The following is a 224731-nucleotide window of genomic DNA, read 5'->3' on the forward strand; positions in this document are numbered from 1 at the left end:
ATCGTCGACTTGCCGGAGCCCGACGGCCCGATGATGCAGACGACGCCGCCATCGCGGACATCGAAAGAGACGCCGTTCAGCACGGGAAAGGCGCCGAAGGATTTGTGCACATCCTTGAGCGAGATCAGCGGCGTCGTGGATTTCTGTTGGCTCATGTCGGCACTCGCACGCGACGCTCCAGCCAGCGCGTGAAGATGGCGATGGGGAAGGCGAAGACGAAGAACAGGAACAGGACGTAGATGTAGACCGCCGTGGCGAGATGCGCGCCGTCGCTGCCGATGACCGTGCGTGCGACGGACAAGACGTCCTCCGCGCCGGTGACGACCACGAGGCTCGAGCCGATGAACAGCATCGCGTAGGTTGTCATCAGGTTCGGCGTCATTAGAGGCAGCGCCTGCGGCACGATGACGTGCCGCAGGATTTGCAGCCGGCGATAACCGAGCGAGCGTGCCGATTCCCACTGGCCGCTCGGGATCGCCTCGATGCCGCCGCGGAACACCTCTGCGATATTGGCCGTGACCGGAAAGGCCAGGCCAATGGTCGCCTTGACCGTCGGCGACAGGAACCAGGTCCTGCCGAAGGCATCGATCTAGAACGGCAGTAGATAGAGCATCGCGTAGAGCACGACGAGCCAGGGCGAGTTGCGCAGGACGTTCATCACCAGCACGGCCGGTGTCCGAACGAGCGCGCTCTGCGCGATCAGTGCGATGCCCAGCGCGATGCCGGCGATGCCGGCCAGGAGCATCGCCCACAGGCTGATCAGGATGTTGGCGGCGAATCCGCCGTCGAACCGGCTGAAGTCCGGACTGCCTGTCAAAAGCAGTGGGGAGCGCGAGGCAAGCGCCGCGACGATCGGCCCGGTCTCGCCGCGATAGACCAGCACGAGAAGCGCCGCGAGCACGGTACTGACGCCGATCATCCCGAAGATGAAGGCTTTGAGCTCGCTGTTCATGACAGGCTCGTGCCGTAGCCGGGCATTCGAAAGATCACCGCGACGCGGCGGATCACCACGACCGCGAAGCTCGCCAGGAGCACGTAGATTGCCCAGATCAGCAGCATGACCTCGAGATTGCGGAAGGTTTCGACCATGATCTGCGTGGCGCCGTACATGATGTCGGCCACCGCCACGAGCGCGGCCTGCGACGAGGTCTTGATCAGGCTGACGATGTTGTTGGTCATCGCCGGCACGCTGAGCCGCAGTCCGATCGGCAATTCGACATGGCGGAAGGTCTTCATCCGCGAATAGCCCAGGGAGCGGGCGCCCTCGACCGTCTGGCTCGGCACGGCGAGCAGGCCCGAGCGGATGATCTCGACAGCGATGGCGCCATTATACAGCCCCAACGACAGCACCACGCAGGTGAAGCCGGTGAAGAGTGGCACGGCACGGCCCGTGACGGCGTCGGTCAGGTTCAGGCCGATCTCGGACAGCATGAAATAGAGGAAGAAGAGCTGCACCAGCGGCGGCGTGTTGCGAAACAGCTCGACCAGGATGGTCGTCAGCGTCTCCAGCACCGGCAGCCGAAAATGCATGCAGATGGCGCCGGCGATGCCGACCGCGAACATCATGACGATGCCGAGCAGGCTCATCAGCACGGTGTTGCCGATGCCACGGACAAGCCATTGCTGATAGAGCGGGTCGCTCAGCCAGGCGAAGTCGAGGTTCATGCCGGACGCTCCTGGTCGCGCTCCAGCGAGATCTCCTTCAGTTCGGCCAGCGTGTTCACGCCGAGAAGGCCCATCGTCGTGCTGACTTCATGCGCAAGCAGCGTGAGCGCATGAGCGACGCCGTCTTCGCCGGCCACGGCCGCCGCCTGCAGCATGGGACGGCCGACGAAAACGAAATCGGCGCCGAGCCTGACCGCCTTCAGGACGTCGGAACCGCGGCGGATGCCACCATCATACATGAGCGCGAGGCTCAAGCCCTTCGCCGCGATCGCCTCCAGGGCATCAAGCCCACTGACGGCACAATCGATCTGGCGGCCGCCATGGCTGGAGACGATGATGCCGTCGGCGCCGCTGGCCTGGGCGATCGCGGCATCGGCAGGCGCCATGATGCCTTTGACGACCAGCTTGCCACTCCAGCGCCGCCTGACCTGTTCGAAATGGCGCCAGGAAAGCGCATCGCGGCGGCCGATGTCGCGCACCAGCGTCGAGGAGAACACCGGCGGGCCGGGCGTGGCGTCGGCATTCTCGAAGCGCAGCCGGGTACCGGCAAAGCCGTCGCGTCCCAAGACCTGCCAAAGCCAGCGCGGATGCGACAGCCCCTGCCAAGCCATGGCCGGACCGAAGGTCACCGGCGAGCGGAAGCCGTGTCGCGCCGCGACTTCATGCTGGCCGAAGACGGCGGTGTCGGCGGTGATCACCAGCGTGTCAAAACCCGCGGCCTCTACGCGATCGACAAGCGCGCCGATGCGATCGTCCTCGCCGGGAATATAGGCTTGGAACCAGCTTGTCGGTCCCGCGGTACGGACCGCTTCCATCGGGGTCAGGGAGGCGCCGCTGAGGATGCAGGGTAAACCTGCCTTGGCTGCGGCCCGCGCCAGCACGACGTCGCCATCGGCCGCGACGAGGCGGCAGAAGCCCATCGGGGCAATGCCGAAGGGATACGGATAATGTGCGCCCATCAGCGAGGTCGCGGCCGAGCGCTGCGACACGTCGACCATCACGCGCGGCACGAAGGCACGCATCCGAAAGCTCCGCAGATTGCGCCGGTGGCTCTCGCCGTCCTCCGAATAACTGGCCACATAGTGGTGCAGAGCGGGCGGCAGGACCTTGCCGGCGCGCCTTTCGAAGTCGAGCAGGTTTAGGGCCCGGCCGGCAAGGCTGGAGCCTGCCTGCCGGTCGACTGTCTTGGCATGCATGAGCGTTGCGTCCTCGCAGGAGCCGCAAGCGGGCACGAGGCCCGCAGGCGAAGCCTTCGCAGCCTTACTTGACCTTGGCCTTGGCGTCCTGCGCGCGCTTGGTGACATATTCGCTGGTGCCGAGGCTGTACTTGGCCTCGCCCGAAACCATTGTGCCCGCCGCTTCCGCCTTCAGGATGGCGCTGTTGACGGCGCCGAGGAAGGCAGGCTCGCCCTTGCGGACGCCGCCGGCGATCGGGATGAACTCGAAGGCGTCGAGCGCAATCTTGTACTTATCTTTCCAACCGTCTTCCGTGACCTTCGTGTTCAGGTTGGGCCCGTCATAGGCGATGGCGTCGCAGCGCCCGGTCTGGAAGGCGTTGTAGATCTCTGCCGTGCCGGCGAAAAGCACGAGTTCGGCGCCCCATTTCTCGCTTAGCGTGCGGTTGTAGAGATTGCCCTGGCTGCCGCAGATCTTCTTGCCGCGGATGTCTTCCCAAGCCTTGTAGGTCGCTTCCTTCGGCGCCAGCAGAACCATGCCGGCCATAGAGTAATATTCCTCGGTGAAATCGATCACCTTGCCGCGGTCGGCGGTCTTTCCGAGCGTCGCGAAGATCACGTCGATACGGCCGGCGTTGAGCAGTTCGATCCGGTTCGAGGCGACGACCGGGACCATTTCGATGGCGGCCTCGGATCCGAACAGTTCCTTCGCCACCGAGCGGGCGAGATCCACCTCGAAACCCGTGTTCTGGCCCTTGGCGTCGAGATAGCCGAAGGGGTTGTAGTCGTTGCGGATACCCACGACGAGCTTGCCACGCTGCTTGACGCGATCGAGCTGGTCGGCATGGGCCACGCCCGCCAGCAGGCCGGCGGCGACGAGGGAGAGGGCAGCGAGTGTCCTGGTGAAAACCGGCATGACGAGATCCCCTTTTTATCGGCGCTCCTGAACCCGGCAGATGTCGCACAGGTCGGCGCTTGTCTATCAGCTTCGCCTTGCCCCACATAATTTTCCAATAGATAATCACGCGATCAGAATAAGTATGGCTTATGAGGCGCAAGGCATGAACGTCCGCCAGATCGAAGCGTTCCAGGCCGTTATGGCGACCGGCAGCGTCACGCGCGCCGGCGAGCGCATGAGCATATCGCAACCGGCCGTCAGCCAGTTGATCGCGCAGTTCGAGCGCGGCTGCGGGTTTCGCCTGTTCGATCGACAAGGGAGCAAAATCGCGCCGACGCGCGAGGCCGAGGCGCTTTACAACGAGGTCCAGCGAATGTTCGTCGGCGTGGGACAGATCGCGCGCGTGGCGACAGCGCTGCGCGAGCAGAGCTGGGGCGCGCTCAGCCTCGCCGCCTTCCCGGCGATCGCGCGCAAGGTCGTGCCCGACATCGTCTGGAGGTTCTGCCAGGCGCATCCCGAGACCAGCTTCCGGCTGGAGAGCATGCGGTCGCGCAGCCTGATCGACGCGGTGGCGGCGCAACACGTGGATATCGGGCTGAGCTTCCTGCCAGGAGATCGCACCGAGGTCGAAAGCGAGCATCTGCAGCGCCTGCGCGGCCTTTGCATCCTGCCGTCCTCGCACCGGCTTGCCCACAAGTCGGTGATCCATGCAGCCGATCTCGCGGGTGAGGATTTCGTCTCGCTCGGCCCCCAGGATCACTCGCGGTTGATCATTGACCGCGTCTTCGACGAGGAAAAGGTAGCGCGCCGCTCGCGGATCGAGGCCGGCCAGTCGGAGACCGCCTTCTCCTTCGTGGCAGCCAATGCGGGCGTCGCGGTGGTCGATCCGATCAGCGCTCACAACAATGATGACGCCAGGGTCGCGATCCGATCGTTCGAGCCGCCGGTCTATTTCGACATCTGGCTGATCCGACCCAAAGCGTCGCGGCCATTCAACCTGGTCGATGGTTTCGTTGCCCATTTGCGCGAGCAGATTGAGGCCTTCGCCACGGAACTCGCGGCCGCCGCGAGACCACGCGCGGGCGGCAGGTCATGAACATCCGGCAGTTGGAGGCCTTCAGGGCTGTCGTGGAACTCGGCAGCTTCACCCGAGCCGGGCAGCAGCTTGGGCTGACGCAGCCGGCCGTTAGCAAGCTGATCTTCCTGCTGGAGCGAAGGTGCGGCTTTCCGCTGTTCATCCGGCAGCGCAACGGCGTCCTTCTAACCGCCGAAGGGAAGATGCTTCATGACGAAGTGCAGCGCGTCTTTCTGGGCGTCGCGTCGGTAGCTGCGCGCGCGGAGGCGATCGGGCGGCTGGACCACGGCGAGATCAAGCTAGTCACCTTTCCCTCGCTCGCCGTCCGCATCCTGCCGCCGATCCTGGCCCGCTTCATGTCGGATCGCCCGTCCTTGCGCATCGAGATGGCGAGCCGCAATTCATGGCTGCTTCTCGATGCGGTCGCGACGCAGGGCGTCGATCTCGGATTCGGCATGGTCGCTAGCGAGCGCCCGGGGCTACGCTACGAAAAGCTCTGCACGATGCAGGCGGTCTGCGTTCTGCCGCCCGGGCACCGGCTTGCCGGGCGAACGGCGATCGCAGCCGCCGATCTAGACGGCGAACGCTTTGTGGCGATGCTTGAAGAAGACCGGGCGCAGCTTCAAGTGGACCAGGCGTTCGCAGCGAGTGGGTCCGTTCGCAATGTCGTACTCAAGGCCCAACTCACCGATAGCTGCTGCTCCTTCGTCGCGGCCGGAGTCGGCGTTGCGGTGGTTGACCCGTTGAGCGCAGCCGGCTTTGGACCTGAGCAATTGACAGTGCGTCCCTTCCGCCCCGCCGTCGCATACGACATCTGGGTTATACTGCCGAGTTTCCGGGAGCCCTCGCTTGCGACCCAAGCGATGATTTCTCATGTCCGCGAGGCGCTCTCGCGCAGGCTTACGGAGCTCGCCGTGTCGATCGGGGACATCGCCTGACGCTCGGCCATTGCCTGTGGTTATGGCTGGGCCTTGGAAAGCGATTTGACCCAGTGTCCATGTCTCCGCTCCAATTCAGGCAGAGCGACGATAGTCGAAATCTCCTGCCCGAAGGTCGATCATGAACGCCATCACGGTCCTCACGCCCACCGGCACGCTCGGTTATGGCTTCGGCGAGGAGGCGCTTAAGCGAGGCATGTCTCTGGGACCCGCGGTCATCGCCGTTGATGCCGGCTCGACAGATCCCGGGCCGCATTATCTCGGCTCCGGCAAGCCGCTCGTCTCGGATGTCAGCATCAAGCGCGAACTGACGGCTTTGATCACGGCGGGCCGCGCGGCCGGGATACCGGTGATCGTCGGCAGTGCCGGCGGTGCGGGATCGGGCGTGCAGGTCGACCGGACGGCAACTCTGGTCCGCGAGATCGCGGACGAACTGCGCCTCACCTTCAGGCTTGCGACGATCCACTCGGACATTCCCGTCGCGCGCGCGAAGCGTGCCGTCGCGGCCGGCGAGATCATCGATTTCGAGGCCGGAACGCCGCTGACGGGGGCGTTGCTCGACCAGACGGTGACGCTCGTCGCGCAGATGGGCCATGAGCCGATCTGCGCTGCGCTGGACGGCGGGGCCGACGTCATCATCGCCGGCCGGGCCTGCGACGATTCCGTGATCGCTTCCTTTCCCATCTGGCGAGGCGCCGACCCGGCGCTGGCCATTCATATGGGCAAGATCCTCGAATGTGGCGCGTTTTCCGCCGAGCCCTTCGCCATGGATGTGATGCTCGGCACGCTGGATGGCGAAGGCTTCGTTCTGGAGCCGGGCAGCACCGGCCGTCGCGCCTCGGTGAAGTCCGTCGCGGCACATTCGCTGTACGAGCGAGAGAATCCTTTCAAGCAATCCGGCCCGGGCCACGAGATCGACCTGTCGGCCTGCTCCTTCGAACAACTCGGCGAACGGCAGGTCCGCGTCCGTGGAGCGACGCTGACCCAGACGGCCGAGTATTACGTCAAGCTCGAGGGCGCTAAGCTCGCTGGTTACCGCTCGATCGCGATCGCCGGCATCCGCTGCCCAACGACCGTGAAGGCGCTCGATTCCATCCTCGCTGACGTTAAGCAGAAGGCGATCGCCTATTTCGCGCCTTCGCCGATCACGGTCGTCTTCCATGTCTATGGCGCCAACGGCGTAATGAAGGAGTTGGAGCAGGAAACCGCACCGCAGCGCGAGGTCGGGCTGGTGATCGAGGTGACCGCCGCGGACCAGGAACTCGCTCACGCGGCCTGCCACCAGATCAGCGGCGCGATGCTGCACTATCATTACCCCGGGGTGATCAACACCTCCGGCAACCTGGCCTTCCCCTATTCGCCGTCGGACCTGGATCTCGGCCCGGTCTACGAATTCAGCGCCTATCACCTGATGAAGGTTGAGACGCCGACGGAACTGTTCCCCATCACCTATGAGGACCTTTGAGATGACAGTCCACAAGCTCAAGGACGTTGCCGACATCGTCCGCAGCAAGAATGCGGGTCCCTATCGCATCACCTTCGACATCCTGTTCAAGGACAAATCACGCTACGAGGCAGTCCGCGCCACGGGGGCGATCAATCCGGCCGCCGTTGCACGAGCGTATGGCATTGAAGTCTCGCAGATTTCATCATTCTTCGAGATCGATATGGCAAACGCCATCAAAATCACGATTAAGCGCCCGCGCGCCCAAGGCACGGCGGGCGACGGTGACATGTACGGCTGCCAGCACCACGTTCCCATGATGGAGATAGACGTGATGCTACATTGAGGGGCCATCAGAGGTCAGCTTTGGCACAGCGTCAACGTCCGGAAGTGGCGCGTCACGGCCGACAGATTGTGGGACTCCGCCGGGCCCTTAAGGCGAGTTTTAGAATGTCACGGTCGCCCAGCCAGCGGCGAAGGAGCCGGCGACGCCGCCCGCCTGCTTGATGCGCTCGCCCGGCTTATAACTGACGAAGGTTCCGCCCAACGTAACATGCTCGGTCGGGCTCCATTCCAACGTCGTCGAGATCTGCTGGCCGAGGTACAAGCCGGCTCCACCAGCGGTTCGGGCAACCGGCGTGACCGCCGGCCCGTAGAAGCCGTCGGCCTTGCTCTGCTTCCAGAGTGGGTTCCGGCCGACGGTCAACTTGACCTTCGGCAGCACGGTCAGCGCTATGTTGGGCTGGATGTCGACCAGGTTCGCTGGCCCGACGAGGTTCGCCTTGGAGAAATACGGCAACTTGGGGAAGAGCGGATTGAAGGTGCCGAGCCTGCCGTCGCGCAGATTACCGTCGCCGCTGATGGCATCGGCGTTGAGCCCTATGCGCGGCGCGAACGGCAGATTCGAAAAGCTATAGCCAAGCTCGGACGAGGCGGTCCAGGCGCGGATATCCGCCCGGCCGAAGCTGCCGAACTGGACCGCCCCTTCGACGTTCCAGTCGAAGCCAGACGCCTTGCCGAAGAGCCGGCTGCCGAGGGTATGGCGGCGTTCATCGGCCGTGCCTTGCGCGAAGCGGGCATTCTCGCGCGTGATCCCCAGATAGTAAATGTCGGCCTTCAACACAGGCGCACCGGGGACTGGCGAAGTCGCGTACAGGCCCCAGAAGGCCTGCGTCGGGTCGGACTGGTCTTCGAATAGGCCAGCCATCGGCACGACCGGCCGGACCAGAAAACATCGATGCGTCTATCGGGATCGGCGATCCAGGCGGCGCGGACGCCGTCGAAGGCGCGACGCACATTCGGGCTTTCGCGAACCGAGACGAGGCGAGGCGAGCCAAAGCTCATTTCCTGGCGGCCGCCGCGGACCATGACGTTGCTGCCCGCGGTGGGCAGACTCAGCCCGCCATAGCCTTGCAGGATATCCAGCCGGTCGAGTTGGGTGCCCGGGGGTGTCACCGTCCAGATCGGAGCTTGGCCGCTGACGAACTCGACGAAGCCGCGGATATGGGGGCCGAGCTTCAGATCGGTTGACAGGAATGACCGGATCAACAGCCCGTTGTTGTGGGCCGGCGCCGCAAGTCCGAAGACCGGCTGCCGGGAGAATTCGGGGCGGATCTGCAATTGCCCGCCCAGGCTCAAAGTGACCGATCCGGCACGCGACAGAGGAATGTCTTTCAGCGCCGCGAACCGGTCGGCGTTCGCCTCGTTGCAGACGACACCGTTCGTCTTGCTGTCCGGATTGCAGGGCGTGTTAGCCTGTGAGAGCGCCGCGCTGGAGCTGGCGAGCCAGCCTGCTGCAAAGGCAATGGCGACGCCGGGCCGCCTCACCTCACCTCACCTCACCTCGCCGAGCGTCGATGGCCTCAGATCGATCGTCAGGAAGTGCCGCACGACCGGCTTTTCTGGACCGATGTGGAACCGGATCGTCTCGTGCTGGAGATCGGCGTCGGCCTTCGAGACACGCTTGTGCTGGCGCAGATGCTCGGCCCAGGATTCGACCATGAACCACTCGACGATGGCATCGGGATCGGCTGCGTCCTCGGTGACGCCCCAGCCATATGCTCCGTCGCGGCGTCGTTCCGCGGAGAGGCGGTCGAGGGCTTGCAGAAATGCCGCCCGGTCAGCCTTGGCGACGCGGTATTCGATCAGGATCAGGACCGGGCCGCGATCATGTGCGACGGGCTCCGTCGTCAGCGGCTCGGGCCAATGGTTGGAGGCGACCAGGTCAGCTTCGTCCCTGGGCAGCTTGACCCGATGGAAGAGGACACCTGCGATGAGCAGACAGCCGGCCCCGACAATCAGAGTCGTCGGCACGCCGAGTTCCTGCGCGACGAGGCCCCAGCACAGGCTGCCGGCAGTCATCGCGCCGTTGAAGACGGTCAGATAAACGGCCAGAGCCCGCCCGCGCACCCAGTTCGGCAGGATCGCCTGGGCGGCGCCGTTCAGCGTCGTCAGCGCGACGATCCAGGCCGCGCCGAGCAGCAGCAGGACCGCCAGTGCAATAGGCTTCGGCGGAGCCAGCGCCAGCGCCGCCATCACCAGCGCCGTGACGATCGCGACGCCGAGCAGAAATTGGTCGGCATCCAGGCGCTTGCGCAGTGTTGGCAGAGTCAGCGCGCCGCCGATCGCGCCAGCCCCGACGCAGCCGAGCATGATGCCGTAGAAGCGCGCATCGCCGCCGAGAAGCCCGCGTGCGACCAGCGGAAGCAACGCCCAGACCGCGCTGGCGCAGGCGAAGAAGACCGCTGCGCGCAAGAGCACGACATGCAGATCATGGCTTGCCCGCGTGTAGCGTAACCCGGCGCGGAAAGCGCCGGCGAAGCGCTCCGACAGGGCATCGTCGGCTCCCTTGGCGCGGGGCCACCAAAGCAGCGCCGCGATGACGAAGACATAGCTCAGGACGTCCGCGCCATAGGTGACGGCGGCCCCGAACGCCGCCAGAAGCAGGCCGCCTGCGGCGGGGCCGATCGAGCGGGCGATGTTGATGCCGAGCGAGTTCAGCGCGACCGCGTTTTTGACGTCAGAACGCGGCACGAGTTCGGGCACGATCGCCTGCCAGGTCGGGCCCATCAGCGCGGCACCGATCCCGCCGACGAAGGTCAGGGCGACGATCGCGCTGACGGTCAGCAGGCCGAGATGCGACAGCGTCATCAGGCCGATGCTGACGGCCGCCAGCAGCAGCTGGATCGCGATCAGGAATTTGCGGCGGTCGAGAATGTCCGAAAGGACGCCGGCAGGAATCGCGAGCAGGAAGATCGGTAGCGTGCCCGCCGCCTGGACCATGGCGATGGCGGCCGGTGAAGCCGAGAGGTCCGTCACCAGCCAGGCGCTGGCGACGTCGCGCACGAAGCTGCCGGTGTTGCCGAGAACGGTCGCAGCCCAGAGGACGGCGAAGACGGGCTGCTTCAGCGGCGAGAAAGCGCCGGCTTCCGCGTCGGCGGGCTTGGGTGCGGACTCGCTCATGACGGCCGGCCGTTCGGCACGCGCTCACGCAGATCATGCCAGGCGACGAGCAGGAAGCCGCCGACAAGGCCGAGATGCTCGAAGAAGCTGTTGGCCGCCATCAAGCGCGCCGGCGGCTCCAGTTCCCAAAAGCGCAGTGCCACGAAAGTGGCCATGAGGGTGAAGCTGGCAAGCGCCAGCGCGCCGATCCAGCGTCCGAAACCGGTGAGGATCATGACCGAGGCGACGAGTTCGAGCGCGATCACAGCGATCGCGAAAGGCACCTCCGGCGAGAGGCCGAAGTGCCGCATTTCGGCGATGGCCGAAGCGAAGTCTGTCGTCTTGTTGACGCCGCCCTGCAGATAGGCGGCGCACAAGCCCAGGAGGGCGAGCCAGCGAAGTGATGGCGTCGCGAAGCGGGCGGCGAAACGCGTGACGGTGTGAGCGGAGTTCGTCATCGTCAGAACGCCCAGCAGGAGCAGCCGAGCGAGCCCCAGAAGGCGGCCTCGTCGCGGGCAGGCGCCTGTGTGCCGAGCGCCGCCGCATGGCCGTGGCCATGGACGCCGCAGGCGCTGTCGCAGCCGCAATTCGCCATCAGCGCGTATTTGCGGTCGTCCTTGACGGCGGCGCGCTGTTGATATCCGCCGAAGGTGCGCACCGGGGACCAGTCCGGCATGGCCGGCGGCAGCGGCGGGCTCAACGGCGCGAAATCTCCCGCGCTGAAGACGATCTTGCCGCCGAGCAGTGTCAACACGCTCTCGATGTCCTGGATCTCGTCGTCGGGGACGTTCATGTAGTCGCGGTCGAGCACGACGAGATCGGCGAGCTGGCCGGTCTTGAGCTGACCCTTCTTGCCTTCCTCGGTCGAGAACCAGGTGTTGGCTTCCGTCCAGAGGCGCAGCGCACTCTCGCGGTCGAGCAGGTTGCGCTGGGGATAGAGCTTCAGTCCGCCCAGCGTCCTGCCGGTGACGAGCCAGGCCAGCGAGACCCACGGGTTGTAGCTGGCGACGCGGGTGGCGTCGGTGCCGGCGCCGACCTTGACGCCGGCTTCCAGCATGCGGGCCACCGGCGGCGAGCGCTCGGCCGCCTTCGCGCCATAGCGCTCGACGAAATCCTCGCCCTGGAAGGCCATCCGGTGCTGCACTGCGATGCCGCCGCCCAGCGCCGCGATGCGGTCGATGTTGCGGTCGCTGATCGTTTCGCAATGGTCGAAGAACCAGTGCAGGCCTTCGAGCGGGATATCGCGGTTGACCTTTTCGAAGACATCGAGCGCACGGCTGATCGTCTCGTCATAGGTCGCATGCAGGCGCCAGGGCCAGCGTTGCTGCGCCAGCAGGCGCACCACGGGCTCGAGTTCGGCCTCCATCGAGGGCGGCATCTCGGGCCGTTCGACCTTGAAATCCTCGAAGTCCGCGGCGGAGTAGACCAGCATCTCGCCTGCGCCGTTGTGGCGGTAGAGATCGTCGCCCTGGCCCGGCTTGACCTGCTTGGCCCAGCCGCCGAAGTCCGACAGCTCTTCCTTCGGCTTCTGGGTGAACAGGTTGTAGGCCAGCCGCAGCGTCAGTTCGCCATCGGCATGCAGCTTCTCGATGATGGCGTAGTCGTCTGGATAGTTCTGGTAACCGCCGCCGGCGTCGATGATCGAGGTGACGCCGAGCCGGTTCATCTCGCGCATGAAATGGCGCGTCGAGTTGAGCTGGTACTCGGGCGGCAGCTTCGGCCCCTTGGCCAGAGTCGCATAGAGGATCGTGGCATTGGGCTTGGCCAGCAGCAGGCCGGTGGGATTGCCCGCCTTGTCCCTGATGATCTCGCCGCCGGGCGGGTTGGGTGTGTCCTTCGTATAGCCGGCGGCCCGCAGCGCCGCGCCGTTCAGCAAGGCGCGGTCGTAGAGATGCAGGATGAAGACCGGCGTCTCGGGCGCAATGGCGTTGATCTCGTCGAGCGTCGGCAGGCGCTTCTCTGCGAACTGGTGCTCGGTGAAGCCGCCGACGACGCGGACCCATTGCGGCGGCGGCGTCACGGCGACCTGCGCGCGCAGCATCTCCATCGCCCGGCCGAGCGAGCGAACACCGTCCCAGCGCAACTCCATGTTATAGTTCAGCCCGCCACGGATGATGTGCATGTGGCTGTCGATCAGGCCGGGCACGACGCGGCGGCCGCCGAGATCCATGACCTTGGTTTCGGGGCCGGCGAGCGCCTGCATCTCCGCCCGCGTGCCGACCCCCAGAAAGCGCCCGTCCGCGATCGCGATGGCGTCGGGGTTGGGATTGCCCCGGTCGAGCGTTGTGAAGCGGCCATTGACGAGGATGAGGTCTGCGATCATCGCGCGGGCTCCCGAGCCTGAATTCTGGGCGGATGAGGTGCCGCCGATCAGCGTTACGAGCGCTGCGACCGTGCCGCCTAGCGCGGTCTGCCTGCGCGTCGGGTTCGTCATGAGACCGTTCCGCCGGGCTCGCGGCCGGCGTCCTTGTTGGGCCGTACCGGCAGGGCGCCGAACACGTGTTCTCCGCACTCGCGTCTCAGCCAGCCGACGCTGAGCCTTTCGCCGCCGATCAGGCGCTTGGCGACCGGGACGATCTGCTCGCCCGCCAGAATGCCGAGCAGACCGATCAGCGCGATCACCGGCGGGGCTGGCGAGCGCACATTGAGCAGGCTGTAGACGACGCCGACGACGAGGCCGGCGCCCAGCGCGAGCAGATAGGGTTTCATCGCGGCATCCCGGTTGCGGGCAACGTGGGAGGCGGCCGCGGACGGCCGCCTCCCGATCGCTCAGCTCTTGATGAAGGCGAGCAGGTCGGGATTGATCGCGTCAGCATGGGTCGTCAGCATGCCGTGCGGATAGCCCTTGTAGACCTTGAGCGTGCCGTTCTTGAGCAGCTTGATCGACTTCAGCGCGGCGTTCGCAATCGGGACGACCTGATCATCGTCACCGTGCAGGACGAGCGTTGGCACCGTGATCGCCTTGAGGTCCTCGCTCTGATCGGTCTCGGAGAAGGCCTTGATGCCGTCGTAATGGGCCTTTGCGCTGCCCATCATGCCCTGACGCCACCAATTCTGGATCACGCCCTGAGAGATCGTCGCGCCGGCCCGGTTGAAGCCATAAAAGGGGCCTGCTGCGACATCGAGAAAGATCTGCGCGCGCTGTTCTGCCGTCCCCTTCCGGAAGCCGTCGAACACGTCCATCGGCACGCCGTCGGGATTGGCGGCGGTCTTGAGCATCAGAGGCGGCACGGCGCTGACCAGTACGGCCTTGGCGACCCGACCAGCGGGCTGCCCATGTTTGGCGACATAGCGGGCGACCTCGCCGCCACCTGTCGAGTGACCGATATGGACCGCGTTCCTGATGTCGAGATGCTCGACGACGGCGAAGGCATCGGCGGCGTAATGGTCCATGTCATGGCCGTCGCTGACCTGCGACGAGCGCCCGTGGCCGCGGCGATCATGCGCGATGACGCGAAAGCCCTGCTGCAGGAAGAACAGCATCTGGGCATCCCAGTCGTCGGAGGACAGCGGCCAGCCATGATGGAACATGATCGGCTGGGCGTCCTTCGGACCCCAGTCCTTGAAGAAGATCTGTGCGCCGTCCTTGGTATCGACGTACGGCATCTGAGACATCCCTTTCAATGTGACGGAGGTGGTGTTTTCGGCAGCGCGTGGCAGCCCCGAGCTAGAGAGCAGCATGGCGGCCGTGGCCGTGCCCACTACCGCCCTGCGCGTTGGGTGGCAAAGCCATTGAGCAGTGTGCCCGGGCCCAAGTCAGTGCCCTTCGGAGGCGCCGAACATCGTCTTCGCGTAGGTTATGCCGAGGCCATAGGCCCCCCCGACCTTCCTGGCGATGCCGGTCGTCATCTCGTAGGTCTCGGTGCGAGCCCAGTCGCGCTGCAGTTCGAGCAGATACTGAAGTGAGGTCATCGGCCGCGCGCCGGCCTGGATCATGCGCTGCATGGCCCGTTCATGCGCCTCGTCGGAGACGTCGCCACAGGCATCGGCGATGACATAGACCTCATAGCCCTGCTCGATCGCCGACAGCGCCGGCCCGACGATGCAGACGCCGGTCCACAGGCCTGCCAGCACGATGCGCGGCTTGCCGATCTCGTTGACGCGGGCGATGACCGCCGCATCCTCCCAGGTGTTCATCGAGGTCCGGTCGAGCAGCGCCTGGCTGGGAAAGGCCGAGGTGATCTCCTCGAACATCGGGCCCGAAAAGCTCTTCTCGGCGACAGTCGTCAGGATGGTCGAAACGCCGAATCCGGCGGCGGCCTGCGAGACCAGGGCCGCATTGTTGCGCAGGGTCACGGCATCGATCGATTTCGTCGCGAATGCCATCTGCGACTGAAAGTCGATCATAATCAGGGTATGATCGTGGGGAGCAAGTAGGCCCTTGCCGGGGGTTGCCGTCGCCTGAACCATCTGAGCTCTCCTGAGTGAGCCCAATCGGTAGGTGCCGGCGACAGGTCGGCGCAATTATTCAGTAGGTTCGGTCGAGCTGAGCTTTTGTATAGTCGTACCGGCTTGCACGGCTTGGCGAATGCACGCCAGCAGCGTCTCCGGATCGAACGGTTTGGCGAGATACCCGTGCACCCCGGTGGCCAAGGCGGCGGCGCGCGTCGTCTCGTCGGGATAGGCCGTCATCAGGATCGTCGGGACCATTCGGCCCGAGTCCGCCAGGGAGCGGTACAACTCGAGGCCGCCGATGCCGGGCATGCGAACGTCCGATATCAAGCACGCCGTCGTCGGTCGCAGCTCGGACGAGAGAAACGCCGCGGCACCCTCGCAGGCGATCGTTCGGTAACCCATGGCGGAAACGAGGCTGGCGACGGCGTCCCGTGCCGCCGCATCGTCATCGACGATGGCGATCAGCGCACTTTCTGGCTTCGTCATGGTGGCTGTCGTCGCGGTCTCATCGACCGGGATCATGTGTGCGAAGAAAGGTTGGGAGCAATTATACCAAAGCGTCGCCGGCCTAGCCGGCAGCGCCGGTGACGGTCTCGGCGATCCGATCTGATATCCTTACGAGGTCGGCCAAGGACGTCGCCTGCAGCTTCTGCATGACCTGGGCGCGGTGAACCTTGACCGTGATCTCGCTGAGCTGGAGCGACGCAGCGATCTGCTTGTTCATCAGCCCGCTCGCCACCAGCGGCAGTATCTCGCGTTCCCGCGGCGTCAGGGTCTCGAAACGCTTTCGAAGCGCGTCGATCTCTTTCAGGCGGCAGTGCCGTTCGAGATCCAGGGTGAGGCCTCTATGGACCGCATCGAGCAGGTCCTGGTCGCGAAACGGCTTGGTCAGGAACTCGATCGCGCCGGCCTTCATGGCCGCGACCGACATCTGGACGTCGCCATGGCCCGTGATGAAGATCACGGGGAGACCTCGGCCCAGCCGCGTCAGCTCGCGCTGAAACTCCAGCCCACTTGCGCCCGGCAGCCTGACGTCGAGGACGAGGCAGGCTGCTCCGTCATGAGGTTCATTCGCCAGAAAATCCTGCGACGAATGAAACGACTCGACGTCGTGGCCGACCGAGCGCAGCAGACTCTCGAGCGACGCGCGCATGGCGGGATTGTCGTCGATGACGAAGACGAGTGCTGCATCTGAACTCATTCGCGGGCCTCCGCCGTCGTGTCATGCTGCGGCGTCGTCGGTAGCGAGAAGCTGAACACCGCGCCCTGCGGTCGATTGGGCGACGTCCATAACCGTCCGCCATGCGCCTCAATGGTGGACCGGCAGAACATCAGTCCCATTCCCATGCCATCGGCCTTCGTCGTGAAGAAGGGCTCAAATATCCGGTCCAGGGTCGCGGGGTCCAGTCCTGGACCCGCATCCTCGACGCTGACGACGACCTCGCCATGGTCGCTTCCGCTCGTAGCGATGCGAAGGCGGCGTTGCCGAGCCGGGACCGGCCGCATGGCCTCGACGGCGTTGTCGATCAGGTTGGCAACCACCTGCTGCAACTGGATGGCGTTGCCGATCACGAAAGGCGCCTGACAATCCAGATCGAGCATGACGGCGCCATGTCCCAGCCGGGCCTCGACGCCGCTCTGCTTCACCACCTGTTCGATCAGGAGGTTCAGGTCGAGCTGCGTGCGCTCGCGCGTGCCTTTCATAAACATCGTACGGATGCTCGACACGACCTTGTTGGCCCGGTGGCCCTCCTCGACGATCCGGTGCATCGCCGCCCTCGCTTCATCGAGGGCAGGCTGCGACTTGTCGAGCCAGCGCAGGCCCGCATTGGCATTGGTGACCATGCTGCCCAACGGCTGGTTGACCTCGTGTGCGATCGTCGCCGACAGAGCTTCCATCGCGGTCAACCGGTTCTGGCGAGCGCGCCGCTCGGCGGCGGTGGCGCGCGAGAGGCGGGCATAAACCGCAATCGTTTCGGCCAGCATCACCACGAGAACGATGCTGGCCGAGACCAGCCCGTAGAGGCGTCCCGCCCACCAGCCGAGGCTCATACGCACACCCGCCCCCAAATAGGAAATCTGGATGATCTCGATCAGGAGCGTGCCCAGGACGACAATCAGCCAGAGATCGAGAATCGTGCGGCGCCTGACAACCAAAGCAACGATGCCGACGACGTATAGCGCTATCGCGACAGCAGGAATGAAGCGCCACAGCAGTCCTGGCGTGAGCGCATCCATCATGAACGCAGTGGACAGATGCAGCCCGCTCCCTTCGGCCAGGATCACCCAGGACGCCATGGCGACGAAAGAGAATACGGAGACCACCACCGCCACCACCCAGAAGGCGACCCGCCGGCGCGCAAGCTGGCGATCCGGCATGACCGCATAGGCCAGGATGAACAGAGGGAAGCCCAGGCGCTTCAACGCCGCGAAAGCCGCCGCGCTTTGGATGCTCTCATCGATACCGAGCGAGCCGAAGACGCCCGGAAAGGTAACGATCCATGGCGCGACCAGCGTACCCGAGAATAGGTACCCCGCCGCCAGGATGAGGATGGCGCGCGAACGCTGAACATAAAACAGCGCCAGGAGAAAGGTGGAGGTGAACAGCTCAATCACCAGCACGGCAGCCGCGTAGGCAGGCAATATCACGATGAGATTGGTCATCGGGCGCGCTGCGTGCGGCACCATCAATACCAATGCCAGAAGCGAAAAAGCCAGCATCAAGCCGGCCAGCCAAATCTGGTTGCGCCCATGTGAAAGGCTGGAGAGCAGGACAGGTTCGACTGCCGACTGATCACTCGACGGCGTCATAGCGTCTCCTACTGGGCCGCTTTCAGCGGGTGACCAGTTAGCCTTCGTTCTGTTGATGCCGCAATGGGATGGAAAGATAGCGCGATGACAGCAACGCTTGAATGTCCGCTTCAAGGCAGAGCGCTTACGTCAGCTCTTGGCGCTGGTTGCGCGCTCTGCCTGATAACGATCGGAGGCCCGTCATTTTGAGCGCAGCCTCCGGCAGTCGTTCACCCTGTAGGTCGATCTTGGATCCCGCGTCGTCGATGTCGACCAGGTCGGACTGGGAAAGTCGGAGACCGACCGCGCCAAGGTTCTCCTCGAGGCGCCGCAGCCTGGTGGTGCCGGGGATGGGCGCTATCCATGGCTTCTGCGCCAGCAGCCAAGCCAGCGCCACCTGGGCCGTCGTTGCGCCCTTGCGGTCGGCCACGGTCTTGATGACACCCACGAGCGCCATGTTCGCCTTGCCGGTCTCGACTGAGAAGCGCGGCACCGCATTCCGGAAAACCGAAGCTCTTGATTGACCCGCAGCCGCCCCGATTGGGCGGCGCGATCGCCCGATGGGGGAGCGCGCGGGACGAGACCGAACAGGTCGGATTCGAGAGCTTAGGGAGACCGCCAAAGTGCGGCCGGAACCCGTCGGGAGAACTCTCGGAAAGTACCGGGAACGCGCCAGCGGGCCCATGATTTTACTGCGGAGGAGGCTGTTAGCCGACTTGCAGTAAAATTGTATGTCGTGCCCTCAAACCCCAGCTCGATCCAAACTTGGCGGCCTGCCGCCAAGTTTGAGGTATCGTGCCCTTCACGACGGAAGAGACGGGTACCGTCACTTCTGTATGTCGTGCCCTTCCTTGATCCTCGCGCGAGGACGGAAATGGCGGAGAATGCGCCATTTTTGTATGTCGTGCCCTTGTTCGCGATAGCAAAGTCGACGCGGCCCGCAGGGCTTGCGTCAACTTTGCGGTATCGTGCCCTCTCTTTTGACGGGGTCTCTTGATTGGAATCAGGTCCGAAGGACTGATCCGCAGCCTCCATTGAGGACCGTTTTGATGGTTTTCCGACCGCCGCGAGTCCCCAAAGTGCGGGTTCGAGCCCTAGAACGGAACATGTTGCGATTGCACCCCTCAAAACGTGGGGGTGCAAGCCCAGAATCGGGGGTGCAATGCGGAGTAGGCTCCGGCATTCATTGGCGAAGACTCCGCCGCCCGCCCGTCGGTTTCAGCCCGAAAATGCGCGGTGGCGTCATGATAGGGGTGCAATCGAATCTTACGGGGAGCCGTCTACCGAAACCTCGGATGAGCTCGTTAAGGGCGCTTGTCCGGGCTTATCGTTCCGGCCTGACTGACGCATTGGACGCGACCTGACGCCGACCGCAGAAGCGGTAGTCGCGACGTCGGGCCTGCAGAGAGGGTTGTATTGGATATCGCCCTACACGGACCGGCCGGTGAGCACGGCCTGCCGACGCGTGGTCGCGATGCGACGCATCCGGCCTGGATTACACTTTGCGATGCGACGGGCGTGCGGTGCCGAAAGGGCTGATCGCCTCAAGACTGTGAGCTTAACGTACCGCATTTTCACTTTAAATCGCTCGAAATCGCTTGAAAATTCAACAAAACTGACGCAGCTGCGGCTGGTTTCGACCGATCTGATTCGAAAAAGTGAAAACTTGGAACAAACGAGAAACACTCGTTGACGTGCGGTCGAAGTAGGGCATCCTTCACGTAAGCGGCTGCAAGCGCCGCGCTTCCCACCACCCCGGTCAGCAAGACGGGGGCGGCGCCCTGCGCCGTCACCGAGCGGCTATCTACGTCTCAAGCAGGATGAAACAGGGTCGCAATGGTCCAACGCGCCGAAAATCTGGGAGATCGGAATCGAGCTTTCCATCAGCAGGCTTGCGACGTCATCACGTCCGCCGATGGTGCAGCCCTCGACACGTTGACGATCCTTCAGGACCTGGAGGGTCTTTATCGCGAATGCCTCAGCTCTAAGTATGACGCGCAGTACGACTGTCAACACAGGCCTCTCTTCACTGAAGATGCCGTTCGTGAGCTCATCGATGGGCTCATCTCGGCGCAGCTAGGGGTGCTGCGAGGCGATGTCGGCACGCGGACGGTGCACACGATCGTCGCCTCCGCTGAATCAGTCATGGGGAAGCATCCTAAAGCGCAGCGGGAGAGATCCCGGATTTCGGCCCGTCGCGACATAGCCCGCACGGCCCTGTGTCACGCGGTGATCACGGCGATGGACGCAACGCTGAATGCGGTGATCTCGACGCGATTGTCAAAAGCCCGGGTATCTCGTCTTAAAAGCAGCAATCGCCATGCCCGGGCGTAAGAGTTTTCTCGATCGGTTTCGAATTGGATCGGGCCGGGCGCTGATCGGCTTGCCCGACGGTCCGCTGGCGTTCGCCAAGCGGAAAACTGAGACTGCCGGCGTCAAGAAGACCCGACGCAGGTCAAAGCCGGACGACCTTGAGCGACGGCTGATCTTGGCCGATCAGATCGGCCAGTTGCCTGAGCTCCTGGTCGGATATCTGCCGCGATTGTCCACCCATCATAGCTTCACCCTCGCTGAAGCAAACGACCTGGCGATGGAGCAAGGCGTCACGGTTTTCCGCCTGCTCGCTGATGGTGCAAACATCATTGGCCTGTCGAAAGATGACCTCGACGAGTACGTCAGCGCCGAATTCTCCTCATTGAAAACTGAGGAAGTCGTCTCCGAACAAAACACCTTCCGCGCACCACCACGCCGCGCAGGTCCTCCCAAAAATTTCACCGCGATGTGCAGGGCGGTGACAAAACCATCCAATGAAGCGCCGTCGTTTGTGCTGGCGCGGGCGGCGTAAAAGCCATCCATTTGGATAGGCTGATCCCTTTTGGGGTTGGCGGGGATGTTCGCGGTGGAGGTCTACGCGGCGGTTCGGCAGTTCGTGTTCAATCAGGGGAAGAGCCGCCGGGAGGCGGCGCGTGTTTTTGGTCTGAGCCGCGAGACGATTGCGAAGATGTGCCGGTTCTCGCTGCCGCCGGGGTACACGCGAACGAAGCCTGCCGGGAAGCCGAAGTTGGGTCCGTTGCTGCCGGTGATCGACGCAATCCTGGAGGCTGACCGGAGCGCGCCGGTGAAGCAGCGCCATACGGCCAAGCGGATCTTCGAGCGCCTGCGCGACGAGCATGGTTTCGCTGGCGGCTACACGGTGGTGAAGGATTACGTGCGGATCGGCCGGGCGCGTGGGCGCGAGACCTTCGTGCCGCTGGCGCATCCGCCGGGACACGCCCAGGTGGATTTCGGCGAGGCGATCGCGGTGATTGGCGGGGTTCGGCAGAAGATCCATTTCTTCTGCATGGACCTGCCGCAGTCGGACGCCTGCTTCGTGAAGGCCTATCCCCGCGAGACGACGGAAGCGTTCCTGGACGGCCATGTCTCGGCCTTCGGCTTCTTCGAAGGGGTGCCGCTGTCGATCCTGTACGACAACACGCGCATCGCGGTGGCGAAGATCTGCGGCGACGGCAAGCGCGAGCGAACCCGCGCCTTCACCGAGCTGGTCAGCCATTATCTGTTCCGGGATCGCTTCGGCCGTCCAGGCAAGGGCAACGACAAGGGCAAGGTCGAGGGCCTGGTGAAGTACGCCCGCTCCAACTTCATGACGCCGATCCCGGTGGTGGCAAGCTTTGAGGCGCTGAACGCCAGGCTGGCTGAGCGTTGCCGTCTCCGGCAGGGGGAACGAGCCGGGCGGCATGCCGGGACGATCGGAGAACGGCTTGTCGCCGATCTGGCGGCGTTGCGCGACCTGCCGGCCGTGCCGCTGGAGCCGTGCGAGAAGCGCAGCGCGCGGGTCTCCTCGACCGCATTGGTGCGCTACCGCTCAAACGATTACTCCGTGCCCACAGCTTACGGCTTTCAGGATGTCGTGGTGAAGGGCTTCGTCGATGCGGTCGTGATCCTGTGCGGTGGCGCCGAGATTGCCCGTCACCCGCGCTGCTATGGCGAAGGCGTGTTCGTCTCCAACCCACTGCATTATCTCGCCCTGATCGAGACCAAGCCCAATGCGCTCGACCAGGCGGCGGCGCTCCAGGGCTGGGATCTGCCCGAGGCCTTCCAGCACCTGCGCCATCTGCTGGAGGCGCGCATGGGCAACCGTGGCAAGCGCGAGTTCATCCAGGTGCTGCGGCTGATGGAGGCGATGCCGCGAGATATGGTGACCTTCGCGGTGACCGAGGCGATCCGCCTCGGTGCCATCGGCTTCGACGCGGTCAAGCTGATCGCGCTGGCGCGGATCGAGCGCAGGCCCGCCCGTCTCGACCTGTCGGCCTATCCCCATCTGCCGAGGACGACGGTCAGGACAACCGCGGCCGCCGACTATGCCGTGCTCCTGCCGGAGGAAGCGGCATGACCAGTAACACCAGCGACGCGATGCCGGCGGGAACGACCAGCGGCACGCCGCAGGTCCTGCTGGCGCATCATCTCAAGCAGCTGAAGCTGCCGACGGTGCTGCGCGAGTACGACAAGGTCGCCCGCGAATGCGCGCGCGATGGCGTCGATCATCCGCGCTATCTGCTGCGCCTGATCGAGCTCGAACTGATCGACCGCGAGCGCCGCACGGTCGAGCGGCGCATCCGGGCGGCGCGCTTCCCGGCGGTGAAGAGCTTCGACACCTTCGACTTCGCCGCCATCCCCGACCTCAACAAGATGCTCGTCCTGGAGCTGGCACGCTGCGGTTATCTCCTGCGCCGGGAGAACATCATCGCGCTCGGCAATAGCGGCACCGGCAAGACCCATGTCGCGCTCGCACTTGGCCTGGCGGCTTGCCAGAAAGGCTTCTCCGTCACGTTCACGACGGCGGCTTCTCTGGTCAACCAGTTGCTGGAGGCCCGCGACGAGCGCCGCCTGCTCAAGCTTCAGCGCGATCTGCAGGCGGTCAAGCTGCTCATCGTCGACGAACTTGGCTACGTGCCGTTGTCGCCGACCGGAGCCGAGCTCTTGTTCGAGACCTTCTCGCAACGCTACGAGCGCGGCTCGACCATCGTCACCTCGAACCTGCCCTTCGAGGACTGGACCTCGGTCCTGGGATCGGAGCGTCTCACCGGCGCACTGCTCGACCGGCTCACCCACCACGTCAGCATCCTGGCCATGAACGGCGACAGCTACCGGCTCAAACAATCCGCCGGCCGACGCCGCGCTATCGCCGCGGCGGAGCAAAACCAGGCCACCGTCGAGCACATCGATCCAAACACCGGCGAGATCACCGAAAGCTGATCAGAAACGAACGCGACGATAAGCCAAGGGCCCCGATCGGGGCCCTTGGCTTATCGTCCTCCGGCGCCATCGCTGGCCTGGTTTTGCTCCGCCACGCTGGCCTGGAAACCGACCGCCGTTGACAAGGCGCGTCCTGAGATCCGCGCGGTGTTCTCGGATATCGAGATGCCCGAATCGATGGACGGCCTGAAGTTGATCCATGCCGTCCGCAAGCGTTGGCCACCGGCGGTCCTGATCTTGGCGTCGGGACGCGTTACGCCGTTGGTCACAGACATGCCGGAGATGACGGTCTTCCTCGGAAAGCCGTATGCTGAACGGGATCTGCTGAAGGTTCTTGAAGAAATCGACTAGACAGGGCCTTCGTCACGGCGGCAACAATCTTGACGCTAGTCGCCGGCTTGCCAAGCTAGGTGCCCTTTAGGAACACGGGGGTCGATCGCGCTCTCGGTCGGCTCGCTTCCGGAAAAACCACGAACGGGCTGCCCATGTCGTGGAGACGCTGCGCGACGAGTTCGCACGACCCGTCCTGGAGGTCGACGTCAAGAAGCGCTACGTCCCCCTGGTTTGCCTTCAGCCATTCCATGGCACTGGCGCAGGTTGCTAATGTGCCCGCCAACTCGAACCCAGCATCGGTCAGGATGCCTTCGACGTCCAATGCGATGATCGGCTCGTCTTCGACGATGAGCACCCTCGACCGGGGCTGCATCGATTGCATGTGCTGGGGTTCTAAAATCACTTGTCGCAGTTTGGACCGCCTAATGCCTGCACGGTAGCCCTGTTTCGTCAGCCGAGTCGATCCCCGTGACGTCCACGCCGATGTGGCGACATGCCTCTAACACCTTGGCCAGCACTTCAAATAGCTACCGCGACTTCACTAGCCCTCCGATTGGCTGCGGCAGTACATCCGTGGCGACGCGATCCAATGGAGAGCAGGCAGGCGCCCGGCCTTGGGAGGAATTTGGGCGCCGCCGTGAGAACGAGGTGTTGGCGTGTTTAGCTCGGTCGCTCAACGCGCAAACACGTCGATCTCTTCGTCGCGATGACGGCCGCCCAAGATGGCCGCGAGATAGGCCGCGGCAGCGCCGACGAGCAGTACGGCCGCCGTCATGAATGCAACGATGACGCCCGTCTTCCGTGCTTTCTCGGCCGCCTGCTTGGCTGTCTCCTTCGCCTGATTCAGCCGAGCATAGGCATCGTCGATCCGCTTCTCTGCTTCGGCCTGCGGGATGTTCATACGCACCGCCATGCGTGATGCGATGTATCCGCGATCCGCCCCATCGAGACTGCCACTCGCCAGGCTGCGGACAAGAATACGGGAAGCTTCATCACGCTCGCCCTGTGTCACAGGCTCAGTGCCATTCGCACGCATAATGCTATCGACGGCTGACGCGAGCGGATCAGCCTGCTGGCTGATAAGAGCGCCAGCTCCGCCAGCCGCTGCGGCAGCACCAGTCGCCGCTGTCTTTGCCGCGCCAACAAGCGACGATGAAGTCAGGAAAGCAACAAGCAGCGCACCGACCGCCCAGACCACCAGCCCGTGGGCGCCGTCCCGGACGCCGCGCTCATGTGAGCTGGAATCTGCCAGTGGCTTGCGCATCCTGCCGGCGAGATAGCCGCCCGCGCCGCAGGCTGAGACTGTTATCCAGAGCGCCCACAACGCACCCGCGATGGCGAGCGCTACGAAGCTCGTGGATCGCGCGGCGTCAGCGGAAACCAGCGACAGGCCAATGGCTGAACCGAAGGCCGCCATCAGGGTCGAGATAGCGGCGGAGAGAACCGCCCCCCCGAGGATAGGGCTCCACTCAAGATACGATCCAGAAGGTGCTTCGGAGCCGGGAGGGGTGACAACAACGACGTCGGTTGAACCGAGTGACATGGCGATACCCTTAGCGCAGACCGAGGAAAGACAGGATGGCCAGGACGACCACGACGAGACCGACGAGATAGATGATACTGTCCATGACAGCCCCCAATTGCAGGCGCGCCAATGCGCAGGTGCTGGCTTAACCACAGGGCTGGGTGAGATGTTCCGCGCATTCGTGCCACTGGACGAGCGGTAACGAGCCGGATCAATTGAAGGGTTCGGAACTGTTCGACCCGAACGATGGTGAGGCTCTGCCGAGGAGGTCACGTCATGCCGGAAACTGTCGCCAGCGATGAGGCGTTGGATCAGGAGAGTCTCGATACGAAAACGTCTCCCGGACGCTTTCGGCCTTTTGGCGGCTTTTTGAAGCTGATCGTGGCGGTGGACTCATCGCGCTCGCCTCTCAGCCGGTTTCGGGCAGGCGCGACCCTACTTGCCCTGCTGGCCGCATTTGCAGGCGCCGGATATTTCCTACCGGCCTACTTCTCGCAGTATTTCTGAAGCCTTCCTGCTAGACCGGCATATGCCTGATTTGATGGGCATGGCGACCGGCCATTATCGAACGATGGCTTGTTCAGGCAGCGGCTGACCATCCCGCCTGCTGATCGAGTTGAAGGAAGCTATATCGGTATGAAATCGCAAGCGAGTCATGCGCTGGTGGGGCTGTTCACGCTGGCGATTGTGGCTGGGTTGTTCGGGTTCGTTTACTGGTTCAACACCGGCAGCGCCGACAAAATGACGGACGTCCGCCTCATCTTTAACGATAAGGTCTCGGGCCTGGCGCGCGGTACGAGCGTGCTGTTCAACGGGCTGCGCGTTGGTGAGGTGACCCATATTGGCCTGCAGCCCGACGACCCGCGCCAGATCTATGCTGTCATCAGGGTTGATCGGTCGGCGCCCTTGCGTGTCGATACCCGTGCGCGAGTTGAGGCGCAGGGACTCGCGGGCGTCGCCGCCGTCCAGCTGCTCGGTGGCGATCCGAATTCTCCGGTCTTGACCAAGCTGGAGGGGCAACCCCTTCCGACCATTCTTGCCGAGCCGTCCGAAAGCATCTTTGAAACCGTGCGTAGCGTTGCCAAACGCGCCGACGAGGCACTCGACGGCATTGAAGCCGCGGTCAAGGCAAACGCGGGATCAATTGGCGATACGATCAGAAATACGGAAGAGTTTTCGGCTTGGCTCCGCGGCAATTCCGATTCTGTCGCGAGCTTCATGAAAAACATCGGTGCCGTAGCCGACTTCATCGCGCCGGCTTCGGAAAAGCTTGGCTCCTTCAGCCAGGAATTGACCGAAACTATCCGCGCGATCGATCAAAAAAACATCGCTTTGGTTATCGACGACGTCGAGAGGTTCACCGTGGCGCTTGGCAGTGGCGAAGCCGGAAAGGCGGTGAAGGATGTTGTCTCGACGGCCGAGAAGCTCAACAGGGCTGCCGATCAGGTGGAGGGAGTGCTCATCGGAGCACAGTCTTTCCTGAACAGCGCTTCTGGGCAGGATGGTCGAAGCGCGTTCGACGATGTTCGCGAGGTTGCCAAGTCCCTCCGCATGCTCGCCAACAATCTTGATAAACGTACGGCAGAGATAACCGCTGAAATCATACGCTTCACGAGCGCCGGTCTGCGCGGCGTCGAAACGTTCACAAGCGACGGGCGGCGATTGCTCACGGGCTTCGGTCGCACTGTGCGGGGTGTCGAACGAGACCCCCAAAGCTTGATTTTTGGCAGCAAGCCCCAGCTACCTCAATTCAATGGAACCCGGTAGCGATGATGATCTGCCGCAATTGAGATACGAGCCTTGCGATGACCGACCTTAAAGCATTCCAGTTGGAAGTGACGTACCGGACGGAGGGGGGCCATCAGATATTCTTTGTCGCTGCCGAAACGGGCGACGCGGCCATTGCGGCTTTGAGGGGTCATTTGAGCCTGTTACCGGAGTCAGTGTTCAAGCTCCAACGACGGCTTAGCGATACAGAGATCGACCTCCACCAGATCGGGCCTGGAACGATATTTCAGTACCTGTAGACAGGGCGCGTCGATCTGGTCGTCAGGACTTACGCCGGTTGCGGGATCTCGATGATCGGCTCGTCGGTGGCGCCGAAACCGACCCTGTCCCACGCATCCATAAGGTCTGGTACATCGTAGGCCTTGGGCGGCAGCCGATATCGGGCGCGAGCTGATCCGCCAGGGTCAGGCCATCCCTTACTGCTTGTATGACGGCGCCCGATACGCGAAGGCTTACAACGAAGCGCTTGCGGTGGATGCGGGTATGCACGCCGGCCCCCTTATCGACCCCTAACGCTGGCGCAGAGGCAAACGGTGGGGCGCAAACTGAGCCCCACCCCTTGGCCCTAGTACTTCTGGAAATGAAAGCCTTCGGCGAACGTCAACTGCACCATGTCGCCGCGCTTCATCCGCTTAAGAGCGGTCTGTATCGCAGGATCGACGACAGTGTGAGTGCGCGGGCCGAGCGGGCCTTCGTAGTTCACAATCCGGGTTGCCGGGTCGAAATTCTCGAGTTTGGCCGTCAGCGTGAGTGTGCGCACCACGAACTTTTCGGGCAGGTTCTGGAATGATGGGCCGGTCGTAGTCTCGGAATAGACGATGCCGGCCTGAGCACCCCTGCGCGCGGGCCTAACGCCGACTACCGCGCCTTCAACGCGCCGGATTTGGACCCGATCACCAGCGTTGATATTCATCAGGTCGCCAAAGACCTCCGGCACGTCGACGGGCCATGTGTTGCGGCCTTGACGCACGCGAACAATGCGAGCGTCCGGATCGACGTCCACAATCTCAACGTTCATTTGCTCGACCGTGACGGGACCGACACCCGCTACAATCACGGTTTCGCTGGTCACTGTCGGCCCGGTCGCGCAGCCGGCTAGAGCACCCGCAACTGAGATGGCTATGATCATGGTCATGTGCTTGAGCATTGGATGTCCTCCCACCCAGCCTTCCGCCTTTTGGCTGTTGAACGGAAAGCTACAACAAGTTTCAACGATGTCGCTACGGCATGGAGAAATTTGAGCTAAGGCCGTCGACGAAGCGGCAGGGCTAGCTGCCGGCGCAGCTTGCTCTCGGAAGACGCCGGCAGCCCGGCGCATCCCGCGCTAATAATGGATCTCTGGGAGGACAACATGGGCGGCCTCCCATTCAGCTTCCGTCAAAACGGGGGCGCGGTCCCGCTCGTTCAGTCACAGGCATGATATCGGTGCCGAGCCGCGCCTGACATTCCTCACAGGACACAGCGATCGAACCTGTGACCACTCCCGTGTGAAGGGAGTGCTCTAGATGAAGCTATGGGCACGCGTGGACTCTCCCTGAACGACCCGACGCTTCATAGCCGGATCGGTGAATTATGCACCGACAGCGATAGCTCCACGGCTAGACTTACCACTCGATCCGCCGAAAGGGTGCGTTGATGAATCTTCCCTCCGAGCCCATGACGCGCGAACACAGCCTCATGCGCGGGAGAGCGCAGATAGGCAGCCATTGACCAAGTGGGGAACAGCCGTGCGGAGGATGGCTTCGCCTCCAGCACACTCGCGTGCCGATGCCGCCTATCACTCTCGATTCTTGCAAAGGTGCCCGAGACCGTGGCTTCAGCTCCCTCCAAGATCTGAAGGAACGTCTCGCCGTCGAAGATTAGATAGCCCGTGACTCCATTTTTAGCATTGTTCCGCCGGGACGCTGAGAGGATGTTACGGAGGGCCGCTGGCGCGCTATCAACACGCCCCAAATTAAATTTCGACACATACACGAGACGGTGGATTTCAATTGTGTCCATGGGCCAATCTCTAAACGCTGGCCGTAAGAGGTCCAGCCGCGCCGAAGCGGGACCGGGCCAGTCAACGGAATCAGTGGTGCAAGACAGCTAACGCGTTGCGCGGCCAAAAATTCAAGTTGACCAGCGCAGAGCCAAATCGAGCAACGTTCGTCCGCTCATATTTAGGCGTGCCTCTTCAACAGATACGTCTGTGCTGAGAGCAGGCGCGTCAAACTGAAACAAGAAGAGCCATTCTGGAGCAAGATCATCATGCGGCATCAATCGCGGCTGACGGTTTCGGTTGGCCTAACGCTTCAGATTGGCTTGATCGCATTCATTGCGTTGATGATGTTGCGGCTAGTTGAAGGAATGAGCAGGTGAACCGCGCCAGGTTTCCCGGAGGCCGTTCCATTTGAGTCACGCCGCGATGGCTGGCTCATCCAGCATGGCGTAGTAGTGTTCCTCGGCCTCGCCCGGCGGGATGTTGCCGATAGACTCCAGCAGCCGGCGATTGTTGAACCAGTCGACCCAGGTCAGCGTCGCGAACTCGACGGCCTCGAAGCTCCGCCAGGGGCCGCGCCGGTGGATCAGCTCCGCCTTGTAGAGACCGTTGATCGTCTCGGCGAGAGCGTTGTCGTAAGAGTCGCCGACGCTGCCGGCGGAGGGCTCGATACCGACCTCGGCGAGGAACTCGGTATATCGAATGATGACATATTGAGACCCCCTGTCGGAATGATGCACGAGGCCGCCGCGACGGACGGGCCGTCGCTCATGCAGGGCCTGTTCCAGCGCGTCGAGCACGAAGCTGGCGTGCGGTCCGGGACACGCGCCAGCCAACAATACGGCGGGCGTCGGCGTCGATGACGAAGGCGACATAGACGAAGCCCGACGAAGTGCTGACATAGGTGCCGGAGTCGGCGCCCGCAATCACTAGCAGGGGAGAGGCGTGGTGGCTGCCGGCGCCACGACTCACGGCGCGGCGCTGCCCCGGGTTGAGCGTGTCGAGCTAGGGCGTGGCGAGCGGCGGTGAATCGATGGCGAGCATAATCGGAATCGACCACTTTTCGTGTTTTGTTCGCAATTACGTATCACGCCGCAGGGCGGCTGGTCCGATTGTGATCCGGCAAAGCGGAACCGACGCTGGCCGCCATGGTTTGGCTCCTCAACAGGGAGTTGATCATGTGTAACGATCCCAGAGACAGGCTCATCCGCGCGCTCGCGGCGCAACTCGGCGCCGAGCGAGAGACCAGGGCGGCCATCGCCGATGTCGTCGCGAACGGCGAGATCGACCGGGAGGTGCTGCTGGCGCTGCTGGAAGATCCTATCCCCGCCTGGTCGCAGGAGGACTTGAACCGCGCCGATCGGCTGGCGACATCCGCCAAGCAGCATCGCGCGCTCGCGGCCTGATCTGGCTGCTGCAACCTCGGCAGCGTGGGGGAGGCGTGTCTTGGAAAAGCTGAAGGTCTATCGCCAGAAGCGCAATTTCGAAAAGACCAAGGAGCCGGACGGCGATGCGTCAGTCGTCGCGTCCAATCGGCTGCGCTTCGTGATCCAGAAGCATGATGCCACGCGCCTGCATTACGATCTTCGTCTGGAAGTCGAGGGTGTCTTCCGCTCGTGGGCGGTGACCAGGGGCCCCTCTCTCGATCCATCCGACAAGCGCCTGGCCGTAGAGGTCGAGGACCATCCCCTGCCCTACGGCGATTTCGAGGGCACGATCCCCAAGGGCCAGTATGGCGGCGGCACGGTCCAGCTCTGGGACCGCGGCTTTTGGCAGCCGGAGGGCCGGACCAGCCCGGAAAAGCAGCTCGAGAAGGGCGAGCTGAAATTCGAACTCGACGGCGAGCGCCTGCGTGGCAGCTTCGTCCTCGTTCGGATGCGCCGTGACCGCGACGGCGGCAAACGCACCAACTGGCTCTTGATCAAGCACCGCGACAAGCATGCGGTTGAAAGCCATGGCGACGCGGTCCTCTCAGACGACAAGTCGGTGGCGTCAGGACGCAGCATGGCGGCGATCGCTGCGGGCAAGGGCCGATCGCCCAAGCCCTTCATGCTGAAGGATGACGTCCTCGCACCCGATGCGGAGTGGGACAGCCGCCAAGGGCTCGCCGCGAGCGAAAGGCGCCCACAGGCCAAGCATGCCTCCAAGCCTGCAACCGCATCGGCCACCGCGTCCAAGTCAAAAAATTCCGTCGCTGCTCCCGCTCTTCCGGCCTTCATCGAGCCCCAGCTTTGTCGAAGCGTAGAGCGGCCCGCCAGCGGAGGGGATTGGGTCCACGAGATCAAGTTCGATGGCTACCGGATCCAGATGAGGGTCGAGAACGGCGTCGTCACGCTCAAGACCCGGAAGGGTCTCGATTGGACCACCAGGTTCGACGCGATGGCGAAGGCCGCGGCGGGTCTGCCCGACACGATCATCGATGGCGAGATCGTCGCACTCGACGACCATGGCTCGCCGGATTTCGCGGCGCTCCAAGCTGCTCTGTCCGAGGACAAGACGGACGACCTGGTCTTCTTCGGCTTCGACATGCTCTTCGACGGGAGCGCCGACCTTCGAGAGGAGCCGCTCCTCGCCAGGAAGGAGCGGCTGAAGAGCTATCTGGAAGAACATGCCGATGGCGTGACGCTGCGCTATGTCGAGCACTTCGATTCCGGCGGCGACGCCATCCTGAAATCAGCCTGCCGGCTGTCGTTGGAAGGCATCGTCTCGAAGGCGACCGAAGCGCCCTATGTCTCCGGGCGCAGCGACAGCTGGACGAAGGCCAAGTGTCGCGCTGGGCATGAGGTCGTGATCGGGGGCTGGTCGACGACGGCAGGCAAGTTCAAATCGCTTCTGGTCGGTGTCAACCGGGGCTCGCATTTCGTCTATGTGGGTCGCGTTGGCACCGGCTACAGTGCGGCCAAGATCAAAGCTCTGATGCCAAAGCTCAAGGCCGTGGTAGCCGAGAATTCGCCTTTTACTGGCATAGGGGCGCCCAAGCGCGAGGCCGGCGTAAACTGGCTGAAGCCCGTGCTCGTCGCCGAGATCGCCTTTGCCGGGTGGACCGGCGACGGCATGGTCCGTCAGGCGGCTTTCAAGGGATTGCGGGAGGACAAGCCGGCCGAAGAGGTGGAAGCAGACCTACCAGCAGATCCCGCGAAGGTCGAGACGCCCGAGCCAACGCCGGCGCGATCGCGCGGACGCGGCGGCCGTGCACTCGTCATGGGCGTCGGCATCAGCCATCCCGACAAGGCACTTTGGCCACATGCGGAGGACGACCGGCCCGTCTCGAAGCAGGATCTTGCCGAGTATTTCGAAGCCATCGGCGAATGGATGCTTCCCCATATTAAGGGTCGACCCTGTTCCCTCGTCCGAACGCCAGACGGCATCGAGGGTGAGACGTTTTTCCAGCGCCATGCCGGGATGGGGACGTCGAATCTGTTCGAGCTCGTCCGCGTCTCGGGCGACAGGAGGCCATATCTGCAGATCGACCGGATCGAGGCGCTCGCTGCGGCAGCCCAGGTCGGGGGTATCGAGCTACACCCCTGGAACTGCGTGCCAGGCTCTCCCGAGATACCCGGGCGCCTCGTCTTCGATCTCGACCCCGGGCCAGGCGTGACCTTCGGCGATGTGATCGACGCGGCCAAGCAGATGCGAGAGCGGCTCGAGGCCCTCGGTCTGGTCAGCTTCTGCAAGACCACCGGCGGCAAGGGCCTCCATGTCGTCGTGCCGCTCACATCCGGCAAGCGGGATTCGTGCGACTGGCCGGCGGCCAAGGATTTCGCGCGGAGGGTCTGCGCGGAGCTCGCGAGTGACGAGCCGTCGCGCTACGTCATCAACATGGCCAAGCGTCTCCGCAACGGCCGCATCTTCCTCGATTATCTCCGCAACGACCGAATGGCGACCGCCGTTGCGCCGCTCTCACCCAGGGCCCGGCCTGGCGCCCATGCCTCGATGCCACTGACGTGGTCACAGGTGAAGGCGGATCTCGATCCCAGCCGATTCACGGTGAGGACGGTGCCTGGGCTCCTGAAGAAGACGACGGCCTGGGACGGCTACGACGACGCAGCGGGATCGATCACCGATGCGATCAAGAAGCTCGGGAAGCGCGCCGCTGCCGCCTGACAAGTGCCCGGGTTGACGACGCGGGAACGAAGAGACGAGGCCCCGCGTTCACCGGGACAATCGGAGATGGAACCATGGCGCAGCGGACGTTCTGGAAGGGCTATCTCAAGCTGTCGCTGGTGACGTGCCCGGTCGCGATGATGCCGGCCCGCTCCGAGAGCGAGAAGGTCCGGTTCCACACGCTCAATCGCAAGACCGGCAACCGCATCCAGAGCCGGTATGTCGACGCCGTCACGGGGAAGCCCGTCGCCGATGATGACGAGGTCAAGGGATATCCAAAGGGCGACGACGACTATGTCGTCCTGGAGGATGACGAGCTCGATGCCGTCGCCCTGGAAAGCACCCGGACGATCGACATCCAGACCTTCGCCCCGCGATCCTCAGTGGGCTGGATCTGGTATGACGCGCCCCATTACCTCGTGCCCGACTCCAAGGTCGGCGAGGAGGCGTTCTCCGTCATCCGGGAAGCGATGAAGCGGACGAAGACGGTGGGGATTTCCCGTGTCGTGCTGTATCGCCGCGAACGCGCCGTGCTGCTCGATGCGCGCGACAACGGCATCGTGCTGTGGACCCTGCGCTATGGCGACGAGGTCCGGCCAGAGAAGGACTATTTCGCCGGAATCAAGGATGCCGAGCCGGATGCCGATCTTCGGCCGTTGATGGATAAGCTGATCACGACCCGGACGAAGGACTGGTCGCCCGATTTGGCCAAAGACCCCGTCCAGGACGAACTGCTGGCGATCATCAAGGCGAAACAGAAGGGCCGCAAGCCGACGAAGGCGGCCAAGCCTCAGGCCAGCGAGGGCAATGTTGTGAGCATCATGGACGCGCTCAAGAGGAGCCTCGAGCCTCGCAAGCAGTGATCAGCTGGCCTTTTTCCGTGGCGCTTCCTTGGCGGCAGGCGCCTTTGCCGCTTTCTTGCCGGACCCGCTCTTGGCGCTTTCGCGCAGCGCATCCAGCAGGCTCACGACTTTCGTCGGCTCGGGCCGCTTCTGCGGCTTGATTTTGCGCCCTTCGATCTTCGCCTGAACCAGTTCGGCCAGAGCGCTCTCATAGCGGTCGTCGAACTCTTTCGGATCGAACTCGCCAGCCTTCGTCTTGATGATGTGCTCAGCGAGCTCCAGCATCTCCTCGTCGATCTTGATTTTGGGCACGTCGCTGAATGCGTCTGCTGCTGATCGCACCTCGTAGTCGAAGTTCAATGTGGTCGCGATCAATCCCTCGCCATGCGGCCGGATGAGGATCGAGCGCATGCGGCGGAAGATGACCGTCCGCGCCAAGGCTGCCGATTTCTGGCCCTTCATGCCCTCGCGGATCAGCGCGAAGGCCTCGGAGGCGACGGGAGAGCTGGGCGAAACATAGTAAGGCTTGTCGAAGAAGATGTCGTCGATCTCGTCGCAGGGCAGGAACGTCTCGACCGTCAGGGTCTTGTCGCTTTCGGGGATGGCGGCTGCGATCTCGTCGGGTTCGAGGATGACATAGTCGCCGTCTCCCTTGTCATAGCCCTTGACCTGATCCTCAGTCTCCACGGGCTTGCCCGAGACCTCGTCGATGAACTGGCGATGGACGCGGTTGCCGGTCTTTCGGTTCAGCGTGTGGAACGAGATGCGCTCGGAGGTCGAGGCCGCCGTGTAGAGCGATACCGGGCAGGTCACCTCGGCGATCTTGAGAACGCCTTTCCAGACAGCGCGCGGAGCCATTGGAATTCCCCAGCCGCGTCGGTGAGACGACGCAAGCGAGGAACTAGCCAGCGGCGATGATGGTTCCGTTGCCGGGTGCGATCACCAGAGGATCATTCGATGTCCTACGACGATCTGATTAGTGCCAAGGCGTTGAACGCCGGCATGCGCCGCCTGCTCGTCGCAGCGTTCGTTCACCAAAACGAAACGGCGCCTGCCTCGAAGCAGATGATCGGACTTCATGAGGCCTTCAAGCGTGAGATCGCCCGGCTCGTCATGCGCGGCAAGACAGTGGATGGCGACGACGTCGTTCTGACAACGGCAGTTAGAAAGAGCCTGCAGCTCTTCGTTGATGCCGCCTATGGCGAGGCTTCGCAGCGCCGCGCAGGACCAGGAAAGATGCAGTGAGGGCGATGCTCTGTGGGACGGCAGCCGCTCCCAGACCACAGATGGCTCCATTTCACCTTTCCAGGAAAAAACGGATCATCTCGCGCGATGCGTCGGGCCCGGTCGCGTCGGTATAGGTTCCCGAACGGTCACCGCCAGACCAGGCATGTCCGCCACCCATGATGACCCAATGCTCCGCAACGGTGCGTCCTTCAGCCGGGCCCAAGAGCGTCCGCACGGTTCTCTTCCCGCCGGCATCTGTTTCGACCGTCACTTCTTGCAGGTCGGGCGAACCGGACCGCGCCATTTCCAGTACCATCTGTCCGTTGGAGGGGGCGACCGTTGTGTCGATCGAGCCATGAAAGATGATCTTGCGGCTGCGGGACCGGTTCCGACGGGCAACGGGCTTTGCATTGCCCTTCATCGCGTCGAATGCCGACATGACGTCGGTCGCTGCGCCATGTGGCAGGCCCGAGTGGACGCCAACCGCGGCGAAGACATCCGGATGGGTGACGGAAAGAACATCCGCCATCGCTCCGCCAGCGGAAAGCCCGGCGACGAAAACCCGATCAGAGTCGATGTTGAATTCAGCCGCCAGTGCCTGCGCCAAGCCAGCAAGCAGTGCGGGTTCTCCTCGTCCGCGCTCTTGATGACGCGTATCGAACCAATTCCAGCAGCCTTGGGCGTTGGCGGTATGAGGCTGGTGCGGGTAGGCCACGATCAGCCCGAACTCCTCAGCCAACGCATTCATCCGGGTGCCTCGCGCAAAATCATCCGGATCCTGCGTGCAACCGTGCAGCATCACGACGAGAGCCAACTTCCGACCTGCATGATCCACAGGGACGTAGAGCTTGTAGTTCAAAGAGCCCGACGCATCGAGAAAGCGGCGGGAGCGAAAACGATCTTGGCAATGGGCGGGCGAGTTTTCGTCCGACCCTGTCGGGGCAGGATTGGCAAAACGCCCGCGATGGGCCTTGAGCGCCAGCAACACGTCACCCAGGCGCCGGGGAGCCGTTGCATCGATCCCGATCCATTTCCCCTCATGGCCGCTGGATCCGTCCAATGGAGTGAGGGCGTTGCCGACCAGCGCGCGCTGGATCGCGTCGGTGGCGCCGGCGACGTCGGCCGTCTTCAGGCGTGACATCGCCTCGCCGAGGGCAGATTGAAGGAAAGTGGCCATGAGAATCCTTGGGTCAGGCCAGACGGTCGGCCAACGCGGCCTTGACCTCGGGCGTTGCATGGAGAGCGCCGAGCACCGTCAACGACACAATCGCATCTCGTGCGAGCTCGGGTGATACGTCAGTGTCGATGATGGCCAGACCCAGCACCCGGATCTCCAGCCGCTCGCCAGCGGCCTTGATTCTTTCGAGATCAGCCCGCGTGAACCGACGAAGACCAAGCTCAAGTGATAGCCTTGTCGTTGCTTGGGCCGCGACGTCGGCATGGCCAGAAAGCTGGTTACGTATGGCAGTGCGAATGAAATCCGAACGGTTCGAGTAAAACCCGTCCCGGACGAGAAGGTCGATGCGGCCCAAATCGACGAAACCAAGGTTGATGGTCAGCTTTTCGCTCTCGGGCGTTTTCATATGAGACATCCACTGACCATCTAAACGGATGGTATATGGATGGTTATACGTTTGCTTTCAAGGGGCCTGTCGGACGGTCTGGTCACCAGTCAGCGGACTTGATTGGCGGCCGTCCAATGGAAACAATCCAACTCCCCCACTTCCGCGGGGAGAGCCTTGGAATACGGGCGGAGATGGGGGCGGTGCTAATTCACAGCAAAGGGAACACACAGCGCCACACCGCATTTCTCTGCCATGACGACATTTTTCTTCGACATCGATGGATCGGCTGAAATCGCCGACGAGGGGTTGGTTCTGCCCGACGTCGAAACTGCCTTGAGTGCCGCGCTGCGGGCGTTTCCGGACATGATTCGGGATCGCGAACCGATGTCAGACCAAACCCGGTTTCGAATGACCGTCAGGAGCGCGAGCGGCCCGCTGTTCCAGATCACCCTCGATTTGCTACCGGGCTCGTCATCCAATCCGCAGCGCGTAGGCGCTGACGAGTCACCGCAGCGCCCTGCTATCGGAACCACCCCCATGAACTCCGTCGACGATCTCATTGCCGCCGTGGCGAAGAGGCACGACGCCGCGCCTGAAGCCGTTTCCGCGGCGTGGGCCGCACTGAGAAGAGGGGGCGGGACGATGGCCCAATTTGCCCACACAGAATTCGGCGGCATGGCGCAATGGTCCAAGGGGAGCATGAGCATGGTCGGCGATATGTTCAACAACGCCGTCAAAACCAAATTCGACGGTGTCATGGCCGACTTGGCCGCTGCAATCCACCAAGACCCGTCCGAGGCTCCCGCTGAGACAGGATCTCTCGCGCCGGTGCCGCCCACGGCGATGTCTGCAAGTCGATGGCCCGACGCGTTCGGCGCGCCATCTTCTTCGGGAAGTCAGAATGACATGAGCTATGCGTTCTTCCCCAATGTCGGGCGCCTCATCGTCGAAGATGGGGCGAAACGCACGATCTACGACACGGGGAAACATCGTATCTCCGGCGTATCCCAGCAGCAGTCTGGGTCGCGCTCAGTTCGCTTCCACAGTCAGGTAGGTGACGTCGAACTGGATGATCTCGCCGTGGCTGCTGACGAACCGACCGGTTGATCTTGCCATCCGCCATCCACGTCTAGACGGCCAACTCGCTCGTGACATGCGTCAGGCGAGAACATTTCGAGGAATCTCATGCTGAAGCTGATAGCGGGACAGGCACTGGGTGCCTATTTGACGAAACTTTCGGCCAGCGGGCGCCACCCGAGGCTGATTTCGGTTTTGCTCGCCCTCGCAGCGACACGGATGGGCGGAGCCAGCAAATTCATGGGCATCTGGGGCTTGATTGCGGCCCTGACGAGCAGGCGAGCACGCTAGCTATTTTATCGAAAATTCTACCCATCGACCGCAGCGACAATCGGCTCATGCTGCCGGGATCTTATGTGGAACTAAAATCGGCAGAACGCCGTTTTCCTGAGCATCGCGGCAGAGCCGCTCATCCTCGGGAGACCATCATGAAGAAGCTGATCATTGCATCATTGATCGCCTCGGCGACCTCCTTCGGCGCCATGGCACAGACCTCGACAACTTCGCCCGCCCCGGCCCCGGCGCCGGCCGACGCGAACGCCCCGCTGCCGGGCGCCAACAGCTTCACCGAAGGCCAGGCCAAGAGCCGCCTTGAAGCCAACGGTTACACCAACGTGACGGGCCTGAAGAAGGACGAGAATGGGGTCTGGAAGGGCATGGCCACCAATGCTGGCGCCCAGGTCAATGTGTCGGTCGATTATCGCGGCAACATCACCCGCAACTGACCGGTGCCCTCGCCACACGAACTTTGGAGACACACATGACTCGCACTATCACACGGTCCTATGACACCTATGATCAAGCTGCCGTCGCGGTCGAGAACCTGGAGCAAGCCGGTGTCTCATCGTCAGACATCAGCGTCGTTGGTCGCGATGAGCGCGCCAGCGATACCAATGCCGCAGAAGGCGCCGGGATCGGCGCCGGCGTGGGCGGCGCGGCAGGACTGCTCGCTGGCCTTGGCTTACTGGCAATCCCCGGCATCGGTCCGGTCGTGGCCGCGGGCTGGCTCGCCTCGACGGCAGCCGGCGCGGTTGCGGGCGCAGCCGCAGGTGGGTTGGTCGGCTCGTTCACCAGCGCGGGCGTCGACGAGGAGGAGGCTCACTACTACGCCGAGACGGTCCGCCGCGGCGGCACCGTGGTATCGGTGAAGGCTGCCGACGAGCATGCGGCGACGGTCGAGGCGATCCTGGATGGGGCGACCCCCATCGATCGACACACGCGCGTCGCCCAGTATCGGCAGGAGGGATGGACCCGTTTCGACGAGAACGCGGATCCGTACCTGCAGGGCAAAGCCGGTATCTGACGAGCCAGTACGTTGAAGGCCTCCGGTTTATTCCGGAGGCCTTCAACGTTTCAAATCACGGCCAGACTGCGTGACGACTATCCGGTTCTCCGCCCGATCCATCGTGATCAAGGCTTGGGCGTATCCACGAACTGCCTTCGCCGCGTCGTCTGCGATCGCTCCAGAGATATCGCCTTGCGCGGCGCACCCCGCAAATCCTCGATCGTCTGCGGCGTTGCGGCTGGGCCAAGCCCTCACCAACTCGTCATGCGACGGGCGCCGCCACAGCGCCCATATCAGACCCCCAGCTGCTACTGAGCTCCAGGGGTAGTACTCTCGCGCAATCTCGGGGGCCACCTGTCAGCGCATCGATCTACACCACAAAAAGAAAATCCCGCGCCCTTCTGGCGCGGGATCAGCCGGTTTACGCCACTGAAGCAGCCCTACTGGATCACCTGAACGATCCGGCGGGTCTGCGGATCGACCAGGACGGTGCGGTTGTTGACGACGGTATAGCGATACTCCGTCTGGCCGTACTCCCGCGGCACATCATAGTACTGAATGCCCTCATTCGGCAGCAAGCCGCCCACGACTACCGGCTCGGCGTAGGTGTAGGACGGACGGCGCTGCTCGACGACATAGGCTTGGAAGCGGGGCGTGTTGTCACCGATGATGGCGCCGACCACTGCGCCGCCGACACCACCCACCACTGCACCGATTGGACCGCCGACGATAGCGCCGCCTACGGCTCCCGTCGCGGCTCCGCTCAGAGCGCCTCCCTGCGCGGCAGGTGCATTCTGCGCGAACGAAGCCGCGGGGGCAGCAATGAGCAGACCGGTGAGTGCGATCATCTTGAACATGTGAGAGACCTTTCGCCTGACCGGCCGGCGCAAATTTTTTGCGCAAGTGTCAAGTGAAACGACAACGTCACGATCGCGCGTTGGTTCATTTTTGCCTTGCCGTCTAACCAAAATCCGGCCGGCTCAAGCGCCTCCGGCAAAATTCGGACGCGAGCGTCGGCAAAGAGGATCGACCCGTCGCGGTCGAAACCCATTATCCAGACCGCAGGGCCTCCAGAAGCGCCGCGAACCGAATCTGGCTCACCTCGACCGCAACACCAGACGGGGCCCGTTGCCGCAGAACCGTCCTCACCGAATTGGCGACGCGCTTGGCTGCGGCAACCTGCGCCGTCGATGCCTGCGGGCTTTTCGTGATTTCGAGGGCGATCGCCAGGATCTGCGTGGAACTGCCATCACTTGCTGCTGCGCGTGTCAGCCAATCCTGTGTGTTCGACATGGCGGCGTGATCCGGAAGACCGAGGAGAGATAGTTTGATTAAGACGCTGGCGTGACAGGCGATGCCGCTCCGCCCCCGACCGTCAGTTCGGCAACGCCCGCAAGGCCGACCGTCACGTTCGCCTGACCGCTGCGGAGATCGCGTCTGCAAACCTGACCGCCTGTCCGGTCATCAGTCAACTGCAAGAGTTGCCAGTTCAATGCAGGCCTGACTGACGCCTCGCAACGTCGTCTCGGTTTGATCGGCAAGCGCAGTGTCAGCGGGGTTCGCAACGCTTTGCTCGGTGCTGAAGGAAGCCACGATGATGGCGGTGGATGGCAGCCGCCGCCGCAAGCGCTTCAGGGCGTAGCGCATATGAGCGCCGCTCTGCTTTCCCAGATAGCAAAGACAGATCAACGCAGGCTCGGATTGAGCGAGTGCAGCCAAAGGGGCACTCGATATCGCCTCTGGCGCCAGGACGCGGGTCGGCAGTCCATGCTTGCCAAGAATCTGCGACAGCATCAACGCTGCAGCCTCGTCGAGGCTGGACTGCGCCGCGATCAGGACGACGCGATCCTCCCCGCGAAAAACCTCCTTCATCTGTTCTGCCGACAGGATCGGAAGGTCCGCAGCGCCTTCCGCCTCCTCAGTCTGGTCCACCGCAGCACCGGCCTCGGCGTCCCGCGTGACTTCACCCGAGTTGGGCTTTCTGTCCTCATAATCGGAGAGTTCGTCTAACACCTCGCGGACCGTCTCGAGGATCTGCGTCTGCCGTTCGACATCAAGCACACCGCGCGCGACGTCGGCGGCTGCCAAGCGCAACCCCTCCAAAGCAACCTCATCGTAATATGCCGACAGGGAGCGTTCTTTGAGGACCTCTTCGGCCGTGTCGGTCGCTTCCGCTGGATCTCCGGCCAGGACGCGCTGGTAGAAGATCTGCGGCGCCGATAGCGGGGGGCGATCTCCCAACAGAACGTCCAGAAATTCCAGCCGATCGACGTGGCGGCCGAGCACCACGAGGCACACCGTCAGCGGCGTCGCCAACACCAATCCAATAGGACCCCATAGCCAGGTCCAGAACGTCGCCGCAACGACGATGGCAACGGGAGAGAGCCCCGTCGTACGGCCATAGACGAGCGGCTCGACGACATGTCCAGCGAGAGGCTCCGCCACCAGGAAAAGAGCGGCCGTCCAGGCGAGCATCGTCCAACCCGGATCGACCGCGGCGGCGATCACCATCGGAAAGATCGCCGAGAGCAGCGCGCCGACATAAGGCACGAACCTCAGGATCGCGGAGAGGATGCCCCATAGCAGGGCACTGGGGACGCCTATCACCCATAGCCCGATGCCGATGAGCAGCCCAAATCCGGAGTTCAGCAGCAACTGGGTCAGGAACAGCCGGCTGAGGCGCTTGGCGGCATCGTCAAATGCGGCGGTGGTCTTCTGCAGGTCGTACGTACCGGTCAGCCGGATAAAGCGGTTTCGAAGATCCTCGCGCTTCAGCAGGATGAATACGACGAAGATCAGCACGATGCCCGTCGTGGTCAGCGGCTGGATCAGCGGCGTCAAGAAAGCCCGTAGCGTCTCGAGAGCGCCAGGGCGCGGCGGGTGGACCTCGACAGGGATCGGCCTGCTCTCCGCAGTGGCTGAGGGCAATTGCGCGGAAGGCCTTGTCTCCGGTTTGTCGAGTTCCTTGCCAAGTTCCTGGAGGACATCGGCCGCGCGAGAGAGCACGCCCGATCCCGGACCCGCTCCCTTCAACGATGCGATCTTCTCCCGCATCGTGCTCTGATAGGTCGGCAAGTCCCCAGCCAGCTGCGTCGCTTGCCCAACCATGGCCATGGCGAGTCCGGCGATGATCGCGAACGCGCAAGCGACGACGGAGATCACGGCGATCGACCGCGGCAGTCGGATCTTCTGGAGCAGCTTGACCAACGGCGCCAGGACGAAGCTGAACAGGATCGCAAGGGCAACTGGGACGAACACTTCGCGGCCCAGATACAGCGCAGCTATGATCAAGGCGCCGGTTGCGATGTTCCCGAGGCTACCCGGCGCTTCGGTCACCGGTCGCTTGTTCAGCGACGCGAGCGCCATTTTCGAGCCGACCGATCGCGTGTCGTCTGCCACTGGATCTGAACTCCTCACCTCACTCTTGGAGGCAGATTCGGCGGAACTGTACGACGCGGATCGCTATGGCCTTGAGTGTCCTGGCAGGATCGCGCGCACCAACCTGGATCTCGCGACGATGACGGCGGCCGTCAGAGCGCCGGCTGCCGCAGCGCCGGCAGCCAACATCGAAGCGGGCGAGTATGACTTCGAGTAAGGCAGCCCGCGAGGGGCTGAGGTGGATTGGCTAGCCGAAGACGGTTGGCGCCTTTTGATCACCATCGCTACGCCGAAAAGGCATCCGGCGACGGCGATGAGGCCGCCGGCGACGATCAAGCTCGCCAGAACCGCGCCATATCGAAACATCAGCCACGTTCGAAAAGCGTCGAGTCCATAGCCCGCGGCGAACACGACGATAAGACAGCCGAAAGCCCATAAGCCATAGACGATGGCATATCGCTTTAAGGCGGTGGTCGCCTGAAGGGAGACATAGGCGAGGAGGCCGCCCATGGCTCAGCGGGACACATACTGTCCGAGGGCCAGACCGGCTGCCGCTGCCCATCCGATCGCTCGAAACGGCCGCGCGCGAATCTCATCGATAAGAACGCGCTGGAGTTCGGAAGATAGCTCATCGGCATCATCATCCTGCGCATCGAAATCGCGGCCGCCGGGCGTGTCCTCCAGCGAATCCGCGTAATGGGACATCTTGATGAAGCCGGTCTCAGAGACGTCAGGGGAGGCATCGACGTTTGTCATGACGCACCTTTGCGAGCCAAGGTCAGCGGATTGGTTCACGCTGAACTCTGAGCAGCCCAGGCTGTTCCGTCGGATATCAACCCTTTCGATCTGCCGCGTCGGCACCGCGGGAACCGATCGGCATGGGGGCGCCTTCGGTGGTGTCTCTGTTGGTCTGCCGCTCGGCCTCCGAGTTCAGCTCCGCCCCGATCAGGACGATGATCGCTGATAACCACATCCAGGTCAGGAGCCCGATGACGGCGCCGATGGCGCCGTAGGTCTTGTTGTAGTCCTCGAAATTGGCGACGTACCAGGAAAACAAAAGTGAAGCTCCAAGCCAGGTGATCGCCGCAAAAATCGCGCCCGGACTGACCCAACTCCATTGTGCGGTGTCACGGCTCGGGCCGAACCGGTAGAGCAGCGAGAGACCGAGGACCAAAACGAGGATCAACGCGGGCCACCGCGCAACCGAGATCACGACCTCGGTTGCTTCGCCCAGATAGACGTAGTCGAGCACGACCGGCAGGGCGGCGATCGCGCCGAGGGCTACAACGGCGAAGACAAGGATCGCGACCGTGAACGAAAGCGACATTGCGTTGAGCTTGAAAAAGCCCCTCTTCTCGTCTTCGCCATAGGCCACGTTCAAAGCATCGAATATCGCCTTCGCGCCCGCATTCGCACTCCAGATCGCCAAGACCAATCCCAGCGCGAAGGCGAAGCCCAAGGTCGTCTCGCCAGCACTCGTGATCCGCACGACCTGATCGCGCAAGAACTCCGTCGAGCCTGCCGGAAGAAGGCCCTCGGCCACAACGAGTTGCTCGCCGATCGTCCCCGGCTCCGCCACGAGGCCATAGATCGAGACCAGCGCGGTCAGAGCTGGAAACAGAGCCAAAAGTGCGTAAAATGTCACGCCGGCAGCGACGGCAAGCACGCGGTCGCGATCAACCTCATGGTATGTGCGGCGGAGAATGTCCGCCCATCCCCGCATTGGTATCTCGGTCGGAGTGTGGGATAGCGCCCCTTGTCCAGATCGATGGGTCGCCTTCCGCTCAAAGGCGCGCTCGCGGGCGCTCACATCCGCTTTCGAAAGCCACGCGAACAGCAAGGCAATGCTCACTCCCAGCGCGGTTGCCAACCCAATGTCTTTGATTACTTGTCGATTGCGCACGGGGCCCTCCGCGAGGAGACCAACGCCTTCGACACGTGAAGGTTCGCGAAGCGCCCTCGATGGCGCGAATCTTTGCGATCGGAGCCGCGGCCGAATTGCGAAGGCAGTCGGCACACGACCCATCTGGTGCGTAGGAGGAACCGATCACCTAACCAAACATCCCGAATGGTCGGGCTGGGGGGCGTCGTGGAGCCCCCATCGCTACGGTTGTCCTGTTCGGTGCCAGCGATAGAGCGGTTTCTTCTCGAACATCGAGAGGCCGTAGTCATTGCGCGCGCCGCGCTGGGGCCACTGTTCACGGATCAATCCCGCTCCGACGACGTTGGCGCCAGTGCAGGAGGTGACGCATGCAGATCGAGCGCAGGTAGCGAGCCGTGAGTGGATCACCCGTCAGTGCGCCGCCGGCAGCCGTTTCGATCGCCACATTCAACGTCAATAACGTGAACAGGCGATTGTCGAACCTCTTGGGCTGGCTCGCAGCGCGAAAGCCCGACGTCGTCTGCCTGCAGGAACTGAAATCATCAGACGACGCCTTCCCTGCAGACGCGCTGGAGAATGCCGGCTACGGCGCCGTATGGAGGGGGCAGAGAACCTGGAATGGTGTCGCGATCCTGGCGCGCGGGAGCACACCGATCGTAACTCGGACCAGCCTTCCGGGCGACGCCGATGACATGCAGGCGCGATATATCGAGGCCGCCGTCAACGGCATCCTGATTGCGTCGATTTACGTGCCCAATGGCAATCCCCAACCCGGCCCCAAATTCGCCTACAAACTCGCGTGGTTCGATCGGCTACGGGCCCATGCGGCCACGCTGCTGGCTGCAAAAGTGCCCGTGGTCATGGCGGGAGATTATAACGTCGTGCCGACCGACCTGGACATCTACCGCACGACCTCTTGGGTAGACGACGCTTTGCTTCACCCCAAAAGCCGGCATGCCTTTCACAGCCTCGTTTCGCAGGGCTGGACCGATGCCTTGCGCGAAATTCATCCGGGCGCGCAGGTCTTCACGTTTTGGCATTACATGCGCCAGAGATGGAAGAGAAATGCCGGCCTGCGGCTCGACCACCTGCTGCTCAGTCCCGAGGTCGCACGCAGGCTGCAGGACGCAAGCGTCGATCGTTCGATCCGTGGCCTCGACGGGGCCAGCGACCACGCGCCCGTGTGGATCACGCTCGGCAACGAGGTTCGGACAAAAGGGTCGACCCGTCGAAGCGCGCGAGAGGCTGGCCCGGCAGGACATCGCCTGCCGGGCCAGGTTCGTGGTTAGGCGGCCTTGGCAACGGCGGCCGAATTGGCGGGTCCGCCGAGCTGGGTCAGCGCCTTGTCGGTCTTGGTCTCCTCGGCCAGCGTCTCGTCGAGGAGCTTGACGGCATCCTTGTGGCCGAGTTGCGCGGCCCACGCCTTCAGGGTGCCGTAACGAGCGATCTCATAGTGTTCGACGGCTTGTGCCGAAGCCACGAGACCGGCATCCAGCGCAGGGCTGTCGGCATAGTCCTCGATGACGGCCTTGCCTTCTTCGAGGATGCCGAGGATCGCATCGCAGGTCTTGGCTCGGGGGGCCTTGCCGATCAGTTCGAAGACCTCGCCGAGCCGCTCGACATGGCCCTCGGTCTCAGCTCGGTGCGTTTCGAAGGCCTTTTTCAGCTCGGCGGACTTCGCGGCCTTCGCCATTTTGGGCAGCGCTTTCAAGATCTGCTTCTCGGCGTAGTAGACGTCCTTGAGCATGTCGTGGAACAGCTCGTCGAGGGGCTTTGCGGTCGTCGCCATGGGATGTTCTCCAACACTGGGGTGATCTCCGCTCAACCACATCCCGCTCTCGGTGTTCCGTGCGGCCGCTCATCTTTCGACGTTCTGAACCGCTGTGGATCGACATCGCCGACATGCAAGGCAAGACAAGAGAGGTCGGCAGCGTTACCGCATCGCACTAGGCATCCTGCATTCTGTATCCTATGCCCTGAGGCCGCCCCTGCATGTCTGGAGCCTGAATGTCAGTGCAATCGACGATAACCGACCCGGCGCGGCTGGCGGCCCTTCGACGGTACGACATTCTAGACACGCCGACCGAAGCCGAATTCGATGACATCGCGAAATTGGCGGCGGCCTCGTTCGATGCCCCCATCGGGATCGTCAACCTGATTGCGGATGTGCGGCAATGGTTCAAGGCGGAGGTCGGGATTGGTGTACGCGAATTGCCGCTCGATGTTTCGATCTGTGCGCACGCGATCGTCCAGTCCGATATCATGGTGATCCGGGACACGCTGGAGGATCCGCGGTTCGCCTGCAATCCACTGGTCCAGGTCGAAGGCGGCCTGCGCTTCTACGCTGGCGCCCCGCTGCGCACGCCAGACGCCCAGATCATCGGCACGGTTTGCGTGCTGGACCGCGCCCCGCGTCCTGACGGCATCACCGACCGACAGCGGCTGACCCTCGAGGTTTTGGCACGTCAGGTCATGACGCAGCTCGAACTGCGGCGGGTAGCATCGATTGAGACTCTCGCCCATGCGATGGCGCAGGCGGCAGAGCGCAGGAGCCGTTTCATCCTCGACGCCGCCCGGCTGGGATCGTGGGAGTGGATGATGCTCACCGGAAGCTTCGAAGCATCCTCCGCTTTCAAGGCGAATTTCGGGGTCGCGATCGATCAGCCCTTCAGCTACGAGCAGATGCTGGATGCCGTCCATCCGCAGGATCGCGACAGGGTCGTTGAAGCCTTTCAGGCGACGATCACCCGCGGCTGCGAATGTGACGTCGAGTTCCGCCTCGGCCACGCGGAACAGGGCGAAGTCTGGCTGAATTTGCGCGCCCAACTCGACCGAGCCTCGGACGGCTCGCCGTTTCGCCTTGCCGGTATCTCGCTCGATATCAGTGACCGCAAGAACGAGGAGGCGCAAAAGCAGCTCCTCATGGAGGAACTCGCCCACCGCGTCAAAAACACCTTCTCCGTGGTCCAGGCCATCGCATCGCAGACCCTGCGCCAGGCCGATCCCGAGATTGCCCGGACTTTCCAAAGCCGGCTCGTTGCCTTGAGCCATGCGCACGACATGCTCCTTCAAAAGAGCTGGTCCTCAGCCACTGTCGGGTCACTTCTGGACAGTGTCCTGGGGCTCCAGGCCGAGGCCCATCGCTTCAACATCGCCGGGCCGGAGGTGTTGTTCGGACCCAAGGCGGCGTTGTCGCTGGCATTGCTGGCGCACGAGATGGCTACGAATTCGGTCAAGTATGGAGCCCTTTCGGCGGATGGCGGTTCCATCGAAATCCGCTGGACCCTGGCCGATCAGGTGTTCCAGTTGACCTGGCGCGAAAGGGGAGGCCCCCCGGCCGTCCAGCCCGAAAAAAGAGGTTTTGGATCGCGCCTCCTCAGGATGGGCATCGCCGGCAGTAACCGCGCCGAATTTTCATACGAGGCAGGCGGATTGAGCGCGATTTTCGAGGCCGACGACGAGCGCATCACGCGATAGTGCGACGGCTGGAACGGGCGACAAGAAGTCGCTCTCTGTCGCAGCTCAGGCGCTCGGCGCGTGACCGATCTGGTCGCTCTGGTTCATCAGGAGCGAGACCGCGCTGATGATCTGTGCGAAGGCAAAGGGCTTCTGGATCATCACGCTGCTCGGGACGCCCTGCGACGTCCAGTCGCCGGCGCTGTCACCACTGACATAGACGACTGGCATGGTCGGCACGGTCTGGCGCGCGTGCCGCCCGACGTCCCATCCCGATAGGCGGCCTCCGAGGCGTATGTCCGTCAGCACCGCCCGGATCTCCGCCCCTCGCCTCTCGATCCAACCAACCGCGTCTTCGCCATTCGATGCGGCAATGACCTCGAAGCCAGCGTCTATCAGGGCCGATTCAACATCCATCAAAATAAGGGGTTCGTCTTCGACAAGAAGAATCAGCATTCACCTGGCACCTGCAGCAGCGGGACGAAAACGCGGCACTCGCGATTTGGTTCCCCGACCCACCGCAGTCTGTTTCATGGGCCTTAAGCACCTTATCGGCCGAGCGTAAACAGAGCTTGCCCGGTGCTGGAACCAACCCGTTTGCGTGGACTTGTTCCCATCCAGGCGGAGGCATGTCGTGAAACGCCGAGGTAAAAGGCCACCGCCGGCCGAATTTTGGCTTTGGCTTCTCATCGCAGGGCTTCTGATGGCGCTCCTGGTGATTGCCGCCAGGCCGCCATTCCGGGTCGAGCCGCATGATCCACAGGTCTGGGAAGGCCGCTCGAGGTGATTGCCGTAGCGAGCCAATGGGAGCGCCCTGCCGATTGCTGCCTTCGCGCGAAGGGCTCACTCGCCCATCCATCGGGGGTTCAGCGATCGCTGGTGGTCTGGAAACGCTCGATCGCGCGCGCGGACAACTCGGCTTCATCGCTGGTGATGGCGGAGAGGTTGGCGATGATAACGGCCAGCCTCAGCTTCTCGGACTCATCCGTCCCAAGCAGGAGGTGCTCGCTTGCCTTGATATCGGCCCAGGCACGCTCCAGCGCAGCGTGGCACCGGGCGACATCAACAGGGTCGGACAAATGGCGAAATGGCACCGTTCCCCTCCCTCGCGCCCGATTTCGTGGGGACCGCTGCAGAGTCTCGCGGCCAGCCAAACGTCGAACCTTCTTGAAGCCGCAGCCTCAGCAAACTCCTGGTCGAAGCTTGCATACGACGCTGGGCTCATTTGCGGGCTCATGCAAGAACCCGCGCCAAATCCCCTGCGCCATAAGGCTTGGGCAGAAGCCTGGTGCGGCTGTCCATTTCGACCTCCAGAACCTCGTGCCGCCCCGTTGCGAAGACGACGGGAAGTTGAGGATGCAGTTCGCGAACCCGCCTCGCCAGTTCCATGCCGTCCATGTCCGGGAGACCGATGTCGGTGACCAGTCGGTCAATCGCCCGCGTCCTGGCGATCCCCAGCGCCTCGTCGGCCGTCGCTGCCTCCACGACGACGAATCCCAGCGACTCGATCAGTGAAGCGGTGTCCATTCTGATCAGGGCATCGTCTTCCACCAGCAACACCGTTTCCGATGCGCGCCGATCGTCAACCTCGGGCGAGGTCGCTTCGGGCAGGACGTGCCGGATTCTGCGCGCCAGGGCTTCCCGCGTGTACGGCTTCGACAACAAGTTGACGCCGTCGTCCAACCTGCCGCCGTGGACAATCGAGTTCTCGGTATAGCCTGAGGTGAACAGGACCGTGAGTTTGGGCAGGCGTAGCTTCGCCTGTCTCGCAAGGTCCGCGCTCTTCAGGGGACCCGGCATGACAACGTCGGTGAACAGCAGGTCGATCGCGACCCCGCTTTCGACAATGCTCAGCGCGCCTTGGGCATCGGAGGCCTTGAGCACGTTGTATCCCAATTCGGTCAGGAGCCCGATGACGGTTTCGCGGACGGCGTCGTCGTCCTCGACGACGAGCACGGTCTCGTTCCCGCCGACGATCGGGCGGGCATCATCGGGCGCACTGTTTTCCTCTGCGCTCATCGAGCGAGGGAGGTAGATCTTGATCGTCGTGCCCAAACCGACTTCGCTGTAGATCTTCACATGACCGCCCGACTGCTTGACGAAGCCATAGACCATCGACAGACCGAGTCCTGTTCCCTTGCCCATCGGCTTCGTCGAGAAGAACGGCTCGAAAACCTTCGACATGATCTCCGGTGTCATGCCCGAGCCCGTGTCGGTCACGCTGACGACGACATATTGACCGGCTGTCACATCCGCATGGCGAGCAACATAGGCGTCATCGAGGAAGGCGTTCCCCGCCTCGATCGTCAAGCGACCCGATCCCCCCATGGCATCGCGCGCGTTGATCGCCAGATTGAGAATGCAGTTTTCGACATTCGTCGGATCGGCGAACGTGTTCCAGAGGCCTCCGGCGATGACGGTCTCGACTTCGATGGCCTCTCCGATCGAGCGACGCAGCAGGTCATCCATGCCGCGGATGAGCCGGCCGACATTGATCGGCTTGGGTGCGAGCGCTTGACGGCGGCCGAACGCCAACAACTGACTGGCGAGTTGCGAGCCGCGCGCGACGCCTGACATCGCATTGGCAAGCCGTCCCCGCCCCTTCTCGCTGAGGTCCATCTCACGACCGAGCAATTCGAGGTTGCCGCTGACGACCTGCAGGAGGTTGTTGAAGTCATGGGCGACGCCGCCCGTGAGGTTGCCGACGGCCTCCATCTTCTGTGACTGAGCCAACATGGATTCGACGCGCAGTCGCTCCTCGCCCTCCTGCTTGAGACGTTCGTTGGCGCGTTCCAGCTCAGCTGTGCGCGCCTGGATCCTGCCCTCGAGCTCCGCGCTGTTGGCACTGAGCTTGGACGACGCCTCGGACATCGCGTCCCTCAAGGCGACGAACTCGCGCAGCCGCGTCGGCGCGGCGATGGGGGACGAGAATTGCCCGAGTCTCGAACTCGCCGCCGTCAACGCCTTGAGCGGGGTTTCGATCAGGCGCCACAGCAGGAGGGCGAGGGCTGAGGCGACCAGAAGCGCCATCGCGCCGCCTGCCACGAGCGCTTGGAGGGCCTCGCGCAGTGGACGCTCTATGACGCTTTGCCGGATGTTGGCGGCGATCAGCCAGTCTGACAGCTCAGAGCGGGCATATCCGACGAGAACGTCCTCGCCGAGCGCGCTCTGGCCGACGAAGGTGCCCTCCCTGCCGACGGCCTTCTTCAGGAAGGCCGGCACGCCAGGGCGGCCGGTGAACGCCTCGTGCTGTTCGGATCGGGTGACGTAGACGCCGGCCCGGTCACCCACCGCGACGAACCAGCCTGGGGGTGTGACCGTGCGGATGACGTCGTAGAACAGTTTGGTCTCGGCGCTGACATGCAGCAGATAGCGCGGCACGCCGCCAATCGAGACCGGAACCACGACCGCAACCAGGGGCGCATTGGCGATAGCCCCAGTGAAGACATCCGCAACATAGGGCTTCTGCGACGAGATGATCTGCCGATCGACTCCCATCGGGGTCAGAGGCAGTGGCCTGCCGAAGACCTGACGCGTATTGACGAGTTGCTGGCCGTCGAGGTCACGCAGGCCGATATCGGCGCCGATGAACGTCTTCACAGCCAGTGCCTGACGATAGAACGCTTCGAGGTTGCCGCTCCGGAGATTCTCCGAGGTGCCCAGCGTCTGGAGGGTCGCCTGCCACCCGCGAATGTGTTGGTCCACCACGGATGCAGCCGTGCTCGCGACCTCCCTGGCCTCTTGCTGGAAGCGGCTACGTTCGGCCTGCGCGAAGCGCGATATGAGTACGCTTGCGAAGATGGTGCCGGGCAGGACGATCACGGCGAAGAACGCGATGATAACGACCCTTGTCGGGAGGCCGGTTGCGACGGACCGCAGCATCAAATCTCGTTCCTGGCAGCGAATTTGGGGCCGCAGTTCACATGGTTTGGTCACGCGACACAAGGCAACGGATCAGGGGGCGCCTCTTGTGCGTGCCTGAGCCGACTTTAGATCGGAAACCGGCACTTCTCACTACACCAGCGACGGCTTGACGATAACGAATGAGGCCGATTGAGTGCGACCTGATGATCGTTCTGCAAGCTTGGAGTGTTCTGCGTGAAGCATGCCGTCGTCTCCAACCAAGGCGAAGGATCGGGACCTGTCGTCCAGGCCCTGCGGGACAGCGAGGCACGCTACAGAGCTGCTTTACAGGCTGGTGGCTTGGGGAGTTGGGAAACTGATTTTGGAGCAGGCTGCAGGCGTTGGAGCGATGAAGGCCTGGCTCTCTTTGGACTGACACTGCCCGGTAATATCGGTCAGGTGGGTGTCGATGCCGATGAATGGCTCGCGGCGATCCACCCTGACGATCGCGCGGCCGCGCTACGATTGCGACGCCAGGCCGAAACGCTCGATTCATTTCCGGCCGAGTACCGCATCATTCGGCCCGATGGCCGAATCGTTTGGCTGTCGGGCCGGGGGCAGGTCGCCGAGCGGGACGGCAAGGGGCGGCCCGTGCGGCTCGTCAGCATCATGGCCGATATCTCGGAACGGCGCCGTGCAGAAGCGGCCACGCGCGCGAGCGAAGCGCGCTTTAGGAGCATCTTCGAAAACGTGGCCGTCGGCATGGCCTACACCGACACGACCGGCGGCTGGATCGAAGTGAACGAACGCCTGTGCAGCATCCTCGGCTATCCCCGCGCTGCCTTGATGGCAACGCCGCTCGACCGACTGACAGCTCCCGAGGACCGCGGGCGAGACCTTGATGAGATGGGCCGAGTGCTATCGGGCGAAGCGGAGCACAGCGCCTTCGAGGCCCGTTACCTCAAGGCCGATGGTTCCGAAATCTGGGTCGGCCGGACGATCTCGCTCGTCCGTGACACGGCCGGAGTGCCGCAGCATTTCATCTCGGTCTTCAGGGATGTCTCTGAGCGCAAGACGGCACAGGAGCACCAGCGCTTCCTGCTCTCGGAGCTGGCTCATCGGTCCAAGAACCTTCTGGGGGTGATCCAGGCTCTGGCGAGCCAGACGATCCGTTCGGTCGACAGCTTGTCGGGCTTCAGCGAGCGCTTCATGAACCGGCTTCAAGGCTTGGCAAAGACCCAGGACATCCTGGTCAATCAGGCCTGGGTGCAGGGAGACCTCACCCAGCTTGCGGCGGGCCAGTTGGATCTTTTCAACGCCTTCGGCGATGGCCGCATCGAAATCGACGGCCCGCCCGTGTCGCTGCCCGCCGACGCGGCGCAGGCGGTCGGGCTGGCCCTCCACGAACTCGCGACCAACGCGATCAAGTACGGAGCGTTGTCAGGCCCCACGGGTGCCGTGACGTTGCGTTGGCGGATTGTGGTCGAAGATGGCTCATCACTGCGCCTGTCATGGAGCGAGCGCGGCGGTCCTCCCGTTACACCCCCTAGCAGGACCGGGTTTGGCAGCGTCGTGGTTCAGCGGATGGTGTCGTCTGCTGTTTCGGGACGAGTGACGATGGACTTCTCTCCCGAAGGACTGCTTTGGGTGCTCGACATCCCACCAGAGAATTTCCAAGCGCGCTGAGACCCGTTTCAGTCTCAGAGAAGCTCGCGGCTAGCGCGCTCTAAGGCGGCAGGCAGGCGCCTGTCATCATGCCTGCAATCGCCCTAACCAAGGAACGAACGCTTCCCACACCCGTTGCCGGTCTGACCGCGATCGGATCCTGCCAGCCCGCGTGGATCCCTGGTGTCATTTGGCGAGGCTCGCAAGATTCGTTGCGGTCGCACAAGCCGGCTGCACACCTGGAGGCTGCTCCTTTGGGCTCTGGCCTGAGAGAAGACCTAGATCATCACGCGCTGCATGTCTGCGTGGACATGCAAAAGCTCTTCGCGCCCGGATCGCCTTGGCACGTTCCCTGGACGATGGACGTTTTGCCGGCCGTGACGGACATCGCCCGTCGGCATCCGGCCCGCACGCTTTTCACGCGCTTCATCCCGGCGCGGAAGGCGGGAGGCGGCCCCGGCGTGTGGCGCAAATATTACGAGAAGTGGTCCCAGGTCACACTGGAGCGGGAAGGCGCTGCACTGGTCGAGCTGCATCCCGCACTGTCTGAGTTGGTCCCTCCAGCCCGGGTGCTGGATAAGCACGTTTATTCGCCCTGGACGGAAGGCGGGATGGATCAGCTCCTGGGCGGTACCGGAATCGACACGCTGATCGTCACCGGAGGCGAGACCGACGTTTGCGTGTTGGCAACGGTGCTGGGAGGCATCGACCGAGGCTATCGTGTCATTGTCGTGAGCGACGCCTTGTGCAGCTCCGCCGATCGGCAGCACCATGCGCTCCTGACGCTTTATCGCGAGCGCTTCAGCGAGCAGGTGGAGGTCACGACCGTCGCGGAAGTGATCGAGCGGTGGCGACCATGAGGCCAGATCATCTCAGAGCGCTGGGACTGACGCCGCAATCCCCCGCTGTCGTATTCGATACCGATGCACCCGCTCTCGCCTTAGGGCTGATCGGAGCATCGCTTTTCGTCGATGGGGTGGGCGGCATGATCGTCGAGACGGAAGCGTATATGCGCGATGATCCCGCCTCGCACAGCTTCCGGGGTCCAACGATCCGCAATGCTGCGATGTTCGGCCCACCAGGTCATGCCTACGTCTATCGCTCATACGGTCTGCACTGGTGTCTCAACATCGTCGCGGCCGATGGGGGCGCGGTCCTGCTGAGAGCGCTAGCTCCGCTGGAGGGGCTCGATGTGATGGCCCTCAGGCGCGGTAAGGGACTGCTCTGCGCTGGCCCGGGACGTCTCGCGCAGGCACTGGGCATCGACATGAGCCACAATGGCCTCGACATGAGGCGCTCCCCCTTCTGCTGGGGAGATCGGAGCGAACTCCCGGATTTCGTCCAGGGGACGCGGATCGGGATCAGCAAGGCGCGCGACCGGCCCTGGCGGTTTGGCTTGCGGCGTTCGCCTCATCTCAGTCGGCCCTTCCCCACATCTTAGGGTCTTCGGCCCGGCGGCTTCCTTCGGCACCTCGCCAGCCCACGCTCGGCATGCACGGGGAACCTTGCCAAGGCGGGGGTGTTCTCATCGCAAGTCGCTGGCGGGGGCCATCATGAAAATCGCGAGGCATCCGCTTGTCATAGCCATCCTGTCAGCGGCGGCTGGCGTTGCCGCTTGGCTGATCGTCGCCAACTTGATGCCGGAGCGGCGGGATCTGCAGCAGCCGCTGCCGCACCATCTGGCTTCCTCCGACGAGCAGTTCAGAATCTCGATGGGAGCCCTGTTCGGCTCCCATGCCATCCCGGGTAACAAGGTCGAGACGCTGACAAACGGGAACCAGATCTTCCCATCGATGCTGCAGGCGATCCGCGGTGCCAGCAACACGATCACGTTCGAGACCTACATCTACTGGCGTGGCGCGATCGCTGATCAGTTCGCGGACGTCCTATCGCAAAAGGCGCGCGAAGGCGTCAGCGTAAAGGTCTTGCTCGACTGGGTGGGAAGCATCCCGATGGAGGAGACGTTGATCGAGCGCATGCGATCGGCGGGCGTGGAGGTGGTGAGATTTAGACCCGTGAAATGGAGCACGGTCGATCGGGTCAACAACCGCACACATCGGAAGCTCCTGATCGTCGATGGTCGCATCGGCTTCACCGGTGGCGTCGGAATCGGCGACGAATGGAATGGCGATGCCAGGACGGCTGCCGAGTGGCGCGACAATCACTATCGGCTCGAAGGCCCTGCCGTCTCCGAACTCCAGGCCGCCTTCGCCGAGCACTGGATCGAGGCCACCGGCGAACTGCTGATGGGAGACCGGTTCTTCCCGGCGATCGAACCCGAGGGCGAACAGGATGCCCAGATCGTCGTCAGTTCGACCCATCAGCGCAACGTGATGCACCTCATGCTGATGACAGCCCTCGCCGCCGCGGAGAAAAACATTCGCATTGCCACACCGTACTTCGTTCCCGATTCCATCACCCGGCGGCAACTGCTGGATGCACGAAAACGAGGCGTCGATATCGAGATCATTGTGCCCGGCCAGAAAACCGATGCACGCCTCGTTCAGAAGGCGTCGCGGCACTTCTGGGGAGAATTGCTCGAAGCTGGCATCAGGATCCATGAATTCGATCCGACGATGTATCACTGCAAACTCGTCGTCGTGGATGAGGTCTGGACCTCGGTGGGATCCACGAACATTGACGAGCGCGCCCTGCGATTGAACGACGAAGCCAATATCAATTTCTATCAACCGCGGTTCGCGCGTGAGCAGATCAAGATCTTCCAGGCCGACTTGAAACGGTCGACCCGCTACACGATCGACAAGTGGCAGCAGCGCTCCATGGGGGAGCGACTGTCAGATTGGATGGCGAGCCTACTGCGTTCTCAGATCTAGCCGCGGGGCTGCTGGTCGCTTTCCCAAAGCGCTTCGCGTTGGGCCGGCCCGACACGCTGATAGGGTGACATCCAACTGAGGTACCCAGAGCGAGAGCGCAACCGTGCATCCCGTGGGGTGGAACCGCGTCGCCGCGCCTATCGTTGCTCTCGCGGCGCAGATCTCATCGATTGCGCATGCAAGGAGTGTTTCGATGCAGATTACCAGCAGAGCAGAATACGACGCGGCGACGACCCGCGCCAACGCCATCAGTGATGCGACTGAAGGGACCCCGCAGGCCGAGGAGCTTGCCAGGCTCGTCGGGGCCATCCGAGCTTGGGATGAGGCACATGAGGCTGAGCACGCCAACGGTCCTGAAGAGGTCACGGGGTTGACGCGTCCCGACGACCTTTCGATCTCAGGATTGCCGGGCAATCTTGGGAAGCTCAAGAAGGATTGAGCGACACACACTCTGCAGTTCACTGCCCGTACACTTTCGCCACGCGCGCAAGCGCATTCTCACAATGGCATCGGTCGTTGATGAATCGGCCGGATGCCGGATGGATCTCATGCAGCGTGTGGTGGAGATAGCCTCCTCCGGAGCTGTCGCCCCCGTTGGAATCGGCGGAACCGTGTTGATCGCTGCGGGTTCACGCTGCCGGAGGGTGGCGGCTATGTTCAATCAAGGCTGTAGAGCAATCGCACGGGAAAACGGTCTGACGATCGTCCTTGCTTTGATGTTTCTCGTAAGTTTGATCGGTATGGCTGGAACAGGTGTAAGCGCGTTCAACGAATTGCGCATTGCTCATGGAATGGAGGGGTTGTCCCTGGGCGGTTACCTCACCAGTGGCGCCTTCGTGTCAGCCCTCTTCGAGAATTGGGAGAGCGAGTTCCTCCAGATGGCGTCCTATGTGATGCTGACTGCGGTGCTGGTTCAGCGCGGCTCGGCGGAGTCCAAAGACCCCGACGAAAAAGCGGAGGAAAGCGCACCCGCCCCCCGCAGTCCATGGCCAGCAAAGCGAGGTGGATGGTTGGGGTGGCTGTACGGGCGGTCCTTGGGCCTGTCTTTGCTTGCTCTCTTCATCATCTCGTTTTGCTTGCACTGGTGGGGGAGCCTGCACGCCGCGAACGCGGACGCGGTCCTTCATGGCAAACCCACGACATCTGGCTTCGATTACCTGATCGGCGCACAGTTCTGGTTCGAGTCCTTCCAAAACTGGCAGTCCGAGTTCCTCTCTACGGCGGTGCTCGTCGTCCTGTCGATCTTCCTGCGTCAGAAGGGCTCGCCCGAGTCCAAGCCGGTCAATGCCCCCCACCGGCAAACCGGAGCGTGAGGCGCTGACAATGAGCGGGATCGAGACAGGGTTGGCCCCAAGCGAGCCCGAAACTCGATTTCACGGCAGGCACTCCGAGGATCAAACCAGAGTGGGCGGTTAACGCGCAACGATTTTGTCGATCGTGATCGGCAGGCTTCGGATGCGTTTGCCGGTGGCGTGATGCACCGCGTTGGCAATGGCGGCGGCTGTCCCGACGATACCGATCTCGCCGAGGCCTTTGACGCCGATCGGGCTCGCCTTGTCGTCATGCTCTTCGACGAAGTTCACCTCGACCTCGTGGACATCGGCATTGGCGGGGACGTGATACTCGGCCAGGGAGTGGTTCATGATCCGGCCGAGCGCATGGTCGGTCAGCGTTTCTTCGTGGAGCGCCATGCCCATCCCCCAAACGACGCCGCCGATGATCTGGCTGCGAGCCGTCTTGGGGTTGAGGATGCGGCCGGCCGCGACAGCGTTGACGATCCGGGTCACGCGCAACACGCCCAGATCCTGGTCAATGCGCACCTCCGCGAACACCGCGGCATGGGTGTAGGTCGAGTGGCTCTTCGGCAACATCATACCTATCAGGCCGGGCCCGGCCGATTCCTCGGCTTCGACCTGAGTGTTTCCGCCCGAAGCGATGGCATCAGCCAGCGAAACTGACCTGTTGGCATCGACGCGCATGACGATCCGACCGTCCGTGAATGCGACATCGTCGATCCCGACGTCGGCAAGGGGCGAGCCGTCGATTTTGCTCGCCTGTTTGAGCAGGTTTGCCCTTAGGGTCTGACAGGCCGCCATCACCGCACTGCCTGCGGACGCCGCTGTCCAGGATCCGCCCTGGACGGGCGAGGCCGGCAACGATGAATCCCCCAGCGCGACAGTAACGTCCTCCATCGCAAGTCCGAGCGCATCGGCGGCGATCTGAGTTAGGATGGTGTAGGTTCCGGTGCCGATATCAGACGTGGCGCAGGAGATTTCGAGCTTGCCCTCAGCGCTAAGCACCGCCCGCGCCGACGTCTTCATCATGTTGGCCTCCCAGACGCCGCTGGCCATGCCCCAGCCGATCAGTTCGCGGCCGTCGCGCATCGAGCGCGGTTCCGGGTTGCGCTTGGTCCAACCGAAGCGCTCGGCGCCCTGCCGGTAGCAGGCCCGCAGTTCCTTCGAGCTGAAGGGAACGTCATCGTTTTCGTCGCGTTCGGCATAATTGAGCAGCCGAAGTTCCACCGGATCGACTCCGGTCGCGACGGCGAGCTCGTCCATCGCGCTTTCCAGCGCGAACATGCCGAGCGGCGCGCCTGGCGCGCGCATGTCGCCGGGCGAATAGATGTCGAGCTTTGCAAGCTCATAGCGGAGATCGACATTGGGCGCGGGGTAGAGCAACCCCGACCAGTTGACGACGACCTCCTGATGATCCTCGAACCGCGATGTCGCAGCGACGGCCTGATGCTGGATCGAGTGCAGCCTGCCGTCCTCTCCTGCCCCCAGCGAGAGCACGTTGATCGTCTCGGGACGGTGCACGTGGGAGAACATTTGCTGGCGCGTCATCTCCAGCCGGACCGAACGTTCGAGCGCGAGCGAGGCCATCACTGCCAGGAAGAGCTGATGTTGCGGGCGAAGGCCCGCGCCGAAGCCGCCGCCAACAAAGGGGGCCACGACTCTGACATCGTCACTCGAGAGGCCGAAGACGCTTGCGACATAGGCCTGGCTGTTCTGCACGCCTTGCGTCTTGTCGTGCACGGTGATCCTTCCGTCGCCGTCCCAGATTACGGTCGTGGCGTGCGGCTCCATCGGATTGTGGTGCTCGGTCGCGATCGTGTATTCGCCCCCGACGCGCACGGGCGCTTCGCCGAACGCCTTGATCGCGTCGCCACGTGGCTTGGGCGGGGGGGCGATGCCGCTGCGCTTCTTGGGCGGCTCGTAGCTGTCGCGACGGGCCCGGCTAAGATCGGTCTCGTGCGGCTGCTCGTCATAGGTCACGCGCAGCAACGAAGCCGCATGGCGCGCGACGTCGAAGCTCTCCGCCACGACCAAGGCGATCGGCTGGCCGCTAAACTGCACCTCGTCGCTGTAGAGTGGCCGGAATGGCGAACCGGGCGGCCCGACCATGTCCTGGTATTTGTAGGAGAACCAAGCCGTCTTCGGCCTGTTCTCGTGGGTGAAGATTTTGATGACGCCCGGCACCGACTCGGCGCTTGCCGTATCGATGCCGGTGATCCGGCCGCGCGCGATGCCGCTGTCGACGATGTAAGCGTGCGCGAGATCGGCGGCCGTGAACTCGGCGGCATAGGTTGCCTTGCCGGTGACCTTGGCGGGACCATCAACGCGGCTGCGGGGCGAGCCGATATGGGTGTCGTTCTTCAACATGGTCTCAAGCCTTTCAGGCGATACGCTTGTCGGTCTGCGATTGCGGCGTTCCGGCTGCCGCCTGCGTCAGGGCGCGAATGATGGCAGGCCGTGCCAGATCGATCTTGAAGGCGTTGTGCTCGTAGCCTTGCGCGCCGGCGAGGAGGAGGTCGGCTGCACCGGCGAACACCGTCTCGTCCGCGGCCTTTCCGGCAAGCGACGCTTCGACGTCGTCGCGGCGCCAGGGCTTGTGCGCGACGCCGCCGAGGGCGATCCGCGCCGACTTGATCACGGCGTCCTCCACCTCGAGCGCAGCGGCGACCGAAACAAGAGCAAAGGCATAGGACAGCCGATCGCGCAGCTTCAGATAGCTGTAGTGGCCGGCATAGTTGCAGCTGGCCCGCGGCAGCACGACCGCCACGACGATCTCCCCAGGCTGCAGAGTATTGTCCCGCTGCGGCTCGTCACCCGGAAGCCGATGATACTGTGCGAAGGGTATGACGCGCTCGCTTCCGGGCCCCGCGACGTGCACCTCGGCCTGAAGTGCCGCCAGCGCGACGCACATGTCGGAGGGGTGCGTGGCGATGCAGTGCTCGCTGGCGCCCAGAATGGCATGGATGCGGTTGAGACCGCCGATCGCGGAGCAGCCTGATCCCGGCTCGCGCTTGTTGCAGGGCGTTGCCACATCGGTGAAGTAATAGCAGCGGGTACGCTGGTTCAGGTTGCCACCCGTCGTCGCGGCATTGCGTAGCTGCGGCGTCGCACCCGCTAGAATCGCGCTCGCAAGGAGGGGAAACCGGTCATTGACGCGCTGATCGGAGGCGACGGTCGTGTTGAGCACGAGTGCGCCGATGCGCAAGGATCCGTCGGTTGTCTCGCTGATGCCTTTCAGCGCGTCGATGCGCGTGACGTCGACCAGTGTCGCGGGGGCCTCGACGTTGTACTTCATCAGGTCGACGAGATTGGTGCCGCCTGCAATGACGCGCGCAGTAGGCTCAGCGCAGAGCGCCTTGACGGCGTCGTCCACGGTGCTGGCCCGGTAGTAGGAAAAGCGGTTCATTCCGCGGCCTCCTTCATCAACTGGCCGCGCTGCACGAGCACGTCTTCGATCGCATCGACGATGTTGGGGTAGGCGCCGCAACGGCAGATGTTACCGCTCATATGCTCGCGGATCTCCTCGCGAGTCGTCGCGTGCCCTTCCTCGATCAGCGCCACGCCGGAGCAGATCTGGCCCGGCGTGCAATAGCCGCACTGGAAGGCGTCGCGTTCGATGAAGGCGGCTTGGAGCGGATGCAGCGCGCCGCCCTGCGACAGCCCCTCGATGGTGGTGATCGCCTTGCCGTCCTGCATCACCGCAAGCTGCAGGCAGCTGTTGATCCGCTGCCCGTCAATGATCACCGTACAGGCGCCGCACTGGCCGTGGTCGCAACCCTTCTTCGTGCCGGTGAGGAGAAGATCGTGGCGCAGGAGGTCCAGCAGGGTCGTGGCCGGCGACACCTCCAGCGTCCGCTTATCACCGTTCAAGGTGATCTCGATTGGCACGGTCTGCGTCCCGACAATGGCATGAACGGGCAAGGGCGTCTCTCCTGCGATCTGCGGCGAAATTGGCGCGATCAGGAGGCGGCAAGTGCCAACGGATCCGCGGCCGGATGCCCTCACAACAGGGTCAGTCCCCGCATGTTCCGCAGGTTCGGATTGGAACAGTTCCGCAGTGGTTGTGTTGGCCAGAGGGGCGAGCTGAAGACGCCCGCGATGGAGATCAGACGTGACCCGCCTCAACCCTTCGATCGCACCAATCCGGTACCATCCTGGTGTCGAGCAGCCCGAAGCCGATGAGGCCGCCACGGCAGATGCCCTCGTCGCCACGCTTCGCTCGATCAGCGAAACGACGTTTAAAGATGGTGGCCCTCCGTTGCGCAGCGTCCATGCCAAGAGCCATGCCCTGCTTAAGGGCGAGATCGAGGTCATGGCCGGTCTGCATCCGGTGCTCGCTCAGGGTCTGTTCGCCCAACCCGCGATCTATCCCGCGGTGATGAGGGTCTCGACGATCCCCGGCGACGTGCTCGATGACAATGTCTCTGTTCCGCGCGGACTCGCCCTCAAGATCATCGGCGTGCCGGGCGAACGGCTCGACGGATCCGAGAACGATGCCACGCAGGATTTCGTGATGGGCAACGGGCCGGTCTTCGCGGCACCGACCGGCAAGGCATTCTTGAAGAGCCTGAAGCTTGTCGCCGCGACAACCGACAGGGCCGAAGGAGCCAAGAAGGTGCTGTCCTCTGTCCTCCAGCGCGTCGAGAAAATGGCTGAGGCCTTCGGAGGCCGCAGCGCAACGTTGATCGCGATGGGTGGCCACCCGGAAACCAACCCGCTCGGCGAGACGTATTTCACGCAAGCGCCCCTGCTCTATGGCGACTACATCGCCAAGTTCGGACTATTCCCGGTCTCGCCGGAGCTGATCGCGTTGGCCAATGCCAAGGTTGATCTCGCGGGCAAGCCGGACGGACTCCGAGAGGCGGCGGTTGATTTCTTCCATGCCCATGGCGGTGTCTGGGAATTGCGCGCGCAGCTTTGCACTGACCTCAAGACGATGCCGGTCGAGGATGCGACGGTCCAATGGCCCGAGGATAAAAGCCCCTATGTCGCCGTGGCGCGCGTGAACGTGAAGCCTCAGGAAGCGTGGAGCGAGGCGAAATCGCAGGCGTTCGACGACGGCTTGACGTTCAGCCCATGGCATGGCCTCAAGGCCCATCGGCCGCTCGGCTCGATCATGCGGCTTCGCAAGCCTGCCTATACGATGTCGGCCCGCTTCCGCTTCGAGCGAAACGGCTGCCCGATGCGCGAACCCAACGGAGACAGGGACATCGCGGGATGAATATGCCGTTGGATCGCAGATCCACGCGGTGATGCGCGCTGGCACGTCGAAGCTGGCCCGCCGGCAGTAGCGTGCCTTAGTCCCAACGACGACTGCGCGGTCGCCGGAACTCCCGAGACCGAGGCTCTTGGCGAACTGAGCGCCGCCCGCATTCGGGTCGATGTGGTCAAGGTAGCGTACGCGAGCGTGGGCCCGTCTGGTGGAACGACGGCGCGCCCGCGCGAATCGTCACATGGCTAAAACCCGCCCTACGCAGAATGCGCGGCGGTCTTGAATAAGAGCAGGAGCGAGACATAAATCGATGCGAACTAGTGCCGAGCCGCAAGGAGGGCGGCATGCGAAAGCAGACGGTTGCATTGACGACCCGTGTAGGGGCCGAAGGGCCGTACCGAGTTGATCTGCCGCTCGATCCAGGTTCCCTTAACGAGCGCTTGTTCGACATTGGCCTGTGGCTTGTTGAACGCAGCATTCCCCACCAGGCCCGCGTCTTGATGGAGCCGGAGCACGAACGCGTCCGGGTCAGCTTCCTTGATCCGGACGATGCGAAAGATTTCCGCGCACGTTTTGGGACCCGTCTCAACTAAAGATGCCACGCTGCGCGGATCGGATTGCATCGGCGCCGTTGGATTACAGCTCGTTGGCTCTGCTGCTTGGCGTGGAGTTTGACATGGCCAAGCGCATGATGCCCGCCGGTGTCGGCGGGGATGTCGCGAAGAGCGCCGTCGTCACGCGGCGCCCAAGCCGCCGGCAGGTGAGCTACCCGTCGCTCCTATGCCCGACCCGATCGAGCCTTGTCGGGTGCTCACGGCAGCCAAGCCGCCAAAAGCGACGACTGGGCGTTGGAGATCAAGCGGAGCGAGTAACGACTTACCGTCCAGATCGAACGCGGCAAAATCCGCATCGTTGTGTGGCCTGAAAGCTATGATCGGTGGCTGTCGGCGAAGTGTGCTCCGATCTCCCCTCGGAACTCGAAATCCGTGCTCTCCTGCCGGAACTTAGAGCCGTTCCATTTCGTTCGCCTAGCAGCCTCAGCACCCGAACGAAGGACAAGATTCATGGCCCGTTCCCCGCGCAACGACACGACCCCTACGAGAGCCATCTCCGGCAATGGGGGCGAACTGCACCAGACGGCATCGGCGCCGGAGGCCCGCATCACGACCAATCACGGCGTCCCCGTTAGCGACAACCAGAATTCACTGAAGGCAGGCGGTCGCGGGCCGACACTGCTCGAGGACTTCGTGCTGCGCGAGAAGATCCAGCATTTCGATCATGAGCGCATCCCCGAGCGCATCGTCCATGCGCGTGGCTCGGCGGCCCACGGTTTTTTCGAGTTGACGGAGTCGCTCAGCGAATTCACCCGCGCCCGGGTGTTGACCGAGGTCGGCGTTAAGACCGAGGTCTTCACCCGCTTCTCGACTGTCGCCGGCGGTGCGGGCTCGGTCGACACGCCCCGCGACGTGCGGGGCTTCGCGGTCAAGTTCTACACCAATGAAGGCAACTGGGATCTCGTCGGCAACAACATCCCGGTCTTCTTCATCCAGGACGCGATCAAGTTTCCCGACCTGATCCATGCCGTGAAGATGGAGGCCGATCGCGGCTATCCGCAGGCAGCCAGCGCCCACGACACCTTCTGGGATTTCATCGGCCTGATGCCTGAATCCACGCATATGATCATGTGGGCGATGTCCGATCGCACCATCCCGCGCTCGCTGCGGATGATCGAGGGTTTTGGCGTTAACACCTTCCGTCTGCTCAACGACAAGGACGAGCCGACCTTCGTCAAGTTTCATTGGCGTCCCAAGCTCGGCACGCAATCAACCTGTTGGGACGAGGCGGTGAAGATCGCCGGCGCCGACCCGGACTATCATCGCCGCGATCTGCACGAAGCCATAGCCAAGGGCGATTTCCCGGAATGGGAATTCGGCGTGCAGCTGTTGAGCCAGGCCGACGCCGACGCGCTGCCCTTCGACATCCTGGATGCGACCAAGGTGATCCCCGAGGAGCTTGTGCCGATCCGCATCATCGGGCGGATGGTGCTGAACCGCAACCCGGACAACTTCTTCGCCGAGACAGAGCAGGCCGCCTTCTTGCCGACCAACATGCCGCCGGGCATCGATGTCTCGGAAGACCCTCTGCTGCAAGGGCGCCTGTTCTCCTATCAGGACACGCAGCTCTCGCGCCTGGGAACCGTGAACTTCCACCAGATTCCGATCAACAGGGCCAAGGGCTGCCCCTTCCAGAATCTACAGCGCGACGGTCACATGCAGACGCAGGTCTTCACGGGCCGGGCGAACTATGAGCCCAACAGCTTGTCCGAGGCAGGGGAGAAAGGTGGCCCCCGCGAGGATCCCGTCGGTGGATTCCGTACGGCGGCGGTACCAGTCGAGAACCACAAGGTTCGTCTGCGCGCGGAAAGTTTTGCGGATCATTACAGCCACGCGCGCCTATTCTTCCGCTCTCAGAGCGAGATTGAGCAGGCCCATATGGCAAGCGCGTTCGTCTTCGAGCTGTCCAAGGTCGCGCTCGATCATGTCCGTAACCGCGTGATGTCCAACCTCGTCAATGTCGACGAAATGCTGGCGCAGCGCGTGGCCGCCGGCCTTGGCATGGCATTGCCGAAAGCGTCCAAACCCGCTGTGGCACCAGCCGACATGGAACCGTCACCCGCGCTCCGGATCGTCGGTAAGTATCCCGAGACGCTGAAGGGTAGATCGGTCGGCATCCTCGTCTCGGACGGTTCGGACGGGACTATGGTCGCAGCCGTCAGATCGGCAGTCGAAGGTGAGGGCGGAACGGTCAAGATCGTCGCGCCCAAGATCGGTGGCGTGAAGCTCAAGGACGGCAAGATGCTGAAGGTCGACGGACAGCTTGCTGGTTCGCCCTCGGTGATCTTCGACGCGGTCGCGATCATCCTCTCCGAGGCCGGCTGCCATACGCTAATGAAGGAAGGTGCAGCAATCGATTTCGCCAAGGATGCTTTCGGTCACCTCAAGGCGATCGGCCACAGCTCTGAAGCCAAGCCATTGCTCGACAAGGCCGGCGTCCAGGCGGACGAAGGCATCGTCGCGCTCGGCAAATCGGTCGAGGCATTTCTGGCTCCTGCACGCACGCGGCAGTGGGTTCGCGAGCCCAATGTCCGCATGCTGGCCTGACCATGCCGTTGCGCGAGGTAAAACGCCGCTTCTCAGTTACCTTTTTCCGCCACGAACGATATGTCGATGCAAAGCGGCAAGCCCAAGCACAGCCAGGACCAGAACGGCCCTGGCTGTGCGATCGCTTTGATTCAGCCCGCATCGTGCGCCGCGCCGGGAGGAGATCGGCAGGACCGGCTCGTGATCGGAGGCGGTCGAGCCAGTTACGAGCAATTGACGCTAGCACGCCGAGCCGTGATGTCATCGGCAGCGAATATGTTGTCGATTTTGGTCAGCGGCCGGTCACTCACGATTCTCCAAGCCTGACGTTCAGTTCAAAGCGAGAAGTTTGAGTTTTGGTGCCGTGTCCGCCCTCATTACAAGATCGGCTTTCCGCCGGTCACGGCGATCGTGGCCCCCGAGACATAGCTCGACATGGGGTCCGCCAGCATGACGTAGGCCGTGGCAAGTTCCGCGGGCTGCCCGGGTCGTTTCATCGGCACCTGCTTTCCGAAGTTCGCGACGGTGTCAGCCGGCATCGTTGAGGGGATCAGCGGCGTCCAGATCGGCCCTGGTGCGACGGCATTCGCACGAATTCCTTTCTCAGCCAGCATCTGAGCCAATCCCCCGGTGAAATTCTGGATCGCGCCCTTCGTTGTGGCGTAGGCCAGGAGTGTCGGGTTGGGCATGTCCGAGTTGACCGAGGCCGTGTTGATGATGGCACTGCCTGGCGGCATGTGTGCGACCGCCGCCTTCGTCAGATAGAACATCGCGTGGACATTCACCGCGAAGGTCAGCTGCCATTCGTCGTCGCTGATATCTGCGATGTCTTCGAAAGTGGCCTGATGGGCGGCATTGTTCACGAGGATGTCGATCCCTCCCAAATCCGAAACGGTCTGCTGGACGAGCTTGCGGCAATGCTCGGCTGACTGGATGTCGCCCGGTACGAGAACGGCCTTCCGCCCGGCCTTCTCAACCCAACCCGCCGTCTCGCGCGCATCCTCCTCTTCGTCGAGATAGGAGATCAGGACGTCGGCCCCCTCGCGGGCGAAAGCGATCGCCACCGCGCGCCCGATCCCGCTGTCGCCTCCGGTGATCAGAGCACGTTTGCCCTGGAGGCGACCGGATCCTCGATAGCTCTCTTCACCGTGATCAGGCCGAGGATCCATAGCAGCGGTTTGGCCCGGCATGGATTGCTGTTGTTCCGGAAAGGGAGGCTTCGCATAATCGGTCATCGCGGGATCTCCTTTTCGATATCTGTCGCTATCGAAACGCGGTTTCCTTCGGGTTTGATCCGAGAAATCAGCGGAAGCGATGGGAGAGATGGATTGAACGGCCGCCAACCAGGCCTATCTCATTGCTAGCCGGAAATCTGAGGTGAACCATGGCGAGCGGTTGGGCTCCGGATGGAGCCGTTCAGGACCAGATCGACGACAGCATCACTGATGCCGTGCGTTTGGCGAGGGCGCGCCTGCCGAACGGACCGGGCGAAATCCATTGTCAGGATTGCGGCAACGAAATCCCTGAGGCTCGACGCAGGGCGATGCCGGGCGCGCGTACCTGCGTTGCCTGCCAGTCTGGCTACGATACAAAGCCCGTCATGAGCGGGTACAATCGTCGTGGCAGCAAGGACAGCCAGCTCAAGTGATCAATGTCAGTCGATGCGTGCCACGCGCGGTTGGGAGTTAGGCTGAGACCATCAGCCCCCTGCGACACGCTGCATCGCGATATCCTGGGCCTTCGATCTTAAGCCTCGGAACTCATCCCCACGCTTTCATTGCCGAGATGTCGGCAGCCGTCGTGGTCACGAGCGATGAGGAAGTGTTTCGATATGGCTGAATATGATGCGGCGGCCATACGCGCCAATGTGATCAGCGATGCACCGGATGGGACACCCGAGGCGCGCGATGTCGCCAGCCTGGTTGCTTCGCGCGTGGGACGAAGCTCACAGGGGTGAGCAATGTTACGGTCCCGAGCTAGTGTCGGGACTGATCCGTCCCGATGACCTGACGGTGTCGGGACTGCCGGGCAGTCTCGGCATCTCCCTTAGCCGTGCGTTTGCCTTGTCACTTGCCGCGCGGAATCGACGGATCAAGGCCGTGGTCGGCGATCGACGGAGGTCGCCTCCAAGCACCGACGCTGATCCTGCATGGTGATTTTGATCGTGTCGTCCCCGTTAGGAACGCGGATCAGATCGAGGCGACGGTCAGCGTGCGGGGCGTTGCCGCCGAGAAGCAGATCTACGCGGGCGGAGGGCACGGGTTCACCCTATCGCCGAGTTCGACGCGGCAACACGAAGCGCCGACTTCAGCGCGAGCTCAAGCCTTCGGCGCCAAAGGTCTTTCCGTGAAAGGGGTTGCCCAATGCTGCGAGACAGGGCCACCCTCGCCATGGACCGGATCAAGGCGCGGAAAAGCCAGTTTGGCCATTGCGGCGCGTAAGGCCGCCGAGGGCGCATCGCGCATGATATCGCCGCTCTGGCCGGGAGGATATGCGCCCACGACCAAGAGGTCGCGCCTTGCGCTGGATCGACAATGTCCAGTGCCGACGGGCAGGAGCAGGACATCGCCGGCCGCCGCGCTGATCTCCTCGCCGCCTTCTCCTCCGATGACGAGTTCCACGCTGCCGGCGGCGATCCCGAGAACCTCATGCCCCGTCGCGTGATAGTGGTGGAAGTCGTAAATGCCATTGCGCCATTGCGATGGCCAGCCATTGGCATCGAACCGCTCTTCCATCGCCGCAGCCAGTTTGGGGGCGCTGGCCGAAAGCGCCTCGGTAGATCATGACGGGCAAGGCGGGGTTGTTGGGCACGAAGCCGCGGGCTTCCGGTCGAAGCAAAATCAACTCTGTCATTTGCATCATCCGATCGTTCGCTCAAAGCGGGACAAGCCGAGCGAATGAAACCGGAACGGCCCAACGAGGTTCCTAACGGCACGAAGGCAGGGCGAGACCGACTGCCGCGACGAGCATGATCGCGACAAGAGACAGGGCATCCAGGGTCAACGCCGCTCGTGCAAGGAAACCGCTCACGCCAAGCATCCGGAGGCGCTGGAGCTGTCTCCTTCCATGGACGGCAAGCGAGGCGACTGCGAGGGCCGTTACTGCGGCGATGACGACAACGTGCCAACGTCCCGCGCCCGCCCGGCACAGCAGCGACTCCAGACTGTAGACGATGAGGAAATGTGCGGCCCAGATCACAGGACCCAGCAGCATGCCTGCGACATGCGTGAATGGGACAGTTGGGCTGGTCATGATGCGACCATGCGCGGGAACCCATGCGTCAGCAGCAAGCCGAAAAGGCTTTGCCCGATCGCATAGGCCCAGAAGAGCGACAGGTTGTCGAACACGACGCGCCGACGCGTCGTCAACCGGCCGGCGAGGATGCGAGCGATCGCGAAACCGGCCATGACGAGGACGGCCGCCGCGATCTGCAACTGCAACGCCAGATTGGCATAGACCATCGCCGCGTAGCCGCTGGCCTGAGGTCTCAGGCCAGCGCGCCAGTGAGACAGGCCATCGAGCGCCAGCCCCGACAGCAGCGCAAGGACGCCGAACCCGATCAGAATTGAGAGCCCCACCTTGGCCCCGCCCACTCTGCCCAAGAGCCAATGAGCGCCTGAAAGCAGCATGCCGCTGGTGCCGAGCAAAGCCACTGAGCCAAGCGCCGAAGAGGGTAATGGCAGCTCAGCGGTTCTCGGCCAGGTCGCCGGCGAGACGGTCCAGAGATAGAGGTAGCCGAAGAGGTAGGAGAGATAGAGCGCAGCGGCGACCAGCATCAGGATCACCATCGCCCACCAGCTGTGCGAGAGCGTCCCGGACGCATAGGTCGGCAGCATGATGCCCCCGCCGATATCGACGGGCTCGGTCGGCGCGGGATCGCTGTCCCACATCCAGACGATGATCGAGACGATGGCGAGCGCGCCGCAGGTCGCCGCCAGCATGACAGCCTTGACCGTCAGCAAAAGGAAGAAGGCTGCGGTGAAGACCGCTGCCGCCAGATGCGCCCAGCCGGGACCGCTCAGCCGCATCAGATATTGCGGCTCCGCCTCGACGGGTGAGGTTACGATCGTTTCTCTGGCACCCGTCGCGGTTCGGGGCAGGTACCAGCGTCCGCCCTCGACCTCCTGGGCGAGGCCCGGCTGTTTCCAGAGCGGCTCGCGGGAGGTGACGCGCGGCGAGCTGCGAATACCGAAGCTATGATTGGGCAACCATTCGAGCGTTCCGGCTCCCCAGACATCGCCGGCGCGATTGCTCTCGGTGAGCCGAAGGTTGCGGGCAACATCGACCAGAAAGACCAGAATGCCGGCCGCCAGGATGAAGGCCCCTGCGGTCGAGGCCAGGTTGAGCACGCCCCAACCCATGCCCGCCGGGTAGGTGTAGACCCGGCGCGGCATTCCGATCAGCCCGGTGATGTGCATCGGCAGGAAGGCAATGTTGAAACCGGCGAAAATCAGGCCGAAGGCCCATTTGCCGAGCCGCTCCGACAGCGGCCGCGTGCTGAAGGCCGGCGTCCAGTAGTAGACCGCCGCAAACAGCGGGAAGACCATCCCGCCGAACAGCACATAGTGAAGGTGCGCCACGACGAAGTAGCTGTCATGCGCCTGCCGATCGAACGGCACCATCGCGACCATCACGCCGGTCAGTCCTCCCAGCGTGAAGATCAGCAGGAAGCCGATGACGAAGAGCGCCGCGACGGTGATCTTGAGCCGACCGGCCGCGATCGTCGCGATCCAGGCGAAGATCTGGATGCCGCTGGGGATCGCCACGGCCATGCTCGCGGCGGAGAAGAAGCCGAGCGAACGGGCCGGGATGCCGGTGGTGAACATGTGGTGGACCCACAGCCCGAACGAGAAGAAGCCGACCGCGATCAGCGCCACCACGATTAACCGGTACCCGACGAGCGGTGTTCCCGCCATGGTGGGTACGATCATCGAGACCATGCCGGCCGCCGGCAGGAAGATGATGTAGACCTCCGGATGGCCGAAGAACCAGAACAGGTGCTGCCAGAGCAGCGGGTCGCCGCCGCGCTCGGCGATGAAGAATGGCCAGTCGAAGGCGCGCTCGAGCTCGAGCAGGATCGTCGCCAGGATCACGGCCGGAAAGGCGAAGACGATCATTCCGGCAAAGATCAGCATGGTCCAGGCGAAGATGGGCATCTGCGCCAAAGTCATGCCGGGCGCACGGGTGCGCAGCACGCCGACGATGATCTCGATCGCGCCGGCGATCGCCGAGATCTCGATGAAGCCGATGCCGAGCAGCCACCAGTCGGCGCCGATACCGGGCGAGAAGCGCGCGCCGGTCAGGGGCGGGTACATGAACCAGCCCCCAGACGGCGCGACGCCGAAGAACAGCGTGCAGAAAAACACGATGCCCCCGACGAAATAGGCCCAGAACGCGAAGGCGCCGAGTCGCGGGAACGGCATGTCACGCGCGCCCAGCATCGCCGGGAGCAACAGCACGCCGACCGCCTCAACGGCCGGCACCGCGAAGAGGAACATCATCACCGTGCCGTGCATGGTGAAGATCTGATTGTAGGTCTCCTGCGAAAGGAAGTCGTTGCCCGGAGACGCCAGCTGCAGCCTGATCAGCAGCCCGAGGATGCCGGCCGCCAGGAAGAACAGGAAGGCCGTGGCGATGTAGAAATAGCCGATGACGGTGTTGTTGACGTCGCTGACGATGCGCCAGCTCTTCGGCCCCGCCCAGACCCGTTGGAGTTCTGCGAGCTCGCCCGCCGGACGTGCCTCCGGGTGGGGCAAGGCGCGCTTCGCGCCTTCTGGATCCATGCGCTCGGCCGTCATTTGAGGCTCGTCAGATAAGTGGCCAGCGATCGCAGTTCCTGTTCGCTGAAGATGCGGAACTCGGGCATAGCATTGCCGGGTTTGACCGTCTGGCCGTGCGTGATGAGCCGGGTCAGATTCTCCGGCGTATTGGGAATTGTCGCCGCTGCCAGGAAGCGGCGCGTGCCAATGCGCGACAGGTCGGGACCGATCACGCCCGCAGCTTTCGTTCCACGGATGGCATGGCACGCGCCACAGCCGCCAGAATGAAACAGCGCCGCACCGGGCCCGTCATGCGTGCCGCCTGGTGCGGGACGTTTGGCCGCCTTCAGCCAGTTTTCGAACTCCGCGTCGGACATCGCGACCAGTTCGAGCGCCATCAGCGCATGCGCGCCGCCGCAATACTCGGCGCATTGGCCGCGGTAGATTCCCGGGCGTTCCGCCTTGATCCGGAGCACATTGGTACGGCCCGGGATCATGTCGAGTTTGCCGCCCAGGCTTGGGATCCAGAACGAGTGAATGACGTCGGAGGAGCGCAGGACGACATCGACCTCGCGCCCGACGGGAATTCTCAGTTCGTTGGCCTCCGCGATCGGTTGCCCCTGATCCCCGGCATAGGCGATGCGCCACCACCATTGTTCGCCCGTGACCTCGATGCGGAGCGCGGCGGGACGATCCGTCGCGATCGTCTCCCGCATCAGCCAGACCCCGTAGCCGAGCAGAATGGTCAGCGTTACCACGGGAAAGGCGATGCCGCCGAGCTTGATCGCCCGACGGGACGCCAGAAAGCGACGCGATCGCTTCGATCCCATCATCGCTAGCACCAGCGCGACGCCTACGATCAGCAGGATCACGGCCGCACCGGCAAACAGGATCCAAGTCAGCAGCGCGACGCGGCTCGCCTCGTCGCCCGCCGGCGCGAGGGCCGACTGAACATCGCCGCAACCGCCAAGGGACGTGGCACCGACGACGATCCAGGCCGGGGCGATACGCGTCACGGGCTCGGCTCGCCGGACAAAGTTTGCGACGGCGATAGGCTTGCGAAGAAGGCCGCGACGTCGGTAGCCTCCTCGGGGGTCAGACGACGGGCGATCGGCGCCATGATCCTGCCGGTCTCGCTGCGATCATTCAGGGCGGCACGCCAAATGCCCAATTGGCCGGACAGATAGCGGGCACTCTGCCCGGCCAGGCGCGGATAGATCGGCAGCGCCTGTGGTCCATGGCACCCCAGGCAGCTCGGAACGCCTCGCGAAGGTACGCCTTCGCGGGCCAGTATCGCGCCACGCTCGATCGCGCCAGGGTCGCCTGCCGGCCGGGAAGACGCGGGTTGCGGGAGCGTAGCGTAAAAGGCGGCCAGTTGCTGGATTGCGCGCTCCGAGAGGCCGGACGCTGCCATCTGCATCACGCCGCTGGGCCGCTCACCTGCCGCATAACTCTTCAAGGCGCCGACGATCATATCCCTGGATTGGCCATGAAGCGTCGGCACCAGCCGGCTCGGCGGCGCTTCGTCGGCACCATGGCAGCGCGCGCACGCTCCGACTGCGTCGAGGGGCACCTGGCCAGTTGCGATCGCCAGTCCGTCTCGTGACTCGATCTTCACCTCGCCAAGCGCCAGCGCCCGATATTCTGTTGGATCAAGCGAGGGCAGACGCCGCAGGAAGGCAACCAGTGCCCAGATCTCGTCCTGACGCTCCAGGGCCGGCCAGCCCGGCATGCCGGCATATTTGAGGCCATGCCTGACGATCCAGAACAGCTCGCCGTCTCTCCAAAGCCCGGCTTTCTCCGCTAGATCGGGGGGCGGCGGGAGCATGCTGGCAGAGACCGGCGTGATCGGGATGCCCGGAGCGCCGTGGCAGTAGGCGCAGCCGGAATGGAAATGGCCCGCGCCAAGGCGGATCAAATCGGCATCGTCGGCAGAAGGCAGGGTCGTGTCCGGAGCGCGGGCCTTGACCGAGTTCTCCATGCCAAAGCGCAGGATAAGATCGACGATGTGGAAATGCCCCGTGCTGGCTGCAACGTTGTACACGCCGAGCCATGCGAAAAGCGCCGCTCCGGCCAAGCCCGCGCTCACGAGTCCGAGCAAGACGCCGATCACACGGCGCCAGTTGGCGAAAAGCCACAGGCTTGCCGACCTAGCGCGAGCGAGCAGCGACATCGCCATCGGCCTGGTTCAGGGAGCGGTCATGATCGATCTCGAGGCGAATGAGCATTTGCGCCGCCAGGATCACGCTGGCGATCAGATAGCTCAATGGACAGGCTGTGATCATCAGCAACCCGGCGAGTTGCTGGTCGGCCAGCGTAGAGGGACCCGTCGTGCATAGCGCCAGCGCAAGCCCGGGAAGGCCATATAGGTCGCGCTGGGCGAAGATGAGCAGAGCCCCAAGCAGACAGGCGAGCTTGCCGGTCAGCATCAGGGCAGGCAGTGCGCGCCATCCCGAAGATGAGGCGGCGATCACGGCGCTCCAGAAGGTGACAGCCGACACCGCCAGCAGGACGAACAAGGCGAGCTGCCATCTGGCTGAACTTGCGGTCCCCTGCTGTAGGGCCGGAGCGTGCCAGGCCCAGAGCAACAGTATTTGGAGGAGGCCGGCGATCCAGATCCCATTCGGTCCTGCCGGTGCCAGCCGTCCGGCCAGTACCAGCGCGACCAGTGGAGCCAGCACGTTCATCACCGCGATATGCAGGAGCATCTGAAATGACAGCGGGCCGATCTCGACCAGAGAGATCGTGACGATGCCGGCTCCCGCGACCAAGGCGGAGCTTACCAGGATCGCGGTTGCACCAGGGCTGTCGCTTCGTCCGGCGTTCTGTCTGACGATGTGCTGCAACCTCATGCCCCCCTTTTCGCCAACGAGCAGTCGGCTCTGAGGTTCCGCCGGAACCTGCCGCCCGAGCCCTGAGAACAAAAGGTCGCCGCTGACGTTGAGATTCCATGATCCGTGGGCAGTCAGCCCGGCAACAGGAGTAGCCCCAGATGGCAACCGCCCGTCGCGCCTTCTTTTTTGCCAGCGTCGCAGCGTCGGCTCTCGCCTTCGCATCTTGCAACAACCAGGCGGCCTTGCCGGAAGAAGCCGGGTACGGTCCCAACCCAACTCTGCCAGAACCGCAATCATCGTGGTTCCCGACACTCAAGGTGGCCGACGCGGTCGGATGGAAGAACGGTGAAAAGCCAACGGCAGTCGGTGGCGGGCAGGTTACCGCCTTCGCCACTGGGTTGCAGCATCCGCGCTGGCTCTACGAGCTGCCCAATGGCGACATCTTGGTGGCCGAGAGCGACGCTCCGCCCAAGCCGGAGGGAACGAGCGGCGGTATCCGTGGCTGGGTGCAGGGCCTCTTTATGAAAAAGGCCGGCTCGCGAACACCCAGCGCCAACCGCATCACGCTTTTGCGTGACAAAGATGGCGACGGCGTTGCGGAGGTGAAAAGCGTCTTCCTCGATAACCTAACTTCGCCGTTCGGCATGGCCCTGATCGGCAACCAGCTCTACATCGCCAATGCCGATGCCGTAGTTCGCGTGCCCTATGTCGAGGGTGAAACGAAAAGCGCGGCTGCACCGGTGAAGGTCGCAGCGCTTCCTGCCGGGCGCAACCACCACTGGACCAAGAGTCTCGTCGCGAGCCCGGACGGCGCCAAGCTTTATGTCGGTGTCGGCTCCAATTCGAACGTCGGTGAGAATGGTATGGCCGAGGAGGACAGCCGGGCGGCCGTGCTTGAAATCGATCCGTCGACGGGTGCCACGCAGGTCTTCGCGACAGGGCTTCGCAACCCCGTCGGCATCGATTGGAATCCCGTCACGAAGGAGCTTTGGGTTGCGGTCAACGAACGCGACGAGATCGGCGACGACCTCGTGCCTGACTACATGACCTCCGTGAAGCGCGGCGGCTTCTATGGCTGGCCCTACAGCTACTTTGGCCAGACCGTCGACAAGCGGGTCGACCCACCAAGGCCCGATCTCGTCGCGAAGGCCATCAAGCCCGACTACGCACTGGGCTCGCACAGCGCGTCGCTGGGCATGACCTTCGTCAAGAAGGGCGGCATGGGCCAGGCCTTCCAGGCCGGCGCCTTCATCGGCCAGCATGGCTCCTGGAACCGCAAGCAGCCGGTCGGCTATCGCGTCATCTTCATCCCCTTCGTCGATGGCAAGCCCGCCGGCATGCCCAAGCCCGTTTTGACCGGCTTCCTCAACGAGAAGGGGGAGGCCCGTGGTCGCCCGGTGGGCGTGCTGGTGGACCAGCGCGCCGGACTGCTGGTAGCCGACGATGTCGGCAATGCGGTCTGGCGGCTGGTCGCGCCGACGAGCTGAGGCGACGACGAGCGCGCCTGCTCGTTTGGTGGGATCCGGAACATCCGTCCCGTCTGTCCGTATAGCTTCGGCGAACCCCCTCGTCGCCGGAGCCCCCATGACAACCGCCCATCCGAACAGGACCGCCAGAACTGCGGCCATCATGGTCGCGGTCATGGCGGCCTTCGCTTCGCCTGCGCTGTCGCTCACGGCTGCCGAGGTGAATGCCGTCACCTTCGCCGAACGGAATGCCGCGGTCGCGCCAGGAGCGAGCCCGTTTATCGTCAAGGCCCAGGTCCTGCTCAGCCGGCGCAGCGTCTCGCCCGGCGTCATCGACGGTGTCGACGGCGAGAATTTTCGCAAGGCGGTCGCGCAGTTCCGGCGACAGGCGAGGCTCCCCGATGGCGAGGAGGTCGACGAGTTGGCCTGGCTCAGCCTTGGAGGCGATGCGGCCAACGACGTGATCGCCGAGTACACGCTGACCGAGAAGGACGCGGCCTACGACTTCGCCGACGAGATTCCGCGCGACTACGCCAGGCAGGCCAAGATGAAGCGGCTGTCTTATACCAGCCCGCAGGAGATGCTGGGCGAGCGTTTTCATATGAGCGAGACGCTTCTCGCGGCGCTCAATCCCCGCCAGTCGTTTTCCGAGGCAGGCTCCCGCATCGCCGTGGCATCGGGGCTTCGCTCGCCCGAGAAGGGCGCGGCCCTTCGCATCGATGCGATCAAGAGCACAGGGATGGTTCTGGTCTTCGGCGCCGACGACCGGCTCCTTGCGAGTTATCCGGCGACCATCGGCAGCGAGGACACGCCCTCGCCCTCGGGCGAATACGCAATCGAGCGCATCGCCAGGAATCCGAACTACACCTACGATCCCGAGAAGAACTTCCAGCAGGGCAAGAACACCGAGACGCTCACCCTGCCCCCGGGACCCAACGGTCCCGTCGGGACGGTCTGGATCGCGCTGTCGAAGCCCACCTTCGGAATCCACGGCACGCCGGAACCCGCGAAGGTCAGCAAGACCAGTTCGCATGGCTGCATCCGCCTGACGAACTGGGACGCCGAGGAACTCGCCGACCTGGTGAAGCCGGGCGTCGCTGTGCGATTCCTGGACTGAAGGCATGCAGAGATCGGTTGGCTGGATGATCGCGGCGGCGCTTCTGGCGCTGCATCTCTGCGCTGCAGCCGATGCGCAGTCACGAGGTCGTGGCCGTTCCGACAATGAAGTCGCAACCCCGCTCATCATGACCCCGTTGCCCCCGCGACGCCCTGCCGACCTGACGGCAAGCAAGGCAAAGCCCGCCAAGACGCCCCCCGCCCCCACCGCACCAGACGGACCGATGGGCCCGCCGGCCTGTTTTGCGACCTTCTTCAAGCGCGGCGGCATCGCCTTGCCTGTAGCCCCGGAGAGCGGCGACGGCGCGTGCGAAATCACGGACCCCGTGACCTTTCGCGCCATCTCCATGCCCGGGGGAGCGAAGGTCGAGCTCGACAGCGCCATCACGGTCACTTGCGCCTTCGCGGTCGAGCTCCTCGATTGGGTTCGCGACGACCTGCCCGGCATCATCTCCCGCGAGAACGGCACGCTTTCCAGGCTTATCGGCGTTGGGGGCCACGCCTGCCGACCGCGCAACGGCGTGCCCGGCGCTCAGATCAGCGAGCATGCGACCGGGAATGCGCTCGATCTTGGCGCCCTGCGTCTTGCAGATGGCCGAACCCTCACCCTGGTAGGCACGGACGCCGCGACGCGTACCCTGCGGGAGGCACTCAAGACCAGCTCCTGTGCGCGCTTCAGGACGGTCCTCGGCCCGGGCTCGGATGACTCGCACAAGGACCATCTGCATCTCGACATGCGCCAGAGGCCGCGCGACTACAAGATCTGCCAATGGCACGTCGACTGACCAGCGCCGAAACTTCCTGAGGCATCTAACAGGGACGATCTGCCATGTCCGACGCGATTGACGCTCTCGAAAGCCGCTACGGCGGCGGCCCGCTGACGGTCCAGATCCGCCAGGACGTGAAGCGCGGCGGCGAATTGATGGCGACCTATGAGATGGAATATCCGTGCTTGCGCAATGCGATGCTTGCGATCGCAGGCGATCTGCGAGAGGGCCGCGTCGAGACGATCCAGTTCGCAGGCCGTCCCATCTCGGCCGAGGATCTACATGCCCTCGCGAAATGGACCGACGGATCAACCTGAATCGGCTGGCGCTCCCGTCGTCACCCGCGCTGCGCTTTCGCACTCGGGCGAGAGGCTCCTTCGGGCTCCTGCTGCTCCCAGCCGAAAATGCTCCGCCCCCCATACTCCGCCGAGCGACTGCGTTCCTCCTCAACATATTCGTCCAGCGTCGGGCCGGTCGCCCCACGCTCGAGCCTCCGGCTCTCGCGATCGAGCCTCGCAATGGCGGCGAGCCGATCGTCCTGCCCGATCTTCGCCCGATCGACGGCGGATCTCAGCACCGCGATCGTCTGGTCATAAACCTTGGTTGGCACGGCAAAGGGCTGCCGGTCCTTGCCGCCATGCGCGAGCGAAAATCGTGCGGGATCGGCAAAACGGCACGGCGCGCCGTGCACCACCTCGGCCACCATCGCGAGCGACCGCACCGTCCGGGCTCCGACGCCGGGGACGAGCAGCAATTCAGAGAAATCCGTCGGTCCACTGTCCGCAGCTGCCGCCAGCGCGCCATGAAGACGGCGCGCAATCACGTCCTTCGGCCTGACATCGTGATGCGCCGGCATCACCAGATGCGGCAGAGCAAGCTGGGCAGGCGACAACGCCGGCGGCGCCCGGTCGCGTTCCAGTGCAGTAAACTCCCTGACGATCGCGTCCGGCCCGAGGCCGCGGAGCATCTCGACCTGGCCGTCGCGAGACGAGCCGGCGCGCGCATCTGTCAGGTTGATAATCCTGCCCTGGTTCTGTCCTTCGATAGCTGCATGAGGCGCATCGACGAAGCTGCCAAGCCCTTCTGACTGCCAGTGATAGCGCCGGGCAAGGCCACCATCGCCGTTCATGCCCTGCTGCACCACGACCCATCGGCCGTCATCTGCGACGATGAAGGCGTGCAGATAGAGATCGAAGCCGTCCTGCACCGCGGCGCTGTCGACCTTCGCAACAAGCCTGCTGGCCTTAGCCAGCACCAGCCCGTCGAAACCCACTTTGGCGCCGATGCGCTCAAGCTCCATCGGCGTCTGTCGCGAATGACTGCCGCGTCCGCCACAGACATGCAGGCCGAGTTCACCAGACAGGGGTGCCAACCCGCGCTTGAGCGCCCCGATGACACTGGTGGTGATGCCGGAGGAATGCCAGTCCATCCCCATCACCGCGCCGAACGACTGGAACCAGAACGGATGTGCGAGGCGCCGCAGCAGCTCGTCCCGCCCGTAGTGATGGATGATCGCCTCGCAGATCACCGCGCCAAGCCGGGTCATGCGTTGCCCGAGCCAAGCCGGAACGCGCCCGTGGTGCAAGGGCAGATCGGCGCTGCCCGATCGACGCGTCATGTTAGTTCCTGAGAACGAAAAAAGAACATTGACGTAACCCGCGTCTAGGCAAATTACCAGCCCTGAAATTGCAACGCCCGTATCACGCCGGCCGGAACCCGTGCCGCCCGATCAGGTTGCCTAGGCGGGGCGATGATCAGGAGTGACGCAATGCTGGATGTTCAGAAAATCAGAGAGGGTCTCGAGGTCGTGGGATCGGACAGCACCCATGTCGGCTCAGGCGGATCGCATCATTATCTGAGTTCGGACCTGATTGCCGACATCGGCGACAAGATCGTGCTGGTCGTCTCGGCCGAGGAGGCGCGCCAGCAATGGTCGGCGGTCGACTGACGGCCGCCTGTTCGATGCCCCGATAGCTCGGTCTCGGCCTTGGTCGGTCGGACAAGGCAGAGACCCCGACAGCACCATTCTTAGGAGGACAAAGGAAATGCCGGCAAAATCAGCAGCACAGCAAAAGGCGGCGGGCGCCGCCTTGGCCGCAAAGCGCGGCGAAATCAAAAAGTCCGAGCTCAAGGGTGCATCCAAATCGATGGAAAAATCGATGACGGAGAAAGAACTCGACGAGCTCGCCTCGACCAAGCGGAAGGGTAAGCCCGAGCACGTCTCGAAGTCCTGAGTGACTCGACGACGTTTGAGCATGGCTGCACATGACCGCTGATTTCAGAGCTTTGCGCTTCGCGTTCAAGCGGCTTGAGTGCGAGCTGCAGCCCCGGGTGGCCTCATGGTTGCGCGGGCTGAGACACGCCGGGCCGCGCTGGGTCGGGCTGCCCGCCGGCGTCGCCCTCACCTTCGGGGGGATCTTCGCAATCCTGCCTTTCCTCGGATTGTGGATGCTCTCGCTCGGCCTGATGCTGATTGCGGCCGATGTACCTCTGCAGCGACCGATGGCACGGCTGACCATGTGGGGTGCCGATCGCCTTGATCGCGACCATGAGCGCCGGGCTTAGCTCTCGTGACGCAGCCTTCTCCCAGCGGACATCAGGCTCAGTCCGTCGGATCGAGCGCCTCGGCGACCACCTTCTTCTTTCGCGACGACAGCAGCGTCATCATCAGGATGAAGGCTGCGAGCACGAAGCAGATCGCATTGGTCAGGATCAGCGGCCATTGTCCCTGCCCGATCCCATAGGCCGTCCAAAGCAGGAAGCCGGTAGTCGTCAGCGCATACATCGGCGGCGACAGGGACGAGGTGTCGCGTGTCCGCAGGATCCTGAAGGCCTGCGGTACGAAGCTCGTCACCGAGCAGGCTGCCGCCAAGAAACCGATGATCGAAACGGGGTCCATCGCCGTCAACGCGGTTTGAGCAGGGCGATGCCAAGCGCCTCGACCTTGCGTCGGCGCAGATGGCCCGGCATTTCGGTCACGATTACCTCCAGCGTCGGCCGCACGGTCCCTTTCATCAGATGGCCCCCCTTAGTGCTGCCGTCCCGTAGGCCCAGAACGGCATGGACATGCAGGCTGGCCTTGCCGTCGTCCCCTTCGGCGATGTCGCCGATCAGGCTCAGCACCTCGGACTGCTCCACCACGGGGATCTGGTCATAGGATTTCGTTTCGAAATCGAAGAAGCCGACGGTCGCGCGCTCGAAAGCGCCGATCGCGGTGATCGAGGCCGTTGATATCGCCTGCTCGTTGGCGAACCGGCTGATGCAGGCGAAGGCCTCCTCGCCGGCGTCCAGAACCAGCGCGAAGACACGTTTGCCATCATTTTCCGCCAGAAGCGTACTATGCATCTCGTCTATCCTTAGAGTTGATCCGGCTCGGGGGCCGGCGGCTTCGGAGCGGTCACGTTTGCCGGACGCGCCCGCATGACATAGGTCTCGGTGCGCTCCGCCGTGGTCAGCTCTTTGACGCGGTCATGGAAAGGCGACAGCACGCAGACCGGATCGGTGTTACGGGCATCGCCGGTCAGCGCCATCGCTTGACAACGGCAGCCGCCGAAATCGACGTCGCGCCGCTCGCAGCTCCGGCAAGGCTCGCGCATCCAGTCCGTGCCGCGGAAAGCCGCGAAGGCCGGAGACTCCTGCCAGATTTCCGCAAGCGAATGGTCCTGCACGCTCCAGAACGACAGGCCCGGGATCGACTGCGCGGCATGGCAGGGCAGCACCAGCCCGCGCGGCGTGACGTTGATCGACTGCCGGCCCCAGCCATTCATGCAGGGCTTGGGATAGCGCGCGAAATGATCGGAAGGGACATAGTCGATGGTGATCTGGCCGGCCGTCCGCTCGCGCAGGCTGGCAACCTCATCTCGGCATGCGACTGCCTCCGCCACGTCGGGCATCAGCGCCTCGCGGTTGAGCGTGGCCCAGCCGTAATACTGCGCGTGGGCGAGCTCTATCCGGCGCGCGCGCAGCGCGATCGCCTCCTCGACCATCGCCGCCATACGCGCCAGGTTGCCGCGATGCAGGACGGCATTGACTGTCAACGGAAGGCCCGCGGCGACGACCTGCGCGGCAAAGGCGCGCTTGCGCTCATGCGAGCCGCGCAGTCCCGCGATCCGGTCGGCGTTGTCCCTCAGCATATCCTGGATCGAGAGTTGGAGATGGTCGAGCCCGGCCACCGCCAGCGCCGTCAGCCGCGACTGATCGAGACCGATGCCGGAGGTGATCAGGTTCGTGTAGAGGCCGGACCGGGCGGCTGCCGCGACCAGTTCGACGAGGTCCGGCCGCGTTGCTGGCTCGCCGCCGGACAGATGCAGTTGCAGGATGCCGATCTCCGCCGCCTGTTCGAAGACGCGAATCCAGTCGGCTGTAGCCAGTTCGTCAGCCTTGCGGTCGAGCTCGAGCGGATTTGAGCAATACGGGCAGGCCAGCGGGCAGCGATGCGTCAGCTCTGCCAGCAGCGCGAAAGGGGCCGGCGCACTCATGTCTCGACCATCCGCCGGGCGATGAGGTCCTGAAGCAGCGCGTTCGTCTCGCGCTCGATCCTGCCGCGATCGACCTGGTACTCCTCCGCGAGGCGATCAACGATCTCGCGTAGACTGCGCTGCCCGTCGCAGAGGTTCAGGATCGCTGCCGAGGAGGTGTTGACGCGCAGCACATGCTCGGGCGCCAGCAGGTTGAAGCCGCCGCGGACGCGGTCCGCCTGGACGCGGACGCCGCGTGCGAGCTTCGGACGTGTGTCGAGTCCGATCATCGCGCTGGCTCGAAGGCGCCGGGCGGGACATGGCCGGTCTCGCCATAGGCATGGTCGAGCGCATCGAGCATCGCCCACAGCACATCGCATTTGAATTCCAGCGCGGCGATGACGGCATCCTGATCGGCCGGCGTCCTCGCATTGGCGATGACATAGGCCAGGGCGCTCTCGACATCGCGTGAGGCCTGCTCAGGCCGCGCCGTGAAATAGCTCAGACTGTCTTCGCTGACGAAATCGTAGTGTGCGAGCATGCCGGCGACGCGCGCCTTGATCACCTGCGGCGAGAACAATTCGGTCAGGGACGAGGCAACGGCTTCGAGCAGCGGTCGCGCGCGCACGAAATCCAGATAGGCGCCGACAGCAAAGCGTGTCGCCGGCAAAACGCCTTTGTAGGCGATGACATCCTGCCGCTCGAAGCCGAGGCTTTCGCAGAGCCGCAGCCAGCGCTCTATGCCGCCCTCTCCATCCGCCGCGCCGTCATGGTCGACGAGACGCTGGCGCCAGGCGCGCCGCAAAGCGACGTCGTCGAGCCGCGCGATGAGGCTGGCATCCTTGCGCGGGATCGCCGCTTGGTAGGCATAGCGATTGAGCGCCCAGGCCTGGACCTCGCCTTTGCTGCAGGCGCCTGAATGTAGCCGCTGATGAAACGGATGCCGGTCATGATAGCGCGCCGCGCCGACCGCGCGCAGGCGGGCGAGAAACGCCTCGGGCGAAAGCAGGCTCACAGCGAGATCTCCAGCCCATCATGGGCGATCTCGACCCCGGCGCTCTCGACGAGCCTGCGCTCGCGCGAGCCCTCGATCAGGACGGGATTGGTGTTGTTGATATGGGTGTAGATCTTGCGCGACGCCGGCAGCTCCGCCAGCCAGTCGAGCGAGCCGCCCGGCCCGGTCATCGGCATGTGCCCCATGCGGCGCCCGGTCTTAGGGCCGAGCCCGCCACGTCGCATCTCCTCGTCGTCGAACAACGTCCCGTCAAAGAGCACGATATGGGCGCGCTCTGCCCGCTGGCGAACCGCCTGGTTCAGCACAGCGCAACCGGGAATGTACACGAGCGAGGCGTTCGGACCCTCCATAGCAAGGCCACTCGTCTCGCCGGTCTCACTGTCCGTGATCGGCTCGTCCGCTTCGAGATACAGCGGTGCCTTTCCGGGAACCGGAAACAGCGTCAACTCGAATCCAGCATGCGCCGGGATCGGCATCTCCGCCTCAGCGGCAACCCAGTTCGCGCTGAGAGGCTGTAGCATCGGGTTGTCCCTGATCGCAGCGCGGACCGGTGCGAGAGCCAGGATATCGAGGGCATGGCGTTCTCGAAGCGACAGAAGTCCGGCGACGTGATCGATCTCGGCACTCGTCAGAACGACGGTCGAAATCGGCGAATTTCGTTCCGACCTCGGCCACAAATCCGGCGTCGCGCGCAGTTGCTGGCCAATATCCGGCGAAGCGTTGACCAGCACGCACCCATCCGGACCCACGAACGCCAGCGAGGACTGTGTTCGCCATACCGCCCGCGGATCGCGCGCCCAGGCGAGCCGACAGTTGGCGCAGCCACAGTTCCATTGAGGAAAGCCGCCGCCCGCGGCAGAACCGAGAACGACGGCCCGCATATTGCTCAGCTGTCGGCGTCGGTCGAAGTTGCCACCGGCACCGCATGGAGGTCGTCGCCCTCGCTGGCCGGCGCATAGGCCGTCACCTCCATGCCGCAGGCGATGTCCTCGATCGTCGGGGTTTCCCAGGTCATGTCGTCTCCTTTCGTGCTGTCCAATCCGAACGCATCAGTGACGCCATTGATCCATAGCCAGTCATCCGCAGCCAAAACACGAAGTCTCGACCGTGCGAACAGCAGGTGTGCCCGAACAGCCCATCGCGGCGACGCTCAAGGGCTGTCGTGGCGCGCTGTCGTGGACGGCGGCTTCCCGGCCCGGCGCCCGGCCCATCGCTCGACCGAATGATCAATCGCCAGAAGCAGCACTGCGAGCGCCGTCCCAGTCAGGACGATCGGCCAGTCGCCCCGCCCGGCCGCGCACCCCAATGCGGCCGTAACCCAGATCGCCGCTGCCGTGGTCAGCCCTCGCGGAGTTTGTTGGGCCCTGGATAGCGTGATGACGCCAGCGCCCAGGAAGCCGATGCCGGTTAGGACGCCCTGGACCACGCGGCTCGCCGCATCAGCTTCCCCATCACCTGTGAAGATTGCAGCAGCAGTTGCCGTTCCAAGCCCAACGAGGCCAAACGTCCGGATCCCAGCGCTTTGTTGCTTGAGCGTTCGCTCCCAGCCGACGACAACGCCTACAGCCATGCCTGCGAGAAGCCGGAGAATGAGGTCAAGTTCGTCGATGATCGTGATGCCCATCCCGGCACAACCCTGACGGCTGCCATTAGTTCATGGCGTCATAACGTTCGGGTGCGCTGTGGCACCTTCCTCGTAGCGCCTCTGCCTCGCGGCTCGCCTAGGGTTACAACGCGACCGGCATGGGCCTTGCCACGGCCGAGGTAAGCCATACCTGAACGAAAAGGTTCCTACCGACCCTTCCATTCAAGCAGTCGCTTCAGGAGTAAGCCATGGACGTTTCCCAGGCATTGAAGTCGATCGTTGCAGTCCGCTCCACCGTTCCCGATGACGCATTCACGGCGTCCGCGTTGGGTACACGGAGGGAGGGCAGCGGCGTGGTCATCCGGGATGACGGGCTCGTCGTGACCATTGGCTACCTCATCACCGAAGCCGAAGAAGTCTGGCTGACGACCCAAAGCGGCCGCGTCGTCCCTGCTCACGCCCTCGCATATGATCAAGAAACCGGCTTCGGGCTGGTGCAAGCGCTTGGCGGGCTCGGCCTGCCCGCCGTGGAGTTCGGCGATGCGAACGGGGCCGAAGTTGGTGATGCCGTCGTTCTCGCCGACGGTGCCGGCCAAGCTGTGCGGGCCAACATTGTCGCGCGACAGGAATTTGCCGGCTACTGGGAGTATCTGCTGGAGAGGGCGATCTTCGTCGCTCCGGCTCATCCGTCCTGGGGCGGCGCAGCGCTCATCGGAGCGGACGGCAAACTTCTCGGCATCGGCTCGCTGTTTCTCCAGGTGGCCCAGGGCGAGGATGTCTCCGACGTCAACATGATCGTTCCGATCGATCTGTTGTCTCCCATCCTGAACGACCTACTGCGCGAAGGCAGCGTCGCGAAGCCACCTCGCCCTTGGCTCGGCGCGTTCGCGGCCGAGAATGACGGCAAAGTCGTCGTTATGAGCGTGGCGGAAGGCGGGCCGGCGGCGAAGGCGGGAATACGTCCCGGGGACGTCATATCGGACGTCCAGGACGGTGAAGTTGAAGATCTCGCCGACTTCTACCGAAAATTGTGGGCCACGGGCCCGGCTGGATCAGACGTTCCTATCAGGATAGTGCGCGATGGTCGCGAGGCGTGGGTCCGCGTCAAGTCGTCAGACCGCAGCAGTTTCCTCAGGAAACCCTCTCTCCAATAGCGGTCCCCCGCAACCAGTAGGACCTATCGCGCGCAACCCAACGCCCGCTCCTCGCGCAGAAGCGCCGTAACCATCCGAGGTTGTGCCGGGTTCAGCGGCACGCGGATCGGCTTGTTGAGACGATCGTCCACGTCAATCCCGGGCGATTGGCAGGCTGTCACACCTTAACAATGATTCTTTGGATCACATGCTGGCCGACGCTGGGCGAATTTAGCCTAAAAAAAAATTGCCGCTCCCTAGCGATCACGCGAGCGCGTTTCACTCGGATGCTCAGGGATGGGTCTTGCGGCTGAAATGCGGATCCCCATTTCGCCGCCACGCAACCGAGACCACACACATGCCGAACTTCCGCTTTCCCGGCGTCTTGAATTCGCAGGAACTCCTCGTTGCCGAGGCGATCCAGGCGAGAGCCTGGCAAGTGATCTGGGATGGGGGCCACTACATCGACGAACGGGCCGATCGAGCCAAGCTCGGCGGCATCGTGGTGCGGCTCATGTCGGATCGCTCGAAATCGATTAGCGACCTGGCGTCGGCCGCCGTCGCAGCGTTCAAGAGGCAGCACGGAAAAGATGGAGATTGTTCATCTTCCACCTGATCCTTGCAACTCCAAGCCTATTTGTCCTCGCTCGCTGGCTCTGGCCGTTATCGCTGCCATGGTGGGGAGCGGGCCCAATCGCGCTGCTGCTGATCTTCGTGTCGCAGTATCACTACTGGAGCCGGCTTTCGTCGGGCTCGGTTTTTGCGCCCGAGTTTCCTCGACCCGTCGTCATTCTGTTCAACTGGGCTTTTGGCACCATCGCGCTGCTCGCCGTTCTGCAGTTCCTGCTCGACCTCGGCACGCTGACGACCATGGTGGCGCGGCTGAGCATAGTCGCCGTACCGGACGTCGTTCGTTATGCGATCGCTGGCTTGGCCGCGCTTGTCGCTGCCTTCGGCGTTGCCAGCGCTCTACGTGTGCCACCCGTCAAGGACATCGAGGTTGCTATCCGCAACCTGCCGCCCGAGTTCGAGGGATATCTGCTGCTTCAATTGACGGATTTGCACATCAGCCGCCTGTTTCCAGAAAACTGGGCAAGGCACGTGGTCGATCGAGCAAACGCGTCCGCCGTCGACCTCATCGTCGTGACCGGGGACTTCATCGACGGCTCGCTGGCGATGCGTACTGCCGACGTCGAGCCCTTGCGCGATCTGCGTGCGCCAGACGGCGTCTACGCTATCCCAGGCAACCACGAATACTTCTTCGACTACGCGGCGTGGATGCGCCATCTCGCGGGCATGGGGATACACATGCTCGAGAACGCACATGTCGTTCTGAAGCGTGGTCACGCGGGAATCGTGCTTGCCGGCGTCACGGATGTTTCGGCCCGTTCGCATGGACATCCCGGCCCCGATCTCGCATCGGCACTGGCTGGTGCGCCGAACGATGCCCCGGTTATCCTGCTCGATCATCAGCCGAGGGGCGCCAAACAGGCTGCCGTGCGCGGCGTCGTGCTCCAGCTATCGGGACACACGCATGGGGGGATGACCTTCGGGCTGGACCGGCTCGTCGCCAACGGTAATGGCGGGTTTGTGCGAGGGCGTTATGAAGTTGGTGGGATGACGCTTTACGTCAGCAACGGCACCGCGCTGTGGCCAGGATTTGCGCTCAGATTGGGTCGGCCATCGGAGCTCACGCGCATCACGCTTCGCGGCTTGCTTTGACATAGCGGGAGCACGCGAATCCCCAGGATCGCCGACGCGGTCTGCCTAGAACATGCGACGCTCGGCAGCCCGGCCAAGCACGCGTAGCCCTTCCATTTGAGACCGACATTAGCGCATCCGGGTGACTTCTTGGAACTGGATTTCGAGCCCGTCTGTGCTATCAATTGCTGACGTTCGGCATTACCACTTCGCTTTGACACCCACCCACTGCGGACATCATAAAACGCGTTTAATTTCAATGCCTAGCAGCCCACGATGGAGGTTCGAGTCCTCTCCTGGGCACCACTCAGCTACCAGAGTGGTGGTTTGTCAGAGCCTTATCTGGCATCAATGGCTTGACCGAGCCCGAGTGATACAACCGGGTGGGCCAGATGGTTCTTTTGATGTCGCGTCCGCGCGGACACCCCTAAGCTGACGTCCAACAGTTCCGCAAGACCATGCCGGCGGTTCTGCGCGCTCTCGTCGGCAAGGGCGAAGTGATTCGATCCCTGAGCGTCAAGGACCGGGCTGAAGCCAAGCGACTTCATGCCAAGGTCGCGACCGAGGTCGCGCGGCATTGGCTCGCTCTCGGGTCCCGGCGCAGCGCCCGAGTGCCAAACGGCACGCAATGCTGCCCCCCGGTCGGCGCCCAGTATCGCCCCTGATGAGCTGAGGCGTTCAGCCGACGGCGGAGCGGAGCGGGTATGGCTTGCCGCAGCCGCACGGGCTGTGGGGCGTAGGGGCGCCTTGCTCCGAGCCCGCAGGAGTCGACGGGGCTCTCAGCAGCCCTGGCTCAACGGCCAAAAAGCCGTTGAGCGGTGCGCTGCACGTAAGGGGACGCCGATGATCCCAGAACCGCATAGCCCAGTTCGCCGGTGAACCAGAAATAGGCGGTGACATCACCGTCCTGCCGCGAGCTCAGAGCCGCTTCGCGCGCACTGGCCAGCGTCTTGACATAAACCGCGATCCGCTCGCCCGTCGGATCGACGTAGACGAACATGCCGCCCGGCCCCTCGTCGCTGGTGAGAAGCCGCCCGCCGCGGAAGGCCAGGCCGATGCCCGAGAGGTCCGGCACGGCGATTTCGTGCCGGAGATGCTGCGAGATCATCTGCCTCAGAACCGCGGCCTGGGCCGCCGGAAACTCGACCGCCTGTCCAGCCTCCCCTGCGAAGGCGCGAAACGCCACCACGGCATCGGTCATCTGTGGTCGCGCCGCTACCCGGACGGGCTCCTGCCGGAACAGCACCGCGCCAGCGACGCCACCGACGGCAAACAGGCAGAAGCCGGCGGCCAGTTGCCGATAGCGCGAGCGCGTCAGAACCGCGCGCCGCTTCCGGATCTCGGACAGCCGCGAGGATGCGGGAATTGGTTCCGGGGGGCGACGCTGGGCAGCCGCCCGCAAGGCTCGGGTGTCTACCCGGTACTGCTCGGCGCGGCCTTTCAGTTCAGGCTCCGATGCGAGGAAGGCTTCCACCTCACGCTGCCGGTCGGGTTCGAGGCGGCCGTCGATATAAGCCTGGATGTCATCGTCGCCGATGGGACCTGCACGGGACATCACTTCAGTCTCCTGAACGTGGTGACGTTGCTACCCTCGAGTTCGGCGCGCAGCCGCTCGCGGGCGCGGCTCAGGCGCGACATCACGGTTCCGATCGGGACTTCGGTCACCCTGGCGACCTCCTCGTAGGTCAAGTCTTCCACCGCGACCAGCTGGAGGGCGATGCGCTGGTCCGGCGGCAGCCGTGACAGCGCCATGAGCGCATCGTCGAGATGGATTGCCTGGGTCTGGTCGCCCGAGGGGTCGGGCCGGTCGGGTCCATCCTCATCGACAAAGCGCGCGCGATCACGCTGTCGGCTGCGCGCGCTCGTCCGATGCAGGTTGAACAAGATCTGGAACAGCCAGGCCCTGACGCTACCGGGCTTTCGCAATTGCCGCCAGCGCGACAACGCCTGCAGCAGCGTATCCTGGACCAGTTCGTCCGCGTCGTCGACGTTCCGCGCAAGGGAGCGTGCAAACCGCCTCAGAGCCGGAATCTGGGCTTCGATATCGAGGTCGGACACGCTCCCGAGCATGATCACGGCCCCCGGTTGCCGGTGAGGGAGGGATAGTCCTCCACGCCGTTCCTGAGCGCTTCGAGGCGGCCGCGCATGCCCTGCATTTCGGTCTGCTGCCCGGCCAGGATGGTCTGTGCGATCTCCCGGACGAGCGGGTCGCGCCCATCGCGCAGCACGAGCCGCGCCATCTCGACCGCGCCCCAATGGTGCGGGACCATCATGGCGAGGAAATCGATGTCGGGATTGCCGGATGGCGGGTCGGCGTGCATGTCCTGCATCATCGTCTCCATGCCGACGTGCATTTCCTGGACGAAGCCGTCGTAGTTCAGCGTGGCAGGAGGGCGGACGCCAGCGGAAGTTGGGCCTGCCGGGCCGCGCGCCGCCCCGGGAGGGGCTCCGTGCCGGCCGTGGTCATGATGGGCAGCCTGTCCGGTGTGCTGGGCAGGCACCGGCCCGTCCATGATCCGCGACACCAATGCCTTTGGTGAGAAACGCATCGTCCGAACTCCTCTCACGCCGTCGCACTGCGTGCGCCGGGGCGCACATAGACGAGATTGATCGACTTCTTGTTGCGCAGCTTGCCAGACGGCAGATCGAGGGTGCCAAGCGGAATCTGCTTCAAGAAGCGCGGGCGCAGCGGCTCGCTGACATCGAACACGCTGCAGATCGTCTGCCCGGCATTGGGCGAATTGGGCAACTCGTCCAGTTCATGGGCGACGTAGAGCTTCGTGTTGGACGGGTCGGTCCAGATTCCGTGCGCCTCGCGACCATGGCTGAAGAAATGGCCGACGACGCGACGGTGGCCGGGAGGCGCGGACCTGTCGATGATGGCGATCCGGCTGGCGGCCCGCCCCTCCGGCCCGTCATCGTCGACCCGGGCGAAGGTGGCGTAGACGACATTGCCGCGCCCGTTGCGCACGAACTCGACATGGTTGGGGCGCGCCCGATCGCCGAGCGCCAGATGATCGAGGAGCTTGTGCTCCGCGCCCGCGTCATAGACCGAGAGGCCATCGGCGAGCTTCTGCGACATCCAGAACTCACCCCCATCGGGACTCATCTTCAGGAACGGCGCGAAGCCGAAGCGATCCTGCGCCGAGGTGTCGATCGTCGTCTTGCGTTCCGTCGTGGAAAAGCCCTGCGCGTCATATTTGACGTTGAGCACGTCGATGCGCGACATCTTCTGCGAGATCACGAAAGCGGTCTCGCCACCGGCCGAAAACCAGACCATCGCCGGGCCGGCCAGGACGGGAATGAAACGGCGGATCGCGGTGCCGCGCGGAACTTCGCCCGCCGACTCGGCCATGGCGCGCTGGACATCGATCACCGCGAGCCTGTTCTCGCCGCGGAGGGCGATCCAGATCTCCTTGCCGTTCCGGGTGAAGGTGGGCTCGTGCGGCTCGCGGCCGACCAGGATGCCGGACGTCAGGGACTCTGCGGTCGTCGTCGGGCCCGACTGCAGGTTCGGCTGGTTGCCGATGACCTTCAGCGTCACCGCATCGACGAGATAGAGGTTGCTCGTGCCGCGTCCGGCCGTCGCAAAAATACGCGAGTCCGGCGAGGGGACGCAGCCATGGATCGAGATCGCACCATGGTAAAGCGGCTTCTGGATCATCTCGCCATGGGTCGGGGTGACATTGCCCGTCACAAAGCGGAAGGGAGGTCGCTGATCCTCGTCGAAGCTGGTCAGGTTGACGGTCGACAACACCTCGTCCGACATCGGATCGATGACGCTCAGGGTGTTGGAGTCTTCGTTGGTGATGAAAACGCGGTCGCCCGCGCGCGGCCCCGACGGCACAGCGGGCGTCTGCGCGCGCGCCGCGGTCGAACCGAGGGCGACGATGGCGGCGGTCGCCTGGATCATGGCTCGGCGGCTGGGGTCATTGGCACGTCTGCTCGACATATCCTGCTCCATGGTTGCAGGAGTGAGATGTGCGCGGTGGTGATCTATTCCGTCGAAATTCCAGGCTCACGCTTCTGTGAAGCACACCGCCCGGAAGCAGACCGGCCCATCGGCAACATCGTTTTGGCTGAACGCGCGACGTCGCGGTTCATCCGACCGGCCCATCCGGCGCCGACACGACAGGCAAGGCCAGCCGGCCTTTCGGCTCCCGTCGTTGTCTCTTGATCGCGCCGCATTCGGTGCTATCGAAGAGGAAAGGAGGCCGCCTTTGTCCGCTTGGCGTCGCAGCAGAGCATCGAACCGTTGGGTCGCCATCGCCGCGGCCTATCTGCTCGTGCTCCAGGCGGTGTTCGCCGGGCTCGCCTCCGGCGCCCATGCGGCGGGCATGACGCTCGACCGCTCGCTCGCGATGACGCTCTGCGCACCTGGCGACATGCCGGCCGGATCGTCGTCCGATAATGGCGCGGCCGGCCATGACCAGATGACCTGCTGCGTGCCGGGTTGCGCCTCCTCCGGCAGCGGCGTGCCTCCTGCAGCGGCCGGCTTTCTTCCCGTCGTCCATCGCGCCATCGACCTGATCGCGTTTGCCCGGTATCTCGACGCCCCGCATGGCTATGTCGCCGGCCGGTCGCCGGCGAACCCGCGCGCACCTCCCTCCGCAGCCTGACCTGACCGCCCGGCGCCCTGCGGGGTGCAGCGGCGTCCTTGCGTCATTCGGAACCCGGCCGGCCCTGCGCTGATCGCCTGCGATCACGCGGTTCGTGCCGCAGCGCGGATTTCTCGCCTTGCCTCGTCATCCGCCGACGCGCCTCGCGTCGCGCTGCATCGTCGACCGGCCGATGCCTCGCCCGGCCGTGCGACCGCGATGCAGTCCGGAGGGCGTCGCCTCCGCGCTCCGAAGCCGATCCAGACCGACAGCCCTCCCGCATCCCTTTCCGGAGACCACCATGCGCCGCCCTCTCCTGTCCCTGCTCCTGTCCTTGCTCCCGGCCTTCGCCCTTCTGGCCAGTCCGTCCATGGCGCTCGCCGCGCCGACCGACGTCACCGACGCGCTCGGGCGCATAGTCACGGTCGAACTGCCGGTGAAGCGCGTCGCGGTGAACTTCAACTTCGAGGAGTTCACTGCCGTCGCCGGCGTCGAGGGCTGGAGCAAGGTCGTCGGCATCTCGCGCGCGCCCTGGGAGGGTTGGCGGCCGGTGATCTTCGACCGCTACAAGGCGGTGATCCCGAACCTCGCCAGCATGCCCGATATCGGCCATACCGACGATGGCAGCTTCAGCGCCGAAAAGATCATCGGCCTGAAGCCCGACGTGCTGCTGCTGTCGGAATGGGCCTACAGGGCGCTGGCGACGCAAGTCGGCCAGATCGAAGGCGCCGGCATCCCGATCGTGATCATCGACTACAACGCCCAGCTCCTCGAGCGTCACCTCGCCTCGACGCGGGCGCTCGGCAAGGTCATGGGCCGGGAGGCTCGCGCGGAGGAACTCGCCGGGCTCTACGAGCAGCAATACAACGACGTCCTCGCCCGTGTCGCGAAGGCCAAGGCCGCCGGCGTCAGGCCGAAGAAGGTCTATGTCGAGCTCGGCCAGGCCGGCGCCGACACCGTCGGCAACACCTATAACGGCACGATGTGGGGCAAGATCATCACCACGCTGGGCGCCGACAACATCGCCACCGGCAAGATCCCCGGCCCCTGGGGGCCGCTCAACGGCGAGGCCGTCATCGCCGAGAACCCCGATCTGATCCTGATGGCCTCGTCCTCCTGGGTGGGCAGGCCGAGGGCGGTGCGCACCGGCTACGACATCCCGGAAGCCGAGACCCGCGCCAGCCTGAAGCCATACGCCGAACGCGCCGGCTGGGCCGATCTCAAGGCGATCCGGTCGGGCGACATCAACGCCATCGAGCACGGGCTCGCCCGCACGCTCTATGACTTCGTGGCGATGCAATATATCGGCAAGCGACTCTATCCGGAGGCCTTCGCCGACGTCGACCCGGTGGCCTCCTTCAAGGCCTATCACGCGAAATACCTGCCTGTCGGCTACAGCGGCACCTGGATGCTGCCGCTCAAGCCATGACCGGCTCCGGAATCGTTACCGCGACCTATCGGCGGCTCGCCAGGCGACGCAGGCTCGCGCTCGCGGCTGGGCTCGCCGCTCTTGCAGTCAGCCTCATTCTCGACGTCGCGACGGGCCCGGCCTTCCTGCCGGTCTTCGCCGTGGCGCGCTCGGTCTTCGGGCTGGCACAGGATCGCACGGTCGATGCGATCGTCTGGTCGATCCGGCTGCCGGTCGCGCTGATCGCCCTCGTGGTCGGCGCGGCGCTGGGCCTGTCGGGCGCGATCATGCAGACGATCCTGAACAACCCGCTGGCGTCGAGCTATACGCTCGGGGTTTCGGCCGGGGCGGGGTTCGGCGCGGCGCTGGTCATCGTGCTGGGCGTCGCGCTGCCCGTGCCCGAGGCCTGGGCCATTCCGATGATGGCCTTCCTGTTCGCGGGGATCGCCTGCGCCGGTGTCTACGGCATCGGGCAGGCGCGCGAATCAGCGCCCGAGATGCTGGTTCTCGCCGGCATCGCGCTGCTCTTCCTGTTCCAGGCGCTGCTGGCGCTGCTCCAGTTCATCGCCTCGCCGGAGGCCTTGCAGCAGATCGTGTTCTGGCTCTTCGGCTCGTTGCAGAAGGCGAGCTGGAGCAAGCTCTGGATCGTCACGGCGGTGCTGATCGCCTGCATCCCGCCCCTGCTCGCGGACGCCTGGCGGCTGACGGCGCTGAAGCTCGGCGACGAGCGGGCGCGCGGGCTCGGCGTCGACGTCCGGCGCCTGCGGCTGCGCTGCTTTGCGCTGATCTCGGGCCTGACCGGGGTCGCAGTCGCCTTCGTCGGCACGATCGGCTTCGTCGGGCTGGTCGCGCCGCATGTCGCCCGGATGCTCGTCGGCGAGGACCAGCGCAGCTTCCTGCCGGCCTCGGCGCTCTACGGGGCGCTGCTGCTCTCGCTTGCCTCGATCGCCAGCAAGACGGTGCTGCCCGGCGCCATCGTGCCGATCGGCATCGTCACCTCGCTGATCGGCGTGCCGTTCTTCGTCTGGCTGATCTTGCGCAACCGGAGGGCTTTCTGGTGAGGGTCACGATCGAGGGTCTCTGCGTCCGTTATGGCACGACGACGGCCGTCGCCGGCGTCGATCTTGCAGCCGAGCCGGGAGAGGTCCTGGCCGTCATCGGCCCCAACGGCTCGGGCAAGTCCTCGCTGGTGAAGGCCGTCGCGGGCCTGGTCCGGCACAGCGGAACGGTCGGCTTTGGCAACGGGCCACGCAAGCCCGACCGCATCGGCTACATGCCGCAGGACATCGGCGGCCGCACGGCGCTGACCGTTCTCGAGACCGTGCTGCTCGGGCGGCTCGGCCGGCTCGGGCTTCGTGTCGGCCCGGCCGACCTGGCAGCGGTCGAGGCCGTGCTCTCCGAACTTGGGCTTACGGCGCTTGCGGCCCGCTATCTCGCGGAGCTCAGCGGCGGCCAGCGGCAGCTCGTCTTCCTCGCACAGGCGCTGGCCTGCGAGCCCGCCCTGCTGCTGCTCGACGAGCCGATCAGCGCGCTCGACATCCTGCACCAGCTGGAGGTGATGGAGATCGTGCGGCGGCAGACGACGGCGCGCCGACTGACCACGCTGGTCATCCTGCACGACCTCAACATCGCCGCCCGCTTCGCCGACAGCATCGCAGTGATGCGCGAGGGGCGTCTCCTGTGCCACGGACCGCCGGAGCGGGTGATCGGGAGCGCCATGCTGGCCGCTGTCTTCGGGGTCGAAGCGGCGCTGTCGACCGCTCCGGACGGCCGGCTGGTGGTGACGCCGCTCAGGGCGATCTGACGGTCGGGCGGGCAGGCGCCCGCAGCATGTCGGGCCTGCCGCGCCGGAGCGGGGCGGAACTTAGCTGACCCTGCCGGGTTCAGGCGCAGGAGCCGGCGGCGGCCTCCCTCGAACCGGGCGCAGGCGACGTGGCACGAAACCATCAATCCACGGGCTCCACCGATGCGCTGGCCCCCCGGCGGGTCGGCATGACCGATGGCAGCGGCGGCGGCCATCTCGGTAATGGCGCGACCGGCGCGCTGATCATCGCCGCGCTCTATGTCGGGCGCGAGGTCTTCGTGCCGGTGGCGCTGGCGATCCTGTTCAGCTTCGTGCTGGCGCCGCTGGTCAAGCTCCTGCAGAAGATCAGGATTCCGCGTGCCGTCGCGGTCATCGGCGTCGTCGTCCTGGCTTTTGCCGTCGTGGCCGCCCTGGCCATGGCCATGATCGGGCAGGCGACCCAGCTCGCCGCCGATCTGCCGACCTATCAGAGCACGATGCGCGAGAAGATCGCCTCGCTGAAAGGCGCCGGGCCGGGAACCGGCGTGTTGTCGCGCGCGGCCGATGTGCTGCAGGATTTGAGCAAGGAGCTCGACCGGCCGAAGGAACCCGCGCCTGCCCATCTGCCGGCACCGGCAGCGGAAAGCCGCCCGATCCCCGTCGAGGTGCATCAGCCGGCTCCCGGCGCCATGGAGACGCTCCGGGCCTTCCTGACGCCGCTGATCCATCCGCTGACGACGACCGGCATCGTCCTGATCTTCGTCATCTTCATCCTGCTGAAGCGCGAGGATCTGAGGAACCGCTTCATCCGGCTGACCGGCACCTATGATCTGCAGAAGACGACTGCGGCCTTCGACGATGCGGCCAAGCGGCTGAGCCGGCTGTTCCTGACGCAGTTGCTCCTGAATTCCGGTTTTGGCATCACCATCGGCACCGGGCTCTGGCTGATCGGCGTTCCGAGCGCGCTGCTGTGGGGGATCCTGGCCGCGATCCTGCGCTTCATCCCCTATCTCGGGGCGATCCTGTCGGCGATCTTTCCGATGGTCATCGCCGCCGCGGTCGATCCCGGCTGGACCATGCTGGCATGGACGGCGGCGCTGTTCCTCATCGCCGAGCCGCTCGCCGGCCATGTCATCGAACCCCTGGTCTATGGGCGCTCGACCGGCCTCTCGCCGGTGGCGATCGTGGTTGCGGCAACGTTCTGGACATGGCTGTGGGGTCCCATCGGCCTGGTCCTGGCGACGCCCCTCACCGTCTGCCTCGTCGTGCTCGGGCGCCATGTCGAGCGCCTCGAATTCCTCGACGTCCTGCTGGGGGACCGCCCTGCCCTGTCCGCCCCGGAAATCTTCTACCAGCGCATCCTCGCGGGCGATCCGGCCGAGGCCGCCGACAAGGCCGAGGAGGTCCTGAAGGAGCGCTCGCTGTCGGCCTATTACGACGATGTGGCGCTGGAGGGGCTAAGGCTCGCCGCAGCCGATGCTTCGCGCGGTGTGCTCGATGCGGAGCGCCAGGCGCGCATCCTCGACACCGTGCGCGAGGTCGTCGACGACCTGTCCGATCACGAGGACCGGGCGCCCGGCGTCGCGGATGCAACGCGAGATGCCGAAGCGGAAGCGGCCATCGACGAGACCGATGAGCGGGAGGGGGCGGCCGACCTGCCAGTGCTGGGCCGCGAGCAGCTTAGCAACGGCTTCGAAAGCGAGGACCGCGTCGTCTGCATCGCCGCCCAGTCGGACCTCGACGAAGCCGCCGCCCTGATGCTGGCGCAGATCCTGAACAAGCATGGCCTGCCAGCCCGCGTCCTGCCGCCCGATACGCTGTCCAGCGCGAAACTGGCGGCGCTGGCGCAGGCGGAGCCGGTCCTGATCTGCCTGTGCTATCTCGGCCGCTCGAGCGGCGCCCATATGCGCTACGCCGTCAAGCGCCTGCGACGGCGGATGCCGTCGGTGGCGATCGTGCTGGCCGCCCTGTCCGACGCCGATTCCGCCGATATGGCCGGCCAGGCTTCCCAGGCCGACGAGACCGCCTCGACCCTGCGAGGCGTCAGCAAGGCGTGCATCGCCCGCGCCTCCGCGACGCCGGCCGACAGGGCCGCCTGAGCGGAAGCCACGACCGGATGGATTCGCGGCTCGGGGGCTCGGGGCATGCCCTCGACCACTTCCTGGACGGGCCATGCTCGTGGGGCGGGAGCGTTGCTCAGAACCGCAGCAGGCACTCCCGCAGGGTCGAGGGCGTCTCCGAACGCAGTTCCTCGGGCCTGATGCGAAGCGTCAGCCCGGCAGCCGCCGCCGCACGCACGTCGCGGGGGTTCAGGCCGAATTCCTGCTTGAAGGCCCGGCTGAAGCTCGACGCGTCCTCGAAGCAGAGGGCATCGGCGATGACGTTGATGCTGGCACCATTCGAAGCGTCGGAGAGGTCCGCATAGCCGCGCAGCAGACGCCGATGGCGGATATAGCGAGCAACGCCGCCATCGTCGTGGAAGAGACGATAGAGCTGCGTGCGCGACATGCCGACCTCGGAGCACAGGCGCGTGGCGTCGAGACCGGGATCGCGCAGGTTGCGGTCGATGAACTGCCGCACCCTCTCACGCCGCGTCAGGTTTATCTGGCTGGTGGCGACGTCCAGGCGATCGGAGGATGGCCCCGTACAGGCGAGCACCATGGCCCGGACCGCATTGGTGAGCCGCGGCATATCGGCGGGTGCCAGTTCGACGAAGCTGCGCTCGAGGAGCCCGATATAATCGCCGAGCAACCGGCCGAGCGGCGTGTCGAGCGCCTGCGCCTGGGCCGCATCGAGAAGCGGGGCGAGTTCGCGGAAGCTGTCGCGCGGCAGATAAAGCTGCAACCGCTCGTCATGGGACCTCTGGCTGACGAGTTCGCGCCCGAGCGAGGCCACATAGGGCACGGAGGCCGGCACATCCAGCGTGACGCCGGCCCCGCCCGAGCCGATCGTCCGGCTGCCGCCGAGCGTGATCACCCAATGGTCGATCGGGTTCGAACGCAGCAGCGCCGTGTCTCGCATCGCGGTCAGGGCTGGAGCCTTGACGTGGCTGAGGCCGAATTCGTCGAGCGTCCAGACGACGCTGCTGGCAGCGAAGCCGGTCTCGCCCTCCGCCAGCGCGACGTTGAACACGCCTTCGAACCAGCCCTGCCACGCATCGAACTGTTCCCGGATCGGAAGATCGTTCGTGGTGAAACGGACTGGAATCATAATGCCACCGGCTGCACTGGGTGCCGCACGGTAACACGCCAAACCGTCGCGTTGATACAACAGAGACAAAACGCAACGCAAAACCGCCCGCGCCGCGAGACGCGGAACGATCTTGTGTCGTTCAATCCTTTATCCGCACCATTTCAGCCTTTCGGCCGGAACAGGTGCTTGGCCGTCCGACTCTTCAGCGGCGGCAAACCTGGACCCGGCGGGTCTGCCAACGGCCGCGATGGTCGCGGAAACGCCGCGTCTCCCACCAGCAGCGGCGGCGATGATGCCATTGCGCCTGCTCGACGCCATTCTCGGTGCTGAGGCCCGGCGCAGAGCCGACGGGAGCAGCCGCGGCGTCGCCGGTCGACAAGGCCGCCAAGCCCAGCCCGGCGGCGAGGACGAATGCACGAACCCACATCTTTCGTTTTCCTTCCCTGGAACGGGGCGAGCCGTCGGGCCGCCGTTCAGAAGCGCCAGATCAGCGGCACGATGAAGACCGCGACGATGAAGAACCAGATCAGCAGCGGCAGCCCGAGCTTCCAGTAGTCGCTGAAAGCGTAGCCACCCGGCCCCATCACCATGAGGTTGGTCGGGGTCGCGATCGGGGTCAGGAAGGAGGCCGCAGCCGCAACCGCCGTGCTCATCAGCACCGGGCGCGGCGAGATACCCATGGAAGCCGCAGCGGCGACACCGATCGGAATGACGATCAGCGCGGTGGCCGTGTTGCTGATGAGCTGGCCCATCACCGCCGTCAGCACGAAGAGGCCGGCGAGCAGCGCCATCGGACCCGCATCGCCCACCATGGTGACAAGACGATCGGCCAGCATCTTCGCCGCGCCGGTCTCGATCATCGCAGTCGAGAGCGGCATCATCGCACCGACCAGGATGACGGTGGTCCAGCCGATCGCGCGGTAGGATTGCTCGACGGTCATGATGCCGCACAGGATGATCGCGCCGGCCGCCAGCAGCCCTGCCACGGCAGAGGGCACGACGCCGGTCGCCAGCAGCAGCACCATCGCGAAGAGGATGATGACGGCCTGCTTGGCACCCGGCCCCATCGGCACGGCCTGGCGGCGGACGAGGTCAGGCGAGCTGACGACAAGCACGTCGGGATCGTCGAGATGGGTGTCGAGCGCCTTCCAGGTGCCCTGCAGAAGCATGGTGTCGCCGGCCTGCAGGACGATGCCACCGGCATCCGTCGTCGCATTGGCGGCCGCGATCTCGGCGCCCGAGCGCTGCACGGCCAGCACAATCAGATCGCCGCTCTGCGTGACCATGCCCGGAAACACGCTCTGCCCGATCAGGCCCGAACGCGGAGGGATGACGACCTCGGCGAGGCCGGAGCGGCGGTTGAACAGCGTCTCCTCGCCCTCACCGGCAGCGGCGCTCTCATCGCGGAAGGCAAGATGCAGCGCCGCCGCGAAATTGGCCGCGGCCTCGGCCTCGCCGCGCAGGAGGATATGGTCGCCCTCGGCGATCGTGCCGCGGCGCAGCGGCCCCGCGCTTTCGCCCTCCTGGAGGGCGACGAACTGAAGGCCCGGATAGGCCGAAAGATCGATGACCGAGGCCGGCTGGCCGACATAGGGACAGGTGACGCGGACGCGGAGCTGATAGACGCCGCTGGCGAGGCCGTACTGCTCGACCAGCGTCTTGGCATGGCGGCTGAAATCGGTCGGCATCGTCGCGCCGTTGCGTTGCGGCAGAAGCTTCTCGCCGAACAGCACGATGATCGCCATCGTCCCGGCGAGCAGCGGGATGCCCGCCAGCGCGAACTCGAAGAACCCGAAGCCCTGAACGCCGGCATCGATGCCGGCCTCCGACACCAGCACGTTCACCGGGGTGCCGGTCAAAGCGAGCATGGAGCCGGCATGGCCCGCGAAGACGAGCGGCATGAGCAATTGCGAAGAATTGCGCCTGAGGCGGACCGCGATGACGACGACCACCGGCAGCAGGGCCGCGACAGCCCCGTTCAGGCTGATCAGCGCGACCAGCAGCGCAACGAGGCCCATCATCAGAAGCAGGAGCCGCGACCGGCTTTCCTCGCCCGCCCCCTTGATCAGGAGCTGGCCTGCCCAGGCGGTGACGCCCGTGACCTCGAGACCGGAGCTGACGACGAACAGGGACGCGATGAAGATGACCGCCGGATCGCCGAAGCCGCTCAGGGCCTGCGGCAGGGTCAGAACGCCCGTCGCCCAGAGCGCCAGCGACGTCCCGATCGCGACGAGCACGACCGGAACCTTGTTCGTGACGAACAGAACGACAGCAACGGCGATGATGAGGCCGGTGTAGGCTATGGGACTCACTCGTCAGCTCCTCGTCTGGCGCCGTTCGGCCGCCTTTCGCCCCGGTCGAGGGGGCTTCAGTCTTCGAGCGTCGCCATCAGGATGCCAAGTCGGCAACCCTTTTCGTATTCGTCGAGCTTGACGAATTCCTTGATCGTGTGGATTTCGGCCTGGCCCGCCCCGATCGTGATCGTCGGAACGCCGGCCTTGTCAAGCCAGTTGGCATCGAGCCCGCCATTGGAGAACAGGTAGGTCGGCTCGATGCCGAGCAGCCCGAGCGCCTTGGTGGCGCGCTTCACCACTTGGGTATCCTGGCCGAGTTCGAAGGGCGGGTAAGCGGCCGCGCGACGGAAGGTGACCTCCGCCGTATCACCTTCATGGTCGGTCACAGCGGCCTTGGCCTTGGCGAAAGCCGCCTCGTAGCCATCGACGATCTTGGTGGCGAAGCTCAGCTCGGGGCTGCGCGCCTCGCCCTTGAGGAAGGCATAGTCGGTGACGACGTTGGTCGCGTCACCGGCGGGCTTGCCGCCCTTGCCGCCGAAGATGCCGATATTGCTGGTGCCGAATTCCTTGCCCTTGACGACTTTGCCGAACCAGCCGGCTGTCTTGGCCTCGGCCAGACCGATCGCGCCGACGAGCGTCGCCGAGATGCCCTTGTCCGGCGCGACGCCGGCATGCGAGGCGCGGCCCTTGATCTCGACTTCCCAGTTCTCCTGCCCGACCGCACCGACGATCAGTTCGGAGGCGAGCTGGCCGTCGACATTGATGCACATCACCGGGCCGTTGAGATCGGCCGGATTGAGCTCGCGGGCGCCATGCAGGCCGCTCTCCTCGCGCACCGTGAAGAGCAGCGTGATCGGCGGATGGGGCAGCTTGTTCTTGAGCAGCGTCTCGGCCAGCACGACCAGCAGGGCGACGCCGGTGCGGGCGTCGCCGCCGAGCGCCGTCGTGCCATCGGAGACGATGCGATCCCCCTCGCGCTTCGGCTTGGCGCCGGCGCAGAGCGGGACGGTGTCGAGATGGGTCGAGAACATCAGGCGCGGACCGGGCTTGGTACCGGGCAGGTCGACGATCAGGTTGCCGGTCTGGGTCGGCAACGGAATGCGCTTGTTGGCGTCGTCGAAGCGGATCGCCGAGGCCGGCACGCCGATCTTCTTCAGAGCCTCGCTGACGGCGGCGGCGATCGCGGCTTCCTCGCCGGTGACGCCCTCGACCGAGAGAAAGTTCATCAGGTGATCGATCGCCGACTCGACGTCGAGCGGAACATTGGCAGTGCTCATGGCATCCATCCAAGATTGGGCCTGCCTGAAACGGCTAGGCCTGGCTTGTGTTCAGGGTTGGCGCGGCCGTTCACAGCCCCCAGGGCAGGCCGAGCATCTTCCAGACCGCGAAGAGCGCGGTCCACAGCACGAACATCCACATGACATAGGGCAGCATCAGCGAGACGATGGTCCCGACGCCGGCGTTGCGGTCGTATTTCTGGGCGAAACCGACCACGAGCGCGAAATAGGCGTTCAGCGGGGTGATCGCGTTCATCGGGGAATCGCCGACGCGATAGGCCGCCAGCACAGCTTCCGGCTCGACGCCGAGCTTCATCAGCAGCGGCACGAAGACGGGCGCGAAGATCGCCCATTTCGCGATCGCGCCGGTCAGCAAGAGATCGATGATCGCGACGACGACGATGAAGCCGAGCAGCAGCGGCAATGCACCGATATTCGCCGATTGCAGGATGCCCGACAGGCTGAGCGCCATCACGGTGCCCATGTTGGTGTAGGTGAAATAGGCGACGAACTGGCTGAGCACGAAGAACAGGAAGATCGTGCCGCCGAGATTCTTGATCGATTTCTCGATCGCCGCGATCACCTCGGTCAGCGTCCTGAGCGTGCCGGCGCCGATGCCGTAGCACCAGCCGGTGGTCAGGAACATCAGCATGATCAGCGCGATCAGCCCGTTCATGAAAGGCGAATTGCCGATCAGCTCGCCTGTGGTCGGATTGCGCAGCGGCGCCCAGGACGGAACCGTGAGCACGAGGAAGACGGCGACGAGGCCGAGCAGCCCCAGGCCGGCGAAACGCAGGCCGCGCGATTCCTGCTCCGAGAGTTCCGCGCCCTGCTCCGTCGTCGTGCCCTCGGCCGCAAGCTTCGGATCATAGGCGCCGAGGCGAGGCTCGATCATCCGGTCCGAAATGAAGGCGATGATCACCGTCAGGAACGCCACGGACGCGATCGAGAACCACAGGTTCGAGGCGAGGCCGATCGAGCGGTTGGGATCGACGAGATGGGCGGCATCGTTGGTGAATTCGACCAGTACCGCATCGAGCGGCTTGATCAGCATGTTGACCGTGAAGGCGCCCGCCACGGCGGCGAAGCCGAGCGCGAGGCCGGCCAGCGGATTGCGGCCGACAGCGAGATAGGCGATGCCGGCCAGCGGAATCAGCACGAGATAGCCGGCATCCGCCGCGATGCTGGCGAGGATGCCGACGAAGGCGAGGATGTAGGTGAGCGCCCAGGGCGGCGAGACGATGACGAGCTTGCGGATCAGCGCCGTGACCAGCCCCGATTCCTCGGCGACACCGGCGCCGATCATCGCGACGATCATCAACCCGACCGCTGTGAAGCTCATGAAGTTCGGGATCAGCGACGAGTAGATGAAGCGGATGCCCTCGATATTGAGCAGGCTTCGGATTGCGGTCGTCGCGGTCTCGACCTTGTGGGTGTCGGCATTGATCCGCTCGAAGGTGACAGCCGCGCCGAACAGGCTGAGCACGGCCGAGAGCACGATCACGATGCCAATCAGGATCAGGAAGATCACGACCGGGTGGGGCACCATGTTGCCGACCTTCTCGACACCGTCGAGAAAGCGCTGCATCGCGGTCTTGGGTGCGGTGCTTTCGGTGGACATTTCGGCTTCCTCTCCTCGGACCAGGACAGTGTCTGGCGCGGAAACGGCCCCGCCGCCCGGCGAAGCGCCCGGCGGAGACATTTTGGGAACCTTAGTTCGCCGCGCGCTGAGAACATCGGCACAGAATCCCAAAGCTTGGGCCGGCTGTCCCAAAATTGACGGCCCTGCGGCACCGGGACAACACCCGGATGGCGCTCTGTCCGGCCCTGCCGTCGCACATTCCGCGCCGAGCGGACGTCTCGCCTTGCTGCAGGCGCGGCGGTTCACTATCCTGCGCCTATCGTCGAAGGGGCCCCGATCGGGCCGTCCCTTTCGGGAAGACTTCGGAGCTAAGCTGATGCGCGCCTATCCATGCGGCAGGGCCCAGCCTACCGGCCGTGCCGTCGGGCGACGGCCGGCTGGTCAACTGCGCCTTCGGACGGCCTGAGCATGGCGCGCGCATGGGGCGCATCGCGCACGGGCGTCGTGGTGGGGCTGGCGCTGGCCTTGTCGGCCTGCGCCTCGACACCGAGCGGCCTGCTGCAGGCCGTCGCGACGGTGCCGGGGACGGACAAGGTCGACATGCTGACCGCGACGACGCGCGCATCCTCGACGGAGCCCGGCGTCCTCTACAATGGCGAGCGCGGACGAGGCGTCTCGTTCAGCAACATCGTCGTCTCGCTTCCGCCGGGCAGGGAGGCCGGCACGATCCAGCTGCCGCGCGCCGCCCCCGGCAACCCGGCCACGGACTTCACCGTCAGTTCCGCGACCTCGCTGAGGCGAACCGACCTGCCGCGCTGGTTCGCGTCGGCCGGCGGACGCAAGCGCCGCGCCTTCATCTTCGTCCACGGCTTCAACACGCCGTTCGACCGCGCCGTGTTCCGTTTCGCCCAGCTCGCTCATGATTCGGATGCCAATGCGGCGCCGATCCTGTTCTCTTGGCCGTCGCGCGGGCACCTGCTCGACTACCGGCTGGATCTCGACAATGCATCGTATTCGCGCAGCGACCTCGCCGATGTGCTGTCGATGGCGGCGAGCAGCCCCGCCGTCGGCGAGGTCGTCATCCTGGCGCATTCCATGGGCGGGTGGCTCGCGGTCGAGGCGCTGAAGCAGGTCGCTCTCAAGCAGGGCGGCATCCCGCGCAAGATCAGCAACCTGATCCTCGCCTCGCCAGATCTCGATGTCGGCGTCTTCCGGCGGCAGGTCGAGGATATGGGCCCGCGGCGCCCGCAAATCACGATCTTCGCCTCGCAGAACGACCGGGCGCTGCAGCTCTCCCAGTTCCTCGCCCGGGGCGCGACACGGCTGGGAGCGATCGATCTCTCCCGCGAGGAATACCAGGACCAGCTCGGCGGCCTTTCAGGGATCACCGTCGTCGACATGAGCGCGATCCGCGCCGGAGACCGGATCAACCACGACACCTACGCCTCCAGCCCGGAAATCGTCCGGCTGATCGGCGACAGGCTGATCGAGGGGCAGGTGATCACCGATTCCGACGTGACGGGCACGGCGACCGCCGTGGAGACGCTCGGCTCGGCGGCGGGCCTGCTGATCACCGCACCGATCCGCGTCTTCGACGCTGCCACCACGAGATAGGAGACGTTCCTCTGCGGCAGACAGGGCCGCTCATCCATCGAACCGGATCATTTTCAGCGACTTGAATTATCCCGACACATCGACAGCCGATTATCTTTTTCAGGAAGCTGCGGCAGCTTCGGCGTATTGATCTTCCGTCGCACAAGCCGACTCTGGAGGCCATCATGGCAGCTCGCGCGAACGCCAGTTCACAGCCCTCGCCAGGACCTTTTCTCGTCGCCGCCACGGTTGGCCAGGGCATGCCCGGGGACCGGATCGGCGAATGGATCTCCGCCGACGCCTGCACGGTCGCCCTGCTCCCCGTGCCCAGGGCCGCGCCGGAGTGCCAGGAGGCCCTATCGGAATGGCTGTTCGGCGACCTCGTCTTGACCCGCAACCTGCGGCGCTCGGGGCAGCCCGGGCTCTGGCCCCAGCAGGCGTGGCGTTACCGGGGCCGGGGTTGCGTCGTCCTGCTGCGCCTCGACCAGGAGGGCTCGGCCTCGACGCTGGTGGTGTCGCCCCATGGCAACCTCGATCTGCCCGCTCTCGCATGGCCGCCGGCCCCTCCCGGCCAGGATGGCGAGATCCTGACGCTGTTCCTGCCGACGACCGGCCGCGAGGACAGGGAACCGGACGAGACGGCCTTGATGCGGCAACTCGACATCGCGGCTGGCCCCGGCGCGCTTCTCGCCGATTTCATGCGGCAGCTCGCGAGGCAGCTCGCCCGGATTCCCGACGATCAGGCGAGCCTGCTCGCGGCCGCGACGCGTGCGCTGGTGACGGCCTGCTGCACCGTGGCGACGACCAGACGCCTCGCGCCGGTGCCGCCGCCCGTCGCCTGCGGCATGGTCGAGCGAATGCGCCTCGTCGTGCAGCGGAACATGGGCTCGCCCGATTTCGGGCCGCCGCAGCTCGCCCGCCTGCTGGCGATGTCGCGCTCCAAGCTCTACCGCCTGCTCGACCGCGACGGCGGCGTCGCCCATTTCATCAACCGCGAGAGGCTGGCACAGGCCTGGCGCGATCTGGCCAATCCGGGCGAAGCGGTCTCGGTCCATGCCATCGCCAGCCAGGTCGGCTTCCGCGACCATTCGACCTTCAGCCGGGCTTTTCGCCGGGAATTCGGGTGCAGCCCGACGGAGGCGCGCGAGCGCGCGCTTCTGGCCGTGCCCCAGAGCCTGGCACCGACCCTGCCCCACCCTGCAGCGCAGGGGAACGCCGCGATCACCGCGCTGGACCCGGCGCGCGCGCTTCCCCTGCAGAAGCGGGCTGTGCTCGGCCTCTCGGCGCTTCGCGCGCAGAGCGTGGCGCCTCTCCCGGGCGCCGAGCGTGAGGCCGCGCCGGAGAATGGGATGAACAGCCCAGATTTGGGATTCTGAGCTGATCCGGCCCCGGAGCTGTGTTGCTAATTTTCCGGGCGCCGCCTGAAAGATTGGCGCGATGACGCGTGTCCGGCGCGCCAGGTCAAGCTGGCTCCGTTTTGTGGCGGCCACAGGAAAATCGCGATGCGGGCGAACAACTTATGCTGAATTCAACATGCCATGACGGGTCAGCGGGCCGAAACAGCGGCAAGCGCGGCATGAGCAGCAAGGCGGCCCTCGTCCCGATGCGCCTTCGCCTGGCGAGCTGCCTGACGCTTGCAATGATGGCCGCAGGCGGCTGCCAGCGCGAGGCCGAGAAGGCGCCGGCGGCGCCGATCAGGACGGTCCGGACGACCACCGTCGAGGCCCCGCGCCAGATCGGCGATCTCGGCTTCGCCGGCCATGTCGAGGCTCAGGACCAGGCCTCGCTCTCCTTCCGCATCGGAGGGCGCCTGGCGGAGCGCCTCGTCGGCGTCGGTGCGACGGTGGCCGAGGGCGACGTCGTCGCGCGGCTGGATCCCGAGAACGAACTCAACGATCTGCGCGCGGCCCGTGCGGCGCTGACCGCCGCCGAAGGCGTGCTGCGCAAAGCCGAGAACCAGCATCAGCGGCAGGAGCATCTGCTCGCGCGCAATGTCACCACCCAGGCCGATTTCGAGGCCGCCGAGCAGGGCCGCGTCGCGGCGCGGGCGCAGGTCGAGGCGGCGCAGGCCCGAGTCAGGACCGCCGAGGACATCGTCACCTTCACGACGCTGAAGGCCGATGCGCCGGGCATCGTGACCAGGGTCGGGGCCGAACCGGCGGAGGTCGTCGCGGCCGGGCGCATGATCGTCCAGCTCGCCCGGCGGGACGGGCGCGACGCCGTCTTCGAGCTGCCGGCCGAGACGATCCGCGCCATTCCCGCCGACGCCAACATCTATGTCTCGCTCTCCAGCGACCCGTCTGCGAGCGTGCGCGGCCATGTCCGCGAGGTCGCGCCGCAGGCCGACCCGGTGACGCGCACCTTCCGGGTGCGCGTGGGGCTGGCCGATCCGCCGCCCTCCTTCCGGCTCGGCACGGCGGTCTCCGGCGCCATCCGCGGCGGCGAGGCGTCGGGCATCGCGATCCCGGCGACAGCGCTGGCGAAGCGCGGACAGGACACCGGCGTCTGGGTCGTCGACCCCGCCGCCATGACCGTGTCGCTACGCAAGCTCGAGCTCTTGTCGCGCGATCCCGCCACCGCTCTGGTCGGCAAGGGGCTGGCACTGGGCGACATCGTCGTCACCGCCGGCGCCAATCTCCTGAAGGAAGGGCAGCGCGTGCGCCTGTCCGGGACCGAGGCACGATGAGTTTCAACCTTTCCGAATGGGCCCTGAAGAGCCGCTCGGTCGTGATCTATCTCATGATCGTGGCGGTCGCGGCCGGCATCTTCGCCTTCGTCAAGCTCGGTCGCAACGAGGACCCGGCCTTCGTCATCAAATCGATGGTGGTCGTGGCCGCCTGGCCCGGCGCGACCATGGAGGACACGCTCAGCCAGGTCACGGAGCGGCTGGAGCGCCAGATCGAGGAAACGCCGGGTCTCGATTTCGTGCGCAGCTTCACGACGCCGGGCCGGACGACGATCTTCGTCAACCTGAAACAGTCGGTGCCCGCTCGCGACGTTCAGGAAACCTGGTTCAAGGTCCGCAACCTGGTCGCCGACGTCCGTCACACCTTGCCTGTCGGCACGCAGGGGCCGTTCTTCAACGACCGTTTCGGCGACACCTTCGGCATCATCTACGGCTTCACCGCCGACGGCTTCACCGGCCGCGAACTGCGCGACCATGTCGAGGCCGCCCGCTCGCGGCTGCTGCTCGTGCCCGACGTCTCCAAGATCGAGATCATCGGCGCGCAGGACGAGCGCATCTTCATCGAGTTCTCGGTGCGCGAACTGGCCAATCTCGGCATCGACCGCACTGCCCTGCTCGGCGCGCTGCAGAGCCAGAACGTCGTGCGGCCGGCCGGCGTCGTCCAGACGCAGGACGAGAAATTCTCGCTGCGGGTGTCGGGCGCCTTCCAGTCCGAGGCCGACCTGCTCAACGTCAATTTCCCGGTCGGCGACCGCATGGTCCGGCTCGCCGACATCGCGACGGTGCGGCGCGGCTTCGCCGACCCGCCGCAGCCAATGTTCCGCGTCAACGGACAGGAGGCTATCGGGCTCGGCATCGCGATGCGCGACGGCGGCGACATTCTGGCCCTCGGCGCCAACATCAAGTCCGCCATGGCCAAGATCACGGCGGATCTGCCGGTTGGCATCGAGCCGCGGCTGGTCGCGGACCAGTCGGTCACGGTCGACGAGGCGATCGACGACTTCATGAGCTCGCTCTGGCAGTCGGTCGCGATCATCCTCGTGGTCAGCTTCATCAGTCTCGGCGTGCGGCCCGGCCTCGTCGTGGCGCTGTCGATCCCGCTGACGCTCGCCGTCGTCTTCGCCGTGATGAACGTCATCGGCATCGACATGCAGCGCATCTCGCTCGGCGCGCTCATCATCGCGCTGGCGCTGCTCGTCGACGACGCCATGACGACGACCGATGCGATGGTGACGCGGCTCGCCGCCGGCGACGAGAAAGCCAAGGCCGCGACCTTCGCCTTCGAGAAATATGCGGTGGCGATGTTCGCCGGCACGCTGGTGACCATCGCCGGCTTCGTGCCGATCGGCTTCGCGGCCAGCTCGGCCGGCGAATACACCTTCTCGCTGTTCGCTGTGGTGAGCATCGCGCTCGTCGTCTCCTGGTTCGTGGCGGTGATCTTCGCGCCCGTGCTCGGCATGGCGCTGCTCAAGGCGCCGAAGCCCTCCGGCAAGCCGGCCGGGCCGGGACGTGTGGAGAAGGGCTTCCGCACGATGCTGTCCGGCGCGATCCGGGTACGCTGGCTGACCATTGCGGCGACGCTCGCACTGTTTGCGGCCTCGATCCTCGCCTTGCCGCTGGTGCCACGGCAGTTCTTCCCGGCCTCCGACCGGACCGAGCTGCTGGTCGACATGACGCTGCCGCAAAACGCCTCGATCTATGCCAGCGAAGGGCTGGTGAAGCGCTTCGACGCGGCGCTGAAGGACGATCCAGACGTCGCGCGCTGGAGCACCTATGTCGGGCGCGGCGCGATCCGCTTCTATCTGCCGCTCAACGCGCAACTGCCAAACGACTTCTTCAACCAGGCGGTGATCGTCGCCAAGGACGTCGCCGCCCGCGACCGGCTGCAGAAGAAGCTGGAGGCCCGGCTCGCCACCGAATTCCCCAACCTGATCGCGCGGGTCTATCCGCTCGAACTCGGCCCGCCGGTCGGCTGGCCGGTGCAGTATCGCGTCACCGGCCCCGACATCGCGGAGGTCCGCACCATCGCGATGAAGCTGGCCCAGGTCGTCGCCGCGAACCCGAACACCGACCAGGTCAATTTCGACTGGATCGAGCCCTCGCGCGAATTGCGGCTGCGCGTCGACCAGGACGAAGCGCGCCGGCTGGGCCTCAGTTCGGCGGCGCTCGCCGGCATCGTCAACACTGTGGTCTCGGGCACGGTCGTGACTCAGTTGCGCGACGACATCTATCTCGTCGACGTCGTCGTCCGCGCCCAGGGCGCGGACCGCATCTCGCTCGATACGCTGCGCACGATGCAGGTCGCGCTGCCCGGCGGCCGTTCGGTGCCGCTCTCGCAGTTCGTCACCTTTAGCTACGATCTCGACGCGCCGCTGATCTGGCGCCGCGATCGGGTGCCGACGCTGACGGTCGCCTCCGACATCAAGCCGGGGGTGCTGCCGGAAACGGTCGTCACCGCCCTGGCCCCCGGCATCGAGGCACTGCGCAAGACGCTGCCGCCCTCCTACGACATCGCCACCGGCGGCACGGTCGAGGAGAGCGCCAAATCCCAGGCCTCGGTCATCGCGGTCGTGCCGGTGATGCTGCTGATCATGTTCACCGTGCTGATGGCGGAGCTGCGCGGCTTCAAGCTCTTCGCGATCGTGATCAGCATCGCACCGCTGGGCATGATCGGCGTCGTCAGCGCGCTGCTGCTCTCGGGCAAGCCGCTCGGCTTCGTCGCCCTGCTCGGCGTGCTGGCGCTGATCGGTATCATCACCAAAAACGCGGTGATCCTGATCGGCCAGATCGAATCGGAGCGGGCAGCCGGCAAGAGCATCACGGAGGCTGCGCTTGACGCCGCCTCGACGCGCTTCCGGCCGATCATGCTGACGGCGGTCTCGACCGTGCTCGGCATGATCCCGATCGCGCCGACCGTGTTCTGGGGCCCGATGGCCTTCGCGATCATGGGCGGCCTCCTGGTCGCGACCGTACTGACTCTGATCCTGCTGCCGGTGCTCTACGTCACGGTGTTCGGTGGCGCATCGCCTGCCGCCGGCAAGACCAAGCCCCCGACAGGAGGCAACGGCCAGCCGCCGGGCAAGGGCAAGACCTCTCGAACCGCGGGAGCGGCTGCACGATGACCCACCGTCCCGTCCACACCACGACGCCGCAGCGTCCTTGCCCGTCCCGCCTCGTGACAGGCCACTCGCAGCGGAACCGATCCCTGCTCGGGCTGGCGCTCCTGCTCGCGCTCACGGCCTGCGACCGCGCCGAGAAAGCCGCGACGACCGCCGGCCGCCCGGTGCAGGTGGTCAAGATCGAGGCGAGCAGCCTCGCCGGCGGCGTCGATCTCAGCGGCGAGATTCAGGCCGAGAAGACCGTGTCGCTCGCGTTCCGTATCGCCGGGCGCATCACCGACCGCCCGGTCAATGTCGGGGACCGCGTCGCGCCCGGGCAGATCATCGCCCGGCTCGACCGCACGATCGAGAGCAATGCCGTCACGGCCGCCCGTGCCGCGCTGGAGGCCGCGCGCGGCGAGGTCGTGACCGCGCGCAACACCTTCGAGCGGCAGGAACGCCTGATGGGCCAGGGTTTCACCACCCGCCCACGCTTCGACCTTGCCCTGAAGGCGCAGGAGACGGCCCAGGCCGCGCTCGAAAACGCCGAGGCGCAGCTCGAACTCGCCCAGGACCGGCTTGGCTTCACCGATCTGCGCGCCAATGTCGCCGGCGTGGTAACGGTGCGCAGCGCCGAGCCCGGCGAGGTAGTCCAGCCCGGCCAGACGATCGTCCAGATCGCCCGCGAGGATGGCCGCGACGCCGTCTTCAACGTGCCGGCCCGACTTCTGGAAGCGAAGGCCGGCGACTACATCGTCCGCGTCGCGCTGGCCGATGCCCCCGGCGTCAGCGCCATCGGGCGGATTCGCGAGATTTCGCCGCAGGCCGATCCGGTGACACGAACCTTCCAGGTCAGGGTCGGGTTGCTGGATTCGCCGGAGGCGATGCGGCTGGGCTCGACGGTGGTGGGCTCGATCGAGACTGCGTCCGCCGTGATCATGTCGATCCCCGCGACGGCCCTGACTCAGTCGGGCACCTCGCCTGCGGTCTGGATCGTCGACCCCGCCAAGTCGACCGTCAGCCTGCGGCCGATCGACATCCTGCGCTTCGACCCCGACCACGTCATCGTCTCGCAGGGCCTCGCTCCCGGCGAGACGATCGTCTCGGGCGGCGTCCAGGCGCTTCATCCCGGCCAGCGCGTGGCACCGCTACCACCGGCAGCGGGCGGGCGCACAGCAGCCGCCACCACCGCCAGGACTCCGGGCTGAGCGGAACGCGAGCCGAGCGCGGCCCGTGAAGACAGCCAAGATTTCAACCAAAGGATCTGAACCATGAGCGATCTGGTCTTCATCGCATTCCCGACGGAGCAAAAGGCCGAGGAGGTTCGCCAGAAAATTCTCGCGATGCAGCGCGAATATCTGATCGAGCTCGGCGACGCGGTCGTCGTGGTCAAGGACAATGCCGGGCATATCAAACTCAACCAGCTGATCAACCTGACCACGACCGGCGCGGCCTCCGGGGCACTCTGGGGCACGCTGATCGGCTTCATCTTCATGGCACCGCTGCTGGGCACGGCGCTCGGCGCGGCTTCGGGCGCGCTCGGCGGCAAGCTGACCGATGTCGGCATCAACGACCAGTTCATGAAGGACACCGCCGCCGCGCTCCAGCCGAACACGGCCGGGCTCTTCCTGCTCATCCGCAAGATGACGACGGACAAGGTTCTGGCCGATCTGCGCGGCAGCGGCGGCACCCTGATGAGCACCTCCTTCGACGAGACCAAGGAAGCGGCGCTGCGCGAAGCGCTGGCAGCCGTGGCGCCCAGCGAGACGGCTGCACCGGCCGCGACATGACCGGCGCGGGGGCAGGCGGGCCCGTGGCGGAGCGGGCCCAATGGGCCCTCGCGACGGCACGGCTCGACGATTTCCAGCCGCTGCTTCCAGCGGAGGAGGAGGTCGTCGCCCGGCTGCTCAGCGGCACCTATGACCGCCTCGGCGACGGCTCGCGGCCCGAGGCGCCCGATCCGAGCCGCGTGATCCGCGCCTCCTTCCTGCGCTTCCTGATGCTCGGAGGCCAGGAGGGATGCAGGCCGCATGAGAAGGGTGTCCGGATCACCGGAGCCTGGATCAGCGAGACGCTCGATCTCGAGGCCTGCTACGTCTTCCGTGACATCGGCCTGATCGACTGCCATTTCGAGGCGACGCCAATCCTGCGCGCCGCGATCATCAACCGGCTGTTCCTGGACGGCTCGTCGCTGCCCGGCCTGGAAGCCGAGCGCCTGGAGGCGCGTGGTGGCGTCTATCTGCGCGGGGCGCAGGTCCAGGGGGAGATCAACATCGCCCAGTCCCGCCTCGGCGGAAATCTCGAATGCGACGGCGCGACGATCCGCGTGCCAAGCGGCCACGCGATCGATGCGGGGGCGATCGAACTGCGCAACCTGCTGGTGCGGGGCGCGACGCTGCGCGGCGGCATCAGCGTCGCCGGTGCCCGGATCTCGGCCGATCTCGATTGCGCGGGCGCGGTCATCGAGGGGGCAGAAAGCCTCGCCATCGACGCCACCGAAACCGAGAACGGCGGCAGCGTCGTGCTCCGCAAGGCCCGGCTCGACGGCGAGACCAGGCTGGTCGCGGCGGTGATCGGCGGAGACCTCGACGTCAGCGGCGCGACGCTGACGCATCGCGGCGCGATGGCGCTCGATCTTAGCCGCGCCCAGATCAAGGGGGCGTTCTTCCTGCGCGGGGAAGCCAGCGTGAGCGGGACGCTGTCCATGACCGGCGCCTCGATCGGCACCATCCATGACGAGGCAGCCTGCTGGCCCGCACCCGGCGACCTCCTGCTGAACCGCTGCCGCTATGGTGCCTTCATCGCGGCCCCAGTCGATGCGGCCAGCCGGCTCGACTGGCTGTCCCGGCAAAGCCCCTCGCGCTGGGGCGAGGATTTCTGGCCGCAGCCCTATGAACAGCTCGCCGCCGTCTTCCGCGAGATGGGCCATCACGAGGACGCGCGCAGCGTCCTGATCGTCAAGGAGAAGCTGCAACGGCGCGCGCGCCGGGCACGGGCGCGCAACCCGCTCTGGCGCGCTTTGCTCAGGCTGAACGACAATTTCCTGGCCGTGACGGTGGTCTATGGGCGGCAGCCGCTGCTGGCCTTCCTCTGGCTGATCCTGTTCTGGGTGACCGGCGTCGGCGTCTTCGGCGTGGCGGAAGCCGGCGGCGCCTTCAAGCCCAACAGCGCCGTCGTGCTGCGCTCGCCCGAATGGACCCTATGCGGCCTGCCGGCTTCCGAGCAGCGGTTGATCGGTGCACCACCGCAACCGATGAGCGGGCGCGCGGCGCCCGGCCAGACGCAGCTCGACTGCTACCGCGAACAGGGGGAAGCCTCGAGCTACCCGGCCTTCAACCCGTGGTTCTATTCGCTGGACACATTGCTGCCGGTGCTCGACCTCGGGCAGAAATCCTTCTGGCGGCCCGATCCGATCGGGCGCGGCGGCAGGGTCGCGATCAATTACTTCTATTTCCAGGCCATCGTCGGCTGGGCGCTCAGCCTGCTGGCGGTCGCCGGTTTCTCGGGCCTGGTGAAATCGCCATGATGGCACCGGCATGCAGCACTGTGGGGGGTGAGAGTTGAGCAAGGCTCCGAAGGCACAAGACGGCGCGGCACGGCCTGCGCGCAGCGACGGTCGCACGCCGCTGATCATCGATCTGGCGCTCCAGGGCGGCGGCGCGCATGGAGCCTTCACCTGGGGCGTGCTCGACCGCATCCTCGAGGAGGACTGGCTGACGATCGAGGCGATCTCGGGCACCTCGGCCGGCGCGATGAACGCCGCCGTGCTGGCCTCGGGCTTCGCCAAGGGCGGGCGCGAGGGTGCAAGGCAGGCGCTGGAAGCGTTCTGGCGCAAGACCTCCGAGGCGGCGCGATTCAGCCCGTTCCAGCGCAGCCCGCTCGACGTCCTGCTCGGCCGCTGGACGCTCGACAATTCGCCGCTCTTCGTCGCGATGGACATGATGTCCCGCGTGGTCTCGCCCTACAGCCTGCCGGGCGGTGCGAACCCGCTGGACGACATCCTGGCGGAGGTGATCGATTTCGAGGCGCTGGCGGCGGGGCCGATCAAGCTCTTCGTCACCGCCACCAATGTCCGCACCGGGCGCGGGCGCGTCTTCCGCAATGCCGAGATCACGCCGCAGGTGCTGCTGGCCTCGGCCTGCCTGCCGACCCTGTTCCAGGCGATCGAGATCGACGGCGACAGCTATTGGGACGGCGGCTATTCGGGCAATCCGACGATGACCCCGCTGATCCGCGAAAGCAACGCGCTCGACACCATCCTGGTCCAGATCAATCCGGTCGAGCGGCCGGGCACGCCGACGACGGCGCGCGATATCCTCAACCGGCTGAACGAGGTCTCGTTCAACGGCGTGCTGCTGAAGGAACTGAGGATGATGGCGATGCTGCGCAACGGCGCCAATCCGAAGGATGGCGAGGGCGCGCGATGGGCCGGGATGCGCATCCACCGCATCACCAGCGACAGGATGGCCGAGCTCGGCTACTCGTCCAAGCTCAATGCCGAATGGGAGTTCCTGACGATGCTGCGGGCCGAGGGCCGGCAATCGGCGGAAGCCTTCTACCGGGCGCACAAGGACGAACTCGGCAAGCGCTCGACGCTCGACCTCGACGAGTTGACCGAGGGCGTCTGAGCGCGTGGGTCTATCCATCCGCGCCGGTCGTCCCGGACGTAGCGAAGCGGAGATCCGGGATCCATTCCAGAGCACTTGCCGGAGAGGTTCCGGAATGGATCCCGGGTCTCCCTGCGGTCGCCCGGGATGACGGCGCATATTTTGAATCCAGGCTCGACATGAGCAGGAATCGACGGGAACAGAAATGAAGAGCGGCACGATTCATCAAGGCGCACAGGTGCTGATCGCGATCATCCTGGCGGTCGCGGCGCTGTCGGTCGCGAGTTCGGTCTTCGCGCCGGTCGCCTTCGCGCTGTTCATCATCGCGCTGGTCTGGCCGCTGCAGCGCTGCCTGCAGGGCTTCCTGCCACGCATGCTGGCGCTGGCGATCAGCATCGTGGTGATGGTGCTCGCCTTCTTCGCCTTCGGCTCGCTGATCGTCTGGGCTTTCGGCCGGGTCGGGCGCTGGATCGTCAGCGACGCCGCGCGCTTCCAGCAGTTCTACGACCAGGCGACGGTCTGGCTCGAAGGGCACGGCATCGCCGTGACCGGACTGTGGGCCGAGAACTTCAACGTCGCCTGGATGCTGCGAACGGCACAGACCGTGACGGGGCGTCTCAACACCACGATGAGCTTCTGGCTGGTAGTGCTGGTCTATGTCATCCTCGGCCTGCTCGAGGTCGACGATTTCGGCCGCAAGCTGAAGGGCATGCGCAACCGCCTGGTCGGCGACGTCCTGCTCGGCGGCAGCACGCAGACCGCCGCCAAGCTGCATCGCTACATGCTGGTGCGCACTGCGATGAGCCTGATCACGGGCGTCCTCGTCTGGGGCTTCGCCACGGTGGTCGGCCTGCCGCTGGCGGCGGAATGGGGCTTCATCGCCTTCTCGCTCAACTATATCCCGTTCCTCGGGCCGCTGGTCGCGACCGTCTTCCCGACCCTGTTCGCGATGACGCAGTTCGGTTCCTGGCAGGCGGTGGTCTCCGTCTTCGCCTGCCTGAACCTGATCCAGTTCGTCGTCGGCAGCTATATCGAGCCGCGCGTGGCCGGCAGCGCGCTGTCGATGTCGCCGACGCTGGTGCTGTTCTCGGTGTTCTTCTGGAGCTATCTCTGGGGCGTGTTCGGCGCCTTCATCGGCGTGCCGATCACCATCGCGCTGCTGACGTTCTGCTCCCAGCACCCGTCGAGCCTGTGGGTGGCTGAGCTGTTCGGCTCCCCCTCGCGCGTGCCGCGCCCGGCGAACGACGTGGTCAGGGCGTGAAGGCGTTACTGCGAGATCGAGAATTGCGACGCGACCCCTCCCCCTCGTAGGGAGGGGTTTGAGGGCGGCACGAGCTCGATGCGCTCCGGCGCCAGCAATGCGAGCCCGCCATCGGGCGCCGCACCGAGCCGGTGGATGTAGAACGCGGTCGGCTCGTCATTCGTCGCCTCCATGACCGGGGACGGCGCCGAGACGATCCGGAGCGCGCCGCACCGGCCGATCCAGTCGATATGCCGGTGCCCATGCATCGCCACGAGCCGGCGCGCATGCGGCGCGAGCTGGCGCACGAAGCGGCTGCCATTGATCAGCGCGGTGCCGATCCGCTCCGAAAAGGCCTTGGCCTGCTGCGGATATTCGACCGGGTGGTGATGCAGCGCGATGATCCAGCGTGCCGCCGGATATTGCGACAGCGCCGCCAGCATCGCCCGCAGATCCTCCTCCGCGACGAGGCCGAGCGCGTTGGTGAAGGAGAAATGCGTCTCGGCATTCGAGTTCAGCAGCACGACGCCGAGGCCATCCGGTTCAGCCGGCGGCAGCACCATCGGGAAGACCTCCTCCCAGATCGCCGACAGCCCCAGGGAGAGACGCAGCCCGCCGGAATCGGCGAAGGCCGCGATCGCCCGGCGATGCGGCTCGAGCCGCTCCGACAGGGTCCGGCCGATCGCGCCGGCGTTCTTGTCGACGACGTGGACGCGCCCGCCCTGCACGGCCTCCATGGCCGAGAGCGTCCGCATCTGGCGCAGGCGCTTGCCAGGGCTCGTCGGCAGCTCGAGCCGGGCCGGATTGGCGCGGTCGACGATGTTGACGTCGTGATTGCCCGGCAGGATCAAGGTGCGCGCGGCGAGCTCGGGATGGCGCGCCAGCGCATCGAGGAATTCGGCCCATTCGGCGGAGCGGCCGGCATCGGTCATGTCGCCGGTAACCAGCACCGCATCGAGCGGCTCGGCGGCGTGGATCGCCGCCAGCCGCTCCAGCACGAGGTGGAGCCGCCCGTTGCCACGCGGGCCGGCGCGCCCGCTCTCGATGCGGAAGCCATAGCGCTCGCCGACGACATGGATGTCGGAGAGATGGGCCACACGCCATTGCCGGTCCGAGCTTTGCGCCCCATCGAAGCCCGCGAGATCGCGCGGCTGATCCATGGTGGCGTCGGCGATCCCCCAGACCAGCGAAGCCAGCGCGAGATAGGCGCTCATCACGGAGACCGTATTCGCGAGCGCCGGCACGAGGAGGCGCAGGGGATGCGCGATATCGGCGACTTCGCCGGACCAGCGCGTGGCCGGCCAGACCGCGGCGGCGATCCCGCCCGCGACCAGCGCCGCGCCCAGGCCCGCGGCGAACGCGGTGAGCGCCCGCAGGCGCGCCCGGCTGTCCTCGCTCGCGCCGGCCGGGAGAAAACGCTCCGCCAGATGGCGCAGCCCTTCGCGGGCGAGCACATAGCCCGGCTGGACGGCGAGCGAATTGAGCGACCAGAAGCTGCGCTCGGCGGCACGAAACAGCGGCCTCAATCCGAACCAGCCGAAGGCGGCGACGGCCACCAGGACCAAAAGCGGCCCGATGCCGGCCAGCGCCATGATCCGGCCGGAGACATTGCCAAACCAGGCCGTGACGACGAGCGGCGCAAGCCCGAGCAGGATGCCCGGCACCAGCGCGAGGATCACCCAGGCCAATGCCAGCTTGGGCAGGTTGATCTCACCGAGCAGGGTTCCCGCGATGGCGATGAGCGAATGCGTCTTCGTGCTGCTGGCGTCGTCCTCGGCGTCGCCGTCGCGCGGTTCGATCAGCATCGCGTCGGCGCGCTGCGGCCGGGGGCCGGAAAGCCCGGCCGGGCGGAGGGGCAGCATTGCATCGTGGCCGGCGGCCGGTCAGGAATCATGAACTCGACCCGAAGCGGAGTGGCCGCCGGGAAAATGGGACGGCGGGCACAGAACTGAGACAGGCGGCAGATGACCGCCAAGAACCCGAATGCTACGTTATCATCATCGCTTAGCGCAAGTTGATATCGTTGAAAACAAGCAAGAGATGACGTTTTCGGATGCAACTGGAAAGAACTGATCCTTCCAGATTTAATAATCAACTCCGTTCGTGGCCCTGCTCTGCTTCGCCGCGCCCACGCAGCCAGCGCTGGACCGACGTGCCGACCGGCATCGATTGGGGCGTCCTGCGATGAACGCGCTCCCCGCCCCTCGCCTGCGCCCGTCACCCCCCATTCTTCTGGGTCGCGGCCTGGGCTTCTTCGCCCTCTGGCTCGCCCTGATCGGAACCGCCCCCGCGGACTGGCCGTTCGGCCTCGTCGCGGCTGCGGCCGCAACATGGGCGAGCACGGAGCTCTGGCCGGCAGATGGCGGGCTGTCGTTCTCCGGCCTCGCCCGCTTCGTGCTGCGCTTCCTGCCGCAGGCCGTGATCGCCGGGACCGACATCGCCCGGCGGGCCATGGCGCCGCGTATCACGCTGAAGCCCGGGCTGGTCGGCTACCGGGCAACGCTTCGTCCCGGGCTCGCGCAGGGCGCGATGTGTGCGGTGATGAGCCTCCAGCCGGGAAAACTGCCGGTCTCGTGCCAGGCCAGCGGCGACATGCTGATCCACTGCCTGGACACCGGGGCGCCGGTGACGGCCGAACTCGCGGCCGACGAAGCGGCGTTCCTGCGCATCCTGCAGGGAGGGCGCGACCATGGCTGAAAGCCTGACCGCAACTGCCCTGCTCGTTCTGCTGGCCAGCGCGGCCGGGCTGGTGGCGGTGCTGCGCTCGCGTATCGCGATCGAGAAGATGATGGCGGTGCAATTGCTCGGAACGGGTGGCGCCGCGACGCTGCTCCTGCTCGGCAGCGCCTCGGCGGAGCCGGCGCTGGCCGATGTCGCTCTTCTGCTCGTGCTGCTTTCCGCCTTCTCCTGCGCGGCTTTCACGCTCGGCGAGAACGAGCCGTCCGAGGTGCCGACGGAGCCGGACGAGCCGTCATGATCTCGTTTGCGGACGGATTCACGCTGGTCTTCGTGGCGGCTGGAGCGCTCCTGTTCCTGGCGGGGACGCTCGGGCTGCTGCGCTTCCCTGATACGCTGAGCCGGCTGCATGCGCTCAGCAAAGCCGACAATCTCGGCCTCGGACTGATCGTGATCGGCCTGCTGCCGCAGGCGCAGAGCGTGGCGGGCGGTGTGAAACTCGTCTGCATCTGGCTTCTGGCGCAGTTGTCCGCCGCGACCGCCAGCCAGTTGATCGCGGGCATCGCCGCGCGCCGGAAGCCGGAGGCATGAGCCTCGTCTTCGACCTCGCGCTGGCCGCAGGGCTGATCGCGCTTTCGCTTCACATCGTCCTGAGCCGCGACGGCCGGGGGGCGATCGTCGCCTTCATCGCCTTCGGACTGCTGCTCGGCATCGGCTGGGCCAGGCTGGCTGCGGTCGATGTCGCGCTGACGGAAGCTGCCATCGGCGGCGGGTTGACCGGCATGCTGCTGCTGAAGGCGCATGCCCATATCGCCGGCCGGGCCTCGCAGGCGCCGCCGGCTGCCCGCCCGGCCTGGGTGATCCCGGCTCTGGCCTGCGGCGCGGTCACGCTGGGTCTCGGCTTCGTCGTGCTGGCCTTCCCGCATCCTGCGCCGAGCCTGGCGCGCGAAGCCGTCACCGCTCTCGGCGCGACCGGGCTCGGCAACCCGGTCACGGCCGTGCTGCTCGCCTATCGCGCGATCGACACCCTGCTGGAGAAGATCGTCCTGATCGTCGCGCTGATCGGGGTCTGGTCCCTGACGGCCGATGACGCCTGGGGTGGGGCCTCGCATCTGCGCCCCGCCATCGTACCGGAGCCGCTCGTCTTCCTCGCCCGCGCGCTGCCGCCTTTCGGCGTGCTGATCGCGGTCTATCAGGTCTGGGTCGGGGCCGACGCACCCGGCGGGACCTTCCAGGCCGGCACCATCCTGGCCGCGATGTGGCTGCTCGTCATGCTGGCAGGCCTGCGGCCTGCGCCCGAGACACGGCAGGCCGCGCTGCGGATGATCCTGGCGGCGGGGCCAGCGCTCTTCATTCTCGTCGGCTTCGCGGGTGTCGCCATTGCCAGCGGCTTCCTGTCCTATCCCGAAGCCATCGCCAAACCTCTGATCGTCGCGATCGAGGTCGCGCTGACGCTCTCGGTCGCCGGCACGCTCGCCCTGCTCGTCGCCGGCCCTCCCGACAGGGCGCCCTCGCCATGAGCGCGATCGCCCTCACCTCCGCCTCGCTGTTTGGCCTGTGCGGTGCCGCGCTTGTCGGCATCGGCCTGTTCTGCATCGTCACGCATCCGGAGCTGCTGCGCCGGCTTGTCGGCTTCAACATTCTAGGCGCCGGCATCTTCCTGGTCTTCGGGGCGGTCTCGCGCCGCGGGGCGGCGATGGGCCTAAGCGGCGATCCCGTGCCGCAGGCCATGGTGATCACCGGCATCGTCGTCGCCTTCGCCGCGACCGCGCTCGCGATCGCGCTGCTGCGACGGCTGGCCTCGCTGACGGGCCGGGATACGCTCGAGGCTCCGTCGCCCGAGACTCTGCCAACGCCGCCGCGGAGCGAAGCGTGACCGCGCTCCCGGGCGCGGCGCCCCTCTACGCCGCGACGCCGGGCGGCCTGCTGCTGGTGCTCGCCGTCATGCTGCCCGCCGCCGCCGTGCTGGCGATGCTGGTGCTCGGGCCCCGCCATGCGCGCCGGGTCGCGCTTACGACGATGGCGCTGGGCCTTGTCGTCGCGCTCGCCATCGGCGTCGAGCTCATGCGCAGCGGCGCGGCACTGATCTACATCGTCGGCAACTGGCAGCCGCCGCTCGGCATCGCGCTACGCGCCGACGGCCTCTCGGCGATGATGCTGGCGGTGACGGCCGCGGTCATGACGGGGACGGGCCTGTTCGCCCGCGAATTGTTTGGGCTCGACGCGACGAGTTGCGACGGGCGGCTGGCGACGAGCTTCTGGATGCTGCTGATGGGGCTGTGGAGCGGGCTTTGCCTCGTCTTCCTGTCGCAGGACCTGTTCAACCTCTATGTGGCGCTCGAACTGCTGACCTTTGCGGCCGTGCCGCTGGTCTGCCTCGACGGACGCGGCGAGACGGTGGCAGCGGCGCTGCGCTACCTGATGTTCGCGCTACTCGGCTCGCTGCTCTATCTGCTCGGCGCAGGCCTGCTCTACGGCGCCTACGGCACGCTCGACATCCGGCTGATCGCCAGCGCGAGCCAGCATGGCCCGGCGATCCATGTCGCGCTGGCGCTGATGATCCCGGGGCTGCTGGCCAAGGCCGCGCTGTTTCCGCTGCATCTGTGGCTGCCGCCGGCCCATGCCGGGGCCCCCGCCGCGGCGAGTGCCGTGCTGTCGGCGCTGGTGATCAAGGCGCCGGTCTTCCTGATCCTGCGGCTCGTGCTCGACATCGCGCCACCGGAGGCCGCCGCGATCGCAGGGCAGGTGCTGGCCGTGCTGGGAGCGGCCTCGATCCTGCTCTGCAGCATCATGGCGCTGCGGCAGGAGCGGCTGAAGCTGATGATCGCCTATTCGACGGTGGCGCAGATCGGCTATCTCTTCATCGTCTTCCCGCTCGCGACGGGCGGTGACGGAACCCCGCCCTGGGGCACGATCGCCTGGACGGGCGGGGCGCTCCAACTGACCTCGCATGCGCTCGCCAAGGCCGCGATGTTCATGGCGGCCGGCATCGTCGCAGAAGCGATCGGGCATGACCGCATCCGCGATCTCGGCGGCTTCGGCCGCGTGCTCCCGCTCAGCGCCGCGACCTTCGGGCTCGCCGGGCTGTCGCTGATGGGCATCCCGCCGAGCGGCGGCTTCATCGCGAAATGCCTGCTGCTGACGGCGGCTGCCGTCGGCGGCCATCTCTGGCTCGCCCTGACGATCCTGGCCGGCGGGCTGCTGGCCGGGGCTTACGTCTTCCGCGTCATGGACCGGGCGCTGGCGACGCCGGCCGAGCCGCTGGTGCTGCGCAAGCCGATTCCGCTGCGCCTCGAGCTGATCCCGCTGGTGCTGGCGATCCTGGCCGTGGCAATCGGCTTCCTGCCGCTCGAACCCTTCGGCCTGCTGCAGATCGGCCGCCCCGACGCCGCCCTGGCGGTCTCGCCATGAGTGCCGCCGGTCTTCTCCTCGCAGCTTGCCTGCTGGTGCCGCTGGCGATGGCGGCCTCCAACCTCTCGCCCCGGTTCCGGGCCCGGGCGCCGTCGCTGCTCTGGCTCGCGCCGGTTCCGGCGATGCTGGCGGCCTGGCTGCTGCCGGCCGGCGCCTCGGCCTCCTTCCCGGTGCCGTTCCGGATGACGCTGGCGCTCGACCAGCCCGGCGCGATCCTGCTCGGCGGCGCGGCGCTGCTGTGGAGCGCGGCCGGAGCCTTCGCCGCCTCCTATATGCGCGGCAAGCCGGGGCTGACGGGCTTTTGCGTCTGGTGGCTCCTGACGCTGGCGGGCAGCCTCGGCGTTCTGATCGTCGCCGATATCGCGAGCTTCTACCTGCTGTTCACCCTGGCGAGCCTCTCGGCCTACGGCCTCGTCGCCCATGAGCAGACCGCCGGGGCGAAGCGGGCCGGCGTCGTCTACATGGTGCTGGCGCTGCTCGGCGAGGCCTTCCTGCTCTTCGCCTTCGTGATGCTGGCAGCCGGCAACCCGGATCCGAACCCGCTGATCCGCGACGCGGTGGCGAACCTGCCCGCTTCGCCGATGCGGGACGGCATCGTCGCGCTGGTGATCCTCGGTTTCGCGCTGAAGATGGGGCTCATCCCGCTGCATGTCTGGCTGCCGCTGGCGCATCCGGCGGCGCCGATGCCGGCCTCCGCCGTGCTCAGCGGGGTGCTGGTGAAGGCGGGCGTGATCGGGTTGATCCGCTTCCTGCCCTTCGAGACCGCGCTTCCCGCCTGGGGCACGCTGCTCGCGACGGCGGGAATCCTGACCGCCTATGGCGGCGTCGCGCTCGGCGTGGCGCAGCGGCGGCCGAAGACGATCCTGGCCTATTCCACGGTCAGCCAGATGGGCCTCGTCGCCGCGATCATCGGCGCAGGCCTGGCTGCGGGCGATCCGGCGGCGCCCGGGCTCGCGGCCTATTACGGGATGCATCACACGCTGGTCAAAGGCGGGCTGTTCCTCGCGGTCGGCGTCGCCTTCGCCTCGGGCGGGCGGCGGTTGCGGCCGGTTCTGCTGCTGACCGGCCTGCTCGCGCTCAGCCTCGCCGGACTGCCCCTGACCAGCGGTGCGCTGGCCAAGCTCGCGGTCAAGCCGATGCTGGGCTATGGCGCCCTCAGCGTCGCCGCCTCGCTCGCCGCCGCCGGCAGTACGATGCTGATGCTGCATTTCCTCGCCGTGATGGCGGGCGAGACGGCGGAAAATCCCGAGTCCCGCGCGCCGCAAGGCGAGGCTGCTCCCTTCCTCGCCGTGGCGGCGGCATCGCTCGTCATTCCGTGGTGGCTCTATCCCGCCCTCTCGGGAGACGCGCTCGCGAGCGCCTGGGAGATCGGCTCGCTTTGGAAGCTGGTCTGGCCGATGCTGCTCGGTTTGGCGGTCTTCGCCCTGACGCGGCGGTTCGAGCGGCTGGCCGGCATGGTTCCGGAGGGCGACGTCCTCGTCCTGGCGGAACGGCAGGCCCCGCGCTTCGCTCGCCTGCCCGCGGCGATCGAGCGGCTGGACGGCGCCCTGCGACTCTGGCCCATGGCCGGGCTCGTTCTCATCGGCCTCGTGATCCTGCTTGGCGGACGCTTCCTGCTGCCTGCATAAAGCGAGGCCAGCGCCGGCGCTCCCGGCGGCGGCAGCTTCCCGATCTCACATCCCTGGACGACCCGCCGTGAACGCCATCGAAAGCACAACCCTCGTCGTCGCGGTGACGGTCGCGCTGTTCGCCTGGAATCGGCTGCCGGTGGTGGTGGTCGCCATCGGCGCGGCGCTGTCGCTCTGGGCGCTCGGCGTCGTCACGCTGGAACAGGCGCTGGCCGGGTTCGGCGACCGCGCCGTGATGTTCGTCGCGAGCCTGTTCATCGTCAGCGCCGCGCTGGAGAAGACCGGCGTCACCGCCTGGGCGGGGCAGATCCTGACCGCGCGCGCCGGCGAGAGCCGTTCGCGCCTGCTCGTCATCATCATGGCGGCGGCGGGCTGTCTGACCGCGCTGATCAGCGGTGGCGGTGCGGTCGCCGCCCTCATGCCCGTCGTGGTAATGGCGGCGATCCGGCTGCGGCAATCGCCGTCGCTGCTCCTGATGCCGCTGGCCTTCTCCGCCCATGCCGGCGCCAACATCTTCCTGACCGGCGCGCCCAAGAACATCCTCGTCTCGGAGGCGCTGGAGGATTCCGGCCTGCCAGGCGTCGCCTTCGCCGAATTCGCGCTGGTCGGCGTGCCTCTGCTGGCCGGGACAATGCTGATCCTGCTGCTCCTCGGCAAACGCCTTCTCCCCGCGCAGGGCAACGCCCGGCTGCCCGCCGATTTCAGCCGTCACGCCCAGACGCTGGTCGAGCATTACGGGCTGACCGACGGCTTCTTCCATCTGCGCGTGCGGGCGACCTCGAACCTGATCGGGATCGCCCCTGCCACGCTCGACCTGACGCAGGCACAGGGCCGGATCGAACTCGTCACCGTCCAGGCCGGCCGGTCTGGCATCGCACGCGGGACCGATCCGATCTGCGAGGGCGACTACTTGCTGGTCAAGGGCGAGGCCGACGCGGCGGCGCGGCTCTGTGCCGCCCGGCATCTCGCGCCGCGCGACGAGGCCGATGACGGCGACGCGGCCGACGCGCTGCTGAACCGCAGCACGGGCCTCGCCGAGGTCGTGATCCCGCCGCGCTCGGCCTTCATCGGTCGGGCCGTCCATCCCGGCATGACCACGGAGGGGGGCGACCTGATCGTGCTCGCGGTCCAGCGCGGTGGCGTCGATCTCGACCCGGCGGACCCGGTTCTGCAGGCGGGCGACACCGTCCTGCTCAAGGGAAGCTGGAAGGCGCTCGATCTCAGGCTCGCCGATGCCGATGTGCTGGTCGTCAATTCGCCCGACCTCGTCCGGCGCCAGGCCGTGCCGATGGGCGCAGGCGCGGGGATGGCAATCGCGGCGCTCGCCGCCCTCGTCATCCTGCTCGCGACCGGCATCGTGCCGCCGTCGGTGGCGGCGCTTCTCTGCGCGCTGGCGCTGATCGGCGCCGGCATCGTCTCGGTCGAGGAATCCTATCGCGCGATCCACTGGACGACGATCATCCTGATCGGCGCGATGATGCCGCTCTCGGTCGCGATGGTGCAGTCGGGCACGGCCGATCTCGCCGCGCGCCATCTCGTCGCGCTGACCGGCGGTGGCGGACCGATCGTCTTCCTCGCGGGACTGTTCCTGCTGACCGCCTGCCTCGGCCAGATCATGAGCAACACGGCCACGACCATGATCGTGATCCCGATCGCGATGGCAGCAGCGACCAGCATGGGCGTCTCGCCGCGGCCGATCCTGATGAGCCTGTGCATCGCAGGCTCTGCCTCCTTCATGACGCCGATCGCGACCTCGACCAACCTGATGGTGATGGGCCCGGGCGGATACGCCTTCGGCGACTACTGGAAGCTCGGCCTGCCGCTGATGATCTGGTTCTTCGTGATGGCGGTGTTCTACGTTCCGCTGATCTGGCGGTTCTGAGGTCCGTCTCCCCCCAGCCCTCATCCTGAGGAGCCGCGAAGCGGCGTCTCGAAGGATGAGGGCTGAGGGGAGGTCGCTTCCTTCATTCCGGCTTCTTCTCCGCTGCGGCCGCGCCCATCGGCGGCCCCAGCCGTTCGTCGATGCGGGCGAGCAGATAAGGGTAGAACGGGTTCGACGACATCCGCAGCAGCGCGTCGAGATTGACGATCAGCGTGCCGCGTTCGCCGCGCGCCGCGACCGAGCCCAGCTCGATGCCGAAATCATCCTTGGGATCGGGCGTCATGCCATAGAGTCCGTCCGTCAGCGGAAACGGCAGCGCGACATGCGAGAGCGAGAACACGTCACGCGGATAGGACAGGCCGAGCGCCCGCTCGGTCTCCTCGGTCGCTCCAGCCTCCGTCACGCGCTCGACGACCTCGCTCGAATCCGGCCCCGCATTGGTGATGATCGAGAGCCGGAAAGGGCGCGGCGCCGGCGGCAGCATGCGGGCGAGCAGCGTGTCCGCTGATGTATTGAGCAGCGGTCCGAACTTGGCGCTGCGGTTGAGATCAAACAGCACAAGCTCGCTGCCATTGGCCGGCAGATGGGCATAGAGCGAGGTGATGATCGCCCGCGTCGAGACGGTGAAGTCCATCACCGACTGGAAGGTGATCAGCGGCGGCAGGTCCTTGAGCGGCCCGGCCCGCGCCTGCTTCAGGATCTTCTGCTGGAGCGCCGCGGTCAGGAGATGCGACTGGCGCGCCCCGTTGACCGGGAAGGAGTTGTACTTGAACGGGTTGAACTCGGGCAGGACGCTGAGCCAGGCCGCCTTGGCGAAGGCGGGCAGGATCGCCGGCAGCGCGGCCAACCCCGCGAAGCGCGCGAAGGCGGTGATGCCGACCATCGGCGAGATCAAGACGATGCGGTCGACCCGCGCCAGCTTCGCGTCATCCAGCCCCTCCAGCGCATACATCAGCGCGAGCGCACCGCCATTCGAGAAGCCGACCAGATGCAGCGGCGCGGAGGGGCCGGCGAGGCGGCGTGCCTCGCGGACGGCGAGCCTCGTCGCGGCGAGCCAGTCCTCCCAATCGATTTCGGTCAGCGCGGCCGGCACGGTGCCATGGCCAGGCAGGCGCACCGCAACGGCTGCGAAGCCGCGCTCGCGATACTGCCGCGCGATATGGCGCAGGCTGTAGGGCGAATCGGTCAACCCGTGCAGGAAGATGGCGGCGCCCTTGGGCGGCCCCTCCGGCTGCAGCACATAGGAGCGGTTCCAGTCCTGCGCGAAGCGCCCGGGATAGATCGGGCTGCCGTCGAAATAGCGGTTCACGGGGACGCGCTCTTCGGGGCTGAGCTTCTGCGTCACCTCGGCCCGGATGTCCGCGAAGGCCTCGCTCTCGGCCTTGAGATAATCCTGCCAACTGCCTCGATCGAGTTCGGCGATCGACAGTTCCTTCGGGATATGGGTGTGCCAGGGCTCGAGCGGCGCGCCGCGCTGGGTGTCGTAGATGCGCAGGCCGAGCAGCGACACGGACGCGATCACGACGACGATGGCCGTGCGCTTCAAGGCCTTCAGAAGAAAAACCCGCATCTCGTCTCGTCCTGTCCCCGGGCGGCGGCGCCGGGCCCGCGCACCCGTTATGTCGGCCCGTGCCCTTCCGCGAGAGTGCGCCCCGTCCCAAAATCGGCCCGAGCGTCCCCATCTTCGCGTGTTGTACACGAGGCGACGGCAAGGCGAGAGGCCCGGCCCCTCGCCTGCGCGCATCTTTGCCGTCTTCCCCGACATGGCGCGGGGCCGGACATCTCAGTCGGCGGCGTCGAGGCTGCCGTAATGCGCCGCCAGGGCCTCGATCTCGTCGCGGGAGAGCCTTGCGGCAATCGCCTGCATCACAACGTTGTCGCGTTGCCGCTCCTTGTAGGACAGCATCAGCGCGATGAACTGGTCGGGCGGCAGACCGGTGATTGCCGGAATGCCGCCCTGCCTGGCTCCGCTGGCGCGATGGCAGGTGGCGCATTCGGCCGAGAGATGCTGCCCCCATTCCCGGTCGGCACCGGCGGCCGCCTGCGTCATTGCCATGAGCGCCGGCGACACGGTCATGATCGCCAGAAGCGCAGGCACCAACGGGCGAAGGGAGATGGAGCGTGCCACTAGCGCCGGATTCCCGGCGTCTCCACGGGCAGGCCCCGCGCCCGTCCGGCGAGATAGAGTTCGAGTGCCAGATATTCAGGCGCGCCGTAGTCGAACTGCGTCGCGCGCACACCGAGCGAGCAGGCGCGCAGGCGCCGGTGCAGCGAGCCGACATCGTTCCACTCCAGCCGATAGGCCGGGTAGCCCGTGCCGGCGCCGTGGCTGATCGTGTCGCCGCGCAGCTTCTGGCCGACGAGTCCGTCATGGCATTGCCGGCAGGACAGGTTGAGCTGGCCTTGCCGGCGTTCGAAGAAGGCCCGGCCCGCCTCGAAGAAGGGTTTTGCCGCACCATCCGTTCTGACATCGAGCGGGAGGCCGCGCGCAAGCGAAGCGACATAGGCCGTCAGCGAGAGAAGCTCCGCCGTCTCGTATCCGAAAGCCGGCTGTCCCTGCCGCTCGACACGGCATTGCTCGATGCGGCCCTCCAGGTTGAGCAGCCTGCCGGAGGCCGCATCGACCTGCGGGTAGCGCGTCGCCGCGCCGCGCAGGCTCTGTTGCGGCTCGGCATGGCAGCCGCTGCAGGCCGCCCCGTCCGGAGAGGGCTTGCGGCTGAACAGGTCGCGGCCCTGCTCGACCCAGAAAAAGGCAGGGTTTCGCGTCTCGTCAGCCTGCTGCCGGCGCATCTCGGGAGATAGGAATTCCGTGCCCGACCTGATCTCCGACGAGGCAGGCGCAGCCGCGAGCGCCGCCCATGCCAGCGCGGCCACCCATCGATGCGGACGCCTGCGCCCGCTCACGTCACGGTCAGCCTTGCGGTCCGCGTATAGGTCGCCCCGCCATCCTCACGCCATTCGAAGACGATGTCGCCGGTCGCGACCGCCCGCGTCGTGAAGGAAACGAAGGGATTCGCGGAGACGCCGGTATGCATGTCGAAGCGGAAGATCGGCTCGCCGGCATAGGTTGCGGTGAGCCGGTTCAGGATCTTGCGCGGCACGGTGCCGCCCTTGCCGTCGGACTGGCCGCCGCGATCCATCGGATGGCGGGTCAGGACCCTGATCTCGACGATATCGCCGGCACGGGCCTCGGCCGGCAGGGTGATGCGGGCGTTGAAGGTCATCTCGCTCTCCTCAGCCGCCGTCGATGCAGGCGCTCAGCGTCACGACGATATCGGCCTCCGCCATGACGAAGCTGCCGCCGCTGAGCGCCGCCACCGCCGTGACCTTCTGCGATTGTGCCAGCCGCAGCGTGGTCGCAACCTCGGCACGGCCGGCCCGTGGGCCGAGATGGAACCGCGCCATATCCGGGAAGGGGTTCTTCTCGGCGATCAGGTGAATCCAGCGGACATGATCGGCCTCGGTCATAGGGCTCTCGACGGCGATCTTCGTATCGACCGAATTGCCGTTCTCGACCAGAGCGGGAATGTCGAGCGTGATACGCGCCCGCTCGGGCAGGACACCTTCGGTGATGCGCGCGATCAACTGCGCCAGTTCGGGCGAGGTCTGCGCGAGCGCACGTCCCGGCAGGCTTGCCAGCAGCAGGCCAGCGGCCGCGCCCGCGACGACGCGGCGGCGGTCGGGACCCGCCTCAGAGCGCCTTGAGCGCGACGAGATAGCTGACGACATCCTCGATCTCCTGGGCCGACAAGGCCGGCTTGCCCCGATAGGACGGGGCCACATCATGCAGGTCTTCGGTCCTGAAATAGGGCGGCATCACCGTCTGCGGGTTCAGCACCGAGGCATCGACCAGCCGCAGCCGAATCTGCCCGGCATCGAGGCGATGCCCGACGCCGGCCAGCGGCGGGCCGATCGTACCCTGGAAGGGCTCGGAGGCATCCGCGCCCTGGTGGCAGATCAGGCAGTTGCCGCGCTCGCGATCCCGGATCAGAGCCGCGCCGCGCGTCGCATTGCCAATGAGGCCACCGAGCGGACGCGGAATCGCGTCGCCGACGACCTCATAGGGTTCCAGCGCCAGGGCCGGGCAGGCAAACTGAGGACAGAGGCACAATGCCGCCCATGCCAAAACGCTCCCAGCGAAGATGCGCGCCAGCTCCCTCCCCCCGCTTGCGGCGGGGAAGGGAGAAGAAAGCGGCGACCCGGTCACGCCTTCTTGAGATCGGCGTTCTTGATCGGCAAGGCGCGGATGCGCTTGCCCGTCGCGGCGAAGATCGCGTTCAGGACGGCCGGCGCTGCGACCGCGATCGTCGGCTCGCCGACGCCGCCCCAGAAGCCGCCTGATGGCACGAGCACCGTCTCGACCGCCGGCATCGCCTCCAGTCGCATCACCTCGTAGCTGTCGAAGTTCTCCTGCTCGACGCGGCCGTCCTTGATGGTGATCTCGCCATAGAGCGAGGCGGACAGGCCGTAGACGAAGGAGCCTTCGACCTGGCGCTCGATCTGCGCCGGGTTGACGGCATGGCCCGGATCGGTCGCCGCGACGATGCGGTGGATCTTGAGCTTGCCATCCGGGCTGACCGAGACCTCGGCCACCGCCGCGACATAGGAGCCGAAGCCCATCGTCTGGCAGATGCCGCGGAAGACGCCATCGGGGAGCTTCGTGCCCCAACCGGCCTTCTCGGCAACGGCATTGAGCACCGCCAGATGCTTGGGATGGTCCTTCATCAGCGCGCGCCGGAACTCCAGCGGGTCCTTGCCCGCCGCATGCGCCAGCTCGTCCATGAAGGATTCGAGATAGATCGTGTTCTGGTTCAGGTTGACGCCACGCCAGAAGCCCGGCGGCACATGCGGGTTGCGCATGGCGTGGTCGATCAGCAGGTTGGGAATCCCATAGCCGATCGAGGCCTCGGGACCGGGCGGGTTGAGGCCCTGGAACACGGCCGGATCGCGCCCGTTCTGGATATTCTGCGGAAAGATGCCGGCGACGATCGATTGGCCGGATATGCGCATGTGCAGCCCGGTCAGGTTGTTGTCCTTGTCGAAGGCTCCGACCATCTTGCACTGCGTCAGCGGGTGGAAGCGGCCATGCAGCATGTCCTCCTCGCGCGACCAGATCAGCTTCACCGGCGTGCCGGGGATCTGCTTGGCGATGGCGACGACCTGACGGACCCAGTCATGCACCGCGCCGCGCCGGCCGAAGCCGCCGCCGAGATCGATCTTGTAGGCCTCGCATTTGGCGATCGGCAGGCCCGAGGCCTCGGATGTCGCGGCGAGCGCCGCCTCGCCATTCTGGGTCGGCGTCCAGACCTCGCATTTCTCCGGCGTGTAGAGCGCCGTGGCGTTCATCGTCTCCATGCAGGCATGGTTCTGGAACGGATAGGAATAGACCGCCTCGATGGTGCGGGCGGCATTGGCGATCGCCGCCTTGGCGTCGCCGTTCTGATTGCCGACCACGGCGTTGGGCGCGTCCAGCCCCTCTTTCAACCAGGCCGCCAGGCTCGCACTGGACACATTCGCATGCTCGCCCTCGTCCCAGACGATCGGCAGCGCATCGAGCGCGGTCTTGGCCTGCCACCATCTGTCGGCGACGACGGCAACGGCACTGTCGCCGACCGGCAGCACGTGCCTGACGCCCGGCATGGCCGTGATCGCGGCGGCATCGAAGCTCTTCACCTTGCCGCCGAAGACGGGGCAGTCCTTGATCGCGGCGTTGAGCAGGCCGGGCATGGTCAGATCCATGCCGTAGATCTTCTTGCCGTTGGTCTTGTCGGCGGTGTCGAGCCGCGGCAGCGGCTTGCCGGCGATGGTCCAGTCCTTCGGGTCCTTGAGCGCGACGTCCTTCGGAGCTTCCAGTTTGGCGGCGGCAGCCGCGACCTGTCCGTAGCGCAGCGAACGGCCGGAAGCCTTGTGGGTGACGACGCTCTTCTCGGCCGAGCATTCGGCCGCGGGCACATTCCACTCGTTCGCCGCCGCCTGGATCAGCATCGTGCGCGCCGCCGCGCCACCCTTGCGGACATAGTCGTGCGATTCGCGGATGCCGCGGCTGCCGCCGGTCGAGAAATTGCCCCAGACACGGTTGCGGGCGACGTTCTGGCCCGGCGTCGGATATTCGGTCGTAACCTTCGCCCAGTCGCAGTTCAGCTCCTCTGCGACGAGCTGGGCGAGTCCGGTCAGCGTGCCCTGCCCCATCTCGGAGCGAGCGATGCGGATCACCACCTTGTCGTCAGGATGGACCACGACCCAGGCGTTGATCTCAGGCACGGCGCCTTGCGCCTGCGCCTGGGCCTCGCTTCCGAAGGGGATCGCGAAGCCGAAGCTGAAGGCGCCGGCCGCAGCGGCGGAGCCTGCGAGCAGGCCGCGGCGTGACACGCTGGTTTTGGAAGAGGCGGTCGAGGCGGATGTCATGTCGTCCTCCGGATCTGGGCATGGGCGCGAGGGAGGCGGCGGTGCTTGAAGACCTGCCGCGTTCGACCCCGCGCTGGGGAATCACGAAACGGGCGAGCCCTCAGCCGCGGCCAAGCGTGCCGCCGGCGACGACGTCGAGGATCGCGGTCTTGACCCGCGCATAGGTGCCACAGCGGCAGATATTGGTGATCTCGCTGGCGATATCGGCCTCGGTCGCCTTCGGATTGGCCTGCAGCAGGGCGGCCGTCGCCATGATCATGCCGCTCTGGCAGAAACCGCATTGCGGTACGTCGTGCTTGATCCAGGCCTGCTGCACCGGGTGCTTGCCGTCGGGGGACAGCCCCTCGATCGTGACGATCTTCTGTTCTGCGGTGATCGCATCGAGCGGCAGCGCGCAGGAGCGCGTCGCGACGCCGTCGATATGGACCGTGCAGGCACCGCATTGGGCGACGCCGCAGCCATATTTCGTCCCGGTCAGACCGATCTGTTCCCGGATGACCCAGAGCAGCGGCGTGTCGCCGGCCGCTTCGACATCAATCATCCTGCCGTTCACATTGAGCTTCGCCACCGTAAACCTCCCGGTTTCGATCAAGAAGGACAGCGGGAGAGCCAGCGCGCCCCGCCGAAATGCCGACGTGCGCCGCGGCGCGCCGGTCAGACTTGAATTGGAAGCGATTGAAACTCAGTTCTGCCTGCGAGCCAACGCCCCGCAAGCGGCCGATCACGTTGCGTGATGGCGCGCGCGAGCGGCATTTTCCAACCAGGAACGGCCGATTCCAGCGACAGGGCCGGCCGTTCGGGTCGGATCGCCCCGGGTCATGAGCAGGGGAGGCAGCACGCAGCATCACGGCAACGTGATGCTGCGTTGGCGCCTTTCCGAGCAGGCGTCGATGCCGCGCCCGGGCGAATGCCCGAGCACGAGCAGCGGCACCCACAGGCTGGGATCGCGGTGATCGCGGAGACGCATCTCACCGCTGCTCCGGAACGGGTCTCCGAAGGCTTCATCCTGCCGATATATCGGCCTTGCGCCGCCGGGATAGCGACCGTTTCAGGCCGCCACGCCACGCCGTGATGTCGGACCGGCGCGCCGCTCCGAGCTACCCGGTGCGCGAGGCGTCGGTGCTGCATGTGATGACGCCTGCGGTGCGTCCTCGCCGCTGTGCCGGAACGCCCAGATCTCCTTGGCAACATCCCAATGGCGCCGGTCCTGACCGTCCGGGCAGCCATCCTGCACCCAAAGCTGATAGGCGATCTTCCTGATTTCGCTATGTACCCTGTCGTCCTTCATGGCAGTTTCTCCGTCGCGTGCTTCCCGCCCGCCAGCCGGATCGTCAGAAGGCCACAAGACTGTGGCGGCAATGCCGGGCGCAGATCACATTCAGGGCAACGGCCGGGTTCGCGCAGCCGCTAAATCGCGGTCAGGAGCGCAGGTTCGATGCGGCGGATTCCACCGACAAGGTGACGACGCGGAGCGCCATGTCGTCGGGGACATGCGCGATCTCGAAGCCGAGCTGGCGGCAGAGCGTCAGCATGCGCGTATTCTCCGCCAGCACCTGGCTGCGGATCGTCTTGAGGCCTTCGGCCTTCGCCCATTCGATGATCAGCGTCATCAACGTCCAGCCCAGCCCGACACCCTTCCAGTCGGAGCGCAGCAGGATCGCGTATTCGGCCTCCTCCTGCCCCGGATCGGTGTGCAGCCGCACGACGCCGGCGACCTCGCCCGTCTCCTCCTCGAAGGCGACGAAGGCCATGGCACGGGCATAGTCGAGCTGGGTCAGATGGGCGAGGAAGGAGTGGCTGAAGGTTTTCAGCGGCGCGAAGAAGCGCAGCCGCAAATCCTCCGGCGTCACCTTCTGCAACATCGCAGCGATCGCGCCTTCGTCCTCCGGGCGGATCGGCCTGACCTGGAAGCTTCGCCCGCTCCGCAGCGTCACCTGCCTTCGCCAGTTTCCGGGATAGGGCCGGATCGCCGGGCGGCGGCGCTTCTCGGGCGTACGCTCCAGCATGATGCGGGCATCGACGGTCATGACGCCGGTCTCGTCGGCGAGAAGCGGATTGAGATCGAGTTCCCGGATCTCGGGCAGGTCGACCGCCATCTGCCCCACCGCGACGAGCGCCGCCGCCACCGCATCCAGCCGCGCGGCGGGCACGTCGCGATAGGCCGCGAGCACGCGCGAGACGCGGGTGCGGGCGATCAGCCGGCTGGCGAGCCCGAGATCGAGCGGCGGCAAGGCGACGTGGCTGTCGTCGATCAGCTCGGCGGCGGTGCCGCCACGGCCGAAGACGACGACGGGCCCGAAGCAGGGATCGGTCGCGAAACCGACGATCAGCTCGCGCGCCTTGGCACGCTGCGCCATCGGCTGCACCGCAAGCCCGGTGATCCGGGCCTCCGGCCGGTCTGCCCGCACCCGCGCGAGCATGGACTCGGCCGCATCACGAAGGGCGGCCTCGGTCGCCAGATCGAGCGCGACGCCGCCGACATCGGATTTGTGGATGATGTCGGGCGAGACGATCTTGAGCGCGACCGGCCGGCCACGCGCGAGCAGCGGGCGTGCCACGATCAGTGCCGCCTCGATATCCGCTGCCACCACCGGGCGGAGTTCCGGGATGCGGTAGATCGCCAGCAGCGCCGAGACCTCGTCGGGGTCGAGCCAGTCGCGCTGCTCGGCCAGCGCCCTGGCGACGATGGCCCGTGCCTGTGCAAGATCTGGCGGCGGCATGTCCTCCGCCGAAGGGGGCGTCGCCATCAGCTCGGCCTGCAGGCGGGCATGGCGCAGGAGGTGCTGGAAACCCATCACGGCTTCGGCGCCGGTCGCAAAGGAGGGCAGCCCGGTGGCCGCGAACCGCGCCGCGATGGCGTCGTCGCCGCCGATCCAGGCCGCCAGGACCGGCTTGGTGCTGCGCACCGCCCGCGCCGCCGCAACGACGGCCTCGGCGCAGGTTTCCGCCTCGGCCAGCAGATGTGGAGCGTGCACCGCGAGCACCGCATCGACGCCGCCATCCTCGAGCAGGCCGGTGACCGCCTCGCCATATTGCGCCGGCGTCGCCGCCTCGACGATGGCCTCCTCATCCGGAGCCGGGGCGTCGCCGCTCCGGGTCGCAAGCGCGCCTCCGAGCTGGCGCAGGCGCCCCGCCGCCAGCGCGGCGAGCCCGGCCCCGTTGCTGACGATCGCCAGCCGGCCGCCGGCCAGCGGCCGCGTGCGGCCGAGCGTCTCGGCCGCAGCGAAGAGCTCATCGAGATCGTTGACCCGCAGAAGCCCGGCGCGATGGAACGCGGCATCATGGGCCCGGTCGGCGGTGACGATCAGCCCGGCATGCGTCAGCGAGGTGGTTCCTGTCGCCGCACGCCACGGTTTCAGCACCAGCACCGGCTTCAGATGCGCCGCCGCCCGGGCCGAGGACAGGAAGCGCGCGGCATCCTCGACATCGTCCAGCGCCAGCAGGATTGAGCGCGTCCGCCCGTCGAGACCGAAATGATCGAGGCAATCGGCGATGTCGACATCGGCAGCCGCGCCCAGCGTGACCGCACCCGAGAAGCCGACCTCGCGGCGCGCTGCCCAGGCCAGGATACCGGCCGCGATCGAACTGGACTGCGCGACCAGGGCGATGCTGCCCGTCTTCGGCACGACCGGCGCGAAGCTCGCATTGAGATGCAGGCGCGGAGCCACCAGCCCGATCGAATCGGGGCCGATGACCCGGATGCCGGCACGGCGGCCGGCCTCGCCCAGCATGGCTGCACCGGCCCGCTCGCCATCGACGATCAGCACGCCGGCGCAGCCGCGGCGCCCGGCCGCGGCGATGGTCTCGATCGCATCCCGCGCCGGGGCGATCACGAGATCGGCTGCCTCGGGCAGGGCGTCGAGGTTCGCGGCAGGCTCCCAGCCCTCGGCCGCGCCGCCACCCAGCGCGACCATGCGGCCGGTATATCCGCCCGCCCTGATGCTGGCGAGCAGCGGCATCGTCGGGTCATCCGCCTGCGCCACGACCGCGACCGACGCGGGCTCGAGCATGCGTTTCAATCGGTCGGGCGCCATGGCAGCATCGTCTCGGGAAACAGGCCTCGGATCAGGCGCGACGGAGCTTCGTTGCGGATGGCTGCCATGGCAAGCACGGTCTGCCGGCGGCAGATGCCACGATGCCGCAGACGGGCCGACGCCTCAGTGACGTGCCAAATTCTCGGGAAGCCCCATATTGTCGGGACACGTCATAGTCTCAGGACCTGTCATGCCGATCGCCTTCGACAACAGCTATGCCCGGTTGCCGGAGCGCTTCCATGCGCTGACCCCGCCGACGCCCGTGCCGGAGCCACGCCTCGTCCGGCTCAACGGCGCACTGGCCGATGAACTCGGCCTCGACCGGGACTGGCTTGCGAGCCCCGAAGGGATTTCCGTCCTCGCCGGCAACGCCGTGGCGCCGGGATCGACGCCGATCGCGACCGCCTATGCCGGGCACCAGTTCGGCAATTTCGTGCCGCAGCTCGGCGACGGCCGCGCCATCCTCCTCGGCGAGGTCCTCGACCGCTCGGGCGTTCGCCGCGACATCCAGCTCAAGGGGGCCGGACGCACGCGCTTCTCGCGCGGCGGCGACGGGCGGGCGGCGCTGGGGCCAGTGATGCGCGAATACATCGTCAGCGAGGCGATGGCGGCGCTCGGCATCAAGACGACGCGCGCGCTGGCCTTCGTCCTGACCGGCGCAGCGGTGATGCGCGATGCGCCGCTGCCGGGCGCGATCCTGACGCGCGTGGCCGCGAGCCATATCCGCATCGGTACCTTCCAGTTCTTCGCGGCACGGCAGGATGTCGAGGCCCTGCGGCTGCTGGCCGATCATGTCATCGCCCGCCATTATCCGCAGGCGGCCGCGGCGGCTAAACCCTATCTCGCCTTGCTCGAGGCGGTGATCGCGGCGCAGGCCGATCTCGTCGTGCGCTGGCTCCTGGTCGGCTTCATCCATGGCGTGATGAACACGGACAATGCCTCGATCGCGGGCGAGACGATCGATTACGGCCCCTGCGCCTTTCTCGACGCTTATGATCCGGAAACCGTGTTCAGCGCGATCGATGCCGGAGGCCGCTATGCCTATGGCAACCAGCCCGGCATCGTGCTGTGGAACCTGACGCGGCTCGCCGAAGCCGTGCTGCCGCTTCTGGCGACAGAGACCGACGCGGCCGTCGCCCTCGCCCAGGCCGCACTCGGCGCCTTCGGGCCGCGCTATCAGGCCGCCTATGACGCGGGCATCGCCCGCAAGCTCGGCCTGGCCGGCGATAGCGAGGCCGATACGGGGCTCGGCGCCGAACTCCTCGGCCTTCTCGCGGCGCGCGGGGCCGATTTCACGCTCAGCTTTCGTCATCTCAGCCGGCTTCACGCCGGGCTTGCAGGAGAGGAACCGCTGCGCGCGGCGCTCGGGCACGATCCCGCCCTCGACGGCTGGCTGGCACGCTGGCGGGAACGCAGTGCCGGCACCACGCGAGACGCGATGCTCACGGTCAATCCCGCCTTTATCCCGCGCAATCACCGCATCGAGGCCGCGATCGCGGCGGCGCAGGAGCACGACGATTTCGCGCCTTTCGAAGAACTGCTCGCCGTGCTGGCGCGGCCCTTCGACGAGCAGGCCGCCTTCGCGGACTATGAAGACCCACCGCAGCCGCATGAACGCGTCAGGCGAACCTTCTGCGGCACCTGAACGGAAGCAGTAGCCTCTCGCTTGCCCATCCACGCGTTCGCCCCTGGCGACCGGAGGGAGGCCCTGGACCCATTCCGGAACCTCAACTAGCACGCGCTCCGGAATGGATCCCGGATCTCCGCTTCGCTGCGTCCGGGATGACCCGCGTTTGGGCAAAAGATGCTCGCCATGCGCACAACGCCAGCGACAGCACGCGAAACGCAGGCATGACGACCTGTTCCGGCCGGCGGAACCTGTGCTCTGATCGCGAAGGCCATCCAGGGCCGGAACGCGAGGACGAGTGACGATGCAAGGCCGCCGCCCGACGATCCATTCCCGCCACGGCATGGTCGCCGCGGCCCATCCGCTCGCGGCCCAGGCCGGGGCGCGATTGCTGATCCAGGGTGGCAACGCCTTCGACGCCATCGCCGCGACAGCCGCGGCGCTGAACGTGGTCGAGCCCTTCATGTCGAGCCTGTCGGGCATGGGCTCGGCGACGCTCTGGTCGGCGGCCGAGGGCCGCGTGCGCGTGCTCGATTTCGTGCCGCCGATCCAGACGAGCTTTCCCTCGGACCGCTTCTCGCAGCGCTCCGACCTCGAACGCGGACCGCATGCGGTCGCGGCGCCGGGCAATCTCGCCGGCTGGTGCGAGCTGGCCTCGCGCTATGGCCGCAAGCCCCTGGCCGACATCCTCGCCCCGGCAATCGCGCTCGCGCAGGACGGCTTCGCCCTGTCCGAATTCGGCGTCGCCGAGTTCAACGAACAGGCCCCGTTGCTCGAGGCCTGGCCCGAGATCTATCCCGGTTTCGCCGCGACCTATCTGCCCGATGGCGGGCCGGTGAAGCTCGGGCAGGTGCTGCGCCAGCCCGAGCTTGCACGGACGCTCTCGGAGATTGCCGCCAAGGGTCCGGACCACCTCTATCGCGGCGAACTCGGCGAGCGCATCGTCGCGCATCTGCGCTCGCTCGGCGGATTGATGACGATGGCCGATCTCGCAGCCGTGGCGCCACGCTGGCACGAGCCCTTCGCGGTGTCCTATCGCGGCCTCGACATCCATGTGCCGCCGCCGCCCTGCGAGGCCTTCCAGTTCCTGCTCAGCCTCAAAATCCTCGAAGGCTTCGATCTCGCCGGCCTGCGCAAGGATGGTCCCGAGCATCTCGACCTCATCTATCGCGCGATCCGGATCGCCGCCGGGGTGCGGATCGCCTCGAACAACCCCTCCCCCGAGGCCCTGGCGGAGATCTTCTCGGCTGCCTCGCTCGCGACCCTGCGCCAGCGCGCCGGCGACGGTGTTCCGGTCGAGGGGCCAACCGAGCAATGGACGCCGCAGCCGGGCGAGGACCCGGCCCACACCACCTCCTTCTCGGTGGCGGATGAGGAGGGCAATCTCGTCTGCATCACCAACAGCCTCGGCAGCCCCTTCGGCAGCGGTGTCGTGGTGCCGGGCACAGGGCTCTGCCTGAACAATTTCCTGTACTGGTCGGACGTACAGGCAGGCAGCCCGAACCGCTCGAAGCCCGGCGACGAATTGCCGATGTGCATGTCGCCCAGCATCTCGACGCGTGCCGGCAAACCCGCGCTGGCGCTCGGCACGCCCGGCAGCTACGGCATCATGCAGACGCAGACGCAGGCGATGGTGCAGCATCTCGATTTCGGCCTCTCCCTGCAGGAGGCGATCGAGGCGCCGCGCTCGCGGCTCTGGGACGGGCGCTCGATCGAGGCGGAAAACCGGATCGCGCCCGATACCATTGCGGAGCTGCGCCGGCGCGGCCACGACATCACGGCTTTCGACGTGGGCTGGACGATGCGCTGCGGCGGTATGCAGGCGGTGGCGGTGGACCCTTCGACCGGCGTCATGACCGGCGCCGCCGATCCACGCCGGGACGGCTATGTCGTCGCGGTGTGAGGTGGGGCTCGGCGGCTGACCCATCCATGTTCTCGCAGAAACACGCCGTCATCCCGGGCGACCGCAAGGAGACCGGGGAGGACGGCGTGTTTGGATGCGCCCGGATCGCCTGGCGACCCGCCTCTTCTGAGCGGCCTCAGCCCCGGCTGGCCGTGACCACGATCTCGATCATCGCGCCGCCGCCGAGATCGGCGACGCCGACGGTGGCGCGGGTCGGCATGTCGTCGCCGAAGAAGCCGGTCCAGGCGGCATCCATCTCCTTCTTGTGGGAGAGGTCGGTGACGTAGATCTGCGAGGCGACGATCGCCTTGCGGTCGAGCCCGACCTCGCCGAGATAGCCCTCGATCTTGCCGAGGATATTCTGCGTCTGCGGCCCCATGCCTTGGGTGGTGTCGTCGGCGATGCAGCCGCCGACGAAGACCAGATTGCCGGTCTCGACAATGCGGTTCTGGATCGGGGTCTTGATGCTGCGCTTGATGGTCATCTGGTCTTCTCTCTCAGTGGTTGGTGAAGCGGGAAATCTCGAGCCCGTCGATCGGCACATTGCTCGAGCCGGTCGCGATGATCTCGGCCATGACGGCGCCGGCACCGGGGCCGAGCTGGAAACCATGGGCCGAGAAGCCGAACTGGTGGTAGACGCCCTCATGCCGGGCGCTGCGCCCGAACACCGGCAGGTCGTCGGGCATGCGGGCCTCGATGCCGGCCCAGGCGCGGGCGATCGGTGCGCCCCGCATGATCGGGAACAGGTCCCAGACCGTCTTCGCATTGGTCGCGAGCTTGCCCCAGTCGAGCACGGTGCGGTTCTCGTCGCGGATGGCACGGCCGAGATAGCCGCCGCCGATCAGCACCGTGCCGTTCGGGAACTGCTTGAAGGAGAGCTTGCGCTTGCGCAGGATCACCACCGGCTTGATGAAGGCCGGCATCGCGGCGGTGATCATCAGCATGGGCGCGATCACCTCGAGCGGCACCGGCTCGCCGAGATCGGCCGCGATGCGGTCTGCCCAGGCACCGGCCGCATTGACGATGCGGGGCGCGAAAAAGGGGCCATCATCGGTCTCGACCCGCCAGTTTGCGCCGTCACGGCTGACGCGCGTGACGCGCACGCCCTCGCGGATGTCGGCGCCGCGTTCGGCGGCCTTGCGCTTGAAGGCCTGCGTCGCCCGCAGGGGGATCGCCGCCCCGTCACGGCGCGAGACGACGCCGCCCGGGCAGGCATCGGAGACGGCGGGCACCAGACGGCGCAGCTCGGCTGAGTCGATCAGCTCCTCGTGATGGAACCCCCGCAGCGTCAAATCGTCGACGCGGGCGCGGCAATTGCCGAGGTCTTCCTCGTCCTCGGCGACCAGCACCTGCCCGTCGGAGGTGAAGCCGCAATCGTCGTCGACGAGGCTCCCGATGCGGTGCCAGAGCGCCATCGAGGTGTTGGAGAGCGGGATTTCCGCGACATGGCGCGCCAGTTGGCGCACGCCCCCGGCATTGACGCCAGAGGCATGCCGGCCGGCATGGTCCTTTTCGATCAGGATGACCGCGAGCCCGCGCAGCGCGCAATGCAGCGCCGTCGAGCAGCCATGGATGCCGCCGCCGATGACGATGACGTCGGTGCTGCGGCTTCCTCCGCTCACCGCACCACCGCTTTGACCGCGAACTCCGTCGGCGGCAGCGCGGCAAGCTCGCCAAGCGTGATCGGCTTTACCGGCGGCCGCAGCCGGTAATAGCCAGTCTCGGCCGGCGAGACGCCGTGCACCTGCGCGATCAGCTCGACCACCGTCGGGCCGCAGAGGCGTCCCTGGCAGGGCCCCATGCCACAGCGCAGGAAGGCCTTCATCTGGTTCGGGCCGGTGACGCCGAGGCGGCTCGCCGTGTCGCGGATCTGGCCGGCGGTGACCTCCTCACAGCGGCAGACGATGGTCTCGTCGGCCGGCGGGGCAAGGAAGGCCTCGGCGGGGCGATAGAGCAGATCGAGGAAGCGCCGGCCGCGCAGGCTGCGCGCGAGCCCGGCGCGGGTCGGCGCGGCCTTCTCGTCGCGCTCCGCCTCGGAAAGCCGGCCGAGCCGGCGCGCCGCATCGAGCGCCGCGATCTCGCCGCGCAAGGCCGCGCTCTCGGCACCGCCGATGCCGGCTCCGTCACCGGCGATGGCGATGCCGGGGATCGAGGAGGCGAACCAGTCGTCGACCGTCGGCGTCCAGCAGCGCTGGACGGCGTCGAAGGCCTGCGCGCAGCCGGCGGCGTTGGAGAGGTTGATACCGGGAATCACGCCCTGATGCAGCAGCAGCGCGTCGCAGGCGATGGTCTCGGTGGCGCCGCCGCGCGTAACCTTGACGCCCGTCACCGTGTCGGTGCCTTCGGCGGCCAGCGACGTGACGCCGGTCCTGAACGGCAGCTTGCCGCGTGCCTGCGTCATCAGCTTCAGGCCCTTCGCAAGGTAGGGCGAGCGCAGGAAATCCGGGAAGGCCGCGATGGCGGCGAGCCAGTTGCGCCGCGGTGTCGTGTCGAGGACCGCGACGATGTTCGCGCCGGCCGCCGCAAGCTGGCCAGCGAGCAGATAGAGCAAGGGGCCGCAGCCGGCGATCACGGTGCGCCCGCCCGGCACGAGGCCCGAGCTTTTCAGCACGATCTGCGCCGCACCGGCCGTCATCACGCCGGGCAAGGTCCAGCCGGGGATCGGGAAGGGACGCTCCTGCGCGCCCGTCGCCAGGATGATCTGCCGGGCGGCGACCAGCCGCGCCTGGCCGCCAAGCGACAGCCCGAGTTCGAAGCCACCGGCCTCGTCGGGCGCGACCGACCAGACGGTACAGCCCGGCGCGTAAACCGCATCCGTCCGCTCCAGCCGGGCGATGAGCGCTCCGCCCTTCCAGTAATCCTCGCCGAGCACGCTCCGGTCCGTGACCGGCGTCGTGGTGATGGCGCGGTAGATCTGCCCGCCGGGCGCCGGGTTTTCGTCGGCCAGCAGCACGGACAGGCCCAGCTCGGCCGCGCGCGCTGCAGCCGAAAGACCCGCCGGCCCCGCCCCGACGATGGCAATGTCGTATTGCTCGGCCAGCAGGCCGATCTCGGCAATCGTCTTCATGACTGCACCTCGTCGGGCTGGCGCCGCCCGGCCTGCGTCTGAATGCGCATGCCGTCGCGGAGCGGCACGAGGCAGCCCTGCCGGTTGCCGATGCCGTCGATAACGACGAGGCATTCGAAGCAGACCCCCATCATGCAATAGGGCCCGCGCGGCGCGCCGGAGACCGGCGTCTGGCGGCAGGCCTGGACGCCGTTGGCGAGCAGCGCGGCAGCGACCGTATCGCCGGCGCGGGCCGTCATGGCACGACCGTCGAAGGTGAAGCCGACCGGGGCGACGCGCGTCCCGTCGGACGCCTTGGCCTCAGCTATGGGCCGGAACATGGAACCTCCGTGCGGAAAAGGCGGCAAGCGTCTCGGGCAACGCGCCTGACAGAATGGCGGGGGCGAGCGTCAGCGTATGGTTGGCGGCCAGCGTCACGCCCGAATGGCAGGTGACGACGAAGGCGCCGGGGCAGGTTTCCGACTGGTCGTAGATCGGGAAGCCGTCCGGGCTCATCACGCGCAGGGCCGACCAGCTCCGGACGACATTCAGCCCGGCGAGGCGCGGGAACATCCTGACCGCGCGCTCGGCCATCACGGAAAGGATCGGCTGGCGGACGACCGTGTCGAAGCCGCGATCCTCCTGGCTGTCGCCGATCATGACGCCGCCCTCGTCGGTCTGGCGGATCGTGACCATCGGATTGTGCAGGAAGGGTGCGGTCTTCTCGGTGACGATGATCTGGCCCTTGCTCGGCTTTACGGGGGCGTCGAGGCCGACCATGGGGGCGAGGCGCGCATTGCCGAGGCCGGCCGTCAGCACGACCTTGGCCGCCGCGACCTCGCCGAAGGCGCCGCGCAGCAGGAAGCCGCCGTCGCGGGGGGTGATGCTGTCGACGGTGCAGTTCGGCCGGTAGGCGACGCCGCGCCGCTGCGTCGCCTCGCGCAACGCCCGAAACAGCTTCAGCGAATTCACATGACCGTCGAGCGGGCTGTAGACCGCGCCGACGACATCCTTGCCGATATCGGGCATGCGGCGCTTGGTCTCGTCGTGGTCGAGGATCTCATAGGGGAAATCGGCCAGCGACATCTGGTTGTGCAGCCGCTGCATGGTCTGGCGGCGCTGCTCCAGTTCGTCCTCGGAGAGGCAGAGCATGAAGCCGCCAGGCTGGCTGTGCGCGACATCGATGCCGGTTTCCTCGTTCAGCACGCCGGCGAGCTGGTGCCACTGATCGGCCGAGCGGCGCGACCAGCTCGCATAGTCGGGCATGCCCAGCCCCTTGGACTGGACCCAGACCAGCGCGAAATTGCCGCGCGAGGCACGAAAGGCGACGTCGCCCTCGTCGAGGATGGTGACACGGGCGCCGGAGCGCGCCAGGCCCAGCGCGATCGCGCCGCCGACGACGCCGCCGCCGACGACGACGACATCCGTTTCAGATGAAGATGTATGCGTAGCCACGGCTGTCAGCCCTTTCCGGATCCGACGAAGAGGCGGTCGAGCCCGAACAGCCGGTCGAGCGCGAAGAGCAGCGCCGCGGTCATGGCGATGAGGCAGGCGGAGACCGCCGCGATGAGAGGGTCGATGTTGTCCTGGATGTAGAGGAACATCCGGACCGGCAGCGTCACCGTCGCCGGCGAGGCGATGAACACCGTCATCGTGACCTCGTCGAAGGAGTTGATCGCGGCCAGCAGCCAGCCCGAGACGACACCTGGCAGGATCAGCGGCAGGGTCACCCGGCGGAAGACGGTTCCAGTGCCGGCGCCAAGCGAGATCGCCGCATGTTCGATGCGCCGGTCGATGCCGTAGGACGCCGCCAGCACGAGCCGCAATGCGAAGGGGATCACCACGATGATGTGGCTCAGCACCAGGCCGACGAAGGTTCCGGAGATGCCGATCTGGGTGAAGAAGCGCAGGAAGGCGATGCCGAGCACGACATGCGGCACCATCAGGGGCGACATGAACAGGGTCGTCATCGCCTCGCGGCCGGGGAAACGGTAGCGCGCGATGGCGAGCGCGGCCGGCACGGCCAGCATGATCGCGATGGTCGAGGACAAGGCCGCCAGCCAGAGCGAGTCGCGGAAGGCGCGGACGAACTCGGGATAGTCGAAGATGGCGCGGAACCAGCGCAGGCTCGGCCCCCGCGTCGGCAGCGACAGGTAGCCCTCGGGCGTGAAGGCGACGACGCAGACGATCAGCAGCGGCGCCAGCATGAAGACGACGAACGCTGCGTGGAAGATGAGTGCCGGAAGACTGTTGCGCCTCATTCGAACACCTGTGCGTAGCGGCGCTCGATCAGGCGGTTGGAGCCGACCGTAATCAGCACGAGCGCGAGCAGGAGCAGGCTCGCGACCGCCGCGCCGAGCGGCCAGTTCAGCGTGTTGAGGAACTCGTCATAGGCCAGGGTCGCGGCGACCTTGAGCCGGCGCCCGCCGATGATCGCCGGCGAGGCGAAGGCGCTGGCGGCGAGCGAAAAGACGATGATCGAACCGGACAGGATGCCGGGCACGATCTGCGGCAGGATCACGCGCCGCCAGATCGTCAGCCGGCTGGCGCCGAGCGAGAGCGCCGCATTCTCGATCTGCGGATCGAGCCGCTGCAGCGAGGCCCAGACCGCCAGGATCATGAAGGGGATCAGCACATGGATCAGCGCGATCACCACGCCGGTCTCGGTGAACATGAATTCGAGCGGGGTCGCGATCAGGCCGAGCGCGATCAGCCCCTGGTTGACGAGGCCCGTGGAGCCCAGCAGCAGTGCCCAGCCGAGCGTGCGCGCCACGACCGAGACGAGCAGCGGGCCGATCACCACCAGCAGGAAGGCGCTGCGCCAGGCCGGCGACATGCGGTTGAGGATATAGGCTTCCGGCACGCCGATGACGATCGCCGCCAGCGTGACCAAGATCGCGATGCGGAAGGTCCGCATGAAGATCTCGAAGAAATAGCTGTCGGTGAAGACCTCGATCCAGTTCTTCAGCGTGAACTCCGGGACGATGCCCTTGTACTGCCCCCAATCGTAAAAGGAGAGCAGCACGGTCATGCCGAGCGGGATGATCACCAGCCCGAGGAAGACCAGCAGGGCCGGCCCCGTCAGCAGGAAGGGCGCGTTGCGCTCGGTCACCGCGAGACTCATTCCGCCGCCCCACCCGGCAGCACGGCGGCATCGGCCGCCGAGAAGCGCAGGCGGACGGTCTCGCCCTCGCCCGGCACGGCCACGCCGTCATTGGCGCGCATCAGGGTCAGCGAGCCGGCGGCGCTCTCGGCCGTCAGCAGCCAGTGCGTGCCCTGGAAGACGCGGCCGAGGATGCGGGCATCGAGCCCGGGCTCGCCCCCTGCCGCGAAGGAGAGACGCTCCGGCCGCACCGCGAGTTGCAGCGGCCCCTTGCCGGCGCCGGGCAGCGACAGCACGAGGCCGCCGAGCGTGGCCTTGCCCTGCCCGTCGCCGATGCCGGAGAGCACATTGGTCTTGCCGAGGAAACTAGCGACGAAGGCACTCGCGGGACGGTCGTAGACCTGGTCGGGCGCGCCGATCTGCTCGATGCGGCCCTGGTTCATCAGCACGATGCGGTCGGAGAGCGCCATCGCCTCGTGCTGGTCATGGGTGACGAGGATCGTGGTGGTGCCGACCGAGCGCTGGATCTGGCGCAATTCGCCCTGCATCTCCTCGCGCAGCTTGGCGTCGAGATTGGAGAGCGGCTCGTCGAGCAGGAGCAGCGCCGGCTTGATCACCAAAGCGCGGGCGAGCGCCACGCGCTGCTGCTGACCGCCCGACATGCGGCGCGGATAACGGTCGGCGAAGCCCTTGAGCCCGACCAGCTCCATCGCCGCCAGCGTCCGCGTGTCGCGGTCCGCCTTCGCGACGTCGCGCATCTCCAGCCCGAAGGCGATGTTCTGCGCCACCGTCATATGCGGGAACAGGGCGTAGCTCTGGAAGACGATGCCGAGGCCGCGCCGGTTGGGCGCGACCGAGACGAGGTCGGCCCCGTCCAGGCGGATGTCGCCGCGATCGACCGAGACGAAGCCGGCGATCATCTGCAGCGTCGTGGTCTTGCCGCAGCCGGACGGGCCGAGCAGGGAGACGAACTCCCCGCGCTCGACCGAGAGATCGAGCGCGTCGACGGCGGTGAAGCCGGCAAAACGCTTGGTCAGGCCATCGAGAACGAGATGGGACATGGCGTTTGCGATCGCTTCTGCTCAAAGATCAGACGTCATGGCCGGGCTTGACCCGACCATCTCAGGACGCTCCGGCATATGCCTTTGCATCACGAGATTCCCGGGTCGCCGCTTCGCGACGCCCGAGAATGACGGAAGAGGAGACCTACCGCTCGATCTCGCGGTTCCAGCGCTTGGTCCAGTCCTCGCGCTTGGCGTTGGCGATGTCCCAGTCGACGGCCTTCAGCGCCTTGACCTCGTCGCCATAGGGCAAGCCCTTCTGCTCGTCCTTGCTCAGCGTCACCGTGACGTTGGCGGGGCCGAAGCCGGCGCCCGTCGCCATCACCTTCTGGATGGCGGGCGAAAGCATGAACTGGATGAAGGCGTTGGCCTCGGCCGCGTTCTTCGAGCCCTCGATCGGGCAGGCGGCAACGCCGAGCGCGAAGCTGCCCTCCTTCGGATAGACGAACTCGACCGGGAAGCCGGTGTCGGCGAAGGCCTTGACGCGGCCCGAGCCCCAGACGCCGAGCACGGCCTGCCCGTTCTGGAACATCTCCGTCATCTTCGCCGGAGACGGCTCATAGGCGACGACGTTGGGATTGATCTCGTCCTTGAAGGTCTTGAAACCCGGATCGATGTTGTTCTCGCCGCCACCGGCAAGCTGCGCCATCGCGATCAGGGCATGCAGGCCATAGGTGTTGTTGATCGGCGGCGTGACGATCTTCTTGCCGTAGGTCTTGGATTTGAGGTCGTTCCACGAGGTCGGCGCGGGCCATTTGTTCTCGTCGAAGATCTTCTTGTTGTACATCAGGCCGGTGGCGACGAGGCCGAGGCCGACGCCCTTGTTCGACTTGAACTTCATCACCGGCGCGACGTCCTTGTAGACGGGGCCGTCGGTCAGCGTGCCGCAGAAGCCGAGCGCGACAGCCTGATAGGCCGGGCCGTCATCGACGATGGCGACGTCGATCTGCTGGTTGCCCTTCTGCGCCTGAAGCTTGGCGAGGGTGTCGGTCGAATTGCCGGCGACGTATTCGATCTTGACGTTGGCCTGCTTCTCGAAGGCCGGAATGACCTCCTTGCGCATGGTCTGCTCATAGGAGCCGCCATAACCGGCCACGAACATCGTCTTCTGCTGCGCCATCGCAGCGGTGCCGGCGCCCAGCGCCGTGGTGGTCAGCAGCAGTCCTACCCAAGAGAATTTCATCGACCCCTCCTCGTTTGCGAGTGTGTGTGAAGGTTCTGCGACAGATTGTAATGGGTCAAATCGAATCATTCGCGAGAGCCATACTAAAATGTTATGTTGGGTTTTTGCGGGTCGGAAGCCATGCTGAATCCTCGACAGATCGAGGCCTTCCGGACCGTCATCGTCACCGGAGGCATCACTTCCGCCGCCCGCGCGCTCCATATCAGCCAGCCGGCCGTGACGCGTCTGATTCACGATCTGCAATACACGCTCGGGCTGACGCTTTTCGAGCGGCGCGGAACGCGGCTGGTGCCCACCAATGAGGCGCTTTCGTTATACCGGGAGGTCGAGCGACAGTTCGTCGGGCTGGAGCAGATCCAGAACACGGCGCGCAATCTGCGGGAAGGGCTGTCGGGGAGCCTGCGCATCGCGGCCCTGCCGACCTTCAATGTCGGCTTCCTGCCCCGCCTCGTCGCGGCCTATATGAAGGACAAGCCGGGCCTCGAGGTTGCGATCTATGGCAGCATCTCGTCGCAGGTCGTCGACTGGGTCGCCACCGGCTTCTGCGATATCGGCTTCGCCCAGTACCCGCTCGACTTTCCCAATATCGACGTCGAGGCGTTGCCCTCCGTGCCGGCCATCGCCGTGCTGCCGGAGGGCCACCGGCTGGTCGACAAGCCATTCCTGGAGCCGACGGACTTCATCGACGAGCCCTTCGTCTCGCTGGCGGGGTCGACCCAGTGGCGCTACCGGACCGACGCGCTGTTCTCGGCGGCGCGCGTCACGCGGCAGATCCGGGTCGAGACGCCGCTGTCCATGATCGCCTGTTCGCTCGTCGCCTCGGGGGCCGGGATCGGCATCGTCGACCCCTATACGGCCGTCGAGTATCGCGGCCGAGGCATCGTCACGCGCCCGTTCCGGCCGGTCGTTCACTACGACATCGGCCTGGTCTGGCCGGCCGGACGCTTCCGCTCGCCGCTCGCCCTGGGCTTCGTCGAGACGGTGCGGGCGGCGATCGAGATCATGGCCGCAAGCGAAGCCTTGGCCCAGAGCGAAGCCTTGGCCGAAAGCGCTGGCGCCGACGCGTCAGGCCGCCTGCCTGTCCCATGACGGAAACGGGTCAGCGAGCGCGAGCAGGGCTTGCGTCATGCCCGTCGCCGGGCTGCCGACGAGGCAGGCATCGAGCGCGGCGCGGATCGCGGCCTCATCCATCCCGGCCGTGCCGATGAAGACGAGTTCCTGCCGCCGGTCTCCCCAGGTCTGCGACCAGTGCCGGCGCATCAGCGCGGCGAACTCCTCCGAACGCGGCCAGCGCTCCTTCGGCACCGCCGCCCACCAGCTGCCCATGCCCTCGGTGCGCGTGATGCGGCCGGCGAGCGAATATTCGCCGACCCAGCGTGGCCGTGTCGCCAGCCAGAAATGCCCCTTGGCGCGGATCACGCCGGGCAGGCGCCTGCCCAGCAAATCGTGCAGCCTCTGCGGATGGAAGGGGCGCCGCGCCCGATAGACGAAGGAGCGGATGCCGTATTCCTCGGTCTCCGGCACATGGTCGCGGAAGCCGAAGAGCTCCTTGTGCCAGAGCGGGTGCTCCTGCGCCTTCTCCTCGCTGTAGAGCCGTGTGTCGAGCACGGTATCGAGCGGGATGCGGCCGAAATCGGCCTCGACGATGCGCGCATCGGCATTGAGGCCGCGCACGACCTGCCGGACCTTTTCGCGTTGCTCGCCCGAGACCTCGCCTGCCTTGTTGATGACGACGACATCGGCGAACTCGATCTGCTCGACCAGGAGATCGACCAGCGTGCGGGCATCGCCGTCGCCGGCGGTCTCGCCACGGTCGGCGAGGAAATCGCGGCTGTCGTAGTCGCTCAGCAGGTTGATGGCGTCGACGACGGTGACCATCGTGTCGAGGCGGGCGACGTCGTCGAGCGAGCGGTCGTCCTCGTCGCGGAAGGAGAAGGTCGCCGCGATCGGCAGCGGCTCGGCGATGCCAGTGCCTTCGATCAGCAAGTAGTCGAAGCGCTTCTCGGCAGCGAGCCGGCGAACCTCGTTGAGAAGGTCGTCGCGAAGCGTGCAGCAGATGCAGCCATTGCTCATCTCGACCAGCCGCTCATCGGTCTGCGACAGGCCGGCGCCGCCCTCGCGGACGAGATCGGCGTCGATGTTCACCTCGCTCATGTCGTTGACGATGACGGCGACACGCCTGCCCTCGCGGTTGTTGAGGATGTGGTTGAGCAGCGTCGTCTTGCCGGCACCGAGGAAGCCCGAGAGCACGGTGACGGGCAGGCGGCGGTCGATCAGGCGGTCGGCGGGAGATTGTGCATGAGCGGGCATCGGGTGGTCCAGTGCGTCTTGAAAAGGTATTTTGTTACAGTATAACATTTCATTTCCGTCAACCCGACACAGCCCCAGCCGCACAGGATGTTCCGTGACCAAGTCCCTCCGTCCCTTCGCCGTCGCGATCGGCTCGATACTCTCGCTCAGCGCGGCCCAGGCCCATGATCACGCCGTCCTGCGGGGGCGGCTGGTCTTCGCCGATCATGACAGGCCAGTGCTGCGCGTCCTCGATCTCGACAGCGGCGAGACCACCCACAGCTTCGCGGTGCCGCTGCCGAATGCCGGGCTCACGACCGCCGAGGACGGCCGCCATGTCGTCGTGAAGACGGGCGACGAGGCCGGGACGATCCGGATTCTCGACAGCGGGCTGGTGCGCGAATCCCATGGCGACCATGACGACATCGAGAAGCTGACGCCGCGGATGCTCGACCTCGTCGTGACCGGCGACAAGCCGGCTCATATCGTCTCGGAGCAGGGTCGGATCGCGCTGTTCTACGACGGCGACCGGCCCTGGCTGCGCAAGAGCGAGCCCAAGGTCGTCCTGCTCGATCTCGCCAGCCTGCGCGGCACGTCGCCCCCATCCGTCGTCTGGAAAAGCCCTGCGCCGCAGCACGGCATCGCCATCCCGATGGGCAAGCGCCTGCTCCTCGTCTCCGTGCCCAACCCGATCTATGCGAAGGGCGAGGATCGGAGCGCCTCGTCGCGTCCCGACGGTTTCGAGATCCTCGCCATGACGGGGAAGCCCGAGAGCTGGAAGCCGGTCTTGCGGGTCAACGATACGGCCCGGCCCGACGCCTCCTGCAGGCTGTTCCACGGCCATGCCGCCCTCAGGGACACGCATGTCTTCGGCTGCGCCGAGGGTGAGGGCGGCGGCGTCCTAGTGCTGCGGCGCGATGGACGGAACTTCGCCACGCACAAGCTGGCCTATCCGGACGGGCGACGGACCAGCACGATCAAGGGCGGCAGCGGGCGCCATCTCGTCGGCAATTACGGGCTGACATCTCCCTATGACGCACTGCTGCGCATCGATCCGGCGGCAACGGCCCTGTCGGAGGCGGATGTTCTGGCGGTGCCGGGCGAGCAGGGCGCCTGCCAGTTCGAAGTCTCGTCCAGCGGCAGGCGGCTCGCCAATCTCACGGCGGACGGCAAGCTGCGCGTCTACGAGATCGCGCCGGCCTGGAAGGAAGTCGCCAGCTTCGACGCCGTGCCGGCTTTCGATTGCGCCTATGGCGCGAAGACGCCGACCCCGAACCTCGCGGTGATCGGCGCGAGCGCCTTCGTCAGCGACCCAACCGGCGGGCGGATTCGCGAATACCATCTCGACAGTCTCAAACAGGGGCTCGACCTGCCCGTCGACGGCAAGCCGACCGTCATCGCCGGCGGCGCTTCAGGCGGCTGAGCGCGGAACCGCGCCGTCATCCCGGACAAGCCGCGAGGTGGCGCCGATCCGGGCTCCATCGTGGACTTCCGGAGCCCTCCGATGGATCCCGGGTCAAGCCCGGGATGACACCTGGCTCCGAGGTAACACCGCAGACGTCAGTAAGCCGCGCGCGGATGCGGGCCAGTGTTCGCGTCGATGACGCGCGGCAACTCGACCTCGACCGGCTTGTCCCAGCCGCCGCCGAGCGCCTTGTTCAGCGCGACGAAATTGGAGGTCACGGCGACGCGGCTCTGCAACAGCGTGTCCTCGGCGCTGTAGAGCGAGCGCTCGGCGTCGAGCACGTCGAGGAAGCTCGCGGCACCCGATTGATAGAGCGAGCGCGACAGCCGCGCCGCCTCGCGGAAGGAGCCCGCCGCGGCCGAGAGCTTGCCGGCGCGCACGCGCTCCTTGGACAGGTTGACCAGCGAATTCTCGACATCCTGCAGGGCGGTTAGCACGGCCAACCGGAACGCTGCATCTGACTGGTCGCGCTGGGCCTGCGCGACCTCGACCGCCGCGCGCAATTCGCCGCCGTTGAAGATCGGCACGCTTAGTGTCGGGCCGAATGACCAGCCGATCGAGGAGTTCTTGGCGAGATCGCCGCTCTTCAGCGCCGTGGTGGCGATGCTTCCGGTCAGGCTGACGCTCGGATAGAGCGCGGCTTCCGCCTGGCCGATATTGGCGGTCGACTGGGCGAGCTGACGCTCGGCGCGGCGGACATCGGGGCGGTTGATCAGCACATCGGCGGGGATGCCAGCCGGCGGCGTGCTGCGCGCGGATGGGATCGGCCCGCTTGCGCCGAGGATGCCGGCGAGCGCGGTCGGCGCCTCGCCGGTGAGCAGGCCGAGCTGGTGCAGGCTCTGGGCGTAGGCCGCCTCCAGCGTCGGGATGGCCGCCTCGGTTGAGGCCGCCTGGGCGGCGGCGCGCTCGACATCGAGCGCCGAGGCGGAACCGGCCGTGAATTTGTTGCGGGTGAGCTTCTCGGTCTCGCGCTGCGAGGCGGCCGTGCGGCGGGCGAGCGAGGCGCGTGCCTGCGCGCCGCGCGCCTCGATATAGTTGACGGTGACATCACCGACGAGGGTCAGCAGCACCGCCCGCAGATCCGCGTCGGCGGCATCGCTGCCATAGGTCGCGGCCTCGACGCCACGGGCGTTCGCGCCGAAGAGATCGAGCTCCCAGCTCGCGTCCAGACCCGCCCGGTAACTGTTGAAGGTCGTGTTGCTGATCTCGGTGGCCGTGCCGGCCACGGAATTCGAACTCGAACGCGACCGTGTGAAAGACGATGAGCCATCGACGAGCGGGAACAGCGCGCCGACCTCCTGCCTGCGCATGGCGCGGGCCTCGCGGATGCGCGCCTTGGCCGAGGCGACGTCGAGATTGCCGGCAACGGCGCGCTCGACGATCTCGTTCAGCCGCCTGTCGCCAAGCTTCTTCCACCATTGCGAACGCTGACGCGCCTCGAGCGGCTTCTTCGTCTTCGGCGCATTGCCCCAGCTCGCCGGCAGCAGCTGGCCCGTCGCGGCATAGTCCGGCCCGACCGCGCAGCCGGCGAGAGCGACAAGGACGAGGCTGGCGCCCGCCAGGCGCGACAGGCCTGCCGCACGCGAAGCAAGCCCTGTCGCGAGGTCTTTGGCGAAAGCCGCCTTCGTCATCCGCATCATGTCCTCAATGCGTCCCCGCCGGTGAAGTGACGGGCGTCTCGGCGGGGGCCTTGCGCCAGCGCCGGACCGTCCTGGCCACGATCACATAAAGCAGCGGCACGAAGAACACGCCGAGCACGGTGGCGGCGATCATGCCGCCCATCACGCCGATGCCGATGGCGTTCTGGCTGCCGGAGCCGGCGCCGGTGGCGATCGCCAGCGGCAGCACGCCCAGCACGAAGGCAAACGAGGTCATCAGGATCGGGCGCAGGCGCTGGCGCGCCGCCTCCAGCGTCGCCTCGACCAGGGTCTTGCCGGCCGCCTCCTGCTCGATCGCGAACTCGACGATCAGGATCGCGTTCTTGGCCGCCAGCCCGATGGTCGTGAGCAATCCGACCTTGAAATAGACGTCGTTGGTCTGGCCGAACATCGTCGCCGCCGCGAGCGCCCCAAAAATGCCGATTGGCACCGAGAGCATGACCGCAAACGGGATCGACCAGCTCTCGTAGAGCGCCGCGAGGCAGAGGAAGACGACAAGCATCGAGAGCGCGTAGAGCGCCGCCGCCTGGCTACCCGAGAGCCGCTCCTGATAGGACAGGCCGGTCCATTCGTGGCCGAAGCCGGTCGGCATCTGCTTCATCAGCGCGTCGATCTCGTCCATGGCGGCACCGGAGCTGACGCCGGCAGCAGCAGCGCCCTGCATCTGCACCGCAGACGAACCATTGTAGCGTTCCAGCCGCGGCGAGCCATAGGTCCAGCGACCGGATGCGAAGGCCGAGAACGGCACCATCGCGCCGCCGGCATTTCGGACGAACCAGTTTCCGACATGCTCGGGCTGCATGCGGAACGGAGCATCGGCCTGGACATAGACCGATTTCACACGGCCGCGGTCGATGAAATCGTTGACATAGGCCGAGCCCCAGGCAGCCGAGAGCGTCGTGTTGACGTCGCCCAGCGACAGCGTCAGCGCACTCGCCTTCTCCTGGTCGATCTCGATCGAATATTGCGGCGTGTCCTCCTGGCCGTTCGGGCGCGTGCCCGACAGGCTGGGGCTCTTGGCCGCGAGCGCGAGGAGCTGGTTGCGGGTCTCCATCAGCTTGGCGTGACCCGCGCCGGCAATGTCCTGCAGGTAGAAATCGAAGCCCGCCGTGTTGCCGAAGCCCTGGATCGCGGGCGGGGCGAGCGCGAAGACCATACCGTCCTTGATCGCGCGGAAGGCGCCCATGGCGCGCCCGGCGACGGCCTGCGCGGTCGCCTGCTTGCCGACACGCTCCTCGAAGGGCTTCAGCCGGACGAAGGCGAGGCCGACATTCTGGCCCTCGCCGCCGAAGCCGAAACCGGCGACGGTCAGCACGCCTTCGACGAGATCCTTCTCGTTCTCGCGGTAATGCGCCGCGACCTGATCGAGCACACGCAGGGTGCGATCCTGCGTCGCGCCGACCGGCATCTGGACGCTGGTCAGGAGGATGCCCTGATCCTCGTTGGGGATGAAGGAACTCGGCAGCCTATAAAACAGATAGGCCATGCTGCCGCCGATCACGAAGAAGACCAGCATGAAGCGCAACGGCCTGGCGATCATGCCCGCTGCACCGTTGCGATAGCCATTGGTGGTGCGCTCGAAGGTGCGGTTGAACCAGCCGAAGACGCCTTTCTGCCTGGCATCGTGATGTGTCGGCTTGAGCAGGGTCGCGCAGAGCGCCGGCGTCAGCACCAGCGCGACGACGACCGACAGCATCATCGCCGTGACGATGGTCACAGAGAACTGGCGGTAGATGATGCCGACCGAACCGCCGAAGAACGCCATCGGCACGAACACCGCCGACAGCACGGTGGCGATGCCGACCAGCGCGCCGGTGATCTCGCTCATCGACTTGATGGTCGCTTCCTTGGGGGAGAGGTGCTCTTCCTCCATGACGCGCTCGACATTCTCGACGACGACGATGGCGTCGTCGACGAGCAGGCCGATGGCGAGGACCATCGCGAACATGGTCAGCGTGTTGATCGAGTAGCCGGCGACCGAGAGCACGCCGAAGGTGCCGAGCAGCACGACCGGCACGGCGAGCATCGGGATGATGGTGGCGCGCCAGTTCTGCAGGAAGACGTACATCACGATGAAGACGAGGATGATCGCCTCGAACAGCGTGTGCACGACCTTCTCGATCGAAAGCGTGACGAAGGGCGTGGTGTCGTAGGGATAGACGACCTCGACGCCCTCGGGCAGCGTGGGCTTGAGCCGCTCGATCGTCGCCTTGACGCCCTTGGCGGTGTCGATGGCGTTGGCGCCGGTCGCGAGGCTGATCGCGAGGCCGGTCGTCGGCTGGCCGTTATAGCGCGTGGAGGTCCGGTAGTCCCTCGCCCCGAGCTCGACGCGCGCGACGTCGTTGAGCCGGACGATCGAGCCCGACGAACCGCTCTTCAGGATGATGTTCTCGAATTGCTGGACGGTCTGCAGGCGGCTCAGCGCGGTGACCGTGGCGTTGAGCTGCTGGCCCGTGACCTGCGGCAGGCCGCCGAGCTGACCGGCCGAGACTTGCGTGTTTTGAGCCTGGATCGCGGCCGTCACATCGCTCGGCATCAGCGAATATTTTTCGAGCCGGGCGGGATCGAGCCAGATCCGCATCGCATAGCCGGAGCCGAAGATCTGGGTGGAGCCGACGCCGGCGACGCGCTTGAGCGTATCGTTCAGGGTCGAGTCGACGTAATCGGCGAGGTCGGTCGTGTTCATGCGACCGTCCTTCGAAACAAAGGCGGCGACCATCAGGAAGCCGTTCGAGGATTTCGAGACGGTGATGCCAGTGCTCTGCACCGTCTGGGGCAACTGCGCGGTGACGAGCTGCAGCTTGTTTTGCACCTGCATCTGCGCGACATCGGGATTGGCCGCGCTGGTGAAGGTCAGCGTGATCGAGGCGTTGCCGGACGCGGTCGATGTCGCCGTCATGTATTGCAGGTTGTCGACGCCGGTCATGCCCTGCTCGATGACTTTGGTCACCGAGTTCTCGACCGTCTGCGCATCGGCGCCCGGGTAGTTGGCGCTGATGACCACGGTCGTCGGCGCGATCTGCGGATATTGCGAGATCGGCAGCGTGCGCAGCGCGAGCAGGCCGGCCAGCATGATGACGATGGCCACGACCCAGGCAAAGATCGGGCGTTCGATGAAAAAGCGCGAGAGCATGGCGTCCGTTCTCGGCGTTCAGTTCTTGGCGGCCGGGCCGACGCCCGACGAAGAACCGAGCGAGGAGCCAAGCGGGGAGCCAAGAAAGGCTTGGCGGTTCGCCGATTTGAGTTCGCCGCTGGCCTCGTCGATCGTCACCTCGTTGCCGGTGACGGTCTGGCCCGGGCGCACGAGCTGCCCGCCCTCGACGATGATGCGCTCGCCATCCTTGACCCCTCTTTCGACGAGCCAGTTGTTGCCGACGCTGCGCGAGGTCGCAACGACGCGCTCCTCGACCTTGCCGTCCGCGCCGACGAACTTCGCCGTCGCCTCGCCGCGGGTGTTGCGACCGACGGCGCGTTGCGGCACCAGGAAGCTGTTCTCGGCGATGCCCTCCTGGGTCACGGCGCGCACGAACATGCCGGGCAGGAGCAGCCGGTCCGGATTCGCGAATTCGGCCCGCACGGTGAAGGTGCCGGTGGTCTGGTCGATATTCGCCTCGGCGAATTCGAGCCGGCCGGACTGGTCGTATTCGCGCCCCGTCTCGAGCTTGAGCTTCACGGCGACGTTGGGACCGCTCAGCTTGAGGCGGCCTTCGGCGACGGCGCTGCGGAACTTCAGCAGGTTCGCGCTCGACTGGATGACATCGACATTGATCGGATCGAGCTGGCGGATCGTCGTCAGCGCCGTGGTCTGGCTCGCCGTCACCAGCGCGCCCGGCGTCAGCGTCGAGCGATCGACCCGTCCGCCGATCGGTGCGGTGACCCTGGTGAAGCCGAGATTGATCCGCGCCGTCTCGAGGCTCGCCCTGGCGGATGCGACATCGGCTTGCGCCTGCGCCAGGGCGGCGTTGGCGTCGTCATTGTCCTGCTTGCTGATGGCGTTCTGGCGGATCAGATCGCGATAGCGGTCGACCTTGGCCTGGGCGCTCGGCACCGCGGCCTCGGCCCGCGCCAGCGTCGCCACGGCGCTGTCGAGTGCCGCCTGATAGGGCGCCGGGTCGATCTCGTAGAGCAGGTCGCCGGCCTTGACCTCGCTGCCCTCGCGGAACAGGCGCGACTTGATCAGCCCGCCGACCTGCGGGCGCACCTCGGCGACGAGGCTGGCGGCGACACGCCCGGGTAGCTCGGCCGTAATCGCGACCGGCTGCGGACGCAGCACCACGACACTGACCTGGGCCTGGGGCTGCGGCGGCGGAGCGGCAGCCTTCTCGCTGTTGCAGCCGGCCAGCCCCACACCGAGCAAGGTGCATCCCCCGAGCAGGAGGCGCCGGAGATGGTTGGCTTGCGTGGTCGGCATCTGACGCCCCATTAGGAAACTGTCGAGTTTCTTAACGCTTGATTTCTGCCCCTGTCAAACGTCATGATGTTTCCAGGGGTAACTGCCAATGAACGACAATTACGGGGATGCGATGGCCGCCGCCGCGCCGCGCCTGCGCGGGCGGCCGAAGCAAAGGTCCGATGCGGAGGAGCGGCAACGGATCACCGCCGTCGCCTGCGACCTGTTCCTCGATGTCGGCTATGGCGCCACCACGATGGACGCGGTGGCGGCTCGCTGCGGCGTCTCGAAGAAGACGCTCTACAGGCTCTTCCCGGCCAAGACCGACCTGTTCGGCGCCATGGTCGCGGATCACAGGCGGACGATGCTGGCGCTGCCGCGGCCTGACGATGAGCTGCCACCGGCCGAGGCGCTGGCTGCGATCTTCCGCCTCGGCATCGACGAGGCGGAAAACCGCGAGCGGCTGGCCTTCATCCGGCTCGCCATGGCCGATGCCGACCGCTTTCCCGAAGTCGGCGAGGCGATTACGCTCGAAGGCGCGGAGCCCGCGCGTCTCCTGCTTGCCGGCTGGCTGGCCCGGCAGCAGGAGCGCGGCGCTCTGCGGCCCTTCCCGCCAGAGGCTGCCGCCCGAATGCTGATGGACATGGTGTTCAGCGTTCTGGTGAAGCGCTTTCCGGGCGATGCCCTGCTGACACGCGAGGACCGCTTCGCCCATGCGCGGCAATGCATCGACATCTTCCTGCACGGGCTTGCCCGAGCCACCCCAAACGGCTGAACTCAGCAGCAGCCGAGGCGGGAGAGGTAGTACCGGCGCACCGCGTTCTCCAGCGGCGGCAGGGCGGCTGCGAGGCCAGCGCGTTCCTCGATTCCGGCCCGGTAGATGCCACGCAATTCGTCATGCACCGCGTCGAGATCGACGCCCTGCACGCGGCCCTGGCTGACGATGCTGCGGCCGGCGACGATCAGCTCGCGGATATGGCGGCGGCTGGCGCGGGCGAACAGCAGATCGAGCGGATCGACCGGCGTCAGCGCATCATCGTCGAGCGCCGCACGGTCGAGGATCAGCAGATCGGCCGCCTGCCCTTCCGCGAGCTGTCCGCCCGCCGGCGCGCCCAGCGCGATGCGGCCGTTCTCCAGTGCCATGGCGAGGACATCGCGGGGCAAGAGCTCGGTGTCGAAGCCCCAGCCGCCATGCAGCGACCAGAGCAGGCGCAGTTCGCGCAGTGCGTCGTCATCCTCGTCGAAGGCCTGTCCGTCGACACCGAGCGCGACCTTGCAGCCGCGCCGGACCATTTCGGCGACGGGCGCGAGGCCGGAGCGCAGAGCGAGGTTGGACGAGGTGTTGCTGGCGATGATGCAGCCGGCCTCCGCGATCATCTCGAGCTCATCGGGACGGGCCCAGACGCAATGGGCCAGCGTCAGGCGGGGCGAGAGCAGGCCGATCTCCTTCCAGCGCTTGACGAGTCCACCCGGATAGGTGCGATCGGCCCAGTCACGCTGGTATTTCGTCTCGAAGAGATGGGTGGTGACGCGGCGCCCGGTACGGGCCGAGGCCTCGGCGATCGCTTCCCAGAGCGCATCCGAGCCCCATTGCGGGCCATTCGGCGCATATTGCACATCGACCATCGGGCCGGCGATGGCATCCGCGACCGCATCAACACGGGCGATCTGCTCGGCGATGGGCAACATCGGCGCGAGATAGCGCGTCTCGATCTCGGCGCGGGTGACGGGGTCGAGTTCCGCCAGCACCGGACCGTGGTCGCCATAGACCAGTGGGTTCTGGTCGCGCATGCCGACGCCGAAGGCGATGCGGACACCGACATCGCGGGCGGCGCGCGCCATCGCAGCTGCCTCGGTGGGCAGGTCGGTCAGGCCCATCGGCCGGACATGGTGGATCATCACCGCGCCCTGCCCGCCGAGCGCGGCGCGGCCGAGCGGCGCCAACGTCGCGAGATAGGGGTCTACGGGTGCAAACAGCGGAAGCCGATGCAGCCAGAGTTCGAGCGGCTTGCCGAAGCCGCCGACCGAACTCGTCCTGATCGAGCGGGCGTGGTCATGGGCGTTGACAAGGGCGGGCAGAACCACGACGTCGTCTTGCGCCGTGGCCGTGGCGGGCGAGAGCGAGGCGATCCGGTCCCCGGCCAGCGTGAGGGTGACATCCGACAGGCTCCGGCGCGCGTCGAAGGCCTGTCCGGCAGTGATCTGGCGCAAGGGTTGTTCTCCGTCGAACGGGCAAGCCGGGATAGACAGCGGCCTGAATGAAAGGCTGCCGTAATGGAAGGCCCGGGGCAAGAACCGCGCCGGTCCGGCGAGGTCGCTCGCCGCCGCATTCGGGCAGTCCGGATTTGCACTCGACAGGGACAGCGGGCGCACCCCATCCTGACGCCTCCCTGGCCACGGATCGCTCATGTCACATCACCTGAAGCCCTCGCCCGAAACCTGCCATTGGGGCTATTTCGATGCGCGCGTCCCGCCTGCCCTGACGATCGCCAGCGGGGAGACGGTAACGATCGAATCCGTCAGCGGCACAGTCGAGGTGCTGCCACCGGCAGGCTTCCATGTTCCGCCGGAACTGCTTGCGATCCACGCCGCGCAGAAGGGGCCGCCCTTCGGGCCGCATATCCTGACCGGGGCCGTCGCGGTGGAAGGCGCAGAGCCTGGCGACGTGCTGCAGATCGACATCGAGGCGGTCTCGCTCCGCCAGGACTGGGGCTATAACCTCAACCGGCCGCTTGCCGGCACGCTGCCGGACGACTTCCCCCACTTCCACCTGATGAACATCCCGCTCGACGCAAAGCGGATGGTGGGGACGATGCCCTGGGGGCTGGAACTGCCGCTGGCTCCGTTCTTCGGTGTGATGGGTGTCGCCCCGCCGCCGGAATGGGGGCGCTGCACCTCGATCATCCCGCGCGCCTTCGGCGGCAACCTCGACAACAAGGAGCTGGTCGCCGGAACGACGCTCTACTTGCCGGTCTTCGTTCCCGGCGCGCTGTTCTCGGTCGGCGACGGCCATGGCGTGCAGGGCGATGGCGAGGTCAACGTCACCGCGATCGAGACCGCCCTGTCAGGCAGCTTCCGGCTGACCGTCCGCAAGGATCTGCGCTTCACCTATCCGCGCGCCGAGACGCCGACCCATGTCATCACCTGCGGCATGGACCCCGATCTCGACCGCTGCGCCGAAAAAGCGTTGCGCGACATGATCGTACTGATCGTCGAGCGCACTGGCATCACGCGCGAGCAGGCCTATGGCCTGTGCTCGATGGCGGCCGATCTGCGCGTCACCCAAACAGTGAACCAGCACAAGGGCGTGCACTGCATGCTGAACAAGCGCCTGCTGTCCCCCGCCGGCTAACGCTGACGCGTGCGAAGATCTGCCGCGTGGCGGCTCTTCGCGCTTTCAGCGAAGCGCTGCGTCATCCCGGGTCAAGCCCGTGATGACGCAGCGGCTCCGAGGAACCGGGAAACGTCAGGCCGTTTGGGCTTCAGGCCTTAGCGCGGGGAGCGCGCTTCGGCTTCGCAGCAGGCTCGGGAGCGGCGGCCTTGCGGCCCAGCCCCATCGACTTGGCCAATGCCGAGCGTGCCTCTGCGTAAGCCGGAGCGACCATCGGGTAATCGGCCGGGAGACCCCATTTCGCGCGATACTGCTCAGGCGTCAGATCATACTTGCTGCTCAGGTGACGCTTCAGCGACTTGAACGACTTGCCGTCCTCGAGGCAGATGATCGCGTCCGGGGTCACGGATTTGCGGATCGACACGGCCGGAACCAGCGGCGCGGCGGCCGGCGCCTCGGGCTCTCCACCGAGCTTGGCGAGCGATGCGTGAACACTCCCGATCAGTTCGGCGAGGTCGGCGCGCGGGACATTGTTGCGGGCGACATAAGCGGACACGATCGAGGTCGTCAGATCGAGAAGCTCTTCGTTATTGTCTGGCATCGTGCGTTCCGATCGAGAGACGAGAGGATATTGCTGTCTAGTACAGAATCGCCATTACGGCGAATACAGCGTTTTGTCTATCCACAACCCCTCGGAACTTGATTTAATCCCCCTCCAGCAAGGCGAAAGGTCGTCGCGGGCCCCTTACGAGGGCCGCGAGCGCCTTCGTGGACGACATTTCAGAACAGGATGTCGTCGAGATCGTCCGCGGCAGCCTGGACGACGACCGCCGGCGTGGCGCCACCGGCCCCGGCCGGCAGGAGCAGCCCGGCCACGGCCTGGTGGATCGCGCGCTCGCCCACCATGGTGTAGTTCGGCCAGACATGCTGGTCGACGAAACCGCGCAGGCGCTCGGCCAGACCGGCCCGGTCCGGCATCTCGCGATCGGCGACGGAGCGTGCAAGTTCGACGGCGCCCGAAGCGATCAGGTCGCTCATCGCACCCGCATTGGAAAAGGACAGCCGTGCCTCGGCCACGACAGTGCCGAAGCCGCCACCCTCACGGGTGAGCTGGCCCAGCGTGGCGCCGAGCCGGTCCCCGGTCTGGCGCATCGCGGCCAGCGAGCCGCGCATCGCCTCGTCGAGAGCGGCGAAATGCGCCGCGTCGAGCCGCCCGCCGCGCTTCAGCCCAGCCGAGGCCTGCTGCATCTCGGCGAAGGTCGGGGTCAGTTGCGCGGCATCGCTCGCGACCTGATCGGCCGCGAATTTGAGTTCCTGCGCGATGACGACGAGACTGCGCCCGCCGGTGCCGATGCGCGCCGCACGCAGGCCCGCATTCATGCCGATCAGCACGATGTTGGAGACCGTGCCGGCGAGCCCCGCGACGGTCTCCTGGCAGGTTTCCAGGACGGTCGAGAGCGCATCCGTGACACGGTCGACACCCGACCGCGCCCGGTCGCATTTGCCCAGAAGGTCGGAGGCCTGGGCGAGCTCCGCTTCGAGATCGGCGAGGAAGGAGCCGGAGCGGCCGCTGTCGCCCTGATACAGCGAGCGCACGAGATCGAGCAGTCCGGCGGTGTCGCCGGCGAGCAAGGCGAGCGCGGATTCGATCGCATCCGCGTCCTGGGCGAGCGTCTGCGCGCTCTCGTCCAGCTGCGCCGCCTGCAACCGGCGCAGCACGAGACCGGCTGCGCCGCGCTCCTCGGCATCGAGATCAGCACCCGGCCCCGTGCCACCACTGACCGCAGCCAGCAAACGCAACGCCGCGATGACATGCTCCAGCCTCTGGCGGATGCTGTCGCCCGATTGGAGGGCGATGATCGCCCCGCCGGCCGCCATCGCGATCTTGCCGGAATGGAGCGCGGCGCTGCTCGTCAGGGAAACGCTGCGCTGCTGGCGCTCCGCGACCGCGGCCAGCGTCTGCTCCAGATTGCCGGCAAGCCCCGACAGAGCCTGGCCGTAGCGGCCCTCGAAATCGCGTTGTGCCGCCAGCGCCGAACCGAGCAGGGCGCTGAGATGGTCGTGGTCGCGAGCGCAGTTCTGGATGGTGCGCTGGGCCTGGGTGGTGAGGGCGACGATCTCGCTGGTGAAATCGCCGAAGTCGCGGCCGGCGGCCTGCACCGAAACCGCCTCGATGCGGGCACTGCGGGCCAGGATCGTGATCAGCCGCATATGTTCGAGCAGGCGCTCGAGGGCCTGGGAAGCGTCCTTGCTGTGCGTGGCGAGAGCCTGCAGCACGCCGGTCTCGTCATGCAGGCCGTCATTGATCGCGCGCAGTTCGCCCGCGAGGCCGGAGAGCGTCGTGCCAGCCCGGGCGATCTCGTCGCCGGAGAGCTCGGCGGAGAGCGTCGAGAGCCGTTCCTTCAGCCCCTCGAACAGCCCCAGCCCCTCGCCGAGCTGGCTGCCGGCCCTGGCAAACGTGACGTCGATCTCGCGGGCACTGCTTTCCAGCGCCTTGACCAGCCGCGACAGGCCCGGGTCGTTCCCGCTCATCGCAACCCCGCCCAAGCCGCCGTCGATGTCAAACGCTGCGCGCATTCTCGCCCCCTGCCACGACCGTCGCCTGGGGCCACGCCATGATCTCCTGCGGTACACGCGAGAGCTTGACGATCCGTTCGGCGGCGCCGAGATCGATCGCCTCCTTCGGCATGCCGAAGACGACACAGCTCTCGGCGTCTTGCGCCAGCGTGCGGGCGCCGGCCTTGCGCATCTCGAGCAGGCCGCGCGCGCCGTCGTCGCCCATGCCGGTCATGATGATGCCGAGCGCGTTGGCGCCGGCATATTGCGCCGCCGAGCGGAAAAGCACGTCGACAGAGGGACGGTGGCGCGAGACATGCGGGCCGTCCTTGATCGCGATGCGGTATTGCTGGCCGACACGCTGCAGCAACATGTGACGGTTGCCCGGCGCGATCAGGACGCGGCCGGTCGAGACCTCGTCACCGTCCTCGGCCTCCTTGATCTCCATCGCACAGATGCCGTTGAGGCGCCGCGCGAAGGCGAGCGTGAACTTCTCCGGCATGTGCTGGACGATGGCGATGCCAGGGCAGTTGGCCGGCAATTGCTCGAGGACCTCGCGCAGGGTTTCGGTGCCGCCCGTCGAGATGCCGATGCAGACGATCCGGTCCGTCGCATGCCGGACGCGGCCGAGCACCGGCGGCGGCAGGATCGCGTCCGCCGTCAGCTTCTTCTCGATCTGCATGCGCGGCTCGCGCGGCCGCAGCTTGGCCTGCGAGGCCGCCCTCACCGCATGGCGAAGCCGGTCGGCTGTCTCCATCAGCGCCAGGCGAGTGTCGATGCGCGGCTTCGGCAGGACATCGACCGCGCCGGCCTCGAGCGCATCGAACAGCGCCTTGGAACCGGCTTCGGTCAGGGTCGAGCAGATGATCACGGGGATCGGACGCTGCGCCATGATCTTGCGCAGGAAGGTCAGCCCGTCCATGCCCGGCATCTCGATGTCGAGAATCATGACATCGGGCAGCTCGTTCTGCAGGCGGCGCGCGGCGGCGAAGGCATCGGCGGCCGTACCCATGATCTCGATGTCGGGGTCCTCGCTCAGGATCGAGCTGAGGACCTGACGCACCGAGGCGGAATCGTCGACGATGAGAACCCGGATGGGCTTGCGGCTCATGCTGCCGATCTCCCCATGGCGGCCGTACCGGCCTGATAGACCGTCGGCACGATCGATTGCAGCCCGCCCACGCCGGATCCGGCCATCGATTCCGAATGGCCGAGCATCAGATAGCCACCCGGGCGCAGATGCGAGGCGAGCCGCGACAGCACCGCCTGCTGGGTCGGCTTGTCGAAATAGATCAGCACATTGCGGCAGAAGATCACGTCGACGTCTCGGTCGAAGGGATAGGCATCGTCCATCAGGTTGAGCCGTTCGAAATTGACCTGCCGGCGGAGCTCCGGCGTGATCCGGACGACATCGTCGCGGGGGTCCTTCGAGCGCATCAGGTAGCGCTGCTGCATCGGCGCCGGCACCGGGGCGACGAAGTCGCGCGGATAGATCGCCGAGCGCGCCTCGCGCAGCACCTCGGTCGAGATATCCGTGCCCAGGATCGAGAAGCGCGCGACCTTGCCGGCAGCGACCAGATCCTGCAGCACCATCGCGGCCGTGTAGGCCTCCGCGCCGGTCGAGGACGCAGCACTCCAGACCTTCAGATTCGGCAGGCGCCCGCCATGGCGCTGCGTGAGCTGCGGCACGGCGACGTCGCGCAGGAATTCGAAATGGCTCGGCTCGCGGAAGAAGTCGGTCTTGTTGGTCGTGACGCAGTCGATCAGATGGACCAGCTCGTCATCGAGCCCGCCGCGCTCGAACAGATGCGCCCCATAGGCATGGAGCCCCGACAGGCTGAGGGCTCGCACGCGCTTGCGCAGCCTGCCCTCCACCATGGTGCGCTTGGTCTGCGGCAGCTTGATGCCGACGCGCGTCTCGATGACCTTCGCGATGGCGACGAAGTGCTTGTCGGCAAGATGGTCGTAGGTTTCGGGCAATGACGGCTTCATCGGCTCAGGCCGCCTGTTCCGGTGCCATCGCGGCAAGCATCGGCAGGTCGTCGGATTCCATCAGGCGCTCGAGGTCGAACACGACGATGAAAGCCTCGCCCTTGCGGCCGATGCCGGCGATGTAGTTCGACTGCCAGCGGCCACCGACATCGGGCGCGGCTTCGGTATGGTCGTCGTCCAGCCCCGTCACCTCGAAGACGCGGTCGGCGACGAAGCCGACGCCGAGCGTGCGGCCCTTGACCGGCACGTCGAGGATGATGATCCGGGTGGCATCGGTCGCCTCCGCGCGCGGAAGACCGAGCTTGGTGCGCAGATCGACGATCGGATAGCCGGCGCCGCGGACATCGATCATGCCGAGCAGGAAGTTCGGCGCATGCGGCAGCTTCGAGATCGGCCGCATGTCGAGAATTTCCCGCACATTGCGGATGTCGATGCCGAACAGCTCCTGGTCGATGCCGAGCGTCAGATATTGGGCGGTATCAGCCATGATGACCTCGCGGTGAGAGCGGCAGGCCGCAGCCTGGACCGAAGCGGCCCGGCCCCGCATCTCGCGGAGCCGGGCTTAGCCTCGTCAGTTGCGATGGAAGGCGGCGTCGTGCTGGTCCTCGCCGCCGTCCATGTCGAAGGCGAAGCCGCCATTGGCGACCTTCCTGGCGGGGCGGGCCGGCGCCTTCTTCGGCTGGATGGCCGCAGCCATGCTCGTCGCCTTGCCGCGGAGCTGCTTGACCGCCTTGTCGACCGCGGCCGGCTGGACGGCCGGCGCATGGCCGTGATCGTCGAGGCGGAAGAAGGCGATGGTGGACTGGAGCTGCTCGGCCTGGGCTGCGAGTTCCTCGGAGGTGGCCGAGACCTGCTCGGAGGCCGCCGCGTTCTGCTGCGTGACCTTGTCGAGCTGCTGGATCGCCTGGTTGATCTGCGTCGAGCCGACATCCTGCTCGCGGCAGGCCGCCGTGATCTCCTCGACCAGTTCGGCCGTCTTCTTGATGTCGGGCACCAGCTTGGCCAGCATCGCGCCGGCCTCCTGCGCCACCTTCACCGTATCGGTCGAGAGCGTGCCGATCTCGGCGGCCGCCGCCTGGCTGCGCTCGGCGAGCTTGCGCACTTCGGACGCCACCACCGCGAAGCCCTTGCCGTGCTCGCCGGCGCGGGCCGCTTCAACCGCCGCGTTCAGCGCCAGCAGGTCGGTCTGGCGGGCGATCTCCTGGACGATGTTGATCTTGGCCGCGATCGTCTGCATCGCGTCGACAGCCTTGCCGACCGCGATGCCCGACGCTTCCGCATCCTTGGCCGACTGGCCCGCCATCTTCTCGGTCGTCGCCGCGTTCTCGGCGTTCTGCTTCACATTCGCCGCCATCTCCTCCATCGAGGACGAGGCTTCCTCCGTCGACGAGGCCTGCTCCGTCGAACCCTGAGACAACTGCTCAGCGCTCGCAGACAGCTCCTGAGAACCCGACGAGACGTTCTCCGCAGCCTGGATCGCCTGGGTGACGATGGTGCGCAGCTTCTCCAGCATGTTCTCGAGCGCGATGCCGAGCGTGTCCTTGTCGGAGAGGCGGCGGGCCTCGACCGTCAGGTCGCCATTGGCGATCGCATCAGCCACGGCGGCGGTGGCGTTGAGGTTGGCCGTCATGGTGTTGAGCGAGGCGACGAGATCGCCGATCTCGTCATTGCTCTTCACCGCGATGGTCTGGCTGAGGTCGCCAATGGCAACCGCATTGGCGAGACCGACGGCGCTGGCGAGGCCGCGACTGATGTTGAGCGCGATCCAGGTGGCGGCGGCGATGGCGATCAGCAGTGTGCCGAGCACGATCGAGATCAGCAGCGTGCGGGCAAAGGCAGCGCCGTCCGCGGCTTCCTTGGCGGCCTCGGCAGCCGCGCCCTTGATATAGTCGGTATATTCGTCGAGCAGGGCCATCATCTCGGAGACCGCGACGGTGCCTTCACCCATGGACATGTTGGCGGCGCGGATCGAACCGGCCTCCGCGGCGATCTGCGCGACCCTGGTGATCGATTCCAGAGCGCTTGAGAAGGCTGCCAGCGTCTTCTCGGTGGAGGTGCCAGCCTCTGCGATCGGTCCGGCCGTCTTGGCGAGGGCGACGCGCACGGTCTGGATCTGGTCCATGGTCGCCTTGCTCAGGCGCTGGACGTCTTCCGTGGTTGCGGCGCCGAAGAGCTGGGTCGCGGTGCGGGTCAGGCGCAGCCATTCGAGGCGGGCATTCTGGAATTCGTAGGCAGCCGCGAGCGCCGCCGGCGAAGAGCCCGGCTTGACGAGGTCGGCGAGCATCGCATTCGTCGTGGCCGTGATGTTCGCGATGCGGGGGTTCGTCTCGCTGGTCCAGAGATCGAAGGCGCGAGCGCTGGAGTTCTGCTTGGCGAAGCCGAGGATCTGGTCCTGCACCGTGGCGAAGCGCGCGAGCTTCGGCGCCATGACGTCCCAGCGACGCTTGCCGGCCTCGTCCGCATTGGCCTGGAGCCGGTCGCGAACCTTCAGGGCCTCGGCGCGCGCATTGGCGGCGGTCTCGACATGGGTGGCGATCTCCTTGTCGGACGACGCCATTACCGCGTTCTTCTCGGCCCGGATCGACCGGTTGAAGAAAGTCCTGACGTCACCAATCAGGTCGAGCCGATTGGTCCAGCGGATCAATGTGCTCTGCGTTTCCGTCATGTTGGACAATTGCTGGTACGACAAGCCGCCGGCGACCGTCGACAGGACGATGACGACTCCAAAGGCGGCGGCCAGTTTGGCCTTGATGGTGAAACGCATGACTTAACTCACGATGGGGTGTTTTGAGATGTGGGGAGGGGCTTTGGCCGCTCCCCAGCGAGGGCAGGCAGAGTTCAGGACGCGCGGCGGAACTGGCTGTCGCGATCGTCTTCGGCATCGTCGAGATCGAAGGCAAACCCTCCCTTGGAGCCCTTGGCGGCGCGAGCCGGGGCGGGCTTGGACTTCTTGGGCACTGCAGCGACCTTCATCTGCGCCGCCTTGGCCTTGAGCTGGCCGAGCGCACGCTCGATCGGCGGGGCAACCACCGCCACCGGAGCCTCGTCGATCCGGAAGAAGGCGATGGTGGTCTGGAGCTGCTCGGCCTGGGCTGCGAGCTCCTCGGAGGTGGCCGAGACCTGCTCGGAGGCCGCCGCGTTCTGCTGCGTGACCTTGTCGAGCTGCTGGATCGCCTGGTTGATCTGCGTCGAGCCCACATCCTGCTCGCGGCAGGCCGCCGTGATCTCCTCGACCAGTTCGGCCGTCTTCTTGATGTCGGGCACGAGCTTCGCCAGCATCGCGCCGGCCTCCTGCGCCACCTTCACCGTGTCGGTCGAGAGCGTGCCGATCTCGGCGGCGGCCGCTTGGCTGCGCTCGGCGAGCTTGCGCACCTCGGACGCCACCACCGCGAAGCCCTTGCCGTGCTCGCCGGCCCGCGCCGCTTCAACCGCCGCGTTCAGCGCCAGCAGGTCGGTCTGGCGGGCGATCTCCTGGACGATGTTGATCTTGGCCGCGATCGTCTGCATCGCGTCGACAGCCTTGCCGACCGCGATGCCCGACGCTTCCGCATCCTTGGCCGACTGGCCCGCCATCTTCTCGGTCGTCGCCGCGTTCTCGGCGTTCTGCTTCACATTCGCCGCCATCTCCTCCATCGAGGACGAGGCTTCCTCCGTCGACGAGGCCTGCTCCGTCGAACCCTGAGACAACTGCTCAGCGCTCGCAGACAGCTCCTGAGAACCCGACGAGACGTTCTCCGCAGCCTGGAGGGCGTCTCCAACGACCTGGCGCAGCTTCTCGACGGTGCCGTTCAGGGCCGCCACGAGATCGCCGACCTCGTCATTGGTCTTCGCCTCGACGGTGCGGGTCAGGTCTCCGGCCGCAACCGCATTGGCGAGGCCGACGGCGCCGGCGAGACCGCGGCTGATGCTGATGGCGATCCAGGTCGCAGCAGCGACGGCGATCAGAAGCGAGGCGAGAACCATGCTGATCAGCAGGGTCTTAGCGAAGCTGGCCGCCTCGATCGCATTCGTGCCGATCTCGCTCATCTGCTTTTCGGCCAGGGAGGCGTAGGCATCGAAGCCAGCGATGGTCGCCGTCAGCGCCTTCTGCCCTTCGCCGCGGCTGATCTCGATCGCCTTGATGCTGCCGCCCTCCTTGGCGATGTCGAGGACGCGCGCGCTCAGCACGAACAGCTTCTCCGTCGCAGCCTCCAGCCCCTGTGCGGGGATGCCGAGCGATTTGAGCGCGGCGACAGCCGCCTCCAGCGCGTGCTTGCCGGCAGCGATCTCGGTGATAGCGACGCGGCGGCGTTCATCCAGTTCGGCCATGGAGTTCGCGCTGAAGGTCTCGACGATCATGCGCAGCGTGCGGGCGGCCTCGAAGCGCGCCGTGAGGACCAGGCGGGCCGCCGCCAGATGCGGCACCGAGCCCGAGACCTTGTCGAGTTCGCCGAGGATCGCATCGAAAGCGGCCGACTGGCCGGACACGACCGCAGCGCCCTCCGAGCGCCAGATCGCCATGGCGTGGTCGCCGGAGTTGAGCTTGGCGTTGCGGATCGTCTCGTCCTGAAGATCGTTGAGTGTCTTCGCGCGGGCGATGGCGGTGTCCATCAGGCGCCGGCCCTCGACGCTCGCTGCGGCCTGGATATCGCCGGCGAGCTTGGTGACGTGCTGGCGCATGCCCGCGACCTCGCTGGCCGCGGTCTCGATGTCCTTGTCGGTTCTCGACAGGAGGAGGGTCTTCTCGGCGCGGATCTGCGTCTGCAATTCGTGCTGCAGCGCGGCGACCTTGCTGATGCGCTTGCCCTGATCGACGATCTCGACCTCGGCGCGGGCGACTTCCGTCAACTCGTAAAAGGCGACGCCGCCGGCAGCCATCGACAATGCGATGATGACGCCGAATGTCACGCCGAGCTTGGCCTTGATGGTAAAACGCATCGTCGTACCCCCCAGTATCGAAACGAGTTCAGCCCAGGATCCGGGCCATGTCCGGAACGATGACGAATTCGTCGTTCCACTTGGTGATGAAGCGGATGAATTCCGGGCGCCAATGGCTGCCGAGACGCGGCGTCTGCTGGGCGTGCCGGGTCGAGACCTCGGTGACCTCGTAGACCCTGTCGGCGAGGAGCCCGAGGGTGACGGGGTCGCCCTCGATCTCGACCTCGACGACGACGATGCGGGTATCGGCCGTCGCCTGCGTCTTCGTCATGCCGAAGCGGATGCGCAGATCAGCGAGCGGGATGACGTTGCCGCGGACATTGATCAGCGCGGGCAGGAAGGCACGGGCGCCGGCGACACGCGTCACCGGAACCGGATCGATGATCTCGCGGACCATATCGGTCTCTATGGCGAAGATCTCGTTGCCGAGCCCGACCATCAGCACCTGGAGACGGGTCTCGATCGCCGGAGGCAGCCCTGTGGCGCCCTGCCCTGGAGTCGTTTGCATCTGAGCCTGGTTCATCACGCGGCCTCCGGCGTTCTGTCGCTCTCGGCCCGCGCCTGGCCAAGCGTCACGAGCTGGGCGACGTCCATGATCAGCGCGGCCGAGCCATCGCCGAGGATGGTGGCGCCCGAGAACATGGTGACGTCGGAATGGAGCTTGGACAGCGACTTGATCACGGTCTGGTGGCTGCCGATGATCTGGTCGACGACGAGGCCGACACGGGTGTCGCCGATCGAGGTCACGATCACCTTCTGGTGGGGGTCGGGCTGCCCCTCGGCGTCGAACAGGTCGCGCAGGCGCAGGAAGGGCACGAGCTCGCCGCGGACATTCAGGAAACTGCGGCCCTTGGCGCGGGCCTCGTCGGCCGCCGTCAGCTCGATGCATTCCTCGACGGCCGAGAGCGGGATGATGTAGCGACCCTCGCCGACGCGGATCAGCAGTCCGTCGATGATGGCGAGCGTCAGCGGCAGGCGCAGCGTCACGGAGGAGCCGTGGCCCGGGATCGTGGTCAGGTCGATGGTGCCGCGCATCGCCTCGATGGTGCGCTTGACCACGTCCATGCCGACGCCCCGGCCCGACAGCGCCGAAATGGTCTTCGCCGTCGAGAAGCCGGGATGGAACAGGAACTGGTGGATGTCGTGCTCGCTCAGGCTGGCGCCCGGCTGGATCAGCCCGTTCTCCTCGGCCTTGGCGCGAATGCGGGCGGTGTCGAGGCCGGCGCCGTCGTCCTGCACCGTGACCAGCACCTGCGCACCGACATAGCGCGCGGCGAGCTCGATGCGGCCGGTCGCCGACTTCGCCGTCCGGCCGCGCCGGTCGGCGCTCTCGATGCCGTGGTCGATGGCGTTGCGGATGAGGTGGACCAGCGGATCGGCGAGGCGCTCGATCATGGTCTTGTCCATCTCGGTGTCCTCGCCGACCGTGACGAAGTCGACAGGCTTGCCGAGATCGCGCGAGAGGTCGTGGACGAGGCGGCGGAAGCGGCCGAAGAGCGAACCCATCGGCACCATGCGCACGCCCATGGTCGAGTCGCGGAGCCCCGAGGCCAGGCGCTCGATCTCCTCGGCGATCGCCTTGATCGCGAGGTCTGTGCCGGAATGGGCGATCTGACTGAGGCGCGCCTGGGCGATGACGAGCTCGCCGACGCGGTCCATCAGCTCGTCGAGACGCTCGGCCTGGACGCGGACGGTCGAGCCCTTGTCCTCGGCGCGGCGGTTGAGCTCGGCCTTCTCCGGTGAGGCCGGGGCGGCTGCGCGTTCGGGCGCCGCAACCGGCACAGGCGCGGCCGCGGCGGGTTCTGGCGCCATCTCCGGCATCGACATGTCGAGCGCGGCAAAGAGCGGCGCGGCCGGTTCTTCGAGCGCCGTGATGACGAGCTTCATCTCGTCACGGACGAACATGAAGACATCCTCGATCTCGTCTTTCGAGCAGGCGCTCTGCAGCGCGACCGTCCAGGTGATCAGGCAGCTTTCCGGGTCGAGCGCGCCAAGTTCGGGCACCTTGTCGCAATCGGCGGTGACGGTGCAGGGGCCGAGCGCCCGCAGATCGTCGAGCAGGACGAGCGGATTGGTGCCGTTGCGCAGGATGTCGGGCTCGAAAGCGATCTCGATCATCCAGCCTGCCCCGGCAGGTTCACCCGGCACAGCCGCCTCGACGGCATCGGGCTCGCCGACCGGCACAGCGTTGCCCGGCGCGGAGCCGCCGCCGATCAGGCGCTGGAGTTCCTCGACGATCGCCTCGCCGATGATCGGATCGGTCGAATCCGGATCGTCGATCAGCGTGCGGATATAGTCCTTGGCCGAGAGCGAGACCGTGACGATGTCGCGGTTCGCGTCGATCTTGCCCTTGCGGATCAGGTCGAAGGCCGTCTCGAAATCATGGGTGAAGGCCGCGACCTTGTCGAAGCCGAACATCGCACCCGAGCCCTTGATCGTGTGCAGCGCCCGGAAGGCGGCGTCGATCAGGTCACGGTCCTGCGGGGTCTGGCCGAGGTCGAGCAGCACCGTCTCGAGCGAGTCGAGCAGGTCGGCGGCTTCCTGGCGGAAGGTTTCGGTGGGATCGAGTTCCATCACGTGCGCACCAGCTTGGCAACGACCGCGAGAAGCTGCTCGGGCTTGAACGGCTTGGTGATCCAGCCCGTAGCGCCGGCGGCCTTGGCCTCCTGCTTGACGGCGTCGTCGGATTCCGTGGTCAGGAAGACGATTGGCACGCCCATGAAGGAGGGCAGCGCGCGCAGCGCCTTGATCATCTGCATGCCGTTCATCACCGGCATGTTGAGATCGGTGATGACGAGGTCGAAGCTCTGCGCCTTGGCCTTGGCGAGGCCTTCCGAACCGTCGCCGGCCTCGACGACGGCATGTCCGGCCGGCGCGAGGACGAGCTTGATCATCTGCCTGACGCTCGGCGAGTCGTCGACGGTGAGGATATTGGCCATGATCAGTTCCCGGACGGTTCGGAGGGCGATGCGCCGGGCAGCGAGACCCCGGCGCGCCCGAAGGCGGAACGGACGCTCTCCGTTGCCGCAAGCATGATGAAAGGCAGATTCCGCGCGCCGAAGCTGCGCTCGGCACTGACGATAGTCTGGACAAAGGTGATGTCGGCCTGCTCGACGGCGGCACAGTCGATCTCGACGCCGGAGCCCGAATTAACCAGTCCGACGAGCGAAGCCGCCAACGACCTTGAATTTCGAATCGTACAATCCGACCCTGGGTCGAATTTCGGGACGATCTCCGCGCTCTCATTGCTCATAACGGCCGCACCATTTCTCGACATACGCAACAATTCACACGTTACACAGCTAGATATATAAGATAATTTACTTATAATTCACTTAACGCTTCAATCGATTAGATTCATCTATTGTTGATTAGCGCGCGTGTCTGGAGTCGGGCTTGCGTCACGGGAGTCTTGCCCGGCATGCCGGGCAGCACTCCGGTAACCATAACCGGCCGCGTGGATCATCCTGATTGCTGCATTGCGAAAGCCGACAGGATCGGCGGCGCCTGCCGTCAGCGCTTGCGCCGCGTCTGCGAGGGCTGTTCCCCGAATGCCTGGCGGTATTCGAGGGCGAAATGGCCGCGGTTGACGAACCCCCAATGCCGCGCGACCGCCTCGATCGAGCGCGAGGATTCCGGGTCGAGCAGTTCCGCCCTGACCCGGTTCAGCCGCGCCAGCTTGAGGTAGTCGTGCGGCGAGATCCGCTTGTGGCGGCGAAAGCCTTCCTGCAGCGAGCGCAGGCCGATGCCGACCGCCTCGGCGACATCCTGCACCGTCAGCGGGCCGGAGTTGTGCCCGTCGATGAAGGCGATCGCCCGCCTGATCTGCCAGGGCGCGGGGGCCGCCGCCTTCTGCTCGAACCAGGACGAGTAGCGATGCGGGACGCCTCTCAGCACCAGCATGATCAGGGCGTCGCGCAGCATCCGGGCCGCGTGCGGCGCGCTGGCGAGCGGCGCGTCCCCCCGCAGACCCACCGCCATCGCAGCCATGATGCTTGTCAGGGTGGCGCCGACAGCAGTGCCGGCATCGAACGTCGCGGCGACATCGAGCCGTTCCGTCGCAGGGCGTTCGAAGGCGGCCTGCAGGGTTCGCGCCACCTCCTCGGCATGGAGCGTGAAGGTCGAATGGATGCTGCCCTCCGCATACTCGCCGCTTTCGGCCAGGGCGGTGTTGAGGATCAGGCCTTGTCCCGGCACTGCGGCGAGCGTCTCGCGGCCGACCGAATAGAGAGTGCCGCCGGCCGTCACGAGGCGAAGGGTCAGATTGTCGTGCGAGACGCCGCGCCTGAGCCGCATGCCGCCGGGATAGGCAGCCTGAACCAGGTTGGCGGAGGCCAGCCCATGCCCGGTCAGGCGGGCCTCGAAGGTGTCGGGCCGGAGCGGTTCGAGCACGAGGTCGCGCCGCAGCAGGTCGACCAACCAGGCCTGCGTCTCGCCGACATCGCGGCTGACGAAATCGGCGCCGCTCCCACCCGGAGCGGGGCCGGCCTTGCGCGCTTCGGAGGGCGTCGGCGTAAGCCTCTTCATCGGGCCATCTGAAACCGGGCGGCGCCCGCGATCAAGAGGACCGGATTCCGGGCCGACGCTCAGGCACCGACATATTTGAAATGGGCGCCGACGCTGCGATACGACGCCTCGAGGACATCGACGCCGCCGGCAAGCCGCAGCGCCTCGGCCGTGGCGAGTCCGAGTTCGACGGCCTCGCGGCCCGGGCGTTCGTCGCTCGCTGTGATGCGCTTGCCGCCGTCGAAGGAGGTGATCTGGGCATGCAGGACGAGGCGGTCGTCGCGCCAGGTCGCGCTTGCCCCGACGGGCAGGCTGCAGCCGGCGCCGAGCGCGTGCAGCATCGCCCGCTCGCAATCGACCTCGGCGCGGGCCTTGGGGTCCTCGATGTCCCTGAGCATGGCAAGGATCGCAGTGTCGGCCGCGCGGGCCTGGACGCCGAGCGCGCCCTGCCCGATCGCATAGGGGAAGAGCAAGGGGTCGAGCAGTTCCGAGGTCGCGCCTTCGAGGCCGAGGCGCTGCAGCCCGGCCTGCGCGAGGATGACGGCGTCGAGCCCGTCCTCGCCGTTGATCTTGGCGAGGCGCGGGCCGACATTGCCGCGGATCGGCACGACCTCGACATCGGGCCGCAGGCTGAGGATCTGCGAGCGCCTACGCAGCGAGCCGGTGCCGACGCGGGCGCCCTCGCGCAACTCGCCCAGCGTCGCGCCGCAGAGCACATCGCGCGGATCGGCACGCTCGGGAACGGCGGCGAGGACGAGGCCGTCCCGCAGCGTGGTCGGCAGGTCCTTCAGCGAGTGGACGACGATGTCGACCTCGCCCGAGGTCAACTGCTCCTCATGCTCGGTCGAGAACACGCCGATGATGCCGAACTGATGGAACTCCGAGACCCGGTCCTTGTCGGCGATCGTGGCGATCGGATGCAGCGAGAATTCGGTGTCGGGATGCTTCGCCTTGATCAGCCCGGCAATGTAGTTTGTCTGCGCGATTGCCAGCGGGCTGCGCCGCGTGCCGATTTTCAGGAGCATTTTCCGAACAACCTGGTCTTTGGGGCCGCGACAGCTTTGGGGACCTGCCAGCCTCCGTCATTGGAACGGGTCTATATCAGCGGATCGCCATCGCCGCGAGTGCGGCGTACCACCGCCCCGGCCGGGCGCCTTGGCCTGGATCAAATGAGCGCCGCCCGGCTCCGGAATGAACCAACGCCATCCTGTGCCGTTGAGCGGCAGACCAGCAGGGGAGAGACATCGATGGAGCGCAGGCTCGAGACGCCGCATGCCGCGAGCACCGCCACAGCCGGGACGGTGACGGATTTCTGGCGGGATGCCGGGCCCGAACGCTGGTTCAGGAAGGATGCGGCCTTCGATACACTGTTTCGCGAGCGCTTCATGCCGCTCCACTTCGCGGCGGCGCGACGCGAGCTCGATGTCTGGGCCGAGACGGCGCAGGGATCGCTCGCGCTGGTGATCCTGCTGGACCAGCTCCCCCGGAACGGCTTCCGCGGCACGGCGCATATGTATGCGACCGATCCGCTGGCCCGCTCTTTCGCCAGGCGAGCCGAGGCCATGGGCCAGGGCGACGCCATCGAGCCGGAGCTGCGGCTCTTCCTGCACCTGCCGTTCTGCCATTCCGAGGACCTCGCCGACCAGGATCTGTCGGTGCAGCTCAGCACGCCGCTGGGCGAGCTGGCGCTGGAGCATGCCGAGGGCCATCGCGAGATCATCCGCCGCTTCGGGCGCTTTCCGCACCGCAACGCCCTGCTCGGGCGCGAGACGACGGCCGAGGAAGCCGCGTTTCTCAGCGAGGGCGGCTTTTCCGGCTGAGGTCAGCGCTCGGGGATCAGGGCGGGTGCGATGCCGGCTTCGAGCGCGGCGTCGCTGTCGTCCTTGAGGTCGACGCCGGTCAGCGCGCGGGTGAAACCCTGGTCGACCAGCCAGGCGAGCTTGAAGGCCGCGTGCTGGAAGCCGAGCCCGCCCGGGCGGATGTTCGAGATGCAGTTGCGCGCGGCGTCGGTGAGCCCGCGCCTCGGGGCGAAGGTGAGATAGGCGCCGAGCGAATCCGGCGAGGACAGGCCGGGGCGTTCGCCGATCAGCACCACGACCATGCGCGCACCCAGCGCCTCGGCCGCCTCGTCGCCGAACGCGACGCGGGCCTGGGCAGCGATGACCACGGGAGCCAGGGTCCGCTTCTGGCGCCGCAGGAAGGGCAGCAGCGCGGCCATGAACGGCGCGGCGTTCTGGTGCACCGCGGTCGAGGACAGCCCATCGGCGACGACGATGGCGAGATCGAAGCCGCCGTGCCGCGCCGCCAGCGCCGCCCCGCTCTCCGGCGACAGGCTGCGGCCGAGATCGGGACGTCGCAGGTAGTCCTCGCGCGAGCGGGCGGCGCTTTGCGCCATCAGCGTCTCGCAGCCAAGCGCAGCGAGTTCGGCCGCGACCTCGCCGGGACGGAAGGGCGCATGCACGGCGTCGCGCGCCTGGGCATGCGCCAGCCCGAAACGCAGCACCTCGCGGATCGGCAGCGAGGCGCCGGAACGGCCGAGCGCGATGCGCGCCGGGGTCAATCGCACGAGATCGGCGAAACGGTTCGTCGGCGGCGGCTTGTCCGAGGTGCTCATGCCGCACGGTCCTGCATGGCGGCAAGCAGCGCCTGCCCGCCCTGCCCGGCGCTGAGCCGGCCGGCCGCGTCGACGATGTCCATCCGCCTGAGCCAGTCCTCGAATTCCGGCGCGCGCTTCAGGCCGAGCACCTCGCGGACATAGAGCTGGTCGTGGAAGGAGGTCGACTGGTAGTTCAGCATCACGTCGTCGGCGCCGGGGACGCCCATGATGAAATTGACGCCGGCCGTGCCCAGCAGGGTGAGCAGCGTGTCCATGTCATCCTGATCGGCCTCGGCATGGTTGGTGTAGCAGATGTCGCAGCCCATCGGCACGCCGAGCAGCTTGCCGCAGAAATGGTCCTCCAGCCCGGCGCGGATGATCTGCTTGCCGTCATAGAGATATTCCGGGCCGATGAAGCCGACGACCGTGTTGACCAACAGCGGCCGATAGGCTCGGCAGACGGCATAGGCGCGCGCTTCCAGCGTCTGCTGGTCGACGCCATGATGGGCGTTGGCGGAGAGCGCCGCGCCCTGCCCGGTCTCGAAATACATCAGGTTGTCGCCGACGGTGCCGCGCTTCTGCGAAAGCCCGGCCTCCAGCCCCTCCTGCAAAACGGCCAGCGTGACGCCGAAGGAGGCATTGGCCGCTTGCGTGCCCGCGACCGACTGGAAGACGAGATCGACCGGCGCGCCCTGCTCGATCAGCGCGATCGAGGAGGTGACATGGGTCAGGATGCAGGCCTGGGTCGGAATTTCGAAGCGGGCGATGACGCCGTCGAGCAGGCGCAGCAGGTCGCCGATCCGCGCCGTGCTGTCGGAAGCCGGGTTGATGCCGATGACGGCATCGCCGCAGCCATAGCTCAGCCCGTCGATGGTCGAGGCGAGGATGCCGGCGGCATCGTCGGTCGGGTGGTTCGGCTGGATGCGGACGGCGAGACGGCCGGGCAGGCCGAGCGTGTTGCGGAAGCGCGTGACGACACGGCATTTGCGGGCGACGAGGATCAGATCCTGATTGCGCATCAGCTTGGAGACCGCCGCCGCCATCTCGGGCGTGATGCCGGGAGCGAGCGCAGCCAGCGCCTCCGTCGTCGCAGCCTCCGAGCAGAGCCAGTCGCGGAATTCGCCGACCGTCAGCGAGGCGACGCCGGCAAAGGCCGCCGCATCGTGGCTGTCGGCGATCAGGCGCGTCACCTCGTCGATCTCGTAGGGGATCAGCGCCTCGTGCAGGAAGGTCCGTAGCGGCAGATCGGCCAGCGCGATCCTCGCCGCCATCATCTCCTCCATGCTGCCGGCAGCGAGCCCGGCCAGCCGGTCCCCCGAGCGCAGTGGCGTCGCCTTCGCCATCAGCTCCTTGAGATCGGCGAAGACATAGCTCTGCCTGCCGACCGCGACGCGGTATCCCATCGACCGTCTCCCCGAGGCGGCCTGAAGCCGCCGCGCCATAACACCTGCTCACCGCAGCCCTAGCAAGCCGCGCGCCGGAATGCCCTGCGTCCCGCAACGTCGCGCGCCCACATACCCGCTTCGCAACCGCGCGCATTGCGGTGCTGTCCCACGCGCCTTATCGCTGGCCTGATCAGAGCGGGACGCTACCCGCCGTCGCGAACAGGGAACGCCATGGCCCAGCCAGACACTGCCGGACGCCGCACGATCGGCACCTATGATTATGTCGTCATCGGCGCCGGCTCGGCCGGCTGCGTCATGGCCAACCGGCTCTCGCGCGATCCGAAGGCGCGGGTGCTGGTGCTGGAGGCCGGCGGCCGGGACAACTGGATCTGGTTCCATATTCCGGTCGGCTATCTCTTCGCCATCGGCAATCCGCGCGCCGACTGGCTTTTCAAGACGGAGCCGCAGGCCGGCCTCGGTGGCCGGGCTCTGCCGTATCCGCGCGGCCGGGTGCTCGGCGGCTCATCCTCAATCAACGCCATGGTCTATATGCGCGGACAGGCCGCCGACTACGATGGCTGGCGCCAGCTCGGCCTCACCGGCTGGGGCTGGGACGACGTCCTGCCCTATTTCCTCAAGCACGAAGATCATGCCGGGCCGGGCGACGGAGGCCTGCACAAATCCGGCGGCGAATGGCGCGTCGAGCATCCGCGCGTGCGCTGGGCCATTCTCGATGCGATCCGCGAGGCGGCCGAGTCCGCCGGCATCGCCCGCATCGACGATTTCAACACCGGCGACAATGAGGGCTCGTCCTATTTCCAGGTCAACCAGCGGCGCGGCCGGCGGCTCAGCTCCTTCCGGGCCTTCCTGCGCCCGGTGCTGGACGCCCGCACCAATCTGCGGCTCGAGATGCGGGTCATGGTCGAGCGCGTGGTGGTCGAGGATGGCCGGGCCAAGGCCGTCGAGTTCACGCATGAGGGCGAGAAGCTGCGCGTCGAGGTCACCGGCGAGGTCGTGCTCAGCGCCGGCTCCATCGGCTCGCCCGCGCTGCTCGAACGCTCCGGGATCGGCGACGGCGAACGCCTGCGGCAACTCGGCATCGCGACGGTCGCCGATCTGCCCGGCGTCGGCGAGAATCTGCAGGACCATCTCCAGATCAGGCCGGTCTACAAGGTCGAGGGCGTCCGCACGCTCAACAGCGACTATGCGAAGCTCTGGCGCCGGCCGCTGATGGCACTGGAATATGCCGCCCTGCGCAGCGGGCCTTTGACGATGGCGCCCTCGCAGGTCGGCGCCTTCGCTAAATCCTCGCCCGAGCAGGCGACCGCGAACCTGCAATATCACTTCCAGCCGCTTTCGCTCGATTCATGGGGCTCGGGCCTGCATCCCTTCGATGCCTTCACCGCCAGCGTCTGCAATCTGCGTCCGACCAGTCGCGGCCATGTCCATCTGAAGACGCCGCATGCCGAGGACGCGCCAGCGATCTCGCCGAACTATCTCGACACGGAAGCCGACCGGCAGGTCGCGATCGACGCGATGAAGCTGACCCGCCGGATCGTGGCGCAGGCGCCGCTCGCCCGCTTCCGGCCGCAGGAGCATCTGCCCGGCCCGGCGGCCGCAAGCGACGCGGAGCTGCTCGACGCGGCGGCGCGGCTCGGCACGACGATCTTCCACCCCGTCGGCACGGCGAAGATGGGCCGCGAGGACGACGCCAGAGCCGTGCTCGACGAGCGGTTGCGGGTGCGCGGCGTGAGGGGCCTGCGCGTCATCGACGCATCGGCGATGCCCGCGATCACCTCGGGCAACACCGCCAATCCGACGATGATGATCGCCGAGAAGGGCGCCGCGATGATGCTGGAGGATGCCAGGGCGCGGTGAGGGGGAATTCCCTCCAGCCCGTCTTTCCGGACAAGCCGCGAAGCGGTGCCGCGCCGGAATGACGGCGCGTGTTATCGAAAGGCCTCAGAATTGCTGGGATCGTTCAGGATACGACGCCCCATTCAGAGCGTCGCAGCCGCTCGCCCCCTGTCGCGAGGACCATGAGCGATGACGCAGCCGGCCTCTTTTCCTCCCGAGCGCGGCCCGGTCGCCCGCATGCTGCTCGCCATCCTGCGGGTCGTCCTCACCATCCTGATCGTGATCGACGAGATCGCGCGGCCGCTCTACCGGCCGCTGATCGCCTGGGTCGCCTCGCTCACCATCGTCGCGCGGATGGAGGAAGCGATCGCGCGGCTGCCGCGCCTCGCGATCCTGGCCTTGCTCGCCGTGCCCTTCGCGATCGCCGAGCCGCTGAAGCTGCTGGGCCTGCTGATGATGGCGGATGGCCGCGTCCGGACCGGGCTGGTCGTCTTCGGATTCGCCCATCTGGTCAGTTTCCTGCTCGTCGAGCGGATCTACCACGCCGGCCGCGACAAGCTCCTGACCTATGGCTGGCTCGCCTGGACCATGGCGCTGCTGGCCCGGCTGCGGAGCCGGGCCCTGGACTGGATCAGGAGCAGCGCGGCCTATGCCTTCGCGCTGCGCAGCCGCGACGCGGCGCGGCAATGGTGGCGCTCTCTGCGCGCCTGAGCCGGCTCAGACGACCTGATTGCGCAGGGCGCTTTCGCCACGCACGAGCCGGCCGAGATTTTCGACCAGCAGATCGACGACATTGCCCTCATAGGCGCGCGTCTCGCCGGCGCTGTGCGGCGTGACGATGACGTGAGGCATCGCCCAGAGCGGCGAGGTCGCGGACAGCGGCTCCTCGTGGAAGGTGTCGAGCCCGGCGCCGGCGATGCGGCCTTCGCTCAGGGCCGCGATCAGGGCCTGCTCATCCACAACCTTGCCGCGCGCGACATTGATCAGCAGCGCCGTCGGCTTCATCGCGGCCAAGGCAGCCGCATCGATCAGGTTTTCCGTTTCCGGCGTCAGCGGGCAGGTCAGCGCGACGATGTCGGCCTGCGCCATGACCTCGTGCAACTGGTCCGGCCGCACGATCGCCTCGATGCCAGGCTGCGGCTCCGGGCTGCGGCGCACCCCGATGACGCGCAGCCCGAAGGCCGCCGCCAGCGTCGCCAGCCGCAGGCCGATGCGGCCCAGCCCGACGATCACCAGCGTCTTGCCGGCGAGCTCGTCCTCGCGCCGCGCGCGGTCGCCGATCATCGGACGCCAGATCTTCGCGGTCTGGTTGTCGCGAGCGAGATGGATCTGGCGGGTCAGGCCGAGGATCAGCGCCATGGCATGTTCGGAAACGGCCCGCTCATTGGCGCCCTGCGCGCTCGCCAGCCGCACGCCAGCAGCGGCGAAGGCGGCCTTGTCATACTGGTCCGTGCCGGCGCTGACCGACTGGACGAAACGCAGCTTCGGGCTCGCGAGCAGCTCGTTGCGCCAGAGCCCGGAGACGACCACCACATCGGCCTCATGGGCACGGGCCTTGAATTCGTCGAGGGAACGCACCTCGAAACTCTTCGCGGCATGGCCGCGCGTCGCGAACTCGGCCTGCAACTGATAGGCGGCATGGGCGAAGCAGATGGTCAGGTCGCCTTCCGGCGGCAATGCGGGCATGGGGTCGATTCCTCTCGAGGCAAGGCGTGTTCGGGCAAAACGCAGGATCAGGTTAGCCGGCGGCTCCGGCGCTGTCGCGGGGCGCATGCAAGACTTACCATGCAAGACTTACGCTGAATCCACCGGCGGCACGAAGGACGCCAGCGCCGCCTCGAGGCGGCCCCATGCGGCGGCATCGCCCGGCAGGCCGAAGCGCAGCCAGGTCGTCTCGTTCTGGAAGCGACGGACATAAATCCCATGGCGACCGAGATGGGCGAAAAGCGAGGGCGCGGCCGGCGCGGCCAGCAGGCGAAACAGCGCCGTGCCGCCGACGATCCGGCCCAGCGGCGAGAGCAGGGCGTCAAGCCGCGCCGCATCGGCGGCCCGGGCCGCGCCCGCCTGCGCCAGCCAGCCGGTATCAGCCAGCGCCTGCGTTCCGACCGCCAGTGCCGGTCCAGCCACCGCCCAGGGGCCCATCGCCGCCCGCAACGCTGCCGTGGCGCCGGTTTCCCCGATGGCGAAGCCGAGCCTGACCCCTGCCAGCCCATAGGTCTTGCCGAAGGAGCGCAGCACGATGGTCGCGGCCGGCAAGCCCGGGAGCAGGCTGGCTTCCGGCTTGAAATCGGCGAAGGCCTCGTCGAGGATCAGCATGCCGCCCCTCGCGGCACAGCGCGCAGCGAGCCTGGCGAGATCGCCGGCCGGGAGGCTGCGTCCATCGGGGTTGTTCGGATTGACCACGACCATGCTCGCGGCGTCGTCCGCCCCGGCCAGCGTCGCCGTTTCGATAACCGCCGCGCCGGCCTGGCGCCAGGCAAGCGCATGCTCGGCATAGGTCGGGCCCAGCACCGCGACCGGCCCGGCGCCGACGAGGGCCGGCAACACGCGCGGCAAAAGGTCGATCAGGATCTGGGTGCCGGGCGCAGCGACGACGCCGGCTGCTGCAGGGACGCGATAGGCCGTGCGCGCCGCCGCCAGCAAGGCTGCCTCGTCATCGGCGCCGGGCAGGCGCTGCCAGAGGCTTAACGGCAGCGGCGGAAGCGGATAGGGGATGGGATTGATCCCGGTGGAGAGATCGATCCAGGGTGTCGGCGCGTCGGGAAACAGCGCCCGCGCCCGGGCCAGATCGCCGCCATGCCAGATGCCCTCAGTCACGTTTCGCCCCGCCCATGGCCCCGCCCGATACACTGCTTCTGCTGCTGGCTGCGCTCGTCGTCGAGGCGGCGGCCGGCTATCCGCAGCGCTTGTATGCGCGGATCGGGCATCCCGTCACCTGGCTTGGCGCGCTGATCGCCCGGCTCGACCGCCGGCTCAATCGAGACGATGCGAGCTTCGTGGCGCGCAAGGCCGCCGGTATCCTTGCGCTGCTCGTTCTGGTCGCGGTTACGCTCGCCACCGCGCTCGTGTTGACCGGGCTCTGCCGCATGCTCGGGCCCTTGGGCCTGCTGCCGCTCGCACTCCTCGCCTCGACGCTGCTGGCGCAGCGCAGCCTGTTCGAGCATGTCGCGCGCGTCGCCGAAGGGCTGGAGCGCGGCGGGCTCGCCGCAGGGCGCAAGGCCGTCGCGATGATCGTCGGGCGCAACCCGGAGAGCCTCGACGAGGCCGGCGTCGCGCGCGCCGCGATCGAGAGCCTGTCCGAGAATTTTTCCGACGGCGTGGTTGCGCCGGCTTTCTGGCTCGGAGTGGCCGGGCTGCCCGGCATCGCGCTCTACAAGGCGATCAACACCGCCGATTCGATGATCGGCCACAAGACGCCGCGGCATCTCGCCTTCGGCTGGGCTTCGGCCAGGCTCGACGATCTCGTCAACCTGCCGGCCTCCCGCCTGACGGCGCTGCTGCTGGCGGCGGCGGCGGCTTTCGACCGGAATGCGGATGCCGGCGGCGCCTGGCGCGCGGTGCGGCGCGATGCCAGCCGGCACCGCTCGCCCAATGCCGGCTGGCCGGAGGCCGCGATGGCGGGTGCGCTCGGCTTGCGGCTGGCGGGACCGCGTGTCTATGGCGACGTCGTCGTCGAGGATGGCTGGATGGGCGACGGCCGGGCCGAAGCGTCAGCCGCCGACATCAGGCGCGCGCTCTCGCTCTATCGCCGCGCCTGCGGCCTGCTATGGGGGCTGGCCGCCCTGCTCAGCCTCGCGACCCTGTTCTGAGAGTCCGCCGTCAGTTCAGGACGGGCGCCGCCCGCCGCGCGATCGCCTGAAGATCGACGCCCTGCGGCAGCGAGCCGAAATGGCCGGACCAGCCGCCTGCCAGCCGCGACGCGACGAAGGCATCGGCAAGCGCATGCGGGGCATGGCGGATCAGCAAGGAGGCCTGGAGCGCCAGCGCCATCCGCTCGACGAAACGCCTGGCCAGATGCTCGTGGCGCAGCACGTCGACGAGGTCGGCTTCGAGTTCGACGAGAAAGGCGTCATAGCGCGGGTCGTTGCCGCGCGCGGCGCGCAACTCGTCGAGCAGCGCCGGCACGCAATCCGGATAGCGGCGGATCGAACGCAGCACGTCGAGGCAGACGACATTGCCCGTGCCCTCCCAGATGCCGTTGAGCGGGGCTTCCCGATAGAGCCGCGCCATCAGGTGATCCTCGATGAAGCCGTTGCCGCCATGGCATTCGAGCGCCTCGGCCACGACCGGCGTCACGCGCCGGCAATTCCAGTATTTCGCGATCGGCGCGCCGATCCGCCCGAGCAGCTTTTCCTGCTCGCTGCCCTCCTCGCGGTCGAGCGCATGGACGAAGCGGAAGGCTAGCCAGGCCGCCGCCTCGACCTCGACCGAGAGGTCGGCGATGACGCTGGTCATGATCGGCTGGTCGATCAGCGCCTTCTGGAAGGCGCGGCGATGTGCGGTGTGGTGGGCGGCCTGGGCCAGAGCATGGCGCATCAACCCGGCCGAACCGACGGCGAAATCGAGCCTCGTATAGTGGTTCATCTCCAGCCCGGCGCGGATGCCGTGGCCGGGTTCGCCGATGAGATGGGCGATCACGCCGCGGAATTCGACCTCGGAGGAGGCGTTCGACCTGTTGCCGCATTTGTCCTTGAGGCGCTGGATGTGCAGCCGATTGCGCGTGCCGTCCGGCAGCCAGCCCGGCACGACGAAGCAGGAGACGCCTTCCTCCGTCCGCGCCAGCGTCAGGAACACGTCGGAATGCGGGACCGAGAAGAACCATTTGTGGCCGACGAGCGAATAGGTGCCATCGGAATTCCGGGTGGCGACGGTCTGGGTCTGGCGCAGGTCGGAGCCGCCCTGCTTCTCCGTCATCGCCATGCCGACCGTACCGCCGCGCTTCAGCGCGGCCGGGAGCGGGCGCGGATCGTAGTCGCCGGAGGTGATCAGCCGGCCATATTCGGCCCAGCGCGCGGGATCGCGGTGCAGCACGGGAATCGCCGAATAGGTCATGCCGAGCGGGCAGCAGATGCCGTTCTCGCCCTGGTTCCAGAGATAGGAGACCGCCGCGCGGGCGACCTGCGCGCCGGGGCGTGGCTGCGTCCAGCACAGCGAATGGAAGCCGTCGCGCATCGCCAGCGCCATCAGCTCGTGCCAGGCCGGATGGAACTCGATCTGGTCGACGCGCCGGCCCCAGCGATCATGACTGCGCAGCTCCGGCAGGCTGCGATTGGCCTGCCGGGCGAGATCCTGCACCGCTTGCGAACCGACATGCTCCCCGACCGCGCCGGCCTGCCCGGCAAACCAGCCGGCCCCGAAGACATCGAGGATGCGGCCCAGCGCCGGATCGGCGGCGAAGGCATCGTAACCGGCCAGGGCGGGCGCCTGGTTCAGCACCTCGTGGGTATCGTAGCCGTGGGGGTCGAACGCGGTCATGAGGTCTGTCCTTCATGGGAGACGAGCGCGGCGAGGGAGAGGTCGGCGAGGGCCGCGGCGATCTGGCGTCCGCGCTGCGGGGTGATCGGGCGTTCGGGCGAGAGCGGGCCGATCAGCGCCTCCATGAAGCCGCCGACGATCATCGCGGCGGCGGCATCCGGATCGACGGGGCGGAACGCGCCCTGCCCCTCGCCCTCGACCACCAGCGCGCGGAAGATGCCGGCGATCTGGCGCCGGTAGTCGAGGCGCGTTGCATCGACCGCAGGATCGGCCGGCTCGGCGATCATCGACCAGGCCAGGCGCCGGTTGGCGAAGGCGCGTCTCGCGAAGGCCTCCACCGCCGCCGTCAGGCGCTCGGGGACGGGCGCGTCGCTGGCGGCGATCGCGCGCAGGACGGACAGCTCGCGGGAGGAGACCGCCGCGACGATCTCCGCCATCAGCTCGGCCTTGGACGAGAAATAGGAATAGACGCTGCCCGTCGACACGCCGCTGGCCAAAGCGACCGCGGCGATCGAGGTCTCCTGGAAGCCGACCTCCGAGACGATCTGGCGGGCGGCGGCGAGGATCGCCTCGCGCTTGCCGTTCTTGCGTGGCTGCTTCGGGACGCCGGCCATGAGAGTCTCGATAAATTGAACCTGAATTCAAATTCAATCTGCGAGCAAAGCCAGGCCCCGTCAAGCGGACGCATGCTGCCGGTCGCTAGAACTCGATTCCGACCTGCGCCTTCACCCCGGCGGCGAAATGGTGCTTCACCAGCGTCATCTCAGTGACGAGGTCGGCGGCCTCGATCAGCTCCGGCTTGGCGTTGCGGCCGGTGACGACGATGTGCAGGTCCCGCCGGCGGGCGCGGAGGGTGGCGACGACATCGGCCAGCGGCAGGTAGTCATAGCGCAGCGCGATGTTGAGCTCGTCCAGCACGATCAGGCGGATCGTCTCGTCGGCCATGAGCTCCTTCGCCTTGTCGAAGGCGCGGCCGGCGGCGGCGATGTCGCGGGCCTTGTCCTGCGTCTCCCAGGTGAAGCCCTCGCCCATGGTGTGCCAGGCAATCTGGTCACCGAACGTCTCGAGCGCCTTGCGCTCGCCGGTCTCCCAGGCCCCCTTGATGAACTGCACCACGCCGACGCGCCAGCCATGGCCGAGGGCGCGCAGCACGAGCCCGAAGGCGGCCGTCGACTTGCCCTTGCCCGGCCCGCTGTTGACGATGAGAAGTCCCTTCTCGACCGTCTTGGCGGCGACCTCGGCATCCTGCACCGCCTTGCGCTTTGCCATCTTCGCCTTGTGGCGGGCGGCGTCGTCGATCTCGGTCGTCATCTCGTCCTCACTTTACGCCTTCACTTCACGGTTTCACTTCACCTGCATCGGCAGGCCGGCGACCATGAAGACCACCCGGCCGGCCCGGGCCGCGATCGCCTGGTGCAGCCGGCCGGCCTCGTCGCGAAATCGCCGCGCCAGCGCATTATCCGGCACGATGCCGAGCCCGACCTCGTTGGAGACGAGCACGACCGGCCCGGAGGCCCGCTCGCAGGCCGCGATCAGGGCCGCGGCGGCGGCGGCCGTGTCGTGCTCTGCCAGAATCAGGTTGGTCAGCCAGAGCGTCAGGCAATCGACCAGCACCGGCCGCCCGACCGGAAGCCCGGCCATCGCCCCGGGCAGCTCGAGCGGCGCATCCTGCGTGATCCATTGCTCCGGGCGACGCGCGCGGTGCTCGGCGATGCGGTCGCGCATCTCGTCATCCCGGGCCTGCGCGGTCGCGATGTAGCTCCAGGGCGGCGGCAGCGCCTCGATCAGCGCCTCGGCATGGCGGCTCTTGCCCGAGCGGGCGCCACCGAGGACGAGGGTGAGATGTGCAATGTCTGCGGTCATGTCGGGTGGCCATGAGACCAGCCCTCATCCTGAGGAGCGGACGCCAGTCCGCGTCTCGGAGGATGCTCCAGAGCACGCCGGACCATCCTTCGAGACGCCGCTTCGCGGCTCCTCAGGATGAGGGCTCGGATGGAAGCGAGGCAACTGCATTGCACAGCCCACCGCACATGGCTAATGATCTCCGAGACGGTGCCTCCGCAAGGAGGTGAAAAGGGAACGCGGTGCGATACCGCGGCTGCCCCCGCAACTGTAAGCGGCGAGTTTCGCGCCATCGGCCACTGGGAGCGATCCCGGGAAGGCGGTGCGAAACGCTAGGACCCGCGAGCCAGGAGACCTGCCGTCGTCTGATCCGCATTTCCAACAGGCCGCCGGCGGGGCGGCCAGGAGAACAACGATGAATACGGTTTCGGTTTCCCCCTCTCAGGCCAGCGTCTCCGAACGCGCCAAGGCCGTCGCGGCAGCGCTCGTGCTCGGCTTCGTGCTGGTCTACACGGTCGGATTCGCGGCGTCGGCCAGCGTTCACAACGCGGCCCATGACACGCGTCACGGCCTCGCCTTTCCCTGCCACTGAGGGAAAGACATCATGGTCAATCGTGTTCTCACGGTCAGTCTTCTGGCCGGGCTTCTGGCTGGGCTCATCGTCGCCGCTCTCCAGCATGTCACCACCACCCCGCTGATCCTCAAGGCCGAGACCTATGAGGCCGCGCTGCGCGCGGTCGCGCCGTCGCAAGCCGCCTTCTCCGGTGAAGCGAAGATCATTCTCGCGCATGGCGCGGAAAACCATGGCGAGCACGCCGAATGGAAGCCGCAGGACGGCCTGCAGCGGACGCTCTTCACCACGCTGGTGACCGTCGCCACCGCGATCGGCTTCGCCGCCCTGCTGCTGGCCGGGATGATCGCCGCCAATGACGACATCGACGAGCGCCGGGCGCTGATCTGGGCGGCCTGCGGGTTTCTCGCCTTCGGCCTCGTGCCGGCGATGGGGCTGGCGCCCGAACTGCCCGGCGCCGCCTCGGCCGCGCTCGAACAGCGCCAGCTCTGGTGGATCGTCACCGCGCTGGTGACCGCGGGCGGGCTCTTCGTCTTCCTGCGGATGGAGGCGCCCTGGCTGCGCGCTCTGGCCGTGCTGGCGATGCTGGTGCCTCACATCGTCGGAGCGCCGCATCCGGCTGCGCCGGAGAGCAAGGTGCCCGCCGAGGTCGCCGCTCATTTCGCCGCGCTCTCGCTGGCGATCCAGGCCGCGCTCTGGCTCGCCACCGGCTTCGCCGTGGGCCGGCTCTGGCCCTGGTTCGCCCGCCGCGCAGAGGCGCGGTGACGGGGAAGGCCGGCGCCATGTCCGAAGGCGATCTCACCATCCATGTCTGCACGGCCTGCAGGCGTGTCCGCGAGGATTTGCCGGATGGTTTCGACCAGCCGGGAACGGCGCTCGCGGAAGCGCTGACGCAGCGCCTCGCCGACGGCGCGCCCGGCATCACGGTCGTCACGGCGGAATGCCTCGCCGTCTGCAAGCGGCCCTGCACCATCGCGCTCGCAGCCGATGGCAAATGGACCTACCTGATCGGTGATCTCGACACCGAAACCCATCTCGACGACATCGTCGGCGCGGCGACGGCCTATGCCGCCAGCGCCAACGGCATCGTTCCCTGGAAAGAGCGCCCGCCCTGCTTCCGCAAGGGCGTGGTCGCACGCGTGCCGCCCATGCCGGCGCGCCAGCAAGGATGACATCATGACCGCCCCGCAGAGCCCGGCCCCGGGCAAAATGGCTCTCGACAAAATCCCCTGCACCATCGTCACCGGCTTTCTCGGTGCCGGGAAGACGACGCTGGTGCGCCATCTGCTCGAAAACGCCCAGGGCAAGCGCCTCGCCGTGCTCGTCAACGAATTCGGCGATCTCGGCTTCGACGGCGAATTCCTCAAGGGCTGCGGCATTTCCGGCTGCACCGAGGAGGATGTCGTCGAACTGCCGAACGGCTGCATCTGCTGCACGGTGGCCGATGATTTCGTGCCGGCGCTGGAAAAGCTGCTGAACCGCGCCAACCCCCCCGATCATATCCTGATCGAGACCTCGGGGCTCGCCTTGCCGAAGCCGCTGGTCCAGGCCTTCAACTGGCCGGCGATCCGCGCCCGCGTCACGGTCGACGGTGTCATCGCCGTGGTCGACGGGCCGGCCGTCGCCGAGGGCCAGTTCGCCGACGATCCGGAGGCGATGGCCGCGCAAGCGGCGCAGGATGCTTCCGTCGAGCACGACAACCCGCTCGAGGAGGTGTTCGAGGACCAGATCCTCTGCGCCGACCTGATCTTGCTCAACAAGAGCGACCTGATCGGCGAAGCGGACCGGACCCGCGTCAAGGCCGAGATCGCCGCGCATCTGCCCAAGGCGATCAAGATCGTCGAGACCAGCCATGGCAAGGTCGAGCCGGCGCTGATCGTCGGTCTGGGCGCGGCAGCCGAGGCCGATCTCGCCGCGCGGCCCTCGCATCACGGCGAGGGCGAGGATCACGACCATGACGATTTCGACTCGGTCGCGGTCGCCCTGCCGGATGGGCTCTCGCCCGAGGCGCTCTCGGCCCGCATCGCCAAAGCCGCCGAAGCCGATGGCGTGCTGCGGCTGAAGGGCTTCGCCAGCGTGCCGGGCAAGCCGATGCGGCTCGTCGTGCAGGGCGTCGGCCGGCGCGTCAGCCATCATTTCGACCGGGCCTGGTCCGCTGGCGAAGCCCGCGACGGCAAGCTCACCGTGATCGGGCTCAAGGGCTTCGACCTCAAGGCCGTGGAGACCGCGCTCGCGGGCTGACAGCGCGGCGCGAAGGATTGCCATGCATCTTCTCCCGACCAGCGAGGTCAGGCTCGACGACGGCGAGGACGCCGTCGATCTCGGCCTGCCGCCGGGAGATGTGCTGGTGCTGTCCTATGCCGACAGCGACCTTTCGGCGCTGGCGGCGGCCATGTTCCCTTCCCCCCGCTTGCGGTGGGGAAGGGTTAGGGATGGGGGGCCGGAAAGCCCGAGCACTGTCCTCGATCGTCTGGCCGAGCGGCACTGCCCCCCACCCCAACCCTCCCCGTCGCAAGCGGAGGGAGGGAGTGACGTTGCGCCCAATCTCTCCGTCAGGCTCGCGTCGCTGCGACGGCTGCGGCATCCGCTCTCCATCGACCTGCTGATCGAGAAGACCGCGGCGAAGAGCCGTTTCGTGCTGGTGCGCTGCCTCGGCGGGCTGGATTACTGGCGCTACGGCATCGAGCAGCTCGGCGAAGCCTGCCGGGTGAAGGGCATCGCGCTCGCCGTGCTGCCCGGCGACGACCGGCCGGACGACAGGCTGGCGGAATACGGCACCGTCGACAAATCCTTCGCACAGGATCTGCTGGGCTATTTCCATGCCGGCGGCGGCGCCGAGAACATGCGGCGGATGCTATGGCGGATTGCGGCCATCCATCCGCCATCCGGTCTCGCTCCGCTGCCGCTCCCGCCGTTCTTCGCGCTCGGCGACGGCACGACTCCGACGCCCTGGCGCGAGGCGGTGGCCGCCCTGCCCGGCGACACGGCATTCGTCCCGATCCTGGTCTACCGCTCGGCTGTGAGCGCCGGCGACACGGCGCTGGGCGAAGCGCTTCGGACCGCGCTCGCCGCGCGCGGGCTTGCGCCTCTCATCCTCGCCTTGACGAGCCTGAAGGACCCGGCCGTCACGGCCGAACTCGCGGCGCTGATCGCGCTGCGCCGACCGGCCCTGATTGTGACGACGACCGCCTTCTCAGCCCGCGAAGGCGCCGATTTCGTGCTCGACGCCGCCGATTGCCCGGTCCTGCAGGCGATGCCGGTCGGCAGCGCGCGCGATGCCTGGGCGGCGGCGTCGCGCGGGCTCTCGGCTGCCGATCTTGCCATGCAGGTCGCCCTGCCGGAATTCGACGGGCGTATCGGTGCCGTTCCGGTCGCCTTCAAGGCGGAGACGGTCGATGCCGCCACCGGACTCGCCCTCCGCCGGCTCGTGCCGGATGCGGACGGAATCGCCGCCCTCGCCGATCTCGCGAATGGCTGGATTTCGCTCGCGGCGAAGCCCCCGGCCGAACGCAGGCTGGCGCTGGCGATGTCGGATTATCCGGCGCGCGGCGGGCGGGCCGGCTTCGCGGTCGGGCTCGATACGCCGGCGAGCGTGACGGCGATCCGGGAGGTGCTGGCGGAGGCAGGGTATGACGTCGGCATGCGCGCTCATACCCTCAGCCCTCATCCTGAGGAGCCGCGCAGCGGCGTCTCGAAGGAGGACCAGGGAGTCCCCGAGACCACTGGAGCATCCTTCGAGACGCGGACTGCGTCCGCTCCTCAGGATGAGGGCCAGAGCTTGATGCGCGCCCTCACCAACGGCCCGGCCGTTCTGGCCATCCCGCTGCCCGCCTACAGCGCCTGGCTCGCAACGATCCCCGCCGACGCCCGCGACGCCCTCATCGCCGCCCATGGCCAGCCCGAGGCCGACCCTGCCCTCAGCGACGGCGCTTTCCGCTTCCGCGCCATCCGCGACGGCAGCCTCACCATCGCGCTGCAGCCGCCGCGCGATGCGACGCCGGACCGCAAGGCGCGCTATCACGACCCCGATGCCCCGCCCGGCCATGGCTATCTCGCCTTCTATCTGGCGCTGCGCGAGATGGCCTGCATCGATGCGCTGATCCATCTCGGCACGCATGGTACGACCGAATGGCTGCCGGGCAAGGCGGTGGCGCTGTCTTGCGCCTGCTGGCCGCGCCTCGTCACGCGCGGGCTGCCGGTGATCTACCCCTATGTCGTCGACGATCCGGGCGAAGCGGCGCCGGCGAAGCGCCGGCTCTCGGCGATCACGCTCGGCCATCTGCCGCCGCCGCTGGCCGAAACGGAGGCTGCAGGCGAGACCGCACTGTTGCGCGATCTGGTCGAGGAGTTCAGCCAAGCGCAAGTGATGGACCCGCGCCGCGCCGATATCGTCGCAAGCGAGATCCGGGCGCGGGCCGAGGCGAGCGGGCTCGCGGAAGCCTGCGGCGTCAGCGCCGATCTTCCGATGAGCGAGGCGTTGACGCGGCTCGACGCGCATCTCTGCGACATCACCGAGATGCCGTTCCGCGACGGGCTGCACGTCTTCGGGCAATCGGCGCGGGACCCGGTCTCGGCGCAGGCCGAGCGCGATGGATTGCTGCGGGCGCTGGACGGGCGCTTCGTTCAGCCCGGCCCCGCCGGCTCGCCGCATCGCGGCCGGCCGGACGTGCTGCCGACCGGGCGCAACCTCTCGACGCTCGATCCGCGCGCCATCCCGACGCGGGCCGCGGCGCGGTTAGGGGCTCTCGCGGCGCAGGCGATTGTCGCGCGCCATCTCCAGGACCATGGCGAGGCGCCCCGCCGGATCGTGATGGATCTCTGGGCCTCGCCGACCCTGCGCTCGGGCGGCGAGGACATCGCCCATGCGCTGGCGCTGATGGGCGTCGCCCCGCTCTGGGACGATGCCTCGACGCGGGTGACGGGGTTTTCGATCACGCCGCTGCCGAAACTCGCCTTCGCGCGGGTCGATGTCACGCTGCGGATTTCGGGCGCCTTCCGCGACATTTTTCCGGGGCAGGTCGCACTGCTCGACGCGGCGGCACGCGCCGTTTCCGCCCTCGACGAGCCGGAGGACTGGAACGAGCCCGCCGCCGCGCGCCGCCGTGGCGAGGCGGGACCGCGCGTGTTCGGGGCCGCGCCCGGGCGCTACGGCGCGGGAACCGCCGACCGCGCGCTCGACGGCGACTGGACGATGCGCGACGAGCTCGGCGCCGCCTATCTCGCCGCCTCCAGCCATGCCTATGGCGGGCCCGAAGGCAGCGCCAGCGCCGATGACGGCTTCAAGGCCCGGATCAGGACGGCCGACGCCTTCGTGCATGTCAGCGACACCGCCGGGCGCGATATCCTCGAGGCGTCGAGCGCCGCCGACGTCATCGGCGGGCTCGCGGCGGCCGCGAAGGCACTCGGCGCGAACCCGACGCTCTACAGCCTCGACAGTTCCCATCCGGAGGCGCCGAAGGCGCGCACGCTGCCGGAGGATATCGCCCGCATCGTCCATGGCCGGCTGACCCATCCGCGCTGGATCGCATCGCATCTCGCCCATGGCTGGCGCGGTGCCGCCGAACTCGCGGAAGCGCTCGACACGCTCTTCGTCTTTGCCGCGAGCACGGATGCGGTTCCGGACGGGCTGTTCGACGCGGTGTTCCAGGCCTGGTGCGCCGACACCGCCGTCTGGAGCGCGATCGAGGCGGCGAACGCACCCGCCGCTGCCGCCATCCGGGCAAGGCTGGCGGAAGCGGCGCGGCGAGGGCTGTGGACCAGCCGGCGCAACTCGGTCGGAGCATTCCTGGAGAGGGACGGCAATTCTGCGGCGGTGATCAAAGCGGGCGCCTCCCTTCCCCCTCGTCGGGAAGGGAGGGTGATGGGGGACGTCCCGCCGGGCGAGCGCTCCCCCGGTCGCTTGCCCCTCACCTCTGCCCCTCCCCACCAGGGGGAGGGGTTTCCCGCGCCTGACGATATCCGGACGCAGCCTTGGACGGCCGCAGAATGAACGCGCCGTCGAAAGACGCGCTGCGGCGCGGCTGGTGCCCGAGCACGCTCAGGCCGATGGAGACCGGCGATGGCTGGCTGGTGCGGCTGCATCCGCCCGGAGCGCGCCTCTCCCCGGCGCAGTTGCAGCGCATCGCGGCGCTGGCGCGCGAGCATGGCAACGGGCTGATCGAGATCTCGGCGCGGGGCAACATGCAGTTGCGCGGCGTCACGCCAGAGAGCCACCCACGGCTGGTCGCGACGCTGCTGGCCGAGCGGCTGGTCGACGAGCATGACGGGGCCGGACCGCAAAAGCTGACGCTGGCCTCGCCGCTCGCCCTCCCTCCCCCCGCTTGCGGTGGGGAGGGTCGGGGTGGAGAGCCGGAAAGCCAGAGCTACACCTTGCATCGTCTCGCCGAGCGGCACTCCCCCCCACCCCGACCCTCTCCACCGCAAGCGGGGGGAGGGAGGAGCGCTTCCGTGGCCGATGCCGTCTTTTCGGGAAACGATGGCGCCAGCGACCTGATCGACGCTGCCATCCTTGCCTCCGCGATCGAAGCGTGCGGACGGAATATCTCTGGCCTGCCAGCAAAATTCTCCGTCGTCGTCGATGGCGGTGGGGCGGCGTCGCTCGATGCCTTCGCGGGCGATCTGCGCGTCGTCGGGACGGCGCCGGGCATGGTCACGATCGGGCTGGCGGATCGCATCTGGCTGGGGCCGGTCGCAGCGGAGAAGGCCGGCGCGGTCGTCGCAACGGTGCTGGCGCGTTTCGCTGCATGGCGCGCGCAGGCGCCGGACGCGATCCGCCGGCTGCACGACCTGCCGTCCGATGCGCTCACCGTGCTGTGCGAGCTGCCCGTCGCGCCGCCTCCGGCAGCGCGACCCGCGCCCCGGCGCGCCGGGCTGTTTTCATTCGGCCCGGGCCATGTCGCGGCGATGGCCGGTCTGCCCTTCGGCCGCTCGGACGCCGCAACGCTCGACCGGCTCGGTGCGGCGGCGCTGGCTCATGGCTGCACGGATATCCGCCTCTCGCCCTGGCGCGGGATCGCCTTTCGCGGGATGGCCGAGGGCGATGCCGAAGCACTGCTGGCCTTTACCGCCTCGCTCGGACTGATCGCCCGCGACGACGATCCGCGCCTCTCGGTGCAGGCCTGCGCGGGGGCTCCGGCCTGCCTGCGGGCGGAGACCAGCGCCATGGCCGATGCCGCCCGATTGGCGGATGCGATCGCGCCGCTGCTCGCCTCGGGGCTGACGCTGCATGTCTCGGGTTGCGTGAAATCCTGCGCGCGGCCCGGCGCCTCCGATCTCACGCTGGTCGGGCGTAGAGGGCGCTACGGCGTCGTCGTCGACGGGACTACGCGGAATGCGGCCATCGCCGAGCTTGACCTTTCCGGGGTCATGGCGCGATTGCAGCCCGGACAGGAGATTCACGCCCGCCTCCTTGCGGCGGGCCGGCTGGCAGGATCACGGGTTTGACGCGGGCTTACGACTATATCCAGGACGGGGCGGCGATCTATCAGCGCTCCTTCGCGATCATCCGGGCGGAAGCCGATCTGTCGCGCTTCGCGGGCCGGGCCGCGCATGTCGTGGTCCGCATGATCCATGCCTGCGGCATGACCGACCTGCCGGCCGATGTGGAGATGTCGCCGGATTTCGCGCCAGCGGCCGAGGCCGCTCTGAAGGCCGGCGCGCCGATCCTGTGCGACGCCAAGATGGTGGCGAACGGCGTGACGCCGTCAAGGCTGCCAGCCGGCAACACCGTGCTTTGCACGCTCGACGATCCGCGCACGCCGGCGCTCGCAGCCGAGATGGGCACGACGCGCTCGGCCGCTGCGATGGAGCTGTGGCGGCCGCATCTCGCAGGCGCGGTCGTGGTCATCGGCAATGCGCCGACCTCGCTGTTCCGGCTGCTCGAAATGCTCGATGCCGGCGCGCCGAAGCCCGCCGCCGTGATCGGCATTCCGGTCGGCTTCGTCGGCGCGGCGGAATCGAAGCAGGCGCTGGCACAAGACGGGCGCGTGCCCTTCCTCGTGGTGCATGGGCGGCGCGGCGGCTCGGCGATGGCGGCAGCCGCCGTCAACGCGCTGGCGCAAGAGAAGGAATGAGCCGGTGAACATCGAACCGGCAAAGATCCTGCTGTTCGGCGTCGGGCTCGGCCCCGGCGATCCGGACTACATGACGCTCCGCGCCCGCGACATCATCCTCAAAGCCGACCGGCTGGTGCATTTCTGCAAGCGCGGCCGGCGCGGCAATGCCCGCGTCACGGCCGATGCCATCGTCGCGCCCGATGCGGCGCGCGAGATCGAGCTCGCCTTCCCGGTGACGATTGAGGTTCCGGTCGAGGATGAAGGCTATAGCGGGCCGATCGCAGCCTTCTACGACGAATCCGCCGCCCTGCTCGCCGCCGAAATGGAGGCCGGGCGGACCGTCGCCGTGCTTTGCGACGGCGACCCCTTCTTCTACGGCTCCTTCATGCATCTGTGGCGGCGGCTCAGCTCCCGCTTTCCGACCGAGGTGGTGCCGGGCGTGATGGGCATGGCCGGGGCCTGGACGCGGGCGCAGGCGCCGATCACCTGGGGCGACGACATCATGACCGTGCTGCCGGGCACCCTGCCCGAGTCCGAACTGACCCGCCGCCTCGTCGACACCGACGCCGCGGTCATCATGAAGCTCGGCCGCAACCTGCCGAAGGTGCGTCGCGCGCTCCGGACCGCCGGGCTGATCCACCGCGCCATCTATGTCGAGCGCGCGACCATGGCCGAGCAGGTCGTGGCGAAACTCAGCGACAAGGGCGACGACGAGGCGCCGTATTTCTCGATGGTGCTGGTGCCTGGCGAGGGGCGCAGGCTGTGAGCGGCTCCCTCACCATCGTCGGGCTCGGCCCTGGCGAGGCGCATTGGCTGACGCCGGCGGCGCTGGCTGCCCTTGCGGCTGCGAGCGATCTCGTCGGCTATGGCCCCTATCTCGACCGGATTCAGGCTCGCGATGGGCAGACGAAGCACGCCTCCGACAACCGCGTCGAGATCGACCGGGCCGGCCATGCGCTGCGGCTGGCCGCCGCGGGCCGGACCGTCGCGGTCGTCTCCGGCGGCGATCCCGGCGTCTTCGCGATGGCAGCCGCCGTATTCGAGGCACTGGAAGCGGGCGACCCGGCCTGGCTTGCGCTGCCGATCACGGTCGAGCCCGGCATCACCGCGATGCTGGCATCCGCTGCGAAAGCCGGCGCGCCGCTCGGCGGGGATTTCTGCGCGATCTCGCTCTCGGACAATCTCAAGCCCTGGGAGGTCGTGACGGCGCGGCTTGAGGCGGTGCTCAGGGCCGATTTCGTGATCTGCCTCTACAACCCGATCTCGAAGGCACGGCCCTGGCAGCTCGGCGAGGCACTGGCGCTGGCCGCCCGCATCCGCTCGCCCGAGACGCCGGTGATCTTCGCGCGCGCGATCGGGCGGGCTGACGAGGCCTTGCGAATCCTGACACTGACGGAAGCGGTCGCGGCTGCGGCAAGCGCCGACATGGCGACACTGGTGACGATCGGCGCCTCCGGTACGAAGCTGATCGCGCGCCCGGACGCCGCGCCTTATGTCTACACGCCCCGCTCGGTGACGAAGAGCCCCTGCGCCACCAGCCAGGGCAGGACCTGATCGACATGGGCGACGGTTTCGACATCGGGCTTGGGCGGGCGCTCGACCATGATGACGGGCAGGCCGAGACGGCGCGCCGCGATCAGCTTGCCGGCCGTGGCGTCGCCGCCGGAATTCTTGCTGACCAGGATCTCGATGCCCTCGCGGCGCATCAGCGCCTCCTCGTCTTCCGTCTGGAAGGGCCCGCGCTGCTGGATCACCGTGACATGGGGAACGGGCAGGCGGTCGCCGATCGGTTCGATGGCGCGGACGAGGTAATGATGCTGCGGCGCATCGGCGAAGGCCGGCAGGTCGAGCCGGCCGATCGTCAGGAAGACGCGGCGCGCCTCCGGGCCCAGCGCCACGGCGGCGGCCTCCATGTCGCGCACGCCCTCCCAGCGGTCGCCGGCAGCCGCATGCCAGGGCTCGCGGCGGATGGCGAGCAGCGGCACGTTCTCGGCCTTGCAGGCATGTTCGGCATGGAAGGGCATGATCGCCGCGAAGGGATGCGTCGCGTCGATGACGGCGATGATGCCCTCGTCGCGCAGATATTGCCGCAGGCCCTCGATGCCGCCGAAACCACCGACGCGAACTGGCAGGTTCGACGGGCGGGGGTCGACTGTATGCCCGGCAAGCGAGATGATGGCGCGAATATCGGGAGCCTGTTCAGCCAGATGCTGATCAAGCGCTGCCGCTTCACTGGTTCCACCGAGGATGAGCACGGTCATGTCCCTAGTTACGCTTGAAAACGACGGGCTGTCGAGCCGCAGCGAGGCTGCGCCTGCACCCTGGCTCGCGCTGATCGGTCTGGGCGAGGACGGCCCTGCCGGCCTCTGCCCCGAGGCGAAGGCCGCGCTGGACGAGGCCGAGCTCGTCTTCGGAGGTGACCGCCATATCGCGCTGGTCGGATCGGTGCCGGGCGAACTCAGGCCCTGGCCGCAGCCCTTCCGCAACGCCCTGCCGCAGATCCTCGCCGAGCGCGGCCGCAAGGTCTGCGTGCTCGCGACCAGCGACCCGTTCCACTACGGCATCGGCAACAGCCTGAGCCGGGCGATTCCCGCGCAGGAGATGCGGATCATCCCGCAGCTCTCCTCCTTCTCGATGGCGTGCACGCGGATGCGCTGGCCGCAGGAGGAATGCGCGCTGGTCTCGCTGCATGGCCGCACGCTCTACCGGATCGTGCCGCATCTGCAGCCGGACGCGCGCATCCTCGCCCTGTCCTGGGACGAGACGACCCCGCGCGCCGTCGCCGAGCTGCTGACCGCGCGCGGCCTCGGCGCCAGCCGCCTCGTCGTGATGGAACAGCTCGGCGGACCGCAGGAGCGGGTGCGCGAGACCCGCGCCGACGCCTTTTCCTTCGACGACATCGTGCCGCTCAACATCATCGCGGTCGACGTCCTGGCCGGTCGCGACTCACGCATCCTACCGCTCGCACCCGGGCTCGACGAGGAGTGGTTCGCCCATGACGGGCAGATCACCAAATCGGAAATCCGCGCGATCACGCTTTCCGCGCTCGCCCCGCGCGGCGGCGAATTGCTCTGGGATGTCGGCGCCGGGTCGGGCTCGATCTCGGTCGAATGGTGCCAGCGCCATGTCCGCAACCGGGCTGTCGCCTTCGAAGCCAAGCCTGAGCGGGCCCACCGGATCGCGCGCAACAAGGTCGAGCTCGGCGGCCTCTCTGTGGATGTGGTCGGCGAGGCGCCAGCGGGCTTCGTCGGGCGCGACGCTCCGGACGCCGTCTTCATCGGTGGTGGGCTGACCGTGGAGGGCCTGTTCGAGGCCGCCTGGGCAGCGCTGAAGCCGGGCGGGCGGCTCGTCGCCAATGTCGTCACGCTCGAGGGCGAGGCCAAGCTCGCGGCGCTGCATGCCGCGCATGGCGGTTCGCTCAGGCGCATCTCTATCGACCGGCTCGCTCCCGTCGGCGGCAAGCATGGCTGGCGCCCGGCAATGCCGGTGACGCAATGGCGAGTCGAGAAGCCTTGACGGGCCGTCTCGTCGCCGGTCTCGGGCTGCGGCCCGGCACGAGCGCAGCCGACATTCTCGCCTGCCTCGACGAGGCGCTGGCGATCGCCGGGCTGTCGGGCGAGGGCACGCCGCGTCTCGCGACGCTGGCGAGCCGGATGGGCGAGCCCGGCCTGGCGGAGGCCGTCGCCAGCCGCCGGGCAGAACTCGTCGCGGTGCCCGACGAGGCGCTGAAGGGCTATGAAGCGGCCTGCGCGACGCGCTCGACCCGGATCGCCTCGCTCTATGGCGTCGGCTCGGTCGCGGAGGCCGCCGCGCTCGCCGCCGCGGGGCCCGGCGGAACGCTGGTGCAGCCGCGCATCGCGACCGGCCGCGTCACCTGCGCGCTGGCCAGAACGACGTCGTGAAACGCACCCCATGACGATCCATTTCATCGGCGCCGGCCCCGGCGCACCGGATCTCATCACCCTGCGCGGGCGCGACATGATCGGCGCCTGCCCGGTCTGCCTCTATGCCGGCTCGCTGATCCCGAAGGCGATGCTCGACTGGTGCCCGCCGGGCGCCCGCGTCGTCGATACCGCGCCGCTCGACCTCGATGCGATCATTGCCGAGATGCAGGTCGCCCATGACGCGGGACAGGACGTCGCGCGGCTGCATTCCGGCGACCTCTCGATCTGGAGCGCGACGGGCGAACAGATGCGCCGACTCGATTCACTCGGCATCCCCTACAGCGTGACGCCCGGCGTGCCGGCCTTCGCCGCCGCCGCGGCTGCGCTGAAGCGCGAGTTAACCCTGCCGGGGCTGGCGCAATCGCTGGTGCTGACGCGGACCTCCGGGCGGGCCTCGGCCATGCCGGACAGGGAAACACTCGCGACCTTCGCCGCCTCCGGCGCGACGCTCGCCGTGCATCTCTCGATCCATGTGATCGAGCAGGTGGTGGCGGAGCTGACGCCGTTCTATGGCGCGGATGGCGCGGTCGCGGTCGTCTTCCGCGCCTCCTGGCCGGACGAACGCGCGCTGCGCGGCACACTGGCCACGATCGCCGCTCAGGTGCGGGAATCGGGGCTGGAGCGGACGGCGCTGATCCTCGTGGGTCCCGCGCTCGCCGCCGAGGATTTCGGCGAGAGTGCGCTCTACTCCACCGGCTATGACCGCCGTTTCCGGCCGGGTGGCGGAATATGAGAGGCGCGGGAGCCGAAGCGCGATCCCCTTCCCCCCGCTTGCGGTGGCGAAGGGTTAGGGATGGGGGGCCGGAAAGCAGGGTGCTGCCGTTCTTCCAGTCCGGCGCCGAGCGGCACTGCCCCCCACCCCAGCCCTCCCCACCGCAAGCGGGGGGAGGGAGCGGCGGCGACTGTTCCGGAGCACGCCGATGACCGCGCACGGCCTCCTCATCGCCGCGCCGCGCTCCAGCTCGGGCAAGACCACGATCACGCTCGGGCTGCAGCGCGCGCTGACGCGGCGCGGGCTGGTCCTGCGCGGGCTGAAATGTGGGCCGGACTATATCGACCCGGCCTTCCATGCCGCCGCAACGGGCGCGCCCAGCGCCAATCTCGATTCCTTCGCCATGTCCGACGCCCTGCTCGGGCAGATCGCGGGCCATGCTGCGGCCGGTGCCGACCTCGTCATCGCGGAAGGCTCAATGGGGCTGTTCGACGCGGTGCCGGGACTGGCGGGCCATACCGGCGCCAGCGCCGATATCGCCGCGCTGCTCGGCTGGCCGGTGGTGCTGGTGATCGATGTTTCCGGACAGGCGCAATCGGCCGCCGCCATCGCGCTCGGCTGCCAGCATTACGACCCGCGTATCCGCATCGCCGGCGTCATCCTCAACAAGGTCGCGAGCGAGCGCCATCGCCGGCTGGTGGCGCAGGGCATGGCGAAAATCGGCTTGCCCGTGCTCGGCGCCCTGCCGCGCGAGGCCAGCCTGATCCTGCCCGAGCGCCATCTCGGGCTGGTCCAGGCCGGCGAGACGGCCGACCTGCATGCGCGGCTCGAGGCGCTCGCGGATGCGGTCGCGGCCGCCGTCGATCTCGACGCCGTTATCGCAGCGGCCGGGGCGACACGGCTGCCCGGCGCAGCCGCGCCGGTCACGCCCCTGCCCGCACCCGGCCGGCGCATCGCCATCGCGCGCGACGCCGCCTTCAGCTTCGTCTACCCCCATGTCGAGGCCGGCTGGATCGCGGCGGGCGCCGAGCTCGTGCCGTTCTCGCCGCTGGCCGACGAGGCGCCGCCGGGCGATTGCGACGCCTGCTGGCTGCCCGGAGGCTATCCCGAGCTGCATGCCGGCAGGCTGGCTGGCGCATCGCGCTTCATGGCGGGCCTGCGCGCCTTCGCCGAGACGAAACCCATCCATGGCGAGTGCGGCGGCTACATGGTGCTCGGGCGGACACTGGTCGATGCCGAGGGCATTTCACATGCGATGGCGGGATTGCTCTCGGTCGAGACCTCCTTCGCCAGGCGGAAGATGAATCTCGGCTATCGCCGCGCCGTCCTCGAAGCGAATGGGCCGCTCGGCCGCGCCGGCGAGGCGCTGACCGGGCACGAGTTCCACTATGCGACGGTGGTCAGCCAGGGCGAGGACCCTCCGCTGGCGATGGTCACCGACCCGCATGGCTCGGCACCGGCGCCCGCCGGCAGCCGGCGCGGCAGCGTCACCGGCTCGTTCTTCCATGCAATCGCGGTGGCGGGGTGAGCGCGTTCTCGCTGTTCCTGTCACTCAGCTCTCATCCTGAGGAGCGCTCTGCAGGAGCGCGTCTCGAAGGATGCTTCAGGAGGCCCCTGAACCATCTGGAGCACCCTTCGAGACGCCGCTGCGCGGCTCCTCAGGATGAGGGCTGAAGGCATGGCTAACTCCCCTCCCCGCTTCGACGAGGCCTTTGCCGCGCAGTTCGCGGAGCTGCTGGCCTGGCGTCGCGATGTCAGGCGTTTCAGGCGCGAGGCGCTGCCCGACGGGCTGGTCGAGCGGCTGCTGGCGCAGGCGGAGCTTTCGCCCTCGGTCGGGCATTCGCAGCCCTGGCGCTGGCTGCGCGTGACCGATGCGGTTCAGCGCGAGGCCGCGCAAGCGAGTTTTGCGCGCTGCAACGCCGAGGCGCTCGGAGACTATGAGGGCGAGCGAGGGCAGCTCTATGCCAGCCTGAAGCTGGAAGGGATGCGCGAGGCGCCCGAGCAGATCGCGGTGTTCTGCGACCATGGCACGGCGCAGGGGCACGGGCTCGGCCGCAAGACGATGCCGGAAATGCTGGACTATTCGGTCGTCGCCGCGATCACGCAGTTCTGGCTCGCGGCGCGGGTCGCCGGCATCGGTGTCGGCTGGGTCTCGATCCTCGAACCGGAGATCATGCGGGAGGCGCTGGGCGCGCCGCCGGACTGGAAACTGATCGCCTGGCTCTGCGTCGGCTGGCCGGAGGTGGAGAGCGATGTGCCGGAACTGGTGCGGTTGGGCTGGGAGCGCGGGCGGTAGCGTTGGCCGTCATGCTCGGGCGGAGCGAAGCGCAGACCCGGGAATCTCCGGCATGAGATGCTCGGGTCAAGCCCGAGCATGACGGCCAAGGCTCAAACCGCAACCTTGAAGCTGGCGTCCGTCTTTGCCTTGATCTCGTCGAGCGTGACGCCTTCGGCCAGCTCGATCAGGCTCATGCCGCCGCCGTTCTCGTCGATCGCGAAGACGCCGAGATCGGTGATCACCATGTCGACGACGCCGGCCCCCGTGAGGGGCAGGTCACAGGCCTTCAGCAGCTTCGGCGATTCGGTGCCGTCCTTGTTCTTCGCGACATGCTCCATCACCACGACGACCTTCCTGACGCCGGCGACGAGGTCCATGGCGCCGCCCATGCCCTTCACCATCTTGCCGGGGATCATCCAGTTGGCGAGGTCGCCGTTCTGGGCGACCTGCATGGCGCCGAGGATGGAGAGGTCGATATGGCCGCCGCGGATCATCCCGAAGGAATCGGCCGAGGAGAAGAAGCTCGTCGTCTTGAGTTCGGTGATGGTCTGCTTGCCGGCATTGATCAGGTCGGGATCCTCGTCGCCCTCATAGGGGAAGGGGCCCATGCCGAGCATGCCGTTCTCCGACTGGAGCTGAACCGACATGCCCTCGGGAATGTAGTTCGAGACCAGCGTCGGGATGCCGATGCCGAGGTTGACGTAAAAGCCGTCCTTCAGCTCCTTGGCGGCGCGCTGTGCGATCTGTTCGCGGGTCCAGGCCATGTCGTTCTCCGATGTCTCGATCTTGCGCGAATTCTGGTCGCCCGGCCGTTCCGGCCCGGCGGAAAGCGCGCTCAGGCCGCACGCTTGCGGACGGTGCGCTGCTCGATGCGCTTGACGCTCTGGGGTGTGTGCACGATGCGCTTCACGAAAATGCCGGGCGTGTGCATGTGATCGGGATCGATCTCGCCCGCCTCGACCAGATGCTCGACCTGCGCGATGGTCATGCGCGAAGCGCTCGCCATCATCGGATTGAAGTTGCGCGCGGTCTTCCGGTAGACGAGGTTGCCCTCGGTATCGCCCTTCCAGGCATGGACCAGCGAGACGTCGGCGAAGATGCCGCGCTCCATGATGTAGCGCTCGCCGTCGAACGCGCGCTCCTCCTTGCCTTCCGCGACCAGCGTGCCGACGCCGGTCTTGGTGAAGAAGGCCGGGATGCCGGCGCCGCCGGCGCGGATGCGCTCGGCCAGCGTGCCCTGCGGGGTGAATTCGAGCTCGAGCTGGCCGCTGAGATAGAGCTCGGCGAAGAGCTTGTTCTCGCCGACATAAGACGAGATCATCTTCCGGATCTGCCGGGTTTCGAGCAGGATGCCGAGGCCCGCGCCATCGACGCCGGCATTGTTGGAGACGAAGGTCAGGTCCTTCGCGCCGCTCTCGCGCACCGCCTCGATCAGCACATCGGGAATGCCGCAGAGGCCGAAGCCGCCGGCCATGATCGTCATGCCGTCCTTGATGGCGCCGGCGAGAGCCGTCCTGGCGTCAGGAAAAACCTTCTTCATCGCATCGCCTTTTGCCGAGAATTGATGTCGCCGGACGGCTCGCTACAGAACTAGCCGAGCGGGCGGCGCGGTGGCAACAACGCATTGTGCCTGTGAGAAAGACTTGGCGCCCGCGAGAAAGACCCGGCGCCCGCGAGAAAGATTTGGCACAAATGAGAAAGCCGGCCCCGCATGGGACCGGCTTGCCTCGAACGTGATGTCGTAGCGGACTGGCGTCAGCGGCGGAAGCCACCGCCGAGCACGCCGCCGATGGCGCCGCCGACGATCGTACCGAACATCGCCGCACCGGCCGCGTTTCCGGCGCTGTTGCCTTGGCCGGCGCGCTCGCGCTCCAGATCGCGGCGAATCACCGGATCACGCTCATAGGCGACGCCGCCGCGCGTGCGGGGCTGGCCCTCGGGCTGGTCCCTGGCCACGGCGCGGGTGCGAGGGACGGGCTTGGGTTCCTCGGCCAGCGCGCGCTGATAGGCGGGCTCGGTCTGGGCGCGCAGTGCCTTGAGCTGCAGCGGCGCCAGGAAGCCGGTCGCGGTGATCCCGCGCGTCGTCTGCCATTCCTTGATGGCAGCGCGCTGGCTCGGGAGGAAGTTGGCGTTGGGCTTCCCGGGCTTGAAGCCGGAGAGGACCAGGCGCTTCTGCAGTTCGCGGCGATCCTGCGTCGAGAGCTTGAGCGCCGTTTCAGTCGCGGCGCTGCCGACCTCTGCCTTCAACGCCTCCTCGCTGACGGCGGCGGATTGGGCCGTGGTATCCCGCGATGCCGCCGGAGCCGCAGGCACCGCCGGATCGAGCCGCGCCAGGCGGTTCTTGGCGAAGGCGGCGAACTGGCCGGTCGGGAAGGCGTCGAGATAGGCCTTGTAATCGCCCGGCGAATTGCCGCGCTCGGCCGTCTCCCACATCCTGACGTCCATCTGGGCGCGGTCGAGGCCGACCGGCGCGGCCACCGCCGGCAGCGGCACGGCCCCGTCGATCGCCTTGATCGTCACCGAGGGGTCGACCGCGGCGAGCTTCAGCGTCGGGTTCATCTTGAACTCGCCGATGATCGAGGAGTTCGTCCAGGGCTTCTGCTTCTTGCCGGTCGATTCCCAGACATCGGCGCGGACGCGGTCCATCACGGTCGTGATCGATACTTCCGGCGTCTCGATATGCTTCAGCAGGGCCGAGGTGAACGGGCTGTTGCCGTCCTTCTCGCCGTCGAGCGCGGTTGCGCGCGGATCGGTCGCGAAGGCGATCAGGATGCCCGAGGCCGACTGCGTCTCGATCGCGGTCAGGCCGCGCGCGACGGAGCGCGACTTGGCGGCGAGCTGCGTCGCGAAGGGATTGTCGCGGCAGGCGTCGAGGATGAGAATGTTGACGCGCTCGTCGCGCTGCATCTGGCGCAGGATGAGCTGCACATTGACGGCGCGGAAGTCGAGATCGGCCTCCGACTTCAGCGAGGCATCGACCGGGATCAGATAATTCTCGTCACCGACAGCGATGCCGTGACCGGCATAATAGACGACGCCGGCCTTGGCGCCGTCGAGCTTCTGGGCGAATTCCCGGACGATGCCGGTCATCTCGTCCATCTTGAGATCGTAGCCCTCGACGACTTCGAAGCCGAGACGCTTCAGCGAGGCCGAGATCGCCGTCGCGTCGCGCTGCGGATTCGCCAGGCGAGGAACCGCCGTATAGGCGCTGTTGCCGATCACCAGGGCGACGCGGCGGTCGGGAGCGGCCTCGGCCGGAAGCACTGAGGCCAGCACAGCTACACCCAGCACACCGGCCCCGAACGCGCCAAGCACGGTATTGCGTGCGACGGCGAAGCGGGCGCGGAACGCCAGACCCAAAGACGCGAAGCTCAAGGTACCCTCCCCTGCTCAGTCCGCCACCGTCCGAAAACCTGGTCGCGCGCGGGCGGAAGCGCGCAACCACAAAAGGCTGTCACAGGAATGCCAAATGATAGCCGAGAAATAGTCCGTCACATTACCCGAAACCGCCCCTGCCCGTAAACGGGGTTTTCCAACGGTCATCAAGCTTCCCTAACGGCGATCCCGACATATCGAGCGATCCTGCATGATGAAGCAGATAGGCCCGCAGGCACCCGACCCGCATCATGCATTTGCATGAGACGGGGCGGGTGCCGGAGCCCTGCGGCCCGGTCTAAGACAAAGGGATGAGCCCGGCTTCACAAGGCCGTTTCCGGCGGCTGCGGCGTTGACTCATGCCGCGAGCGCGGTGCAGCATGCGATACAAGGGAGACGAGCAATAACAAGAAAGAACAAGATGATGATCGCAAGCGATACGCATGTCTGAGGATATTATTTTATCCACATCGGGATTAACCAAGGAATTCGGCGGGTTCACGGCTGTCAACGGCGTGGACCTGAAGGTCAGGCGCGGAACGATCCATGCGCTGATCGGCCCCAATGGCGCCGGCAAGACGACCTGCTTCAACCTGCTGACGAAGTTCCTTGCGCCCACCAAGGGCTCGATCGTCTATAACGGCCGCGACATCACGCGCCAGAAGCCGGCCGAGATCGCGCGGCAGGGCATGGTGCGCTCGTTCCAGATTTCGGCGGTGTTCCCGCAGCTCAGCGTCAAGACCAATGTCCGGATCTCGCTGCAGCGCAAGCGCGGCGATTCCTTCGATTTCTGGCGCTCGGAAACGGTCCTGAAGCCGCTCGACGAAGAGGCGCTGCGGCTGGTCGAGGCTGTCGGCCTCGCCGCCTTCGCCGACCTGCCGGCGGTCGAGCTGTCTTATGGACGCAAGCGCGCGCTCGAGATCGCCACCACCCTGGCGCTCGACCCGGAAATGATGCTGCTCGACGAGCCGATGGCGGGCATGGGGCGCGAGGATGTCGAGCGCATCGAGGCCCTGATCCGCAAGGTCTCGCAGAACCGCACCATCCTGATGGTCGAGCACAACCTCTCCGTCGTCGCCTCGCTGTCGGACCGGATCACCGTGCTGGCGCGCGGGCAGGTGCTGGCCGAGGGCGATTACGCCCATGTCTCGAAGGATCCGCGCGTGATCGAAGCCTATATCGGTTCGGGAGTGGGCCATGCTCACTGAGGCCGCGCCATCTGCCACGAAGGCGGCGACGGCCGCGCCGATGCTCAAGGTGCGCGGGCTGGAGGCCTGGTACGGCGAATCGCATGTGCTGCACGGCATCGATTTCGACGTGGCGCCGGGCGAGGTGGTGACGCTGCTCGGCCGCAACGGCGCCGGCAAGACGACGACGCTGAAGTCGATCATGGGCGTCATCGGCAAGCGCCGAGGCTCGGTCGTGCTGGAGGGCGCCGAGACGATCTCACTGCCTTCGCGCGCCATCGCCCGGCTCGGCATCGGCTATGTGCCCGAGGAGCGCGGCATCTATGCCTCGCTCTCAGTCGAGGAGAACCTGATGCTGCCGCCCCGGGTGCGTCCCGGCGGGCTCTCGCTCGAGCAGATCTTCACGCTGTTCCCGAACATCAAGGAGCGGCTGAAGAGCCAGGGCACCAAGCTCTCGGGCGGCGAGCAGCAGATGCTGGCGATCGGGCGCATCCTGCGCACCGGCGCGCATTTCCTGCTGCTCGACGAGCCGACGGAAGGCCTCGCTCCGGTGATCATCGACCAGATCGGTGCGACGATCCGCAAGCTGAAGCAGGATGGCTACACGATCATCCTGGTCGAGCAGAACTTCCGCTTCGCCGCGACGGTCGCCGACCGGCACTATGTCGTCGAGCAGGGCCGGGTCGTCGACATGATCGAGAACGACCAGCTCGACGCCAATATCGACAAGCTCCACGGCTATCTCGGAGTCTGAATCCGTTTCGGGGCCCGATCAAAGGCCCCCAATCCGATCCATATCGGACATCATGTCGAAAACGACGCCATTCCAGGGAGAGAGACCATGAAACTCAAGACGTTCCTGACAACGACCGCCTTCGCCGCGCTGATGGCGGCGCCGGCGCTCGCCCAGCAGATCAGTATCAAGGCCGGCGTCCTCAACGACCGCTCCGGCCTTTACGCCGACCTGTCCGGCGAGGGCTCGGTCATCGCCGCGCGCATGGCGGTCGAGGACTTCAAGGCCGCCGACAAGGGCATCAAGGTCGAGATCGTCTCGGCCGACCACCAGAACAAGCCCGATGTCGGCTCGACCATCGCCCGCACCTGGTACGATCAGGACGGCGTCGACCTGATCCTCGACGTGCCAACCTCCTCGGTCGCGCTCGCGGTCAACCAGATTACCCGCGAGAAGAACAAGGTCCACATCAATTCCGGCGCGGCCTCCTCCGACCTGACCGGCAAGGCCTGCTCGCCCAACACCGTGCACTGGACCTACGACACCTATGCGCTGGCGCAGGGCACCGGCGGCGCGATGGTGAAGGCCGGCGGCGACAGCTGGTTCTTCCTGACCGCGGACTATGCCTTCGGCCATGCGCTGGAGCGCGACACCTCGGCGATCGTCACCAAGAACGGCGGCAAGGTGCTCGGCGTCGTGCGCACGCCGTTCCCGGGCACCGACTTCTCCTCCTTCCTGCTGCAGGCGCAGGCCTCCAAGGCCAAGGTCATCGGGCTGGCGAACGCCGGCGGCGACACGATCAACTCGATCAAGCAGGCGGGCGAGTTCGGCATCGTCGCCGGCGGCCAGAAGCTCGCGGGCCTGCTCGTCTTCCTCACCGACGTGCATTCGCTCGGGCTGGCGACGGCGCAGGGCCTGGTGCTGACGGAGTCGTTCTACTGGGACACCAACGACCAGACCCGCGGCTGGTCCGAGCGCTTCGCCAAGGCCAATGGTGGCAAGAAGCCGACCATGGTGCAGGCCGGCGTCTATTCCGGCATGCTGCATTATCTGAAGGCGGTCGAGGCGGCCAAGAGCAAGGACTCCGCCACCGTGATGGCCAAGATGAAGGAGCTGCCGACGGACGACCCGCTCTTCGGCAAGGGCTCGGTGCGCGCCGACGGCCGCAAGATGCACGACATGTATCTCTTCGAGGTCAAGAAGCCGGCCGAGTCGAAGGGGCCGTGGGACTACTACAAGCAGATCTCCGTGCTGCCGGCCGAGCAGGCCTTCCGCCCGCTCGCCGAAAGCGAATGCCCGCTTGTGAAGAAGTGAGCGGGCGAGGAGTCCGGCTCCTAACCGGGCTCCTCATCCTCCGGCGTCATCCCGGACAAGCTGCGAAGCAGCGCCGATCCGGGATCCATTCCTGACCCGTTCCGGAATGGATCCCGGCTCTCCGCTTCGCTGCGGCCGGGATGACGGCAAGCGTTTTTTGGATACGATCCGCCTTTCAACGATCTGAGCCCCGCATGTTCGAGCTACTCGGTATCCCCCCGCAGGCCTTGTTCGGCCAGGTCCTTCTGGGCCTGATCAACGGCTCGTTCTATGCGATCCTCAGTCTCGGGCTGGCGGTGATCTTCGGGCTGCTCAACATCATCAATTTCAGCCATGGCGCGCAGTACATGATGGGCGCCTTCGTCGCCTGGATGTGCCTGAACTATCTCGGCATCAACTACTGGGCGGCGCTGCTGCTGGCGCCGCTGATCGTCGGCGCGACCGGCGTCGCGATCGAGCGGCTGCTGCTCAAGCGCATCGCCCATGTCGACCATCTCTACGGGCTGCTTTTGACCTTCGGCCTGGCGCTGATCATCCAGGGCCTGTTCCGCAACAGCTACGGTTCCTCGGGGCTGCCCTACCAGATTCCGGCCGAGCTGCGCGGCGGCATCAATCTCGGCTTCATGTTCCTGCCCTGGTACCGCGGCTGGGTCGTCATCGCCTCGCTCGTGGTCTGCCTCTCGACCTGGTTCCTGATCGAGAAGACGAAGCTCGGCGCCTATCTGCGCGCCGCGACCGAGAACCCGACCCTGACCCAGGCCTTCGGCATCAATGTGCCGCTGATGGTGACGCTGACCTATGGCTTCGGCGTCGCGCTGGCGGGTTTCGCCGGGGTGCTCGCCGCGCCGATCTACTCGGTCAACCCGAACATGGGCGCCGATCTGATCATCGTCGTCTTCGCGGTGGTGGTGATCGGCGGCATGGGTTCGATCCTCGGCGCCATCGTCACCGGGTTCTCGCTCGGGCTGGTCGAGGGCCTGACCAAGGTGTTCTATCCGGAGGCCTCGGCGACGGTGATCTTCATCATCATGGTGCTGGTGCTGCTGGTGCGGCCCGCCGGCCTGTTCGGACGGGCCGCGTGATGGCCGCCCGCTTCCCCGCGACGAGGATTTGACCATGGCCGACACGCTTGCCGCTCAGGCCCCTGCAGTCCAGGCCCCGGCCACCGACGCATCCGCCGCGATCCTGCCCGGCGAGGCCGACAAGGGCACGCTGCGCCTGCATCGCGCCATCATGATCGGGATCGCGGTCGCGCTCGTGATCGCGCCCTTCGTGGCCTATCCGGTCTTCGTCATGAAGGTGTTGTGCTTCGCGCTGTTCGCGCTCGCCTTCAACCTGCTGCTTGGCTATGGCGGGCTGCTGTCCTTCGGCCATGCCGCCTATTTCGGCATGGCGAGCTATGTCTGCGCCTATACCGCGAAGAACTGGGGGCTGACGCCGGAGCTGGCGATCCTGCTCGGCACGGTGGTCTCGGCGGCGCTCGGCGCGCTGTTCGGGGCGCTGGCGATCCGGCGGCAAGGCATCTACTTCGCCATGATCACGCTGGCGCTGGCGCAGATGGTGTTCTTCTTCTCGCTGCAGACGCCGCGCTTCACCGGCGGCGAGGACGGCATCCAGGCGGTGCCGCGCGGCCGGCTCTTCGGCCTGATCGACCTGTCGGACGACCGCACCCTGTACTGGCTGGTGGCGGCGATCTTCATGGCCGGGCTGCTGGCGATCTACCGCATCATCCACTCGCCCTTCGGCCAGGTCTGCAAGGCGATCCGGGACAACGAGCCGCGCGCGATCTCGCTCGGCTACCGGGCCAACCAGTACAAGCTCGCGGTCTTCGTGCTCTCGGCGATGCTGGCGGGGCTCGCCGGCTCGACCAAGGCGATCGTCTTCCAGCTCGCCTCGCTGACCGATGTGCACTGGTCGATGTCGGGCGAGGTCGTGCTGATGACGCTGGTCGGCGGGCTCGGCACCGTGTTCGGGCCGATCGCAGGCGCGCTCGTCATCGTCTCGATGCAGAACTACCTCGCCAGCCTCGGCGCCTGGGTCACCGTCGTCCAGGGCGTGATCTTCGTGATCTGCGTGATGACCTTCCGCGAAGGCATCGTCGGCGTCATCGCGAAGTGGATCCGGAAGCCGCTCTAGATTCCCGGGCCGACGCGCCAGCGGCGGCTTCACTTCACCAGCTTCAGCACCTCGCGGAACGCCGGATGGGCGGCCGTGCGCAGCCATTCGAAGATCACCATCTCGGCCGTGACGATCTCGGCGCCGTGGCGCTCCAGCCGGCGCAGCGCCGCTTCCTTCGATTCGGGCAGGCGCGAGCCGCTGGCATCCTGAACCACGACGACGCGGCGCCGGTGTTCGAGCAGGGAGAGCACGGTCTGGCCGAGGCAGACATGGGTCTCGCAGCCGCAGAGCACGAGCTGGCCGTCGCCGGCGAGCGCGTCGAGGAAGGCCGGCTCGGCGCAGCAATCGAAGCTCATCTTGGCGACGACCGGGCCGGCGCCGGCCAGTTCCGCGACCGTGCCGCCGAGGCCGGCCGGGTTCTGCTCCGTCATCAGCACCGGCACCGACAGGAGCCCGGCCGCATCCACCAGCCGCTTCGCATTGGCGACGAGACGCGGGCCGTCATGGATCGCCGGCATCAGGCGCGCCTGAAAATCGACGATCACCAGAGTGCTGCTGCTGGCGCTGAGGAGCGGCATGGCCGGGCTGGCCTCCTGATCTTCGGGCTGGCATGCCCGCCGCGCATCATAGCGGCCGGGCCGAGCGCACCGAAAGCCCCGTCCGGCTGATCGCCGCGGGGTTTTCGGGTCGATAGCGTATCCAAGGGGATGCGCGGGACGAGGTGGCGTCGCAGTCGACGGCTGCGTGCCGATGTCGATGTCGAAGTCGAAGTGTCGAAGCAGCGCCAACAGCCGCCACCTCGCCCCGCGCACGGTTGCCTGATGGTCCCGGCGTCGTGTTTTAAGTCCGGCGAAGGACGGGGCCTGCCTGTTTGGCCCGAACGACGACGGTCCCTCCATGGCATCAGGCCCGCAACGGCCGTCCGCCATGAACACCGCCTCTCCCCGGCCACACGATGCCTCGCGAAGCCCCCTTGGTCGGGGAAAGCGAGGGGAGAATACGCATGACATCGGGCGGCGGGGATAAGCCTCCCGGCTATCCCCGCAGGAGCGCACCTTCGCGTCGCCCAGCGATCCGAAGATGAACGGGGCCGAACTTTTCCGTTCAGACGGCGTTCCATCCCGATGCGGTCCAATGAGGCCATCGAGTCACCAAGGGAGAGCATTCATGCGCACCATTCTGATCGCCGCGGCGATGGCGCTGGGGGCAGCCGCGACGCCGGCCCTCGCGGGCGAGAGCCTTGCAGGCGAGGCTTTTGCCGGAACGCGCGCACTCGACCAGGTCGAGGCGAGCTATGTCCGCCACAACCGCGAGCACCGCATGTGGGAGATCCAGCGGACCCAGGAGATGCAGCAACGGCGTGGCTACGGTTATCGCGACCGCGGCTACGATCGTGGTTATGACCGCGGCTACGGCCCGCCGCCCCATGCCCGCGCCTATGGCCGCCGCGACCGCGAGGGCTATTACGACAACCGCTGGTGAGCGGGGCTTGCGACACGAGGCCCGGCCGCAAGGCCGGGCCTTTTTTGTTGGCCGCGAGCCTCTTCCCTTCTCCCCTCGCGGGAGAAGGTGCCCCCGGCAGGGGCGGATGAGGGGGCGCCGTGCGTTATCCGGTTGGCGTCGTGTTCGGCGGAAGGCTCACAGCGCCCCCTCATCCGTCAGCGCTGACGCGCTGCCACCTTCTCCCGCGAGGGGAGAAGGGTTCTCGCGCCCTCCAGATCAGCGCAGGAACCGCGCGGCAGAACCCTCTCCTGTAAAGAGAGGGCAGGGTGAGGTGTCGGCCGTTCTCCGGATCGAGCAAGCGCTCGCCGCCGCATGCTGTAGGCCCGGCGTTTCGCTGGTCGAGGGGCCGACACCTCATCCCTGCCCTTCTCCTTACAGGAGAAGGGTTCCCCGCGCCTTTCGCCACAGCCGCGACGCCTCACTTCCCTTCGCCCGAACCGTCATGCTCGCCCCTGTGGCGAGCATCCACGTCTTGGTCATAGGGTTCGACGACGCCAGACGTGGATGGTCGGTACAAGCCCGACCATGACGGCAGGGGCAGCGCCTTATCTCCGGCCCCGCCGCTTCGCCATCCCCTCCCCGGCCCCCTTCGGCCGCGACTCGGGCCTTGGCCCCATCTCGTCCAGCGTCGGCTTTTTCGGGCGCGCCACCGGCTTGCCCTCGCCGCCGCCCCAGTTGTGCGGGCCCATATCCGCATCGGTCGGCTTGCGCGCCCGCGTCGGCAGGTTGGCGCTGGCCCCATACGACCGCTCGCCCTTGTAGCGCCCCGCCGAAGCCTCGATGTCGCCCTGGCGCGCCAGCGGGTCGTCGCTGATCGCCAGCTCCGTCGCCTGCAGGCGCTTGATCTCGTCGCGCAGGCGGGCGGCGGTTTCGAATTCGAGGTCGGCGGCGGCCTCCCGCATGCGCTTTTCGAGATCGGCCAAAGCCGCCTTGAAGTTGTGCCCGGCAATGGGCGTGCCCATGCCGGCATCGACCGTGACGTGGTCGCGCTCATAGACCGAGCCGAGGATGTCGCCGATGGCGCGCTTGATCGTCTGCGGCGTGATGCCGTGTTCGAGGTTGTAGGCCTCCTGCTTCTCGCGGCGGCGGCTGGTCTCGGCGATGGCGCGTTCCATCGAGCCGGTGATGTGGTCGGCATAGAGGATGACGCGGCCGTCGACATTGCGCGCGGCGCGGCCGATGGTCTGGATCAATGAGGTCTCGGAGCGCAGGAAGCCCTCCTTGTCGGCGTCGAGAATGGCGACGAAGCCGCATTCGGGGATGTCGAGGCCCTCGCGCAGCAGGTTGATGCCGACCAGCACGTCGAAGGCGCCCAGCCGGAGATCGCGCAGGATCTCGATGCGCTCGATCGTGTCGATGTCCGAGTGCATGTAGCGGACGCGGACGCCGTTCTCGTGCAGATATTCGGTCAGGTCCTCGGCCATGCGCTTGGTCAGCACGGTGACGAGGGTGCGATAGCCTTGCTCGGTGACCTCCTTGATCTCGTCGAGCAGGTCCGCGACCTGGTGCTTGGCCGGCCTGATCTCGACCGGCGGGTCGATCAGCCCGGTCGGGCGGATGACCTGCTCGGTGAAGACGCCGCCGGTCTGCTCCATTTCCCATGAACCCGGCGTCGCCGAGACATGCACCGACTGGGGCCGCATCGCGTCCCATTCCTCGAAGCGCAGCGGCCGGTTGTCCATGCAGGAGGGCAGCCGGAAGCCGTATTCGGCCAGCGTCGCCTTGCGCCGAAAGTCGCCGCGATACATGCCGCCGATCTGCGGCACGGTGACATGGCTCTCGTCGGTGAAGACCAGCGCATTGTCGGGCAGGTATTCGAACAAGGTCGGCGGCGGCTCGCCCGGCTTGCGGCCGGTGAGATAGCGCGAATAGTTCTCGATGCCGTTGCAGGAGCCGGTCGACTCGATCATCTCGATGTCGAAGGTGCAGCGCTGGTCGAGCCGCTGCGCCTCGAGATAGCGACCGTCGCGGTTGAGCTCGTCGAGCCGGCCCTTCAGCTCCTGCTTGATCGACTTCACCGCCTGGGTCAGCGTCGGGCGCGGCGTGGTGTAGTGCGAATTGCCGTAGACCTTGACGAATTCGAGGTCGGCGGTCTTCTGCCCAGTCAGCGGGTCGAACTCCGAGATCTGCTCGATCTCGTCGCCGAACAGCCCGATGCGCCAGGCGCGGTCCTCATAGTGGGCCGGGAACAGCTCGATGACGTCGCCGCGCACCCGGAACGAGCCGCGCGTGAAATCATGCTGGGTGCGCTTGTATTGCAGCGCGACGAGATCGGCGATGAGCTGGCGCTGCTCGACGCGCTCGCCCAGCTTGATGCCGAAGGTCATCGCCGTATAGGTCTCGACCGAGCCGATGCCGTAGATGCAGGAGACCGAGGCGACGATGATGACGTCGTCGCGCTCGATCAGCGAGCGCGTGGCCGAGTGGCGCATCCGGTCGATCTGCTCGTTGATGGACGACTCCTTCTCGATGAAGGTGTCCGAGCGCGGCACATAGGCCTCGGGCTGGTAGTAATCGTAATAGGAGACGAAGTACTCGACCGCGTTGTCGGGGAAGAAACTCTTGAACTCGCCATAGAGCTGCGCCGCGAGCGTCTTGTTCGGCGCCAGGATCAGCGCCGGGCGCTGCGTCTTCTCGATCACCTGCGCCATGGTGAAGGTCTTGCCCGAGCCGGTGACGCCGAGCAGCACCTGATCGCGCTCCTGCCGGCCAATGCCCTCGACGAGCTCGGCAATGGCGGCGGGCTGATCGCCGGCCGGCTCGTATTCCGAGTTCATCCGGAAGCGGATGCCGCCTTCCGACTTGTCGGGGCGCGGCGGCCGATGCGGCGTCCAGGGCCGGCCGGGCTCGATGAAGGGGCTTCCCGTTTCCAGCAAGTGCTGCAGCGAGGTCGCGGTCGCGGCAGCCGCACCCTCGGCGCCGATGAAGGCGGAATCGGCCTTCTTGCCGAGCTTCTTCGTCGGCTTGTCGGCGCCCGGCCGCGCGCCGGGCTTCGCCTCGTAGCCCGTTTCGTAACCCGCCTGGGGCTGGTCGCTGAAGCCCGACGCGCCGCCGGGCACCGCATTGCCGCGGTTGATCGCCGGGTTAAGCAGATCGGCGAGATAACCCTCCAGCGGCTTCAGCTCAGGCTTGGTCGCCTTGGAATTGGGCGTGCGGGCGCTGGACGGCTTCTTGGCCGCCTTCGCCTTGGCGCGATCGGCGGTCTCGGACGCGGTGCTCTGAGGCTTCTTGGGCATGCCCGCAATATGGGCCTGAACCCGTTGCGATGCGAGAGGGCGAGGCGCATGGCGGCGCGCATTGGTGACAGCAGTTGACAGGGTGGGGTTATGCACGCTTAGATTGCGTTAACATTTCTTAACAACCTGCGGGGCTACGACCATGCCGGGGGGCCAGGTCGAGGCAGGCGACCCATCCGTCGCCGGCTTCATTGCGCGCTGGAGCGCGTCCGAGGGCGCCGAGCGCGCCGCCTATGCCCAGTTCCTCAACGAGTTCTGCGAGCTGATCGGCGTCGGCAAGCCGCAGCCGCCGACCAGCGATCCCGAGGCGGTGAGCTACCGCTTCGAATATCCGGTCCGCTTCCCGGACATGGCCGCAGCCGGCTCGCATGGCCGCATCGACCTCTACAAGCGCGGCGCCTTCGTCCTGGAAGCCAAGCAGAGCCGGCTGAAGGGCGGCCGCAAGGAAATCATGCCCGCGCAGGGACAACTGCTGCTCGACGAACGCGCTTCCGCCGGCCCGCGCGGGCAGCGCGGTGCAGACCGGGCCTGGGACGTGATGATGCTCAATGCGCGCCGGCAGGCGGAGGATTACGCCAGGGCGCTGCCGGCGAGCCATGGCTGGCCGCCCTTCATCATCCTCTGCGATGTCGGGCACTGCTTCGAATTCTATGCGGATTTCACCGGTCAGGGGAAGAACTACGTCCAGTTCCCCGACCGTCAGACCTTCCGCGTGCATCTGGAGGCGCTGCGGGTACCGGAGATTCGCGAACGCATCGCCCGGATCTGGACCGAGCCGCAGAGTCTCGACCCGTCGCGCCACGCGGCGCAGGTGACCCGCGCCATCGCGGAGCGGCTCGCAGCCGTGTCGAGGGCACTCGAGCGCCAGCACGATCCGGAGGAGGTCGCGCTCTTCCTGATGCGCTGCCTGTTCACGATGTTCGCCGAGGATGTCGGGCTGATCCGCAAGGACGCCTTCAAGGCGCTGCTGCGCGAGTGCCGCGACGATCCGGCCTCCTTCCTGCCGCTGGTCTCCGAACTCTGGCAGGCGATGGACAAGGGCGCGTATTCGACCTCGGTGCGCGAGCGGATGAAGCGCTTCAACGGCAAGCTCTACGAGGATGCGAAGGTCTATCCGCTCGGGCGCGAGGAGATCGGCGAGCTGCTCGCCGCGGCCGAGCATGACTGGCGGGAGGTCGAGCCCGCCATCTTCGGCACCCTGCTGGAACAGGCGCTCGATCCGAAGGAGCGGGCCCGGCTCGGCGCGCATTACACGCCGCGCTCCTATGTCGAGCGGCTGGTGGTCGAGACCGTGATCGGCCCGTTGCGGGAGGATTGGCGCGCCGTGCTGGGCGCCGCGCAGCAACTGCGCGACACGGGCGAGGCCAGGAAGGCGCTGGCGCTGGTCGAAGGCTTCCATGCCGGCCTGTGCCGCACACGCGTGCTCGACCCGGCCTGCGGGACCGGGAATTTCCTGCATGTCGCGCAGGAATTGATGAAGAAGCTGGAAGGCGAGGTGCTCGAGGCGGCGGGCGAGCTCGGCAGCGCGGAACGCCTCGGGGGCTTCGCCGAGCATTCGGTCGGCCCGCACCAGTTCCTCGGCATGGAGACCAATCGCAGGGCCGTCGCCATCGCCGATCTGGTGCTCTGGATCGGCCATCTGCAATGGCATTTCCGGACCCGCGGCTACGCGCCGCGCGAGCCAATCCTCGAAAAGCTCGACCATATCTACAAGCGCGACGCGGTGCTGACCTGGGATGGCTGGCCGATCCCGCAATGGCGCGACGGCGGCGAGGCGCTGCCCAATCCGCGCCGGCCGGAGTGGCCCGAGGCCGAGTTCATCGTCGGCAACCCGCCCTTCATCGGCGGCAAGGACCTGCGCGCGAGGCTCGGCAACGTCTACGCGCAGGCGCTTTGGGCCGCGCATCCGCAGATGAACGAGAGTGCCGATCTGGTGATGTACTGGTGGGACCGTGCGGCGGAGCTGCTGACGCGGCCCGGCACGAAGCTGCGCCGCTTCGGTTTCGTCACGACCAACTCGATCACGCAGCTCTTCCAGCGCCGCACGGTCGAGCGGCATCTCGGCGCCCGCAAGCCGATTTCGCTGCTGCTGGCGATCCCCGACCATCCCTGGGCCAAGACCGGCCGGGATTCGGCCGCCGTCCGCATCGCCATGACCGTCGCGGCGGCCGGCACGCATGAAGGCAAGCGCTGCGAGGTCTTGGCGGAAGCCGGCCTCGACAGCGACCAGCCGCAGATCGAGCTGTCGGAGACGCGCGGGCGGATCAATGCGGGGCTGACGGTCGGAACGGATGTCACCCAAACGGGAAATCTCAGGGCCAATGAGGGGCTGAGTTCAAGAGGCGTACCGCTTCACGGCGCCGGCTTTCTGGTCCGGCAACAGGATGCCGCTCTGCTGGGGTTGGGTCGGAGACCCGGCCTTGAAGCCCATCTCCGGCACTATCGCAACGGGCGCGACCTGACAGCGAGATCGCGCGACCTGCTGGCCATCGACCTCGACGGACTGACGGCGGAGACCGTCCGCGACATGTTTCCGGAAATCTATCAGCATCTTGCCCTACGTGTGAAACCCGAGCGCGACCGGAACAACGAACCTTATCGGCGCGAACATTGGTGGCTCTTCGGCCGTCGCAACACGGACATGCGCGGCTTCACCGCCCACCTCCAGCGCTACATTGCCACCGTAGAAACGGCCAAGCACCGCGTCTTCCAGTTCCTCGACGCGTCGATCCTGCCCGACAACATGCTGGTCGCGGTCGGCCTTTCGGACGCGTTCCATCTCGGCGTGCTGTCCTCGCGCTTTCACGCCGTCTGGGCCCTGCGCGCCGGCGGCTGGCTCGGTGTCGGCAACGATCCCCGCTACTCGAAATCGCGCTGCTTCGACCCCTTCCCGTTTCCCGATGCGTCCGAACTGCAGAAGGAAGCGATCCGCCGTCCGGCCGAGGCGCTCGACGGGCTGCGCAAGCGGGTTCTGGCCGAGCATCCCGATCTGACGCTGACGAAGCTCTACAATGTCCGCGAGGCGATCCTCGCCTCGCGCGCACTGACGCCGGCGGAGGAAGGCATCCGCGATCGCGGGCTGGTGCTGATCCTGAACGAGCATCATGCCGCGATCGATGCCGCCGTCGCGGTCGCCTATGGCTGGCCTGCCGCGCTTGCGGAGGACGATATCCTCGCCCACCTCGTCGCGCTCAACCGGGATCGCATCGTCGAGGAGGCGCGCGGCGAGGTTCGCTGGCTCCGGCCGGACTACCAGCGCCCGCGCTTCGCCCGCGACGGCCGCGGTGGCGAGCAGATCGAAGCCGGCGAACTGGTGGCCCTGGCTCCGGCGGCAATCGCGAAGACGCGCTTTCCGGGCGAGCCGGTGGAACGCGTCGCGGCAGTTCTGGCCGCTTTGGCCGCCGCCCCCGCTCCGCTCGACGCGACGGCGATCGCGCTGCGCTTCAGGCAGGGCCGCAAGGTCGAGCGAGCGATCCGCGACATCCTGATCTCGCTCGTCCGGGTGGGCGAGATCGCCACGGCGGATGGCGGCCGAAGCTTCGCCAGGCGTGTCACGGCCACCGGGTGACGCACCCCGGAGCCATCACCCGTCCACGTCCAACTCGCTATGCGATTTCAGCGCGTAGCCGCCGCGCGGCTGCGTCACCAGATAAGCGGGGTTTTCGGGCGAGGCATTGCGGCGAACCTCCGTGCCCTTGATGCTGCGCGTGACCGGCGCGGTGAAGACCTGCTCGACGCGCCCACGCGCGACATGCGCGCCCCAGCGCCAGGTTACATCGGTTCCGGGCTCGAGCGGTTTGGCCATAGGGCACCTCCAGCGTTGCGATATCGGTCAAACGCAGCAAGCCGGGCGGCGGATCATCCACAGCTGGTACCGTCGCGAAACCGTGACGCCGGCATGGTGTCATCGGCTCTGGTAGCAAGCTGCCCGGCATGCTGTCATCGCTTCGCGCTTTGGGAGGTGACGATGGCGGTCTGGCGGTCTGTTCTGGTGCTGCTTGCGGGATTGACCATGGCCGCCCATGCCTTCGCCGTCGGGCCGGATTACACCGTGCTCGACGAGGACGCCGACTACCGCCAGGCCCGGCGCTGGATCGAGGAAAAGAACTACGCTCCGGCAATCGAGAAGCTGATGGTGCTGCTGATCACCAAGCCGGATTCGCCGGTGCTGCTGAACTGGATCGCCTTCTCGCACCGCAAGCTGAAGAACTACCCGGTTTCGAAGCAGTATTACGACGCCGCGCTGCGCTACGATCCGACCTTCATGCCGGCGCTCGAATATCAGGGCGAGTGGTTCATCGAGACCGGCGACATGGCCTCCGCCAAGGCCAATCTGGCCAGGCTCACGCAGCTTTGCGGCCGCTGTCATGAATGGCAGGATCTCAACCAGGCGATTGAGAAGGCGGAAGGTCGGTAAGGGGCAGCGTCATTCTCGGGAAGAGCCAAGCCCGGACCCGAGACCCCTGGCCGAACAGGACCGGGAGCCTCCGCGTCACTCCTTCCGCGTCCCCAGCCAGTGCTCCATCCCGGACGCCGCCGCGACGCCCGTGGAGAGGCAGGCCTGCAGCAGATAGCCGCCGGTCGGAGCCTCCCAATCCAGCATCTCGCCGGCGGCGAAGACGCCCGGCAGGCGCTTCAGCATGAAATGCGGGTCGATCCCGGCGGCCTCGATGCCGCCGGCGCTCGATATGGCGCGGGCTATCGGCATCGGGCCGAGCAGCCGCAATGGCGTCGCCTTGATCGCCGCCGCCAGCGCGGCCGGCGCTTCGTCCAGCCTGCCGCCGGCAGCGTCGCGCAGCACGGCGACGGCCGCCGCCGAGAGACCAGCCGCCTTGCGCAGATGGTTGCTCAGCGTCTCGCCCTTGCGGCGCTTAGCCAGCTTCTCCGTCAGCCGCGCGAGGTCGAGATCGGGACGGAGATCAATCGCGATCGCAGCAGAGCCGTCGCGGTCGATCGCCCCGCGCAGCGGTCCAGACAGGGCATAGATCGCGCCGCCCTCGATGCCATGGGGATCCAGCATCGCCTCACCCGCAACCTCGCGGCCGGCGAAGCGGATGACGATGCGCTTCAGCGGCGCGCCGGCGAAACGCTCGCGCAGCGTTGCAGACCAGTCGACCGCGAAGCCGCCATTCGCCGGCCGCAGCGGTGCGATGGCGACGCCTTTCTCCGCCAGCAGCGGAACCCAGCCGCCATCGGAGCCCAGCCGCGGCCAGCTTGCCCCGCCGAGCGCAAGCAGCGTCGCATCGGGTGTGGCGGTGAAGGCACCGTCGCGCCCCTCGAAGCTCAGGGCGCCGTCCTGCGCCCAGCCGGTCCAGCGTCGCCCGGCCTCGAGCCGGACGCCGAGCCCGTCCAGCCGCCGGAGCCAGGCCCGCAGCAGCGGCGAGGCCTTCATCGCCCTGGGGAAGACGCGACCGCTCGAGCCGACGAAGCTCTCCGCGCCGAGCCCGTCGGCCCAATCGCGCAGCGCCTGCGGCGGGAAGGTGCGAATCGCCGGTTCGAGCCAGTCGCGTGCCGCGCCGTAGCGACCGAGAAAGGCGTCGAGCGGCTCGGAATGAGTCAGGTTCAGCCCGCCCCGCCCGGCGAGCAGGAATTTCCGGGCGGGCGAGGCCATCCGCTCGTGGAGGGTGACGCGGTGGCCCGCCTGCGCGAGCCGCTCCGCCGCGATCAGCCCGGCCGGGCCTGCGCCGATGATGGCGATGTCAGACATGCGATTGACCCATCGAGATCGCGCATCGTCCCGGATGACAGCGGCAAGGCCCTGGCATGCCAGCGCGTTTCCGGGCAAGCGTCAGGAATGGATCCCGGCTCTGCGCTGCGCTTCGGCCGGGATGACCGCGCGGTTCAACAAAACTGCGTCATGGCTTAGACCTGCCGCACCCTGCCGGGAAGAACAATCGGAGCCATCATGCCGACCATGGCCGCCTATCTTGGCGCCGCCGTCTTCGAGATCGCCGGCTGCTTCGCATTCTGGGGCTGGATGCGGCTGGGCAAGCCGGTCTGGTGGCTGCTGCCAGGGCTGGCCTGCCTCGCGCTCTTCGCCTGGCTGCTGACGCTGGTCGAGAGCGATGCGGCGGGGCGCGCCTTCGCGGCCTATGGCGGGGTCTATATCGCCGCGTCGCTCGCCTGGCTCTGGGCGGTGGAGGGTTTCCGGCCCGATCGCTGGGACATTGCGGGCGGGCTGGTCTGCCTCGCCGGCGCAGCGATCATCATCGCAGCGCCGCGGTGAACGAGCGTCCTTCCCGGGCGAAGCGCAGACCCGAGAATTTTCGCGGAGCGAGGCTTGTGGGAGAGAGGCTTGTGGGAGAGAGAGGCTTGGGGGAGAGATGCTCGGGGCAGGCCCGGGCATGACGGAAAAGGCCGCGTTCAGGCCCGCGCAAAGGTCTCGTCGAAGGCGTAGCCGGCGCCCCGCACCGTGCGCAGCGGGTCCTTGGCATCGCCCGGCGTGATCGCCTTGCGCAGGCGACCGACATGGACGTCGACGGTGCGCTCGTCGATATAGACGTCGCGGCCCCAGACGGCGTCGAGCAGCTGGGCGCGGGAATAGACCCGGCCCGGCGCCTGCATCAGGAATTCGAGCAAACGGAACTCGGTCGGCCCGAGATGCAGCTCCTGGCCCGAACGGCGGACACGGCGCGTCGTCCGGTCCAGTTCGAGATCGCCCGCCGTCAGCAGCCCGGCGACATGGCCGGGCTTGGCCCGGCGCAGCAGCGCCTGGATGCGCGCGATCAGCTCCGGCAGCGAGAACGGCTTGACGACATAGTCGTCGGCGCCGGTGGCGAGGCCGCGCACGC

213 protein-coding genes, 4 pseudogenes and 1 riboswitch (2 of these 218 only partly in view) are annotated in these 224731 nt (G+C 66.6%); of the genes and pseudogenes, 97 read left to right on the plus strand and 120 right to left on the minus strand.

Annotated features, from left to right (window positions below):
* The 6 genes from C8D03_RS04940 to C8D03_RS04960 form a co-directional block, all read right to left on the minus strand.
* A protein-coding gene (locus C8D03_RS04940) for an amino acid ABC transporter ATP-binding protein (protein ID WP_108045264.1) crosses the window boundary here: on the minus strand, positions 1-155 show its 5' end (the start). The gene continues 601 nt to the left of window position 1, outside the view; 155 of the gene's 756 nt are visible here — the first part of the coding sequence; the start codon lies at positions 153-155; its stop codon lies beyond the left edge, outside the window.
* Positions 152-589 (minus strand): ABC transporter permease subunit, encoded by a 438-nt coding sequence (locus C8D03_RS26590; protein WP_210203971.1) that lies wholly within the window; start codon positions 587-589, stop codon positions 152-154. Before C8D03_RS26590 ends, C8D03_RS04940 begins: the two co-directional genes overlap by 4 nt.
* Positions 590-952 (minus strand): ABC transporter permease, encoded by a 363-nt coding sequence (locus C8D03_RS26595; RefSeq protein ID WP_210203891.1) that lies wholly within the window; start codon positions 950-952, stop codon positions 590-592.
* Positions 949-1665: an amino acid ABC transporter permease gene (locus C8D03_RS04950; RefSeq protein WP_108045265.1), complete on the minus strand. Its 717-nt coding sequence runs from the start codon at positions 1663-1665 to the stop codon at positions 949-951. The genes C8D03_RS26595 and C8D03_RS04950 overlap by 4 nt, the downstream gene beginning before the upstream one ends.
* A complete protein-coding gene (locus tag C8D03_RS04955; protein ID WP_108045266.1) occupies positions 1662-2861 on the minus strand; it encodes an alpha-hydroxy acid oxidase in 1200 nt (399 codons plus the stop codon). The genes C8D03_RS04950 and C8D03_RS04955 overlap by 4 nt, the downstream gene beginning before the upstream one ends.
* Positions 2862-2925: 64 nt before the next feature.
* The gene (locus C8D03_RS04960) at positions 2926-3756 is read right to left on the minus strand and encodes a transporter substrate-binding domain-containing protein (protein ID WP_108045267.1); all 831 of its coding nucleotides are present in this window, start codon (positions 3754-3756) and stop codon (positions 2926-2928) included.
* Positions 3757-3901: 145 nt separating this feature from the next.
* On the opposite strand from C8D03_RS04960, the gene C8D03_RS04965 reads away from it, so the two are divergent.
* From C8D03_RS04965 to C8D03_RS04980, 4 genes are all read left to right on the plus strand, one after another.
* On the plus strand, positions 3902-4834 hold the full coding sequence (locus C8D03_RS04965) for a LysR substrate-binding domain-containing protein (RefSeq protein WP_108051219.1): 933 nt from the start codon (positions 3902-3904) through the stop codon (positions 4832-4834).
* A complete protein-coding gene (locus C8D03_RS04970) occupies positions 4831-5751 on the plus strand; it encodes a LysR family transcriptional regulator (RefSeq protein WP_108045268.1) in 921 nt (306 codons plus the stop codon). The genes C8D03_RS04965 and C8D03_RS04970 overlap by 4 nt, the downstream gene beginning before the upstream one ends.
* Before the next feature lie 121 nt (positions 5752-5872).
* Entirely contained in the window at positions 5873-7216 is a 1344-nt protein-coding gene (locus C8D03_RS04975; RefSeq protein ID WP_108045269.1) for an acyclic terpene utilization AtuA family protein, read from the plus strand.
* A gap of 1 nt (position 7217) precedes the next feature.
* The gene (locus C8D03_RS04980; RefSeq protein ID WP_108051221.1) at positions 7218-7541 is read left to right on the plus strand and encodes a DUF4387 domain-containing protein; all 324 of its coding nucleotides are present in this window, start codon (positions 7218-7220) and stop codon (positions 7539-7541) included.
* 99 nt (positions 7542-7640) lie between these two features.
* Here the strand turns inward: C8D03_RS04980 and C8D03_RS27095 are convergent.
* The 11 genes and pseudogenes from C8D03_RS27095 to C8D03_RS05040 all read right to left on the minus strand — a co-directional run.
* Positions 7641-9022 (minus strand): annotated as a pseudogene (locus C8D03_RS27095) (alginate export family protein).
* A 6-nt stretch (positions 9023-9028) separates the two neighbouring features.
* Positions 9029-10657, minus strand: coding sequence for an MFS transporter (locus tag C8D03_RS04995; RefSeq protein WP_108045272.1), 1629 nt, complete (start codon positions 10655-10657; stop codon positions 9029-9031).
* Complete coding sequence (locus C8D03_RS05000; RefSeq protein WP_108045273.1) at positions 10654-11094, minus strand: DoxX family protein; 441 nt, start codon at positions 11092-11094, stop codon at positions 10654-10656. Before C8D03_RS05000 ends, C8D03_RS04995 begins: the two co-directional genes overlap by 4 nt.
* A 2-nt stretch (positions 11095-11096) precedes the next feature.
* Entirely contained in the window at positions 11097-13070 is a 1974-nt protein-coding gene (locus tag C8D03_RS05005; RefSeq protein WP_181300680.1) for an amidohydrolase, read from the minus strand.
* Complete coding sequence (locus tag C8D03_RS05010; protein ID WP_108045274.1) at positions 13067-13345, minus strand: XapX domain-containing protein; 279 nt, start codon at positions 13343-13345, stop codon at positions 13067-13069. The genes C8D03_RS05005 and C8D03_RS05010 overlap by 4 nt, the downstream gene beginning before the upstream one ends.
* A 60-nt stretch (positions 13346-13405) precedes the next feature.
* Positions 13406-14242, minus strand: coding sequence for an alpha/beta fold hydrolase (locus C8D03_RS05015; RefSeq protein ID WP_181300682.1), 837 nt, complete (start codon positions 14240-14242; stop codon positions 13406-13408).
* Positions 14243-14392: 150 nt separating this feature from the next.
* On the minus strand, positions 14393-15046 hold the full coding sequence (locus C8D03_RS05020) for a hydrolase (RefSeq protein WP_108045275.1): 654 nt from the start codon (positions 15044-15046) through the stop codon (positions 14393-14395).
* Between the two features lie 54 nt (positions 15047-15100).
* Positions 15101-15517 (minus strand): response regulator transcription factor, encoded by a 417-nt coding sequence (locus C8D03_RS05025; protein WP_181300684.1) that lies wholly within the window; start codon positions 15515-15517, stop codon positions 15101-15103.
* Between the two features lie 82 nt (positions 15518-15599).
* Complete coding sequence (locus C8D03_RS05030) at positions 15600-16232, minus strand: response regulator transcription factor (RefSeq protein WP_108045277.1); 633 nt, start codon at positions 16230-16232, stop codon at positions 15600-15602.
* Positions 16229-17842 carry an ATP-binding protein gene (locus tag C8D03_RS05035; RefSeq protein WP_108045278.1) on the minus strand — a complete coding sequence of 538 codons (1614 nt, stop codon included), beginning with the start codon at positions 17840-17842 and terminating at the stop codon, positions 16229-16231. The genes C8D03_RS05030 and C8D03_RS05035 overlap by 4 nt, the downstream gene beginning before the upstream one ends.
* A 124-nt stretch (positions 17843-17966) precedes the next feature.
* Positions 17967-18326, minus strand: a pseudogene (locus C8D03_RS05040) (aldo/keto reductase); the annotation flags it as partial.
* Positions 18327-19657: 1331 nt separating this feature from the next.
* Here C8D03_RS05040 and C8D03_RS05045 point away from each other — a divergent pair.
* From C8D03_RS05045 to C8D03_RS26390, 5 genes are read left to right on the plus strand one after another with little or no spacing between them, the layout of a single operon-like run.
* A complete protein-coding gene (locus C8D03_RS05045; RefSeq protein ID WP_108045280.1) occupies positions 19658-20155 on the plus strand; it encodes a hypothetical protein in 498 nt (165 codons plus the stop codon).
* On the plus strand, positions 20142-20666 hold the full coding sequence (locus C8D03_RS05050) for a hypothetical protein (protein ID WP_108045281.1): 525 nt from the start codon (positions 20142-20144) through the stop codon (positions 20664-20666). The genes C8D03_RS05045 and C8D03_RS05050 overlap by 14 nt, the downstream gene beginning before the upstream one ends.
* Positions 20667-20711: 45 nt before the next feature.
* On the plus strand, positions 20712-22211 hold the full coding sequence (gene istA, locus C8D03_RS05055) for an IS21 family transposase (RefSeq protein WP_108045076.1): 1500 nt from the start codon (positions 20712-20714) through the stop codon (positions 22209-22211).
* A gap of 20 nt (positions 22212-22231) precedes the next feature.
* Positions 22232-23074 (plus strand): IS21-like element helper ATPase IstB, encoded by an 843-nt coding sequence (gene istB, locus C8D03_RS05060; protein WP_108045077.1) that lies wholly within the window; start codon positions 22232-22234, stop codon positions 23072-23074.
* Positions 23075-23119: 45 nt separating this feature from the next.
* Complete coding sequence (locus tag C8D03_RS26390; protein WP_181300686.1) at positions 23120-23425, plus strand: response regulator; 306 nt, start codon at positions 23120-23122, stop codon at positions 23423-23425.
* 55 nt (positions 23426-23480) lie between these two features.
* Here C8D03_RS26390 and C8D03_RS05070 read toward each other — a convergent pair whose 3' ends face one another.
* Positions 23481-23789, minus strand: coding sequence for a response regulator (locus C8D03_RS05070; protein ID WP_108045282.1), 309 nt, complete (start codon positions 23787-23789; stop codon positions 23481-23483).
* 291 nt (positions 23790-24080) lie between these two features.
* Positions 24081-24950, minus strand: coding sequence for a hypothetical protein (locus C8D03_RS26025; RefSeq protein ID WP_146170090.1), 870 nt, complete (start codon positions 24948-24950; stop codon positions 24081-24083).
* Positions 24951-25208: 258 nt separating this feature from the next.
* On the opposite strand from C8D03_RS26025, the gene C8D03_RS05080 reads away from it, so the two are divergent.
* Together C8D03_RS05080 and C8D03_RS05085 are read left to right on the plus strand one after the other, a co-directional pair.
* On the plus strand, positions 25209-25439 hold the full coding sequence (locus tag C8D03_RS05080) for a hypothetical protein (protein WP_108045284.1): 231 nt from the start codon (positions 25209-25211) through the stop codon (positions 25437-25439).
* Positions 25440-25568: 129 nt separating this feature from the next.
* Entirely contained in the window at positions 25569-26699 is a 1131-nt protein-coding gene (locus C8D03_RS05085) for an MlaD family protein (RefSeq protein WP_108045285.1), read from the plus strand.
* Positions 26700-27285: 586 nt separating this feature from the next.
* On the opposite strand, the gene C8D03_RS05095 is transcribed toward C8D03_RS05085, so the two are convergent.
* The 3 genes and pseudogenes from C8D03_RS05095 to C8D03_RS05105 form a co-directional block, all read right to left on the minus strand.
* Positions 27286-27867: a hypothetical protein gene (locus C8D03_RS05095; RefSeq protein WP_108045287.1), complete on the minus strand. Its 582-nt coding sequence runs from the start codon at positions 27865-27867 to the stop codon at positions 27286-27288.
* 404 nt (positions 27868-28271) lie between these two features.
* Positions 28272-28721, minus strand: a complete 450-nt coding sequence (locus C8D03_RS27100) for a BLUF domain-containing protein (RefSeq protein ID WP_108045288.1) — start codon at positions 28719-28721, stop codon at positions 28272-28274.
* A gap of 396 nt (positions 28722-29117) precedes the next feature.
* Positions 29118-29607 (minus strand): annotated as a pseudogene (locus tag C8D03_RS05105) (DDE-type integrase/transposase/recombinase); the annotation flags it as partial.
* Positions 29608-29879: 272 nt separating this feature from the next.
* On the opposite strand from C8D03_RS05105, the gene C8D03_RS05110 reads away from it, so the two are divergent.
* The 3 genes from C8D03_RS05110 (at position 29880) to ku (C8D03_RS05120) (ending at position 33668) form a co-directional block, all read left to right on the plus strand.
* Positions 29880-30107, plus strand: a complete 228-nt coding sequence (locus C8D03_RS05110) for a hypothetical protein (RefSeq protein ID WP_248308351.1) — start codon at positions 29880-29882, stop codon at positions 30105-30107.
* Between the two features lie 40 nt (positions 30108-30147).
* Entirely contained in the window at positions 30148-32805 is a 2658-nt protein-coding gene (ligD, locus tag C8D03_RS05115; protein ID WP_108045290.1) for a DNA ligase D, read from the plus strand.
* A 74-nt stretch (positions 32806-32879) separates the two neighbouring features.
* Entirely contained in the window at positions 32880-33668 is a 789-nt protein-coding gene (gene ku / locus C8D03_RS05120) for a non-homologous end joining protein Ku (protein WP_108045291.1), read from the plus strand.
* On the opposite strand, the gene ku (C8D03_RS05125) is transcribed toward ku (C8D03_RS05120), so the two are convergent.
* Complete coding sequence (gene ku, locus C8D03_RS05125) at positions 33669-34505, minus strand: non-homologous end joining protein Ku (RefSeq protein WP_108045292.1); 837 nt, start codon at positions 34503-34505, stop codon at positions 33669-33671.
* Between the two features lie 99 nt (positions 34506-34604).
* On the opposite strand from ku (C8D03_RS05125), the gene C8D03_RS05130 reads away from it, so the two are divergent.
* Positions 34605-34892 carry a hypothetical protein gene (locus C8D03_RS05130; protein ID WP_108045293.1) on the plus strand — a complete coding sequence of 96 codons (288 nt, stop codon included), beginning with the start codon at positions 34605-34607 and terminating at the stop codon, positions 34890-34892.
* Between the two features lie 52 nt (positions 34893-34944).
* Here the strand turns inward: C8D03_RS05130 and C8D03_RS05135 are convergent, their stop codons facing one another.
* Positions 34945-36051 carry an extracellular catalytic domain type 1 short-chain-length polyhydroxyalkanoate depolymerase gene (locus tag C8D03_RS05135; RefSeq protein ID WP_108045294.1) on the minus strand — a complete coding sequence of 369 codons (1107 nt, stop codon included), beginning with the start codon at positions 36049-36051 and terminating at the stop codon, positions 34945-34947.
* 13 nt (positions 36052-36064) lie between these two features.
* Positions 36065-36457 carry a CopG family transcriptional regulator gene (locus C8D03_RS05140; RefSeq protein ID WP_248308352.1) on the minus strand — a complete coding sequence of 131 codons (393 nt, stop codon included), beginning with the start codon at positions 36455-36457 and terminating at the stop codon, positions 36065-36067.
* A 234-nt stretch (positions 36458-36691) separates the two neighbouring features.
* Between C8D03_RS05140 and C8D03_RS05145 the strand changes: the two genes are divergently transcribed.
* From C8D03_RS05145 to C8D03_RS05160, 3 genes are all read left to right on the plus strand, one after another.
* Positions 36692-37546: a DUF6894 family protein gene (locus C8D03_RS05145; protein WP_108045296.1), complete on the plus strand. Its 855-nt coding sequence runs from the start codon at positions 36692-36694 to the stop codon at positions 37544-37546.
* A 398-nt stretch (positions 37547-37944) separates the two neighbouring features.
* The gene (locus C8D03_RS05155) at positions 37945-38241 is read left to right on the plus strand and encodes a PepSY domain-containing protein (RefSeq protein WP_108045298.1); all 297 of its coding nucleotides are present in this window, start codon (positions 37945-37947) and stop codon (positions 38239-38241) included.
* Between the two features lie 35 nt (positions 38242-38276).
* On the plus strand, positions 38277-38819 hold the full coding sequence (locus C8D03_RS05160) for a general stress protein (RefSeq protein WP_108045299.1): 543 nt from the start codon (positions 38277-38279) through the stop codon (positions 38817-38819).
* 422 nt (positions 38820-39241) lie between these two features.
* Here C8D03_RS05160 and C8D03_RS05165 read toward each other — a convergent pair whose 3' ends face one another.
* The 6 genes from C8D03_RS05165 to C8D03_RS05185 all read right to left on the minus strand — a co-directional run bounded on the left by C8D03_RS05165 (position 39242) and on the right by C8D03_RS05185 (position 44049).
* Positions 39242-39658 carry a DUF1236 domain-containing protein gene (locus C8D03_RS05165; RefSeq protein WP_108045300.1) on the minus strand — a complete coding sequence of 139 codons (417 nt, stop codon included), beginning with the start codon at positions 39656-39658 and terminating at the stop codon, positions 39242-39244.
* Between the two features lie 193 nt (positions 39659-39851).
* Positions 39852-40094 (minus strand): hypothetical protein, encoded by a 243-nt coding sequence (locus C8D03_RS05170; protein ID WP_108045301.1) that lies wholly within the window; start codon positions 40092-40094, stop codon positions 39852-39854.
* Positions 40095-40265: 171 nt separating this feature from the next.
* Positions 40266-42200, minus strand: a complete 1935-nt coding sequence (locus C8D03_RS05175; RefSeq protein ID WP_248308353.1) for an AI-2E family transporter — start codon at positions 42198-42200, stop codon at positions 40266-40268.
* A gap of 63 nt (positions 42201-42263) precedes the next feature.
* Positions 42264-42689, minus strand: a complete 426-nt coding sequence (locus C8D03_RS26030) for a hypothetical protein (protein ID WP_146170091.1) — start codon at positions 42687-42689, stop codon at positions 42264-42266.
* A 3-nt stretch (positions 42690-42692) separates the two neighbouring features.
* A complete protein-coding gene (locus C8D03_RS05180; protein ID WP_108045303.1) occupies positions 42693-42935 on the minus strand; it encodes a hypothetical protein in 243 nt (80 codons plus the stop codon).
* A gap of 76 nt (positions 42936-43011) precedes the next feature.
* A complete protein-coding gene (locus tag C8D03_RS05185) occupies positions 43012-44049 on the minus strand; it encodes a YihY/virulence factor BrkB family protein (protein ID WP_248308354.1) in 1038 nt (345 codons plus the stop codon).
* A 407-nt stretch (positions 44050-44456) separates the two neighbouring features.
* Between C8D03_RS05185 and C8D03_RS05190 the strand changes: the two genes are divergently transcribed.
* Positions 44457-45350 carry an exodeoxyribonuclease III gene (locus tag C8D03_RS05190; protein ID WP_108045305.1) on the plus strand — a complete coding sequence of 298 codons (894 nt, stop codon included), beginning with the start codon at positions 44457-44459 and terminating at the stop codon, positions 45348-45350.
* Here C8D03_RS05190 and C8D03_RS05195 read toward each other — a convergent pair.
* The gene (locus C8D03_RS05195) at positions 45347-45850 is read right to left on the minus strand and encodes a YciE/YciF ferroxidase family protein (RefSeq protein ID WP_108045306.1); all 504 of its coding nucleotides are present in this window, start codon (positions 45848-45850) and stop codon (positions 45347-45349) included. The two genes, C8D03_RS05190 and C8D03_RS05195, sit on opposite strands and share 4 nt — an antisense overlap.
* A gap of 218 nt (positions 45851-46068) precedes the next feature.
* Between C8D03_RS05195 and C8D03_RS05200 the strand changes: the two genes are divergently transcribed.
* Positions 46069-47538 carry a sensor histidine kinase gene (locus C8D03_RS05200; RefSeq protein ID WP_108045307.1) on the plus strand — a complete coding sequence of 490 codons (1470 nt, stop codon included), beginning with the start codon at positions 46069-46071 and terminating at the stop codon, positions 47536-47538.
* Between the two features lie 45 nt (positions 47539-47583).
* Here the strand turns inward: C8D03_RS05200 and C8D03_RS05205 are convergent, their stop codons facing one another.
* The 3 genes from C8D03_RS05205 to C8D03_RS05215 all read right to left on the minus strand — a co-directional run bounded on the left by C8D03_RS05205 (position 47584) and on the right by C8D03_RS05215 (position 51399).
* On the minus strand, positions 47584-47973 hold the full coding sequence (locus C8D03_RS05205) for a response regulator (RefSeq protein ID WP_108045308.1): 390 nt from the start codon (positions 47971-47973) through the stop codon (positions 47584-47586).
* Positions 47974-48383: 410 nt separating this feature from the next.
* Positions 48384-48611: a hypothetical protein gene (locus C8D03_RS05210; protein ID WP_146170092.1), complete on the minus strand. Its 228-nt coding sequence runs from the start codon at positions 48609-48611 to the stop codon at positions 48384-48386.
* 139 nt (positions 48612-48750) lie between these two features.
* Positions 48751-51399, minus strand: a complete 2649-nt coding sequence (locus C8D03_RS05215) for a response regulator (protein ID WP_108045310.1) — start codon at positions 51397-51399, stop codon at positions 48751-48753.
* 216 nt (positions 51400-51615) lie between these two features.
* On the opposite strand from C8D03_RS05215, the gene C8D03_RS05220 reads away from it, so the two are divergent.
* The 6 genes from C8D03_RS05220 (at position 51616) to C8D03_RS05245 (ending at position 57172) form a co-directional block, all read left to right on the plus strand.
* Entirely contained in the window at positions 51616-53046 is a 1431-nt protein-coding gene (locus C8D03_RS05220; protein ID WP_181300689.1) for a sensor histidine kinase, read from the plus strand.
* A 68-nt stretch (positions 53047-53114) separates the two neighbouring features.
* On the plus strand, positions 53115-53885 hold the full coding sequence (locus C8D03_RS05225; RefSeq protein ID WP_108045312.1) for a cysteine hydrolase family protein: 771 nt from the start codon (positions 53115-53117) through the stop codon (positions 53883-53885).
* The gene (locus C8D03_RS05230) at positions 53882-54466 is read left to right on the plus strand and encodes a DNA-3-methyladenine glycosylase (protein WP_108045313.1); all 585 of its coding nucleotides are present in this window, start codon (positions 53882-53884) and stop codon (positions 54464-54466) included. Before C8D03_RS05225 ends, C8D03_RS05230 begins: the two co-directional genes overlap by 4 nt.
* A gap of 112 nt (positions 54467-54578) precedes the next feature.
* Positions 54579-55859: a cardiolipin synthase gene (cls, locus tag C8D03_RS05235; RefSeq protein ID WP_108045314.1), complete on the plus strand. Its 1281-nt coding sequence runs from the start codon at positions 54579-54581 to the stop codon at positions 55857-55859.
* A 193-nt stretch (positions 55860-56052) separates the two neighbouring features.
* The gene (locus C8D03_RS05240; RefSeq protein ID WP_108045315.1) at positions 56053-56298 is read left to right on the plus strand and encodes a hypothetical protein; all 246 of its coding nucleotides are present in this window, start codon (positions 56053-56055) and stop codon (positions 56296-56298) included.
* Positions 56299-56512: 214 nt separating this feature from the next.
* Positions 56513-57172, plus strand: coding sequence for a DUF6766 family protein (locus C8D03_RS05245; protein ID WP_108051229.1), 660 nt, complete (start codon positions 56513-56515; stop codon positions 57170-57172).
* Between the two features lie 99 nt (positions 57173-57271).
* Here C8D03_RS05245 and C8D03_RS05250 read toward each other — a convergent pair whose 3' ends face one another.
* Genes C8D03_RS05250 through C8D03_RS05260 form a run of 3 tightly spaced genes read right to left on the minus strand, consistent with a single transcriptional unit; the run spans position 57272 to position 61075 of the window.
* A complete protein-coding gene (locus C8D03_RS05250; RefSeq protein ID WP_108045316.1) occupies positions 57272-59521 on the minus strand; it encodes a xanthine dehydrogenase family protein molybdopterin-binding subunit in 2250 nt (749 codons plus the stop codon).
* A 13-nt stretch (positions 59522-59534) separates the two neighbouring features.
* The gene (locus tag C8D03_RS05255) at positions 59535-60560 is read right to left on the minus strand and encodes an FAD binding domain-containing protein (RefSeq protein ID WP_108045317.1); all 1026 of its coding nucleotides are present in this window, start codon (positions 60558-60560) and stop codon (positions 59535-59537) included.
* Positions 60557-61075, minus strand: coding sequence for a (2Fe-2S)-binding protein (locus C8D03_RS05260; protein ID WP_248308355.1), 519 nt, complete (start codon positions 61073-61075; stop codon positions 60557-60559). Before C8D03_RS05260 ends, C8D03_RS05255 begins: the two co-directional genes overlap by 4 nt.
* 337 nt (positions 61076-61412) lie before the next feature.
* Between C8D03_RS05260 and C8D03_RS05265 the strand changes: the two genes are divergently transcribed.
* From C8D03_RS05265 to C8D03_RS05270, 3 genes are all read left to right on the plus strand, one after another.
* Entirely contained in the window at positions 61413-62375 is a 963-nt protein-coding gene (locus C8D03_RS05265; protein WP_248308356.1) for a catalase family protein, read from the plus strand.
* Between the two features lie 335 nt (positions 62376-62710).
* Positions 62711-62959, plus strand: coding sequence for a hypothetical protein (locus tag C8D03_RS26035; RefSeq protein WP_146170093.1), 249 nt, complete (start codon positions 62711-62713; stop codon positions 62957-62959).
* Positions 62960-63430: 471 nt separating this feature from the next.
* Entirely contained in the window at positions 63431-65527 is a 2097-nt protein-coding gene (locus C8D03_RS05270; RefSeq protein ID WP_108045319.1) for a catalase, read from the plus strand.
* A gap of 356 nt (positions 65528-65883) precedes the next feature.
* On the opposite strand, the gene C8D03_RS05275 is transcribed toward C8D03_RS05270, so the two are convergent.
* Entirely contained in the window at positions 65884-66741 is an 858-nt protein-coding gene (locus tag C8D03_RS05275; RefSeq protein WP_108045320.1) for an SDR family oxidoreductase, read from the minus strand.
* A gap of 149 nt (positions 66742-66890) precedes the next feature.
* Here C8D03_RS05275 and C8D03_RS05280 point away from each other — a divergent pair, with 149 nt between their 5' ends.
* Positions 66891-67154, plus strand: a complete 264-nt coding sequence (locus C8D03_RS05280) for a DksA/TraR family C4-type zinc finger protein (RefSeq protein ID WP_108045321.1) — start codon at positions 66891-66893, stop codon at positions 67152-67154.
* Between the two features lie 404 nt (positions 67155-67558).
* Positions 67559-67792, plus strand: a pseudogene (locus C8D03_RS27105) (alpha/beta hydrolase family protein); the annotation flags it as partial.
* A 32-nt stretch (positions 67793-67824) separates the two neighbouring features.
* Here the strand turns inward: C8D03_RS27105 and C8D03_RS05290 are convergent.
* The 6 genes from C8D03_RS05290 to C8D03_RS05315 form a co-directional block, all read right to left on the minus strand.
* Positions 67825-68241 carry a cupin gene (locus C8D03_RS05290; RefSeq protein ID WP_248308357.1) on the minus strand — a complete coding sequence of 139 codons (417 nt, stop codon included), beginning with the start codon at positions 68239-68241 and terminating at the stop codon, positions 67825-67827.
* Between the two features lie 190 nt (positions 68242-68431).
* Entirely contained in the window at positions 68432-68758 is a 327-nt protein-coding gene (locus C8D03_RS05295) for a hypothetical protein (protein WP_146170094.1), read from the minus strand.
* A complete protein-coding gene (gene ctaD / locus C8D03_RS05300) occupies positions 68755-71304 on the minus strand; it encodes a cytochrome c oxidase subunit I (RefSeq protein WP_108045323.1) in 2550 nt (849 codons plus the stop codon). The genes C8D03_RS05295 and ctaD overlap by 4 nt, the downstream gene beginning before the upstream one ends.
* Positions 71301-72281 (minus strand): cytochrome c oxidase subunit II, encoded by a 981-nt coding sequence (gene coxB / locus C8D03_RS05305; RefSeq protein ID WP_248308358.1) that lies wholly within the window; start codon positions 72279-72281, stop codon positions 71301-71303. Before coxB ends, ctaD begins: the two co-directional genes overlap by 4 nt.
* The gene (locus C8D03_RS05310; RefSeq protein ID WP_108045324.1) at positions 72278-73444 is read right to left on the minus strand and encodes a c-type cytochrome; all 1167 of its coding nucleotides are present in this window, start codon (positions 73442-73444) and stop codon (positions 72278-72280) included. Before C8D03_RS05310 ends, coxB begins: the two co-directional genes overlap by 4 nt.
* Complete coding sequence (locus C8D03_RS05315; protein ID WP_181300691.1) at positions 73416-74111, minus strand: cytochrome c oxidase assembly protein; 696 nt, start codon at positions 74109-74111, stop codon at positions 73416-73418. Before C8D03_RS05315 ends, C8D03_RS05310 begins: the two co-directional genes overlap by 29 nt.
* A gap of 146 nt (positions 74112-74257) precedes the next feature.
* On the opposite strand from C8D03_RS05315, the gene C8D03_RS05320 reads away from it, so the two are divergent.
* From C8D03_RS05320 to C8D03_RS05335, 4 genes are all read left to right on the plus strand, one after another.
* Positions 74258-75586, plus strand: coding sequence for a PQQ-dependent sugar dehydrogenase (locus C8D03_RS05320; protein ID WP_108045326.1), 1329 nt, complete (start codon positions 74258-74260; stop codon positions 75584-75586).
* 97 nt (positions 75587-75683) lie between these two features.
* Complete coding sequence (locus tag C8D03_RS05325; RefSeq protein ID WP_248308359.1) at positions 75684-76682, plus strand: L,D-transpeptidase family protein; 999 nt, start codon at positions 75684-75686, stop codon at positions 76680-76682.
* 25 nt (positions 76683-76707) lie between these two features.
* Positions 76708-77466 (plus strand): extensin-like domain-containing protein, encoded by a 759-nt coding sequence (locus C8D03_RS05330; protein WP_181300692.1) that lies wholly within the window; start codon positions 76708-76710, stop codon positions 77464-77466.
* A gap of 44 nt (positions 77467-77510) precedes the next feature.
* On the plus strand, positions 77511-77765 hold the full coding sequence (locus C8D03_RS05335) for a hypothetical protein (protein WP_108045329.1): 255 nt from the start codon (positions 77511-77513) through the stop codon (positions 77763-77765).
* Positions 77766-77785: 20 nt separating this feature from the next.
* Here the strand turns inward: C8D03_RS05335 and C8D03_RS05340 are convergent, their stop codons facing one another.
* The gene (locus tag C8D03_RS05340) at positions 77786-79066 is read right to left on the minus strand and encodes a DUF763 domain-containing protein (protein WP_108045330.1); all 1281 of its coding nucleotides are present in this window, start codon (positions 79064-79066) and stop codon (positions 77786-77788) included.
* Positions 79067-79216: 150 nt separating this feature from the next.
* On the opposite strand from C8D03_RS05340, the gene C8D03_RS05345 reads away from it, so the two are divergent.
* The 3 genes from C8D03_RS05345 to C8D03_RS05355 all read left to right on the plus strand — a co-directional run bounded on the left by C8D03_RS05345 (position 79217) and on the right by C8D03_RS05355 (position 80013).
* Entirely contained in the window at positions 79217-79396 is a 180-nt protein-coding gene (locus C8D03_RS05345; protein ID WP_108045331.1) for a hypothetical protein, read from the plus strand.
* Between the two features lie 97 nt (positions 79397-79493).
* Positions 79494-79682: a DUF3008 family protein gene (locus C8D03_RS05350; protein WP_108045332.1), complete on the plus strand. Its 189-nt coding sequence runs from the start codon at positions 79494-79496 to the stop codon at positions 79680-79682.
* A gap of 31 nt (positions 79683-79713) precedes the next feature.
* Positions 79714-80013, plus strand: coding sequence for a hypothetical protein (locus C8D03_RS05355; RefSeq protein WP_108045333.1), 300 nt, complete (start codon positions 79714-79716; stop codon positions 80011-80013).
* A gap of 37 nt (positions 80014-80050) precedes the next feature.
* Here C8D03_RS05355 and C8D03_RS05360 read toward each other — a convergent pair whose 3' ends face one another.
* The 8 genes from C8D03_RS05360 to C8D03_RS05395 all read right to left on the minus strand — a co-directional run bounded on the left by C8D03_RS05360 (position 80051) and on the right by C8D03_RS05395 (position 84544).
* On the minus strand, positions 80051-80347 hold the full coding sequence (locus C8D03_RS05360) for a SemiSWEET family sugar transporter (RefSeq protein ID WP_108045334.1): 297 nt from the start codon (positions 80345-80347) through the stop codon (positions 80051-80053).
* Between the two features lie 5 nt (positions 80348-80352).
* On the minus strand, positions 80353-80793 hold the full coding sequence (locus tag C8D03_RS05365; RefSeq protein ID WP_108045335.1) for a PPC domain-containing DNA-binding protein: 441 nt from the start codon (positions 80791-80793) through the stop codon (positions 80353-80355).
* A gap of 11 nt (positions 80794-80804) precedes the next feature.
* Positions 80805-81926 (minus strand): pyrroloquinoline quinone biosynthesis protein PqqE, encoded by a 1122-nt coding sequence (pqqE, locus tag C8D03_RS05370; RefSeq protein ID WP_108045336.1) that lies wholly within the window; start codon positions 81924-81926, stop codon positions 80805-80807.
* The gene (gene pqqD, locus C8D03_RS05375) at positions 81923-82195 is read right to left on the minus strand and encodes a pyrroloquinoline quinone biosynthesis peptide chaperone PqqD (protein WP_108045337.1); all 273 of its coding nucleotides are present in this window, start codon (positions 82193-82195) and stop codon (positions 81923-81925) included. The genes pqqE and pqqD overlap by 4 nt, the downstream gene beginning before the upstream one ends.
* On the minus strand, positions 82192-82920 hold the full coding sequence (gene pqqC / locus C8D03_RS05380; protein WP_108045338.1) for a pyrroloquinoline-quinone synthase PqqC: 729 nt from the start codon (positions 82918-82920) through the stop codon (positions 82192-82194). The genes pqqD and pqqC overlap by 4 nt, the downstream gene beginning before the upstream one ends.
* Complete coding sequence (gene pqqB / locus C8D03_RS05385) at positions 82917-83801, minus strand: pyrroloquinoline quinone biosynthesis protein PqqB (RefSeq protein WP_108045339.1); 885 nt, start codon at positions 83799-83801, stop codon at positions 82917-82919. Before pqqB ends, pqqC begins: the two co-directional genes overlap by 4 nt.
* Before the next feature lie 5 nt (positions 83802-83806).
* Positions 83807-83935 (minus strand): pyrroloquinoline quinone precursor peptide PqqA, encoded by a 129-nt coding sequence (gene pqqA / locus C8D03_RS05390; RefSeq protein ID WP_108045340.1) that lies wholly within the window; start codon positions 83933-83935, stop codon positions 83807-83809.
* Positions 83936-84070: 135 nt separating this feature from the next.
* Complete coding sequence (locus C8D03_RS05395; protein ID WP_248308360.1) at positions 84071-84544, minus strand: MgtC/SapB family protein; 474 nt, start codon at positions 84542-84544, stop codon at positions 84071-84073.
* A 209-nt stretch (positions 84545-84753) separates the two neighbouring features.
* Here C8D03_RS05395 and C8D03_RS05400 point away from each other — a divergent pair, with 209 nt between their 5' ends.
* The 3 genes from C8D03_RS05400 (at position 84754) to C8D03_RS05410 (ending at position 87360) form a co-directional block, all read left to right on the plus strand.
* Complete coding sequence (locus tag C8D03_RS05400; protein ID WP_108045341.1) at positions 84754-85659, plus strand: S1C family serine protease; 906 nt, start codon at positions 84754-84756, stop codon at positions 85657-85659.
* 337 nt (positions 85660-85996) lie between these two features.
* Positions 85997-86254 (plus strand): hypothetical protein, encoded by a 258-nt coding sequence (locus tag C8D03_RS05405; protein ID WP_108045342.1) that lies wholly within the window; start codon positions 85997-85999, stop codon positions 86252-86254.
* A complete protein-coding gene (locus C8D03_RS05410) occupies positions 86242-87360 on the plus strand; it encodes a metallophosphoesterase (RefSeq protein ID WP_108051238.1) in 1119 nt (372 codons plus the stop codon). Before C8D03_RS05405 ends, C8D03_RS05410 begins: the two co-directional genes overlap by 13 nt.
* Positions 87361-87677: 317 nt before the next feature.
* Here C8D03_RS05410 and C8D03_RS26600 read toward each other — a convergent pair whose 3' ends face one another.
* Positions 87678-87917, minus strand: coding sequence for a hypothetical protein (locus C8D03_RS26600; protein WP_146170095.1), 240 nt, complete (start codon positions 87915-87917; stop codon positions 87678-87680).
* On the opposite strand from C8D03_RS26600, the gene C8D03_RS27110 reads away from it, so the two are divergent.
* Complete coding sequence (locus C8D03_RS27110; protein WP_465246465.1) at positions 87837-88004, plus strand: hypothetical protein; 168 nt, start codon at positions 87837-87839, stop codon at positions 88002-88004. The two genes, C8D03_RS26600 and C8D03_RS27110, sit on opposite strands and share 81 nt — an antisense overlap.
* A gap of 128 nt (positions 88005-88132) precedes the next feature.
* Here C8D03_RS27110 and C8D03_RS05415 read toward each other — a convergent pair whose 3' ends face one another.
* From C8D03_RS05415 to C8D03_RS05430, 4 genes are read right to left on the minus strand one after another with little or no spacing between them, the layout of a single operon-like run.
* Positions 88133-88894 (minus strand): anti-sigma factor family protein, encoded by a 762-nt coding sequence (locus tag C8D03_RS05415; RefSeq protein ID WP_108045343.1) that lies wholly within the window; start codon positions 88892-88894, stop codon positions 88133-88135.
* Positions 88894-89397 (minus strand): RNA polymerase sigma factor, encoded by a 504-nt coding sequence (locus tag C8D03_RS05420; protein WP_348981689.1) that lies wholly within the window; start codon positions 89395-89397, stop codon positions 88894-88896. The genes C8D03_RS05415 and C8D03_RS05420 overlap by 1 nt, the downstream gene beginning before the upstream one ends.
* A 14-nt stretch (positions 89398-89411) precedes the next feature.
* A complete protein-coding gene (locus tag C8D03_RS26605; protein WP_210203892.1) occupies positions 89412-89888 on the minus strand; it encodes a DUF305 domain-containing protein in 477 nt (158 codons plus the stop codon).
* A 14-nt stretch (positions 89889-89902) separates the two neighbouring features.
* Positions 89903-91291 (minus strand): YncE family protein, encoded by a 1389-nt coding sequence (locus C8D03_RS05430; RefSeq protein ID WP_146170096.1) that lies wholly within the window; start codon positions 91289-91291, stop codon positions 89903-89905.
* Between the two features lie 268 nt (positions 91292-91559).
* Between C8D03_RS05430 and C8D03_RS05435 the strand changes: the two genes are divergently transcribed.
* From C8D03_RS05435 to C8D03_RS05455, 5 genes are all read left to right on the plus strand, one after another.
* A complete protein-coding gene (locus C8D03_RS05435; protein ID WP_108045347.1) occupies positions 91560-91958 on the plus strand; it encodes a hypothetical protein in 399 nt (132 codons plus the stop codon).
* 280 nt (positions 91959-92238) lie between these two features.
* Positions 92239-93366: an ABC transporter substrate-binding protein gene (locus C8D03_RS05440; RefSeq protein WP_108045348.1), complete on the plus strand. Its 1128-nt coding sequence runs from the start codon at positions 92239-92241 to the stop codon at positions 93364-93366.
* A complete protein-coding gene (locus C8D03_RS05445) occupies positions 93363-94406 on the plus strand; it encodes a FecCD family ABC transporter permease (RefSeq protein ID WP_108045349.1) in 1044 nt (347 codons plus the stop codon). Before C8D03_RS05440 ends, C8D03_RS05445 begins: the two co-directional genes overlap by 4 nt.
* Positions 94403-95149: an ABC transporter ATP-binding protein gene (locus C8D03_RS05450; RefSeq protein ID WP_108045350.1), complete on the plus strand. Its 747-nt coding sequence runs from the start codon at positions 94403-94405 to the stop codon at positions 95147-95149. The genes C8D03_RS05445 and C8D03_RS05450 overlap by 4 nt, the downstream gene beginning before the upstream one ends.
* A gap of 188 nt (positions 95150-95337) precedes the next feature.
* Positions 95338-97227: an AI-2E family transporter gene (locus tag C8D03_RS05455; protein WP_108045351.1), complete on the plus strand. Its 1890-nt coding sequence runs from the start codon at positions 95338-95340 to the stop codon at positions 97225-97227.
* Between the two features lie 97 nt (positions 97228-97324).
* On the opposite strand, the gene C8D03_RS05460 is transcribed toward C8D03_RS05455, so the two are convergent.
* The 5 genes from C8D03_RS05460 to C8D03_RS05480 all read right to left on the minus strand — a co-directional run bounded on the left by C8D03_RS05460 (position 97325) and on the right by C8D03_RS05480 (position 103512).
* Positions 97325-98338, minus strand: coding sequence for a helix-turn-helix domain-containing protein (locus tag C8D03_RS05460; RefSeq protein WP_108045352.1), 1014 nt, complete (start codon positions 98336-98338; stop codon positions 97325-97327).
* A 184-nt stretch (positions 98339-98522) separates the two neighbouring features.
* A complete protein-coding gene (locus C8D03_RS05465; RefSeq protein ID WP_108045353.1) occupies positions 98523-98747 on the minus strand; it encodes a hypothetical protein in 225 nt (74 codons plus the stop codon).
* A gap of 46 nt (positions 98748-98793) precedes the next feature.
* Complete coding sequence (locus tag C8D03_RS05470) at positions 98794-100632, minus strand: SLC13 family permease (protein WP_108045354.1); 1839 nt, start codon at positions 100630-100632, stop codon at positions 98794-98796.
* Between the two features lie 56 nt (positions 100633-100688).
* Positions 100689-101900 (minus strand): M20/M25/M40 family metallo-hydrolase, encoded by a 1212-nt coding sequence (locus C8D03_RS05475; protein WP_108045355.1) that lies wholly within the window; start codon positions 101898-101900, stop codon positions 100689-100691.
* Between the two features lie 61 nt (positions 101901-101961).
* Positions 101962-103512: an AbgT family transporter gene (locus C8D03_RS05480; protein ID WP_108045356.1), complete on the minus strand. Its 1551-nt coding sequence runs from the start codon at positions 103510-103512 to the stop codon at positions 101962-101964.
* Positions 103513-103941: 429 nt separating this feature from the next.
* Between C8D03_RS05480 and C8D03_RS05485 the strand changes: the two genes are divergently transcribed.
* From C8D03_RS05485 to C8D03_RS05525, 9 genes are all read left to right on the plus strand, one after another.
* Positions 103942-105087 carry an alpha/beta hydrolase gene (locus C8D03_RS05485; RefSeq protein ID WP_108045357.1) on the plus strand — a complete coding sequence of 382 codons (1146 nt, stop codon included), beginning with the start codon at positions 103942-103944 and terminating at the stop codon, positions 105085-105087.
* A 164-nt stretch (positions 105088-105251) separates the two neighbouring features.
* A complete protein-coding gene (locus tag C8D03_RS05490) occupies positions 105252-106442 on the plus strand; it encodes a helix-turn-helix transcriptional regulator (RefSeq protein WP_108045358.1) in 1191 nt (396 codons plus the stop codon).
* 200 nt (positions 106443-106642) lie between these two features.
* Positions 106643-107752: an efflux RND transporter periplasmic adaptor subunit gene (locus C8D03_RS05495; protein ID WP_210203893.1), complete on the plus strand. Its 1110-nt coding sequence runs from the start codon at positions 106643-106645 to the stop codon at positions 107750-107752.
* On the plus strand, positions 107749-110874 hold the full coding sequence (locus tag C8D03_RS05500; RefSeq protein WP_108045359.1) for an efflux RND transporter permease subunit: 3126 nt from the start codon (positions 107749-107751) through the stop codon (positions 110872-110874). The genes C8D03_RS05495 and C8D03_RS05500 overlap by 4 nt, the downstream gene beginning before the upstream one ends.
* Positions 110871-112058, plus strand: a complete 1188-nt coding sequence (locus C8D03_RS05505; protein ID WP_108045360.1) for an efflux RND transporter periplasmic adaptor subunit — start codon at positions 110871-110873, stop codon at positions 112056-112058. Before C8D03_RS05500 ends, C8D03_RS05505 begins: the two co-directional genes overlap by 4 nt.
* A gap of 63 nt (positions 112059-112121) precedes the next feature.
* Positions 112122-112640: a DUF1269 domain-containing protein gene (locus C8D03_RS05510; protein WP_108045361.1), complete on the plus strand. Its 519-nt coding sequence runs from the start codon at positions 112122-112124 to the stop codon at positions 112638-112640.
* Entirely contained in the window at positions 112637-114376 is a 1740-nt protein-coding gene (locus C8D03_RS05515) for a hypothetical protein (protein ID WP_108045362.1), read from the plus strand. Before C8D03_RS05510 ends, C8D03_RS05515 begins: the two co-directional genes overlap by 4 nt.
* A gap of 34 nt (positions 114377-114410) precedes the next feature.
* Positions 114411-115478: a patatin-like phospholipase family protein gene (locus C8D03_RS05520; protein ID WP_108045363.1), complete on the plus strand. Its 1068-nt coding sequence runs from the start codon at positions 114411-114413 to the stop codon at positions 115476-115478.
* Between the two features lie 184 nt (positions 115479-115662).
* On the plus strand, positions 115663-116718 hold the full coding sequence (locus C8D03_RS05525; protein WP_108045364.1) for an AI-2E family transporter: 1056 nt from the start codon (positions 115663-115665) through the stop codon (positions 116716-116718).
* Between the two features lie 5 nt (positions 116719-116723).
* Here C8D03_RS05525 and C8D03_RS05530 read toward each other — a convergent pair whose 3' ends face one another.
* Positions 116724-118559, minus strand: a complete 1836-nt coding sequence (locus C8D03_RS05530) for a metallophosphoesterase family protein (protein ID WP_108045365.1) — start codon at positions 118557-118559, stop codon at positions 116724-116726.
* Between the two features lie 322 nt (positions 118560-118881).
* Here C8D03_RS05530 and C8D03_RS05535 point away from each other — a divergent pair, with 322 nt between their 5' ends.
* The 8 genes from C8D03_RS05535 to C8D03_RS05570 all read left to right on the plus strand — a co-directional run bounded on the left by C8D03_RS05535 (position 118882) and on the right by C8D03_RS05570 (position 126294).
* A complete protein-coding gene (locus C8D03_RS05535) occupies positions 118882-119394 on the plus strand; it encodes a Na+/H+ antiporter subunit E (protein ID WP_108045366.1) in 513 nt (170 codons plus the stop codon).
* Positions 119387-119674 carry a monovalent cation/H+ antiporter complex subunit F gene (locus C8D03_RS05540; RefSeq protein ID WP_108045367.1) on the plus strand — a complete coding sequence of 96 codons (288 nt, stop codon included), beginning with the start codon at positions 119387-119389 and terminating at the stop codon, positions 119672-119674. Before C8D03_RS05535 ends, C8D03_RS05540 begins: the two co-directional genes overlap by 8 nt.
* Positions 119671-119964, plus strand: coding sequence for a cation:proton antiporter (locus C8D03_RS05545; RefSeq protein WP_108045368.1), 294 nt, complete (start codon positions 119671-119673; stop codon positions 119962-119964). The genes C8D03_RS05540 and C8D03_RS05545 overlap by 4 nt, the downstream gene beginning before the upstream one ends.
* Entirely contained in the window at positions 119961-120893 is a 933-nt protein-coding gene (locus C8D03_RS05550) for an MnhB domain-containing protein (RefSeq protein WP_108045369.1), read from the plus strand. Before C8D03_RS05545 ends, C8D03_RS05550 begins: the two co-directional genes overlap by 4 nt.
* The gene (locus C8D03_RS05555; protein WP_108045370.1) at positions 120890-121249 is read left to right on the plus strand and encodes an NADH-quinone oxidoreductase subunit K; all 360 of its coding nucleotides are present in this window, start codon (positions 120890-120892) and stop codon (positions 121247-121249) included. Before C8D03_RS05550 ends, C8D03_RS05555 begins: the two co-directional genes overlap by 4 nt.
* On the plus strand, positions 121246-122784 hold the full coding sequence (locus tag C8D03_RS05560) for a complex I subunit 5 family protein (RefSeq protein ID WP_108045371.1): 1539 nt from the start codon (positions 121246-121248) through the stop codon (positions 122782-122784). The genes C8D03_RS05555 and C8D03_RS05560 overlap by 4 nt, the downstream gene beginning before the upstream one ends.
* Positions 122781-124412, plus strand: a complete 1632-nt coding sequence (locus C8D03_RS05565; RefSeq protein WP_108045372.1) for a complex I subunit 5 family protein — start codon at positions 122781-122783, stop codon at positions 124410-124412. Before C8D03_RS05560 ends, C8D03_RS05565 begins: the two co-directional genes overlap by 4 nt.
* 67 nt (positions 124413-124479) lie before the next feature.
* Positions 124480-126294 carry an SLC13 family permease gene (locus C8D03_RS05570; RefSeq protein ID WP_108045373.1) on the plus strand — a complete coding sequence of 605 codons (1815 nt, stop codon included), beginning with the start codon at positions 124480-124482 and terminating at the stop codon, positions 126292-126294.
* Positions 126295-126376: 82 nt separating this feature from the next.
* Here C8D03_RS05570 and C8D03_RS05575 read toward each other — a convergent pair whose 3' ends face one another.
* The 11 genes from C8D03_RS05575 to C8D03_RS05620 all read right to left on the minus strand — a co-directional run bounded on the left by C8D03_RS05575 (position 126377) and on the right by C8D03_RS05620 (position 136733).
* Complete coding sequence (locus C8D03_RS05575) at positions 126377-127864, minus strand: alpha/beta hydrolase (RefSeq protein WP_108045374.1); 1488 nt, start codon at positions 127862-127864, stop codon at positions 126377-126379.
* Between the two features lie 213 nt (positions 127865-128077).
* Positions 128078-128422 carry a c-type cytochrome gene (locus C8D03_RS05580; protein WP_248308361.1) on the minus strand — a complete coding sequence of 115 codons (345 nt, stop codon included), beginning with the start codon at positions 128420-128422 and terminating at the stop codon, positions 128078-128080.
* Positions 128422-129168, minus strand: coding sequence for a sulfur oxidation c-type cytochrome SoxA (soxA, locus tag C8D03_RS05585; RefSeq protein ID WP_248308362.1), 747 nt, complete (start codon positions 129166-129168; stop codon positions 128422-128424). Before soxA ends, C8D03_RS05580 begins: the two co-directional genes overlap by 1 nt.
* Before the next feature lie 26 nt (positions 129169-129194).
* Entirely contained in the window at positions 129195-129518 is a 324-nt protein-coding gene (locus C8D03_RS05590) for a thiosulfate oxidation carrier complex protein SoxZ (protein ID WP_108045375.1), read from the minus strand.
* A gap of 10 nt (positions 129519-129528) precedes the next feature.
* Positions 129529-130023: a thiosulfate oxidation carrier protein SoxY gene (locus C8D03_RS05595; RefSeq protein ID WP_108045376.1), complete on the minus strand. Its 495-nt coding sequence runs from the start codon at positions 130021-130023 to the stop codon at positions 129529-129531.
* Positions 129986-130405, minus strand: coding sequence for a sulfur oxidation c-type cytochrome SoxX (gene soxX / locus C8D03_RS05600; protein ID WP_181300694.1), 420 nt, complete (start codon positions 130403-130405; stop codon positions 129986-129988). The genes C8D03_RS05595 and soxX overlap by 38 nt, the downstream gene beginning before the upstream one ends.
* 92 nt (positions 130406-130497) lie before the next feature.
* Positions 130498-132699, minus strand: coding sequence for a xanthine dehydrogenase family protein molybdopterin-binding subunit (locus C8D03_RS05605; protein WP_108045378.1), 2202 nt, complete (start codon positions 132697-132699; stop codon positions 130498-130500).
* 100 nt (positions 132700-132799) lie between these two features.
* Complete coding sequence (locus tag C8D03_RS05610) at positions 132800-133267, minus strand: (2Fe-2S)-binding protein (RefSeq protein WP_108045379.1); 468 nt, start codon at positions 133265-133267, stop codon at positions 132800-132802.
* A gap of 276 nt (positions 133268-133543) precedes the next feature.
* The gene (locus C8D03_RS26940) at positions 133544-133666 is read right to left on the minus strand and encodes a hypothetical protein (protein ID WP_282568570.1); all 123 of its coding nucleotides are present in this window, start codon (positions 133664-133666) and stop codon (positions 133544-133546) included.
* Positions 133667-133747: 81 nt separating this feature from the next.
* Positions 133748-133987, minus strand: coding sequence for a DUF2934 domain-containing protein (locus C8D03_RS05615; protein ID WP_108045380.1), 240 nt, complete (start codon positions 133985-133987; stop codon positions 133748-133750).
* 130 nt (positions 133988-134117) lie between these two features.
* Complete coding sequence (locus C8D03_RS05620; RefSeq protein ID WP_108045381.1) at positions 134118-136733, minus strand: bifunctional acetate--CoA ligase family protein/GNAT family N-acetyltransferase; 2616 nt, start codon at positions 136731-136733, stop codon at positions 134118-134120.
* Between the two features lie 190 nt (positions 136734-136923).
* Here C8D03_RS05620 and C8D03_RS05625 point away from each other — a divergent pair, with 190 nt between their 5' ends.
* The gene (locus C8D03_RS05625; RefSeq protein WP_108045382.1) at positions 136924-138378 is read left to right on the plus strand and encodes a protein adenylyltransferase SelO; all 1455 of its coding nucleotides are present in this window, start codon (positions 136924-136926) and stop codon (positions 138376-138378) included.
* A 286-nt stretch (positions 138379-138664) separates the two neighbouring features.
* Positions 138665-140263: a gamma-glutamyltransferase family protein gene (locus C8D03_RS05630; RefSeq protein ID WP_108045383.1), complete on the plus strand. Its 1599-nt coding sequence runs from the start codon at positions 138665-138667 to the stop codon at positions 140261-140263.
* 136 nt (positions 140264-140399) lie between these two features.
* On the opposite strand, the gene C8D03_RS05635 is transcribed toward C8D03_RS05630, so the two are convergent.
* The 9 genes from C8D03_RS05635 to C8D03_RS05675 form a co-directional block, all read right to left on the minus strand.
* Positions 140400-140747 (minus strand): Rid family hydrolase, encoded by a 348-nt coding sequence (locus C8D03_RS05635; protein WP_108045384.1) that lies wholly within the window; start codon positions 140745-140747, stop codon positions 140400-140402.
* Between the two features lie 13 nt (positions 140748-140760).
* Positions 140761-141885: an NAD(P)/FAD-dependent oxidoreductase gene (locus C8D03_RS05640; RefSeq protein ID WP_108045385.1), complete on the minus strand. Its 1125-nt coding sequence runs from the start codon at positions 141883-141885 to the stop codon at positions 140761-140763.
* Complete coding sequence (locus C8D03_RS05645) at positions 141882-143330, minus strand: NAD(P)/FAD-dependent oxidoreductase (RefSeq protein ID WP_108045386.1); 1449 nt, start codon at positions 143328-143330, stop codon at positions 141882-141884. The genes C8D03_RS05640 and C8D03_RS05645 overlap by 4 nt, the downstream gene beginning before the upstream one ends.
* On the minus strand, positions 143327-143650 hold the full coding sequence (locus C8D03_RS05650) for a (2Fe-2S)-binding protein (RefSeq protein ID WP_108045387.1): 324 nt from the start codon (positions 143648-143650) through the stop codon (positions 143327-143329). The genes C8D03_RS05645 and C8D03_RS05650 overlap by 4 nt, the downstream gene beginning before the upstream one ends.
* Positions 143631-144764 (minus strand): NAD(P)/FAD-dependent oxidoreductase, encoded by a 1134-nt coding sequence (locus tag C8D03_RS05655; protein ID WP_108045388.1) that lies wholly within the window; start codon positions 144762-144764, stop codon positions 143631-143633. Before C8D03_RS05655 ends, C8D03_RS05650 begins: the two co-directional genes overlap by 20 nt.
* Positions 144765-144769: 5 nt before the next feature.
* Entirely contained in the window at positions 144770-145570 is an 801-nt protein-coding gene (locus C8D03_RS05660) for an ABC transporter permease (RefSeq protein ID WP_108045389.1), read from the minus strand.
* Positions 145567-146433, minus strand: a complete 867-nt coding sequence (locus tag C8D03_RS05665) for an ABC transporter permease (protein ID WP_108045390.1) — start codon at positions 146431-146433, stop codon at positions 145567-145569. The genes C8D03_RS05660 and C8D03_RS05665 overlap by 4 nt, the downstream gene beginning before the upstream one ends.
* On the minus strand, positions 146430-147473 hold the full coding sequence (locus C8D03_RS05670; protein WP_108045391.1) for an ABC transporter ATP-binding protein: 1044 nt from the start codon (positions 147471-147473) through the stop codon (positions 146430-146432). Before C8D03_RS05670 ends, C8D03_RS05665 begins: the two co-directional genes overlap by 4 nt.
* 145 nt (positions 147474-147618) lie before the next feature.
* A complete protein-coding gene (locus C8D03_RS05675) occupies positions 147619-148656 on the minus strand; it encodes an ABC transporter substrate-binding protein (RefSeq protein ID WP_108045392.1) in 1038 nt (345 codons plus the stop codon).
* Between the two features lie 120 nt (positions 148657-148776).
* On the opposite strand from C8D03_RS05675, the gene C8D03_RS05680 reads away from it, so the two are divergent.
* Positions 148777-149745, plus strand: a complete 969-nt coding sequence (locus C8D03_RS05680) for a LysR substrate-binding domain-containing protein (protein WP_108045393.1) — start codon at positions 148777-148779, stop codon at positions 149743-149745.
* Here C8D03_RS05680 and zigA read toward each other — a convergent pair.
* Positions 149722-150966 carry a zinc metallochaperone GTPase ZigA gene (gene zigA / locus C8D03_RS05685; RefSeq protein ID WP_108045394.1) on the minus strand — a complete coding sequence of 415 codons (1245 nt, stop codon included), beginning with the start codon at positions 150964-150966 and terminating at the stop codon, positions 149722-149724. The two genes, C8D03_RS05680 and zigA, sit on opposite strands and share 24 nt — an antisense overlap.
* 94 nt (positions 150967-151060) lie before the next feature.
* Between zigA and C8D03_RS05690 the strand changes: the two genes are divergently transcribed.
* The gene (locus tag C8D03_RS05690) at positions 151061-152368 is read left to right on the plus strand and encodes a hypothetical protein (RefSeq protein WP_181300698.1); all 1308 of its coding nucleotides are present in this window, start codon (positions 151061-151063) and stop codon (positions 152366-152368) included.
* Positions 152369-152505: 137 nt separating this feature from the next.
* Here C8D03_RS05690 and C8D03_RS05695 read toward each other — a convergent pair whose 3' ends face one another.
* From C8D03_RS05695 to C8D03_RS05705, 3 genes are read right to left on the minus strand one after another with little or no spacing between them, the layout of a single operon-like run.
* Positions 152506-154041: an efflux transporter outer membrane subunit gene (locus tag C8D03_RS05695; protein ID WP_248308363.1), complete on the minus strand. Its 1536-nt coding sequence runs from the start codon at positions 154039-154041 to the stop codon at positions 152506-152508.
* Positions 154042-154054: 13 nt separating this feature from the next.
* Positions 154055-157201 (minus strand): efflux RND transporter permease subunit, encoded by a 3147-nt coding sequence (locus C8D03_RS05700; RefSeq protein WP_108045395.1) that lies wholly within the window; start codon positions 157199-157201, stop codon positions 154055-154057.
* 18 nt (positions 157202-157219) lie between these two features.
* Entirely contained in the window at positions 157220-158479 is a 1260-nt protein-coding gene (locus C8D03_RS05705) for an efflux RND transporter periplasmic adaptor subunit (protein WP_108051250.1), read from the minus strand.
* 88 nt (positions 158480-158567) lie between these two features.
* Between C8D03_RS05705 and C8D03_RS05710 the strand changes: the two genes are divergently transcribed.
* Positions 158568-159233, plus strand: a complete 666-nt coding sequence (locus tag C8D03_RS05710; protein ID WP_108045396.1) for a TetR/AcrR family transcriptional regulator — start codon at positions 158568-158570, stop codon at positions 159231-159233.
* A gap of 2 nt (positions 159234-159235) precedes the next feature.
* Here the strand turns inward: C8D03_RS05710 and C8D03_RS05715 are convergent, their stop codons facing one another.
* On the minus strand, positions 159236-160669 hold the full coding sequence (locus tag C8D03_RS05715; RefSeq protein ID WP_181300702.1) for an amidohydrolase family protein: 1434 nt from the start codon (positions 160667-160669) through the stop codon (positions 159236-159238).
* A gap of 196 nt (positions 160670-160865) precedes the next feature.
* Here C8D03_RS05715 and C8D03_RS05720 point away from each other — a divergent pair, with 196 nt between their 5' ends.
* Positions 160866-161810, plus strand: a complete 945-nt coding sequence (locus C8D03_RS05720; protein WP_108045398.1) for an acetamidase/formamidase family protein — start codon at positions 160866-160868, stop codon at positions 161808-161810.
* A 130-nt stretch (positions 161811-161940) separates the two neighbouring features.
* On the opposite strand, the gene C8D03_RS05725 is transcribed toward C8D03_RS05720, so the two are convergent.
* From C8D03_RS05725 to hemC, 13 genes are all read right to left on the minus strand, one after another.
* Positions 161941-162390 (minus strand): Ros/MucR family transcriptional regulator, encoded by a 450-nt coding sequence (locus C8D03_RS05725; RefSeq protein ID WP_108045399.1) that lies wholly within the window; start codon positions 162388-162390, stop codon positions 161941-161943.
* Between the two features lie 179 nt (positions 162391-162569).
* Positions 162570-164321, minus strand: a complete 1752-nt coding sequence (locus tag C8D03_RS26395; protein ID WP_181300704.1) for a hypothetical protein — start codon at positions 164319-164321, stop codon at positions 162570-162572.
* 28 nt (positions 164322-164349) lie between these two features.
* Positions 164350-165456 carry a protein-glutamate methylesterase/protein-glutamine glutaminase gene (locus C8D03_RS05735; protein WP_108045400.1) on the minus strand — a complete coding sequence of 369 codons (1107 nt, stop codon included), beginning with the start codon at positions 165454-165456 and terminating at the stop codon, positions 164350-164352.
* Positions 165453-166337, minus strand: coding sequence for a CheR family methyltransferase (locus C8D03_RS05740; protein WP_108045401.1), 885 nt, complete (start codon positions 166335-166337; stop codon positions 165453-165455). Before C8D03_RS05740 ends, C8D03_RS05735 begins: the two co-directional genes overlap by 4 nt.
* Before the next feature lie 4 nt (positions 166338-166341).
* The gene (locus C8D03_RS05745; RefSeq protein WP_108051252.1) at positions 166342-166824 is read right to left on the minus strand and encodes a chemotaxis protein CheW; all 483 of its coding nucleotides are present in this window, start codon (positions 166822-166824) and stop codon (positions 166342-166344) included.
* Between the two features lie 84 nt (positions 166825-166908).
* Positions 166909-169101 carry a HAMP domain-containing methyl-accepting chemotaxis protein gene (locus tag C8D03_RS05750; RefSeq protein WP_108045402.1) on the minus strand — a complete coding sequence of 731 codons (2193 nt, stop codon included), beginning with the start codon at positions 169099-169101 and terminating at the stop codon, positions 166909-166911.
* A 74-nt stretch (positions 169102-169175) separates the two neighbouring features.
* Positions 169176-171254, minus strand: coding sequence for a methyl-accepting chemotaxis protein (locus C8D03_RS05755; protein ID WP_108045403.1), 2079 nt, complete (start codon positions 171252-171254; stop codon positions 169176-169178).
* Between the two features lie 28 nt (positions 171255-171282).
* Positions 171283-171762 carry a chemotaxis protein CheW gene (locus C8D03_RS05760; RefSeq protein WP_248308364.1) on the minus strand — a complete coding sequence of 160 codons (480 nt, stop codon included), beginning with the start codon at positions 171760-171762 and terminating at the stop codon, positions 171283-171285.
* A gap of 14 nt (positions 171763-171776) precedes the next feature.
* Positions 171777-173831, minus strand: a complete 2055-nt coding sequence (locus tag C8D03_RS05765; protein WP_108045404.1) for a chemotaxis protein CheA — start codon at positions 173829-173831, stop codon at positions 171777-171779.
* Entirely contained in the window at positions 173828-174193 is a 366-nt protein-coding gene (locus tag C8D03_RS05770) for a response regulator (RefSeq protein WP_108045405.1), read from the minus strand. Before C8D03_RS05770 ends, C8D03_RS05765 begins: the two co-directional genes overlap by 4 nt.
* Before the next feature lie 2 nt (positions 174194-174195).
* The gene (locus tag C8D03_RS05775; protein WP_108045406.1) at positions 174196-174531 is read right to left on the minus strand and encodes an STAS domain-containing protein; all 336 of its coding nucleotides are present in this window, start codon (positions 174529-174531) and stop codon (positions 174196-174198) included.
* A 236-nt stretch (positions 174532-174767) separates the two neighbouring features.
* Positions 174768-175781 (minus strand): helix-turn-helix transcriptional regulator, encoded by a 1014-nt coding sequence (locus C8D03_RS05780; protein ID WP_108045407.1) that lies wholly within the window; start codon positions 175779-175781, stop codon positions 174768-174770.
* A gap of 59 nt (positions 175782-175840) precedes the next feature.
* Complete coding sequence (hemC, locus tag C8D03_RS05785) at positions 175841-176785, minus strand: hydroxymethylbilane synthase (RefSeq protein ID WP_108045408.1); 945 nt, start codon at positions 176783-176785, stop codon at positions 175841-175843.
* 222 nt (positions 176786-177007) lie between these two features.
* Here hemC and C8D03_RS05790 point away from each other — a divergent pair, with 222 nt between their 5' ends.
* A complete protein-coding gene (locus C8D03_RS05790; RefSeq protein ID WP_108045409.1) occupies positions 177008-177580 on the plus strand; it encodes a DUF924 family protein in 573 nt (190 codons plus the stop codon).
* A 2-nt stretch (positions 177581-177582) separates the two neighbouring features.
* Here C8D03_RS05790 and eutC read toward each other — a convergent pair whose 3' ends face one another.
* Positions 177583-178374, minus strand: a complete 792-nt coding sequence (gene eutC / locus C8D03_RS05795; protein WP_108045410.1) for an ethanolamine ammonia-lyase subunit EutC — start codon at positions 178372-178374, stop codon at positions 177583-177585.
* Positions 178371-179759, minus strand: coding sequence for an ethanolamine ammonia-lyase subunit EutB (locus tag C8D03_RS05800; protein ID WP_108045411.1), 1389 nt, complete (start codon positions 179757-179759; stop codon positions 178371-178373). The genes eutC and C8D03_RS05800 overlap by 4 nt, the downstream gene beginning before the upstream one ends.
* A 213-nt stretch (positions 179760-179972) precedes the next feature.
* Between C8D03_RS05800 and C8D03_RS05805 the strand changes: the two genes are divergently transcribed.
* Both C8D03_RS05805 and C8D03_RS05810 read left to right on the plus strand, forming a co-directional pair.
* Positions 179973-181619 carry a GMC family oxidoreductase gene (locus tag C8D03_RS05805; protein WP_108045412.1) on the plus strand — a complete coding sequence of 549 codons (1647 nt, stop codon included), beginning with the start codon at positions 179973-179975 and terminating at the stop codon, positions 181617-181619.
* Between the two features lie 168 nt (positions 181620-181787).
* Positions 181788-182309 carry a hypothetical protein gene (locus C8D03_RS05810; RefSeq protein ID WP_248308365.1) on the plus strand — a complete coding sequence of 174 codons (522 nt, stop codon included), beginning with the start codon at positions 181788-181790 and terminating at the stop codon, positions 182307-182309.
* A 6-nt stretch (positions 182310-182315) separates the two neighbouring features.
* Here C8D03_RS05810 and C8D03_RS05815 read toward each other — a convergent pair whose 3' ends face one another.
* Entirely contained in the window at positions 182316-183284 is a 969-nt protein-coding gene (locus C8D03_RS05815; protein ID WP_108045413.1) for a D-2-hydroxyacid dehydrogenase, read from the minus strand.
* 108 nt (positions 183285-183392) lie between these two features.
* On the minus strand, positions 183393-184415 hold the full coding sequence (cobD, locus tag C8D03_RS05820; protein WP_108045414.1) for a threonine-phosphate decarboxylase CobD: 1023 nt from the start codon (positions 184413-184415) through the stop codon (positions 183393-183395).
* A gap of 14 nt (positions 184416-184429) precedes the next feature.
* On the opposite strand from cobD, the gene cbiB reads away from it, so the two are divergent.
* Positions 184430-185407, plus strand: a complete 978-nt coding sequence (gene cbiB / locus C8D03_RS05825; RefSeq protein WP_108045415.1) for an adenosylcobinamide-phosphate synthase CbiB — start codon at positions 184430-184432, stop codon at positions 185405-185407.
* Positions 185408-185417: 10 nt separating this feature from the next.
* On the opposite strand, the gene C8D03_RS05830 is transcribed toward cbiB, so the two are convergent.
* The 4 genes from C8D03_RS05830 to cobU all read right to left on the minus strand — a co-directional run bounded on the left by C8D03_RS05830 (position 185418) and on the right by cobU (position 188936).
* The gene (locus tag C8D03_RS05830) at positions 185418-187073 is read right to left on the minus strand and encodes an acyl-CoA dehydrogenase family protein (RefSeq protein ID WP_108045416.1); all 1656 of its coding nucleotides are present in this window, start codon (positions 187071-187073) and stop codon (positions 185418-185420) included.
* Positions 187070-187687, minus strand: a complete 618-nt coding sequence (locus C8D03_RS05835; protein ID WP_108045417.1) for a TetR/AcrR family transcriptional regulator — start codon at positions 187685-187687, stop codon at positions 187070-187072. The genes C8D03_RS05830 and C8D03_RS05835 overlap by 4 nt, the downstream gene beginning before the upstream one ends.
* Before the next feature lie 85 nt (positions 187688-187772).
* Positions 187773-188384 carry a cob(I)yrinic acid a,c-diamide adenosyltransferase gene (gene cobO / locus C8D03_RS05840; RefSeq protein ID WP_108045418.1) on the minus strand — a complete coding sequence of 204 codons (612 nt, stop codon included), beginning with the start codon at positions 188382-188384 and terminating at the stop codon, positions 187773-187775.
* A 33-nt stretch (positions 188385-188417) separates the two neighbouring features.
* A complete protein-coding gene (gene cobU / locus C8D03_RS05845) occupies positions 188418-188936 on the minus strand; it encodes a bifunctional adenosylcobinamide kinase/adenosylcobinamide-phosphate guanylyltransferase (RefSeq protein ID WP_108045419.1) in 519 nt (172 codons plus the stop codon).
* A gap of 170 nt (positions 188937-189106) precedes the next feature.
* A riboswitch (cobalamin riboswitch) is annotated at positions 189107-189293 on the plus strand.
* Between the two features lie 37 nt (positions 189294-189330).
* Between cobU and C8D03_RS05850 the strand changes: the two genes are divergently transcribed.
* From C8D03_RS05850 to cobJ, 9 genes are read left to right on the plus strand one after another with little or no spacing between them, the layout of a single operon-like run.
* Entirely contained in the window at positions 189331-189507 is a 177-nt protein-coding gene (locus C8D03_RS05850) for a CbtB domain-containing protein (protein ID WP_108045420.1), read from the plus strand.
* Positions 189508-189519: 12 nt separating this feature from the next.
* Positions 189520-190251, plus strand: coding sequence for a CbtA family protein (locus C8D03_RS05855; protein ID WP_108045421.1), 732 nt, complete (start codon positions 189520-189522; stop codon positions 190249-190251).
* Positions 190252-190268: 17 nt separating this feature from the next.
* Entirely contained in the window at positions 190269-190658 is a 390-nt protein-coding gene (locus tag C8D03_RS05860; protein ID WP_108051258.1) for a DUF1636 family protein, read from the plus strand.
* A 4-nt stretch (positions 190659-190662) separates the two neighbouring features.
* A complete protein-coding gene (gene cobW / locus C8D03_RS05865; protein WP_465246427.1) occupies positions 190663-191727 on the plus strand; it encodes a cobalamin biosynthesis protein CobW in 1065 nt (354 codons plus the stop codon).
* Positions 191728-191749: 22 nt separating this feature from the next.
* Positions 191750-195475 carry a cobaltochelatase subunit CobN gene (cobN, locus tag C8D03_RS05870; protein WP_108045423.1) on the plus strand — a complete coding sequence of 1242 codons (3726 nt, stop codon included), beginning with the start codon at positions 191750-191752 and terminating at the stop codon, positions 195473-195475.
* Positions 195472-196929: a precorrin-3B synthase gene (locus C8D03_RS05875; protein ID WP_108045424.1), complete on the plus strand. Its 1458-nt coding sequence runs from the start codon at positions 195472-195474 to the stop codon at positions 196927-196929. Before cobN ends, C8D03_RS05875 begins: the two co-directional genes overlap by 4 nt.
* On the plus strand, positions 196926-197558 hold the full coding sequence (locus C8D03_RS05880; RefSeq protein ID WP_108045425.1) for a precorrin-8X methylmutase: 633 nt from the start codon (positions 196926-196928) through the stop codon (positions 197556-197558). The genes C8D03_RS05875 and C8D03_RS05880 overlap by 4 nt, the downstream gene beginning before the upstream one ends.
* Before the next feature lie 4 nt (positions 197559-197562).
* Complete coding sequence (locus C8D03_RS05885; RefSeq protein WP_282568574.1) at positions 197563-198306, plus strand: precorrin-2 C(20)-methyltransferase; 744 nt, start codon at positions 197563-197565, stop codon at positions 198304-198306.
* Entirely contained in the window at positions 198303-199094 is a 792-nt protein-coding gene (gene cobJ / locus C8D03_RS05890) for a precorrin-3B C(17)-methyltransferase (RefSeq protein ID WP_108045427.1), read from the plus strand. The genes C8D03_RS05885 and cobJ overlap by 4 nt, the downstream gene beginning before the upstream one ends.
* Here the strand turns inward: cobJ and C8D03_RS05895 are convergent.
* The gene (locus C8D03_RS05895) at positions 199037-199801 is read right to left on the minus strand and encodes a cobalt-precorrin-6A reductase (RefSeq protein WP_108045428.1); all 765 of its coding nucleotides are present in this window, start codon (positions 199799-199801) and stop codon (positions 199037-199039) included. The two genes, cobJ and C8D03_RS05895, sit on opposite strands and share 58 nt — an antisense overlap.
* On the opposite strand from C8D03_RS05895, the gene cbiE reads away from it, so the two are divergent.
* The 5 genes from cbiE (at position 199800) to bluB (ending at position 204492) form a co-directional block, all read left to right on the plus strand.
* Entirely contained in the window at positions 199800-201056 is a 1257-nt protein-coding gene (gene cbiE / locus C8D03_RS05900; RefSeq protein WP_108045429.1) for a precorrin-6y C5,15-methyltransferase (decarboxylating) subunit CbiE, read from the plus strand. The genes C8D03_RS05895 and cbiE overlap by 2 nt on opposite strands.
* Entirely contained in the window at positions 201053-201442 is a 390-nt protein-coding gene (locus C8D03_RS05905; protein ID WP_181300708.1) for a cobalamin biosynthesis protein, read from the plus strand. The genes cbiE and C8D03_RS05905 overlap by 4 nt, the downstream gene beginning before the upstream one ends.
* Positions 201443-201452: 10 nt before the next feature.
* A complete protein-coding gene (gene cobM, locus C8D03_RS05910) occupies positions 201453-202217 on the plus strand; it encodes a precorrin-4 C(11)-methyltransferase (protein ID WP_108045431.1) in 765 nt (254 codons plus the stop codon).
* A 187-nt stretch (positions 202218-202404) separates the two neighbouring features.
* Positions 202405-203724, plus strand: coding sequence for a cobyrinate a,c-diamide synthase (locus C8D03_RS05915; protein WP_108045432.1), 1320 nt, complete (start codon positions 202405-202407; stop codon positions 203722-203724).
* A 150-nt stretch (positions 203725-203874) separates the two neighbouring features.
* Positions 203875-204492: a 5,6-dimethylbenzimidazole synthase gene (gene bluB, locus C8D03_RS05920; protein ID WP_108045433.1), complete on the plus strand. Its 618-nt coding sequence runs from the start codon at positions 203875-203877 to the stop codon at positions 204490-204492.
* Positions 204493-204584: 92 nt separating this feature from the next.
* On the opposite strand, the gene C8D03_RS05925 is transcribed toward bluB, so the two are convergent.
* The 3 genes from C8D03_RS05925 to C8D03_RS05935 form a co-directional block, all read right to left on the minus strand.
* Positions 204585-205238 carry a 3-oxoacid CoA-transferase subunit B gene (locus tag C8D03_RS05925; protein ID WP_108045434.1) on the minus strand — a complete coding sequence of 218 codons (654 nt, stop codon included), beginning with the start codon at positions 205236-205238 and terminating at the stop codon, positions 204585-204587.
* Positions 205239-205309: 71 nt separating this feature from the next.
* Positions 205310-206014 (minus strand): CoA transferase subunit A, encoded by a 705-nt coding sequence (locus tag C8D03_RS05930; protein WP_108045435.1) that lies wholly within the window; start codon positions 206012-206014, stop codon positions 205310-205312.
* Positions 206015-206229: 215 nt separating this feature from the next.
* On the minus strand, positions 206230-207849 hold the full coding sequence (locus C8D03_RS05935) for a caspase family protein (protein WP_108045436.1): 1620 nt from the start codon (positions 207847-207849) through the stop codon (positions 206230-206232).
* 443 nt (positions 207850-208292) lie between these two features.
* On the opposite strand from C8D03_RS05935, the gene C8D03_RS05940 reads away from it, so the two are divergent.
* The 5 genes from C8D03_RS05940 to C8D03_RS05960 all read left to right on the plus strand — a co-directional run bounded on the left by C8D03_RS05940 (position 208293) and on the right by C8D03_RS05960 (position 213219).
* Positions 208293-209057, plus strand: a complete 765-nt coding sequence (locus tag C8D03_RS05940) for an ABC transporter ATP-binding protein (RefSeq protein WP_108045437.1) — start codon at positions 208293-208295, stop codon at positions 209055-209057.
* Positions 209047-209790 (plus strand): ABC transporter ATP-binding protein, encoded by a 744-nt coding sequence (locus C8D03_RS05945; protein ID WP_108045438.1) that lies wholly within the window; start codon positions 209047-209049, stop codon positions 209788-209790. Before C8D03_RS05940 ends, C8D03_RS05945 begins: the two co-directional genes overlap by 11 nt.
* Before the next feature lie 87 nt (positions 209791-209877).
* The gene (locus C8D03_RS05950; RefSeq protein WP_108045439.1) at positions 209878-211083 is read left to right on the plus strand and encodes an ABC transporter substrate-binding protein; all 1206 of its coding nucleotides are present in this window, start codon (positions 209878-209880) and stop codon (positions 211081-211083) included.
* A gap of 194 nt (positions 211084-211277) precedes the next feature.
* The gene (locus C8D03_RS05955) at positions 211278-212165 is read left to right on the plus strand and encodes a branched-chain amino acid ABC transporter permease (protein WP_108045440.1); all 888 of its coding nucleotides are present in this window, start codon (positions 211278-211280) and stop codon (positions 212163-212165) included.
* A 34-nt stretch (positions 212166-212199) separates the two neighbouring features.
* Positions 212200-213219 (plus strand): branched-chain amino acid ABC transporter permease, encoded by a 1020-nt coding sequence (locus C8D03_RS05960; RefSeq protein WP_108045441.1) that lies wholly within the window; start codon positions 212200-212202, stop codon positions 213217-213219.
* Between the two features lie 29 nt (positions 213220-213248).
* Here the strand turns inward: C8D03_RS05960 and C8D03_RS05965 are convergent, their stop codons facing one another.
* On the minus strand, positions 213249-213779 hold the full coding sequence (locus C8D03_RS05965) for a hydrolase (protein ID WP_108045442.1): 531 nt from the start codon (positions 213777-213779) through the stop codon (positions 213249-213251).
* Positions 213780-214368: 589 nt separating this feature from the next.
* Here C8D03_RS05965 and C8D03_RS05970 point away from each other — a divergent pair.
* Positions 214369-214683: a hypothetical protein gene (locus C8D03_RS05970; protein WP_108045443.1), complete on the plus strand. Its 315-nt coding sequence runs from the start codon at positions 214369-214371 to the stop codon at positions 214681-214683.
* A gap of 566 nt (positions 214684-215249) precedes the next feature.
* Here the strand turns inward: C8D03_RS05970 and uvrB are convergent.
* Positions 215250-217940, minus strand: coding sequence for an excinuclease ABC subunit UvrB (gene uvrB / locus C8D03_RS05975; RefSeq protein WP_108045444.1), 2691 nt, complete (start codon positions 217938-217940; stop codon positions 215250-215252).
* Between the two features lie 142 nt (positions 217941-218082).
* Here uvrB and C8D03_RS05980 point away from each other — a divergent pair, with 142 nt between their 5' ends.
* A complete protein-coding gene (locus C8D03_RS05980) occupies positions 218083-221508 on the plus strand; it encodes a class I SAM-dependent DNA methyltransferase (protein WP_108045445.1) in 3426 nt (1141 codons plus the stop codon).
* A 15-nt stretch (positions 221509-221523) separates the two neighbouring features.
* Here the strand turns inward: C8D03_RS05980 and C8D03_RS05985 are convergent, their stop codons facing one another.
* Positions 221524-221745, minus strand: a complete 222-nt coding sequence (locus tag C8D03_RS05985) for a hypervirulence associated TUDOR domain-containing protein (protein WP_108045446.1) — start codon at positions 221743-221745, stop codon at positions 221524-221526.
* A gap of 162 nt (positions 221746-221907) precedes the next feature.
* On the opposite strand from C8D03_RS05985, the gene C8D03_RS05990 reads away from it, so the two are divergent.
* On the plus strand, positions 221908-222357 hold the full coding sequence (locus C8D03_RS05990) for a tetratricopeptide repeat protein (protein WP_108045447.1): 450 nt from the start codon (positions 221908-221910) through the stop codon (positions 222355-222357).
* Between the two features lie 75 nt (positions 222358-222432).
* On the opposite strand, the gene C8D03_RS05995 is transcribed toward C8D03_RS05990, so the two are convergent.
* The gene (locus C8D03_RS05995) at positions 222433-223647 is read right to left on the minus strand and encodes a TIGR03862 family flavoprotein (RefSeq protein WP_108045448.1); all 1215 of its coding nucleotides are present in this window, start codon (positions 223645-223647) and stop codon (positions 222433-222435) included.
* 198 nt (positions 223648-223845) lie between these two features.
* Between C8D03_RS05995 and C8D03_RS06000 the strand changes: the two genes are divergently transcribed.
* Complete coding sequence (locus C8D03_RS06000) at positions 223846-224166, plus strand: YnfA family protein (RefSeq protein WP_181300711.1); 321 nt, start codon at positions 223846-223848, stop codon at positions 224164-224166.
* Between the two features lie 137 nt (positions 224167-224303).
* Here C8D03_RS06000 and phoB read toward each other — a convergent pair whose 3' ends face one another.
* Positions 224304-224731, minus strand: the 3' portion of a protein-coding gene (phoB, locus tag C8D03_RS06005; protein WP_108045450.1) for a phosphate regulon transcriptional regulator PhoB. It continues 271 nt past the right edge of the window; the window shows 428 of its 699 coding nt (coding positions 272-699); the start codon falls outside the window, past its right edge — the gene reads right to left on this strand; it ends in the stop codon at positions 224304-224306.

The organism is Bosea sp. 124, from assembly GCF_003046175.1.
In the GTDB taxonomy this organism is placed as follows: Bacteria; Pseudomonadota; Alphaproteobacteria; order Rhizobiales; family Beijerinckiaceae; genus Allobosea.

Bases quoted from the DNA above. Each gene is read 5' to 3' on its own strand.
- C8D03_RS26595 (WP_210203891.1), bottom strand. From the start codon at position 952: ATGAACAGCGAGCTCAAAGCCTTCATCTTCGGGATGATCGGCGTCAGT.
- C8D03_RS04950 (WP_108045265.1), bottom strand. From the start codon at position 1,665: ATGAACCTCGACTTCGCCTGGCTGAGCGACCCGCTCTATCAGCAATGG.
- C8D03_RS04955 (WP_108045266.1), bottom strand. From the start codon at position 2,861: ATGCATGCCAAGACAGTCGACCGGCAGGCAGGCTCCAGCCTTGCCGGC.
- C8D03_RS04960 (WP_108045267.1), bottom strand. From the start codon at position 3,756: ATGCCGGTTTTCACCAGGACACTCGCTGCCCTCTCCCTCGTCGCCGCC.
- C8D03_RS04965 (WP_108051219.1), top strand. From the start codon at position 3,902: ATGAACGTCCGCCAGATCGAAGCGTTCCAGGCCGTTATGGCGACCGGC.
- C8D03_RS04970 (WP_108045268.1), top strand. From the start codon at position 4,831: ATGAACATCCGGCAGTTGGAGGCCTTCAGGGCTGTCGTGGAACTCGGC.
- C8D03_RS04975 (WP_108045269.1), top strand. From the start codon at position 5,873: ATGAACGCCATCACGGTCCTCACGCCCACCGGCACGCTCGGTTATGGC.
- C8D03_RS04980 (WP_108051221.1), top strand. From the start codon at position 7,218: ATGACAGTCCACAAGCTCAAGGACGTTGCCGACATCGTCCGCAGCAAG.
- C8D03_RS04995 (WP_108045272.1), bottom strand. From the start codon at position 10,657: ATGAGCGAGTCCGCACCCAAGCCCGCCGACGCGGAAGCCGGCGCTTTC.
- C8D03_RS05000 (WP_108045273.1), bottom strand. From the start codon at position 11,094: ATGACGAACTCCGCTCACACCGTCACGCGTTTCGCCGCCCGCTTCGCG.
- C8D03_RS05005 (WP_181300680.1), bottom strand. From the start codon at position 13,070: ATGACGAACCCGACGCGCAGGCAGACCGCGCTAGGCGGCACGGTCGCA.
- C8D03_RS05010 (WP_108045274.1), bottom strand. From the start codon at position 13,345: ATGAAACCCTATCTGCTCGCGCTGGGCGCCGGCCTCGTCGTCGGCGTC.
- C8D03_RS05015 (WP_181300682.1), bottom strand. From the start codon at position 14,242: ATGCCGTACGTCGATACCAAGGACGGCGCACAGATCTTCTTCAAGGAC.
- C8D03_RS05020 (WP_108045275.1), bottom strand. From the start codon at position 15,046: ATGGTTCAGGCGACGGCAACCCCCGGCAAGGGCCTACTTGCTCCCCAC.
- C8D03_RS05025 (WP_181300684.1), bottom strand. From the start codon at position 15,517: ATGACGAAGCCAGAAAGTGCGCTGATCGCCATCGTCGATGACGATGCG.
- C8D03_RS05030 (WP_108045277.1), bottom strand. From the start codon at position 16,232: ATGAGTTCAGATGCAGCACTCGTCTTCGTCATCGACGACAATCCCGCC.
- C8D03_RS05035 (WP_108045278.1), bottom strand. From the start codon at position 17,842: ATGACGCCGTCGAGTGATCAGTCGGCAGTCGAACCTGTCCTGCTCTCC.
- C8D03_RS05045 (WP_108045280.1), top strand. From the start codon at position 19,658: ATGGTCCAACGCGCCGAAAATCTGGGAGATCGGAATCGAGCTTTCCAT.
- C8D03_RS05050 (WP_108045281.1), top strand. From the start codon at position 20,142: ATGCCCGGGCGTAAGAGTTTTCTCGATCGGTTTCGAATTGGATCGGGC.
- istA (WP_108045076.1), top strand. From the start codon at position 20,712: ATGTTCGCGGTGGAGGTCTACGCGGCGGTTCGGCAGTTCGTGTTCAAT.
- istB (WP_108045077.1), top strand. From the start codon at position 22,232: ATGCCGGCGGGAACGACCAGCGGCACGCCGCAGGTCCTGCTGGCGCAT.
- C8D03_RS05070 (WP_108045282.1), bottom strand. From the start codon at position 23,789: ATGCAATCGATGCAGCCCCGGTCGAGGGTGCTCATCGTCGAAGACGAG.
- C8D03_RS26025 (WP_146170090.1), bottom strand. From the start codon at position 24,950: ATGTCACTCGGTTCAACCGACGTCGTTGTTGTCACCCCTCCCGGCTCC.
- C8D03_RS05080 (WP_108045284.1), top strand. From the start codon at position 25,209: ATGCCGGAAACTGTCGCCAGCGATGAGGCGTTGGATCAGGAGAGTCTC.
- C8D03_RS05085 (WP_108045285.1), top strand. From the start codon at position 25,569: ATGAAATCGCAAGCGAGTCATGCGCTGGTGGGGCTGTTCACGCTGGCG.
- C8D03_RS05095 (WP_108045287.1), bottom strand. From the start codon at position 27,867: ATGCTCAAGCACATGACCATGATCATAGCCATCTCAGTTGCGGGTGCT.
- C8D03_RS27100 (WP_108045288.1), bottom strand. From the start codon at position 28,721: ATGGACACAATTGAAATCCACCGTCTCGTGTATGTGTCGAAATTTAAT.
- C8D03_RS05110 (WP_248308351.1), top strand. From the start codon at position 29,880: ATGTGTAACGATCCCAGAGACAGGCTCATCCGCGCGCTCGCGGCGCAA.
- ku (WP_108045291.1), top strand. From the start codon at position 32,880: ATGGCGCAGCGGACGTTCTGGAAGGGCTATCTCAAGCTGTCGCTGGTG.
- ku (WP_108045292.1), bottom strand. From the start codon at position 34,505: ATGGCTCCGCGCGCTGTCTGGAAAGGCGTTCTCAAGATCGCCGAGGTG.
- C8D03_RS05130 (WP_108045293.1), top strand. From the start codon at position 34,605: ATGTCCTACGACGATCTGATTAGTGCCAAGGCGTTGAACGCCGGCATG.
- C8D03_RS05135 (WP_108045294.1), bottom strand. From the start codon at position 36,051: ATGGCCACTTTCCTTCAATCTGCCCTCGGCGAGGCGATGTCACGCCTG.
- C8D03_RS05140 (WP_248308352.1), bottom strand. From the start codon at position 36,457: ATGAAAACGCCCGAGAGCGAAAAGCTGACCATCAACCTTGGTTTCGTC.
- C8D03_RS05145 (WP_108045296.1), top strand. From the start codon at position 36,692: ATGACGACATTTTTCTTCGACATCGATGGATCGGCTGAAATCGCCGAC.
- C8D03_RS05155 (WP_108045298.1), top strand. From the start codon at position 37,945: ATGAAGAAGCTGATCATTGCATCATTGATCGCCTCGGCGACCTCCTTC.
- C8D03_RS05160 (WP_108045299.1), top strand. From the start codon at position 38,277: ATGACTCGCACTATCACACGGTCCTATGACACCTATGATCAAGCTGCC.
- C8D03_RS05165 (WP_108045300.1), bottom strand. From the start codon at position 39,658: ATGTTCAAGATGATCGCACTCACCGGTCTGCTCATTGCTGCCCCCGCG.
- C8D03_RS05170 (WP_108045301.1), bottom strand. From the start codon at position 40,094: ATGTCGAACACACAGGATTGGCTGACACGCGCAGCAGCAAGTGATGGC.
- C8D03_RS26030 (WP_146170091.1), bottom strand. From the start codon at position 42,689: ATGGGCGGCCTCCTCGCCTATGTCTCCCTTCAGGCGACCACCGCCTTA.
- C8D03_RS05180 (WP_108045303.1), bottom strand. From the start codon at position 42,935: ATGACAAACGTCGATGCCTCCCCTGACGTCTCTGAGACCGGCTTCATC.
- C8D03_RS05195 (WP_108045306.1), bottom strand. From the start codon at position 45,850: ATGGCGACGACCGCAAAGCCCCTCGACGAGCTGTTCCACGACATGCTC.
- C8D03_RS05200 (WP_108045307.1), top strand. From the start codon at position 46,069: ATGTCAGTGCAATCGACGATAACCGACCCGGCGCGGCTGGCGGCCCTT.
- C8D03_RS05205 (WP_108045308.1), bottom strand. From the start codon at position 47,973: ATGCTGATTCTTCTTGTCGAAGACGAACCCCTTATTTTGATGGATGTT.
- C8D03_RS05215 (WP_108045310.1), bottom strand. From the start codon at position 51,399: ATGCTGCGGTCCGTCGCAACCGGCCTCCCGACAAGGGTCGTTATCATC.
- C8D03_RS05225 (WP_108045312.1), top strand. From the start codon at position 53,115: ATGCCTGCAATCGCCCTAACCAAGGAACGAACGCTTCCCACACCCGTT.
- C8D03_RS05230 (WP_108045313.1), top strand. From the start codon at position 53,882: ATGAGGCCAGATCATCTCAGAGCGCTGGGACTGACGCCGCAATCCCCC.
- cls (WP_108045314.1), top strand. From the start codon at position 54,579: ATGAAAATCGCGAGGCATCCGCTTGTCATAGCCATCCTGTCAGCGGCG.
- C8D03_RS05240 (WP_108045315.1), top strand. From the start codon at position 56,053: ATGCAGATTACCAGCAGAGCAGAATACGACGCGGCGACGACCCGCGCC.
- C8D03_RS05245 (WP_108051229.1), top strand. From the start codon at position 56,513: ATGTTCAATCAAGGCTGTAGAGCAATCGCACGGGAAAACGGTCTGACG.
- C8D03_RS05250 (WP_108045316.1), bottom strand. From the start codon at position 59,521: ATGTTGAAGAACGACACCCATATCGGCTCGCCCCGCAGCCGCGTTGAT.
- C8D03_RS05255 (WP_108045317.1), bottom strand. From the start codon at position 60,560: ATGAACCGCTTTTCCTACTACCGGGCCAGCACCGTGGACGACGCCGTC.
- C8D03_RS26035 (WP_146170093.1), top strand. From the start codon at position 62,711: ATGCGAAAGCAGACGGTTGCATTGACGACCCGTGTAGGGGCCGAAGGG.
- C8D03_RS05270 (WP_108045319.1), top strand. From the start codon at position 63,431: ATGGCCCGTTCCCCGCGCAACGACACGACCCCTACGAGAGCCATCTCC.
- C8D03_RS05275 (WP_108045320.1), bottom strand. From the start codon at position 66,741: ATGACCGATTATGCGAAGCCTCCCTTTCCGGAACAACAGCAATCCATG.
- C8D03_RS05280 (WP_108045321.1), top strand. From the start codon at position 66,891: ATGGCGAGCGGTTGGGCTCCGGATGGAGCCGTTCAGGACCAGATCGAC.
- C8D03_RS05290 (WP_248308357.1), bottom strand. From the start codon at position 68,241: ATGGAAGAGCGGTTCGATGCCAATGGCTGGCCATCGCAATGGCGCAAT.
- C8D03_RS05295 (WP_146170094.1), bottom strand. From the start codon at position 68,758: ATGACCAGCCCAACTGTCCCATTCACGCATGTCGCAGGCATGCTGCTG.
- ctaD (WP_108045323.1), bottom strand. From the start codon at position 71,304: ATGACGGCCGAGCGCATGGATCCAGAAGGCGCGAAGCGCGCCTTGCCC.
- C8D03_RS05310 (WP_108045324.1), bottom strand. From the start codon at position 73,444: ATGGCGATGTCGCTGCTCGCTCGCGCTAGGTCGGCAAGCCTGTGGCTT.
- C8D03_RS05320 (WP_108045326.1), top strand. From the start codon at position 74,258: ATGGCAACCGCCCGTCGCGCCTTCTTTTTTGCCAGCGTCGCAGCGTCG.
- C8D03_RS05325 (WP_248308359.1), top strand. From the start codon at position 75,684: ATGACAACCGCCCATCCGAACAGGACCGCCAGAACTGCGGCCATCATG.
- C8D03_RS05330 (WP_181300692.1), top strand. From the start codon at position 76,708: ATGATCGCGGCGGCGCTTCTGGCGCTGCATCTCTGCGCTGCAGCCGAT.
- C8D03_RS05335 (WP_108045329.1), top strand. From the start codon at position 77,511: ATGTCCGACGCGATTGACGCTCTCGAAAGCCGCTACGGCGGCGGCCCG.
- C8D03_RS05340 (WP_108045330.1), bottom strand. From the start codon at position 79,066: ATGACGCGTCGATCGGGCAGCGCCGATCTGCCCTTGCACCACGGGCGC.
- C8D03_RS05345 (WP_108045331.1), top strand. From the start codon at position 79,217: ATGCTGGATGTTCAGAAAATCAGAGAGGGTCTCGAGGTCGTGGGATCG.
- C8D03_RS05350 (WP_108045332.1), top strand. From the start codon at position 79,494: ATGCCGGCAAAATCAGCAGCACAGCAAAAGGCGGCGGGCGCCGCCTTG.
- C8D03_RS05355 (WP_108045333.1), top strand. From the start codon at position 79,714: ATGACCGCTGATTTCAGAGCTTTGCGCTTCGCGTTCAAGCGGCTTGAG.
- C8D03_RS05360 (WP_108045334.1), bottom strand. From the start codon at position 80,347: ATGGACCCCGTTTCGATCATCGGTTTCTTGGCGGCAGCCTGCTCGGTG.
- C8D03_RS05365 (WP_108045335.1), bottom strand. From the start codon at position 80,793: ATGCATAGTACGCTTCTGGCGGAAAATGATGGCAAACGTGTCTTCGCG.
- pqqE (WP_108045336.1), bottom strand. From the start codon at position 81,926: ATGAGTGCGCCGGCCCCTTTCGCGCTGCTGGCAGAGCTGACGCATCGC.
- pqqD (WP_108045337.1), bottom strand. From the start codon at position 82,195: ATGATCGGACTCGACACACGTCCGAAGCTCGCACGCGGCGTCCGCGTC.
- pqqB (WP_108045339.1), bottom strand. From the start codon at position 83,801: ATGCGGGCCGTCGTTCTCGGTTCTGCCGCGGGCGGCGGCTTTCCTCAA.
- pqqA (WP_108045340.1), bottom strand. From the start codon at position 83,935: ATGACCTGGGAAACCCCGACGATCGAGGACATCGCCTGCGGCATGGAG.
- C8D03_RS05395 (WP_248308360.1), bottom strand. From the start codon at position 84,544: ATGGGCATCACGATCATCGACGAACTTGACCTCATTCTCCGGCTTCTC.
- C8D03_RS05400 (WP_108045341.1), top strand. From the start codon at position 84,754: ATGGACGTTTCCCAGGCATTGAAGTCGATCGTTGCAGTCCGCTCCACC.
- C8D03_RS05405 (WP_108045342.1), top strand. From the start codon at position 85,997: ATGCCGAACTTCCGCTTTCCCGGCGTCTTGAATTCGCAGGAACTCCTC.
- C8D03_RS26600 (WP_146170095.1), bottom strand. From the start codon at position 87,917: ATGCCGCGCGACCTCGGTCGCGACCTTGGCATGAAGTCGCTTGGCTTC.
- C8D03_RS05415 (WP_108045343.1), bottom strand. From the start codon at position 88,894: ATGTCCCGTGCAGGTCCCATCGGCGACGATGACATCCAGGCTTATATC.
- C8D03_RS26605 (WP_210203892.1), bottom strand. From the start codon at position 89,888: ATGCGTTTCTCACCAAAGGCATTGGTGTCGCGGATCATGGACGGGCCG.
- C8D03_RS05430 (WP_146170096.1), bottom strand. From the start codon at position 91,291: ATGTCGAGCAGACGTGCCAATGACCCCAGCCGCCGAGCCATGATCCAG.
- C8D03_RS05440 (WP_108045348.1), top strand. From the start codon at position 92,239: ATGCGCCGCCCTCTCCTGTCCCTGCTCCTGTCCTTGCTCCCGGCCTTC.
- C8D03_RS05445 (WP_108045349.1), top strand. From the start codon at position 93,363: ATGACCGGCTCCGGAATCGTTACCGCGACCTATCGGCGGCTCGCCAGG.
- C8D03_RS05455 (WP_108045351.1), top strand. From the start codon at position 95,338: ATGACCGATGGCAGCGGCGGCGGCCATCTCGGTAATGGCGCGACCGGC.
- C8D03_RS05460 (WP_108045352.1), bottom strand. From the start codon at position 98,338: ATGATTCCAGTCCGTTTCACCACGAACGATCTTCCGATCCGGGAACAG.
- C8D03_RS05465 (WP_108045353.1), bottom strand. From the start codon at position 98,747: ATGTGGGTTCGTGCATTCGTCCTCGCCGCCGGGCTGGGCTTGGCGGCC.
- C8D03_RS05475 (WP_108045355.1), bottom strand. From the start codon at position 101,900: ATGGATGCCATGAGCACTGCCAATGTTCCGCTCGACGTCGAGTCGGCG.
- C8D03_RS05480 (WP_108045356.1), bottom strand. From the start codon at position 103,512: ATGTCCACCGAAAGCACCGCACCCAAGACCGCGATGCAGCGCTTTCTC.
- C8D03_RS05485 (WP_108045357.1), top strand. From the start codon at position 103,942: ATGGCGCGCGCATGGGGCGCATCGCGCACGGGCGTCGTGGTGGGGCTG.
- C8D03_RS05490 (WP_108045358.1), top strand. From the start codon at position 105,252: ATGGCAGCTCGCGCGAACGCCAGTTCACAGCCCTCGCCAGGACCTTTT.
- C8D03_RS05495 (WP_210203893.1), top strand. From the start codon at position 106,643: ATGAGCAGCAAGGCGGCCCTCGTCCCGATGCGCCTTCGCCTGGCGAGC.
- C8D03_RS05500 (WP_108045359.1), top strand. From the start codon at position 107,749: ATGAGTTTCAACCTTTCCGAATGGGCCCTGAAGAGCCGCTCGGTCGTG.
- C8D03_RS05505 (WP_108045360.1), top strand. From the start codon at position 110,871: ATGACCCACCGTCCCGTCCACACCACGACGCCGCAGCGTCCTTGCCCG.
- C8D03_RS05510 (WP_108045361.1), top strand. From the start codon at position 112,122: ATGAGCGATCTGGTCTTCATCGCATTCCCGACGGAGCAAAAGGCCGAG.
- C8D03_RS05515 (WP_108045362.1), top strand. From the start codon at position 112,637: ATGACCGGCGCGGGGGCAGGCGGGCCCGTGGCGGAGCGGGCCCAATGG.
- C8D03_RS05525 (WP_108045364.1), top strand. From the start codon at position 115,663: ATGAAGAGCGGCACGATTCATCAAGGCGCACAGGTGCTGATCGCGATC.
- C8D03_RS05530 (WP_108045365.1), bottom strand. From the start codon at position 118,559: ATGCTGCCCCTCCGCCCGGCCGGGCTTTCCGGCCCCCGGCCGCAGCGC.
- C8D03_RS05535 (WP_108045366.1), top strand. From the start codon at position 118,882: ATGAACGCGCTCCCCGCCCCTCGCCTGCGCCCGTCACCCCCCATTCTT.
- C8D03_RS05540 (WP_108045367.1), top strand. From the start codon at position 119,387: ATGGCTGAAAGCCTGACCGCAACTGCCCTGCTCGTTCTGCTGGCCAGC.
- C8D03_RS05545 (WP_108045368.1), top strand. From the start codon at position 119,671: ATGATCTCGTTTGCGGACGGATTCACGCTGGTCTTCGTGGCGGCTGGA.
- C8D03_RS05550 (WP_108045369.1), top strand. From the start codon at position 119,961: ATGAGCCTCGTCTTCGACCTCGCGCTGGCCGCAGGGCTGATCGCGCTT.
- C8D03_RS05555 (WP_108045370.1), top strand. From the start codon at position 120,890: ATGAGCGCGATCGCCCTCACCTCCGCCTCGCTGTTTGGCCTGTGCGGT.
- C8D03_RS05565 (WP_108045372.1), top strand. From the start codon at position 122,781: ATGAGTGCCGCCGGTCTTCTCCTCGCAGCTTGCCTGCTGGTGCCGCTG.
- C8D03_RS05575 (WP_108045374.1), bottom strand. From the start codon at position 127,864: ATGCGGGTTTTTCTTCTGAAGGCCTTGAAGCGCACGGCCATCGTCGTC.
- C8D03_RS05590 (WP_108045375.1), bottom strand. From the start codon at position 129,518: ATGACCTTCAACGCCCGCATCACCCTGCCGGCCGAGGCCCGTGCCGGC.
- C8D03_RS05595 (WP_108045376.1), bottom strand. From the start codon at position 130,023: ATGTCGTCAGCTATCTCGTCGCGCTCAAGGCGCTCTGAGGCGGGTCCC.
- C8D03_RS05605 (WP_108045378.1), bottom strand. From the start codon at position 132,699: ATGACATCCGCCTCGACCGCCTCTTCCAAAACCAGCGTGTCACGCCGC.
- C8D03_RS26940 (WP_282568570.1), bottom strand. From the start codon at position 133,666: ATGCGTCTCCGCGATCACCGCGATCCCAGCCTGTGGGTGCCGCTGCTC.
- C8D03_RS05615 (WP_108045380.1), bottom strand. From the start codon at position 133,987: ATGAAGGACGACAGGGTACATAGCGAAATCAGGAAGATCGCCTATCAG.
- C8D03_RS05620 (WP_108045381.1), bottom strand. From the start codon at position 136,733: ATGGCGCCCGACCGATTGAAACGCATGCTCGAGCCCGCGTCGGTCGCG.
- C8D03_RS05625 (WP_108045382.1), top strand. From the start codon at position 136,924: ATGCCGATCGCCTTCGACAACAGCTATGCCCGGTTGCCGGAGCGCTTC.
- C8D03_RS05630 (WP_108045383.1), top strand. From the start codon at position 138,665: ATGCAAGGCCGCCGCCCGACGATCCATTCCCGCCACGGCATGGTCGCC.
- C8D03_RS05635 (WP_108045384.1), bottom strand. From the start codon at position 140,747: ATGACCATCAAGCGCAGCATCAAGACCCCGATCCAGAACCGCATTGTC.
- C8D03_RS05645 (WP_108045386.1), bottom strand. From the start codon at position 143,330: ATGAAGACGATTGCCGAGATCGGCCTGCTGGCCGAGCAATACGACATT.
- C8D03_RS05650 (WP_108045387.1), bottom strand. From the start codon at position 143,650: ATGTTCCGGCCCATAGCTGAGGCCAAGGCGTCCGACGGGACGCGCGTC.
- C8D03_RS05660 (WP_108045389.1), bottom strand. From the start codon at position 145,570: ATGAGGCGCAACAGTCTTCCGGCACTCATCTTCCACGCAGCGTTCGTC.
- C8D03_RS05665 (WP_108045390.1), bottom strand. From the start codon at position 146,433: ATGAGTCTCGCGGTGACCGAGCGCAACGCGCCCTTCCTGCTGACGGGG.
- C8D03_RS05670 (WP_108045391.1), bottom strand. From the start codon at position 147,473: ATGTCCCATCTCGTTCTCGATGGCCTGACCAAGCGTTTTGCCGGCTTC.
- C8D03_RS05675 (WP_108045392.1), bottom strand. From the start codon at position 148,656: ATGAAATTCTCTTGGGTAGGACTGCTGCTGACCACCACGGCGCTGGGC.
- C8D03_RS05680 (WP_108045393.1), top strand. From the start codon at position 148,777: ATGCTGAATCCTCGACAGATCGAGGCCTTCCGGACCGTCATCGTCACC.
- zigA (WP_108045394.1), bottom strand. From the start codon at position 150,966: ATGCCCGCTCATGCACAATCTCCCGCCGACCGCCTGATCGACCGCCGC.
- C8D03_RS05695 (WP_248308363.1), bottom strand. From the start codon at position 154,041: ATGACGAAGGCGGCTTTCGCCAAAGACCTCGCGACAGGGCTTGCTTCG.
- C8D03_RS05700 (WP_108045395.1), bottom strand. From the start codon at position 157,201: ATGCTCTCGCGCTTTTTCATCGAACGCCCGATCTTTGCCTGGGTCGTG.
- C8D03_RS05705 (WP_108051250.1), bottom strand. From the start codon at position 158,479: ATGCCGACCACGCAAGCCAACCATCTCCGGCGCCTCCTGCTCGGGGGA.
- C8D03_RS05710 (WP_108045396.1), top strand. From the start codon at position 158,568: ATGAACGACAATTACGGGGATGCGATGGCCGCCGCCGCGCCGCGCCTG.
- C8D03_RS05720 (WP_108045398.1), top strand. From the start codon at position 160,866: ATGTCACATCACCTGAAGCCCTCGCCCGAAACCTGCCATTGGGGCTAT.
- C8D03_RS05725 (WP_108045399.1), bottom strand. From the start codon at position 162,390: ATGCCAGACAATAACGAAGAGCTTCTCGATCTGACGACCTCGATCGTG.
- C8D03_RS26395 (WP_181300704.1), bottom strand. From the start codon at position 164,321: ATGAGCGGGAACGACCCGGGCCTGTCGCGGCTGGTCAAGGCGCTGGAA.
- C8D03_RS05735 (WP_108045400.1), bottom strand. From the start codon at position 165,456: ATGAGCCGCAAGCCCATCCGGGTTCTCATCGTCGACGATTCCGCCTCG.
- C8D03_RS05740 (WP_108045401.1), bottom strand. From the start codon at position 166,337: ATGAAGCCGTCATTGCCCGAAACCTACGACCATCTTGCCGACAAGCAC.
- C8D03_RS05745 (WP_108051252.1), bottom strand. From the start codon at position 166,824: ATGGCTGATACCGCCCAATATCTGACGCTCGGCATCGACCAGGAGCTG.
- C8D03_RS05750 (WP_108045402.1), bottom strand. From the start codon at position 169,101: ATGCGTTTCACCATCAAGGCCAAACTGGCCGCCGCCTTTGGAGTCGTC.
- C8D03_RS05755 (WP_108045403.1), bottom strand. From the start codon at position 171,254: ATGCGTTTTACCATCAAGGCCAAGCTCGGCGTGACATTCGGCGTCATC.
- C8D03_RS05760 (WP_248308364.1), bottom strand. From the start codon at position 171,762: ATGCAAACGACTCCAGGGCAGGGCGCCACAGGGCTGCCTCCGGCGATC.
- C8D03_RS05770 (WP_108045405.1), bottom strand. From the start codon at position 174,193: ATGGCCAATATCCTCACCGTCGACGACTCGCCGAGCGTCAGGCAGATG.
- C8D03_RS05775 (WP_108045406.1), bottom strand. From the start codon at position 174,531: ATGTCGAGAAATGGTGCGGCCGTTATGAGCAATGAGAGCGCGGAGATC.
- C8D03_RS05780 (WP_108045407.1), bottom strand. From the start codon at position 175,781: ATGAAGAGGCTTACGCCGACGCCCTCCGAAGCGCGCAAGGCCGGCCCC.
- hemC (WP_108045408.1), bottom strand. From the start codon at position 176,785: ATGCTCCTGAAAATCGGCACGCGGCGCAGCCCGCTGGCAATCGCGCAG.
- C8D03_RS05790 (WP_108045409.1), top strand. From the start codon at position 177,008: ATGGAGCGCAGGCTCGAGACGCCGCATGCCGCGAGCACCGCCACAGCC.
- eutC (WP_108045410.1), bottom strand. From the start codon at position 178,374: ATGAGCACCTCGGACAAGCCGCCGCCGACGAACCGTTTCGCCGATCTC.
- C8D03_RS05800 (WP_108045411.1), bottom strand. From the start codon at position 179,759: ATGGGATACCGCGTCGCGGTCGGCAGGCAGAGCTATGTCTTCGCCGAT.
- C8D03_RS05805 (WP_108045412.1), top strand. From the start codon at position 179,973: ATGGCCCAGCCAGACACTGCCGGACGCCGCACGATCGGCACCTATGAT.
- C8D03_RS05810 (WP_248308365.1), top strand. From the start codon at position 181,788: ATGACGCAGCCGGCCTCTTTTCCTCCCGAGCGCGGCCCGGTCGCCCGC.
- C8D03_RS05815 (WP_108045413.1), bottom strand. From the start codon at position 183,284: ATGCCCGCATTGCCGCCGGAAGGCGACCTGACCATCTGCTTCGCCCAT.
- cbiB (WP_108045415.1), top strand. From the start codon at position 184,430: ATGGCCCCGCCCGATACACTGCTTCTGCTGCTGGCTGCGCTCGTCGTC.
- C8D03_RS05830 (WP_108045416.1), bottom strand. From the start codon at position 187,073: ATGACCGCGTTCGACCCCCACGGCTACGATACCCACGAGGTGCTGAAC.
- C8D03_RS05835 (WP_108045417.1), bottom strand. From the start codon at position 187,687: ATGGCCGGCGTCCCGAAGCAGCCACGCAAGAACGGCAAGCGCGAGGCG.
- cobO (WP_108045418.1), bottom strand. From the start codon at position 188,384: ATGACGACCGAGATCGACGACGCCGCCCGCCACAAGGCGAAGATGGCA.
- cobU (WP_108045419.1), bottom strand. From the start codon at position 188,936: ATGACCGCAGACATTGCACATCTCACCCTCGTCCTCGGTGGCGCCCGC.
- C8D03_RS05850 (WP_108045420.1), top strand. From the start codon at position 189,331: ATGAATACGGTTTCGGTTTCCCCCTCTCAGGCCAGCGTCTCCGAACGC.
- C8D03_RS05855 (WP_108045421.1), top strand. From the start codon at position 189,520: ATGGTCAATCGTGTTCTCACGGTCAGTCTTCTGGCCGGGCTTCTGGCT.
- C8D03_RS05860 (WP_108051258.1), top strand. From the start codon at position 190,269: ATGTCCGAAGGCGATCTCACCATCCATGTCTGCACGGCCTGCAGGCGT.
- cobW (WP_465246427.1), top strand. From the start codon at position 190,663: ATGACCGCCCCGCAGAGCCCGGCCCCGGGCAAAATGGCTCTCGACAAA.
- cobN (WP_108045423.1), top strand. From the start codon at position 191,750: ATGCATCTTCTCCCGACCAGCGAGGTCAGGCTCGACGACGGCGAGGAC.
- C8D03_RS05875 (WP_108045424.1), top strand. From the start codon at position 195,472: ATGAACGCGCCGTCGAAAGACGCGCTGCGGCGCGGCTGGTGCCCGAGC.
- cbiE (WP_108045429.1), top strand. From the start codon at position 199,800: ATGTCCCTAGTTACGCTTGAAAACGACGGGCTGTCGAGCCGCAGCGAG.
- C8D03_RS05895 (WP_108045428.1), bottom strand. From the start codon at position 199,801: ATGACCGTGCTCATCCTCGGTGGAACCAGTGAAGCGGCAGCGCTTGAT.
- cobM (WP_108045431.1), top strand. From the start codon at position 201,453: ATGACGATCCATTTCATCGGCGCCGGCCCCGGCGCACCGGATCTCATC.
- C8D03_RS05915 (WP_108045432.1), top strand. From the start codon at position 202,405: ATGACCGCGCACGGCCTCCTCATCGCCGCGCCGCGCTCCAGCTCGGGC.
- bluB (WP_108045433.1), top strand. From the start codon at position 203,875: ATGGCTAACTCCCCTCCCCGCTTCGACGAGGCCTTTGCCGCGCAGTTC.
- C8D03_RS05925 (WP_108045434.1), bottom strand. From the start codon at position 205,238: ATGGCCTGGACCCGCGAACAGATCGCACAGCGCGCCGCCAAGGAGCTG.
- C8D03_RS05930 (WP_108045435.1), bottom strand. From the start codon at position 206,014: ATGAAGAAGGTTTTTCCTGACGCCAGGACGGCTCTCGCCGGCGCCATC.
- C8D03_RS05940 (WP_108045437.1), top strand. From the start codon at position 208,293: ATGTCTGAGGATATTATTTTATCCACATCGGGATTAACCAAGGAATTC.
- C8D03_RS05945 (WP_108045438.1), top strand. From the start codon at position 209,047: ATGCTCACTGAGGCCGCGCCATCTGCCACGAAGGCGGCGACGGCCGCG.
- C8D03_RS05950 (WP_108045439.1), top strand. From the start codon at position 209,878: ATGAAACTCAAGACGTTCCTGACAACGACCGCCTTCGCCGCGCTGATG.
- C8D03_RS05955 (WP_108045440.1), top strand. From the start codon at position 211,278: ATGTTCGAGCTACTCGGTATCCCCCCGCAGGCCTTGTTCGGCCAGGTC.
- C8D03_RS05960 (WP_108045441.1), top strand. From the start codon at position 212,200: ATGGCCGACACGCTTGCCGCTCAGGCCCCTGCAGTCCAGGCCCCGGCC.
- C8D03_RS05965 (WP_108045442.1), bottom strand. From the start codon at position 213,779: ATGCCGCTCCTCAGCGCCAGCAGCAGCACTCTGGTGATCGTCGATTTT.
- C8D03_RS05970 (WP_108045443.1), top strand. From the start codon at position 214,369: ATGCGCACCATTCTGATCGCCGCGGCGATGGCGCTGGGGGCAGCCGCG.
- uvrB (WP_108045444.1), bottom strand. From the start codon at position 217,940: ATGCCCAAGAAGCCTCAGAGCACCGCGTCCGAGACCGCCGATCGCGCC.
- C8D03_RS05980 (WP_108045445.1), top strand. From the start codon at position 218,083: ATGCCGGGGGGCCAGGTCGAGGCAGGCGACCCATCCGTCGCCGGCTTC.
- C8D03_RS05985 (WP_108045446.1), bottom strand. From the start codon at position 221,745: ATGGCCAAACCGCTCGAGCCCGGAACCGATGTAACCTGGCGCTGGGGC.
- C8D03_RS05990 (WP_108045447.1), top strand. From the start codon at position 221,908: ATGGCGGTCTGGCGGTCTGTTCTGGTGCTGCTTGCGGGATTGACCATG.
- C8D03_RS05995 (WP_108045448.1), bottom strand. From the start codon at position 223,647: ATGTCTGACATCGCCATCATCGGCGCAGGCCCGGCCGGGCTGATCGCG.
- C8D03_RS06000 (WP_181300711.1), top strand. From the start codon at position 223,846: ATGCCGACCATGGCCGCCTATCTTGGCGCCGCCGTCTTCGAGATCGCC.